We start from the raw sequence: 230,686 nt of genomic DNA, 5'->3' as shown, positions 1-230,686 counted from the left end.
AGCAGAGTGCAGGAAGCAGGGCGTGAAGTTGGGCTTCTATTATTCGCAGGACCAGGATTGGACAGCACCCGGCGGTGCCGCATATAAGAGAGACGATCATCAGCCGCCGACCTTCCACTGGGACCCCGCTCAGAACGGTGATTTCGCCACCTACCTCCGCAAAAAAGCAATTCCGCAGATTCGCGAATTGCTGACCAATTACGGGGAATATCCAGCGATTGTATGGTTTGACACGCCCACAAAGGACATGACGCCGGAGTTAGCCGGTGAAATCGTGAAGGTGCTCAACGAGCATCCAAAACTGATTTGGAACAACCGGCTTGGCGGTACTTACAAAGGCGATACGGAAACTCCCGAGCAGTACATTCCGGCACAAGGCTATCCTGGACGCGACTGGGAGTCGTGCATGACCATGAACGACACCTGGGGCTATAAGCAGGACGACCTCAACTTCAAGAGCACCGAAACGCTGCTGCGCAACCTCATCGACATTGCCAGTAAGGGCGGAAACTATCTGTTGAATATCGGTCCAATGGCCACTGGCGAAGTACCGACTGTGGAAGTAGAGCGACTGCAGCAGGTGGGCAAATGGCTGGCGGTTAATGGCGAGTCCATCTATGCCACGCAGCCAACGTTGTTTGGCGCGGAAGCAGGTTCGTTCTCCCCGACAGAAAAGGATAAGCAGGGCAAGCCGAAATTCATCCCAAGCTGGAAGTGGCGCTCAACCACAAAGGCTGATCGAATCTATCTCCACCTGTTTGAATGGCCGGGAACAACATTCCATCTGGATAACGTGCCGCGCACCGTCACTGGAGCTTATCTGCTGGCCGACGCATCCAAAAAGCCCTTGAAGGTAACACAAAATGGGCACAGTCTGGATGTAGCACTTCCACCACAAGCGCAAGACCCAATTGCAACAGTTGTAGTCCTGAAAACTGCTTAGCCGTTGCTCATCACGAGCCAACGTTATAAACATGAGAAACAAATCAAGAATCCCGGCTGTCCAGTCTACTGCCTTCAGCCGGGATTCATCGTTCAGCACAAACATCGGCCAAAGAGCAGGGACTACTGCATGACATCCAATCTTCCCCAAACGCCAGCGCTGCCAGACACAAGCTCCATCGCCATGCCGCATCCAAAGCAACCGCGTCCCATCCTCATCATTGGTGCAGGTGGCATCGTTCGCGGAGCCCACCTGCCCGCATATGCCAAAGCAGGTTTCCCCGTTATAGGCATTCTGGACCAGGTTCCGGAGCGTGCTGAAACTCTGGCCGCAGAGCGTGGCATCTCACACACATTTCAAAACGTAGCGGAAGCTATACAATTCGCCCCAGCGGACGCAGTGTTTGACGTAGCGGTTCCCGCCTCGCAGTTGGTTCACATCCTTCCTCAACTCCGTGACGGTTCCGCAGTCCTGATGCAGAAGCCAATGGGCGACAACCTCGAAGAAGCCGCAAAGATAAGGGATATCTGCCGGCAAAAGAATCTGGTAGCCTCAGTAAATTTTTCTCTGCGCTACTCTCCAAACAATCTCGCCGTATGCGCACTCGCAGACGCGGGCCTGCTGGGCAAGATGCACGATATCGAGGTGCAAACCAGCACCTACACGCCGTGGAATCTCTGGACATTCCTCGCCACAGCGCCGCGGCTTGAGATTCTCTACCACAGCATCCACTATTTCGATCTGATCCGCTCATGGATGGGCAACCCGCGCGCCGTATCGGCAAAGACCGTAAAAAGCCCGCATGCAGCTAATCTGGCGCCGACAAAAACAGTAGCAATCCTGGATTACGGCGATGCAACGCGTGTCTTTGTTGCTGCCAACCACAGCCACAACTTTGGCGCGGCTCATAAACACAGCTTCGTTCAGTGGGAGGGCGAGCACGGCGCAGCCCGTATAACAATGGGTGTCAACCTCGACTATGAAGCAGCAAAGCCAGACTCCGCCGAATATGCACGATACGGCTCCAACGAGCCCGCATGGACCGCACTTCCCATCAGTGGAAACAACTTCCCCGATGGTTTCATGGGAACAATGGGCGCGCTGCAGGCATACATAGAGGGCTCTGCCTCCACCTTGCCCTCACACTTTGAAGACGCCTACCAAACCATGGCCCTGGTAGAAGCGCTCTATCAGTCCAGTGAAAACAGAACCGCATGGGTTCCGCTCAACAACTAAGGTCTGGCCACTAGCCAAAATCTACATCAGAAGGAGAAATATGAAGCGATACGGCATGGTCATTCGACTGAGACCCGAGCACGAAGAAGCGTACATAGTCGCGCATAAAGCTGTCCCAGCCGATGTGCTGCGCACCATCGAGGAATGCAACATCCGCAACTACTCCATCTTTCTGCGAAACTCCGTGCTCTTTGCGTACTTTGAATACATAGGCTCAGACTTCACGGCGGACATGACAAAAATGGCCGCCGACCCCGCAACACAGAAATGGTGGACGTTCATGAACCCCATGCAGGAGCCCTATCCAGACCGGTCTCCCGGAGACTGGTGGGCGTTCACGGAAGAGGTCTTCCACACCGATTGAGAGGTCGCAATCTCAGGATCACTCCCCGCCAATCTCACGGGAAATCTGCCGGCTTGCATGTTGCAGATGAGTGCGAACATCCTTAGCGGTAGTCGCATCCTTCATCCGCTTGAGAAAAGGAACAGAAAGAGCAGCAACAGCATATCCTTGGTCGTCAAACACGGGATAACTGATATTGATGACCCCATTGACTTGATAGCTGGCGCGTTCTTCAAACCCCCTCTGCCTGATCTTCGCAAGATGCCTCTCCAGGTCAGAGGGAACTGTTCCTCCCGTATCGCGTTTCCATTCGCGAATCGCGCGGTCGCGCACCTCGGGCCTCTGGTGCGCAAGAATCACGTGAGCAGTAGCCGCTTCCATAAGATCAACGCTCGACCCCGCTTTGACATAAAACCCTGTGCTGGTCGGAGCATCCACCTGCGCCAGGATGATCACCTGCCCGCCGTCCAGCACGCCAAAGTGGCATGACTGGTTGGTCTTGTGCGTCACATCATGCATCACAGGGAGAGCCTTCTCCGTCAGGCGCTTCACCGGAGGATGCTCCTGTGCCAGCTTGAAGAGCTTAAGCGTCAACCGCAAACGATCTTCGTCCAGCGACTGCGAAAGATACCCACGCTGCTCAAGACAAACCAGCATACGAAATATCTCAGACACGGTCCGCCCCAACCGTCGCGCAACCTCGCGCTTCGTCAGCTCTTCTGACGTGGATGCAAACATTTCGAGAATATCCAGCCCCTTTTCAAGAGCCGGCGTTGTATACCGAGTGGTCGTATCAGCCTTGCTTCTTCTGGCCACTGAATGATCTTCCTCCTATCAGTAGCATCGCATTCTACAGCCATTTTCTGGAATATGGCTATTTCATTTGCAAAACGAGGAGGCCGTTCTGCAGATGGAAATCAAGAAAGCCCCATGTCACGCCCCGCTCTGGAAGCGCGCCGGGTCTTTATACTTCGCTGTTTGTAAATGCTCACAGTAAAGAACAAGCTCACCCGGATGCTTGAACACCTCATACGAAACCCGCACAAGCCCCATATCAGGATATTTCGGAGTTTTTTCCAGGTTCGTTCGGATGGTGTAGATGGTATCGCCAATAAAGAGGGGCTTAATAAAGCGCAATCGGTCGTACCCATAGCTGAATGTATGAACGCAGTTATGCGCCATCAGCCCAAGCCCAAGGCTAAAAACAAACGCCCCCGCCACAATCCTGCGGCCAAAAACACCTTCCTCCACCGCGAACACTTCATCGGCCACATAGGGATGCATATCCATCACAAGCGCATTGAAGGCCATACTTTCCCCTTCTGAGATAGTGCGTCGAATCGAGCGCATCCGCTCGCCAATCTCAAAATCCTCGAAGTGCCAGTCCTCCGTATGAAAAAGAGGTATCTCCTTATGCTTTGCCGGATCAGGATTAGGATTCTTCATCGAACATTCCTCTCTGTCATAGCCGGCCTCTAAGCCCCAAAGGGAGGATGACCAATCAAACTCGCATCGTACGTGTTCAGCGCAGGCAGCTTGCTTGCAGGCACAAACTGGTCCCATTTCGTCACATGCTCCGGCTCAGCCACGCTTGAATCCGTCTCAAAGTGCAACGTCACAATCTGCTGAGGCCGAACCACAAAGCTGTAATGAGAAGACTTTTCCGCACTGGATATGCTGCGCCCCGTCAGGTCAGTAAATGTCATCTTGCTATGCGGAAGCGCCAGTTTCAGCTCTGCCTGCCCAGGCAAACCAAGACACTCCACCAGGCGCATCTCGATATGATTCCCTTCGCGACGCATGGCTTCCACAATCACATTGTCAGAAGTAGTAAGAAACGGCTGCGCGTCCCTCGCAGCCAGACCAGCCATCTGCACAGGGTCGCTGTTGTACTCCCACGCCGCACGAGGCACAGCCGCATGCTCCCATGCCTCGCTGCGAGGCAGAAGCGCATACGACAGTACATGACGCCCCTTCCCGCTCAGCCATGCGTTTTCATATCCCCAGTACTTGTCTTCCGCGTTCATAAGATAGATAACCGGAATACGCCCATTCAGCTCACGTCCGCTCAGTCCGCGGTCAAGAATAGCGACTCCCCCTCCGCTTGCGAGAGAAAAATCGATCCAGCGCACAGCCGGAACAATCCCCTTGGTCCACCCATGCAATGCAGGATTTGGCTTAGACCATGCACTATGAGAAAACCCATAAGGAATGCCCCGCCGCACCTCCAAAATATCTTCCGACAGTGGAAACTCAGCAAAGACGACCGTGTAGTTCGGAACATCATTCAGTTCCGTCTCAAAATCAATGCGCGGATGATTCTTGTAAAGCCGTATCGAGCGGCGTAGCGCCCCACCGCCATAAAACCGCCCAGTCACCCGCACGGTAATCGCAACCGGACTTTCCACCACCTCGATACTCGACGGAGCATCCGCTGATGTGGCCAGCCTGTCTCTTTCAGGAATAGGCGGCATATGATCCGACGCATCATCCGGCTTGGCCTTGGGACGCTCCGCAATAATCCGATTCCCCGAGCCCGAGAACAACTCCCGCCCCGTCGCCTTAATCTTCAAGCTGGCAATATCCCCGCTAGCAGCATCCATCTTCAAAACGTAGTGAGCAGTTTCAACTGTTTCCGACGAAGAAATTACCGTAGGCACCGAAGGTTCTTTATCGGATAGCTTCCAACTGCTCAAGCTGACCGAAGCCATCTCAGGCAAGCAAACAACAGAGCCATCTTCCAGCTTCTCGCCTGCAACTCCTTCCAGGCTCTTTCCAGCAGGCAAGCTCAGTACAGTCGGACTACTCCGTTTCCAGTTGAGCGGATTGAAATAGCTAACCTCTTTTTCAGAAGCATTCGTCAAGCTGGAACCAGCAGACGCCAACGCGGCATCAGCCGTCTTCTTTACCCACTCAAAGCGGTCCTGAACATCCCACGACTGCTCGTTAACAAACACCATTCCGCCAGCCGAACCCCATAGCGTATTCCGGTCCATATTCAGGCACATCAGCACCCACGCATCCTGCAGTTTCTGCGTAGGATACTCATGCTTCGCATGCAGACTGGCAATGGTAGCAAGCGCTTCTGCGGCTTGCAGCGCATGCTCATCGCGGCGGTACCAGTCCTTAACGGTCACGTTCTCGATATAGAACGCATTGAAGTCGTATTCAGTTCCACCGTGAAAAACAGGAATAGAAACACGCCCTGAATCAATCTCTGGCCGGATAGTATCGATATATTTGCTAAACGTCGTGAACCGGATTTTCCTCCCCGGCTCAACCTTGCCCCATTGCTGCAAAAACGAGCTTGGATATTGCTTCACAGCCGGAGCCACGGAATAATCCTCGCTGCCTCCCAGTACCATCAGCGGAGCACCCGCAGGTGTAATGCTCTCCTTCTTTTCAAAGAAGGCTTCAAGCTCCTGCATCTGCGGTTCCGTCAAAGGCGCTTTCGCGGAAAAGATACTACTGGCTTCGGTATAACTGCCTGGGCATAGCGTCAAAATCTTCGACCCGTCCGGAGAAACACTCCAGTAGAGCGTCTTCCCCGTAGGATTTCTCCGTGTATAAATCATTGCCTCAAGCCCCAGCCCCGCGGCAATCTGCGGCATCTGGTCGTGGATACCGCAGGTGTCGATATTCCACGCATAACGCGGCTTCAAGCCAAACTCTTTCTGATACCAGCGCTGCCCCATCACGCCAAGGCGCACCAGCGCTTCTCCGCCGGACAAATTGACCGTGGACTCCAGAAAAAATCCATTCACCAGCTCAACTCGCTTTTCCGCAACCCGCTGCTTTAGTTCCGGCATGCGCTGCGGCTGAAAGTTCATGATGGCAATGATGTTGTTAATCTCCGAAAGAACAAATTCATAGTTAGGGTCGTCTCTTACGCGGTCTAGGTGGCTCAGGTAGCTGTTCGCACAATAAATACGTTCTTTGGAAAAGGTGGTGAGCCAACCGCAGCTTGCCGGATGAAAATTCGGAACGATATACATCTCGCGCTGCGCGGCAGGAGCGGGCAGCAAAGACTTGCCGCTCGCAGTTTTTGTCGCTGCAACGGCAGCCATTGCAGCCACAAATTGGCGGCGGTTCCAGAAAAAGTGCTCTTGTCTGTTTGTCACTTTTGTCTCCTTGCGAAGCAAGCTGAAAAATTCGCCAATCATATTTACATATAAACAACTATTTTGGATATAAAAATCGCAACTTCCGCCAAATCGATATAATTCCCTTCCGTAATACGTTGAAGGTCTAGGGAAGCGCGAACACTATACAAGCAGAACCACCCTCACACCGGAGCATGGACTGAGTGCGAAGGAACCGGCAGCACAGATTGCACACAATACGGGCCACAGCCATAACCGCTCTCACGCTGTTATGGATTGCTCTTCTGCAAACCTACGCCCAGGGTAAGCAGGCGGATAAGAACAATGCGCCCAGCCCGTCCGCAGGGGAATACGTAGGCTCGTCCGCCTGCCAGCAGTGCCATTCCGCCATCTATGACAAGTACATGAAGACCGGCATGGGCCGCTCCATGGCAGAAGTCACGCCATCCTTGCTGCAAACCATGCACTTGCCCGCCACCTACGACGACCAGAAGCTAAACCGCCGTTTCTCGGTCTACGCACAGGATGGAAAGCTCTATCAGAGCGAGTCACAAATCGACATCGCAGGCAAAGAAGTCTTTCACGACACGCATCCACTGCAATGGAAAATCGGCTCAGGCAAAAACGGCTTCGGCTTACTGGCCAGCCGCGATGATTACCTCTTTCAAGCCCCCTTGTCGTTTTATTCCAAACCAATGTCCTGGGGCCCCTCACCCGGCTATGAGTTCGCCGACTATGGTTTCAACCGCCCCATCCTTGCTGGATGCATCGTTTGCCACAGCGGCATGCCACATCCAGTCGCCTCCGCAAATGGCCGCTATGAAAATCCGCCGTTTACCGAGGCAGCCATAGGCTGCGAAAAGTGCCACGGACCCGGCGCAAAGCACATACGCGCCATGGAAAACAAAGCGGCAAGCCCGAAAGGGCACTCGCTTATCGTGAACCCGGCACATCTCAGTGCTGCACTCTCTGACAACATCTGCATGGCATGCCATCAAACTGGCGATGTGCGAGTTCTGCAGCCGGGAAAGACGTACGATGACTTCCGCCCCGGCGTGCCGTTGAATGAAACGCTGGCCATCCTCAACGTTCCGCCCACGCGCGAGTCTCCTCCAGACGACGACCACGTAGAGCACTACTATTCCATGACGCTGAGCCAGTGCTACCGCGCCAGCAATGGAAAGCTGAGTTGCACCACCTGCCACGATCCGCATGAAGAGCCATCGCAGGCAGAAGCACCGGCATACTTCAATAAGAAGTGCCTGACCTGCCACACCAACCAGAGCTGCACCCTGTCTCTCGCAGTACGGGAACACAGCAAGCCTGCCAATAACTGCATCGGCTGCCACATGCCGCAGCGCGATATACGGGTAATCTCGCACTCGAGCGCAACCAATCACCGTATCGTGCGCGTCCCCGGCGAAGCATTCCCAGATGTCACGTTTCATCAGACAACATCAACGCTGCCGGATCTGATCCACCTCGACCCCACTCCCGGAAAGCCCGAAACCCCGCTCCCGCCGCTCACACTCCTCAAGGCATACGGTGAGCTCGCAGAGAACAGACCCGAGTACGTCGCCCGCTATCTAAAGGTTCTGGATGATTTAAGCCGAAGCACTCCGGACAACGCGCTGGTGCAGGCCGCCCTCGGCCGCAAATATCTAAAAGACGGAGATGCGCTCCAGGCCGCCGACCATCTTCGTCATTCGCTATTGCTTGATCCCATTCAGCCAGCCGTCGCAGGCGACATGGCCGACACACTAACGAAACTGGGCAAGCCTGAAGAAGCCGCAACACTGCTGAAAAAAGCAATTGACCAGGACTCCTTCAACCCCATCCTGCAAAAGAAGCTGATAGTGAGCTACATCAGCCTGCACAGATACGCGGAAGCAAAGACAGCCATGGAGCATTACCTATCGGTCTTCCCGCAGGATTCCTTCATGCGCCAGCTTCTATCTCGCGCAGAATCCGCATCGCCAGCGCCTTGAACCCTTGCATCAGCAGAACAGAGCAGAGAAAATGTTGGGCGATATCCAATGCAGCGGGAATAAGTCGCAAGAAACCACCCAGGAAATGGATAGTTAGAATGTTCGAGACACAAGCAAGCTCGTTTTTCTCGACAGGCAAATCCGCTCCATGCGCCATGCAGCCTGGCCAGCGGCATAAATTCAGAGCACTCGTCCTGCTTTCCATCTTCTGCGGAACCTTTTCCCATTCTCTTCCAGCGCAGAACACCGCCGCATGCAAAGGCCCGGACGACCTCGAAAGCGCCGTTCGATCCCATCCTTCCGCTTCCGCATGGAACGCGTTAGGCGCATGGTTTGGCGGCAGAAATGATCTCCCCTGCGCCATCTCCGCGTTTGAATCAGGACTGCGCCTCGCTCCCAACTCATCGGAAGGCCACTATGATCTCGCACTCGCATTGCTCAATCAGGGAGATGCGCAACGAGCCTCTCAAGAACTGCAGAAAGCGCTTGCGCTCAAGCCGGAAATGCTGCAGGCCCATGCCGCATTAGGAGTTGCGCTCAGCCGTCTCAATCAAACAGCAGCAGCCATCAGGGAATTCAGAATAGTCCTCAAGCAAGACCACACATCCATTGCCGCACTCGATGGAATCGCAAAATCCTTCATCGCAGAAAAGCGATTTTCTGAAGCTGTTACCGCGCTTCAAAACGCTCCGGATGTCGAGCCATTACAGCTCGATCTCGCAGCCGCATATTCAGGGCAGGGCAATGTCGATAAGGCCGTAGCAATCTTATCCAGCCTGCTGGCAAAGAACCCCTCAGACCTGCAGGCGCAAACAAATCTCGGATTGGTATACGCCAGCGCGTCACGCTATAACGAGGCAGAAGAAGCACTGCGCAAAGCAGTCGCACTGAACCCAGAGAACCCATCCACGCGAACCTCCCTCGCCATGATTCTCTCTCGCCTTGACCGCAAGGATGAAGCAATTGAAGAGATGCGCAAAGTATGCGCCCTCGATCCCTCATCCTCAGATGCACATCTGAATCTAGGCATAGCGCTTGCAGACGAGGTGCAGTTAGATAATGCCCTCGTGGAGTTTACAGAAGCGGTCCGTCTCGCTCCAGGCAGTGCTGCGGCGCACTACAACAAAGGCCGTCTCCTGCTCGACATGCAGCGCCACGATGAAGCCAAACAAGAACTCGAGGCCAGCCTCCGCTTCGACCCGCACCTCGCTTCTTCGTGGTATCTCCTCGGCCTGATTGCGAGAGGCAGAGCAAAGGACGAAGAGGCTGCCCAGATTTTTCAGAAAGTGGTCGAGCTTGATCCCCGCAATCCAGAAGCGCATTACATGCTGGGCCGCGAAATGCTCAACAGCGGAGACAAAGTCGGCGCAATGGCGGAATGGCGCAAGACAATCGAGCTTCAGCCAAATTATGGCGAAGCGCTGTATAACCTCGCTCGCATTCTTGCCCGGTCTGACCCGCAGGAATCCAAACGCCTAGAAGACCGCTTCCAGTCCCTGCTCGCAGAACAGCACGTTATGGATCGCGCTCGCCTCCTCGGCAACTTCGCGTTGGCCTCAGCCAGGGCTCACGACTGGCCACAGGCAATCTCTCAGATGAAAGAGGCCTTCACCGCCTGTGGAAGCTGCGCAGAGCTGCCTCAACTGCATAAAGATTTCGGCCTGATCTACTGCCGCTCCGGCAACTTCCGGGAGGGGAAAGAAGAACTGCTCGAAGCCCAAAAGCTGCTGCCCAACGATGCGGAGATTCGTAAGTCGTTGCAGATATTGGCATCCCAGTAAGCCGCATCCATCCAATTCAAAATCCTGCAAGGCAAACCAGGCCGCACAGCCGATAGGCTGCTACAGGTGCATGGATGCCGCTTGGATAGGCCTGGCAATTGCCCTGCCAAGCAATCTAAATCTCCCCAAAATTCGTCCTTGAAAAACTTCTGAGAATTGCATTGACAACTCATTTTGCGCTCATGTACGTTTCTCGGCATTTGACAAGCGAATTCTGAATTTGACATGTAAAACATCAAAGTTTTGAAAAGCTTGCGAACCCGGTACATGGCAGCACACGTAACTGGCTTCTCCGGAAAGGAAAAAAAGGGACAGATTCACTTATTAGGGAGGGAAGGCGCAATGAGAAGAAACGTAGGCCCGCGGGAGACCCGACGGACAGGCATCCGGCTTTTGAGCTTGTTCGTTGGATTTTTGCTGTTGGCGATGAACGGTATTGCCCAGGTATCTACCGCGTCGCTGAACGGAGTGGTGAGAGATCCTTCAGGGGCAGTCATCCCCAACGCCACCATAAAGTTGAAAAACCTCGACACCAACGTAGAACGCACCACCACATCTAACAACGACGGCGTATACGCAATCGTCAGCATCCTCCCAGGCAGATATCAACTGGAGTCCACTGCAAACGGATTCAGCTCAGAGCGGGTCGCCTCTTTCACGCTCGCTGTAGGACAAACAGCAACATTCGATTTCGTCCTGAGCATCGGCGTGCAGAACACCATCGTTACCGTAACCGGAGAAGCGCCACAGTTGGATGTGACCAGCTCCAACCTCGGCACCGTAATGGCCACCAAGCAGGTCAACGACCTCCCCTTGAACGGACGCAATTTCACACAGTTGCTCCAGCTCACTCCCGGCGTCGTTCCCATTAATACAGGCCAAAGCAGCGGCGGTGGATTCGCAGGTCCAGCCACAACACAAGGCTCCTCGTTCACCTTCCCGGCAATCAACGGACAAACCAACCGAAGCAACTTCTACTTCACCGATGGCCTGATGAACTACGGCAGCTTGCTCAGCACATACGCCGTGCCACCCATCATCGACGCCATTCAGGAATTCAAAGTCGTCTCCCACACCGATGACGCACAGTACGGCTCCGTCCTCGGCGGTGTCGTAAACGTCGTTACCAAGTCCGGAACAAACGCATTCCACGGCACGCTGTGGGAATACGTCCGCAACAATGACTTCGACTCCAACGAATACTTTTCCACCGTTCCAGCCTTCCGCCAGAACCAGTTCGGCGTCTCCGCGGGCGGCCCGGTCATATTCCCCAAGCTCTACAACGGGAAAAACAAAACCTTCTTCTACGGTGCCTATCAGGGATTCCGCTACACAAAGGCCAGCAACAGCCCGCTTCTGGTCCCTACAGACGCACAACTCGCCGGCGACGAAAGCAGTTGGCCCACGCAAATCTACAATCCGTTTTCAACAAGGCCTGATCCTAACAACCCCGGCCAATATATACGCGACCCCTTTCCGGGAAATCAGATCCCTTCCAGCCTGATTAACCCCACAATGGTGGCCTACGCAAAGTTTGCTTTCCCTGCAGCCGGGCCAGTCGATCCCAGAACAGGGGACAACGCCATCGACCCTACCCCGGTGATTCAAACGCAGAACGAGTGGACCGCGCGCATCGATCAAACAATCGGCTCCGGCACTTCGGCATGGTTCCGCTATAGCTCAATCGACTCGACACTGAAGCAATCCGGTGGCTTGCCCAGCCTTCGCAACACCACGGAGACTCCCGGCCGCAACTGGGGTGGCAGCTTCGTCCACACCTTCAATCCCAGCCTCATCGTTCAGGTCGATGCAGGCCATACAAACGTGCAGCACAACGGATCAACCCGTTACATTGCGTCCACCACGGACATATTCAGCCAGATAGGATTCTCCACAAATTTTGCCGGAAGCTTTAATGCAGCAGACGGCGGAAATCTTATCCCCAATCCCGGAATCTCCGGATATTCCGACGGCGGTGAAAGCATCCAGAACCAGCCGAAAGTCACGGACAGCACCCAGGTCACCGGAACTGTAACCAAGATCGTTGGCAATCATGAGTTTCACATCGGCGCTGGATACATCTCCAACACCTTTGCCACTCCCATCGGCTACGCCAACCTTGGATTCCAGGCGCAGCAAACGGGCAACCCTGAAAATTCCTCGGAGCCAGGCGACCCAATGGCGTCCTTCATTCTCGATGTTCCCGGCAGCGCAAACCGCCGCAACGTCAATGAGCAAACCCGCCCGGGCGGTGTGCTGAGCGCGTTCGTTCAGGACATCTGGAAAGCAACGCCCAAGCTGACAGTGAACGTAGGCCTGCGTTACGACCTCACCTTCATTCCACCCTACGGCACAGATTCCACCATCGGTGAGAACGGCGGAATCGAAACCGGAGACATGGATTTCTCCAACGGTACATATGTTCTGCAGAAAGTTCCACCACCTTGCAGCGTGCGCGGTCATGCACCCTGCATCCCCGGTGATGGCAACCTTCCCGACCATGTCGTAGTAGACCCGCGCGGAGAGATAGCCCACAACACCTACACAAACCTTGGCCCACGCGTAGGCTTCGCCTATCGCTTTGATCCCAAGACTGTCGCACGCGGCGGCTTTGGAATCGTCTATGACAACTGGGCCGCCGTCAGCCAGATGTCGCAGAACATTGAAGGCTCATGGCCCGACATTGGCCAGTTGATTAACAACAGCATGAACATTCCCACCACTACTTCTGCAAAGCCCACGCTCACCGCGCAGGACCCATTTGCAGGAAGCACCAACGGGCTCTTCCCCGCACCCACTCCCTTCCAGCAGGTGCAGTGGTTCTACGACCCACACATCAAGAACTCATACTCCGAACAGTGGACACTCGGCGTAGAGCGTCAGTTAAGCAATTCCACAACAGTTGGCTTGAACTATGTAGGCTCAGTAGGTCGCAGGGCTGACGTTGGCGGCTACTACAACACAGCCGTCACACCGGGCCCCGGCGATGCTCAGGCACGCGCTCCATACCCGTACATCGCGCCAACCTACTACGACCGCAGCATCGGCTCGTCAACCTACCACGCCATGCAGTTCCAGTTAACCAGGCGCTATGCCGATGGATTCTCCTATCAAGTTGCCTATACCTGGTCCAAGTCCATCAACGTAGGTGGCGATGGATGGTTCGGCGTAGAAGGTTCCGTTCCTCAGGACCCCTACAACCCCGCCGGCTTTGGCAGCCGCGGTGTTTCGGGAACTGACCTGAGAAATGTCCTCTCCGTAAACACCCTCTTTGAAGTTCCCGTTGGAAGAGGGAAGCGATACTCAACCGGCAATGGCTTCGTCGATTATGTGCTGGGCAACTGGCAACTCAATAACATCTTCGTAGCTCGTTCCGGCCAGGTATTCACTCCAGTTATCAGCAGCGATATTGCCAACACCGGCAATGGAGCAACCTACGAAACGCTGGATGTCATAGGCGACCCCAACAAAATCTCGCATCGAACATCGCTGGAGTGGTTCAACACCGCCGCATATAGAGTCCCTGACCTGTACACGTATGGCACCGCAGGCAGAAACTCGTTACGCACCGCAGGCTACTGGGACCTCGATACCTCCATCTTCCGGCAATTCCCAATTCATGACTCGTTGAGTTTTGAATTCCGCGCGGAAGCATTCAACCTTCCCAATCACCCTGTCTTCGGCACGCCGGACTCGAATTACAACGACGCAACATTCGGCAGGGTAAACAGTACGGCAAGCACCGCCCGTCAGTTGCAATTCGGAGCCAAGATCATCTTCTGACAAACAGAAAACAAGCACAAAATAACGCAAGCCGCAGGATGTAATCCTGCGGCTTGCGTTTTGGTTCCCAATCCAGAAGTCCTACAGCGTCCGAAGTGAAATCACACTCACATCCGCATCAGGAGCCTGCCCCGGAAGATCAATCTGCAGCCCAGCCTCTGATTGCCGAAATTTCAATGGCTGACCAGTCGCAAGCAGATGAGCAGAGATAACCTTCTTCTGCACTCCCGGAACATCCAGCGGTTTAGAAGGCCAGTCAAAGACATGAACAAAGATGCTCTCACGCTTCGTAGTAGTCCGAATTCCATCTACTCCCTGAACCGGCCCATAGGTCGTTCCATAGATCGAATCGCCATTAACAGCCATCCATTTGCCAATACCCTGCAGACGTTCCTGAAACTCCGGCTGAATACTCCCATCAGGCTGCGGACCAACATTCAACAGGAAGTTTCCTCCGCGGCTAGCCACTTCAACCAGGCAGCGAATCAAAAATTGTGTCGATTTGTAATTATGGTCGTGCATGTTGTAAGCCCATGTGTCATTAATCGTCATGCACGTTTCCCACAACTGAAAGTCTTCCAGCCGCGGAACCCCCGGCTTAAGCTCACGATTCACACTCTGGTCCGTAGCAGAAAAGTACGCCGCCTTGGTAGGAATCGCCTTGGGAATAAACTGCTCCGGCGTCACATAATCAGCAGGAACGCCAATGCGATCATTCACCAGTGTCGCCGGCTGCAGCGAGTGAATCAGCTTCAGAAAGCGCTCTCCATCATATTTCTCCTGGTGATTTAAGCCATCAAACCATATCAACACAACAGGGCCATACTTCCTCAGCAGTTCCGACAACTGGAGCTGCATGTAGTCCAGGTAAAGCGACCACTGCGGCCTCTCCGGCTCGCCATTCCAGTTCTCACTGGCCAGCTTCGACGTATCGCGAAAATCAGGATGATGCAGGTCGGGCGGTGAGTAGTAAAAGCCAAGCCGCATCCCTCTTGCGTCGCAAGCGCTCGACAACTCCTTCACAATGTCCTTCCCGTAAGGAGTATTTGTGATTTTGTAGTCGGTGTAAGACGAGTCGAACATGCAAAAGCCATCATGGTGCTTCGTAGTAAAGACCATGTACTCCTGCCCGGCCGTGCGAGCCAGGTCAATCCACGCACCCGGGTCAAACTTGCTTGGGTTGAACCGGGGCGGCAGCGCGTGGTACTCCGCCTCGCTAATCCCACCGGGCTTGGGTCGCATAATCGGCCACGAGGCTTCAACGCTGGCAAGCGAATACGGCCCCCAATGAATGAACATGCCAAACTTTGCCTCCCGGTACCATGCGGTACGTTCATCCTCAAGCGTCGATCCAAAGCTAATGCGAGGGAAAAACGATACAGCGGAGGTAGCAAGTGCAAGCTGCAGAAAATCACGGCGTGGAATAATTTGAGCGCTCATAGTAGCACAAACGTTAGGACCGCGAAAATACGAGTGTCAAGCAGTTTTTCAAATAATTTTCAGAATTATCGCATAGAAAATGAAAGTTACGCTGCGTATCGAGAAATAGAGATTGTCGATATTTGAGCGCTCATTTAAAATTCCGCCAGCGATGTACAGAGACTGAATCTGGACGGGAATAAAGATGTTCATCAAAGCTGTCACCACGCGGGATGCACGATTTCAACTTGAGCCGGGAGAAGGCTCCGATGCCGTGCACTCCACCCCTCAGTATTCCTTTGCCGTAACTCAAATCAATCTTGATTCAGGAGTGCAGGGAACAGGAATCGTCCTGACCATGGGCACGGGCAACGATTTGGTTTGTGGCGCAATCGAGCTGCTTGCAAACAGGCTGGTCGGTTGCAATCTGGAAGAATTGATGGCCTCTTATGGAGTCAAGTTCCGCGAAATGGCCGACGATCCCCATCTGCGCTGGCTCGGGCCGCACAAAGGAGTCGTGCATCTCGCACTCGCGTCCATCACCAACGCCTGCTTTGACGCATGGGCAAAATCCCGTCAAGAGCCTTTGTGGAAGCTGCTCCTGAGCCTATCTCCCGAGAGCTTCGTCAACCTGCTGGATCTCAGTTATCTCGAAGATGTGCTCGACAGAGACACAGCGCTCAGCCTGTTGCGTGAAGAGCTGCCCAACCGCAGCGCCCGCACCAGCATTCTCGAAGAAGGCTATCCCGGTTACGACACCAGTGTCGGCTGGTATCACTACGGGGACACGCAGATTCGCGAAAACGTACAACGCAGCCTCGATCAAGGCTTCGGCGCATTCAAGCTCAAGGTTGGTGGATCACTCGAACGTGATCTGCAGCGCGCCCACAATCTGCGCAATCTTGTAGGCGACGACGCAGCCATCATGCTGGACGCAAACCAGCAGTGGTCTTTGCCAGCGTCCATCACCGCATGCAAAGCGTTGGGAAGCATCAAACCCTTCTGGATTGAAGAGCCAACCCATCCCGACGATGTTCATGCACACCAGGTGCTCGCAAAAGAAATTGCCCCGCTCGCCCTCGCCCTCGGAGAGCACGTACCCAACCGCGTAGTCTTCAAGAATTATCTGGAATCAGGGTGTGTCGCATTCTTACAGCCCGACTGCACGCGCCTCGGAGGCGTCAGCGAGTTCCTTGCCGTCAGCCTTCTCGCCCGCAAATATAAGGTGCCGGTCGTGCCGCACGTCGGAGACATGGGACAGATTCATCAGCACCTCGTCTTGGTAAACCACATCGTCGTGGGCCACCCGGAAATATTTCTCGAACACATCCCCCACCTCAGCCGCTACTTCGTTCACCCGGCGCAGCTATTGGCAGGCCGTTACCGCACACCGCAGGAGCCAGGCAGCAGTTCCGACCTCTTATGAGCAGCAACGCAATCGGCATTGTCATGGCCCTGCTTGGTGGCATCTGCGTGGGCAACTGTATGCTGCCCCAAAAGCGCATCCGCCTATGGCCGTGGGAGTGCGTATGGCTTCTCTTCAGCCTTGTATCCCTCGTGTTCGTGCCATGCTTGATTGCCGCATTGGTAATCCCCAAATGGCCCGCTCTCTATCTTTCGCTACCTTCAGCAGCATGGCTCCCCACGCTGTTATTAGGCTTCGGATGGGGAATCGCACAGGTACTATTCGGCATCTCTGTGATGCGTCTGGGCATGTCGCTGGCCTTCACGCTTATCGTTGGCTTGGGCACAATCTTCGGAACAATGATTCCGCTGGTCGCATTGCACCGGGACCAATTATTCAGCCAAAACGCCGCAATGCTAATCTCTGGCTGCGGCCTCATGGTCGTCGGCGTTGCGCTTTCCGGCCTCGCCGGTGCACTGCGTGAGCGCAGTGCCGCACCTGCTCCATTCGATAACAAGCCCGGCAAAAACTCCGCATATCTTACCGGCCTCGCCATCGCAGTCCTGTCAGGCCTGTTGTCCTCCATGCTCAATCTCTCGCTCGCATTCGGAACACCAATTGCGGATGCAGCTATACATGCGGGAACAGCAGCTTCAAACGCGGCATTTGCCGTATGGCCAATAGCTCTCGCAGGCGGCCTCATTCCCAATCTTGGTTACTCCCTATGGTTGCTCGCCCGAAATCAAACCTGGAAGTTGCTTAAACACGGCAAGCAAGATGCGCTATTAAGCATGCTGATGGGACTTCTCTGGATTGGCGCCGTCGCCACCTACGGCATCTCCACTCGTTTCCTCGGGCATCTGGGCGACGCCGCGGGATGGGCCATCTACCAGATAGCGATGGTGCTAACCGCTAACATTGCAGGTGTAGTCACAGGAGAATGGAAGCAAGCGCCACGCTACTCCCTCGCCGTGCTTATCGCCGGAGTGCTGGTGCTTGCAATCGCAACAGTAGCAACAGCATTCTCCACACGTTAACGCCAATCAGCAATAGATGAAGAACGATAAGAACCTATGGATGGAGCAAGGAACATGGAACTCTCCAAATTGCATTGCAACTCGAAATTAGCGCATTTCAAGCTAGTGCTCATGCTGCTTCTCGCGGCACTTGTAAGCGCAGTGCCTTTAGTCGCGCAGTCTGTTTCCAAGCCAGAGGAAATCGAGTGGACCTGGGCGGTAAGGCCATTGCATCCGGATTCCAAGCTGCCAAATGTGCTGCTGCTGGGCGACTCCATCACCCGCAATTATTTTCCGCAGGTCACAAAGGACTTGAAAGATGTCGCCAATGTATATCTGCTCGCAACTTCAACATGCGTAGGTGATCCGCGCCTGCCCAACCAGGTCGCCGAATTCGCAACCATGGAAAACATTCCATTTCGTCTCGTTCACTTCAACAACGGCATGCACGGATGGGACTACACAGAAGAGCAATACCGGGACGCCTTTCCTGACTATCTCCGCTCCCTGCACAAAACCTTTAGCGGTGCTGAATTCATATGGGCAACCACAACCCCGGTCCGTGCCGATGCCACAACAGGCGCAACGAATCCACGAGTAGACGCACGCAACAACATCGCCAATACATTAGTCAGCGCGCAGCATATTGCAATCGATGACCAGAACGCGCTGATGCTGAAACATCTGGACAAGTACCAGGACTCCGTGCACTTCAACCCCGAAGGCTCCGCATTGCAAGGAGACCAGGCAGCACAACTCATCCGCGCCGCACTCTCGCAAACGCATGAAAAGGGAATGATTCATGGCAACTAAGAGCCGTTCAGTTAAAACAGGCAGCGTAGCGCGAGACGGACTGTTAAAACAAAGCCTCGCGGACAAGCTGCGTGACCAGATTATTCAAGGGAATCTCGCCCCAGGCGAGAGAATCATCGAAGGCTTCTGGGCGCGCCGGTTCGGAACAGCGCAGGCCTCCGTACGTGAAGCAATCAATCTTCTGATAGCGGAAGGCTTCGCGACCAAGACCTCCGGACGAAGCGCGCGCGTTACATCATATACAGAGGCCGACATCGCACAGGTCTATGAGCTGCGTAGCGCAATTGAAGGGCTAGCGGCAAGGCTTGCTGCTCAATGCAAAGCGAATCTTACGCCGCTTCAGGACGCCCTGAATGAAATGCGAAAACTGGCAAAGAACAAAGATACGCTGGGGCTCATCGAAGCGGACCTCCGTTTCCACCTGTGCCTGTGCGAGCTAAGCAGAAACCGCTTCTTATCCTCCCAAATTCGCACGTTGCTTGTGCCGTTCTTTGCATTCGTCTCCATGCGAACAATCCAGGTGCATCAAACAGCCAAAGCATGGGAAGCGGATCTAGGCCGTCACGAGCGTATCGTCGAGTGGATTCGCGAAGGCGCCCCACTGGCGGCAGAATTTGCCGTGCGGGCCACGCTGCAGCAGTTCGCCACAAGGGCGCATGGCATCTGGCAAGCCGCCCGCTAACTTTAGCTATCCTTGCTCTCTCTCTTCTGCATAGCAGTGAGGCCAAGCGCCAAGGTAATGCGTTCTGCACAGCTCTGAATTGCAGGAATCAGTCTGCTTTCTTTGCCGTGGTTTGCCGAGCCAGCCAGAAAGGGAACACCCAGCGCCGCCAGTACATCTACCTGCGGATTCCCAACAATGCACGAGGCATCAAGCCCGGTACGGCGCGTGCTCGTTGCTAACAAATAGCCATCTTTTCGTACCTGCTTGAATTGTGTCGCAAGGTTTGCACGCTCTCTCTTCGTCATCGCAGCAAAATCAGCATCAGCCGCAAGAAACCGTTCTTGCTCGTCTGAATGCAGAAATGCCGTAAGCACACGGCCAGATGCCGTCTGCAGCGGAAGCACGCGGTCTCCAATCTCTACCGAAAGCCGCACCGGCTCTGGGCTTTCCGCTTGCGCAACTACCAGAAGCATCGGTCCACTAAGCACACACAAATGGCAGGACTCGCGAATCTCCTCCGCCAGCTCGCGCATAGGAACCATTGCAGCTTTCAATAACTGGTCAATCGGAGAATATTTATGCGCAAGCTCATAGAGGCGCAACGTGAGATAGTAACCCTCCGAAACAGGATCGCGAGCAATAAAAGAACGGCGTTCCAAGGTGTCGAGCATGCGAAACAACTCACCCGGCGTGCGCTTGAGTTGCCGCGCCAACTGCGTAAGCGATTGCGGAACATAAGCCGAGGCCAGGCACTCAAGAATATCGAGTCCCTTCTCCAGCGCCGGAACAGAATAGCTAAGCTTCTTTCTGGTGTTCATTGATTTAAGTGTGGCACGAAACACTAAAGATGAGAGCAGTTCCGTTTATAGTCCAAACTCTTTCCGCAGTGCCTCTGTATGTTCTCCAAGCCTCGGAGCGCCGCGAGAGCTCTTCAGCAGCATCTCATCAATCCGGATAGGGCAGCGCGTAGTCTCCATCGTAATGGATTCTCCACGAGTCACAGTCTGTAACATATCCAGCGACTGAAAAGCTGGATGCTCCATCAACTTAGGCCAGGTAAAAACATCCGCGCACCAGTAGCCCGCCGGCTCAAGACGCGCAAGCCAATATTCCGTAGCGTGCTGTTGCAAGTGTTCCGCGAGCAAAGCCTTAATTTCATTGCGCTGATTGAACGCAGCCTCAGCAGCGCTATAAGAAAGCAGTGCGGAGCAGTCAAGCAGACCAGCAAGCTGCGTCAGCGATCCCATAGCCAGCGCTAGGTACCCATCTTGCGTAGCGTAAATCCCGTACGGCGCGCCAAGATAAGCATGCGCATTGTTATGCCTGCTTCGCTGTGGCAGTTGACCACCATCATTCAGAAAAGTAGTAAGCACCTCAAACTGTATATCGAGAATAGATTCGAGCAGGCTCACCTCAACCCTACCGCCTCTGCCTGTAATTCCACGGCGTACCAGGCATGCAAGAATGCCCTGACAAAGATGCGCTCCGGCATAAAGGTCCGCCACAGCCAACCCAAACGGAACCGGCGGCTGATCTGCGTCTCCATTCAACCACGCCAGCCCTGAGAGCGACTGCACAAGCAGATCCTGCCCAGGCTTGCGCGACCACGGCCCCGTGCGACCATACCCGCTAATTTCGCCATAGACAAGCCTTGGCTGCCGCGCGCTCAGGGTTTCATAATCAAGCCCAAGCTTCTCAATCACGCCGGGGCGAAAGTTGTGAATAACAATATCCGCTTCATCAATCAACGCCAGCACAGTTGCGCGCCCCGCCGCATCCTTCAAGTCCGCAACAAAGCTTTCCTTGTTGCGGTTGATCGAGTGAAAAAGCGTGCTATCTCCATCTAGATCAAGATTAGAGATATAGAGATCACGGCACAAATCTCCGCTTTCAGGCCGCTCAATCTTAATAACGCGAGCACCAAGATCAGCCATACGCAGTGACGCTGAAGGCCCGGAAAGAAACTGGCTAAGATCGATGACCAACAGGCCTTCAAGCGGCTTCATCCCGCCTCACTTTCATGTGTCTTGCGTGCCTTGTGCAGCAAACTATTCATCCCCTCCATTACCCGCGCCTCTGAGCCACCCGCGCGTAAATACTCATGCAGCAATTCCGCCGCCTCGCTCTGAAAATCGAGATAGCCATCAAAACGGGGCCTTATCCACGCGCGATCAAGCACCGGCAGCGTCTTCTCAAAAAAGCCATTTGAGCGTCGATTCACTTCGGTATCAAGCCATGCTGCACGATGTCCCGGCTGCCCGCCCGCATCAAAATACAGCGTGCTCTGGCAAAGCCCCGATGCAACATATTGAGCATAGGAAGCAGCCATTGCCACATCGCCGCAGCACGTAGAGAGCGCTAGCCCCGCGCCTCCAAGAGTAGAGCGCAGAGGGCGGCCATACAGAGTGACCAACTCACCGGCCTCTATCACGTTCTTCGCATAGCCACGCCTGCTGTAGTTGGAATACCCATAAGCAAATGGGCAATAGACAGCATGGGAACCTGCTGCAAGCGCATTCCAAACCGCAATTGGATTCGCATTCAAGCATTCCCGAGGGCATAGCTGCAAAAGTTCCCGAAGCCTCTGCATCGCCTCCTGCCCAACCGGCGCTGAGACCATATACTCATCACTCGCAAACGGCTCTTCATCAAGAGCATTGCAAAGCATGAAGAAGTTCATAAGGCTGTCAATAGCCAGTCCCGCAACAATCACCAACCCCTTGCTGGCAAGCGCAATCAGCTCGTCCCATGTCTGCGGAACCGCCTCCCCAGCCTGCACCAGCAAATCCGTTCTGCAAGCGCTGATCGGAGTAGCAGCATCAATCGGCAACGCCCACAGGTGGCCATCGTAAACATAGCTCGCATAGCTTGCTCCAACAGAATTCTCGGCCTGCTCCTGCAAAAATGCTGCTGGCAGCACATCCCCTAAAGGCAAAAGAAATCCATCCGCTGCAGCGCGTCCGCACGAAGGGTGATCGATGACCAGGAGATCGAAGCGCCCCGCCAGCGACTCCAGCGGTTCATCCGCAAATGCCTGTAGCGAGCGGCATTCCCACGCAATCTTCACGCCTGTATGAGCCTCTTCAAAGCGCTGCGCCGTAGCCAGCATAGGCAGTAGCCCGCGCGTATGCTTCCAGGTAATCCCTCGCAAAAATGTTTGAGCCGAACTCGCCATGATGGGCACTCACACCCCAACGTCAGATTGGCCATGATTTTATCAACAAAATTATTTTTTATACCAGAGATTTACGCATTAGAATCAAACCGCAAAGAAAGCGGGGCAAAATGAAGCTCGAAGAGGTCTTCTTTGAGGACTACATGATCGGGAGCCCGCGCGTCACAAGCGGCAGAACAATCACAGAGGCGGACATCGTGCTACATGCCGGCCAAACCGGCGACTTCTACCCGCACCATATGGACGAAGAATGGTGCCGCACGCAGCCATTTCAGCGCCGAATCGCCCATGGCACCCTGGTTCTGAGTGTCGCCATCGGCATGACCGCTGGCGACATCAATCCTCGCGCCATGTCCTATGGCTACGACAGGGTGCGCTTCATCCGCCCCGTCTTCCTCGGTGACACAATCTACACAACAGCAGCAATCCGTGAAAAGCGCAACGATCCAAAGCGCCCCGCCCACGGCATCGTTGTTGAATCTGTTGAGGTCTACAACCAGTCACGTCAAGTTGTGCTCGCATGTGAGCACCTGTACCTCGTCGAAAAGAAAGAGCGCACAGCTTAGCGAAGGAGGAGCACCGGACCATGGCAGCAACACGATTGCGCATTGCAGTTCGAGAATTCCCGGATTTTGAGCATGCCTTGTCCCAGCAGATTGAGCTTTATCAAAAGCTACATCCTGAAGTGGAGATAGAAGCCGTCCCGCTTGACCTGTGCAGTCTCCGCAGCAAACTCTTTGAAGAAGATGGCTTGTGCAGCGGCGAGTGGGATATCGCTTTCATCGTCACCGACTGGCTTGCCGAGGCCGTAGAGCGCAAACTAATCGACGAGCTGACACTCCGCCATGTCGCAAAACCTATCCCCGACTGGCCCCACGGATGGGCATCTTCACTGGTCCGCCCACTAGATTTCAACGGCAAACTCTACGCGCTCCCATGGCATGACGGACCAGAATGCTTCATATATAGACGCAACCTCTTAGAAGATCCAATCGAACAGGAAAAATTTCGCAACAGCTACGGATACCCATTAGCGCCACCAACAACCTGGACGCAATTCTCTGACATTGCGCACTTCTTCACGCGCCCCGCCGAAAACCTTTATGGCACACTCTTCGCCGCATTCCCAGACGGCCACAACACTCTCTATGACTTTGCGCTTCAGCTATGGAGCCGCGGTGGGGAATTAGAAAGCAGCAACGGAACCCCTCAGATAAACACTCCACAAGCCGTAAGATCTCTCGATTTCTATCGCGGCATAATCGGCGACGCTTCAAGGTGTTATCCCGGTGCAGAAGAACTCGACTCGACGCGCTCCGGCAATATCTTTCTCTCTGGAACAATTGCCATGATGGTGAACTGGTTTGGCTTCGCCACGCGATGCGACAGTGAGGGCGCATCCTTGCGCGGCAAAGTCGCCATCGCTCCCATCCCTTCGGAAGAGGGCATCCCTCCGGCCTCGCTTTCCGTCTTCTGGACTCTGGCCATTGCTTCCGGATCAAAACAAAAAGAGGTCGCATACGACTTCATCCGTTTTGTGGCCAGCCCGGAGATGGATTTAGGCGTCGTAGCACATGGCGTAGTCGGCGTTCGTCTTTCCACCTGGCGCAATGCCGAAGTTCAAAAGCGAATCCCCGCATACAGCAAAATTGAAGAGATTTCGCTAGGAGCGCGCGCACTGCCGCGCAGCAGCCACCTTCCCGCATTCGCGGAAATCCTCAATGACGTTGTGACCGATGCGCTCCAGACGCAACAGCCATCCGCCGAGATTCTATCCAGAGCCCAGCAGCGCATCGCCAGCCAGAAAATTATGTTCCGATAGCATCGATATGAAAATTACAGTTCTGTAATCTATGTCATTGCACTGGCATGCGAAACTCGACATAGCTCCCCGCGACGCTGAATGAGAGTGCTCGGCATATAGGGATATGCTGCAATCCATCGATTACCCTTCTAAAGACCAGCAAGGCGGGATTGTGTTCGACAGGCCCCACAGGGGTATTGTGCGTAGTCAATCTATAGCAACACAAAAAAGAGGACAATTTCAGAATGTTTTCCAAGTGCCGAAGCCTTCGCGCATTCTTCAAACTCGGAGCGGTCTTTTGCTTTGCCGCAACATCTTTCGCGCAGGTAGACCGCAGCGGACTAAGCGGCACGGTCACCGATCCCTCAGGCCGGGTACTGCCCCAAACGCACATCACGGCGGTGTTGAGCGCAACACAACTGCGCCGTGAGACAGTGTCGTCAAGAAACGGAAGCTACAGCATTCCCGAGTTGCCAGTGGGCGTCTATATCGTCACCTTTGAGCACTCCGGCTTTCAAACGCAAAAGTTCGTGGATGTACAGCAGGTCATAGGCAGAACGCGCACTCTCAACGCAACCATGCAGGTAGCTGGCGGCGAAGAAACCATGACGGTCCCTTTTGCTTCGGCGCTAATGGACCGCAGCAGCAGTGCCGTGACAGGCCTGATTGAGAGGGAGCAGACAGACGAGTTGCCGCTTAATGGCCGCAACTGGTCGGAGCTGACCACCTTCGTTCCCGGCGTTGTCGATATCGGCGGAAGCAACCAGCGCTCCGTGCGTTTCGCCGGACGCGGTACCGACGACAACAACTTCACCTACGACGGCGTCGATGCCACCAACATAGTCAATCAGTCGCAGCGCGCCTGGGTGCGCCTCGCCATTCCGCTGGATGCAATTCAGGAGTTCCGCGTCGATACGCTGCTGTCCCCCGCGGAATCCGGAGGAACAGCAGGACCGCAACTCGATGTCACCTCGCCTTCGGGCACAAACCACTTCCACGGCACGCTCTTCGAATACCTGCGCAACAGCTACTTCGATGCCACGGAACCATCCTGGGCCTCTGACGGAGAAGCGCAACAGCCGCTTCGTCTCAATCAGTTCGGTGGATCGTTAGGCGGCCCCATCGTGCGCGACAAGACATTCTTCTTCCTCGCCTCGGAAGCATACCGGCAAAATTGGGGCTATCCCGTCATCGGTTATGTGCCCGACCCCGCCTTCCGCGTAACAATTCCCAGCTCTTCGCCGGTCTACGCACTTATGAATGCATACCCGGTCGCCGGTCCGCGGACCATCCTCATCCCCGGCGTGAACAGCGACCCCAACATCGACGAGCTGGTCTGCGCCTGCGAGCAAGTGGTCAATGAGAGCTCCGCGATGATACGCATTGACCACCACTTCTCCAGCAAGACCACCGCCTTCATGCGCTTCAATTACGACCGCTCAGTAGATACGCAGCCCTTCGCCGCAAACGCGGCTGACCTGCAGCAGCAGGTCTCCTCGCCCATCAACGGAGCCCTCGAATTGCTGCACGTCTTCAGCCCCCACTTGGTCAATGAAGTCAAAGTCGGCTTCAATCGCGCCACATCTAATACATATAGTCTCAGCGGAATTAACAGCTACTATCAGATTGCTGTTACCGGCCTCAGCACCCTGAACTACAACCGCATCAGCATCGGCGTAGGCAACTCGTTTTCCTACCTCGACAACCTAACCTGGACCCATGGCCGCCAGACCATCAAAGCCGGTGTGGAAGTCCGCCGCATCCAGATGAACCAGGGCAAGACAATCAGCGGCAAAATCACCTTCTCTTCTCTGGAGAATCTGGCAGCAAACAAAATCTCCAAGGCGTCGCTGAACGATGCCCTGCCCACCAACGGCCTGCGCAAGACCGATACCATCGGCTACATCCAGGACGAGTACAAGATAAGCCCCACCCTCACCACAAACCTCGGCCTGCGCTATACCGTCTTCAGCCTCTTTCATGAAGTAAACGGAAAAGCCAACCCCTTCGACTTCGACACCTGCGGCCCGCAGGGATTCTGCGGCGTCGGCGCCAGCTTCGGCCAGCAGAACTACGGCGACATCGATCCACGCATCTCCGTAGCCTGGGCCCCGGATAAAGACAAAACGGTCTTCCGCGCTGGTTTCGGCATATACCACGAAGACGGCCAGTTGGACGACCAGAACCTTCCCACAAGCAATGAAGTCGGTGCCTATTCGCTGACAAAATGCTCCGGCGAGGCACTCACCTACCCAATCTCGCCGTCATGCTACTCTGGCCCCGGAACCATCGCCCCAGATGCGCAGGACCGCAAGCGCAAAGACACATACACCGAGCAGTGGAGCGCCTCTGTCGAGCGCACATTGCCTGCCAGATTCGTCAGCACCTTCTCTTATGTAGGCAGCCAGGGCCTCCACCTGCTGACCATCTCTCTACTGAACATGATTGATCCCACCACGGGAGAAGCCCAGTACCCAGCCTTTGCTCCGGCCATCAACTGGCGCGGCACCAGGCTCAACAGCTCATATCACGGATTCCTCGCCTCCGTACGTCGCCCCTTCTCAAACGGCCTTCTCGTCGCAGCCAACTACGCCTATTCGCATGAAATCGATGACGACTCCAACGGCAGCGGTGACGGCGATTCGCAAGTGCCGCAGAACGTCGCCTGCTCAGCCTGTGACCGCGCCAGCAGCAACTGGGACGCACGCCACGTCTTCAATGCCAACGCCGTCTACCAGCTTCCTTTCGGCCACGGCAAGCAGTTCCTGAACCACGGCGCCTTTGCCAACGCCGTCGCAGGCGGCTGGGAGATGACAACCACCGCGCTTGCCCGCACCGGCTTCCCGGTCAACGTAATTCTGCCTAGCAGCTACACCGCGCCAGACGGCAACAACGCCGGAACCCAGCGCCCTGACCTCGTTCCCGGCGTCTCTCTCAAGCCGTCCACAGGCAGCAGCGTCACAGGCTGGATCAACCCAGCAGCCTTCACCACTCCCGCAGGAGAATTCGGCGCCGCACCGCGCAACCTGCTTCGCGGACCCGGCACCTGGCAGCTCGACCTTGGCACAGGCAAAGCCTTTTCAATCGCCGAGCGCATGAAGCTGGAGTTCCGCTCCGAGTTCTACAACATCTTCAACCATCCGCAGCTGGGCCAGCCGCAGTCCACCTTCAACCCGGACAACACAACGGACTTCGGCAGCATCCTCAACACCGTGAACACCAGCATCGTTTCGCCTATCACTCCGGTCGGTTCAGGAACACCACGCGAGATGCAGTTCGCTCTGCGCCTGAAGTTCTAACACCACCAACCCAAAGCTCAAACTAATCGCAGCTTTGACGGGTATCCCATCTCTCCCTCTTCTGGAGAGATGGGACACTCCCAGTCCCTCATCTCCCCAATACAGACAGCAAGGCCGCGCAGGCATAAGTCCACGTGCAGGCCGCATACTATTGGCAGCAACATATTTTGATGAAGCAAGCCAAGCGGAGAGTTCATGCCCCAGCCGCCTTTCCCTGTTTTTGCACAAATCTGCCTCGCAATCACCTGCGCATGCACAACCCTGTCAGGCCAGACCGCCAAACTCACCGCAAGCGGTGGCAGCATAACAAGCGAGCAGATTGTCGTCGATTGGCAGACACAGAAAGACCTTCCAACAGCTCTCGCAGTCCACAGCAAGCAGAGTTCCATCGCACTCGATGGCCCCTTTCTCCTCTCGATTGAAAAGCGCGGCATCGTACATCCCAGCGATCTGCTGGCGCAAGGCACACCACGCGTAGAGCAGCTATCTCCGCTCGCAGGAGCCTCGCGCTACTCCGACCAGTTGCCCGGCATAGCGGTGCATTATTCGTTCGCAGACCCGCAGGGGCAGTTCCACGCGGAGTGGTCGCTAATAGTGCGCGAAGGTTCCAATTACATACGCCAGTCGCTCACAATCACTGCCGAAGACAATCCCGTTCCCATCAAGGGCATTCGACTGATTGACGTCCACACTCCCGACCTCGTTGTCTCCGGAACAGTACAAGGCTCCCCACTGGTAGCCAGCCGAGAGAAGGAAGATTTCTTCTTAGGCTTCGAGCAGCCGCTGAGTCAATCAAGCGTGGTCGCAGACCATGGCGTCAGCGAGCTCGCAAGCGCAGTTTCTCTGGGAGCACACCAGTCGCTCATCTATTCCGCAGTGGTTGGCATCGCAAACAAAGGCCAGTTGCGGCGCGACTTCCTAACATATATCGAGCGCGAACGAGCCCACCCTTACCGCACTTTCCTGCACTACAACAGTTGGTTCGACATTGGCTTCTTCACTCCCTACTCGCAGCAGGACGCGGTAACACGCATCCATGAAATAGGCGATGCCCTGCACAAGCAGCGCGGCGTAACACTCGATTCTTATCTGTTTGACGATGGATGGGACGACCACAACAATCTCTGGCGCATTCGCAGCGACTTTCAGGACGGCTTCGCGCCCCTGCAAAAGGCCGCTGCAGAGTACAACACCGCGCCGGGAATCTGGCTCTCACCCTGGGGCGGCTACGGCAAGCCAAAAGATGAACGCATAGCCACGGCAAAACGCGATGGCTATGAATTAGCAGGCGGCCTGCTCGCACTATCAGGGCCAAAATACTACGAGCGTTTCCATGAAGCAGTAACAGGACTGGTAAAGCAGTACGGCATCAACCAGTTCAAGTTTGATGGAACAGGCAACGCAGACACCGTAGTAAAAGGCAGCCAGTTCTCCAGCGACTTCGACGCAGCCATTCACCTCATTCACGACCTGCGCGAACTGAAGCCCAACCTCTATATCAACCTGACAACAGGCACCTGGCCCTCTCCATTCTGGTTAATGTACGCCGACTCCATCTGGCGCGGCGGTGACGATACCGAGCATGAAGGTGTAGGAACATGGCGCGAACGTTGGATTACCTATCGCGACGCCGACGTTTACAACGAAGTAGTAAAGCGCGGCCCGCTCTATCCGCTCAACTCACTCATGCTGCACGGCATCGTCTATGCGCAAAAGGCCCCGCATCTCTCTACCGACCCAGGCAATGACTTCACGAAGGAAGTGCACAGCTACTTCGGCACAGGCACGCAGTTGCAGGAGATGTACATCACACCCTCACTGCTGACAAAGGAAAACTGGGACATACTCGCAGAGTCAGCCAAGTGGTCGCGCACCAATGCGCAAACACTCAAGGACACGCATTGGGTAGGCGGCGATCCACGCTGGCTGCAGGTATATGGATGGGCCTCCTGGTCATCGCAAAAGGGAATCCTGACGTTGCGCAACCCATCGGACAAGCCACAATCAATTACGCTGGATATTGCGCAGGCTTTTGAATTACCGGAAGGCGCGGCGAAGCGCTATAAAGCGCATAGCCCATGGGCTGCGGATGCTTCACAGCCCGCAATCGAGCTTCACGCAGGCCAACCATACACTTTTCATCTTGAACCGTTCCAGGTTGTAACTTTGGAGGCAATGCCGCAGTGAAGAAACGTTGTTTAGCGCTTTTAGCTTCTCTTGTCTTGTCAATGGGTTCCATGGCAATGCACGCGCAGGATCACATCCTGCGCCCGGTAGACGACCATTTCGAGTTGGATGGAAAACGCCTTCAGATTATCTCCGGAGCAATCCACTACGCACGCGTCCCGCGTGCATATTGGCGCGACCGCCTGAAAAAAGCCAAAGCCATGGGCCTCAACACAATTGAGACCTACATCTTCTGGAACCTGAACGAGCCCGAGCCGGGCAAGTACGACTTCAGCGGACAACTGGACGTAGCAGAGTTCATCCGCGAAGCACAACAGGAAGGTCTCCACGTAATCCTTCGCCCCGGACCATACGTCTGCGCCGAGTGGGAGTTTGGCGGCTACCCTGCATGGCTGCTCAAGAACCCGGATATCAAGGTAAGAACCTCAGACCCGGCATTTATCGACGCAGCATCAAAGTGGCTGCACCGTCTGGGCCAGGAGCTTGCGCCGCTGCAGAGCGGCAACGGCGGACCAATCATCATGACGCAGGTAGAAAACGAGTACGGCTCGTTCGGCAATGACCATGCGTACATGGAGCAGATTCATCACATCCTCGTCGATGCCGGATTCACCAAGTCCATGCTCTATACAGCCGATGGCGCAGACGAACTGCCCGGCGGCATGCTCCCTGAGCTGCCCGCAGCAATCAACTTTGGCACAGGCGATGCAAAGGGAGAGTTCGCAAAGTTTGAAAAAATCCGCCCCACTGGCCCGCGCATGTGCAGCGAGTATTGGGCCGGATGGTTCGACCATTGGGGAGAGCCGCACCACACCGCCAGCGCAAAGACAGAAGCCGACGAAATCAAGTGGATGCTCGAAAAGGGCTACTCCGTCAACCTCTATATGTTTCACGGTGGCACCAGTTTCGGCTGGATGAACGGCTCAAATATCGATAACGGCAAGTATGAGCCAACCGTAACAAGCTACGACTACGATGCGCCTGTAAGCGAGAGCGGAGAGCTGACGCCAAAATATTTCCTCTTCCGCGATGTAATTCAGCAGGCAACAGGCATAACGCCGCCAGCACCGCCCGCGCCAATCCTCGCGCACGCGCTGGCCCCCGTCACACTCGCAAGCGCAACACCAGTCTGGAGCACACTGCCCAAAGCCGTCGAATCCAACACCGTTCTGCCCATGGAGCAGCTTGGGCAAAGCTACGGATACATCCTTTACCGCACAACCGTAAATACATCGCAGTCCGGCGAATTAAAACTGGATGAGTTGCACAGCTACGCGCAAATTTATCTGGATGGCAAACTCGCAGGCACACTGGACCGCAGGCTTGCGCAGTCTACGCTCCCGCTCACAGTCATGCATGACGGCGCGCAGTTGGACATCCTCGTAGAAAACAGCGGCCGCGTCAACTTCGGCCACCAGTTTCCCAACGAGCGCATGGGAATCACAAAGCAGGTAACGCTCTCCGGCACGCCGCTGGCACACTGGAGCATCTATTCGTTGCCCATGAAAGAAGTAGGCGCGTTCCCATTCAAGCATGAATCATGTGAAGGCGCATGCTTCTACTCCGCCGACTTCCATGTAGACAACCCTACGGATACATTCGTAGACACGCGCAATCTAGGCAAAGGCGAAGTCTGGATTAACGGCACACCATTAGGCCGCTTCTGGAAAATCGGCCCGCAGGGCGCACTCTATCTCCCAGCATCCTTCCTGAAGAAGGGCCGCAACCAAATCGTTGTCTTTGACCTCGAAGGCCACGCTAACCCCACCGTAAGTTTTTCCGACAAGCCCATTCTGGACTTTCACCCATAATACTGCCGTAGCAATCACATAAAGAAGGGCCTTACAGCAAGCCAGGCACTGTAAGGCCCTTCCTTTCTGGTATGCATAGTTGCATTCAACCCGCTCCGTCGAGTCCAATGAATTAGCACGGAATCAGGAGCCCGAATGGCCACCAGCAAGACACACCCCAAAGCGCTCACCAAAAACAAGCATCTCATCCGCTGGGTAGAGAAGATGGCAGACCTCTGCCAACCCGACCACATCCACTGGGTCGATGGCTCCCAGGCCGAATACGATTTCCTGTGCGACCAGCTCGTAAAATCCGGCACCTTCCTTAAGCTCAATCAGGAGCAATGGCCCGGATGCTTCTACGCCCGCTCATCCCCCAATGATGTAGCCCGCGTAGAAGACCGCACCTTCATCTGCTCGCTTTCCAAAGACGCCGCCGGCCCCACAAACAATTGGGAAGACCCCTTCACCATGCGGCGCAAACTCAAAGAGCTCTTCCGAGGCTCCATGCGTGGCCGCACCATGTACGTGCTCCCCTTCAGCATGGGCCCCGTCGGCTCTCCCATGAGCCAGATAGGCGTGCAGCTCACTGACTCTCCTTATGTAGTCGTAAGCATGCGTATCATGACCCGCATCGGCACGCCCGTCTTTGAAGAAATCGACAAGGATGAAAAGCGCGTAGTCCCTTGCATGCACTCCGTAGGCGCGCCTCTCTCGCCCGGCCAGCAAGACGTCCCCTGGCCCTGCAACGACGAAAAGTACATCGTCCACTTCCCGGAAACACGCGAAATCTGGTCCTACGGCTCCGGCTATGGCGGCAACGCTCTGCTCGGCAAAAAATGTTTCGCACTCCGCATCGCATCCAACATAGCCCGCGACGAAGGCTGGATGGCCGAGCACATGTTAATCCTCGGCGTCGAATCCCCTGAAGGCGAAAAGACCTACGTCGCAGCAGCCTTCCCCAGCGCATGCGGCAAAACTAACTTCGCCATGCTCGTCCCTCCCAAAGGCTTTGAAGGCTGGAAAGTCTGGACCGTCGGCGATGACATCGCATGGATCAAGCCCGACGCCACCGGTCAGCTCCGCGCCATCAATCCCGAGGCAGGCTTCTTCGGCGTAGCCCCCGGCACCAGCACCAAAACCAATCCCAATGCCATGGCCACGCTCGCCAAAAACACCATCTTCACCAACGTCGCTCTCACTCCCGAAGGCGGAGTCTGGTGGGAAGGCATGACCGACGAGCCCCCCACCGAACTCCTCGACTGGCGCGGCAACCACTGGACTCCCGAAATTGGCAAGCAGACCGGCAAGCCCGCCGCGCATCCCAACGGCCGCTTCACCTCGCCCGCATCGCAGTGCCCAACCATTGACCCAAGCTGGGAGAACCCCGAAGGCGTTCCCATCTCGGCCATCATCTTCGGTGGCCGCCGCAGCACCACCATGCCCCTCGTCTACCAGGCATTCAACTGGTCTTCCGGCGTCTACACCGGCGCAACCATGGGCTCAGAAACCACCGCCGCCGCGGAAGGCGCAGTAGGCAAAGTCCGCAGCGACCCCATGGCCATGCTGCCTTTCTGCGGCTACCACATGGGCGACTATTTCCGTCACTGGATCAAGATGCAGCGCTCCCTCTCCGTCACGCCGCGCATCTTCCACGTCAACTGGTTCCGCAGAAACGCGCAGGGAAAATTCCTCTGGCCCGGCTTCGGCCAGAATATGCGCGTGCTCAAGTGGATCATCGATCGCGTTCACGGTCGCGCCCAGGCCAAAGAGTCTCCCATCGGCTGGACACCCTACTTCGACGACATTCATTGGGACGGTCTGAACTACTCGCCGGAGCAGTTCGACGAGTTGCAGCAAATCGATAGGCAGCTATGGAAGAGCGAAATCATCCACCATGAAGGCCTCTTCCTCAACCTGCACGCGCACCTTCCTCCTGAAATGATCTACGAGCGCGAGCTACTAATCTGCCGCCTCTAATCACGGCATCATCAGCGGCAGGAGCAACCCTCCTGCCACAATTTTTTTGCGGCATAGTACGAAAGAAACCTACCCCGCTCAACCTGTTGTTAATTACAGGTCAAAAAAGTTGATGTATATATAGGTTGAAAAAGAGGACCCATCATGCGCCTGAATTCTCCGTTTGCGAGCGGCAATGCTCGTTCTATCCTGTTGTGGATGCTTGCGGGATCTGCCATGTCCTTTGCGCAGGCAAAGCCACCCCAAACCAGCACCCAGGATTTCAATGTAGGCCCGTCAAAAACAGCTCCAGAAGGAGCCGCACCTGCCGAAAAGGTAAAGGGCCTATCGCAGGTAGATAGCCCAGACCGCACCGTAGGCCCGCAGCAGGATGGCTCCATCGTCGCGTCAAACAATCAAACGCTCACGCCCGCCGGCAGAATCATCGAACTAGGCTCGCCAGTGCGCGCCAAAGCAATCGCGCTCAATCCCAACGCCGCCACGCACAGCGGCGCCGTGCTGTTGATGGGCTCGCTGCAGCCGGTCATCGTCTTCAATACGGTCACAGGAGAAGTCCTCCAGCGCTTCCTTCCAACAGGCGAGCCAAGCGACTCTGCAAGGTCACTAAGCACAGGCTCCTTTACCGGAATCACCTATTCCTCCGACGGCTCTAAGCTGCTCTTCAGCCAGGACAACAATTTCGTCGTCGTTGCCAACGTGAACCACGAGACCGGCCAGCTCACGCACGAGCAGCGAGTCAGCCTCCCCAAGCCTCCGCAGGATGGCCGCACCTACCACAACGCAAACTCCATTAACCCCGGCGGCATTGCCTTCGCGGAAGACAACAAGCACGCCTACGTAGCGCTCAACGTCGCCAACACGCTCGGAGTAATCGATCTCACATCGTCCCCCGCCAAGCTCATCGGCCAGATTTCTGTCGGCAACGTCCCCAACAGCGTAGTCGTTCACGGCAAGTACGCCTATGTCACCAATGAAGGCGGCCGTCCCGCAACAAAGAACGACTTCACCAATGACTCCGACGGAACCGCAATCGTTGTAGACCGCACCGATGCTTTCACACTCACCGGCACAGTCTCCGTCGTAGACCTCGCCGCAGGCAAGGAAGTCAAATCGATTCCCGTAGGACTCCATCCAGCAGGCATGGCCATCTACGGCGAAAAGCTCTACGTAGCCAACGCCTATGGAGACAGCCTATCCGTCATCGACCTGCACACCAACGCGGTCACGCGTACCATCAGCCTCAGTGTCCCCATCGCCCACGGATACTTCGGCTCAGGCCCCAACGGCGTAACGGTAACAGAAGATGGAAGAGCCTACGTCACGCTCGGCCAGGCCAACGCCGTAGCTGTCGTAAACCTGCAGGGAAGAGACGCCAACCCGGTCATCGGCTACATCCCCACCGCATATTTCCCAACCTCCATCGCCTATGACAAAGCGCAAAAGCAGCTGGCCATTGCCGATGACAAAGGCCTCGGCGCGCGCGGCAGAACCAGCACCCGCAACGGCGTAGTCGGATACAACACGCATGCCGACACCGGCGTAGTAAACCTGATTGCCGAGCCCAATGCCAAAGAACTCGCAAAGTTCAGCAAGCAAGTCTTCAGCAACAACCACTGGGACCTCACTACCAACATTGAAGTAGGCCCGCAGTACGTAAACGCCCATGCTGCGCCCGTAGCAGTGCCCAAGCACATCGGCGAGCCGTCGTTCATCAAGCATGTCTTCTTAATCATCAAAGAGAACCGCACCTACGACGCAATGCTCGGCGACGTAGCATGGGGCAACGGCTCACCCCAGCTTGCCGTCTTCGCCTCCGGCGTTCCCAATCAGCATGCCTTCGTAAAGCGCTTCCCACTGCTCGACAACGTCTACGCTCCAAGCCGCCAGTCAGCCGACGGCCACCCGTGGATTGGCATGTCAGGCTCCTTCTACTCCAATGACATCCTCTCGCCCGACTGGATTCGCTCCTACCCCGGCGGCACCACCGAAGACGCGCTGCAAAACACCCCCAAGGGCTTCCTATGGACCGAAGCAGAAGCCAAGGGAATGACAGCCAAACTCTACGGTGAGTGGAGCAACCACACATTCATCGACAAGAAGCCCGACGGCAGCGCCTACACATGGACCGATTTCTACAACACCTCGCTTTGCAAAGAAGGCAAAGCCCCGGCATCAAGCTGTGTTGTCCCTGACGGTGCGGTACATGTAAGCTCGGACATTCCCTCGGCAAAGAAAATCATGGACCCGCACTACCCGCCGTTCAATCTAGTTATCCCTGACCAGTACCGCATGGACTATTGGATTAAGGAGTTCGAGCAGCAGGTCGCATCCAATCAGGTCCCCAACCTCACCATCCTCTGGCTGCCCGACGACCACACCGCCGGAACCACCAAGGGCCAGCCCTACCCCATCAATTATCAGGCCGATAATGACCTCGCATTAGGCCGCATGGTCGATGCCATCAGCCACAGCAACGTATGGGCGCAGTCAGCAATCTTCGTGGAAGAAGATGACTCGCAGGATGGCGTGGACCACGTAGATGGCCACCGCCAGCCGGTCTATGTCATCAGCCCCTACACAATTGCCCCGCAGGCTCCCGGACAAGGCAAAGCAATCCACACCACGTACACGGCGGAAAACATCAACCGCACCATCGAGAACATCCTCGGCCTCCAGCCCTTGACGCAGTTTGACTTGGTAGCCTCGCCCATGTTCGACGCCTTCCAGGACGCGCCGGACCTCACCCCCTACGACCATCTGGCAAACGTAATTCCGCTCGACGCCGGCCCGGGCCTGCCCAACGGAAAGGCCATGGCCTACACGCCAATGCAGAAGGCCTGGCTCAAGGCCACAGCCGAGGTAATGAAGGGCAAGTACGACAAGGCCGACTCAGTTGACCCTAACTTCCTCAACCACGTCACCTGGTACTCCGCCACCAACTGGACGCGCCCCTATCCCGGCGAAACAAAAATACTGATGCCCGGCCCGCTCGTAAAAGCCGCCAAAAAGTACGCTGGCGACGATGACGACGACTAAGCGGAATCAGCCAAATCAAAAAACAGGGTAGCCTTGCAGTTGCTTTTTGCCAGTTGGCCACAAACTCCCCGTGCCCCATCCTTGCGATTTCTTTCTATCGCAAGGGTGGGAAAACACCTCCGCCAGACTTAAGCTTTTTGCATGAGGCTTCGCGTTTTCGTCTTGCCTGCATGCCCAAAAATAAATCTCAAATCTGTGGATAACTCTTGCGCTCAATTAAGGGGTTTTATGTCACACTCATAATCAACAGCAGAAACGGCCCGAGTCCAAAAGGACTCGGGCCGTTCGTCATTCAGCCTCAAAAAAGTTTTTTTGCGTCATTTTTTCTGGAAAGTAACCACTTTCCGTCAACCTGTTAACAAGAAAGTAAACGTAAAAATATACAGTAATTGTATTATTTTTCAATTTTTTACAGAAAAACCAATGACATTGGAGCACATTGGTGCAAAGGTAAGCTGAGGCTCCACCCCCATCAATCAACCCGTGTCATGCTGCTTTGAAAGTGCGCGGCTTCAGCCGTGCCAAAAGCGCAGAAAGGGCACTGGGCTTTAGCCTCCAAGGGGTGTTTTCCCAACGAGAACCCGCCCGCACAGCTACACCGTCTCTTCAACCTTGAGAATCTGGTCAACGGCAGGATGAGCCAGGCGCTGAACAATGCCACTGGGCCAGCGAATTTCCACGCGGTCAATCTTTGTCTCCGCCCCCAGGCCAAAATGCACCCGCTTGTCACTCGACGACATGAGGCCAACACTCGGCGAAAGATGCCCATAAAGCGACCGGCCCGAAGCCGTCACCACCTGTATCCGCGCTCCAATTCCGTTGCGGTTGCTCTTCCGCCCGCGCAGATCAAAAGTGATCCAGTGGTTCTTCACCAGCGCATTGTTCATGAGAATACGCGGACGTTCCCTCAGCGACGTGACAACAAGGTCCATGAACCCGTCATTGTTCAGATCAACAAACGCCGACCCGCGCTGATAACCAACAAAGCCAAAGTCAGGCCCCATCTGCTCTGTAACATCAACAAGCTTCTTCCCATCAATGTTCTGAAACATCGTGTCATGCTGCTTCGATGTAGCCGTCAAATCATCCACGTCGCCATTCGCGGAGTAAATATCCCTCCACCCATCGTTGTCATAGTCAATAAACCCCATGCTCCAGCCGGAAAGCGTGCGCGTGAGTGTGCCAAACTTACTGCTCCACGTAATATCGGTGAACGACTTTCCATTCTCATTGCGAAGCAGCCCAAAGACCTGCCCGGTAAGGTCGTTGTAAATAACATCATCCAGCCCATCGTTATCAAAATCCTGAGCATCGCTGCCCATGCCCGATACGGAATCTCCATGCGCGTTATAAGCAGCGTTGTACTCCAACCCAACTTCCTTGAATGTGCCATCCCCTTGGTTCAAAAAGAGAAAGTTAGGCTCAGTATCGTTTGCGATAAAGATGTCCATGCGCCCGTCATTGTTGAAGTCCGCAATGGAGATGCCCATCCCCTTGCCCAGCGCCTTGCCAATGCCGCTTGATTCCGTAACATCCTCAAAGCGCCCCCCGCCAAGGTTGCGATAAAGGCGGGAGGGAACGCTTTTGTAGAGCGTAGGACTGCAGTATTCCTCACGCTTGTCACCCGTCTGACAGTGCACGTCTGTTTCAGGCGTCCAGATTGTGTAGTTCGTAACAAGGAGATCGAGCAATCCATCATTGTTGTAATCGAACCACGCCGCGCCAATGCTGACGACATTCTGCGGCTTATGTTCCAGGCCGGAGCCAACGGTAACATCGGTAAACGTGCCGTCCCCGTTGTTGTGGTACAGCGCATTGCGCCCAGCATTGCAGACAAAAAGATCGTCAAAGCCATCGTTATCGTAGTCAGCGGCAGCAACACCAAAGCTGAAACCAAGCGACGCGCCAACAAGCCCGGCCTTAGCTGTTACATCTTCAAAAGTCCCATCGCCGCGGTTATGCAGCAGGCAGTTGTCAAACGCATGCGCCGTCTTGGTCAAGCCCGGCAAAGTTGCGCCATTGCTAAAGAACAGGTCCATGCGCCCATCGTTGTTATAGTCAATCGCCGCAACGCCGCCGCACATCGGCTGAGGGATATACTTCCTGCCCGTAAGGTTGTTGTTCGTGCGATAGGGAAACGTAGAGCGCGCAGCTACATCCGTAAACCAGAATTGAGGAGGCTCAGTAGCAGTAGGCGCAGCAGACGGATGCTGCCCAAAAAGCAGATTGCGCGGAACACCTCCACGTAAAATGCCGTTGCCAATACAACTCGCAAGTCCAGTGAGCAGGGAGCGGCGCGTAAAAGACGTCATAAAAGGTTCCATGAAGAAGAGAGTGAAAGGCAGGCCGCCGTAACTTCAGGAGTATTGAAGCCGTTAAGGGCAGGCCTTGTAAAGAAAATGCTTAGCAGCATAGGGAATCCCGGATTTCTAAAGGCCTCAAGCGACAAATGGGTAAGGCGGATATCGCCCTGTCTTTTACTCCGAAAGTACGGTTCATAAAACGTGTTGACAGTTCAATTTTCAATCGAGTAGTATTCTCCCCGCTGCTGAAAACGTTTCCATATGTCATTCATTTTTAGGCACTTGCCGGAATGAAATGGAATCGCCATGTAAGCAGCGGGCCCATGGATGAATGAACGGCGTGTTGGAAAAGCGCCGGCATAAAAGATCTCGGTGAAGATACAGGTTCGGTTACATCCGTTAATAGGCGAAAGCCAGATATGTTGGCACGGATAGAGCCGCACAATGAAAACGTTTCACTCGAGGGCACTTGTCAACACGATTGAACAGGAGACGCTATGAGGTGCAGGTTTAAATATGTGACGCGCACTCTGTTGCTCGTTCTGCTAGGGGTGTTTTGTGTGGCCGCACGTATACCAAGCTACGGCCAGGACACAAACGCTTCGCTCAGCGGTACGGTGACCGACCAAAATAATGCCGCGATTCCAGGTGCGAAGCTGACGCTCGTCAACCTGGCGACAGGCTTCACATCAAATTTCGTATCAGACGCTAACGGCGAGTTTTCATTCCGCAACCTTACGCCGGGTAAATATGATCTGGCGGTGGAAGCGGCAGGCTTCAAGTCATCAACCCAGAAGGGAATCGAACTGTCTGTCAACCAGGCGGCCCGTGTTGATGCCCACCTGACTATTGGTAACGCGAACGAAACAGTGACCGTTATCGGTGATGCCTCGCTCATCAACTACGACAACCCGACGCTGGAAGGCGGCATTAACCCGGAGACGCTGCAGGACTTGCCGCTGACGGTTTCCGGTGCTCCGCGTTCTTCAGCCACGGTTGCAATCTTTCTTCCCGGTGTGACGACGGGCGGCGGCGGCAATGCGTATAACGTTCGCGTGAACGGCGGCCTGGTCTCCGGCGACGAAGCCATTGTTGACGGCGCCACCACGATGGAAGGCTACATGAACCAGAGCGGCATGGTCGCTCTGCAGACCGACTTCGGCATGTCGCCGGATATTACGAGCGAAGTGCACGTGTTGACCGCGGACTATGACGCGCAGTACGGCAACACGACCTCAGGACAGATAGTTATCCAGACCAAGAGCGGTGGCGAAAAGTTCCACGGCGCGGCGTATGAATATCTGCGCAACGACATGTTCAACGCAACTCCTTACGGCGGCACCAAGCCCCCGGACAAGGAGAACGACTATGGTGCGAACATCGGCGGACCTATCTGGTTGCCGAAGCTGCACGGCCCCAACTCCTTTGTGAAGGGTTACTTCTATTTCAACTGGGAAGGTTTCCGGGATCACGGCGCATCAAACTCGTCCACGCTGTCGATTGCCTCAAATAATGCTCGCAACGGCAATTTCGGTGCATGGCCGACACAGCTCTATTACCCCTTGGATCCGGCGAAGTACGGGGCCGATGCCGGAAAGGCGATTGCCTACAACGGCGTGCGAAACCAGATCAACCCGGCGTATGAAGATCCGATTGCTAAGGCGTGGATTGCGGCGATGCCGACGCCCACCAATGGCAATGAGTTCAACAACTATTACATTCCGAAGTCGGGCCAGGGTTCACTGACGGCTAGCGAAAATGTGTACTTCTGGCGTGCGGACTTCAACGTAGGCAGCAAGGATCATCTGTACTACACCTACTGGTGGCAGTACGCTGGCGCGAACACGTCGAGCGATCTGCCGCTGGCGCTTTCCACCGCCAGCCCTGCGAACCCGGAGAATGCTCCGATTCAACGACTGAACTGGGAGCATAACTTCTCCGATGTCATGACCAACCACATGACGTTCGGCTACCTGAACCGCAATGAAGGCTACTACGCTCTGAACGGCGGCTCTCCTCTGCCGAAGGTGCCCGGCGCACCCGATCCGACTCGTCTGCCGGCGATGTCTTTCGGAAGCACCTACAGCGGCCTCGGAAGCTCCAACCCTCCGAATGGCAACCTCGGCAAGACGACGCGCGGAACCTACGCATTCAACGATGTCCTGACGCGCGTAATCGGCAAGCACACGCTGAAGGCAGGCTTTGAGTGGCGCCGGGCAGGAACCTCGATCCACAGTGCAGGCAATGAGGGTGGTACCTTCACCTTCAATGCCGACACGACTGGCACCGCGGACACGGATTTGTGCCCTGACAACGGAGGCTGCCCTGGCGATGCAATGGCCAGCTTCTACTTGGGTGCAGTAGGCGGCGCTTCCGCAACCTGGTACAACGTGGGCGCAACGTATCCACGGCAGGATGGCTTTGCAGTGCACTTTGGCGATTCGTGGCGCGTGACTCCCAAGCTGACGGTGAACTATAGCCTGCGTTGGGATTACATTGCACCGTTCCGTGAGAAGTACAACAACATGGCGTTCTTCGATCCGAACGGCGATAACCCTGGCGCGATAACGGATGCGACGACGGGCGCGAAACTGAAGGGCAGGCTTGCATTTGCCGGAAGCAAGTGGGGTGCGGCCAGCTATGGTGCGGAATTCCCTGAAGTTGCGCAGCATGTAAACTTGGCTCCGCGCGTCGGCTTTGCCTACACGCTGAACGAGAAAACTGTGGTGCGTGCCGGCTACGGCATCTACTTCGGGCAGGCCTTCTATCCCGGCTGGGGTGGCGGCATGAACCTGGATGGATTTAACAGGAACCTCAGCTTGAGTGAGGCGCCTAGCGGCAACTTCAAGGTGCCGGCGCTTTATCTGCAAAACGGTATTTCCGCCGCGCAGGTTGGATCGACGGCGAGCAACATTACCTCCGATTATGACAACGGCGCGAGTCCTAACTTCCGTCCGTTGGATGGCAACAAGAGGCCCTATTCATCGCAGTGGAACCTGACGGTCGAACGGCAGATGCCGCACAACTTCTTTGTGTCTGTCTCGTATGTGGGCACGAAGGGCACGCATCTTCCTTCCGCTCTCAATCCGATCAACATTCTTAACCCATTCGATCCGAGGCTGCAGGCAATTGGCGCGGATCTAAATGCGAACTATAACGACCCGGATGGACCGGCGACCTTTGCCAAGTACGGTGTGGGCGAGCCTTACATTGGTTGGGCAAGCCAGTTGAACGCCAAGGGTTCGTGCTCGCCTACTCTGCAACAGGCGCTTGTTCCCTATCCGCAGTATTGCGGTTCGCTGCAAGGCGGAAACGAAGGACATGGCAACTCCATCTACAACTCGTTCCAGGGACGTGTAGAACGCCACATTACAAACGGTCTGTATGCGCTGGGATCACTCACGGTACAGAAGCTGATTACCAATGCGGCTTATTCGACGCAGTCGAGCGCTGGCGGTATTGGCACCGGGGCTTACTTCTCGCCGTACGACAACAGCCGCGCCCGGGCGATTGCTCCGGACAACGTTCCGATTACCGGACAGGTCGCTGTTGTATACGATCTGCCTTTCGGTAAAGGAAAGCAGTTCTTGAGCGATGCCGGGGCTGTAAGCAGACTGGTGGGTGGATGGCAGGTGAGTCCGATCTACCGCTATGAGTTCGGAACGCCGTTCTCGTTCAGTTCGGGCACTTGCCAAACGTCGTTGCTCCAGGGCGCGTTCCATCAGAACTGCGTACCGGGTGTAATTTCGGGCCAACTGGCGCAGCCGCATGGCCGCAACGGTTTCAATCCCGCGAAGGGTGGTACCTACTTCAACCTCGCAGCATTTGAGCCGGCCTCATCGTTCACTTCCCTTGGATACACAGGCGTGGGCAAAGCGGTTTCAACGATCTACGGTCCGACGTATCAGAACGTTGATATCTCGTTCACCAAGAACACGAAGATCGTAGAGAGAGCGAACTTCAAGTTCTCGGCGAACTTCTTCAACGCATTCAACATGCACTCTCTGATCGGGCAGGGTAATGGTCCACAGAGCTCGTTCAATACCGACGTGGCTAACCCGAGTGCCTTCGGCCAATGGAACGGCAATGCGTCCGCTCCGCGTACGATTCAATTCGCGGGACGCATTGAGTTCTAAGAAGGCAGTTTGCTGGTAGCTGCTCTTGCGCGCCATCTGGCTCTGTTCGATGAGCCAGGTGGCGCTTTTCCTCTCGGTGTGCAAAACACAGGCTCACAGCAGCAGGTGCAAGCGAAGTAAGAGAGGGGGAGCCGGAAAGCTACGGAGCGGGCGTCTTGGCGCGAAGCTTCTGGTAGGTTTCCACTTCGTCATGCGCGGCTTGTTCCTGGCCGAGCTTGTGATAAATGCGTGCAAGAATGATGTGCGGCTCAGGATAATCTGGATTCAAACGAGCCGCTTCGCGAAGTTCAACAACAGCCTCATTTGATTGATTGAGATCTTCCAGGACTGTACCGAGCTGCAGATGAGCCGGTGCGAGGGATGGATCGATGCGAAGCGCTTCATGCAGATTTGCTTGCGCATTCGAAGATTGACCAAGGAATTGCTGCGTGATCGCGAGATTGAGATACGGCCAGGGAGAAGGATGTTGCGAGCCTCGGTCAAGCTCTATCGCTTTGCTGTAATTGGTAATGGCAAGTTCATTTTTGTTTTCGTAGTAGTAGCAAAGTCCCAGGTTGTCATAGGCGCGCGCCATGGATGGGTTGAGTTCGATGGCGTGTTGAAAGTGCTGGATTGCGTCATCGTACCGATGCGCATCGTAGTCAAGGCGGCCTTGCCAGTAGGGAAACAAGGCATCGCGCGGAGATTGCAGCGCAAGCGATTCAAGCACCGGACGCGCCCAGTCAGGATGAGCAATGCGGATGTAGGCCATTGCAAGCGAAAAGCGGAGACTGGGGTCAAGCGGAGTGATAGCATCAGATTTTTTCCATGCAATAGCGGCGTTCAGGTAGTCATGATTAAGAAAGTAAACAGTTCCAGCGAGAGCAAGCAGCTTGCCGGCAGAAGACGAATGCGGATCGTGGTCAATTTCGGCCAGGAGAATTTTCTCCGCTGTAAGATAGTCGCGTGTGTCGATGGCCTGTTGCAGCTCTGCGGCGCGCGGTGCTGGCAATCCGAGGGAAACAACGGCGGAAGGATGCGGGGCGGCTTCTTCTTGAGCTTGGATGGAGGGGTTCTGAACAGATTGAGCCTGAATGGAGCTGCTGATTGATGCTTGTGCAAAAGATGCAACTGTTAACACGGATGTCAGCAATTGTGTACGCCGAATGCTCATGGAGATCAGTATAGTAGGGTGCCGCATGCCGATAGCCATGTATCTTGCAAGGTGGAGAGCGTACCGTAAGGTGTTTTTGCTGACGGCTGTTTGTCTCGCAGGGGTTAATGCGAGAGCCCAACAGCGTGGCGCTGCCTATATGCAGAGCGTGTTGGCGATTCAGAAGCAAATTGAATCAGGTGATCTGGATGGAGCGCGCACGGCAATTGTGTCTGCGTCGAAGCAGTATCCAGCAGATGGCGGCCTTGAAAACCTTCTTGGCGTAGTCGAGATTCAGCAAGGACATTCAAGTGAGGCAAGACAGGCATTTCTGGCTGCGGTGCGTCATGATCCACGCCTGACAGGCGCTTATCTCAATCTGAGCCGTATCGATATGCAAACGGCCGCGCAGAATGCTACTGTCCGTGCGGAAGCGCTTCGAATGAGTGAAAAAGTAGTGCAAATGGACAGTAAGAATGATGAGGCGCGCTACCAGATCGCAACCATTTATGCCTGGGAGAAAAACTATGCGCGATCACTTGCCGAACTCGAGAAACTGAGCCCGCAAGCGCAGAGCGCGATAGGATCACAAGTGCTTACGTGCGAAGTTCATGCTTCGTTGGAAGACGGTGAAGCTACAGCTAAAGCTGTGCATTCGCTCGCAGCCAATCCTGACTTGAACGAACAGGACGCAAATGCATGTGTAGTCGCGTTGCGTGCGGCACATCGGCCAGCTTTGATTGTTGATCTGCTTTCTGCAACTGCGGTGCAGCATGCTCTTTCTCCCGCAGGATTACGCATGCTGGGGCTTGCGCTGGAGGCTGACGGCAAGTTGAATCCAGCGCGGGCCACGCTTGAGGAAGCATTTGCCGCAGATAGCACATCAGTCACAATCCTGATTGACCTTACGCGTGTGGCTAGAGCGGCAGGGGACAACCAGGGGGCACTGGGATATTTGGCGCATGCGCGTGAGCTACAACCGAAAGATGCCTCCCTTTCATATGAGTTCGGTGTAATTTGCTTGCAGATGGGACTGTACGCCGAGTCTCGCAAGGCGATTGGTGAAGCACTTGCAATTGCACCGGACAATCCCGAGTACAACCTCGGAATGGGCTTGGTTGTATCGTTCTCTGAAGATCCGGAACAGGCTGCACCTTATTTGCAGAAGTACATTAAGCTGCGTCCACAGGATCCAGAAGGCCTTCTGGCAATGGGCGGAGCCTTATTTCGCGCAAAGGATTATGACAACGCCACATCGTGGCTGAAGCAGGCTGCTCAGCAAACATCTACGGCTGCGGAAGCCCATTACTACCTGGGTCGCGTAGCGCGTCAAGAGGGCCGCATGAGTGATGCAATCAGCGAACTGAAGGAATCGTTGCGATTACATCCAGACCAGCCAAGTGTGCTGGCGGAGTTGGGGCAGATTGCCGTGACACAGAGCAACAATGTAGATGCTTCCGCATATCTTGATCGTGCCGTGAAGATCGACCCGGACAACTATGCCGGCAATTATGGCTTGCTCCAGTTATATGCGCGCACCAACGATCCACGCAGGGAACAGCAAGCTAAGCGATTTGAAGAGGTCAAGGACAAGAAGGACGCAAGGGACCTGGAGATGACACGTCGGTTTGAAATTCGCCGTGATGGGGAATCGAACGATCCGAAAGAACAACAGAAGCTCAAACAGTAAAAAGTTTACTTACGGAGATGACAATGAATTGGAAGCTGCAATGCAAAAGATGGACCCGCGTATTGATGGCTGCGGGTGTGATGACAGTTGCCTTATGCCCAGCATGGACCGGAGCATCCGCACAGGAATCGGCCCTGACCGGACGTTGGGCGGTTACAGGCAATACGTTGCATAACGGAGAACGAGAGAAGACCCTGTTCGACCTGAAGCAGGATGGAACGAAAGTGACAGGTACCGTTCGTGGGCTCGGGTTTATCGCAAAGGTCAGGGGCACGGTAAATGGAAACCACTTCGAGATATTTGGAGCGGAGTGGAATGACACCAAGCCATTTATTGTGGGCAATCTGGTGGGGAAAGACCTGCAGGGGAAGCAGTGGGGAAACTCCTTTACGGCGCATCCTGCAACGCCAGCGGATGATTTTCCAAAGTTGAAGTATATTGAGCCTCCAGCGCTTCATGATGTGGCTGACAACGGCCTGGCGAAGACGCCGCCGATGGGCTGGAACAGTTGGAACCTTTTTGCGGACAAGGTGGATGACCAGACGGTGCGCACCATGGCCGATGCGATGGTCAGCAGCGGAATGCGTGATGCAGGCTACATCTATGTGAACATTGACGACACCTGGGAAGGCACGCGTGACGAAAATGGTGTGTTGCGCACAAATCCCAAGTTCCCCGATATGAAAGCGCTTGCTGATTATGTACATTCCAAAGGATTGAAGATCGGCATTTACTCGTCGCCTGGCCCGCGTACTTGTGGCTCATATCCGGCGAGCTATGGTTATGAAGAGCAGGATGCAAAACTGTTTGCGTCATGGGATATTGACTATCTGAAATACGATTGGTGCAGCGCGGGCACAATTTATTCCGACGACAAGTTGCAGCCCGTCTATCAAAAGATGGGGGATGCACTGCAAGCGACTGGCCGGCCTATTGTGTATAGCTTATGCGAGTACGGATTGGGCAGGGTAGAGACATGGGGACCAAAGGTCGGCGGCAACGTGTGGCGTACTACGGGCGATATTCGCGATGAATGGTCCAGCATGATCTCCAACATCGAAAAGCAGGTCCCCACCGCGCCATATGCGGGGCCTGGTCATTGGAATGACCCCGACATGCTGGAAGTTGGCAATGGGCACATGACTGCGGACGAGTACCGGACACATATGGGGCTGTGGGCTTTAACTGCGGCTCCGCTATTGGCCGGCAACGATATTCGAACCATGTCCGATGTCACGAAATCGATTCTTCTGAATAAAGAAGTGATTGCCGTTGACCAGGATCCATTGGGCAAGCAGGCATTACCGTCGAAGGATGGCGAGCTTGAAACATGGATAAAGCCACTGGCGGATGGAGGAGTAGCCGTCGGCGTGGTGAATCTAGGCAATTCTGCGGCAACAGCGACGCTGAAAGCGAATGATTTGCTACCAGGCAAGAATGTAAATACTGCGCGTGATCTGTGGGCGCACAAGGACGTAACGTTCACCAATGGCGCTTATTCGAGCGAGGTGCCTTCCCACGGCATCCTGATGCTGCGCGTGACGGGCAAATAACGGAATACCTGTTGTAGCTTGAACTGAGGCTTGTCTGTATATATGCGGACAGGCCTCAGATATAGATATAGATATAGATATAGATATAGATATAGATAAAAAAACACCTCTTCTTGCGGAGCGGAATCGCTAACCTGAGTGCTTACCCATGTGGGTACGCATATTGATCCAGCCTATTTCCAAGATTCATGACACAAACATCTCATTTTTTTAGTGACAGCACTCTTCGCCTTCATACAGCTTTCACTCACTTGAGGTTTTAAACATTTCAAGATAAGACGCTGCATTGAATCTTCTTAGGAGGCACGATGAAATTTTGTTTTGCACGGCGTGGGATATTTGCCGAGGCGCGGAAACAGGCAAATGCGGACTGGTTTATAGGTTCGCAGTCCCGGTGATGTTAGGGGGGAGGGGATCTCCTGCCTGATGCGGCTAATACGGATGGTGTTAGTGATTCTCTCTTATGATGTTTTAAATCAATGTGTTGGATGCTGAACTGTATGTTTATTGAGTAGTTAACAGGTTTCTGAAAAGTGGTTACTTTTCCAAAAAAATAAAATTTCTTTCCTTTTTTCCGGGCACCGGGGAAGGAGTTTTACTGTCCCAGTATGCCCCTCCTGCTTGCCCGATGCGGGAAGTTTCAAAAGCATGCCTCAGGGGCTGAAGCCCGTACCCTTCCAAACCATTCGGAAGACGCTGCCTAAAGCCCAATGCTTTTCCTTTGGTCTGGATTGCCGGGAATAAATCCTCGGCCTACCTTTTGTTTCTAATGCGCTCGGTGCTGCTGGATTTCTCGTAATGCGTTTTAAATCAATCGGTTGGGTGTGAATTTTGGTGTTTGTTGATTGGTTAACAGGTTTCTGAAAAGTGGTTACTTTTCAGAAAAAATGGTCCGAAAAAACTTTTTTGTGGTCTGGTAAAGATAGAAAGCCCGGTTCGTTAGAACCGGGCTTTCTTGTTGATGATTTTGAGTATGGCATATTGGGGGTTAATTGAGCGCAAGAGTTATCCACAGATTTGGGATTTATTTTGCATGGCTTGCGGATAAGGAAAAACGCGGCGGCTGAAGCCCGGTACTACTGGTGGCTTTTTCGGCACGACTGAAGTCGTGCCCTGATACAAGGCTCAAGTCTGGCGGGAGTTCATCCCACCCTTGCGATAGAAAAACATCGCAAGGATGGGCCCCCAGAGTTTGTGGTGCGACCTATTTGCTGTACTCGTCGCGGAGTTTGGTTTGGCGGTTTTCCATGGGGACGGCTACTCCGTCGATGTAGACCTGCTTTACATCCGTGCGGACGTCGAGCGGGTCGCCGTTGGCGATGACTACGTTGGCCATTTTGCCTACGTCGAGGGAGCCTAGCTTGTCGGCAAAGCCGAACATCTCCGCTACGTTGAGGGTGATGGCTTTGAGCGCGTCCTCGTAAGGCAGGCCGTAAGCCACGGCGAAGCCTGCTTCATAGGGCAGGTTGCGCGAGTTGTGGCTGTTGCCGCCCACGGTGAGAGCGATTTTGACGCCGCGTTTGGCCAGCTCGGCGGGCAGGGTGTAGATGGCGTCATAACGCTCGTTGGCGCGGGGCTGAGCGAAGATGGAGCCGACGATGACGGGCACGTGATACGACGCGATTTTGTCGAGGACATCCTGCGATTGCGTGACGTGGTTGAGGATGACCTTGAGGTGGAACTCCTGGGCGACCTTCATGATGGTCTCAACGTCGTAGCCTTCATTGACGCCGATGACGACGGGGCGCTCGCCTTTGAGATAAGGGATGAGGGCTTCGAGCTTGAGGTCGCGCTTGCTGTCCTTCTTGGAGTCGAGCTTGTGCATGTACTCCTGCGCGTCGAGAAGCGACTGGCGGAGCTGGGTGATGAGGCCCATGCGGGTGGAGGGGAATCCGCCGCCTGCTCCGCCACGGCCGCCGCGGCGCTGCTGCGCGCCGAAGTTCATGGCGAGGGCAACGTCACGGCTGAGGATCATTTCGTCGCGGTCGCGCCCGTAGAGCTGGATGAAGCTGTCCTGGCCAGAGATGGAGTCCGCGCTGGCGGGCGCGACGACGGCGTTGGTGATGCCGTTGAGGCGTGCGACCGGGATGAGCTCGGTTTCGGCGTGGAAGGCGTCATAGACGTGCATTTCCGGCATGATCTCGTTGGAGGTTTCAGCGAGGTCGTTGGTCATCTGGTCGGAGCTGATTTCGGTGAGGCCGAAGTTGGATTCCGGGTCGATGAGGCCGGGGTAAACGGTGAGTCCCTTGGCGTCCACAATCTGCGCGCCGGAGGGCACGGTGACGGAACCGGCTGCTCCGATGGCGGTGATTTTGCCTCCCTGCAGGACGATGGTGCCGTTTTCAATGGTGCCGTGAGAGACGGTGAGGAGCTTGCCGCCGGTGATGGCGATGGGGGTGGACTGGGCTGCTGCGGCTGCGGGGATTGCGAAGAGCAATGCGGCTGCGAACTTCCATCCGAGGTCCCCAAATGCGAGGGACCTGGGGCACCCGGATTGATTTTTAACATTGAGAAATTTCACTGGGCATCCTCCTCGTCGCCGTCGTCGTCGCTGCCGCCAAAACCGCCATCGTGCATGGCGCCTGTGAAGTGAGTTGCTCCGAGTCCCGGAAGGGAGTCGTCGAAGAAGAGGTCACCGTCGATCCATACCTTCTGCGCGCGGGCATAGGTGGAGAGCGGGTTGTTCTTCCAGAGAACGAGGTCGGCGTCCTTGCCTACGTCGATGGAGCCAACGCGGTCGTCCACGCCGATAATCCATGCGGCGTTGATGGTAATCATCTTGAGGGCTTCGTCTTCGGTAGCTCCGCCGTAGTGGATGGTCTTGCCGGCCTCGGCGTAGAGGTGGCGGATGTAGTCGTCGGAATCAGACTTGATGGCGACGCGAACTCCCTTGCGCATGGACATGACGGCATTCCACGGAATGGCGTCGCGGGCCTCGTCCTTGAATCCCCACCAGTCGGCAAAGGTGGCAATGCCTGAGCCGTCTGCGGCAATTTTGTCGGCCACTTTGTACATTTCGAGAGCGTGGTGGAAGGCGCGAATCTTGAAGCCGTATTCCTTGGCAATGGCTTCTTCGGTCAGGAACTCGTCGCCGCGGTAGCAGTGGATTTGCACGTAGAGCTTGCCGCGAAGAATGTCGGCGAGGGCTTCGAGCTTGAGGTCGCGCTTGGGGGCTGCGGCTTCCTTGTCGCCCTTGGCAACCTTGGCGTTGTAGGCATCCCATGTGGCCATGTAGGCCTTGGCGTCTTCAAAGGACTGGCGCATGACCTCGAAGTTGCCCATGCGGGTGGAGGGAAGCTGGTTGCGGGAGCCGTAGACGCGCTTGGGGTTTTCGCCGCTGGCGAACTTGATGGAGCGCGGCGCGTTGGGGAAGAGCATGGAGTCGCGGTCGAGGCCGAACTTGTTCTTGATGACAACGGCCTGGCCGCCAATCATGTTGGCCGAGCCGTGGAGAAGCAGCTCGGTGGTGACGCCTCCGGCGAGGGCGCGATAGAGGTCGGCCTGTCGGTTGTCGAAGGCGTCAATCATCATCATGGATGGCGTGACGGGGCTGGTGGCCTCGTTGACGTCGCCATCGAGCGCGGAGTGCGAGTGCGCATCGATGATGCCGGGGGTGAGGTAGAGGCCGGTTCCGTCAATGACTTTGGCGGAGGAGGGCGCGTTGACGGTTGCGCCGACGCCGGCAATTTTTCCCGCATGGACCCAGACGGCTCCGTTCTGGATGGTACCGTGGCTGGCGGTCATGACAGTGGCGTTCTTGATGACGATGTCAGGTGGTGCGGTTTGTGCCGCGGCGGTAGCGGCAAGGGTGGATGCGACGAGCAAGAAGAGGGAATGCGTACGAAGGCACGGCAGCGGTGGCATGAGAGGCCTCCTGTGCAAATTGTGTTCGGGAAACTGCAAGCGAATGCTTGAACGGGATAGTACAGCAAGCGAGGGAAAAAGTAGATAAGAAATCTTTATGCGTTTTGCCGGGGCGCTGTTTCGAGAACTATTGGGCGGCCAGGATGGCGTCGGCGATGAGGGCGGCCTCCGCGCCGGAGCGGATGGCGTGGGTGCGGATGATGGATGCTCCGTTGAGAATGGCGGCGGTGTGGGCGGCGATGGTGGCGGCTTCTCTTTGTTGGGGGCTGGCTGGTTGATTGTTGTGGAGCGGCGCGAGTGCGTGGCCGAGGAAGGATTTGCGGGAGAGGCCGGCTAACAGGGGGCGGCCCAGTTCGAGGAGTTGAGATTGGCAGGCGAGAAGAGAGAAATTTTCGTCGAGGCGCTTGCCGAAGCCATAGCCGGGGTCGAGCACGATGGCGTCGGGGGCGATGCCGGAGGATTGGGCGAGGGAAAGGGATTCGGTGAGGCCGGTGCGGACTAAGCTGAGGAGCGCGTCGGCGGGGAGTTTGGGCTGGGTGCGCCATTCGTCGGGCAGGCCGCGGGTGTGCATCAGGACTACACCGGCTTTTTGTTCCGCGCAGATGAGCGGCATGGCGGGGTCCCATGTAAAGCCGGATACGTCGTTGAGGATTTCGGCTCCGGCGCGGAGGGCGGCGCGGGCGGTGCTCGATTTGTAGGTGTCGATGCTGAGGATGGCTTGCGGGGAGGCTTTCAGGATGCCTTCGACTACGGGCAGCAGGCGGGCTTGTTCTTCTTCGGGGGAGATGGCGGCATCGGTTCCGGCGTGGGAGTTGGGGCGGGTGCTTTCCGCGCCGAGGTCGAGGATGTCTGCGCCTTCTTCGATGAGTTGGAGTGCGTGGTCGATGGCTTGATTGGGGGAGTGGAACTGGCCGCCGTCGCTGAAGGAGTCGGGAGTGATGTTGACGACGCCCATGATGAGCGTTTTCGCACCCAGCTCAAGTGCGCGGGTGCGGAGTTGCCAGTTAGTGATGGTGCGGGACAGGCTCACTCTTCGATTGTATGAGTGCGTTCCTGTACACTCCGGCCATGCGGATGATTCATGGAGTGTTGGCAGTTGGGTTGGCGGCGTGTGTGCCGCAGTGGGGGGTGTCACAGGCGCTGAAGCCTGCGTTTGGCGGGCAGAGCGCTGCTTCGCATGTGGATGCGGCGCTGGCGCAGCGGATTGATGCGATTCTGGCGGAGCCTGCGGTCAGCCATGCGACGTTTGGGATTTCGGTGACGGCGCTCGATGGGACTCCGCTGTATGGGCTGAATGAGGGACGGCTGTTTGTGCCGGCTTCCAATACCAAGCTGGCGACAACCGCCGCCGTCGCCGCGCTTTTGCCAACAAGCAGGCTGACATGGACCACGCAGGTGGTGGCGACGGGGCCGATTGATGCGGCGGGTGTGCTGCATGGGGATCTGGTGATTCTTGGTGCGGGCGACCCCACGTTCAGCTCGCGGAAATATCCATTTGAGCCGCCTTCGGAGACTCCGCAGCCAGTGGAGCCCAAGCCACCAGTAACGCTGCCGTTGGATGAGCTTGCCGCGCAGGTGGCGAAGGCGGGTGTGAAGTCTGTTACCGGAAAAGTGATTGGCGACGACAGCTTTTTTACGCATGAAAACTGGGGCTCGGGGTGGAGCTGGGACGATTTGGCGTGGAGCTATGGTGCTCAGGTTTCGGCGCTGAGCTACAACGAGAACACGATTGAGCTGACGCTGGCTCCGGATGCGGGTTCGCGGACGCCTTCGGTGGTTTGGAGTCCGGGCGTGGCGTATTACACGCTGCAGCCGGGGATTACGGTTGCGGCGCAGGGTGAGGCTGCGCATCCGGGATTGGATTTGCCGCCGGGGAGCCGCGTGGTGCGGAGCTTTGGCACGATTGGGGCGAAGGGATTTCGCGGGGCGCTGGCGGTGGATGACCCGGCGGAGTTTACGGCGAGGACTTTTGCGGTATCGCTGAAGGAGCAGGGAATTACCGTTGCGGGCGGCGCGGGAGTGGCGCATCAGGAGGCGGTGGATACGGAAGGCTTCTCCAAAGAGCGGGCTGAGCCGCTGACGCTGGCCGCGAATGAGGCGCTGGCTACGGTTGCGGCTCCGGCAGCGGGGCGGCGCGTGCTGGCTACGCGGGTCTCCGTGCCTGTGATCCAGGACATTGTGATGACGAACAAGCACAGCGAAAATCTGCATGCGGAGCTGATGCTGCGGCTGCTGGGGAAAGAGTTTGGCAGCGAGGGCAGCTTTGCGCAGGGGGCTCGCGTGGTGCGGCAGTTTCTGGAGAATGCGGGCGTGGATGGGAATGATTTCTTTCTCTATGACGGCAGCGGAATGAGCAATGATGACCGGATTGCTCCGCGGGCTGTGACGCGGCTGCTGGCCTATGCTGCCGGACAGCCTTGGGGAGCGGCGTGGCGGTCTTCGTTACCGGTTGGCGGCGTGGATGGCACCATCAGCGGACGGTTTAAGAATTCGCCGGTGAAGGGGCGCGTGAGGGCGAAGACGGGAACCCTGAGCGAGGTGAATGCGCTCTCGGGGTATGTCGCGGCGGACTCGGGGAAGACGGTTGTGTTTTCGATTTTTGTGAACGGGCACAGGCCGGGGAGTAATGAAGAGATGCACGCAATGGACCGGATTGTTGAGGCGATTGCGGCAGCTGAGTAAAGCAGGGTGCAGGGTACAGGGGGATAGATAAAGGGCAAAGGCTATAAAAAGCGTTGTAGATATCCCAGCTATGCACGATAAAGCTGCGCATGAGTGGGGCACCTATCATTAGTTGTCCTATCCAGAATTTGGCGGTGGTTTCGGCTTATATCATCGGAGTGAGATGCGAGTTCGATTGATTGTTGGTTCTCTGGTTGTTGTGGTGGGAATGGCTGGATGTAAGCCGTTGCCTCCTTCCAAGCCTTCTTCCGAGTGGACTCCGCAGGAGGCGCGCGGGGCGCAGGTTTTTCAGGCTAGTTGCGCGAGGTGCCACAACGCGACGACGACGCAGGGCAAGCAGGGGCCGGGGCTGCAGGCGATTACCAAGGTGAAGGCGATGCCGAGCGGTGCGCCGCCTACGGATGAGCGGCTGGCTGCGACGATTGTGCATGGACGCGGGATGATGCCGGCGACTTCTTTGACCGATGACCAGCTTCAGGACCTGCTGGCTTATATTCACTCGCTATGACAGGGACTCCGCAGGCTCCCCAAAACCGGAATCAGAAGCGCGAGCTGCCGCTGCCGGGCGTGGCGGCGATTGCGCTCTACCTGCTGCTGATTGCCGGGATTATTGTGCTCGGCGTGGTGGGGGGCGGGCATTATCCGATGGTTTATTTGCTGTTCTCGGTGATGTTTGTGGCTTCAAGCGCGGGGCTGATTGCGGGGTTTCGCTGGGCGTGGGCTCTGGCGCTGGCGGCGGTGTTTCTGCTGATGGGGTATAACTTCTGGGTCTTCTCGGTTCAGCATGAGGCTCCGGCAGTGGTGCAGGGGGCTCTGAACCTGGTTTTCTTCCTCTACCTGGTGCGTCCGGAAGTTCGCATGAAGATGAAGTAGGAAACTTACCAGAGGGTTTTGCAGACGTTGGCGCGCAGAATCTGCCGGTCTCCCGTAACGAGGGTGCAGTTATGGTGGATGGCCGTAGCTACGATCAAACGGTCCATCGGGTCGCCGTGGAATGGTTCCGCGATCTGGGCGGCGGTGATCGCAATTTCATTCGTGATGGGAAATACGCGAATTTTCTCGCGAATGCGAGACAAAAAAGCATCCTGCGGAATGGTAGGAACGATGCGGCCTCGCCGAAGCCCATAGGCTATTTCATAGATGCTTGCTACCGAGGCAGCAAGCTGGATTTCTTCCGCTTCGGCTTGTTGAATGGCGCGCAAAGCGCGTTTTGACATGTCCCCGGTAGTAAAGCCCATCCAGAGGATTGTGTGCGTGTCGAGCAGAATCACTCTGGCTCTCCGTGGTGAATACGATTGATCTCAATGTCCTCGAAGCGCTTCCATTCTTCGTCAGAAAACATGGACTCAACCAGATCGACACCTTTTGGAATGCTCCCATAGCCTTTGAGGAATCCGAAAATAGACTCCCTGGGTGGCTTCTCATTTTTTTTCTGGATGGGCATGACCACCGAAGCGACAGGTTTGCCGCGCTTGGTGATGAGCACAGGCTCGCCGGTTGCGTTGACCTCATCGAGAATGGCCAGGCATTTTGCCTTGAAAACACCCGCAGGTACGGTCTTCACGGCTCCCTCCCATTTCATTATATAACCATGGTCATTTAACTATGGTCATAAAGAGTATAGATTCCTCATAGGTTTCTGAGGGGCGGGGTGTTACTCTTCTGCGCATGTCTCTCCTGTTGCGGAAATCTCTTGTCTCTCTTGCAGTGTGTTCGATTGCCTTTCCTCTTGCGTTTGCTCAAGGCGCAACTAAAAAGCGTGACATTACACTCGATGATCTGGGACGGCTGGAGCGCGTTGGCGCGCAGTCGATTTCGCCGGATGGCGAGTGGGTTCTTTACTCGGTATCGAAGACCGATTTCAAGGAAGACAAGAGCGAAAGCCATCTGTGGATGGTGAAGTGGGATGGCTCGGAGCGCCTGCAGGTGACCTTTGGCAAAGAGGGCGCGGGCGGGGCGAAGTTTTCACCGGATGGGAAGTACATCAGCTTTACGTCGTCGCGGCCGGGACCTGCGAAGGGAAGCCAGATTTGGCTGCTAGATCGCCGTGGCGGCGAGCCGCAGCAGTTGACCGCGATTACGGACAAGAATATTTCGGGGTATTCGTGGTCGCCGGACTCGAAGATGCTGCTGTTGACGCTGAGTCCCAAGGACGAGCCGGAGCCTGAAGAGGGCAAGCCTGCCAAGCCGCAGCCGATTGTGATTGACCGCTACGCTTTCAAGCATGACGTGTCGGGATATGTTCACGACGAGCAGTGGGAGTCTCTGTATCTCTACGACATTGCCACCAAGAAGGTAGAGAAGCTGACCACCGACAAGAACGTGAACGAGGAAGGCGCGGTGTGGTCTCCGGATGGGAAGTGGATTGCCTTTGTGAGCAACCACGATGCCGACCCGGACCGCAGCAACAATACCGATGTGTTTGTGGTGGAGCCAAAGGCCAACTCGACGGCGAAGAAGCTGACGGATTGGAAGGGGCCGGATGGCGGGCGGCTGGCGTGGTCGCCGGATTCCAAGTCGATTGCGTTTACGGAAGGCGCGGAGCTGAAGCTGTTGGAATACTCGCAGTCGAAGCCGGCGGTGGTAACGCTGGATGGCAAGGTGAGCTATCCGGCATCGAAGTTTGACCGCGCGGTGAGTGCGCCGCGTTTCTCGCAGGATGGTTCGCTGAGCTACCTGGCAAGCGATGACCGCTATGAGTATCCGGTGCAGGTGGAGTTGAATGGGCCGGGCGTGAAGAAGCTGCTCGACGCAAAGGGCGTGGTGCAGTCGTGGGATACGGTGGCCGGGCATACGGTGGTTGCGTATACGGATGACATGACTCCGGGCGAGCTGTATGCGCTGGAGGATGGGAAGCTGCGTGCGCTTACGCATAACAATGACGCGCTGGTGGCGGAGCTGAATCTTGTTCCGGTAGACGATGTGGAGTTCAAGGCCAGAGACGGCAACGACGCGCATGGGTTGCTGACGAAGCCCGCGGGATGGAAGTCTGGCTCGCCCGTGCCGATGATTTTGTTTATCCACGGCGGCCCGAACGGACAGGATTCGCACGCGTTTGATTTTCAGCGGCAGTGGCTGGCCACGAAGGGATATGCCGAGCTGAACGTGAACTATCGCGGTTCCAGCGGGCGCGGGCAGGCGTATTCGAGCGCGATTGCAGCCGACTGGGGCAACAAGGAAGTGCTCGATATCAAGGCCGGCGTGGATAAGGCGATTGCGCTGGGCGTGGCCGACCCGAACAAGATGTGCGTGACGGGCTGGAGCTACGGCGGCATTCTGACGGACTACATGATTGCAAGCGATTCGCGGTTCAAGTGCGCCATCAGCGGCGCGGGCACGGCGTTTACGCTGGCGTTCTACGGAGTGGACCAGTACATCCTGCAGTACGACAACGAGATTGGGAAGCCGTGGGAGAACCTGAAGCTCTACGAGAAGCTGAGCTATCCGTTTCTTGAGGCGGGCAAGCGAATTCATACGCCGACCATGTTCATGGGTGGCACTTCAGACATGAATGTGCCGCTGCTTGGTGGTGAGCAGATGTACCAGACGCTGAAGTCGCTGGGCGTGCCCACGGAGCTGGTGGTGTATCCGGGGCAGTTCCACGGCTTCACGAAGCCCAGCTTTATTCATGACCGCTATGAGCGGTGGCTTGGCTGGTGGGATAAGTATCTGCAGCCGGAAAAGGCTAGCGTGGCGGATAGAAAGAAGTAAGTTAGAGGCGCTCTCAGGAATGGGAGCGCCGTTTTGTTATTCGCTGAGGGAGAGGATGCCGCGTTTCGCGGAGGCGTCCTCGAATGAGACGGTTCTTTCGGGTACGAACTGCAGCGTGATGGTGAGCGCCAGCGCGAGTGCGGTAATAAGCAGTCCGATGACGAGCAGCAGTGCGCCCGTCCATACGGCAAGGCCGATGACGGACAGGCTGATGTCGAGTTTGGAGCTATCGACCGGCCAGGAGAAGTTGAACCCCGTGTTTCCGGTGCAGTAGTGGAAGATTGTCCATAATCCGCCCGCGATGAGGGCAACGGCTGTAATCCATAAGCGTCCTACTATATTTTTCATAAGCGTTCTCCCATGCGGTGAGGAAGAGTGTTTTGTACGCGATGAGTGATTTTATCACTCTATAAGGGAGATGCACGGCGCGGGGCAATGGTTGGCGTGGCACTGCAAGATGCTGGGAAGTAATGGCTTACTTCAAAAAAATAATCTGACGGGAGGCTTGCGTGAAGAGTTGCGGAATGCTGTTGGGGGTGGCGCTGCTAGGCGTGGCGGTTGCGGGGGCGCAGGCGGAGAAGTTCACGATTGAGCAGGCGTTGAGCGCGCCGTTTACCAGCGAGCTTTCGTCCGCTCCGGCTAAGGGGCGCGTGGCCTGGGAGGCGAACATCAACGGGCGGCGCAATCTTTGGGTTGCGGAGCCGGGAGCGGGCGGGTATGTGTCGCGGCAGGTGACGCACTACACCGACGATGATGGGCAGGAGTTGAGTGCGGCGGAGTGGACGCCGGATGCTGCGTCGATTGTTTTTGTGCGCGGGTCGGCGGTGCAGGGAGCGACGCATCCGGTGCCGAATCCGGCGTGGTTTCCGCTGGGCGCGAAGCAGCAGATTTGGGTGGTGAGCGCGGAGGGCGGTGCGCCGAGGCTACTGGCGGAAGGCAATGCTCCGGCTGTCTCTCCGGATGGCAAGACGGTGGCGTTTCTCGCCAAAGGGCAGGTGTGGACGGTTGGGCTGGATGCGGGCGCAAAGCCTGAGCAACTGCTGCAGACGCGTGGCGGAGCGCGGGGCCTGCGCTGGTCGCCGGACGGTACGCAGCTTGCGTTTGTGAGCAGCCGGGAGGATCACAGCTTTATCGCGGTGTACTCGTTTGCGGCCAAGGCGATTTCCTATCTCGATCCTTCGACGGATTTGGATGAGGCTCCGGTGTGGTCGCCGGATTCGAAGCAGATTGCGTTTCTGCGAGTTCCGGGGGATAAGGATGCAACGCTGTTTGTGCCGCACCGTACGGCGTTGCCGTGGTCGATTCGCGTGGCGGATGTGGCGGCGGGCAAGGGGCACGAGATTTTTCATGCGGAAGAGGGACCGGGTAGCGCATATCACCGCACGGATTCCGAAGACCAACTGCATTGGGTTGCCGGTGAGCGGGTTGTTTTTCCATGGGAGCGGGATGGTTGGCAGCATCTTTATTCGGTTTCACTGGACGGACACAGTGCTCCGACATTGCTCACGCCGGGCGCATTTGAGGTGGAGCATGTTTCGCTGAGCGATGACCGCAAGATGCTGGCCTTTGATTCCAATCAGGGCGACATTGACCGGCGGCACGTATGGAAGCTGAGTTTCGGTGACTCGACGGGCGCTCCGGTGGCTGTGACTTCCGGAGAGGGCATCGAGACGCAGCCTGTTGTGGCCAGTGATAACGCGACGGTGTTTGTGCTGCGCTCGGATGCACACACGCCGATTCGCGCCGCAGTGGTGAATAGCGGCAAGCTGGCGGACCTGGCTCCGCAGGCGGTTCCGGCGGATTTTCCGGGAGCGCAGTTTGTTACGCCGCAGCAGGTGATTTTTTCGGCAGCGGATGGAATGCCGATTCATGGGCAGTTGTTTTTGCCGAAGGATTTGAAGCCGGGCGAGAAGCGGCCTGCGGCAATTTTCTTTCACGGTGGCAGCATGCGGCAGATGCTGCTTGGCTGGCATTACATGGAGTACTACTCGAATGCCTACGCAATGAACCAGTGGCTGGTGAGCAAGGGATACGTGGTGCTGAGCGTGAATTATCGCAGCGGCATTGGGTATGGGCTCAACTTTCGTGAGGCGCTGAATTATGGAGCATCCGGCGCGAGCGAGTTTAACGATGTGATGGGCGCGGGCGTGTATATGCGCAGCCGTCCTGACGTGGACGGAGCGCGGATTGCAAGCTGGGGCGGGAGCTATGGCGGCTATCTGACGGCGCTTGCCCTGGCGCGGGCGTCTGACCTGTTTGCGGCGGGCGTGGATATGCACGGCGTGCATGACTGGAACCTGGAGATGCCCACGTTTTCACCGAATTACGATCCCAAGGAGCATGCGGAGCTTGCGCGTGTGGCGTTTGAGTCTTCGCCCATGGCGTCGGTGTCTACGTGGCGGTCTCCGGTGCTGTTGATCCAGGGAGACGATGACCGCAACGTGCCGTTTGCCGAAACGGTGCAGCTTGCGGAGGCGCTGCGGAAGCAGAAGGTGGAGTTCGAGGAACTAATCTTCCCCGATGAGATTCACGACTTTCTGCTGCGGCGGAGTTGGGTGAATGCGTACAAGGCCAGTGCAGATTTTCTGGGAAGGAAGCTGAAAGTAACGAACGCCGGTCAGTGACCGGCGTTCGTGTGTTCCTGCTGCGTATTCGTTGTTAGAGCAGCATCTTGTTCGGCTTGCCCTGCTGCGCGTTGTAGGTGGCGGGGCGGCCTACGCTGACGTAGGTAAAGCCGTGGTTCTCCATCTCTTCCGGCTTATAGAGGTTGCGGCCGTCGATGATGATGGGGAAGCGCATGGCGCGGTTGAGGCGCGGCAGGTCGAGGTCGGCAAACTCTCTCCAGTCGGTGAGGATGAGCAGCGTGTCCGCGTCCTTGGCGGCTTCGTAAATGTTGTTCGCATAGTGCATCTTTTCCGAAGGCGGAAGGATGGTCCTGGTGCGCTCCGCGGCTGCGGGGTCGTAGGCTGTGACGATGGCTCCGGCTTCGATGAGGCGCTGGATGATGTCGATGGCGGGAGACTCGCGGATGTCGTCCGTGCCGCCTTTGAAGGCAAGGCCAAGTGCGGCGATGCGCTTGCCGCGAAGCGTCCAGAGGGCTGCGCGCACCTTGTTGAAGAAGACGTCGCGCTGCGCATCGTTGATGCGGCGGACTTCTTCGAGCAATTCAAAGTTGAGACCCTGCTGCTGCGCGACGTAGTGGAAGGCGGCCACGTCCTTGGGGAAGCAGGAGCCGCCGTAGCCGATGCCGGCTTTGAGGAACTTGGGGCCGATGCGGGCGTCGAGGCCGATGCCGGTGGCAATGTCTTCAATGTTGGCATCCACGCTTTCGGCAAGGTTGGCCACGGCGTTGATGAAGGAGATTTTCAGCGCGAGAAAAGCGTTGGATGCGTGCTTGATAATCTCCGAGCTTTGCGGCGAAGTGATGAGGATACGCGCCGGTTCGGTGGCGCTGCAGATGCCGGGAAGTGCGCCGTCCACGTCGTAATAAGTGCCGGTGGTCAGCGGAGCATAGATGCGCTTGAGGACTTCCGCGGCGCGCTCGGTGCCTGCGCCGACGACGATGCGGTCCGGGTGGAGGAAGTCGGCGATGGCAGAGCCTTCGCGAAGGAACTCAGGGTTGGAGACCACGTCAAAGAGCGTGGGGTCGATGCCGTGGCGATGCAGCACACGGCGAATCCACTCGTTGGTGTAGACGGGCACGGTGCTTTTTTCAACGATGACCTTGTAGTCGGTGATGCCGCGTGCGATTTCCGTTACTACGGCTTCCACGTACGAAAGGTCTGCCGCGCCGGTATTGCCCTGCGGCGTGCCGACGGCGATGAAGATGGCTTCAGATTTTTCTACGGCGCCAGCGAGGTCTGTGGTGAATTCGACGCCACGTCCGAGGTGCTTTCCTAGAAGCTCGGGCAGGTTGTCCTCATAGATAGGGACGCCGCCGGAGCGGAGCATGTCTACTTTGGCTTTATCGTTATCTACGCAGGTCACCTGGTGGCCCATGTCTGCGAAACACACGGCTGCAACGAGGCCGACATATCCGGAACCGATAACGCAGATGTTGACGGGCTTTGACATATCGAGAAATCTCCTGGTGGTGCTTTTCAAGCGGCTATGGTCGTAATCAATTAGAGTTACTAATAAGGAAGTAAGGCTGAATATTCGGCCTCTTCCTTTCTAAAGTATCTATTGTAGGTTGGCTGCGTCTATCTAACATTATTGGAATGCCGGTTACAAAGGCGTAACTTCTTTATTCGCAACTGCTCCGCGCCCCTTTTCCCTGTCGCGCGAGATGAGCCGAAGCGAAAAAATCTGTTCTATTAGGAATGATAGAGTGAGAAATATGAAGACGAGACCTGTCGTGGCGCGTAAGTTGCCCGTTCTTACCGCATGGATCGTTCTTACAGCAGGGGCCGTGGCAGGTTGGGCTTCCTCTTCCGGGCCTGAAGGTGCGGCGGATGGCCGTCAGAATGGCGGGGCATCTCCGGCGGCGCGTTGCAACATTTCTTCCATGGGCTCCCCGTATATTCCGGTCGATAGCTGGGTGTATCCGGCGGTGTACCGGCTCTACTCGCTTGGCTTTGTGGATACCGTCTACCTGGGGATGCGGCCCTGGACACGCAACAGCGTAGTGCACATGCTGGAAGAGGTGGAGCCGCGTATTGAGGACGACACCGATACGCCGGAAGGCGGGCAGGCGGAGGAGATTTACGAATCTCTGATGCACGAGCTGCGCGACGACCTTTCCGGGCCGTGCATGGCTTATCGCGGACAGGCCCGGCTGGAGTCAGCCTATACGGTGATGCGCGGAATCAGCGGCACGCCGCTGCGCGATGGTTACCATCTAGGCCAGACGATTGTGAATGATTATGGCCGGCCTTATGAGGGCGGCTTCAACAACTACACAGGTTTGAGCGGCTATGCGACTTCCGGGCGCTTTTCGTTTTATGCACGCGGCGAGTTTCAGCGTGCGCCTTCGGCGGCGGGCTACTCGACGGGGCTGGCTACGGATTTAGCGACGATTGATAGAACGTATGGCACCTACGGGAACTTCACGCTCTTTCCGCAGGCAACGATTCCGCTGGGGCCGATTGATTCCGCTACGAATGGGCGCATCATCGAGGCGGTTGTCTCGGCGAATGTCGCCAACCATGAGATTTCCTTTGGCAAGCAGGATGAGTGGCAGGGCCCGGCGCAGGGCGGCGCGATGGGGTACTCGAACAATGCGGAGAATATCTACTCGTTCCGCATTAACCGCGTGGAGCCGCTGCATGTGCCGTTGCTGTCGCGAGTAACGGGGCCATTTCGCTACGAGCTGCTGGTGGGTGCTTTGCAAGGGCACACGCTGATTCCGAACCCGGAATATGTGGCGGCCAACCAGAACCCATTTGCGCCGACTATGCCGAATGTCATTAATCCAGGTAATCCCTGGGTGCATGTGGAGAAGGTGAGCTTCCGCCCCACGGAGAATGTGGAGTTTGGCTTTGCGCGTACGGTGATCTGGGGCGGCAAAGGTCATACGCCGATTACGATTCATAGCTTTTTGAAGAGCTTCTTCAGCGTGTCGAATGTGTCGGCGGCGGAGAAGTTTGGGCGGAGCGATCCGGGAGCGCGCTTCAGCCAGTTCGATTTCTCTTACCGGCTGCCGTTTATGCGGAGGCTGCTGACGCTCTATGCGGACTCCGAGGCTCGCGATGACATTATTTCGCTTTCCGCGCCGCGACGTGCAGCGTGGAGGCCGGGGCTTTATCTCTCGCATGTGCCGGGCGCGCCGCGGCTTGATCTTCGCGTAGAAGGTGTAATCACTGACCCGCCGACGGGAAGAAGCAATGCCGGCCAGTTTATGTATTGGGAGTACGAGCAGCTACAGGGCTATACCAATAAGGGCCAGGTTTTTGGCGACTGGATGGGCCGCGAAGGTAAAGGCGGCCAGGCGTGGCTGACCTATCACCTGAGCGGTAATGAGTGGGTGCAGGTGAACTATCGCCGGCAGAAGAATGCGAAGGACTTTATTGCTTCGCCTACGGCTGAATATGGCACGACGCTGGATGATGTGGGCGTGCAGGCAGTGAAGCGTATCGGCAAGGACTTTGAGGTGAACGGCAGCTTTACGCTGGAACACTACAAGGCTCCGATTTACCTGCCGGGGCAGCAGACGGTGACGACCACCAGCATCCAGTTGACGTGGTTGCCGGGACGCAAGGTCAGCTTCTAAAACTGTGGGAGTGAAGACGGCGCTATAGAGCGGTTCTCCAGTTTATGTGACATTTTCGGCGTCTCACAAGGTGGCTTTTTCTTGGTGAAAAAGCCACTCGACATTTGCGGCTTCGATCAACAGCAACTGGAGAACCGCTATAATCGCGGCATGGCGGAGACAGCTCAGGAGCGGGTGTTCCACGCAGAGGCTGCGGCAGAGAAGCTGCATGCGCTGGAAGAGCAACTGCGCGGGCTGGGCTCGTTGATGGTGGCTTACTCCGGCGGCGTGGACTCGGCGTTTTTGGCGGCCACTGCGCATCGCGTAATGGGCGAGAAGATGCTGGCGGTGCTGGCGGATTCGCCCAGCCTGGCGCGGCGTGATCTGGAACAGGCTGTGGCGTTTGCACAGACTGTTGGCATGCCGCTCAAGATTATCCAGACAGAAGAGCTGGAGAAGCCGGAGTATCAGCGCAATGATGCGAACCGCTGTTTCCATTGCAAGACGGAGTTGTTTGCCGGCATGGAGACGCTGGGGCGTTCGCTTGCGTTTCAGTACATTGCTTACGGCATGAATGCGGATGATAAGCAGGATTTTCGACCGGGGCAGCGTGCGGCAGAAGAGCATGCTGTGCTGGCTCCGCTGGCAAGTGCGGGTTTGAGCAAAGTTGAAGTGCGTGCGCTGGCGAAGGCTGCGGGGTATACGCTGTGGGACCGGCCGGCCGCGCCTTGTTTGTCGTCGCGTGTGGAGTATGGGCGGGCGGTGACGCGCGAAGTTCTGGAGCAAGTGGAGCGCGGCGAAGAGGCGATGCGCGGGCTTGGTTTCCATGAGTTTCGCGTGCGGCACCACGGGCCGCTGGCGCGGGTGGAGATTGCGCGGACGGAGATGCCGCGAGCGCTGGATATGGCGGTGCTCGACCGGATTACAGCGGAGTTGAAGGCCGTGGGCTTTCAGTTTGTGGCGCTTGATGCGGCGGGTTTCCGCTCGGGTTCGATGAATGCGATTCTGCCCGTGGATGTGCTGCTGCGCCGCGGAGCTTAGCACCGCATCTCTTCCGCGGCTTTCGATACAATCACAAAGCTATGCGAATTGGTTATCTGGAGTGCTTCTCCGGTATCAGCGGAGATATGTTTCTTGGTGCGCTGGTGGATGCGGGCGTGCCGCTGGAGCATCTGGCGGGTGTGGTGAAGTCGCTGAATGTGGGCGCGCGGCTTGAGGCTCGCAAAGTAATGCGTGCCGGGATTGCTGCTACCAAGGTGGATGTGATTGCGGAGGATGCGCATTCGCATGAGCATCATGAACATTCGCACTCCCATTCTCATGAGGAGAAACATTCCCACTCGCATTCGCATGGGGATGGGCATTCGCATGAGCACTCTCATACACACTCGCATGAAGAGGAACACGCGCATACACATTCTCACGAGCATGACCATGAGCACGAACACAGTCATGAACACTCGCATTCGCATGAGCATCGGTCACTGTCGACGATTCTTGGCATCTTGAAAAAGGCTTCGCTCACAGAGGGTGTGAAGGAGCGCGCCATGCGTGGCTTTACGATGCTGGGTGAGGCGGAAGCTGCGATTCACCAAGTGCCCATCGAGACGGTTCACTTTCATGAAGTGGGCGCGGTGGACACGATTGTCGATATTACGTGCGCTGCTGCGGGCGCGGAGTGGCTTGGCATTGAGAAGTGGATAGCTACGCCGCTCAACGTTGGCAGCGGAACGGTGAAGTGCGCGCATGGCACGCTGCCTGTGCCTGCTCCGGCGACGCTGAAGCTGCTGGGTGATGCTCCTGTGTATGCGGCGGGGCCAGCGATGGAGCGCGTTACCCCTACGGGTGCGACGATTCTGAAGATGCTTGGCGTGGAGTATGCTTCGCTGCCTGCTGTGCGCGTTTCTGCGAGCGGCTATGGCGCGGGCGGGAAAGATACAGCCGGTGAGCCGAATATCTTGCGGGTTCTTGTTGGCGACAGCGCGGGTGCAAACCAGGGCGAAGAGGAAATTGCGATTCTTGAGGCGGTGATTGATGATTCGACGCCGCAGTTGCTGGCCTATGTGAGTGAGTTGCTGCTCAGTGCAGGTGCTTGGGATGTTTATCGAGTGCCGGTGCAGATGAAGAAGAGTCGCACAGGGGTGCAGTTGACCGTGCTGTGCGCGCCGGAAAAGCTGACAACGCTGCGCGAGATTGTTTTTCGCGAGACGACGACGATTGGCGTGCACTGGCGCACGGAATCGAAGATGGCTTTGGCACGCGAGTTTGCAGAAGTGCAGACGGAGTGGGGTGTGGTGCGGATGAAGATTGCGCGGCTGGCTTCAGGCGAAGTGGTGAATGCTGCTCCTGAGTATGAGGATTGCCGGAAGATTGCGAGCGAGAAAAAGATTCCGCTGAAACGTGTAATGCAGGCGGCTGCGCAGGCATACACCTTGCAGGCAAAGGGGAAGTGATGGACCGTGCGCAGATGGAAGAGTTGCTGAAGGCAGTAAGCGAGGGGCGCACGGATGTTCCGGCGGCGCTGGAGCGGTTGCGGAATCTGCCGTTTGAAGATATTGGGATTGCGAAGGTGGATCATCATCGCGCGCTGCGGACGGGAATGCCCGAAGTGATTTTTGCGCAGGGCAAGACCGATGCGCAGGTGGTGAAGATTTTTGCGCGGATGGCAGAGGCCGGCGGGAATGTGCTGGCTACTCGGGCTTCACGGTCTTGTTATGAAGCGGTGGCTGCGGTAGAGGCTCGTGCGGAGTTTCATGAGACGGCGCGGTGCATTACGCTTCAGCAGTCTGCAATGGTTTCCGGCAAGGGGACGATTGCTGTTGTTTGCGCGGGGACTAGCGATTTGCCGGTTGCGGAAGAGGCCTATATTACTGCGCGTCTGATGGGGAATACAGTTGAGTTGATTGCCGATGTGGGGGTTGCGGGAATTCATCGGCTACTGGCGCAGCGCGAGAGCTTGCAGACGGCGCGAGTGTTGATTGTTTGCGCGGGGATGGAAGGGGCGCTGCCTACGGTTGTTGGCGGCATGGTGAATGCGCCGGTGATTGCTGTGCCTACGTCTGTTGGCTATGGGGCTTCGTTTGGTGGGGTGGCTGCGCTGTTGGGGATGTTGAATACATGCTCGCCGAATGTCTGCGTAGTGAATATCGATAATGGGTTTGGAGCGGCGAGTATTGCTACATTGATTAACCGGTTGTGAGCTACCTCACCCGACCAGGCCCCCCACCAAATTTTCAGTTCGAATCTGTAAAACGTCTCAAAATAACATCCATGTTTGGAAGACTGTTTATTTCCTGGTTAATTGGAGGCACGGCCTTCTCAATGCAATCCAGAATTTCCTGCGGCGCCTTGAACCATTCGTGGCCGGCCGAGTCACCTGGAATTCGAGCCAACTCATGAAAACGCTCATGCCACTTTTTCTCTATATCCTCCGCCTCTTTCATCGTCTGGACAAGAATCATTCGCAGGAGTCGAATACGGCCATGGTTTGCGGACTGTATACCTTTCAGCCTGTTCAATAGCCCTTCGCGTGTGCTTACTCCTATCTTGATACTCCTGCAGCTATCACAATCCGCACCTGCCAGAACGAAATAAACAACACCCTCACGGCGGTACCAAGGTGAGCTAAATTTGCTGCTTGAAGTTGCTTCTATATTGGGCTCCATCGCACTATGCTATCGCAGTTAATGGCCGGTGGCGGAAAGCATACCCGAGGGGCGGAAGCCCTGTTCTTCCATGAGTACCTTTGTGGCAGGGCCAAAGCCCTGCCCTACCTAAAAACTTCAAAGGTATGCTTTCGATGAAAATTAAACCCATTCGCCTTGGCGGATCAGGGGTTCGCGGGTTCCGGTGGCGGTGATGCCGTCGATGTCGAGGTCGCCGGAGCCGATCATCCAATCTACGTGGATGAGGCTGGAGTTGGCTCCCTTCGCGGCTAGCGCTTCGTTGCTTAGTTTGTCGCCGTCCTTGATGCAGGAGGTGTAAGCCTGCCCAAGGGCGATGTGCGAGGCGGCGTTTTCGTCGAAGAGAGTGTTGAGGAAGGTGAGGCCGCTCTGAGAGATGGGCGAGGAGTGCGGCACCAGCGCTACTTCGCCGAGGCGGCGTGCGCCATCGTCGGTGCTGATGAGCTGGTTGAGGACTTCTTCGCCCTTGGTGGCGTGGGCTTCGACGATACGGCCGGACTGGAACTTGACCTGGATGCCTTCGATCAGCGTGCCCTGATGCGAGAGCGGCTTGGAGGCGGTTACGATGCCGTCGGCGCGGTCTTTGTGCGGCGTGGTGAAGACTTCTTCCGTGGGCATGTTGGGAATGCAGTAGAGACCGTTGCCCGCGGTGGTGCCGCCGCCCATCCAGAGATGATCGTCGGCGAGGCCGAGCGTAAAGTTGGTGCCGGGGCCTGTGTAATGCAATGCCGAGTAACGCTTTTCGTTTAGGAAGGCGGCGCGCTGGTGCAGGCCGGCGTCGTGGGCTTTCCAGTTGGCTACGGGGTCGCTGCTGCCGATGCGGGTGGTGGCGAAGATGGCGTCCCAGAGCTTGGCTAGCGCATCTTCCGGTGTGTCGTTGGGGAACATTGCCTGCGCCCATGCGGGAGTGGCTGCGGCAACGATGGTCCAGTTGATTTCGTGACGAGTGATGAGGTCGAGCGCGGGGCGGTAGGCGATGGAGACGGCTTTGTTGGCGCGGCTTACTTTGGCGGGGTCTTCGTTCGAGAGCAGGAGCGGGCTTGCGCCGGTGATGGCGAGGCGTGCGGCTCCGCTCTTGAAGGCGTTACCCATGCCTTCGTAGAGCCATGTGGCGGCTTTGTCGAAAGCGGCGTCGGGGGCGTACTTGTAGCGGAGGAGGGTGGCTTCGTCGTCGGCGTAGAGCGTGGTGACCAGTGAGGCTCCGGCGCGGTAAGCGTGCTCGGCAATTTTGCGGGCGAGCGGCGCGGCGTCGAAGGGGGCGGTCATGACGAGCTCCTGGCCTGCGGTGAGGCCGAGGCCTACCTTGATGGCTACTTCGGCGAGCTGGTCGAGTTTTTCGGCTTGGGAGAGTTCGGTGGTGAGAGTCATAACAAGGTGATTGTAGCGTTTTGTCCTGCCGGACGGGCCCACTGCGCGTGGTGCGAGCGTCGTGGGCGCCTCTTTACTGCGCCTTCGGCGCCACGGGCTGCATTTTGCGTTACGAGCAGCAGACTAGGGGCGGTCGTAGAAGCGGAAGAAGAGTGAGGGCTTGGCGACTGGCTCGGCTTTGGCTACCAGTTCCGTTTGCTGCTTGTCGGTGAGCGGGGTGAAGTTGCGGGCGAGGTGTACGTTCTCTTCGAGCTGGGCGATGGTGTCGCAGCCGATGATGACCGTGCTGACCGGGCGCGAGAGCGTGTAGTACATGGCTTCGCGCATGGTGAGCGTGCCGGAGGTGGGCGCGGGGACCATGCCTTCCCACATGTGCTTTTGCACTTCGAGCGGCTGCGGCTGCCAACTTGAAAGGATGCGGCCACGGCCGGGAATCTTCATGCCGATGATGCCCATCTGGCGCTCGACGGCGAGCGGCAGCAGTGCTTCATTGAAGCTGTAGTGGTGCGGGTCTGCGGCGCTCATAGCCATGAGGATGGTGTCGAAGTCGTGGCGGCGGATGCACTCCATGAGCGCGTCGGGGCGGTAGTGGCCGGTGATGCCGAGATAACGCACGACTTTCTGCTGCTGCATTTCCAGCAGGGCTTCCATGGCTCCGCCCCTGGCGAAGATTTCGTCTACGTCGTGCATGGTGCCTACGTCGTGGAGTTGCCAGAGATCGATGTGGTCGGTCTGGAGGAGCTTGAGCGACTTGTCGATCATCTGCATGGAGCCTTCGCGGGTGCGCTCCTTCGTCTTGGTGGCAATAAAGGCTTCCTTGCGCCGTTTGGCCATGACGCGGCCCACGTACTGCTCGCTCCAGCGCTCGGGGCCTCCGTAGATGGAGGAGGTGTCGATGTAGTTGACGCCGAGGTCGAGGGCGCGCTCGATGATGGGGACGGCTACGTCGAAGTTATTGGCTTTTTCAAGAGATGCCTGGCCGCCGAGCGAGAAGAGGCCGACCTTGTAGCCGGTGCGGCCGAGGTTGCGCGTGGGCATGGAGGCGAGCGTGACGGGATTCGACGGCAGGGCAGGGAGCTGGTGCGGGCCGTCTGCACGGGCGACGCCGGTGGCGAGCAGGGCGGCGGTTGCGGCTGTGCCGGTTTTCAGGAATTCGCGGCGGCCGGTCTTGAGGGTGCTGGGTGTCTCGCTCATTGCAGGCTCCTTGTTGCGGGTGCGTCTTTCAGGTGCGTTCATGATAGCGCTGTGGCGGCGCGGCGGGGAATGGCTCGTCACATGGGATGGAAATTTTTCAGGCCGCAAGGAGGGGTTTTAGGCTATAGTTCGGCTCATGAGAATGAAACGCACTTTCCCCCTCGTTGCAACGTGCCTGCTGGCTTTTGGTTCTACGCTTTCCAGCGTAGCGGCTGCGGCTCAACCATTGACACTGGCTGGTTCTGCTGCGGCGCAGGAGCCGGTTTCCGATGCGGCCAAGGCTCTGGGCAAGGGAACCAAGAAGGCCTATGATGCGACGGCGCATGGCGCGAAGAAGGCTGGCGACGCTACGGCGCATGGTACAGAGAAGGCGTACGACGCGACTGCGGATACCAGCAAGAAGGCTTACCACTCGACGAAGAAGCATACGAAAAAGGCTTACCACTCGACCAAAAAAGGAACCAAGAAGGCTTATCACGCGACGAAAAAAGGCACGGTGAAGGCCTATGACAAGACGAAAGATACGACCGTTGGCGCGGTGAACGGCGCTAAGGACGGTTCGAAGAAGCAGTAGCTTGTTTGGAGCGCGCCGCCGGCAATGTGTGAGGCGTTGCCGGCGGCGTTTTGCATTGAAGCGCGATTCATGTGCGAGGGCGCGGCTCTGGTAGCCTTAAAGTACATGCACGCGTTTCTCACACTTTCCTTATTGTTTGTGCTCCTTTTGCCGAGCGTGGCATGATGGAGTCTTCCGCTTCGCATTCGCAAGATGTTTCGCACTGGGGCGCGATTGGGCTGGCGCTGGCTGGGTTTACCTTTTGGGTCTTTACCGATACAAGCATCAAGATTGCCGGGCGCTCGGCGCTGCCGGTTTACGAGATCTCTATGTCGATGGGGTTCGTTTCCGTGATGGCGCTGTTTTTGCGGGCGCTGGCGCAGAAGAATCTAGGCATGCTGCGGCCGCGGAATATCAAGGCGCATGCGATACGGTCTTGCCTCGACCTTGGGAATAACCTTTGCGTGGTGGTTGCGCTAAGGCATTTGCCGTTGACGCTGTTCTATATTTTGGTGTTTCTGGCGCCGATGGTTACAGCGCTGCTCTCGGCTGTGTTTCTGCATGAGCGGCTTAGCTGGAAGAAGATTGTGGCCGTGGTGCTGGGGTTTGCCGGCGTGGTGGTGGCTGTGAATCCGTTTGGCGGGGCTCGGCAGGGCGACTGGGTTGGGTATGTGGCCTGCATGGTTTGTGTGGCCTGCTTCTCGGCGAATATGGTTTGGTCACGGGTGTTGACGCAGACGGAGACACCGGAAGCGCTGACATTTTCTTCCGGGATGGTGCTGACGGTTGCGGGTGGGCTGATGCTGGTGCTCATTCATGCGGAGCCGCTGACGGTGCGGCTGACGGTGAACCTGCTGGCTGTCGGCATCTTTTATGTGCTGGGGACGATGAGCTTCTTCTCGGCGCTGAAGCATACTTCGGCGGTGCATGTTTCGCAGTGCCACTATACGCAACTGGTGACGGGCGCGATTGTGACGTACATCCTGTGGCGGGAGACGCCTACGATGTTCATGGTCGGCGGGGCGGTGCTGATTGTGATTGCCGGGCTGTTGATGGCTATCGCGATGGGAGAAAACCAGGGGCATAGCAATCCGGAGTTCTTTGCCGGGGATTAGGCGTCGATAGGAGAGCAGTGGGTGCCCCATTCATGCGCGGCTTTTTGCGCATGGATGGGGGGGACGGAATACAATCTCCCGAAAACCCCCATGCCGAGCCGCCTGAAACGCTATCAGACCGAAGGCCATTATCATTTCATAACCTTCAGTTGTTATCGTCGACTGCCGAAATTGAATGATGACCGTGCACGCATAGTCTTTGAACAAATGCTGGAAGCTGTTCGCCTGCGTCATCGATTCTTTGTCTTTGGCTATGTACTCATGCCCGAGCATGTTCACCTTTTGTTGACTGAGCCAGCGGAGCATTCGCTTGGTACGTCTGTGAGTGTTCTCAAGGGTGAGACTGCGAAAGTTCTCAAGAGAGGGGAACAGCCTTTCTGGCAGGCTCGTTATTACGTTTTCAATGTTTTTACGCAGGTGAAATTCGTTGAGAAACTTCGGTACATTCACCGCAATCCTGTGACGCGCGGGCTGGTGGAAAAACCGGAGGACTGGCCGTGGTCGAGTTACCGTCATTGGTCGAAGGGTGAGATGGGACGGGTTGAGATTGAGTCACACTGGACCTGGGAGCGGCGGGAACGTGAGTTGGTTGATGGTGGGGGAACGGGCATTCGTGATATCCCACCCATGCGCAAAGAACGCGCATGAATGGGGCACCCAACGTTTGAGGTGGAACGAACTGCCTGAGACATGGGCCACCCGCCGCTCAAGCTTTCGGTTTCGTCGCAGCGCCCGGAACGGCCCTTCTGGCAGGCCCGGTACTACGACTTCAACGTGCACAACGAAGAGAAGAGGGTGGAGAAGATTCGTTACATGCACCTCAACCCGGTCCGCCGCGGCCTGGTCGAAAGGCCGGAGGACTGGGCGTGGTCGAGTTGCCGGCATTACTCGACTGGGGAGCAGGGAGCCGTGGAGATTGAGTCCTTCTGGACTGCCGCACGGCGCGGTGGAGAGTTGCCGGGTTGGATAAAGAGGAAAAGGCCAGAGGGTTGAGGTTCGTGGTATCCCAGGTCCCAACACCAGGGACCTGGGGCACCCAACATGGGTGAGAGAACTGACGACTTAAGATATGGGCCATCCGTCCACCCGCCCGGAATGTATCAGTTAGAATTCCCAACAAGACTCCAAAGAGGTACGACAATGAAGGTTTTCCTAAGCTGGTCTGGTGGCCGCAGCAAGGCTATTGCGGAGGTCATGCGAAATTGGCTTCCCAGTGTACTCCAAGCTGTTCGTCCATATTTTAGTCCTGACGACGTTTCAAAGGGTTCAAGATGGTCAAGCGAAATAGCGAAGGAACTTGAAGCTAGCCGCGTTGCTCTTCTCTTCATTACGCCGGAGAATCCAGAAGCATCGTGGCTGGTATTTGAAGCGGGTGCGCTCTCGAAGAATCTAGACCGTTCAAAAGTCTGCCCATTGTTGTTCGGAGAAATTGAGCCTACTGATATTAAGGGGCCGCTTGTACAGTTTCAAGCGGCGAAATTCGGCAAAGACGAGATGCGGCGTGTTTTGAAAACAATTAACACTGAGTTGGGAGATGCTGCCCTAGCTTCCGATGTGCTAGAAAGTGTATTTGAGATGTGGTGGCCGAAGCTGGAGGAAAAAGTATCAGAGCAGCTTGAAGAGGCCGCCGACGCCGCAGACAATGCTCGACGTTCTGATCGGGACATATTGGAAGAGGTGTTATCGCTTTCCCGAAGGAATCTACTTCGGATAGGTCGCGAAGACCGCTTGGACATAAGCCACCCCGCCTTCAGCGACCTGTTTAAAAGAGTCCTTGAGATATGCACTCTCGCTCAAGAGCATCTGCCGGAAAGTGTTTTTCTTAAAGCCACCACTAGGATTCTTGCTCCGCTAGAGTACCTTTTTCAACGCCGCAAACGAATCTCCCCGAGGGGGGATGCCGTGATTCAGCAAATGATAGATGAACTCAGAGCTTTGTGTGAGCCAGATGTTAAACCGGTTTCTATGTTCCTAGAAGAAGACGGAGGCAAAAGTTAGGGTCTGACGGGTGCCCTGATCTCAAATGAGGTCCATTCTAGTTGTGGGCACCCGCAGATTTTCAACTTCGCTTAGGTTGGTACGAGTAATGAAGAACGAGAAAGGCCGCTCCGGTGGGAGCGGCCTTTGGTTTTTGGCGCCGTAGGCGCGGTGGCTGCATGCAATACCTAGTCGCCGGCTACTGGTTCGGCGGGTTGGACGGGCTTGGCGGGGGCGATGGCATCGAGACGGACTAGGCCTTCTACTGGCTTTTCGCCGAGGACGTGCTCGCGGTAGAGGCGGGCCATCTTGGCGTTTTCGGCGTCCTGCTTCAGCTTTTCGTCGCGGGCGCGAATCTTTTCTTCGCGGGCGTTCTTCGCAATGCCAAGATTGTCCAGCGTGTGGTTGGCTTCCGCGTTGACGTGGTCCATGTTGAGCTTGAGCTCGTGGCCCACATAAGCCATGCCAACTTCCTTACCACCGGCGAAGATTTCGTGGCGGCCGTGCTCCTCATACCACTTGGTCAGAGTAGCCGTCATGTGCATCTTCTCGATGATGTTGCGCCAGCCGATGCCGGTGTTGTAGGCGCAGAAGGAGATTTCGCCTTCCTGCGTGGCATACGGAATGATGCACTGCTCGGTGCGGCGGAAGTCGTAGTTGAAGAGGTCCTGGAACCACATGCCGGCGATGAAGAGGAAGTTCCAACGGTCCTGGCGGCGCTTCTGGATGTCGTCCATGGTGCGGTCGCCCTTTACCGAGCCGTAGTTCTTGCCGGTGGCGTTGAAGGTCTTGTCCATCTTCTTGAGCATGTCGGTGATCTTGAAGTGCGTGGGCGACTGGAACGGATCGTAGTTGCGCAGCAGAGCAAGACCGAAGCCGATGACCGAAAGCCACTTGCCGCGAGCGGCGTCGTTGACCTTCGCCAAGTCCTTGGCAACCTGGTCCATGTGGAGGAAGGCCGTGACGGGCGCGGCTTCCTTGGTTTCCTTGTCAATCATCATGGCCATGCCGATGCCGCAGTTGGGATGGCAGCCGCAGGAGAGCTGGCCCCACTCGGCGCCGGGTCCGTGGATGAGGTCGGCCCAGTCAGAGAAGGTGGACATGAAGGAGATGGGGAACCAGTCGCGCGAAGGCTCGCCGATGCCCATCTGGTTCTTGATGTCGTGCGCCATGTGCGAGAGTGTGTAACGCTGGGCGAAACGGCGCTCGTCGGTGATGTCCTCGTCGCGGCCAGTGAAGGAGACGGGCTGGAAGGAGAGGAAGGAGATCTTCTTGGGGTTGTCGAGGGCGAACTCGATGATGCGGCCCACCTGCTCGTTGTTGATGCCGTTGACGATGGTCGTCACGGGCACGATTTCTACGCCGGCTTCATGGAGATTGTTAATCGCCTGAAGCTTGACGTCGAACATGTTGCCGACCTTGCGGTGTGAGTTGGCAGCGTTGCCGATACCGTCGAACTGGAGATAGACGTAGCGGAGTCCGGCTTCGCCGGCGGCGCGGCAGAGTTCCTTGGACTTGGCGAACTCGATGCCGTTGGAGGCGGCCTGGACGGAGTTGTAACCGACCTTGCGGGCGTAGGCTACGGCGTCAAGGAAGTAGGGCGAGAGCGTGGGCTCGCCGCCGGAGAACTGGACCGACATTTGACGACGCGGCTTGATGGTGATGGCGTTGTCAAGCATGGTCTTGATCTCTTCCCACTGGAGTTCATGGACGAAGCCGACCTGGTTGGCGTCCATGAAGCAGGGGTCGCACATCATGTTGCAGCGGTTGGTGAGGTCGATGGTGAGGACCGAGCCGCGGCCGTGTGTGACCGTCGAGGTGCCGTGGTTGTGGAGATCCTTGTCGTTGTGGGCGCGGATGTCGCGGCCGGGGAAGGACTCTTCGAGGTGCTTGAAGAAGGCCGGGTCGATGGACATGACGTCTTCAAAGTGGCCGTGCTTGGGGCAGTCCTTAACCATGAGGATCTGGCCGTCGCGCTCGATGATCTGGGCCTTGATTTCGCCAACCTTCTCATTCAGAAGGACTTCGTGGGGAAGCTTGCCGTCGAGGATCTGCTGGCGGATTTCGGGGACGCACTTGGGACAGAGAGAGTCCGTGGTGCGGGGCCAGCCTAGGGGCGGCTTTTCCTTCTGGTAGGACTTGAGGAGGGGCTTGTCGCTCCACTTGGGCGTGAACGAGGGGTTGGGGCTGATGCGGTTGAGGCGCTCGAAGACGCTCCAAGCTGCCTTGGCCGCGTAGACTGCGCCCAATTCTGCGTATTTAATCGCTTTTGCCATGATGGTGCGATTCTCCTTTGAAATCAGTGGCCTACGGCTGGCCTTCGTGGTGCTCTGGCTTCCGTGGGCTGGCCTCCATTTTTTCGTCGTGCGAGTGTTTCGGAGGCCTAGTTTGCATGAATATCCTATCGAGTGGGGGTGGGCAAGCCAAAGCGCTTACAGCGAATGGGGAATACAGGGAGTGAATGGGGAAATGGGGGGCTTCGCTGGGGCTAGGGGACTAAGGGATTGAGGGGACTGGGGCTTAGGGGAACCAGGACTTAGGTGTCGTGGGGGATTTGGCGGGGGGCTGAAGATATCTCCCATTTGGGGTAATTGGCGGAGGCGGGGAGTGGGGGAGAATCGGGCTGAGGGTATGGGTGCAGGAGGTCAAGCTGCGGCTATGTGACCTAGCGGAAAACGGCAGGGAAGAAAACAAGGCCCTTTCGCCCTTTCTTGCCTGCCGTTTTTTGCGCTTTCTCCATTAAGGCGGCACGACGTTGCCAATCCTCGCTGGCGGACCTTTGCTTCACGACTCAGGAAGTCTGCTCGCCAACCCGAATGAATTGATATGTCGTTTGGCCGCCATCGACCAGCAACTTATTCGGATCGTCTGTTGGCTGAAGTTTCGTTGTCCAGGGTGGGGTTGTGAGAACAATGTGCCGATTCGTGCCGGATTGTTCTGTGCCGAGCTTGCTGGAACCGGCCTCAAGCTCAATTTCAAAACCATCCGCGACTCGTGAGATACGCGCTGTTCCCAACTCCTCCGACGTGTAGTTGCCGGTGTACTCACCAATCCATGCCGTGGATTCCGCATCGGTCTTGATTCGTCCACGCATGGCCTCTGCAGACTCGTCGCGAGCTTTCTTCTCGGCGGTTACCATGGCCTCAGCCTTTGGCTCCGCTCCGAAGAGTAGCTCTATCAACTTTTGCTCTACCGATGCCAGGAATTGATTGGCGAGCTGAAGGTTCGTGAGGATCACCATGCCGATGCGGTGCTCCGGCAGGAAGAACATATCTGCGGTAAAGCCGCGTGTATTGCCTCCATGGCCGATTTCAGCCAAGCCTTGCCGGTCCTTTAGAAACCAGCCCAATCCATAACTGGTTTTCCCGTCGATCTTGATGGCAGGGATGCGGCGCGCCAGCAGATTCTCTGTTGAGATGATCTGCTTGCCTTGAGCATTCAACCCGTCGCGCATCTCGCACTTCAGGTATTCGGCCATATCGAGAACGTTCGACCAGATCGATCCAGCCGGGGCTACAGCGTCGGCGAACTGTTCCAGCGCGGGCTCGATGGGAACGGCTGTCCCATTCAGGTCGCGGCTGTGAGGCGCGGCGTCAAGAGGCGAATCAATGCAGAGGATGGAGGTGTGCGACATTCCCAGAGGCTCAAAGACCAGCTCCCTCATCGCGTGGTCATAGGCATCCTGTAGCCCAACATCAGGAACATAGCTGTGGGCAGCGGCGTAACCGCCTGCGGCAACGAGGTAGTTTGAATATTGAAAGGTCTCGCCAAAGCCGGTCGTCGGACGCATCTGCCGCATCTCTGCGATGCGATCCTCCGGGAGAATATTGCGAAACCGAAAGACGAGATTGAGGCCCTGCCGGGGCATGCCTGTGCTGGCGCTTACCGTGTGACGCATCTCTAGGCGACGCGTTACGTCTTCATCCGCGAGAGCAAATACGGGCAAAACCTCCGTCACGGGAGTTGACCATGTGAAATGGCCCAAGTCCACCAACCGGGCCATCATCGCGGTCGTCAGCGGCTTTGTTGATGATCCAATCATGAAGCGGGTCTCTGCTGTTACGTGTTCCTCACCGCCAGTCCTGCATACCCCGAAGCCTTCCGCGTAGACAGTCTCACCGTTCTGAACGATAGCAATGGCGAGGCCGGGAACTTCAACCTGCTGCATGGCCCAGTCGATAAAACGGCTCATGGCATCTCGTTCCTCGTCACCGAACGGCTTCGGTGAGACGCCAAGAAGGCTTGGCTCTTTCAGCCCGGTAGGTTTCCATGCATTATGCAACTCTGAGAATTGCGCAATTCGCCGGCTGAAAGCAGCCCTGGTGCCGTCGGCCAGGGTAAGAAAGGCGCGGTCGCCAAGGAAGCGAGCGATGGCAAACACAACGCGGCTCTCGCTCTCAGGTGCGTCATATGCAACGTGGACCTCACCATCCCAACCGCCTTGCGCCGGCATATCGACTTTTTGCAGAACGGGCGCGTCGAACCCCGGCTTGACCTCCTGCCACGCACAACGCAGCAGGTCCGCCATATCTCCCACAACGGGCCGAGCAACAAATGAGAGCTCCAGGTCGAGCTCAGGCCCCATAACGGTCAACGGCCCGCTTTGATGGGCAACAGTCCAGCCACTTGGCAAAGGAACCTGTAGAAGTGCCTCGGGCAGTGTGACGTACATTCGGGATTCGTCCATGTCGTATTACCCTCCATCTTCGATTTTTGTGTTGCATGATTCTGTTGTCCGGTATACAATTAAAGATAATAAGTTTATTATTTTGTTTGACTTACGAGATTTTTTCAGTTTACACGTAATCACCGTGTGTTCCAACTTACGCTCTGGCAATGGGTGCTGACCTGCGCAGGGTGGTTAGGGGAAAAATGAGCCTCGCGTGTCTGGCTTTCTGGCGTTTTGCCGGGAGGCGGGATGCGCGGGGTTCGTTTTTTTGTGGGGATTTTGCGGGATTGGGTCTCTGAATGGTTAGTGACGATTGGGGTGCGTGCGGACGGGATTGGGTTGATTCGGGGATTCGGGGACCGTCAGACTGGATGTTGGGATTTTGTGCTTGTTTTGCACAGGCGGGAGGACTGCATATGGGGTCGAATCCGTATCCGGGGCAAGGGCCGGGCGCGCAACCGGGGTTTGGGGAGCGGCTGGAAGATTTGTGGGCGCGGATTGAGAGCGAGCTGCGGATTGCCGCGGGGTATGTGAATGACAACGTGGTTCCGCAGGTGAAGAAAGAGTCGGTGACGGCGATGCGGAGCGTGGCTGAAGCGCTGCGGAACCTGGCCGACAAGATAGAGAAAGCAGAGCAAAAGGGGCCTCAAGAGTGATGGTGCTGGATAGGGAGAGTTCGAGCGGGTTGCAGGGGCGGCTGGCGTGCCTGGGGTTTGGCGCGGTGGTGGCGATGTTTGCCGCGGGCTGCGGGCATCATGTGAATGTGGCCAAAATGCCTAGCCAGAAGACGGCTCCACCGGCTGCGCCTTCGACGAGTACGGGGACTGGCGGGAATATGGCTGGGGTAAGGCCTGCGTTGGGGAATGGGTCCAATACCAGCAATACAAGTAAGGATGGAACGTGGGGCGGGACGGTGGCGCGGATTCCGGTGACTCCGGTGCCTTCGGGCGGTGTGGATGGGGAGGATATGGAGTTTATCCAGTCGCATCAGCCGATTTCTACGGAGGAGGGGCTGGCGACGTGGTACAGCGCTCCTTATAAAGGACGGAAGACGGCGAGCGGGCAGGTGTTTTCTGACGATGCTTTGACCGCTGCGCACAGGACTCTGCCGATGGGGTCGCTGGTGGTGGTGACAAATTTGAAGACGGGCGAGTCGAGCCCGATGCGGATTACCGACCGCGGGCCGTTTGTTGAGGGGCGGATTCTGGATTTGACGATTGCTTCGGCGAAGGCGGTGGGAGTGTATCGCGCGGGACTGGTGAATGTGCGCGTGGATGTTTACCGGACGCCGAAGCCGATGGAGATTGGCGGGCGGTGGTGCGTGCAGATTGGGGCCTTTCATAAGGAGCACGAGGCGCTGAAGTTGCAGTCGAAGCTGGAAGATGAGTATCCGGATGCGAACGTGATTGAGTTTCCGGGGCAGGATTCTTATTGGGTGAGGATTCGGCCTGCCGGGGATAATCGCGAGGTGGCGGAGCGGATTGCTAAGAAGCTCCGGTTGAAGGATGACGATGCGCTGGCTTATTTGACGCGGTTGGATTAGGCGGGTACCCGGTCCGTGTGTTCGGACCTGGGATCGCAATCACTTCAAGGAACCTTCTTCAGTTCCCAGCCATTGGGTAATTGTCCTCCGCGTTTCGCGGCGGTCCAGTGCGATTCAATTTCCACCACATCCTCAATCCCGGTTGCATAATGCCGGAAGCTGGACCATGGCCAGTCTTCAGGTCTTGTGGCTAAGCCGCGCTTGACTGGATTACGGTGAACGCATTGGAGTTTTTCGATGCGCGTTTCCTCGTTGTGTACGTTGAAGTCGCAGTAGCGCGTCAGCCAGAAAGGACGCTTCGTTCGGCGTAGCGCTACCGAGAGCTTGAGGGACTTGATGGCTTGATCCAAAGTTGTTTTGCGCGGTTCACTCACGAGGAGATGTACGTGTTCGGGCATAACCACATAGCCGGCAATCATCAGGTTATAGCGCTTCCGTGTTCGCTCCAGACCGGATTCAAAAATGTCGCGGGCCGTCTCGTTATTTAGGGGAGGCGGCGGTAACAACTGAAGGTCAGGAAATGGAAGTTTCCTGTCTGCTGGTATCGGATGAGTCCTGTGGGCATTTAGGACGAGGATATATTTAATCCCGAGTTATTAGGACGGGAATATTTTTATCCCATGTTCGAACACACGGACATGGGGCACCCACTTTTGTTTAGGTAACTAAGAGTCCGGCTAGTAGGGCTGTTCTTGGGGCTAAGTGCTCAATCAGGATGGATTCGTGGGGGGCGTGGGCGCCTTCGCCTACTGCGCCCATGCCGTCTAATGTTGCTGTGCCGATGGCTGAGGTGAAGTTGCCGTCACTGGCGCCGCCGGTGGCGGCTTCGTTTAATTCGAGGCCGATTTCTTTGGCTAATTGTTGCGCTTTGAAGAAGAGGGCGGCTGTGCCTTTGGTGCGCTCCATCGGGGGACGGTTTACGCCGCCGGTGATGATTAGTTGGCAGCGCTTGTCGGTGGGTTTTAGTTTAGCGAATTTGTTGGTGATCTTGGGGCCTTGGGCTATGCGGGCTAAACGAACATCTATTTCTGCCCAGGCTTCGGCGGGGATTACGTTGGTCTTGTTGCCGGCTCCGGCAACGTTGGCGGAGACAGTTAAGCCTTGGCTTAAGTTTGTCCAACTGCTGATGGTTTGGATGAGGTGCGTGAGTTCGAGGAGGGCGTTGGCTCCTTTTTCAAAGTCCACGCCGGAGTGGGCTCCTATGCCTTGCACTTCAATGCGCCAGTTGCCGGTGCCTTTGCGGGCGGTTTTGTAGGCAGCTGTTTTGTTGGGTATGTTTTGCGCTGGTTCTAAGACGTAGACGGCGCTTGCTTGTTGTGCGAGCGCTTCCGTGATGGGGCGTGAGATGGGGCTACCGATTTCTTCGTCAGTATTGAGGAGAAGGATGACTTCCTGATTCAGCAGATTGGCTTCTTCGAGCATTTCGATGGCGGTGAAGGCCATGGCTACACCGACTTTCATGTCGAGAGTGCCGGGGCCCCATAGCTTTCCGTCGGCGATTTTGCAGGGCATTGTTTTGAGGGTGCCGATGGGCCATACGGTGTCGATGTGGCCTAGTAATAAGGTGCGGCTCTCTGCGGATTTTGCCTTGGGGCCGAAGCGAAGCTCGATGACGTTGCCGTGGGCGCGCTGCTTGTGGAGCTTGATGCGGGCTCCGAGTGTGCGGGCGTGGGTGAGGACGATTTCTCCGCAGGCATCGACGGCGGCCTTGGTGTCAGAGGGGGATTCGGCGCGGACGAGCTTTTCGGTGAGCGCGATGAGCTGAGATTCTTTGCGGCGAGCTCCGGCGAGGAGCGCACGCATGGGGATTTCAGGGGCGGATTCCTTGAGGTCGGGAGTAATCATTGGGGTGCGCGCTCACTTTATGGGATTCTGGACAGGCGATACCGCCGTATCGTTGATTTTACAGATTCTAAACTGGTTATGGCTCCAGTTTTCGGTATATTTTCGCCCTGAAATGTGTAGATGTGCCGCACAGTGTGGTGAAATTACCACACAACGATTTTGAAAAATCCGTCTAATCTGGCACTTGCAGCATTTGAAGTACGGTTGAATGCAGTTTTTTTGGAATGGCGCATTGTGTTTTGTCCTTCCCCAGTTTGGAGCAGTGAATTTTGGCTCAACGAGCGCATTTAGAACAGACCATTGCCGGGCCCCTGGAATTTGCTGGAGTGGGTTTACATTCCGGCGCGCCGGTTTCGATGCGGCTGCTGCCTGCACCGGCGGGATCAGGAATTGTCTTCCGGCGAACCGACCTCGACAACTTTGAGATTCCCGCGATTGGGCGGAACGTGGCGAAGGTGAGTTATGCCACAAGCCTGATGCGGCAGAGCGTGCTGATCTCTACGACGGAGCATTTGCTTTCCGCGCTGATTGGCATGGGCGTTGATAACGTCATTGTGGAGTTGGACAACCTTGAACTGCCGATTCTGGATGGCAGCGCGTTGCCGTATGTCGAGGCGTTTGGTGAAGTGGGGATTCGCGCGCAGCGCAGACGGCGCGAATATATGAAGATACTCAAGGCGGTTGAGGTACGCGAGGGCGCGAAGTTTATTGGCGTGTATCCGCATACCAACGGCGGCGCGAGCTACTCGATTGAGTACGCGGTGGATTTTCCAGCTCCGGTGGGGAAGGGTTTTGCGAGGGTGGATCTGGCGGCGGAGATGTATGGCTGCGATATTGCCCCTGCGCGGACCTTTGGCTGGAAGGCCGACGAGCAGAAGCTGCGCGATATGGGATTGATTCGCGGGGCGAGTGAAGAGAATGCGATTGTGCTGGGCAAGGATGGGCCGGTGAATGGTCCGCTGCGTTTTCAGGATGAGTATGTACGGCACAAGGTTCTGGATTTGATTGGAGATTTGGCGCTGGCTGGGAGACGGATTCAGGGGCGCGTGGTGGCGGAGCGTGCGGGGCATGCGATGCACACGGCGCTGGTTTCGCGGCTGTTGAAAGACCGCTCGGCGTGGGAGATGGTTACTGTGTCCGAGGAGAAGGTGAAGGAAGAACGCGTGCGGGCGGGGTTGGGTGCTCCGGCGTTGCTTGGCGCATAAAGGCAGGGTACGGGGTGTAGGGTACAGGAAAACGCTTCGCGTTTCAGGGATGAAATGCGGGGCGTTTTTGTTTGTCGGCTGGAGTGCAACCCCACCCATGCGCGATACAACTGCGCATGAATGGGGCACCCGCACCCGGCTCCTTTTATGTTCATGGATGAAGTTGTGGTTTCTTTTACACTGAGGCTCGGGAGTGGGCGTGTCGCACTATATCAACTTCATTCGGATTCCGGCGCTGGCGATTCGGCAGCATCTTGCGCCGTTGCCGCGATTGGGAGTGCTGGAAGAAGACCGGCTGACGATGCGGGTGTGGTTGAGCGGGATTGACCTCAATTTGCATTTGAATAATGCGCGCTATCTGAGCGTGATGGACTATGGGCGGACGCATCTGCTGGCGCGGACGCGGCTGCTGGAGCATGTGATTCGTGCGAAATGGGCTCCGCTGGTGGGTGCGGTTTGGATGACGTATCGAAGGTCGCTGCCGCTGTTTGCTCGGTTTACGCTGGCGACGCGGCTGGTTTGCTGGGATGAGCGGTGGTTTTACATGGAGCAGACGTTTACCGGCGAGCAGGGGTTGGCTGCGGTGGGTTGGGTGAAGGGTGCGCTGCGCGGGCCTGCGGGGATTGTTGCTCCGCAGACTGTATTGGAAAAGATTGAGCCGGGGATTGTGAGTCCGCCGATGCCGGAGACGATTGCGGCGTGGAACGAGCTGACGCGGGAGAAGTTAACTGCAGGGACCAGGGAGTAGGGACTTAGGGACTAGGAAAGACAAGGCCCGCATCTTGGTTGAGATGCGGGCCTTTTTGTGTTTAGTGGCTTAGCGAGAAGATTGCGTTGATGGTGGTTTCTACTTCTACGGGTTCGCCGTTGAGCAGGTAGGGGCGGTAGCGCCAGTTTTGTACGGCGTCGATGGCGGCCTGGCGGAGCATGGGGTGGCCGCTGAGGACGCGGAGGCCTTCAATGGTGCCGGTTTTGGAGATGATGGCCTGCAGGACGACTGTGCCCTGAATGCCGGCGGTGCGGGCGATGGCGGGATAAATAGGGGCGGGGTGGACTAGCAGCATGCCGGCAGATATGCCTTGGGAGATAAAGAGGTGGCCTAGTGGTTTGGATACGACGTGTGGGGTCGGCGTGGCAGGGATGGCGGTTGCCAGTGGGTCGCCGCCGGGGATGCCTGTGCCGATTGCGTCTCCGCTGCAGCCTATGCAGTCGCTGGGTGTGCCGGGGTCGTCTGTTTTTATGCCGCCGAGCTTTGGGAGTTGCGTGGGGATGGTGGTGGGCACGGCGAAGGTTTGCGTGCTGGAGGAGGATTGCGCGAGTGCGTGCGCGGTTGGATGTGCAACGGCAGCTGGTGGGCGTGGTGGCGTATAGATGGGGCTGAGGAAGGTAAGGTGCGTTGAGAGCTGGCCAGGGTAGAGAAGCGGAATCAGGATGAGCGTGAGCAGGATTCCGCTGTTGAGGGTGAGCGTGGCGAGCATCCAACTGCGGCTGCGGGTGTGGATTGTGCCGGTGGATTCAAAGGTGGCGTCTTCAAACATGGTGGCCTCCGGTTCCCAATCGAGTCTCGAACAACTTGCGGTGGCGATTGGGAATGCGGGGGCGTGCCGCTTGGACACGGGAGTGCGTCGCGAGCGGAGACTAGGGCACTCCGAACTTTGCCTTGAACCGCAGGGCCAATCGAACCACTGTGTTGATATAGACACCGCGGTTGCAGAGAGTGTTCCCGCGTGGAGAAGAGCACAGGGCTAAAGTTCGATCCATTTTTTGAGCGATTTTCGGCACGACTAAAGTCGCGCCCTGATACAAAGCTCAAGGTTGGCGATTGTTATCCCATATCCCACACACGGACATGGGGCACCCGTGATGTGTATATGCGGTGATTTCAGGCGGTGGGGGTGAAGAAGGTGCCGAGGCCGGCGCGGTGGGCGTGGGCGGCCATGGTGGATTGGATTTCGAGGGCCAGGGCGAGGGCTTCGCGGCCTTGGTGCGCGGTGACGTGCGGCTGCTGGCGGGTGCGGACGGAGTTGAGGAAGGATTCGATTTCGAGGCGGAGGGGTTCGCCTTCGGTGATTTCCGGCTTGACGAAGTTGAGGCCGGGGTTGGGGCTTGGCGATACAGCTGTGTCGGGCTGGCCGAAGCCGGGAGGCAGCGCTACGCCTGCGGAGGCGGCGAATTTGCGGACGAGCGCGGGGTCGATTTGGCCTGCGGCTAGTGCGGCGGCGATTTGCGGGGGGATGAGGCTTTGGACCTCCGGCGGGAGCTGGGCCAGGAACTCGGGGCTGAGCGCGGTGGAGCTGGAAGCGGGTGCGCCGAGGCCCTTTTGCAGGCTTTCGTCGATTTGGATGATGAGCAGGTCGCGGCGGGCGTAATCGATGGAGACGTACTGGCGCGGCTCGAAGTAGCGGAGCTTGCGCACGCGCTCGGTGGAGACTCTGGAGGCGGTGAAGTTGGCTACGCAGCCGGATTCAAATTCGACGCGGACGTTGGCGATGTCCGCTTTGGGAGAGAGGACGGGCAGGCCGACGGCGCGGACTTCGCTGACGGGTGAGTTGGCGAAGGTGAGCACGATGTCGAGGTCGTGAATCATTAGGTCGAGAACGACATCGACGTCGAGCGAGCGCGGGGTGAAGATGGAGAGGCGGTGCGCCTCGAAGAACATGGGGCGGATGAGGCGCTGTTCGGCGGCGAGGATGGCCGGGTTGAAGCGCTCCAGGTGGCCGGGTTGCAGGATTTTTTGGTTCTTCTCGGCTGTGGCGATGAGCGAGTCGGCTTCGGCGAGGCTGGAGGCCAGGGGCTTTTCTACGAGAATGTCGATGCCGGCTTCGAGGAGCGGCGCTGCGACGGCGTGATGATGCACTGTGGGCACCGCGACGGAGGCTGCATCGAGCTTGAGGTCGGCTTTGAGCAGATCATCGACGGTTGAGAAGACGGGGATGCTGTACTGCGCGGCGACTTCCGAGGCGCGGGTGGCGTCGGGCTCCAATGCGGCTACCAGCTCGACACCCGCGTTGGCGGTTTCGAGCTCGCGGTAGATGCGGAGGTGGTTGCGGCCAAAGGCTCCGCAGCCTGCGACGGCTACACGTAACTTGGATTGCGCTGCGATATTAGGCTTCCTTGCCTTCTATGGCCTTGAGGCAGCGGCCATAGAGCGCGAGCAGTTCGGAGACGTGCTCTTCCGGCTTGGGGGCGGAGGGGGCGTTGAAGCCGGTGCCGCCGCTGGTGGTTTTGCCGGTGCCGGTGATGCCGGCGACGAACTTGAGGAGGTCGAGGGCGATGTCTTCATTGCGGCGGGCGCCGAGGCCGTTGGTAAGAGCGTCTGACATGTGAGTTCTCCGAAAGAGATTTTAGCGGATGAGAGGCGATAGTCTGAAACGGATGGTGATTGCTTACATTGGGTTGGGCGGGAATGTGGCGAGCGCGGTTGGGCCGCCGGAGAAGACGCTGGCTGCTGCATTAGTGAGGCTAGGCGCGCTGGTGCGCGTGGTTGCCCGGTCGAGGCTTTATTCCACCGAGCCGGTGGGGTATGCGGAGCAGCCTCGGTTTGTGAATGCAGTGGTGGGGCTTGAAACTTCGCTTGAGGCTGATGCGTTATTGAAAAAGCTGCTGGAGATAGAAAAAGAGTTTGGGCGGGACCGGTCGGCGGGGATTATGAATGGGCCGCGAACGCTGGACTTGGATTTGCTTTTGTATGGGCAGCAGGTGATTCGTGAAGCTGCGTTGCATGTGCCGCATCCCAGGCTCGCGGAACGGGCGTTTGTGCTTGTACCGCTGAGTGAGATTGCGGCGGAGGTGCGCGTGCCGGGTGTTAACGGAAGCGTGCAAGAATTGCTCGAACGTCTCAAAACAAAGTCTGCACAGGATGCTGATGCGGTTATTGCTATCGATAGCGATATTTGGGCTGGCGCTTAGTCTGCATGCGCAGACGGCGCGTACGTTGACGGTGGAAGATGCTGCGGGGCGCGTGATTGCGGGCGCCCAGGTGCGGGATGCTTCCGGAAAGATTCTGGCTACGAGTGATGGCGTGGGGCGTGTGAGCTTTGCTTGTGATGAGCCGTGCGCGGTGCGCGTGGAGGCTACGGGGTTTGCCGCGCTGGATGTGCGTGCGGGGAACCAGTCTGCCGTGAGGATGCAGCCTGCGGGGGATGCGGCGCAGGTGACGGTGACAGCGTATCGTGCGCCTGTAGGAGAGCTGGAAAGCCCTGTGACGACGCGGCTTTTATCGCAGAAGGCGATGCAGTCTACGGCTGCGATTACTGTCGATGGCCAGTTGCGGCAGTTGCCGGGGGTGGAGTTGTTTCGGCGGTCGAGCTCGCTGGTGGCGAATCCCTCTTCACAGGGGATTAGCTTGCGGGCGCTGGGCTCGACTTCGGCGAGCAGGACGCTGCTGACGCTGGATGACGTGCCGTTGAATGATCCGGTGGGTGCGTGGATTCATTGGCTGGAAGAGCCGCAGTTGGCTGTGCAGAGCATGGAAGTAATGCGCGGCGGTGGGAGCGATCTGTATGGGTCGAGTGCGATTGGTGGGGTGGTGAATGTGCATCTGGCGGAGCCTTCTGGGAATGTGCTGAAGGTGCGGTCCAGCTATGGGGCGCTGGGGACGTATGCGGAGGATGCGCTGGCGAGTGCTTCCCGTGCGGGCTGGGGTGTGATGGCTGCGGGCGGCGCTACGGGGACGGATGGGTACATCCAGGAGGCTCCGTGGCAGCGCGGGCCGGTGGACATTGCTTCCAATGTGCATGCGCAGAATGGGGTTTTGCTGGCGGAGCGCAAGCGTGGCGAGTGGCGGGCGTTTGTGCGCGGCAGCGGGTTCAATGAGGCTCGGGCGAATGGCACGCCTTACCAGACGAATGGCACGCGGCTTTGGCGGTATGCGACGGGTGGGGATTGGTCGGGTTCGAGTGGCGCGACGGCTAGCTTGCGGCTGTACGGCTCTGCGGAGCATTACCGGCAGACGTTTTCCAGCCTTTCCAACTTGCCGAATTTTGGAGATGCGAGCTGCACATATCGATGCGGGGAGACGCCTACCAAGTTTGCGTTGATTGCGGATAACGAGCTTGGTGGCGCGTTGCACTGGAGCCAGCCGCTGGGTGCGGGCGTGATTTTGCTGGCGGGGGCGGACTCGCATGACGTGCGGGCTTGGGATGATGAGCTTTCGTTTGGCTCGGGTGCGTTGACGGATACCACTGTGCACCAGAGGGATTCCGGTGCATACGTGGAAGGACTGTGGACGCATCGTGCGTGGACGGTGACGGCTTCGGCGCGCGTGGACTGGTTTCAGAATTACGATGTGCGGCAGGTTGTGGAGACGAATGGTGCGCAGTCGGCGGCGCTGGCGCTGGGCGGGCTTGCGCAGACGGTCTTTGATCCGCGGGTGGGTGTTTCGCGGAAGATTGCGGAGCACTGGGCGGTTTCGGCTTCGGGGTTCCGGGCGTTTCGTGCGCCTTCGCCGAGTGAGTTGTATCGCTCAACGCAGGTGGGGAACCAGTTGACGCTGGCGAATGGCGGGCTGAAGAGTGAACGGGCTACGGGGTGGGAGGCTGGTATGGCTTCGCAGCGCGGCTGGGGCACGGTGCGGGCCAGTTACTTCCTGACGCAGATTAACCGGCCAATCAGCGCGGTGACGACCAATCCCAATTCATCGCCCATTTTGTTGCAGCGCGAGAATCTGGGGCAGATTGAGAGCCGTGGGGTTTCGCTGGATTTTGAGGTGGCTCCGCGCAAGTGGCTGATGCTTGATGGCGGGTATCAGTATGCGCATGCCACGGTTTCGCGGGGTGCGGCGGATTTGGGGAACTGGATTCCGGATGTGGCGCGGAATATGGCTTCGCTGAATTTGCGAGCGGAGAGGGCGAAGTGGGGGACGCTGAGTTTGCAGAGCAAGCTGAGCGGGCACCAGTTTGATGATGATGCGAATGCGAATCTGCTGCATGGATATTTCAAGGTGGATGCTTATGCTTCGCGTGGGTTTGGGCGGCATTTAGAAGGGTTTGTGGCGGCGGAAAATCTGTTAGACCGCTCGATTGAAGTGGCGAAGACGCCTACGACTACGCTGGGGATGCGGAGGGCTGTGAGGGCGGGGTTTGTGTTAAATATGGGCGGGGCACGTTGAATTCGAGTAAACAGCTAGAATCATAGTGTGGGATTAGATTTCAAGGTTCTGAATATAACGGAGGCGGGTGCGCGCAGAGCGCAGATGGACCTGCCGCATGAGATTGTCGAAACGCCTGTGTTTATGCCTGTCGGCACTGCGGGTACGGTGAAGGCTGTGCCGCAGAATGTCGTGGAAGAGCTGGGCGCGCAGATCATTCTTGGCAATACGTATCACCTGTATCTGCGACCGGGGCATGATCTGGTGCGGCGCATGGGCGGGCTGCATAAGTTCATTAGCTGGGATCGCGCGATGCTGACGGATTCTGGCGGGTTTCAGGTCTTCAGCCTGAGCGAGCTGCGCAAGGTTACGGATGAGGGGGTGCGGTTTCGCTCGCATCTGGATGGCAGCAGTCACTTCTTTACTCCTGAGCACTCGATGGATGTGCAGATTGCGCTGGGCGCGGATATTGCGATGGCGTTTGATGAGTGCACGGAGTATCCGGCGGATCGTAAGCGAGCGGAAGAAAGTTTGCGGCTGACGATGGCCTGGGCGAAGCGTTCGCTCGACCATTTCCGTGCGCATCAGCATGAGGTTCCGTGGCATGCGGAGCGCAATGGGCGCACGCAGAGCTTGTTTGGCATTGTGCAGGGTGGCATGTATACCGATCTGCGCAAGGAAAGCGCCGAACGGCTGATGGAGATGGATTTCGACGGCTATGCGATTGGTGGGCTGAGCGTGGGCGAGCCGCGTGAGCTGACAATGGAGATGATTTCCGAAGTGTTGCCGATGCTGCCGAAAAACAAGCCGCGCTACGTGATGGGCGTGGGGTATCCCGACGAGATTGAACAGTACGCGAAGCTGGGTGTGGACATGATGGACTGCGTGCTGCCGACGCGCGCGGCGCGGCATGGGCTGCTCTTCACCAGCGAAGGCCGCCTGACCATCAAGAATAAAAAGTTTGCCGAGGATGAGAATCCTCCAGACCCGAATTGCGATTGCATGGTTTGCAGGCGGTATTCGCGGGCTTACCTGCGGCACTTGATGCAGGCGGGGGAAGCGCTGAGCGGGACGCTGAATTCGATTCATAACCTGGCTTACTACCTGGGGATTATGAAGCGGGTGCGGGCGGAAGTTAGCGAGCCAGCCAGTCAGCAGGTCAGCGAGTCAGCGATTTAAGCTCTGCGATGGCGCGATGGATAACGCTTTGCCAGTCGTTGGGGCGCGGCTGGCGGATTAGCTTTGCTGTGGGATACCACGGTGTTGTTTCGATTTCCTGCATCCAGCGCCAGTCGCCCAGGTGGGGCAGCAGAATCCATACGGGCTTGCCCATTGCGCCTACGAGGTGCGCGATGGAGGTGTCCGTGGTGATGACTAAATCCAATGTGGAGATGGTAGCTGCGGTGTCGGCGAGGTCGCGGTCGTGAGCTGCGGCGTCGAGGATGCGGATTTCCGATGGGAGTTCTGCCAACTGCCTGGCTGCGTCGCCCTTTTGCAACGCGATCCATTCGATGCCGGGCATCTTGAGAAGCGGTAATAGCGTGGACAGAGTTGTGGAACGTTTGGCGTCCGTTCGATAGCGCGGATTGCCGGCCCAAGCCATGCCGATGCGCGGATAGCCGCAGTCGCCGTCTGGAGATACTAAAGTGCGCGCTTCACTTTCGATGCAATCGGCGGAGAGATAAGGGCCGCTGTTGGGAACGGTGTCAACGGTAGTTCCGAAGAGTGCAGGTAGGCTCATCAAGGGGCATTCGTAATCAAAGCTTGGCGGCGGGCTGCTGAGAAGCGTGACTTCGGCGCGGCTGCTGCGGACGATTTCCATGGAGCGCATCAGGCGTTCTACGGGCGCTTGCACATGCAGAATGGGGAAACCGCCGCGCTCTGCGATGAGATTGGCATAACGGCAGAACTGGATGGTGTCACCTAAGCCCTGCTCGGTGTGGAGCAGGATGCGTGCGCCGTTGAGTGCTTTGCTGGATAGCACCTTGCGTGTGAGGCGTGGCTTGTCAAAGGTGCGCGGCTGGCGGTGGATATCGCGGAAGTACCAGCGTGCTTCGTAGTTCTGCCACCCCTGGAGCCAGTCGCCGAGACGGAGCTGCGTGAGCGCGAGGTTGTAGCGCGATCCGGAGTGGTTAGGATCGATTGCAGAGGCGCGGGCGTGGGCTTCGAGCGCTTCGTGGACGCGGCCCAGGTCGAGCAGGGAGTTGCCGCGATTGGAGATAGCTTGCTGGCTGCCGAGGGATTCGGCGCGCTCAAAGGCTTCGACTGCTTCGGCAAAGCGCTCTTCATTGTGCAGCAGAATGCCGCGCATGTTGATGGCTTCGGCGTTGTCCGGTTCTTGAGTGAGAGCTTTGTGCAGCCACTCCCATGCGTGCGGAAGGTCCCGCTGTGCGATATAGAACTGTGTCCATGCGATGTGGGTGTCTGTGCGATGGGGATTGAGTGTTGTGGCGCGCTGGAGATGCTGTTCCGCTTCAAACATGCGGTGCAGCTCGCGCTTGAGTAGCGCGAGGTTAATCCATCCAGCGATGAGGTCGGGGCGCAATTCAACGGCGCGGTTAAGTGCGGCTTCGGCATGGATGTCGCGGCCTTGCTCGCGCAGCAGGCAGCCGAGATTCATCCACGCGGCAGCGAAGTCGGGGCGCAGGGCAATGGCGCGGCGATAGCGGTTTTCGGCCTCCTGCGGCTTGCCGATGCGCTGCAAGGCGAAGCCTGCGGCGAAGTGCGCTTCCGGCAGGCGGGGATTTTGTGCGAGGACTGCTTGATAGTGCGTGAGGGCCTCCGCGAAGCGGTCCATGCAGGCGAGGGCGTTGCCTATCCCCATGCTTGCGGCGGTGAGATTGGGATTCAGCTCGTGGGCGCGAGTGAAGTTGAGGAGCGCTTCCTGATGTTTATTGGCGGAAATGTTCAGTTCGCCGAGGGCGGTGTGGGCAAGCGTGTTGCTGTTATCGATGTGTAGCGCTGCGCGGTAGGCTTCGGATGATTCCTGCGGGTGGTTGGCTGCGCGCAATGCCTGACCGAGCACAATCCATGCTGTGGCCATCTGTGGCGATGCGGCAACGGCGGCCTGTGCCATGCGCACGGCAGCATCATGCTGGCGTGTGGCAAGCGCGACAAGGCTCATGCCGGCGAGTGCTTCAGGATGGCGGGGATTCTGCGTGAGGATTTGCTGATAGCGCTGTGCGAGTTCCCGCAGATTTGTGGGGTGCGGCGAGTTTGTCGGTTTGTTCTGCGGCTGCGCAATCATGAGGCACTTGATTGCACGCTATGCTGCGTCGGCTGTGACCTCAAGCTTGAATTGCCGTGCGCGGGAATTTTTCTAAACGGGATTTCCTGTTTGGAAACACAGTTTGATTTCGGAAATACAGGAAGGGACGCACGTTGCGCCCCTTCCCTGCGTTGTGCGGTTCAGTCGCGCGGCAGCTCCAGCAGACCGGAGTCGAGCAGCAGGTCCGTGGTGCGGTCGAGCGCCTGGTGCAGCTTGTAGAGGACAGCGCGAAGGCTCATGCCAAGCATGTCGGCTGTCTCCTGGTGTGTGTACTCCTGCAGAATGATGCGGCTGAGGAGCGTGCGGTCGAGAGGCGAGAGCTTGCGCAGGCAGTTCTCGATGTCGAGGACGAAGATTACGGCATCTTCAAAGGTACGCAAGCGCGTGCATGTGGCCCTGCCGCCGCGTTCCAACTCATTCATGATGGACGGAGTACGGCCCACCACCATGGACGCGTAGAGATAGCGCCGCAGCAGGTCTTCTGTGTGCTTGCGATAGAAGGCAAGGCTTACATAAGGCCCCTGCTCTTCGTGCTCCTCTTCCTCCTCGATGTTGATGAGTTCCAACTCCGGTGTTTCGGGAAGGAACTGGGCTTCTTCTTCCACGGGCCACGGCGGCCTCGCGGTGGCTTGTGACCAGGCGATGGGTAGTTGCAGGGCTGCACTCATTCGACACCTCCTGCGGCTTCTGCCACGGCCCACACGCTGACAAGCGATCGCCGGACTGGGCGTCCACGCCTCTTCCGGCTCTCCGGAAGCGGAAAATCCATCAGTTTGGTTTCACAAGATCTGCAATAAACATTCCCCAGGTTCTGATTTCGATACCATAGGCAACCGCATCCTTCGCAAACTTTCAATTGCACGCACAATTCCATGACCAATTCTCCGTAGGTCGCTCGTAACCCGGCGCATTATAAGAATTATTTGTAAGTGCCGGGGTAAGCGGAAGCTGCCGATGCGCCTCGGGATTCTAGCGTCCCGATGGGGGAGTGCAGGCAGCTTTCCAGCATTCGTTGTCATGACCAGTAGCGCGCAGTATCTGGAATGTCGGCTCCGTTTGCCCATGCGGCGGTTGCATGCCGCCGGGCCCGGGTTGTTATACCCGTGTGATGCGTGCCGGAATGATGCGCAAACGTCCGGCATGGGTGTGTCCGTCTTCCCGGGAGACAAAGAGAGTACGGACCGCATTTCTTTGCGGAGCTTAAACATAGTGGTTTCCCACAAGCCTTGATGAGGTAAGTAGCGCTACTTTAGTGACGCGTATCCGCTGCGTCAATATCTTCCGGGTGAAATCGTTACATCTGTTTTACGCATTCCCCTTATTCGCTGAGAATAAAGGCAAATCGGCCCGAACAAGTTTGCCAAAAGAAACGAGCAATGCTTTGCGCTATTGCTGTCGGCGGATTTTCAACAGATGAACTTTACCCAACTGCATGAGCGTCTCCGCCTGGAACTGCTGCGGAGGATACAACGGGGCACTCTCAGCGTCTCCCTCCTTGCTCGGCAAACGGGATTCGGGCAGTCTCATCTGTCCAATTTCCTGCATGGACGCAGGCAGCTTTCACTGGAGGCGATGGACCGGATTCTCGCCGCGCAGCATATGGCGATTACGGACCTGCTGGCGGTTCCAGGAAGACGCGTTGAACGGGACGAGGAGGAAGAGCGCAGCGTTGTTCCGGTGGTGACGCATGCGGCGGCGATGTTCGAGCCGAATATCCGCGCAAACGCGGTGCAGTCCATGCTGCAACTGCCAGCCGAGGTGCTGCAGCGCGCGCGCGCCCGTGCTTCACACTCGCGGCGTACATGGCAGCGGTTTGTGGCGGTGACTGCCGGGCCGCAGGATACTCCGGCGATGGAGCCGCTGGTGTTTCCGGGAGCGACGGTACTGCTGGACAGGCATTACAACTCGCTGTCTGCGTACCGGCCAAACCGGCCGAATGTCTATGCGGTGCGGCATGACGCGAAGCTGAAGATTCGCTATGTAGATTTTCAGTTAAATAGGCTGATACTGCGGCCATACAGCATTGCATTCCCCGTGGAGCTGATTGAGATGGACGCGGGGGAGACGCCTAATGACCTGATTGTCGGCAGAGTGGCACTGATATTGAATGAGTTATAGGGCCCCGGCGGATATGTTCGCAGGTGCTGCAAAATCGATTTTTATCGAAGTAACAGATTTCAAGCGCCTTGTGCTTTCCACGTTGAACGCAAAAGGTAATTGGGGTACTCTCTACACAAGGCTGTTTCTTTTTCGCATGAAAAACGGTGGCCGGGTTTTACTAAAGCCAATAGAACAATAAACAATTGATTCTTTGCGATTCCATCTATGTTGCATTGGTACGACTGAACGACAACGGGTTGTACAACGAACAGCAAACGAAACGGAGTGCCGAAGCCTTCCCCAGATTCACTGTTATTTCGGATTTTTTGAGATTTTAATCCAGGCTTCCCGCAAGGCATAGGCATTTCAAAATCGCAAACTGCGCCAGCGATGCGCACCGCCGCAAAGAGCCAACTTATATTGAAGCGGCGGCTTAACTCAAATCGACCGGTACGTAACAGATTTTTGATGCTTGCCACGCTGGTAGTGTCTCCAGTGCATGAGGGGTTGTATCTCTGCGCCCTCCTCTGAAGGTGTACCAGGCGGGCAGTTCGTTTCCCCATATGTGTGAACAGATGTGTCTGCGCGCCAGCTCGATTGGCGCGGAAAGGGGTCACGTATGCGCTGCCGCCTTCGAAGCGTACGTATTGCTGTCTTTATTTTTATGCTCTTTTACTATGGCCGATATTTTGCAGAGGCACAGGCTACACCGGCAACTCAGCAGTCGCAGAAGAAACCGCCTACGCGGGATCGCAAAGCGTCATATGCGGCGAAGGAAATCAGTGATGAGGCAGCGCAGCCGCAGAACGTCATCAGCCCGGTGAAAAGCAGCATTGAGGTGCACGCAGATGAGCTTTCAGGAGAGAACATTACGCCGGTGCGTGCGGCTTATCGCGATGAGATTCAATCTTCCGCGGGGTCTTACCAGGATTATTCCCGCTACCTGTTGTTGATGCCAGGTGTGGTGAGCTCGGGCAACTCGGATTCGATGAATGATTTGCTGGTGAGAGGCGGGCATCCTTCCGAGAACCTGTATGTGGTGGATGGGCTTGAGATTCCTTACGTGAACCACTTCACGGTAGAAGGCACGCCGAGCGGCTTTACACCGATGATTAATACGAGCTCCATCAGTAAGGTGGATTTCCAGCCGGGAACCTATGATGCACAGTATTCGAGCAGGCTATCTTCGTTGATTGAGATTCAGACGCGCGACCAGAGCGAGGTTGCGCGGTCTGGGCAGGTGAGTATGGGAATCTCAGGGCTTGGCGGATTCTGGAATCTGCCGATTCGCGAGAAGACGAGCCTGATGCTGGCGGGAGACCGGAGCCTGTTCAACCTGGTGACAAGCGACCTGGGGCTGGACGGTGTGCCGATTTACACGAACGGCATGGCGCGGCTGCTTTGGGCGCCCACGGAGAAGGACCAGGTATCTGTGCTTAGCCTGAGCGGTGGAGACACGATAACGGTGACTCCGTGCGCGAGCGACATGCAGGAGACGCTGACGATCGACACGCAGTATGGCGGATTGCGCTCAACCAATGGCGTGGTATGGCTGCATACGCATGGGCCGCAAACGGTATCGAAGTTTACGGCAAGCTATGCGCGGCAACGGCTGGATATTGCGCAGCAGGACCAGTTGGTGAATGGCAGCTATGCGGCCGGGACAGGGAAAGGCGGATGCACATCGGCAAGCACGACGCCTGTCTATAACCAGAATGCGCTGGACCAGATGACGCTTCTTGGATACAACCTGCGCCACGGAATTCACCAGTGGATGTTGTCGGCGGGTGCGACAGGGCAGATTGTGAATCTGGACTATGTAGTAAACCAGCCCAAGGGGCAACAGTCGCCTTACAATCCGGACCCGACGTGGACGGATGCGGTGAATTTTCATCAATCGCCAACGGAGACGCAGACGGGAACCTATGTGGAAATGACAGGGCCGTTGGGGCAGCGTTGGACGGCTTCTGCAGGGTTTCGCGTGGAAACGTTTAGCATACCGGGAATGCATGTGTGGGAGCCGCATGCGGGGATTGGATTCCGCATCAGCCGTCATCAGGCGGTGCATGCGGCTTTTCGGCGTTCGGCGCAGTTGCCTGCGTACATGGACATGCTGAGCTACTCGCAGAATATGCGGCTGCTGCCAACGCAGGTGGACCAGACTTCTTTTGGCGCGGATCTGTGGCGCACGAGTATGTTGACGCTGAGTGCGGAGGCTTATCGCAAGCTGTATCGCTATGAGCCGGTGAGCACGGAGTATCCAAGCCTGATGCTTGCCAACATGGTGTACAAGCCGGGCGACCAGATTGTGTGGCTGCCGCTGGCGGCGACCGGACGCGGCAGATCAACTGGGCTGGAAATACTGCTGCGCGGGCACTTCTCAAGCCGCTTATCCACCATTACGTCGCTTACCTATTCGCGAACGCAGTATGCAGCGCAGGATGGTGTGTACCGCGCGGGCAACTATGACATGCCGCTGGTGGGCAATAGCGTGCTGACGTGGCATTTTCCGCACGAGTGGAATCTTTCGGTGCGCGACAGCTACGAGACCGGGCATCCGTATACGCCGTACGACGTTTCACTCTCGACTGCGCAAGACCGGGGCATCTATGACCTGACCAAGGTGAATGCGGTGCGTGGGCCTGCATATAACCGCATGGATATTTCGTTCGATCACAACTTTCAAACACGGCATGGAGTGATGAATCTGTATGCGGGTGTACAGAATGTCTTTGACCGCAAGAACTTTCTTGGCTATGTGTGGCTCAACCGATGCACTGAGAACACGGCCTGCATGGCTGCATTTCATAACGTGCCAATGCAGGAGGTGTATCAGATGCCGGCGTTTCCGATTGCCGGTTTCCGTTGGGACTTCTAGCTCGTAAGAATGCGAAACGGCCCATTGAGCCATGCTCAGTGGGCCGTTTTGTTTTGCATCTGCGGCAGGCATGGTTTCCGCCCACGATTTAATCTGAAGGTTGTTTCCGGAGGGGTGCGGATGAGTTCGCCTGCAAAATCAAAGAAGAAATCTCTGGCAAGATATGTTCCCATCGATCAGCTTTCGAGAGAGCGGGCAAAACGCAAGCTGCTTCGCGATGCCGCGCGTCCGGAAGAGCAGCGCGATCATGCGTTTCGCAAAATGATCTTCTCGATTCCGGCTGGAAAGGTGAGCACCTATGGCCGTGTGGCGGCGGCTGCCGGTTATCCGCGCTATCACCGCGCAGTGGCGCGGCTTTTGCGTACAGAACTGCCGGACCAGTTGCCGTGGCATCGTGTTCTGGGTGCGGGCGGGGAAATCAAGTTGAAGGGTGCGCCTGCACATGAGCAGCGTGCCCGCCTCAAGCTCGAAGGCGTGAAGTTCAAGGGCGACAGGGTGGATATGGAGATTTATGAGCACGCATTTCAGACCTGGGAGATTTACGAGTAAGCATGAAACCGGGCATCCATGGATGCCCGGTTTTTACATGCGGCCTGAGGGTATCGACTTTGTGCTCGGCAATGTTAGAGCTGAATTGTGACTGCAAAGATGGAGCCTGGAACCGACGCCGGCGACGGCCCGGTTATGGTCATTGCCGGCGACTTGCAGAGGCGAATGACTGCGAGGGCCATGGGGCGTACGAAGTCGGTGTTGACGTCTTTCTGAATTGCTTCCGTCACGTCGTTAATCAGTTGATCCCATGTGATGCCGACGGAGTTTACATCGGTAGCTTTCGCAAGGTCGCACAGCGCTGCAATAAAGTTCATGGCTGTTTGTCCGGCGTGCATGGAGTAAGAGATAAGGGTCTGGCTTCCGGTATCGACTTGCGGAAAGCCCTCTGGCCAAACGGCTGTATCACCGGTCTGCATGCGGTTGGAGGATGAGCCTCCGGTTTGTGCGATGTTCAGCTTTTGCCATGCGGCAAATGTTTTGAGGAATGCGAGCCACTGATTCGATACCGTGGACATGCTGTGCAATGCCCATGCGTTCAGGTCGTCTGCTGCTTGCGCAAATGCGGTCCAGTTCGCGGCGTCGTTGTAAGTGCTGTTGGTGACTGGCTTGCTGTTGATGTACTCATCGCAATTGAGGTGCGCATATGCGCTTGCGGGAATGGTTACCTGCACCAGCGCTGTGCCTTTGCTCTGCTTTGCTTTGGCAGCGAATGCATGCATTGCGCGGGCCAGGTCATCGCAGGCTGGCCCTGCTTCAATTGCGTTCAGGATCGTCGCAATCGTTCCAATGGCCTTTGGATCAGACTGGGCTGCGAGGTCGATGTGCAAATCAATTTGCGGATTGGCTATCTTGCCGCTCGCAACCGTGTCCGCGCTTGCCGTGAAATAAATGTCGAGACCGCGCATGGCTCCCATGGATTTGGTTTCAAGCGTGCGGCCCACTGTTGCGTGCATGTGGAAGACGTTATTGCCTGCATAGACCAGGGAGACATTCGACGAGAACTGGCTCCAGGTATTTACGCTCCAGAGGTTGAAGAGATTGCATGTGAAGGAGGTTTTGCGTTGGTACTCCTGCTCAAGGCCGCTTCCAGCAGCGAGGCAGACGGCTCCGGTTGCGAGCGCCGCGACAAAGTTACCGCCGATAGCTGCCTTCCACGCAGCATCGACAGCATTGGCATCGGCGGCGAGGTTAAAGGTGTAAGCAGCGAGCATGGTGCGTGCGCCTGCGGATTCAATGGCAGCCTCAAGATTGGCCTGAACGCCATTGGCTCGGCTTAGCCAACTGGCCAGCTTGTCATTCACCTCGCTAATGTACTTGCTTATCTCGGGTGAAGCAGCGCTGAGTACCTGGCCGACTGCTTTTCCTGCTTCGGATGCAGCGCCACCCGCTGCGTTGACGATGCTGTTTTGAGCCGCATCGAGTTGCGGAGTGATATCGACGGTGGTGTTGGCATTGAAGGTGAGCCCTGCAGTCAAAACAGTTGCAGATGCAGAATTGCTGGAACGGTAAAGATGCAGTCCGGCGGCATTGCCTGATTTGGAAATCAGGCACTCGAACAAACTGTTGTACTGGTATTCAAAGTCAAGATTGACGCCAGCTTTAATCTCCGGGCTGCTTTGCACGGCAACCGATGCGAGCGGCGAGCCGAGAGTTTTGAGAACGTCTACCTTCGATTGGCCAGCGTACAGAACCTGGTCGAGTCCGAAGTATGCGCCGAAGGAAAGCTGCTGGTTGCCGCTGAATTCGTGGAGCAGGAAGTCGTTGGGCTGCAGTTGCGCGAGAGTCTGCGGATGCAGCGGAAGAACAAAGCCCTTGAATACCTGCGGAAGCGCCTCGCGCACCGTGGTGTTGGGGGCAAAGGCCTTGCTGAAGGTGATGGCGTAGCCGTCGGTGGTGCTGGCTGCCGCTTTCACGCCCCACTCTCCACCGGAGTAGCTGCCTGCAACGTTGGCGGAGATGTTGAACTTGAAGGTCAGCGAGAGATATGCCGTGTTGGGAGGCACGGGGACGCTGACAGTTTGCGGGCAATCAAGGCCATCGGTATAGCTCAGCAGCGTTCCACTGGTAACAATGGCAAGCGTTCCGGTAACGCCGCCCTGCAAGCCAAACTGGATAACGCCATTTCCGGGAGCCCACTGGGCGGCGGGAGAGGTGTAAGCCACGCTGGATGTGGCGGCGCTGGCTGGGACATTGGCCAGAGGGGTATCAAGAAACTGGGAGAGCTTGGCGTCAAGGTCGAAGGCCAGGTTCAAGTCGTCTTGAAAGCTTTGATAGGCAACTGCGTCGGTGGGAAGAGCGATTCCCGCAACCGAAAGATTGAATGCCATGCGATATCTCCTCTTGAAAATGCTTGCAGCCAAAGGAGTCAAAAAGACTCGCATTCAGAACAGGAAAGGGCGTTGAGCATCAACGCGCTCCACAACCAATCATGCGCCAGGGATGTTGGAGCCTGGGCGAAGATATAGCCTGAGCATGATTAAGATTTGGTACGTGAGATTGTGATGTGTGTACGGGTATCGTAACAACAAATTCCTGTTATATGGGACTGTTGCTCGGCCCAGGCGAGAGAACGTCATTACTTTCGACGAGTCTTAAAGATTGCAGGTGACACGACTGGGCTGAAACGCGTTACACTCGAACGCGTGAAAACTAACATACTGTTTGCATCTGTCCTGGCGACCGCGCTAGCCTCGACCGTCGCCGCGCAAAACACCAAAGAGTTTTTAGGCCGTTGGGATATGACGGTTACTCCTGCGACTGGCACGCCTTATCCGCAGTGGATGGAACTCACGGAGAACGGCGGCAAGATTGAAGGCCGCGTTCAGCCGCGTGGCGGCGCATGGCGGCCTATCGTGGGCGCCAGTGTGGAGTCGGGCAAGTTGATTGTGGATGTAGGCAAGGCCGGCCCCGATACGGAGGTTAGCTGGGAGCTTACTTCCCCCAGCGCAGGCAAGCTGACCGGTGTTGAAAAGCGCGGCAGCGATGCCGGCCCAACGCTGGCTGGCGTGAAGGCTCCTCTGCTTGACCGTCCCATGCCGAAGAAGTGGAGCAAGCCGCGTCCTCTTTTCGACGGCAAAGACCTGAACGGCTGGGAGCCGATTGGCAACGTGGAAAACAACAAGTGGGTGGCGCGCGATGGCGAGTTGGTGAACGACAACCCTGAAATTCCCGGCCAAAGAGTTCACGGCGCGGCCAACATCATGACGACGGAAAAGTTCCAGGACTTCAAGCTGCACATTGAAGTGAACTGCCCTGAGGGCGGCAACAGCGGCATCTACCTGCGTGGCCGTTATGAGCTGCAAGTGGGCACGGAAGGCGGCAAGCTGCCGTCGCATGAGATGGGCGCGATCTATAGCTGGTATCCGCCACCGGCAGGTGCCGAAAATGGTCTCGGCAAGTGGACGAGCTTTGACGTTACCTTTGTCGGCAGGCATGTAACGGTTTTGCGCGACGGCAAAGTGTATCACGACAACGTCGAGATTCCCGGCCCAACTGGCGGTGCTCTCGACAGCAATGAAGCCGAGCCCGGCCCGTTCTATCTGCAGGGCGATCACCATGGCGTCATCGCATACCGCAACATCACCATCTCTGTTCCGGAAAAGTAAGGCGCTGTTTGAGACGTGCGGCTGCTTGCCGCTATTTCAATTACAAAAAATGAGCGTGGACCTTTAAGGTCTGCGCTCATTTTTTTGTTGAAACATTCTGCTCAAACAACTTTGGTAGAGTATTTGCCTGATACTCCACAAAATCATCAGCACACATCATGCGGAATATCTTCATTGGGAGAAGATCATAAGAATGCGACAGAGGGCTTCACGAACTTTTCTGAACAATTTTCAGGTTCAGTTCTTTTTGTTGATTTGCGTCACTTTATTTTCCGGTTTATCGGGCATGCCTTCTGCGAATGCGCAGGCCTATCTGCATCCGCCAGCCGTAGGTGAGTATGCGAAACATGATCCCGATGGGATCACGATTCTTCCAAATGGCCGTTACATTCGTCTGGTTGGCAAGCAGACGCCGATTAGCCGCTTCCCTTACGGCATGGCCATGAGCCGTGATGGCAAACAGCTCTTTGTTCCCAGTGATGGTGCTGGGCAGATTCCGGCAGAGGGGTAATCCGGCACACCTAAGATTGCTTTGCTGAGTCCGCCGAGCCCAGAGGTGCCAGTAACGATCAGTTGGGATCATTGACGATAGGCCGACTAATGAGATGGTCCGCCGCTGTAACCACCCCCCTGAGGCGGAGGATGGAAGCAGCGGTTTCAGAGGGGAACCATCGACATGCAGACTCGTGGCAACCTCTCGCCACTATCTGTTAGAGTGCTTTTCGATGAAAAAGCACGCTTTTCGCATTGCATCTGCATTGCTTCTTGGACCACTCAGCCTCCTGTCAACCGCACAGCAGCCGCAGGTGCCGGACTGGGCGCTGCCCGGCTCGGCAACGCATAAGCAGGTGCCTCCGCCTGCCGATTTTCACCGCCCCAGCCGCATTGACAATACGCCCATCGGCATCTTCGATGCGCAGGCAGACGTGGGCGGCGCGCTTGTGGCAGGCAGCGGCAGCTTCGACAAATCCAGCGGGCAATATACGGTGACCTCGGCCGGATACAACATCTGGTATCAGCGAGACGAGTTCCATTTTCTCTTCAAGAAGATGTCCGGCGATGTATCGCTTGCGGCGAGTACCAGTTTTCCAAAGGCAGAGGGTTACGGAGATCGCAAGGTCGTGCTGGTGATCCGGCAAACACTTGAGGACGACTCGAAAGAAACCATGCTGGGTCTGCACGGCACCGGCATGATTCACCTGGCCGACCGTCCGGAAAAAGGCGCGCAGATGAGCGACATGCAATATCGCTTCGGCGGCACGCTCAACGGAGTGATCGCGTAGCGGATCGGCATCGAGAAGAAAGGCGACGAGGTCACGATTTACGCGTCAATCAAGGGAGAACCGATGCACCCGCTCGGGCCTCCGTTGACAATTCACTTGGACGCACCGTTTTATGTGGGCATTGGCTTCTGTTCGCATCTCCCAACCACGCCTGACACGGGAGTATTTTCTCGCGTGATGCTCGTAAACCAAGCAGGCAAGGTCGAATAGCTGTTTCCAACGAAAAGGATTGGATAATGATGAAGTCTGTTCAAAAGTTAGCGGTTGCTGCCGCGTTTTCTCTTGCTTTTGTTTCGATGGTCCACGCGGCGGAAGCGCCCATGCGCAGCCGCATCTATGTCTACAACCTGCGCACACACTCGTCGAAGCTCATCTTCACCGCCGACACCATCTGGGAAGCTCCCAACTGGTCTCCTGATGGCAAATATCTGATCTCAAACTCGGGTGGCGTCATTCATAAGCTGAACTTCAAGAGCGACGGCACGGTAGAAGAGTCGGAGAAGTTGAAGATTCCCGCGGACTACCACTGCAACAATGACAAAGCCATTTCGCCCGATGGCAAGTGGCTGGCCTTTTCGGCATCGCAGGGCGCGGAGCATGGGTCTGAGGTATATCTCGCCCATGCCGATGGCAGCGAAGTGAAGCAGATGACGAATGTGTCGCCGAGCTACTTCCACGGCTGGTCGCCCGACAACAAGACCATCGCGTACGTGGCGCAACGGCCGGTGGGCGGCAAGCAGTACGACATCTACGGGCAGCCGGCGACGGGCGGTGACGAGACCCGGCTGACCTCAAGCCCCGGACAGGACGATGGCCCGGACTATTCTCCTGACGGCAAGTGGATTTACATCAACTCCAACCGGTCCGGCAAGGAAGAAGTCTGGCGCTTCCCGGCGACGGGAGCAGGAGAGAACGACGCGAAGGCCGAGATGGTCGTGAGCGACTCGATGCAGGACTGGTTCCCGCACATCTTGCCGGACGGCAAAAGACTGGTTTACATTGGTTATCCCGCCGACGTGGCTACTCACGACCCGCGCAACGTACATATCGTCTTCAAGCTGGTGGACATCCACAACAATGAGGTATCGAAGTCGCAGAAGGTGCTGGTAGAAGCGTCCGGCGGACAGGGCAGCATGAACGTGAACTCATGGGCCCCCGACTCGATGCGCTTTGCGTATGTAACGTATGAGCCTTTGCAATAGATTGAATGCTTGATGTCTTCGCAGTGCTCTTTGCAGCATTGCTGCTGACTAAAAGGATCACACCGCAACAGATCAGGATTGCCGAACCTATCTTGCGCTCGGTCAACTCTTCTCCAAGAAACACTCGACCGATCACGGCCGCCCAAAGAACACTCGTCTCGCGAAGGGCGGATACGGTTCCGACTGCTACGTAGTGTGTGGCCCAAAGAACAACTGTGTAGGCGATCAATAAGAGAACACCAGCGCAGGTGGCCTGAGGCAGGGATGCTCGATCAAGCAGGCATATACGAAGGTGAAGTAGCTGCAGAAGCGCCGGTACGAACAAGTAGCTCGCGAAAACCCATACCGAATAAGAAGCGGTGTTTTCGGATCGCTGCACGCCGATTGTGTCTACGATGGTATAGGCTGCAATCGTTGCGCCTGTGGCGAAGGCGGGAAGTGTTAACGAAAGGCTGAGCCTGTTCTTTCCTGTGACCTGCAAAAGAATGCCGCACGAGATAAGGCCTACGCCGAACAGAGACGGCAAAGCCAGATGCTGATGCATGAAGAGAAGCGCGCCGAGGCTAATGAGAAGGGGTGAGACGCCTCGTGAGATTGGATACGCGCTGGAGAAGTCAGTGTTCTTGTACTTTTGCAGCAGCAGGAAGTTGTAAAGGATGTGCAGTGCTCCAGAGAGTGCAATGCATGGCCATGACCGAACGCCCGGAAGACCGACCAGCGGCACAAAGAGGAGTGAGATCGTACCGACAGCGAGAGACATGCTCGCCATGAACTGAGCTTGATCTTTACCAGACTTGAGCTGTGCGTTCCAGGCAGCGTGCAGGAGGGCAGAAAGCAGGACGAGAACGAGAGCAGCAACGTGCATAGAAACGATACCTCGGGGTTGAAGTAAGGCATACCTACGGCCTTACAACCAGCCCCCCTGGCTTTCTATGCCTCGGGTGCAAGCCAATGTGGCTACTGTGGCGCTCGGTCCAGTCCGTTGTCACGCGGAACCCTAGCCACCCTCAGGTCGATGAAGGTAGCTTATCATCTGGATGAGCACAGAGAACCACCAAGCGCTCGCAAGGGCCATATAAGTCTCGATAAACACAGTTATCTTCAGCTAGAAATTTTCAATTGGCGCCAAATTGCCATAGCGCGTTTGCGGACTTTTGGGATGGAAACGTGATAAGGCCTGTTATTCCAAGTTGAAGATGGGATAGGTAAACAGAAGTCGAATCACCAACCGCCTGGAGACTGTGATTGCAAACGTTCCAAATTCTTTATCAACTGCATAGTTCCGCGAAAATCTGTGCGGTGGCTTTTTCCGAGGCTCTACGGCAGGGCTCTGAAAGATCCATCGAAATGACTTGATGTGGATCGATGGTGATGGCATAAAGAATGACATCGCGCTCACCGCTTTGCATGTAAAAAGCATCAAGCAGATCTTTAACGCCAATGTCGTGAGCCGTCAGCGTGGGTGGGTAATCTCGTGCAAATCGAGGCGTAGTGCGGGTTACAGTGCCGATAGGATTTGCATCGGCTGTAGCGTCAATCAGGACAACGCGTTCGGCGCTCTGCAAAGGCTCAAGAAGCACAAAGCCGCCAGTCCCGCCGTCGAGGCATTCCACAGTCTCGGGAAGCGGCTGTTGTGCGAGCGCCCGCACCGTATGTACACCAACGCCTTCGTCACCCAAAATGATGTTGCCGAGGCCAAGAACAAGCGTGCGGGGTCTGGATGCCGGAATAGGTACCTGCTGAAGAGCAGTTTCCAATTATTTATCTCCCTTTTCGCGCTCGAATTTCCAGCCGCCAACAATAGAGGAGATGGTGCCTCGTCCTTCGATGTAGTCATGGTAGAAGGACAGGTAAATGTGCACGATGATGAAGGCGACAAAGAACCAAAGCAGCATGTGATGCCAATAGCGCACACCCATTTCACCGCCCATCAGTGGCACAATCCAAGTGAATAACCGTGGAAGCCAGGAGTTACTCATGCTGGAATAGAGCGCGAATCCCGTAATGGACTGTGCACAGAAGGCCAGAAAGGTGAAGAAGTAAATGAAAGCAGCCAGAGCGTTGTGGCCGGTTGAGATTGCGCCATGTAGCTTGATCTGCAGAACGTCCGTCTTGATGACATCGATAATCTCCTGGCGTTGCTTTTGGGTGAGAGGGAGGAACGTATTCCAGCGTGCGTACTTGTTGCCGACAAAGCCCCAGTACAGGCGCGCAAGAAAGTTGAAAACGTAGATGTAGGCACAGGAAAAGTGGACGAAGCGAATCCAACCGAACCAGTATTGCTGATAAGCTTCGACAGCAGAGAAGGCCCGAATTGGCGCGCCAATCAGATAGCCCGTAATGATGAGCGCGGTGAGCGCTACTGCATTTACCCAGTGATAAATGCGTACCGGTAGCTCCCAGACATAAACGCGACGGTACTCGACCGGGTGCGGTGATTCGATGGCGGATGGCGCTGAAGCTGGAACAGTAGAATTCATAACCCTACTCGAAAGAAACTCTGGCTAATTGTTTGCCTTGCGGATCGTAAAGATGCACTGCACAGGCCAGGCATGGATCGAAGGAGTGAATGGTGCGCAGAATCTCGACCGGCTGCTCAATATTCGCGACAGGTGTGCCGATCAGAGCCTCTTCAAAGGAGGAACGTTGCTGCTTTGCATCGCGCGGCGAACCGTTCCACGTAGTGGGTACAACGAGCTGATAGTTGTCGATTCTGCCGTTCTTGATTTTGATCCAGTGGGCAAGGGAACCTCGCGGAGCCTCGGCAAGTCCTACTCCTTCGGCTTCAGCAGGCCAGCTTTTGGGGTCCCACTTTTCGTTGTTGAAGGTGGAGGTCTCGCGGGTTTTGACACGGCCCATCAACTCGGAGAAGAACTCCTTGAGCCAACTCATGGCCAGTGCCGCGTCAATGCCACGCGCAGCCGTGCGGCCAAGCGTGCTGAAGAGCGCTTCGATGGGAACATTCAACTTGCCGAGGACTTGTCCGACGATCTCTTTCACGTCGGCGCGACCGGCCGCATAGGAAACGATGAGTCGCGCCAACGGACCCACTTCCATCGGATTTTCCTTCCAGCGTGGCGTCTTAAGGAAGGAGTATTTGTCATGCCCTTCGAGAGACTCGAAGGGCGGCTTGGGGCCGGTGTAGTTGATCTTTGTTTCGCCAGCCCACGGATGAACGCCAGCCTGGTCGCCTCCGTCATAGCTGTACCAGGAGTGCGCAATGTACTCCTTGATCTCCTGAGAGTCGCGCGGGTTCACCGGATGTACGGTAGTGAGATCACGGCCAAGGACAGCACCGCGCGCATACTTGAAGGAATCAATCTGCGAGAAGCCCTTGGTAGGATACTCACCATAACTCAGATAGTTCTTGAGGCCGCCGCCGTACTTCGACCAATCCTTATAGAAAGAAGCCACGGCAAGCAGATCGGGAATGTAAATCTGGTTGACGAACTCATCTGCCTGGCTGATGAGGCGTGCAACAAGATTTAGCCGCTCAGAATTGATGGCGGCTACTTCATCCACGTTGATGGAGCATGGCACTCCGCCGACAAGGTAGTTCGGGTGTGGATTTTTGCCGCCAAAAACAGCGTGAATCTTTACAACTTCCTTCTGCCACTCAAGCGCGTCGAGATAATGCGCAACACCAATGAGGTTGACCTCGGGTGGCAGCTTATAGGCCGGGTGACCCCAGTAGCCATTCGCGAAGATACCGAGACCGTTGGCGGCAAAAGCCTTGATCTTGGCCTGTACATCCATGAAGTGTGCGGCTGTGTTCTTGTCCCACTTGGAGAATGATTGCGCCAACTCGGCTGCCTTTTTGGGGTCAGCCTTGAGTGCGCTGAGAATATCGACCCAATCAAGCGCGTGCAGATGATAGAAGTGCACCACGTGATCCTGGATGTAGAGCGTAGCCATCATGATGTTGCGGATCAATTCTGCGGTGGGCGGAACAGCAATACCGAGAGCATCTTCGACAGCACGTACGCTGGCCAGCGCATGCACCGTAGTGCAGACGCCGCAGACTCGCTCGGTAATAGCCCAGGCGTCGCGTGGATCGCGCCCAATAAGGATTTTTTCCAGTCCGCGTATCATTGTGCCGGCACTGAAGGCATCGGTAATCACGCCATTTTCCACCACTGCTTCAATACGCAGATGGCCTTCAATGCGAGTTACAGGATCAACTATGATTCGCTTTGTCATGCTTGCTTACGATTCCTTCTGCTCTTCGGCGTGAACTTCTGCAATGATCTTTTGCTTGCGGACATTGGTAACCACGGCGTGCGCGGCTACGCCGGCAATCGTAACCAGTCCGACAGCAGAACCAATCGTATCGGCAGTGCTTTCAATGCCGAATCCGGGGAATGACTGAAGATGCTGATAGAACGGGCCGTTGTCCCAGAAGCCTTCTTCACTGCAACCAATGCAGCCATGACCGGATTGAATGGGATAACTGGTGCCCTCATTCCAGCGCACAACCGAGCAGGCGTTATAGGTAACCGGACCACGACAGCCCATCTTGTAAAGGCAGTAGCCTTTGCGCGCATTTTCATCGTCAAAGGATTCGACAAAAAGCCCAGCATCATAATTCGGGCGGCGATAGCACGTGTCATGGACGCGCCTGCCGTAAAACTCCTTGGGACGGCCAAGCGAATCAAGCGCCGGAATCTGGCCTAGAACCAGTAAATGTGTGACGACGCCCATCATGACATCGGCAATTGGAGGACAGCCCGGAACGTTGATGACAGGCTTGTCGACAAGTTTGTGAATGGGTGTGGCGCCGGTGGGGTTAGGCTTGGCAGCCTGCACGCAACCGTTGGAAGCGCAACTTCCCCAGGCCACAATGGCCGCGGCATCCTTGGAAACCGTTTGAAGAATCGATTCCGCGGTCTTGCCTCCAATCATGCAGTAGACGCCTCCGTCATGCGTAGGCACGGCGCCTTCCACCAGCACAATGTACTTGCCCTTGTTGTTCTCGATTGTGTCATTCAGGCTTTTTTCGGCTTGGAAGCCGGAAGCTGCCATCAGAGTCTCGGTGTAGTTGAGGTTAAGCACATCAAGTAGCACGTCGCTGACAATAGGGTGCGTGGCGCGCAGAAAAGACTCGCTGCAGCACGTGCATTCCTGAAAATGCATCCAAACAACCGCAGGCTTGTCTTTCTTTTCAAAGGCCGAGACAACCTGGCTAACGCCTGTCTTTTCGATGCCGGCGATGGTGGCGGCTGCGGCGCAGAACTCAAGAAACTGGCGCCTGCTATATCCCTTTTGCTGCATCGCCTGCCAAATAGATCGTCCCATACATACCTCGCTAGTGTTGTCGCAAATCCAGGCCAGACGATAAAGACCTGTTTTGCGCAATAACTTTATAAAAATACTTGCGGGTATACACGACGGAATATGACGGACATCACGTTGAGATGTTTGAATTGCATCCGCACACGCTACTTGGCATATATGACGTTACTGCGAAAGATCAGACATAATGCCTGCCGGAGACGTCGACGCATCTCATTGTTTTTGGCGGACCGATTGTATAGTGTCATCCCCTACAGGGACTACTGCAGAACATTACTGAATCCTCGAAGGGGTTAAAAAGGTAGTGGGGCATTCAAAGATTCGCAATCGCTTTTCATATCTCAGGAGGAGCTCTTCGTGACCAGTTTTGAGCTTATAACCAAGCACGATATGAGACATCTTTAGAAGGTGCCAGGATTCGGTAACTACACCAATTTGTCCACGCGATTCAAGTCGAGAGATTCCAGGTCGCAAAGAGAGATACGCAGATCACTAAGAGCAGCGTACTTGATTCGCCTTTATCTCTTTGTGACGAGATTCACCTCTCGTTTTCGTCCATCATTCTCTGCTAATTGGCTTAGCCATGTGCTGTGCTCGGACCAAAACCCTCTTCCTTCATATATGACCTGGAAGTTTGTAGTTGCAACCACCAGTATCCGTGCGGTTGGGTTGAGCGAAGAGCCTGATACTCGAAACAAATGGAGATGAAATATCAATTCATCCGAAGATATCAACATTGAGGAAATCTCCGGCCTGAAGAAACTTGATGGTCTTCTGCAACTGCTCCGTGTAGCCGTAGTAGTAAGGCGCGGCAGTATACACATTTCAGTGTGTGCGCTACCCGTTCCAACAGGTTAATCGCGCTTAGCCCGCAATTGCTTAAACAAGAGAGTTTTCTCAATCGGCACATAATCACCAAGCCACTCAAAGAGTGCTAAGGCGCTGATAGCGCTCCTAAAGTGGACAGTGCGGCGGAGGTGGCGTGCCGCTACACTTTTCGGATTCATCTCCTGCCGTCTTCCTTCTTGAACAGGCCGGCTGTCTTTCCGTACAAAAATCCCTGAAAATCTGGCAAACTATTGTCGAGAGAGGCTGGGAATTATGAAACACCCTGGTCCATTGGGTATGTCCTCCGAGAGATCTTTGACCGGACAACTGCAGACGCCTCCCAGACGTGTCCCATCCGGAGCTCCTGCAGTGTATCGTCCTATCCTGTCCAGCCCGATTCTCCGATCGCAGACCATAGTGCCGCTTACCAAAGCGGCCGTGCAGCAGAAACCCGCGCCCGCGCCTGCGGCACCTCCGGTGTATCGCCCTGTTGCAGCTGCCGCGATCCGGCAAGAGCTTTCAGTTGCGCGACAGTCCGCACAGGCGGGAGGTCAACGGAAGTTCGCGCCGGGAGCTCCTCCAGCGTACCGGCCGCTTCCGGCCGCGGTGGTTCGTCAGCAGATTGCTACAGTAAAGCCAGCGCAACGTTCTAGCTCGGGTGGTTTCAATCCGGGGCCGCCTCCGATTTACAAGCCTGTGCGGGCAGAAATCGGTGTACAGCGAAGTGCAGCCGTAGGACAAGCAACTCGTTCAGGAATCTGCCTTGCGCCGATTGCGGCCGGGCCCGTAGTCCAGCGGATGAAAATTAACTTGTGGCCATGGCGAACTGATGTGATTGAGACGACTCTGCATACCAAGACCCAGCTCGAGCATTTGGAGGCGGAAGCCAAATCGTATCCCTTGGTCGCTTCCGAGATTCGTAAGGCCATCCTGGCAGAAGAGTATGCAAAAACTCCTCCTCCACAATTTGTTACTCCTCTCTTTCGAGGCATCCATTTCAAGAGCGAAGAAATGCAGCAACAGTATCCTGCCAAATTTCCGGTAGGCTCTACTCTCTTGAGTCCTGCGACATCCGAGACAGGTAGATCCTTTAGCCACGCTGTTGTAAAAAGCTGGGAAGACCTAAGAACGGTTGTAGACAAAGGTGAGTTTCCACAATCCGTGCGAAAGTACTATCACGAGGGGCAAAACTTATACGATCTGTTGGGGAACTTATACGTAAATTCTTACAACGATTTTGAGAGAGTCATGCCCGATGTGCTCAGGGCATTTGCGGGACTGACAACAAGCCGAAACCCCTTTCTTTCTATGGCGGAACGGCCGCACATATCGTATGGCTATGCGCAGCACGAGGGGAAAAAGGACAAATCCAAAGTGAATGGTTTGGGCGGCCTGTTGCATGGTCTCGCCGTTCCTGTCAGCTTTCAACAGCAGCAGCCATTATGGATGAATGTTCCTTCTCTGCATGCCACTGGAGACATGAGCATCAAGGTGCGGCATCTCTTTCAATCCGAACACATCGGATTTGGCGATCTGCCGGGTGAATACAACGTCATGTCGTGGGACATTGTGGCTGGAGAGACAGAGAAGGAGATGGAGAGACTTGCCCACACAGAAGGCGACGTCATGATGGCGTCGCTTGTGGCGAAGATTGAAGAGAAAGGGGATATCCCGGCATATCCTCGAACCAGCATCTATACGGGAGCGCAGCATCTGTTCTTCGAGAAGCCTCCTTACACGACTGATCTGGAACGGAGGCAGGGCTCCGCTGTCTTTGCAAGGGTGTATCAGAGAAAAAACACGTTGCAACAACAGCTCCGAACCCAGATTGGGAAACTATTGAGACTCCACGCGAAATATATGAAAGCGTCTTCTGACGCAGAAGCGGATGGTCTCGCTGAGAGGCTGGTGCGGAGGGCGGGTAGCATCGAGAAAATTTATGCCAGATACAAGGAGCTTTGTGTTCAACTCGTACAGTTCGAGAGACAGGAAAAGTTCCCCCTAAGGATTCGAAATCCGAAGCGAGTTCACGCCTATGAGCGTTATAAACCTCTTTATACCGTCAACGAACAGGAAAAGATCCAGGAGTATTACGAGCCCAGCGAACAGATGCTGCTGAATGGGCCTATGAAAGAGATCCGGGCGTTGTTGAAGCAATACTTCGATCTCCGCACGTTTTATATCTGACCGCATGAAAAGAACGCAGAGGATTGAGTCGCGATCTCGATTTGCGCCAAATCGCCAACGCATTCGTTGAAAAAACACAAATTCTTTCATGGGAATGAGCGGCGTTGAAGATTCGTTGCGCAAAAGCACGCCCCTATAGCAAATCCCGAATAGTTCGCAGCATAAGCCTGGCATCCGTACCAGATAGCAACGGACACTGGGATATGGTCCCTGTACTGGCTACACTGCGTTTCGCTAAGATTGCGCCGTCCAAGCTGGAAGGAAGACAGATGGAAGATACGCTAAAGATGCCTGTGGAGGTGCGTCGCTCCCGGTTGATCTTCGGTGCCGGCGCTATCGCTCTGTGCATCGCGAGCATCCTTGCGATTGCCACTGCGATTAGTTGCCACACGGCGGGAGCACAGCTTGCCCACGGACTGTCCTGGGTGCCTTCTCTTCTCTATGGAGCGGTACTTTGGCTGTGGTGGGCAGGAGTAGCATATCTGGTCTGGACCGCCGGACGCCGGAATCCGATGTTCTTTCAGGCATCAGTCAGCAATCTCTTGCTTCAGATACTTTTGGGTGCGACTACGAGCGCTTTGCACCTGGGCAGTCTGCATCTCGCTACACGGTTCATGGGCCAGCTCTGGCTGCAGTGGCATATCGCCCGTTTCGACAGGCTGACTTTTTTTGAGATCGGACGATTCAGCATGGACTTTCTGGTTTATGCGCTGATCTGGTCGGCCTGCGCCATCATCCACATGCAGATTGCGGCACAGCAGGAAGCGTTTCACTCCCTAGAACTCCAGCAGCAACTCTCCGCCGCGAAGCTCCATGTGCTGCAGATGCAACTCCAGCCGCACTTCCTCTTCAACACGCTGAACGCCATCACCACGCTGGTCCGGCTGGGTCGTCAAAGGGAAGCAGATGAGATGCTCTCGAATCTCAATGCGATCCTGAAGGCAACGCTTGCTACAACGACACCGGAAAAGATCCCGCTGGCGCAGGAACTTGAAACTATCGACAGCTATCTGGCGATTGAGCAGGCGCGTTTTACGAACCGTCTGCGGGTGGAAATGAAGGTCGATCCGGCAGCGCTGGACGGCTTGGTTCCGTGCTTTCTGCTGCAGCCCATCGTAGAAAACGCCATTCGGCATGGCATAGGACGGCGGGAGAAAGACGGCATGATCCAAACCTCGGTGTCGCGGAATGGAGACAGCCTGCATCTGCGAGTCATGGACAACGGTCCGGGCACGCAGAGCAAGCCAGTATCGGGACACGGAATCGGCTTGAAGAACACGCGCGAGCGATTGGCACACTTCTATCACGACCGCTACGATCTGACGATTACGGAACCGGCCAATGGAGGCTACGAGGTTGCAATCACCATTCCCTACGAGAGGGGGCGGCCATGAGGCTGAAAGCCATCATTGCGGACGATGAGGATCTGGCCCGCGAAGGGCTACGGCTATTGTTGTCAGCGGGCAAGGATGTCGATGTCGTTGCAGAGTGCTCAAATGGCCGCGAAACCATCGCAGCGCTTCAGGAGCAGCAGGCCGATGTGCTCTTTCTCGACATTCAGATGCCGGAGACGGATGGCTTCGGAGTCATCGAAGAGGTCGGCATTGCGCACTTGCCGGTTGTGGTCTTCATCACGGCACATAACGAATATGCGGTGCATGCGTTTGAGGTGGAAGCACTGGACTATGTGACGAAACCCCTTGAACCCGAGCGGATACAGAATACGCTTCGCAGGGTGCGGGAGCGTCTCGCGACCCAGGCAGCGCCAGTCACTCAGAAACAACTGAAGTCAGCGCTGGCCGTCCTGGGCGATGTGTCGGCTGGCCATGAAAAGCATCCCAAGCGGATTCTGGTGCCGGATGGTTCAAAGGATATCTTCGTCACAGTTGACGAGATCGAGTGGATCGAGGCCGACAGCTACTATTCCTGCCTGCACGTCGGCCCGAAGCGGCACATGCTGCGGGAGACAATCAAACAACTGGCGGCAACGCTCGATCCAGATACTTTCATTCGCGTGCACCGTTGCGCAATTGTAAATATCAACTATGTCCGCGAAATTCTTCGAGAGGGTCCGAATGAAGGATGGGTTGTCCTCTCGAATGGGGAACGCCTGAAGATGAGCAAACCGGGTTGGCAGAGCCTGCTCGCAGTCAGCCGCCGTTAGTCTCGTTTCAAGCCTCCTGCTTTTCGTTGCACGATTCCATCATCCTGCTGCATACCACTCGAATCCCTGCACCGTTTCAACGAAAGTCATGTTGAGGCGACAAGAATGTACAGCAAACGACATTTTGTGCTTAGTGCGATCATTGGCTTGATGACGTTAGGGGGCGGATTCGCGCAGCAAACATGCCTTGATGGGATCCGCATCGAGGGCACGGTGACAGACCCAACAAGCGCACTGATACCGAGAGCGCGAGTGCAGACAGCGAGCGGCCTGACGACCACGACCGACGCAGCAGGACGCTTTCTGCTAACGTGTGTTCCGATCAGTTCCAGGAATATCGTTGTCGAAGCGGAAGGCTTTTCTCAAGCGACAATACGTCTGGCGAAAAAGCCCGGAACGATGCAACGCCTGACGATTCGCATGGAACTCGCCAAGGTGGAAACCGACGTACAGGTCAGTGCAGATGCTACCGGACTCAATGCTGAGCAGGGAGCGGGGACAACGACTCTTAATAAGGAGCAGATACAACAGCAACTCGCCGATGACCCAGACGACCTGATCCAGCAGCTTCAGATCATGGCGTCGAATGGTGGGGGTGCTCCGCAATCGACGTTCTTCGTGGTGGACGGATTTCAGAACGCGAGCGCTATGCCGCCCAAGAACTCGATTGCTTCCATCCGCGTCAATCCCGATCCTTACTCTCCGGAGTATGAAGGCCCGACCTTTGAGGGCGGGCGAGTCGAGATTACGACCAAGCCAGGGGCAGACAAGTTTCACGGTGCGGCTTTCTTCACCGACAGCAACGGCATCTTCAACGCTACAGACCCCTTTTCCGTGACGGCAACGCCAGCGAGCAAGCAGCGCTATGGTTTCGAGCTGACTGGTCCCGTTGTTCCCAAAAAGACCGATTTTGCGCTCGCTCTCGAAAAGCGAGACATCAACGAATTCAACATAGTGAATGCGATCACTCTCGACGCCGACGGAAACCAAACGCCCTTGCATGAGACCGTTGCCGCGCCGCAGCGGTTGTGGATCGGTTCCGCTCGCGGAGACTGGCAGGTAAGTTCCAAAGACATTGCAACGGTATCGTTTGCTGCGCATGTCAATGATATAGGCAACCAAGGTATCGGCGGCCTGACTCTGCCGGAAGCGGGATACTCCAGCCTGACGAGCGAGTATGATCTGAGGCTGACCAACACGCAGACCTTCAATGCGAATCTCCTGCACGAGACTCGCATTGGATATACCTGGAAACGCACAGGACAGATGCCATTGTCGATGGCACCGTCGCTTGAAGTCGCAGGCTACTTTACTGGTGGCGGCGCGATCAGCCAGAACCTGAACGATCGTGAGCAAGATCTCGAAATTGACGATGATGTGATGCTCATCCGCGGGAAACACTCTATTCGCATCGGTGTGCAGTCATTAGGATTTTTCGTCCATAATTACGATCCTGCTACCTTCAACGGAGCGCATGTCTTTGGCGGCGGCAGCGCCGCGGTGCTCGACGCGAATAATAATCCCACCGGACAAACAACAACCATTACTCCACTCCAGCAATATCAACGGGCTCTCCAGAATCTCATCGGGGGAGCACCGACCACCTATCAGGTGACGACGGGCACGCCTCTGGTACCGCTGACACAATGGAGGCTTGCCCTCTATGGTGAGGACACAATTAAGCTCGCATCACGTCTCAGCATGTCTACCGGGCTACGATACTCCTTCCAGACTTCGCCAGGCACGTTCGTTAACTTTGCGCCGCGAGTGGCGTTCTCCTGGGCACCGGACAAAAAATCTACCTGGGTTATCAGTCTGCGCAGCGGCATCTTCAATGCTCCTGCGCCGGTCAGCTATGCCACCGAGGTATACCGACTCAATGGCACTCGTCAGCAATCACTGATGGTGTACTCACCCAGCTATGGCAGTCCATTGACTCCCGTGGTCGGGGCGATTCAGGTCGCCACGAGAAATCAATTTTCTCGCTCCGTGTTTGAATTTCCGGCAGCGGCAACCCAGATAAGTGTTGAGCACGAGCTGCCACATCACTGGCATCCATCGGCGAGCTTTACGTATGCCGAAGACTGGGGAATCTTCCGGTCAAGGAACATTAATGCTCCTATGGTTGGGAGCAGCACCGGTGTTCCTCCTGATCCAACTTCGGCGCTTTTGGCGCCAAGGCCAATTGCTCCGAATGAAAACATCTTTCAGTATGAAAACACCGGTCACCTCAGAGGCAATTTGCTTGACCTGGCTCTCTCACAAACAGGCTACAAGCGATTCACACTTAATTTGAGCTCCTACATAGTACATTTTAGATCAGACGCTCCTCTTCAGATTGCTCCGCCCCAATCCAGCTACACCAATGCAGGCGAATCCTCACGCCCTGATTGGCAATCCAGTGGCGGCTCCATTCAAGGAACTCTGAACCTTCCCTGGAAAGTTCTGCTGTCCAGTCAACTAGCTGCAGACAGCGGTAATCCATTCAACATTACAACGGGGACGGATGCGAACGGAGATGGCACATTCAATGACAGGCCTTCCTATGCTTCTGTTCCAGGGCCTGGTGTCTACAGCACTTCCTATGGATTGCTTACCGCAAACACGGTGAATGGTAATGTACCCCGCAACCGTGGCACGATGCCGAGTGTCTGGCATCTGTACGGTAATCTGAGCCGCGCGTTTCTGCTCAACCCGAAGGATAAGGCCCATCCGTTGACTCTCACATTCAATGCGCGTGCATCCAATTTGCTGAACCACACGAATACAACCGCTGTAGGCACTGTTCTCTCGCCTACGCTCGGCGAGCCAATCTCCGCAGAGGCAGCTCGGCGCGTAGAACTCGGCGTACGGTTTACTTTTTAGTGTGCGCGATCCATGGATCATCATAGAGCGATCCCAAAGTGCGTTGCAGATTCTCCTGGTATACGGGAGCGTGGCTCAATAAGCGCATTGGCCTGTTCTCGCCAAAGGAGACTGGCAACAACGGATATCAGTGACAACATGCCTTTGCGGAGCTCATCAAATTTCCAGGTCGATTTGTCGAGCCACTGGAGCTACCTCCGTCGCAAAATGAAAATGCTACTGGGGAGCAGACCGTGAAGCGCATTGTGAATTCCGACGATACAGTTGACTCGCAACATACGGTCCTGAGAGAGAATCCGACCTTCCTGCTGTACCTTCAACTGGTTATAGGAGTGGCTCGGATTCCACCCAGGAGCGAATGTGTGCCTTTCGGACTAACCTTCCACCTCTCCATGGTTTTGAAGAATGTCCGAAGATTTGGACCGCTGAGTCGCTTCCAGTCCGCTAAAGATGGGTAGTTGGGAATTACTGGCGGTGTGTAAAGAGTTGCGGGATAGACGAATTTTTCCATTACATCTTCCACTGCAGGTTTCATTCTTTAACTTCTCCATAAACTACATGTCATATTCGCCATATATTCGCTTATAATCTATAGTTATGAACGACGCTTTGCTGGAGCCTCAACCCGCAGCGCTGCGCAAAATTGTTCATGTGGACATGGACGCGTTCTATGCGTCGGTGGAGCAGAGGGATGATCCCGCGCTCCGTGGCAGGCCCGTGGTGGTGGCTTGGAAGGGAAAGCGCTCCGTTGTCTGTGCAGCTTCTTATGAAGCAAGGCAGTTTGGTGTTCACTCTGCCATGCCCGCTGTAACGGCGGAGCGACTATGCCCGCAAGCAATCTTCATTCCGCCTGACTTTACCCGCTATAAGGCTGTCTCTCATGCTGTGCGAGAGATTCTGCAACGTCACACAGACCTGATCGAGCCTTTGTCCCTGGACGAGGCCTATCTTGATGTGACGGAAAACAAAACAAGACTTCCAACTGCAACGAAGGTAGCTATCGCGATTAGGCAACAGATTCGTGAAGAGCTTTCTCTTACAGCATCCGCCGGCGTCGCCCCGAACAAGTTCCTGGCGAAGATTGCCTCAGACTGGAAGAAGCCGAACGGTCTCTTCGTGATTCAGCCGCACGAAGTGCAGTCCTTCCTTTTGCCCTTGCCGGTAGGGCGTATCCCGGGCGTAGGGAAAGTCACAGAAGCACGCATGATTCAACTCGGCATCCAGACCGTGGGAGATATCCATGCGATGGATGCGGCCACACTTAAAGCGCACTTTGGCCGTTGGGGATTGCGTCTTTATGAACTGGCACGCGGGATTGACCACAGCCCGGTTGTTCCGAATCGCATACGCAAGCAAATATCAGCGGAAGATACCTTTCAGGAAGACCTGCCTCTCACCGTATGCGAGCCACATATCCGCAGGCTTGCAGAGAAGGTATGGGCGGCCTCGCGGCAAAATGCACGCGGTGCCAGAACAGTTGTCCTGAAGCTCAAAACAAAGGAGTTCAACTCGCTTACCCGTAGTCTGACACCAGACGCGCCGCCATCCTCTCAGGAAGAGCTCATCGAGATTGCGCTTCGTTTGTGTGAGCGTGTAGGACAGGGAACTCACCAACTCTATCGCTTGGTTGGTGTGGGGCTAAGCAATTTCCAATCTATGACCGAGCATTAGCCGGAGGAGCTAGTCTTGGAAGGAGTCTTAGCCTAGTGCCCTTTTGTCTATGAGCAGAACCTATATCCGGCTCCGTCGCGGGTTAGGAGTCGTGGAAAGGAAATCGAAAGAGGGGCAAGCTGAGCGGAAATACATTTTTGAAGAAGATCCGAAGAGTAGAGATCATTGAGCGTACGTGACATCTTCGTGTCGTACGCCTGGACAGATCGCACCTGTTAACGGTCACTGCATGGGTCGTTGGCATTGCAGAGAGTCGCACAGAAGTGACACCTGCCAAGCGATCGTTCGCCTCATCCTTGCTTGCACACGAAAAGGTCTGCATAATCCTGAAATGTAGGCTGATGCTTTTCGATATGCGGAGGATCTTCAATGAAGAGAATCACAGTTGGAGCAGGATTCGCTTTTACTACACTGCTTTTGCTGCCGACCATTGCAACGGCACAACAACTCTTCATTGACGGAACAGCAACCTATCGTGAACGCATGGCGCTGCCCCCAGATGCGGTCTTTGAGGCGACACTCCAAGATGTCTCCGAAGCTGATAAACCGGCGGTGGTGATTGGGCAGACCCGCATAGAACGACCTGGCAATCCTCCCATTCACTTTACTATCAGCTATGACTCATCCGAAATAGAATCCGATCACCTATATTCAGTACGAGCGCGAGTTGTATCGAAGGGACAGCTCCTATTTACTACGGATCAGAGCTATCAAGTTCTGACGCAGGGGCATGACAGTAAAGCAGGGACTATCTTAATGCGGCGCACCTCAGGCCCGTCAGGAGAGATCTTGACCGAGAGAAAATCCGTGCCGCTAAGAGGGACACATTGGAAGCTGATTGAGTTGGAAGATAAAGAAATCCTGTCTGAAAACCTACCCAAAGAAGCCTACCTCGTCTTTCAACCGAAAGGTCGCGTGACAGGTTCAGGGGGATGTAATCGCCTGACGGGGACTTACGTTGCGAAGGGAAGCGCATTACGTTTCAACAGCGTCGCAGGTACGATGATGATGTGTATACGTGGAATGGATATCGAAAAAGAATTCTTGTCTTCCCTAAAGCATATAAGAACGTGGAATAGCTCAGACCGGCAACTGGAATTGTCAGATGAGAACGGAAAAGTGCTAGCTCTTTTTAGAGCACAGGCGGCAGAGTTGGATAAAGTATTGCGCTAGCAATGCTGCTGATCTGTGTAGGAAAGATTGTCCTGCATTAGGTCCGTGAAGAATGATGGAACAAGTTACGAAATCTCGCTGAACAAGGTATGCTAAATGCCGCATATTATAAGAAATACTGCATATAACTTCGCTAAGACGGTTGCGAAGCCATTTGGTCTATACCCGTTCTTTGGTTCCTATCGCCGCCATCTGTTGAGCTTGTTACTGCGACAAAATGTGAACTGCGTGCTGGATGTCGGTGCTCATTTTGGAGAATGGGGAACCATCCTCAGAGATATTGGTTACCGAGGGAGAATTATCAGCTTTGAACCAGTTAAAGCATCGTTCGCAAAACTGCAAAATGCCGCACGGGGGGATACACGCTGGGATATATGCAACTTTGCGCTTGGGGCTGAGAATACCAGCCAGGAAATTTATCTCTATCAAGCGAGTGACTGGAATTCTTTCCTGCAAGCCAGCGATCATGCAGATGATTCCTTCCCTCATCATGCAGATGATCGAGGTCGTGAAGTCGTTATGGTTCGGAGATTGGAGACAGTGGTTCCAGAGCTTGATCTGGCGAACTCTCGGATATATTTGAAGCTCGACACACAAGGATACGACAGGAGAGTGGTTATTGGAGCAGCGAGTGTTCTTGAGAAGGTTGTGGCAATGCAAAGCGAGATGCCGGGGATCAGGCCGCTATATCGGGAACAGCCCGATATGCTAGAGACACTTGTCTATTACCGTTCGCTTGGGTATGCCCCAACCGGATTCTTTCCTCTTAACCTTGAAAAGGACGGAACGACGGTAATTGAGTTTGATGTCGTGTTAGCTAGATTTACTCAGGACTCTTACCGCGCGGAGTTATGAGTGAAATCTCGGACAAGATCTGCTCTCCTTTTATCTCGTCACGCTGGATAAGAGCCTCCTTTTGACCAGAATCAAGAGAGCGGGCGCGATGGCGATGCGCTGACTTCTATGGCTTATGAATGGACAAGAGATAGATGTGTTTTCCTCTGTAACACTGCTACATTCATGTACAGCACTGTGCAGACAGTACCCTTCGACAAGAGCGCCATTTTGCGAGTTGATCCATTTATGACATAACTAGTGGTTGATGCTGCCAGATACTAATCATTCGCAGGTGTTCATTCGGCAGAAGGGCGCAGCACGATAGGAAGAGTAACAGCGCTTGTGGGAAAGATGTTAATCCCTAAATATCAGGCCTGCTTCCAAACTTTAGGCTAGCGCTCTACCTCAAATCGAGGGATGCTTACCGCGAGAAAGATCAGCAACTATTCCTAGCAAAATCGATAGTTTTTAATGGATAATCCAATCGCTTAGCCGGAGGATAGTCGATGAAATTGTTCAGTAACCCAGCCGTGAACATCTTAGGTACTGACCTGCCCCCAGAATCCGTTGGGGATAACGCCGAACGGAACCTCGGGCTTTATCGTGGATAATTCTTCAATCGCAGCAGGAGCCCAAATATACTTTGTCAATTACGGCCCCGGCACGGGAGTGCAGATCTCACAATCGAATCTACAGTGAATTCAAGAAAGCGGATTTAAACAAGTGGCTGTAATGTTTGTGCGACGGGATTACAGCCACCGAGAAGCTTTGCTTAGGACTCCATGCAATCATGCCACTCAGAGGCTCTGAGTGGCATCGACGCTTGGCAATCGCAATATAGCGTGAGTTGTTCTCACATGAAATATTTTTCATCTGGACCAGCACTATCCTTGCCGGTTTAGATTGTCTCGTTCAGAATGTGATAGGAAATGGAGATCCGGGGCTGATGCCTGCACGGTTAGCGGTTGGCATGCCCCATCAGGAACAACGTCCGTAAATCGTCGAAGAGAACGGAACGCAATAAAGCCCTGAAGCATTCGCAGGTGAGAAGAAGACTTAAATACAAAGGGATGCACTCCAAGCTTTGGGTACATTCTCCAGTCATAAGTTCGGTTGATAACGCAGAACGCAGGCTTAGGTCTCGAAAGATGACTCCGTACTGGTTTCAGTTGCAATAGCATCAAAAGACAATGCAGCGAGAGTTGGTCGAATTTCTTCCGATGTCAGTTCGTTCAACTTATTTGAGAGCGCCTTCGCAACGCAATCAACAAAATGCACGGCATATGCGGAGTATTTTCTGGCATCCTGTTCGCGGGCTAGATAAACATAGCCATGACCTGGAAAGTTGATGCGAACTTGCCAGCCATTGAAAACTCCCAGCTTGTTCTGGACCGCATCAAGGCGAACCAGAATTCCGGAAAATCCAAATTGCGCATATTCCTGACAGATAAGAAGGCAGTGTTCCTCAAGTGTCGTACAGGCGGATAGCTGCTTTTCAAATCGAAGAAGCCTGATCCGGATACTGAGAAGACTAAGAAAGCCTCTTCCAAAAACAAGATTACTGGTAACCGCGAAATCCTTGTAGCCGAGGTACTGTATCCCGATCCATGCAATGAGGCAGGAGAGAACTATGACGAAGCCGTGATATTGCTCACGTGCCGTCGTCAGCAGAAGCGATCCGGTGGCTGCAAGTCCGCTGACTCCGTAGAGAACAAGGACGGCTCGACGCGTTGTAAGGCCTCGCAATAGTAACTGATGGTGGATGTGCTCATGGTCAGCAGAAAAGATTGATTGCCGGCGTAAAAGACGCCGCGAAATCGCGAGAGCAACATCAAGGAGGGGAAGAGAAAGTGCCAGAAGCGGCGCACTCATGGAAAGTATGGTTGTAGATTTCTCGCTCCATACTATCCCATAACAACCGAGCAGGAATCCGACTGTCAGACTGCCGCAGTCGCCCAAGAATATTGATGCGGGGTTGAAGTTGTAGCGGAGGAATCCCAGCAAAGCTCCGGCTAGCGGCACCGTAGCGAATGCCAACTCAATATTATGGTGAAGCAAAGATGCGACGAGTGTAGTAATTGTTGCAAACAGGCCGACCCCAGTAGCAAGCCCATCCATGCCATCGATAAGATTAACGGCATTTGTGCAGGCCACAATCCAGGCAACTGTCAGAATCACGCTGAATACAGCAGGCACGGCGTGCCCTCCAATCGTGTCCAGATGGATGCCGTTTGTCCAAGCCAGTAGCGCAGCCAATAACTGTACGGCCAACTTATTCCATGCGTTTAGCCTGAATATGTCGTCCCAAAGCCCCATTCCAAAGATGAGCGCGACTGCTGGAAAAAGGTGTACAGCAAAGGGCATTCCTGATCGGACAATATGACCTGCGCTAAGTCGCACAAGTAACAACAAGCCATACGCACATAAGACGGAAGCGAGAATCGCAATTCCACCAAGGCGGGGAATCGGTGTCTTATGAAGTTTGCGAGAATTATCAGGATGATCCACGACCCCGAAGCGCGAAGCCACATTTCGGACGAGCGGCGTCAAGACCAGCGACAGAGTGCACGAACAGAAGAAGAGGAATAGTAATGAATACATATAACTCATTCCTTGGCCCGGTATAAGAATAGTGGTGAGTTTGAAAAAGATTGAAAGGGGTGATTACACAGTTGAAAGGATATTGCGGCTTTGCAACGGAGCAGAGGATGCTACCTGCTGCTCAATCCAGCGATAAGTAATTTCCATGCCTTGGCGCAGCGGCTGTGAGGGCTCCCATCCGAGCCGCTCTCGAATTAGTCGGTTATCGGAGTTGCGGCCACGGACGCCAGTTGGTCCAGAAATGTTTCGTATATGCAGTTCCTTCCCGGCAATATCCATGACGAGGCGAGCGAGATCATTGATAGTAATCATTTCTTCGGAGCCAATGTTCACTGGACCCGGAAAAGAAGATTCCATCAGTCTGCGAACGCCTTCGATGCACTCGTCGATGTAGAGGAAAGAGCGCGTGTTGCTGCCATCGCCCCAGATTTCAACTTCCCCTCCGGATACCGCTTCAGCAACCTTCCGGCACACTGCTGCTGGCGCCTTTTCCCTGCCGCCACGCCAGGCACCTTCCGGTCCGAAAATGTTATGAAATCTAGCTACTCTAACATCGATTCCATAATTGCGCATGTAAGAAAAATACAGCCGCTCACTGAACAGTTTCTCCCATCCGTACTCGCTGTCAGGTGCGGCAGGATATACCGATTCTTCTGAGCAGTTCGGAGCATGAGGACTGAGCTGGTTATATTCCGGATAAATACATGCGGAAGAAGAATAGAAAAATTTTCGCACACCGGCGGTTCTGCCGGCTTCCAGTATGTTCAGGTTAATCAATGCGGAGTTATGCATCACAGCTGCGTCGTGCTCACCTGTAAATAGGTATCCAGCGCCACCCATATCAGCTGCGAGTTGATATATCTCGTCAATGCCATTGACGCTTGCGCGCGCAAACTGTACGTCACGGAGATCGCCAATGAGAAAGTCGTCAGCAAGAGTAGGGGAGAACTTGCCTTGCTTGATGTCTGCAGTTCTTACCCAATAGCCTTCGGACTTGAGTCGCTTAACGAGGTGGTTGCCGATAAAGCCACTACCGCCTGCTACAAGAATCCTGGTCATATTGGTTGTCCTATTTGTGAAGTAGCTAAGAAAAATGCAGTCACGTATAACAGCACTTATAGTGCTGGTGTCACAAAGCTGGATGCCACATCAGGAAGGGATAGCCGTATGATTGTTATCGCGACGGGAGCTAATGATAGTTTCGTGAGCATGAAGCTGCTCATCTGCAAAGCGCGATGAGATAACTCTGGCGGGATTTCCTCCGACTACGCTGTATGGAGGCACGTCCTTTACAACTACCGCCCCTGCCGCAATGATTGATCCTGTACTGATGGTAATGCCCGAAAGGATGATTGCTCCGTAACCAATCCACACGTCATCTTCCACGATGGTTTTGTAGGTATCGCCTCGCGGTGAATCCCAAATGCTGAGGCCTGGAATGTCATATCTGTGGTCATCTCTTCCGATAAACGCAACGGATGGCGCTATCAAAATATCGTTTCCGAATGAAATGTCACAGTGTATCCAGCAGTTTGCTCCAAACTGCACTCGATCTCCAATACTCACATCTCGATGAGCTGAGAAAATAGTGGTGGACCAGGGAATCCTGACCATTCCAGACCGCTTAACCCAACGACAGCGTAGTGAGAAATAAAGCGATGTGCGAATATTATTGGCGATGGATCGCAAAGACAGCAGGAATGGAGAGCGTCCCGGTAGGATATTGGAATTGAGCTTCTTCTTGTGCATGATTCCATCGAGTTAAGAACAAGGCCTGCGATGATCTCTATTTATATGGTTTTGCGTAAAGCGATGAATGGCCTGTATGCAAAAACCCTCTGAAGGAAGAGTCTGGGGTTGCATGCAGAAGCGATGACCAGATTGGAATACCCACGAACCTTATCTATGACATTGCCGGATGCCAATAATATTCTCGCTTTTCTGTAATACGCGATGACTATTGCATCCTGATTCCATCGCATGACGTCCAATGTAGACGCATTTTTTTTGTAATCGTACATTGCTGGTTCGATTTGCCCCACTATACGGCACGTATAGCAATATGCCGCATAATGAGCACCGATAACCAAATCACGCGTGCGCGAAAGCGACGTTTGCCCTTCACTGAGTCGGTATTCCACAAGAACCTTTGGAAGGTTTGCAAGCTCCCCACGTTCCGACATCTTCAGGCAGAAGTCAATCTCCTCGCCGAGTTGCATCTCAGGATACTCGAAGCATGGGAGTGCCTTATCGGCTCTGAACATGAGGCTTGAATTGCACATAGGCCCTCGTGCCGAACAGAAGCTGTGAAGTATCGTTTCATGGTCAAGTGGAAGTTTCAGGCCTGCCTGAGATACTTGCCCAATTATCAGTCGAACCTGGGAGCCAACCATAATTACATTTGGATTTTTGTCGAGGTACTCTACTTGCTCCTGAAGACGACGTGGAAGTGAAATGTCGTCTGCATCCATAAATGCCACATATTCGGTCTTACTTTGTAGAAAGGCAGCTTTTCTGGCAGCTGAAGCTCCCCCTCTTTGCTGGGTGAGAACTCGGATGCGTGGATCTTTTATGGAGGCAAGATATTCCGCCGATCCATCACTCGATCCGTCATCCACTGCGATTACGTCATATTCCTGAATGGTCTGATTGAGAATGCTATCAATACATTCAGTAAGGTATGGCATGGCATTATAAATCGGAATGACGACAGTAACCCTGCTCATCAATCTGCTCCTGATTCGTCCAGAACCGTACGTTGACCAGACAGGCGAGACCAATAAAGACCAGAGACAGCTTGAGCTTTTTGATCCCACAAGAACATATCCGCACGTCGTAACGCACCTTGGGCTAGCCTGCTTCGCAGGTTCTCATCGTAGAGCGCGTGTATGGAGGAAGTTATTCCGTTGACCAGACTTCGCCGTGTTGTTGCATTAACAAGTATGCCTGCATCGGATGTTACGGCGTCTGGAAACCCGCAGTGATTGGGACATACTACAGGGACACCACTCGCCATCGCCTCAACCACAACTGTAGAGGTTAGATCGTACACACTTGTCACGACCAGAATGTGTGACTCTCTCATTATTCGGAGGGCCGTTTCGCGAGAGGTTTTTCCATGCCACTCGCAGTTGGATGAAAGCCCATTTTTATCGGCTCTATCTTGCCATGTCGTGCGACACGGACCATCTCCTACCACATCGAGACGCCATTGCAAACCAGATGGAAGCTCTTTCAGTGCATCGAGAAGAAAATGCAAAGCCTTGCCGGGATTCAAATTACCGCACCAGACTAAGCGGAGCGGCTGCCCATCTTCACGTAAAGTTGCCTGACCCGGGATGTGCAGAGGCAAGCCTATCTCACTTATTACGGTGGAATCCAAGCCATAAAACCGCTTGATCTCATATTGAATGCCTGTTGTTGCCGCAATGATTCCTTCCTTCGCAGCAGCGAAGGCTTTTTTCGGCAATGCCGCAAATCTCCGATCAAGGTCGTTTAGAAGATTTCGAGCCGTAAAATGCGCTGCTCCATACAGTCCAAGATGTGGAATCAGTGACCACGACGTCTGCTCAAGCCCCCCAATCGGCCCCCACACAAAGGGGATGCCAAGGCGCCATAACTGACCTGGCACTCGGAACCCTACATAGGTGAGTTGATGAACCAAGTCGAAATGAACTTTGCGATGCAATTGCGCGGCGGTTTCGTATGCTGTCTTCTGCCATTGGTGCGCATAGGTGAAGAGATACATAGGTGGCCAGAGTATTTCAGCCAGACGATGACGCTTTCTTGGGATATAGATAAACCGTACCCTGCTAGCTAAATTTCTATCGCGGCGTAATTCTTCTTCAATTTCCTGCCGAAAATGTTCGGCAGTCAGTACCCAGAGATCGTGATATGCGGAGATGGCCTTGACCCATCCCCAACCCACCCCCAGCTCCGATCCAGCCAATGGGCTGCAGGCGTAAGCGCTGACAAGTACGCTCAGGCGTCTCATATCTTGTGCTATGCCCTGATACTCGATGATTCGGGCGAAGCTTGCAGCCACTCTGCAGGCGTATTGAAGAAATAATATTGCCACTGCGCGACCCTGATGTGGAGCGCAAGGCTTTCCAGGTAAACATAGACAGCAACCATGACCAACAAATCGACGGAAAAGCTTGCGGTGGTGGTTTCCGGTATAGAGCGAACAGTGAAAAACATCATTACAGTGCCTGCTTCCAGCAGGCAAAGACGGTCTTCCGGATTCAACTGCCGGCTCTTTTTGTGGAGACGGAAAAACAGTATCCACCCAGCGATCCACGAGACAAAATATGGAACGCCTCCAACAATTCCAGCGTTCAACAGTGCCTGGAGATAAGAATTGTGGACATGCTCCTCGAAGATAAGACGGTCTGCCCATTGACCACGGCCTAGAATTGGGGCGTCCCCAAAGGCGACAACGCCCTTTCGATAAGCACGTGTACGCCCTGTCATGCTAAGGAATTCTTCTCTCGATTGTCCCCGTTCAATATAGGAGGTGATCTGGTTTGAAACGGTAGCAGGAGAATCAAGGAGAAGAACTATGATGACGGTCAATATCGCAAAAGGAAGTGCATAGCGCCGCACGCGTGATCCGATGATAAGCGCGAATAGAAGCGCTGCCATTACTCCGAAGACGGCGCCACGTGATTGCATGCGATACACGATAAAGAGGGCAAGAGCAGTAAGGCCAAGATACAACGCAATGAGAGATGGGCGGCGGCTGTGGAAGGCGCGCACAAGGCACACCAGTCCAGGAACAGCCGCCCACCGGGCAACTCCCGATGAACGAGATTGGTTTTCCAAATCTTTAACGACTGCCCCATAACCTGTCTGGACATGGCCGAATATCGTGTGACTGGCTTCGCGTGCGACGAGAGCGGCAACAACAAATGTTGCAATCCATGTCAACTGAAGTAGCTGCCGCGAAGATCCAGTGAGGTCTTGCCGACCGACAAATGTCCAGGCTGCAAGAATTGTGGCAAGGAAGGTTACCGACCAATATAAAGACCAATATGGTTCAGGAGAAAAAATGGATGCAAGAGCTGCTAGTGCTCCATACACCATGAGGAACAGCGATGGATTTCGCCAGCTTGGATTGAGATTTCTCCGGCTCAGAAGAATGAGTATGGATGCAGGAAGTACGATAAATGGGAGGATGGCACGAATTACCAACAGCCAATCACTCATGCTGGACGCTGTTTGGATATTCCAGAATCCGCTATTCAGATTGAACCAAAGACAGGCCCACAGCATAATTGCAGACACTGGAGCGCTGAGCGCAAATTTTGCTCGAATATGCGCCCAGCCAGGAGTTTGCTCTCTCGCCATTATTGGTGCTCGGTAAAAGTCCATTCTCTCTGAGGCAGCTCTGTCCATAGTTCACGCTTAGGAAGTTTTCCAAACATATCGTGCTGCTTTATGCGGATATTGTGCAAAAGCTTGATGTTCCTCGCATCCAACTAATGCAAAATTGTTGGGCATTCACCTTATGTTCCGTGGATTTTTCTATTTATCATGGCTGCAATGCCATTGAAAATTCTGCGCGGTTCTTCTAGTAAGCCCTCGTAGATTCCTGGTTTCCGCGTATATACACCCGTGTTCTTGATGAAAAATGTCGCTGGGCTTACTTCAAGAAATGGTGTATGAAAAAATCGCCGTTTCATTATTACCCAATGAAGATACAGCACCTCTTCATCTAGCTTTATATCTTTAATCTTTCCAGAGCTATATTTGAGGGTTCTCCCCCAGGGGATTTGTTCGCAGGCCAAATCTTCAAAGACGCATTGGAGGATTCCATCCTTTTCCAGAGACTTGACTATATGAGTGAAGCTCACCACTTCGCTGTGCAGTGACAGAGGATTTGTACCTGATATTACTTCCCTATAAAATTGCCCACCCAGTTCATCGAATAGGAATGTTTGAGGGCTGAAGAATACAGTTTGCCAATTCGGGCTTTGCAAATATAGGGAATTGACCAACGAGCTGTTTTTCAAGAAGCAAAGCGAGCCACTTAGCCATCCTTTTCTGAAGCTCACAATGTCATTTCCGGAACAGTATTTCTCTACCGCAGCGTCTATATCTCCGTAGAGCACATCGAGATCCCCATAACCCCAGTATGGATACTGATGGATAAAATCCTCAAATATATGCCCATAAGCTGGCTTAAAATCACAGCATTTATGCGGCCTCGAGAACTCAATAGTGACACCAGTCTTCCGCGTTGCCAGATGGCAAAAATCCTGTAAGCGGAAAGAATGAACATGCAGATTACGTGGAAGGGTATTCGAGAAAACTGCGTCCGTAAATAAATGAACGTCCATATGAGCCAATGCCGAAACTGACTCCACATAATATGGAAACCATGCGGGAAGCTCTCCAAAATAAGGAATCAATAAAGCAACGCGCATACTCACACTGCAATCGTTCCAGATCTCTGCTTGAAAGAAAATAGCTTGCCTGTGTATAGAATCATTCCACGGATATTTCCTCGCAATCTGTCGAGGTCGGAATTATTTCTCTTCCCCAGGTACGAAATGAAAGTCATGCCTATCCGTATCACTAATCCGGTGTAGCAGCAGAAAATTGACAAGCCATGCTTCCTGACAAAGTAGATACGATTTCTCACCTCAGTCTGCCCAAACTGGCGCATGCTTATTCTTCCTGCGACAGAGGGATAGTGGCAGTACTGTGCTTCGGCAACAACTGCAAGCGTGCCTGTCTTACCTATCGTGTAACTCAAGTCAAGATCTTCAAGATAGCTGTAGCTATCATAGAATTCATCGAACTGAACGGACGCGAGAGCTTCCCTTCGATAAATTACAGCAGTGGTGGGAATCCACTCCACATTGTGTGTTTGCTCAGCCTTAGGAATTATTGACTGCCACCCGCTCTTCGCTACATAGCCTGGCCTGGAATCATAGAGACCAAGGCGTGCAGTTAGCCAACTGCGCTTCAGTAGGCCATCCTTGCGTGCAGGGTAGTTACAAAGATTGAATGCCGTTCCCAGAATACTCTTATTAGCATTTTTCCAGAACCGCTTCATCGCTTCGAATGCATCGGGGTCAAACGTTGTATCGTCATCGACAAATCCGACGAAAGGGATTGCCGTATCAGAACCTGTAATGCCGCGATTCCTTTGCTCCGAGGCAGAAGGCGGCCAATGGCGGATGTACTTGATCTTTAGCTGAGGAAAATTCTCGATAATATCGACTATTGGTTTTCTGCTTGAATCTACCAGCACAATTTCATCAGGTGCGGATGTTTGCGTGGTTAAACTACCCAGCAGGCGTCTTATGTCTTCCGGGCGATCCTTTGTCGCCACCACAATGGTGAATCTGACAGTGGGCGGTCTATCATTCTGCAAATTCATTGAGGTTGATACCACTTCGGATGAGAGGGTAAGCATCGTAGAGACTGACGAATACAAGCCGCCCAGATTCGTTTCATGCACGACCAGTTCAGCAATCTGTGTTCAAGCGGTTGGCTTTCGGGCAGATATCAGAAGATTATTACTGAACCGCAAGCCGCGCAGCAATCCGAACGAGATCTCCTGCCAGGTGTGTGTTGGCCGCCCGGGCAGTGATCCAGTCGCGGTAAAGTGGAAGTCCCCTGGCTCGAAACCTGCTTCCACAAGAATCCTTAACAGATCCTTGCGAACAAGTGCAGTGATGTGGCCGGGATACCAGCCTTTATCGAATTGGACGAAGTGACCACGAAGTGCCAGCGCCATGAGCGAACGGATGCTTTCATTGTTGGGTGTGGTGATAATAACGTTTCCGCCCGGCTTGCAAAGGCGGTACAACTCACGTGCCGTAAATCGAGGGTTTTCCAGGTGTTCAATCACCTCGGAGGCGATTACGACATCAAAATAGCCGTCATAACCCGGAATTGATTCATTCAGATCTTGCCGTACCCATCCCGAAATCTTCATATCTAGCGGGAGATCAAAAAGGTCAGCCGCATGCACTTCGCTGAAGACAGGCATTGCGAGCAGGCGCCGGGTAAAATTTCCCACGCCAGCTCCGTAATCGAGCACGACTCCATGGGCATGGATTGCGTCAAGTTCCGTCTCGATCATGGCGTAAATCTCGTTGCTGCTGATGCCCTGCGTACCGAAGGCGGCGGACATTCGCCAGGAGACAAGGTTTGGCGCATTTATATCGGTTGGCATAGAGATCTTTTTGTGTGCTTGATCGACAATGCAAGCAGCTTGGCATGTTGAGGTATCTATATCAACCAGCTAGACAGACGAGTGAGTGCATTGTGATGCAGAGATGATTTCGAGGCTCTTCTGGACAAAAGCACCAGCATGGAAGAATGAGGAGCATTGCTCAAGATGATTCCTTAGAAGTACCTGCTTTTCCGGGTTTGACAAGGTATCGCCGATCTTATTCGCCGCGTCATCCACAGACCCGAACAAGAGGTCACTATGGTTTAGGATCTCGACTTGCCCACCATCGTCAGGCGCAAAAACGATCGCTCCAGCCTTAACCATCTCCGCAACAGAGATGCCGAACGGCTCTGCGCTGCGCGCTTGGATGCCGAACCGGCAACTGGCAAGAATTTCCATCTTTCTTTTGCCAGTTACCTGGCCTTCCGGAATAATCCAATCCGCATGCTCCTGGCACAGTGCGGAAATTTTCCGCCCATATAGGTCTTTGCCGATGTGCCCGCAGAGATGAAGGCGGATTGAGTGGCCACGGCTGCGTACAGTTTGCAGGATGGTGATTGCGCGTTCGACTTGCTTCTCCGGCGCAATGCGGCCGATCATCACGAACGCGCACTCTCTATCTTTCCATGCAACCTGTGGGAATTCAGTCCAGACGCATGGATATACAATTGCCGCACAATCTACATCACAGGCCTGCTTTACAAGTCTTGCGGTCCACATAGAATTCGCAATCAATTGATCCTGGCGAAGCACATCCCGTCCCGAAGGTTTTGCATACGCAAAGGCAATTCTCAGGTAGATTTTACGCAGTGTTGAATCCTTATAAATAAAACCGGATGAAGACGGATCGATTCTTTTGCGGATGTCTTGATGCCAACTGAAGTCAGCGATGAAATGAATCGCTGGTAAACCCCAGTCCGTTAAGTTATAAGCGCTGATTCGCACATCATATTCTGCCGCTACCTGGCGTGCGAACCGCTGATAGCAGGCGCCGCGCAGTGCCGAGGCGGTCATGCTACGGAAGAAGCGAGGAACAGGTGCAATCCGAACCTGAACTTCTTCAGGCTGGATATGTGTGTCGTAGTACGCATTCAGAGAGGTCAGATCCCAGCCTCCAGTAGTTAGTACTGTAACCACATGGTCAGATTTCAGTGCTTCGATCAACCACATAACGATGGCTTCCGAACCGCCACGGCCTATGAATGGATGCCCGATGATAACTTTTCTTTCCGTATTCATATCAATTAAATTCGTCAGCTTTTGGAGTCAGTTTGGGCATGACTACTTGCTATACAGCAAGATTGTGTAGATCGCTGTAGATTGTCTGGATGTCGGTTTCTGAGTAGAGCGTCCTGACTACTTTGTCGTTGCCACCGGCAAAATTATTATGACGGGAAAGAGCAACAGATTCCGTGCCAGAGATACTGCGGCAACGTGTCAAATAAGGGGGACGATCAAATATTTGCCGTATCCGATAACCGGAACGAATTGCTTGCACATGAAGCCAAAGATCATCAGCTAGCGCGGCAGTACTTCCAAAGGCATCTCCTGCATTCTTTAGCACGGCCAGAAATCCAGGAGGATAACATACACCCATAACTCCGAGCATCAGGTTGGCAAAGCTTGGCTTCGCTATTCCATAGGTCTCCCACTGCAAGTAATGATGAAGTTGTTGCCCTTGCATGGTCACTCTATGTGTCCACCAACAGTTAATGACGTCAGGATACGCTTCGTTCGCTCGCTTTAGAGAGCTGAGCCAGTCACGCGGGTAAATGATGTCGTCATCCGCAGTAACCAATGCCACATGAAACTCCTTCTCCGATTCAACATATGGATAGTATTTTGTATGTGGCCCATAGTTCTTACATAACTTAATTTCAAGGCCACGCATCTGCAGGCGGATTAAGGATTTGGGAAGGCTCTTATAGGTTTTTTCGTCATCAAGCCAGAGAATCAGTCTGGACGGGAGTAGCTTTCCAGATGCGATTGATTCGATCGCTAGATAAACACTTCTGGTTCGCTTTCCATACGAGGTTAATGAAACTACTGGAGTTCCCGGTTCAGTAACTGGAGATTGGCTCGCCTGGTTGCTGATCCATAACACGGCAAGGTCGAAGCAAAAAACGGCTTCTCGTAACACCCTGCGCGGAAAGTGAAGGATCAATTCACGGAAGCGAATGATATTCATGACCAATTTCCAGCCAGATATTCCATGCAGATGTTTATATGCCTTAAGCTTGTTCGAGCTTTATATCAGTTCAAGTGTTGAAATAGATTCGGAAGAACTCTCCTGCAGCATGGACTACTGAGAGAACTTAATTATGTAGTCGGAATGCTGAACACGGCATGGTGAGTCCAGATCAGGGAGGGGCAATATAGTTCGCCGGCCTCTGATATTCCTAACCGGTTTTCTGGAAAATGTAAGTTCAATAACTTCTGGCAAGTTATCGGGAGCGACCTGAGCATTGTTATTTGCATGAAAATGTACAATGTCGAACGAATTCAGAAGCTTGATGACGGCACTGGTAAAATCCGCACGACGCTTGTGGGTGTTGTGAAATTCAATAACGATGCAGATTATCCTGCTCTCATACTTCAATATGTCATCGATGATTTTGTATTCCGTGCCCTCAATATCTACCTTCAGAAATACTCTGTGTGCGTCTGCCCTTTCGAATATCTTGTTGAGCGTCACGTCTGATGGTAGATCGTGAGTATCAGTGACCCGTTCCTGGAAGTGCCTGACTTCTTCTCGGAAAAATGAGTTGTAAGAAAAATAACATTGGATTCGATGTGCGAAAAACAGCAGTGCCGATCGGCGCACGAATGGATATTTGGCGATCATGATACCTTTGATCGCATTTATGGCAGTTTTTAAATAGAAATCTCTGGAGACTGAATAATCATAGGCATGAATAGGGATCGAAGGATTCCTATGCTTGAACTTACTATCGAATGACCAGTTATCTCCTATCCCCAGAGAGAGAAGAAAATCAGCAGTGTCTATTGCTAACTCCGGAACAACATATCCGCCATCATGCTTACGGCCTATGCGAACCAAATCATCGACTATCGCAGGTGCAAGAAAGTTGAGACTGCACGGGATGAGTAATTCCAAAGATTTCATGCAGCACACCTACTAGCGTTCTTACACAGTTTTTCGGATAACGTGACCTATATATCGTTCCTTCACTTGGCCCCTTATTGTGCTATGCGGTTCAGCAGCATTCTTCGGTCTGTCGGTGCCAGTATTGTCAGGCTTGTTGCGATGATCGAAACAGCACAGGTCGCCAATGTTGAAATACAGGCAGCTACCCATTCGGAAGCAATCCTGAGGGTTGTGACTTCAATGGAAATAAGAATAGATAATGCTGTAATCGCTGCAAACGGAATACATATCCTCGTTGCAAGTGAGCGTAGTGGCAAGCCAACCTCATAATGAGCATTGCGCAATGATACGGGGAACATTAGTACAAGTAGCGCGAGAATTGCACTTACCGGAATGGCAGAAATGCCCCAATGATGTACAAGGAACGTAGCCAGTATGAGGGACACTACGGCATAAGCCAGAAAGCCAAATGAAATGCCGTGGAAACGATTCGCAGCATTTCCTGCGCTGGCCAGCATCCAGAGAAATCCTTCCAGGAGCGAGAACACCAAAAGCCAGTGCAGAAGCTGAGTATCTGGAGTTATCTGACTATGGGACCAGATGCGTATGAGCCAAGTGCCCCCGGTCCAGATACCAGCCATAAGGCTTACGGAGATTATTGTGTCTATAGCCATGACAGTTCGAAACAAGAAGCGGAGTTTGTCCTTGCCCGGTTCCGCATAAGCTGCGGCATATTCGGGGCGTAATGGAGCACGAAAGGTGGTGAGGATACTTCTGACTATGTTGGAAACGGTGCGTGTCGTAGTGAAAAGCGCCACCCCTTGCCCTCCCAAAGCTCTGCTGATGATAATTACAGGCCCTTGCAGAGCAAGCGTGTTGGCAAACATCTGCAACAGAAATTGTCCAGATGGGAAGATCAGTGAGCGAGCAGTATTCCACGATGCATTACGTAGGTGGGGTATGAGTTGAGGGTCTCGGCGCCAGATCAAACCATAGGTAGCGCCAAGCAGCATGAGTCCTGCCATCGCAATAATTGAGGACAATTCGACTGGACCTAGTTCAAGAAGTAGCGACATCCCCGTAACAGTGAGAGTGAACATCTGTCCAACGTTATATATCCACTGGTATCTGGCGAAATCCCCTGAGGCTATATATGTAGATCCGAGTTGGCGGCCAGGAATACCTATCAGGAAAGTCAGCAATAAACCTGCAAAGACTAGGCGGCTATCACGCAAGCTCATCGCCCTTAAGGCAAGCCAGGAATGAACTGTAAAACAAGTTACGATAACCGTGCCTATCAAGATGCCAAGAATGACCATGCCTATCGACAAGGCCCAGGCCGTTCCCTGAATGCGCTTAAATTCCAGCCAATTCTGCGTGGCGTACGCATGTGCTGCAGCATTGGTAGCTGCCGTTGTCAGACCAAAGTCCAGTGCGCCGAGATAGCTCACAACCGAGTAGAGTGCCATCCATTCTCCGTACACCGTAACAGACCAATGACTTAGATACAGCGGAAGAAGGAGAAGGTTACTCACGATGCCTAATAATGTTGCCGTAGCTCCGGCACTCACACCATGAAGCATACGATTTGCAATTCCACCGCGTTTGCGAACATTGCGCGTCGAATACTCTTCAGATCTTGTCTCGATCTCAGGCCCCCTCAGAATCTGTTTGACTGCTCAAGGGCTTTTCGCCGCGCAATACTTCCATTCCTGCATGGAAAAGAAAGCGCGGGCCGTCCAACAGGTCACGTTTCCAGAGTTTTTTAGGTTCTTTCAAGAAGCGATAAGCCCACTCAAATCCCAGTGAGCCAATCCAATTAGGGCAGCGGGTAACCGTGCCTCCAACAAAGGCGAAGGCAGCACCTACACCGATTACGACGGGAACTTTGAGCCGATCGAGCCTTTCGTAAATCCAGGTTTCCTGCTTAGGCAATCCGAGGCTTACCCAGAGGACATCCGGGCGAGCTGCGTTGATCCGCTCGATGGCCTCCCTGTCTTCGTCGGGAGTGAGGCTACGGAAAGGCGGGGAAAAGACTCCTGCGAACTTATGACCTGGGTAGCTGCATGTGAGTGTTTTCTGCAAAGCGGCTAAGGTAGAATCTGTGTCGCCGTAGAAGTAGCTGCGGTAGTTCTTTGTGTTCGCTCTACGAAAGAATTTGTGCATGATGTCTGCGCCGGGAGCGCGCTCCACTCCCCTGTGCCCGCGAATACGTGCCACCCATACGGGCGCGATACCATCCGGAACCCACAGGTCAGCGTTGTTTAAAACGGTTCTCACATCGGGATTTTTATATGCCTCCCACAGTCCATGAAATCCAGTGACAACAATCATGCGGCAACCATCGGTGTGTTCTTCAATCCAATGCTCGATATAGTCAACCACGCGGTCCGCAGAAACGAGATGTACCTCTGAACCGAGAATTCGAACGCATGGCTCGTTGGATGTTGCCGCCGAAATTTGTTTCGTTATCAAAAAGATGTATCTCATCTAGTCACTTGTCTTTCTGCCGATAAAGACGAGTGGGGTGCTGCTGAAACTGGCAATGGCTTTGGAGATCAGGGGTGCCGCTTGTAAATATTTATTGCGGCATTGAGGATGGGCGCGGCGTTGTTTTGCATGTCTCCCAATTACTCATACTTCTTGTAGTTGTAATATCCATATTGCGGGTAGCTTTCAGAAGATGTGTGCTGCGTTACCTGATTTAAAACAACGCCAATTATGTTGACTCGGAGACGCTGCAACGCAGAGACTACGGCTGCTACAGCATTCCGTTTTGTGACTCCCGCGCGGCTGATGATAAGTACCCCATCTGCGGCTTTGGCCATTTGCAAGCACTCTGCAAAGCCCAAAAGCGGAGGCGAATCCAGTATCACCAGATCGTACTCCTTCGCGAACTCATCCAGCAGTTCCGCAAGACGTGGGCCGATCAGATCAGCCGCGCGATGAGAGCCGGGGCCCGATAATAACAGGCTTAAATTCGGGTGTTCCTCCGCTGGCTGTACTACAGCCTGCCAGGGAAACTCGCCAGCCAGCACGTTGGAAAGTCCTTCGAGTGGAGTCAACCCGAATCTTGTGTGAACGCTAGGCCGACGCAAGTCACCATCTACCAGCAGTGTTCTTTTGCCGCTGGCGGCGTTAGCAGTCGCAAGATAGACAGCCAGAGTTGTCTTTCCTTCCTCGGGCTGAGCACTTGTCAGCATGATGGAGCGCAGACGCTGATCAAAGTCAGATAGAAGGATAGTATTGCGAATCGTCCGCACCGCTTCTTCATAGCTTGAAATTGAGCGATAGGTACCGGAGCGTTGATTTTGATTTCCATTTAGATTGCTGCTCGCGTCGTTCAATCCGGGTGTCATGCTTGCTTCTTTGAGGCCAGGAGTCCTCGATATTTGAGGTATCCTACGATCCAGCGGCAAAGTTCCAATAACATCGGCGTGGAGGAAGCGGGTAGCTTGCTCGGTGTCGCGAAGGGTTGTATCGAGGGAGTCTAAAAAGATGGCTATGCCGACAGCAAAAAAAGTCGAGATGAAAAATGCGAGCAGAAGATTTTGTTTTATGTTTGGAAATACAGCGCCTGAAGGCGGGCGGGCATAGTCTGCAATCCGGATATCGTTGCTCTGGAAACCGGCATTGATGTTTGCTTCATGAATCTTTGTGATTAGTTGATCATAAAGCGCCCTATCGGCAGCAGCTTCTTGTTTCAACTGGTTGTATTGGAACGACCGCGAGTTAATGCCATCCCAGTCGGTCTTTGTCTTTTGAACTTCAGTCAAAAGCATCTGTTCACGGCTTACGCTTTCGCGATATGCTACCGCAATTCTGTTGCTAATATCCTGTTGCGCATCTTCATATTGCTTCTGCACTTCCGCAAGTTCTGAGGCAGCCTTGCGGTATTCAGGATGCGTTTCCGCATAAGTGCTCTTGATTAAGGCAAAGTGCTGGCGCGCCAAATTTAGCGCATCGGCAAGTTTTGTAAGCGTCTCTCCATGAGATGAGACTTCTGCAACTTCGATAGCACCTGATCGCATCGCTTTCCAAGATGCCTCGTTGCGAACTCGTTCAGCCTGAGCGGCAGTGTATTCCGTGTTTAATTGGAGGAGTCTCGCCGAGAGAATATTCGTTTTTTCCTCTGGGTTAATTACTTCCAAATCTTTTTCGAATTGCACGAGCGCCAGGTTTGAACGCTCCATCTTTGCCTTGAGTTCATCTATCTGCTTTTCCATGAAGGAAGACAAATTGGCCGACGAGCGTATCCGAATATCGTAAATGTGCGCCACATAGGATTTTGCAATTGCGTTGGCTACGTCAGCAGAGAGTTGTGGGTCGGGAGAGCGATAGGAGATAAGCAGTAGATAGGTATTTGATGGGCGGGTGACCTTGAGTCCGCCAATAGACACTGGTGCTGCAGTTAGTGTCTGATTTGCTGTGGAGTTAGTATGTGTTTTAGCGTGGTTAACCAAATTAAATTGTTCTGCTACCGGGCGCAGCACGGCATCGGATTGAACAAGTTGGATCTGCGTGGCGAGAAACTCATCCGGATCTACATAAGATGTTGACGCGGCTGAGCCCTGACCAATAATTTCCGATGGCGACTGCATATCGACATCAAGGGTCACGCTGGATTCATAAATCGGTTTGAGGCGGGAAGAAATAATAAAGGTAGCAAGTATGCAAACAGCTACAAAGGCGAGGATCTTCCATAAGTCTCGCCGGAGAATCCAGAGATAGTGTTTCAGGGGTATTGCCCCCGACTCCAACTCCAAACCATGCATCGAAGGCAGCGGTGGGTATTGCCCTGGAGCCGTATGCTGTGGAAGGGATGCCGTGGAAAATTCAGGCGGTAGTGTTATTTTTTCGGGCATAAATTTATACAGAGTCTAGCGAGAGATATAGAGAAGTGTAGTTGCCAAGCCAGCACCGATCATGACGGATCTGTCAAGAACGGTAAGGCTAGCCCTTAGTCCGGCAGCATCCGGAATGTAGAAGATGTCATTTGCCAGAAGCGGAACATCGGGGGCCTTCCGATTCATGATTTTTTTTAACTCGACAGGAATTTCGCTTCTTTGGCTCTGGCCATTTTCCAGGCGATAGATATATGCGATGCGTTTGGAAAAGCGGTCCAGTCCTCCAGAGAGAGCCAGAGCTTTCAGCACACTGCTGGTGGCTCCATCGGTGATTAGGAAGGCACCAGGTCTTTTGATATTGCCAACCACATAAACTCGTCCAGCTTCCGGAACGGTAATTACCTCTCCACCCTGCAATTCGAAGTTCAAGGAGGGATCAGCGGAATCAAAGAGGTTGTGCACGGGAATGTGTTGTACAAGAGGGGATGATTGTCCACCGGGATTCGATTGCCGTCTGCTCACCAGTATTTCCGAGCCAGCATTTTCTGTAAGCCCACCGGCTTGGGAAATGGCCTCCAGAAGTGTCACTGTGCCTGTAGCCTGGAAGGTCGTCGGATTCCTCACGGCCCCAATGATGGAAATTGGCCGGCTACGGTATTCCACTATGGACACCGACACGATGGGGTCAACCAGCACTTTGTCTTGAATTAGAGCTACTTTGATCGCTTGCTCAAGATCGGATGGATACAACCCGCCTGCGTGAATGGTATGCCGTAGCATCGGCAATCGAATTTCAGCGTTTGAATCAACACGTACCGTGCGCGTAAGTTCAGGAGAGTCATACACAGAGATGCCAATCAAATCATTCTTCCCGATACGTTCCGCAGGAAGATTTGAGGCATCCGCAAAAGTGGCCGTACCGGCAGCATTATGGGCTATACTTGGCGGTTGCTGTGCATAGATTCGGCCAACAATCAAGACGCATAGAAAAGCGGTCCAGATTCTATTTTTAGTAGGATTCATGATCAGACCCTGGTTGTTATTTGCGGCACGCATTTGCGTAAGGCAAGAAGCATCTATATGGGATTTAACTTTTCAACTCAGCAATGGAAGACATCACTTTTGTGAAGAGCTCCTCGATCTTTTGATCTAATCTGCTTAATTGAGCCTCAAACTCATTTCTGCATATACAGTTCGAACCTTCCATAGGCATGTTATTTAGGTGGGACTGCATAGCTTCACGCGCAAAGTTGGATAGGCTCTGTGTGCCGTTGACTGCACACAGATGCTGTAGCGCCTGATACTCCTCTTCACAGAGCCGAACGCTAATCATGCGCGAACGAGGTTTGTGGATTGCCATGCTGAATTGGTTCGGGAGCAGTGGGTTGCAAGCCCCAAGGGGCTAAACATAAGGAGGGAAGCACAACTAGCCGATGCTGGAAGAAAGTGCTGAACCTTAAGAAATTTTGGCCAAGCTTCGCCGTATCGGTCCCATATTTCTTGACCGTTGCATTTGCTGCTCACCAGGAAATGCCCAATGACAAGGTTAGACAATGAATTGTTGTGTCTCCCAGAGAAGCAAATGGTTCGAGCAAACTGTATAACACTGTCAGACAGATGTAATTGATATATATCAATTACATCTGTCTGATCTTTGAGAGTGGGGTTAAGTGCGCGGGTTAAGGAAATCAAGCCTGTAGCCGAACCTGAGTCGAGGTGACAATCAGTGTACCGGCGACGCGAGGTGTGCCGAGGGCTCGTTTATAGATAAGCCGAAGACGCAGAAGAGTAGTCTGAGGTCCTACAGAAAAGTTCAACGGTACTTGCTTGAGCACATCGCTTGAAAGATAGGGCGAATTCGCGAGAATAGTGCCGGATTCCATATCAACAATTTGCCACTGAATCCCTGTATCGGTCGGGATACTAATCGTGCGGTAGGTATATTCCATAATGTAGTTACCTGGCTTCAGCACTATGGATTGTTCTGCAATCGAGCAGCTTTCCGGTTCGTTTCCAGCAAATTCTGTTTCCAATCCTGACTGTCCAGGCCCGGAGCGAAGACCTGGATAGGATGGAAGCGTCCAATCAAAACCAACGGGCATAGGATCTCGTGCAAAGTTGGCGTTATACGGCGTGGTTTCATTCCCGGCAACCCATCGTTGCTCAATCAGGCTGTGCCACAACGCCGCGGCCGCAGCTGCGTCCTTAGCGTCCAGCATCTGATTCACAGCAGTAAAAAGCGCCGGGCGATCCATAGCTGGCGTACCTGTCTGAGTCAGACGCTGAGCGATAGCAGCAGCTCCTGCCAACTGATCTTTGCGAAGAAGAAAGTCGAGATACTGTCGGGTTACACCGGGATTTTTATTCAATAGATTCCTCGCAATCTCCTCGGTATCCGGCGAAACGCGCCAGCACAATTCAAACAGCGCTCCCATATCATCTGCCGGCATCTCGGCAGTCTTGCGAGCCCATGACCAGAACGCATTCCTGTTGCCGCGTCGCAGATAAAAGCCAGCAAGGCTCCATCGCGGCACGTATGTATCGTCTACGGCAAAAGCTTGCAGCAGAAAGCTCTCTGCCTTCTCAAAATCGCCATCGGCCTCGGCTCGGAGCCCCAGCTCAATGTCAGCTTGGGCATTAAATGGATTCAGGCGCAGGGTAGTTGCCAGTAACTCCGGAGCATGCTCTTCGTCCAGTTGTGCCAGGCGCATGAAGTACTCCCACGCATCGGGCTCCAAGCGGATCGCAGAGCGCAACGAATCCACTGTATCCAGCCGAAACAGGAAATCTGCGTGCGCCATCTTCACCGAGTTCCATATTCCCGCTACGCAGGCGCCTATAACGAGAACACGAAATGCAACTCTGAGAAGCCGACTATGACTTATCACGGTTAACCTCGGCGCAAGAGTAACATTCTGCCTTAATCTTGCCCAAGACCTTAGCCGGATTGCATTGTTCGCATATGGCTTTGTGGCCCGGAGGACGATGATGTAAATCAAGTAATTGTTTGTGTGGTACTCAACTGTGTGCTAAATATGTGCTATGACTGGCAGTGTACTGTGCACTTCTGCCTGCAGGATGTGGGAGAAAGAAAGTATGTCCACAAAACCACTAGCCGGAGTAAAGCTGCTGGCAGCGGCAATGTTTGTTTGCTCTGTTGCGTATGGCGCACCCGACATAACGGCTGTGGGCACAGTAACCGCTCGCGGCAACCTGCGTATCGACGGCAACCAGGTTACGGGAGATGCTACTCTCTTCGAAGGAAGTACGGTGGAAACGGCAGCGGCTTCAGCAACGCTGCGCATGGACCAGCACACGGTGATCGAGGTGGCTACGGGAAGTCGTGTCATCGTGCATGCGAATTACGTTACGCTGGAACAGGGAACCATCGATATCAGACCAACCTGCGGATTTGTGGTAGAAACAAACGGGGTTCGTCTGACTCCGAATGCGCTCAATGCCCATGCCGTGGTCTCAGGCACGTCTATGTCATCTCAGTCAGGTGAGTTTTTTATTCTGGACAGTCATGGGCGTGTCCTGAACAAGGTCGGCCATGGAGGCTCCCAGTCACTCAGCGCAAGCCAGGCGCAGCCGACAGGCTCGGCATCTTATGTTGGGAACCTCAACACCCTTGATGGCCATCGCCTTCTTACGCTGTTAGCACCCGATACTCACACTACGTATGAACTTCAGGGCAAGAAAGCCGATAAAATCAACGGCAACCTTATAGAGATTGAGGGAACAATCGATCCCAACCGGAGTTCTTCATTGATTGAAGTAGGGAATGTGATCGCTCATCGGGATGGTAGGCCACTGTGTGTGGTGAAAGCCCCTCCCTATTGGCTTCTAGGCCCAGCCGCCGCTGCCGGACTTGGAGTAGGTGTAGCGGTTACTCAGCCTTCAACTCCAGCAAGTAGATAACAATTTGCAGTAATCAGAATCATCGCCGAATGCACAGTATGCATTCGGCGATGCTGTATAGAACGCTTCAGTCAACCTCAATTCGGTTGAGTTGAATTTGGACCAGGCCTGAGGATGCAGGAAGCTGGCCGCTAAGTTTAGCCCAACTTGGTTGTCCCGTTCTCGCTTCGGACTTCGTGCAGTCAGCACTCGATGGGCCACGCATATTGCCTTCCATGTAGGCCAGCCCCGGACAACGTGAGCAATAACCGGCATGAGAGCACTTGGAGCAGGTCGGCAGATCGCGTACATGAATGGACCGCAGCTCAGTCAGCGCAGATGACCTATGCCAGATTTCCTTGAAGCTCTGCGTGCGCAGGTTTCCGCATGGCATTGGAAACTGCACGCATGGGTAGACGTCACCAAATGGAGAGATGTAAACCAATGTATGTCCGGCACTGCAGCTATAGCCGTCAAGAAGTTCCTCGTTTGAGGGGGAGGCAGGAGTGCAGAACTCCGCGACATTTCCAACGAACTCCTCGGTGTGCAGTACCTCTTTCAGAGTGTCACTCGAAATGTTGAGATCAAGAATCGACCTGTCTCCATTGAGCATAGGTGTTATGGTCGGATCAATGTAGAAGGTGACGCCCATTTCCTGGGCCAGCTGTTGTACCTGCTTTCCGTCTACTGCATTGTGCTTCATCAATACATTGCTGATGGAAACCTTCAGACCAAATTCTTTTAATCGTTTGATTGCATCCAGTGAGCGGCGCAGCGAGCCAGGCAACTTGGTGATGGCGTCATGGATTTCGGAACGGTGGGAATAGATGCTGATCTGGATCTGCTCGATGCCTAGCTTCTTCAATCTCTCCGCTTCTTTAGGCCCGATCATTACAGCATTTGTCTTCAGCTTGACATTGAATCCCAGCGCCCGCGCATACTCCAGGATTTCAAAACAATCCTGGCGAAATAGCGGTTCACCGCCACTGACGTTGAGAAAGAACGTACCGCTCTCGGCAAGCTGCCGGAGGATATTCTTGATCTCTTCCGTGCTCATCTCGCCTTCGGCATCATGCTCCAGGTAGCAATGGACGCAGCGCTCATTGCAACGCCATGTGATGTCAAGATGCGCACTCAACGGAACGCCCATCGATTGTGCTTTCTCGTTCAGTTCCGTCATCAGACTCATGGCGTGTCCTCCTTTTATGGTATGTCTTTACTGCATGACCGGCTCGTCCGAGAGATGCAAAATGCCATGTTCCGCCATCCTGGTAACAAACTCTTCGGTGTCGATCAAGGCTTGTTCCGCAGTCACATCGAATTCCACACAGACTCTTTCTTTGACAATGCGCGAAAGGGGGAGTTTGCCATCGGCAGCCTGCCAGATCACTGTGCCAGTCGGGTTCAGAGAAAAGAGTGTGGAATTTACCGTAGACATGAGGATCATTTCATCGCCCAGAATGCGCGACGCTACATCGGAACTCCTGCGTACATACTTATCCATCATTATCCCCATCTCCATCATCCAATCAATTCCCAAACTCGCTGGTCGGGAAAAAATGAGAGTTGATAAACCGGTACTGTCGTTACAAAAGCACATGCCGCATCAAAAACCTGGCGCACTAGCCTTTCATCGTGCGAGAAGAAGAGGATATTCCGCATCAATCTTCGTACAGCTTCAGCCGGCTCAAGCCGTGTAGTGTAATTTTCCTTGGCCTTATCTAGGAGGTACAGCGCCTCGATCGGAGCCGAAATATTTTTCCCCGGCTTGCCCAGCTCTCCGGCAAATGGCGTGCCATATGCCATATAACCATTCGTTGTTTTGCGAATGTAGGACGCCTCATCTGTTAGCAAAGCTACGTCTGCTGGAGCTAGCCGCGCAATGGTCGTTTTCCCTGCCTCCGAGATACCTGAAAATAAAAAGGCCTTACCATTTCGTACAGCACTCGAAGCATGTAGCAGGAATCCGCCCTCTGAAGCGAGCAGGAGCGTATGCACAATGCGTAATACCGAATCGATGGAGTATGGATTCGGCGACTGATGAATCCATCCCCGGCGTGCTTCCCGGTTCCAACCTGCCTTGAAGTCGCCGCGCTCCAGTCTCCACTCTCCATCTTCCAGCCACGTTCTCACATCGGCGTCTGGATCAAACCTATCCGGTGGAATCAGCTCAACGCGGAAGGAAAATTCTGATGCTATGCCACTTTTCACATAATCGCCATAGCGTCTGTGCAGTATATTTACAAATCCATCGTTGTTAGTCTCGATTGCAATAGGAATACCGCCGATCTCAACAATCACCCGGTAGCGGGTGGCGGATTCGGAGGGCTCGATCAGTGTTGTCCTTGTATAAGCACTCAAGTGAGTTGTACTCCACTTTCTGTGGTAAATGCTTGTGATTGAGACGCAATCCACTCAAAGTTTGTTCATTTGCCGCGAAGCACTTTCAGGAGTGCTATGCCGCGTGTTGCACCACTTCTCTTCGCCACTGCGAAAAGAAACATCCCCAGGCCAATCGCAAGGTTCGCAACCCTGCGTAAAAGTGAGACAGCGCTAACGGTAGCCGGAACAGTGAAAAGTCTTCAATCGACGGAACGAAGACAGACCCAGCCAATAATCGCATACGGTCGCGTAAATCTTCGCCTGCACTGCGATCCAGCAGCCACCAGAGGCTCGAAGTTGTGAGGGAAGGTCTCTCGGCAGGCCATATCTCGGTTTCGATGCGATGTGCCAATCGCTCCACATGCGGATCGGCGAAAGCCAGAGCAGCAACTTCCCCTGGGATACCGACATGCCAGTATCTTTGCAGTAGATATAGGCTGATATAAACCATTCGCCGTGTATTGGAATCACCGAGATGGCTACGCACAATCTCCCAATTGAACTCGTGATGCATGTGGAATAACTGCGCCAGATCGCACATGTGCGATAGCCGCATCCAGCCGTGGTGTCCAGCATGAAGGCAGAGAACCACTAGCAGGTCTTCAGGATATAGCGCCGGCACATCATGATTCAGCAATCGAGTCATTGCACTACGTTCCCATATCCCATCCATATCCAAAGAGCGCGATTTGAACTCCTGAACTACACGCCAATGCACATCCAGGTCAATCCCTGCCTTGGAAGAGAACGGATGCTCAAAGCCACGGCGAAACGATGCTGCCTGCTGTGTTGCAGTGAGCCCGTACTTGTCACCAAAACCTATTGTGCGCAATGCATCACGTACGGTCCCGAGCTTTTCTTGACGTACAAGAATATCCAGATCGCGATACACCCGCAGCCCGCCATCGCCTCCATACATCTCAGCTAGCAGAGGGCCCTTATACGATATATGGTCAATCTGAAGGGAATGGAGGTGCGACGAAATCTCCAAAAGCTTGGCGCTTAATATCAGGTTACGCATAGCGATTGCCCTGCAGTTATCGCTTAGCATTTGCATTATTTTCTGAGGCGCAGCTTCGGAGGCGTTTTCACGAAGATGATGGAATAGAAGAGGCTCAAGGCCGTGCAACTCGGCCATGGCTTGTAGATATTTCCAATCAAGAGGCTTTGCAAGCAGCCTTTTAAGCAAACACCGATCATTGGTATTAAGTTCTACTCTGGCAATGGTAAGCAGCAACACAAACTCAGGTTTACTTGCTGCTGTGACAAGCACGTTTATATGCCTGGAATCGAAGATAGCCACGGGCTCGATTCCATTTCTTGCAGCGGTGGCAATTAAAAACTGGCTCATGATACCTGCATAGCGTCAGGATCTCGCATAAATTGGCTACGGTAGCCGCCCATGCGACGGATGAGGTGAAGTGCAATACGCCTCGACAGATTGGAACGGCGCAACATCATGGAAACGATGCGGCTTGCAGAAGAATGCTCCGGCTGAATGTTGCGGCCGTTGCGCAAAATGCTCACTACGCGCCCTGCAATCTCATAGGGTTGCACTGGCGAGTCATAAGTCGATAGCGAATCTCCCCGCGTCACGAGGTGGTCATGCGCAATTTGTTCAATCCGGTGCGCTGTCATCCTAGCCTTCTGGCAATAGAGAACAATCTGGCTCTTTCGTAATTCTGCGAATTTACAGTGCACGACTGTGATTTCATCACCAGGCCAAATAACAGGCAACATGCTTGAGCCTGTTACTTTCAAACGCACTGTACCGCTACTGCGAGCCACACTATCAATTAATTCGCAGCACGCTGCATGACGTTGAGCCTCAGCGCCTATCACAGAGCCACCTCAAGAGGCATTCCGGTTATGCGCGCATTGAGCCTCGGTGGTCTGTACTTTCCCGCAGCTAAGCGCCATGGTTTCAAAAACGCGCTCATGTCGCACCTCAGGCTTTTCGTAACGCTTTCTGAGAGTGCGCTCACTTGTGGTGGGTGGAGCTACTTTATTTTTTGCTTCTGACTCGCCCATTCTCACCTCGTGACCTATTGTGTCGCTTATTGTACTTCTTTAAGTAATTCTGCAAGCCTGTTATGGCACCGAGCCTCTTCGTATCTGTTACGAAGCACCAACCGGATCGCCGAATAATTGTATTCCGTCCACAGTGACCGGCTTGATATCTCGGTTTACATTTGCTGCGCATCCTGAAAACCACGAGATAGAACGAACTTAAGTATGCACAAAATGTCTGGGTAAGAGTCATTAACTTACATCAAGAATGAACCATCATTTTTAAGAAAAGGCATGAATGTCCGACAAAGGAAGGGGCTATTTTCCTGGGGGGCGATTGCGCATTTGCATCAAACAGCGCTGAAAATATGTAATTTGGTAGTTTTTCCTGTCTTTCATTTACCAGTAGGACCTGGTTGTCTGAGCTTTCGTGTTTTCTCTGCGCATATCCGAAATTCGTTCCATATAGAGGGTCCCCAAAAGCGCATAAATCCATCCTGATACCGCGGGACGTGGAAATGGGTAATCCACGCATGCGTGCAGCATAATCGCAACCAGACCGAGCGCCCAAGGATGCCGAATGGCAGAAGGAACAGCTAGCGCAAAGGGAATCAGCGCCAGCAGAAGGAATGGGATCCCACCGTCCGCGGCAAACTCTGCCCAATCATTATGGGCATGATTTGCATAAAAGGGAAAATCCCTGACTGCATAACGCTGATAGACCTTGGGAAATGTGCCCAATCCAAACCCTGTCAGAGGCCGATGTTTCGCCATATCCACGGCAGCTACCAGAAAGGCGCCGCGCGTCAAGTCAGGGTCGATAGTGTGGAACCGCTCCGAAAGCCGTTGCCATCCCACTGCAAAAGTGAAGATAGCTGCAAAGACAGGAACGACCACCAGGATAGCAATCGCCTGGCGAGAAAGAGTGCCTCTTCTTGAACTCCGCAGCCTCATTAGCCCGACGCCAAGCATTGTCAGTAGTTCCGCTGTACATAGCACAGCTCCTGCGCGGGAAGCCGCACCAATCGCCGACGCATACAGAATCCCTCCCGCAAGCGGGTACCACCAGGAACGCCATCCCTCGTGAATGGCCTTCCATAGAGCAATGGGCAATGCCAGTTCAACAAACTGTACATAGTTGTTCTGGTACGGGAATGTTGCATATACATCCGGATATCCAGTCGGAAACATCCACAGCACGCGGCCTTGCGAAGTAAAAAGCTGCGCAAGACAGAGCACGGCCATGCACGATGCGAACCAGAGAAATGCATCCAGGAAGTATTTCTGCGCTACTCTGGTTCGGGTGACCGCCTGGCTTAGGAACAAAACACCCGCCAGGGCGCCCCACCGCAGAACCTCCCGGCGGGTTTCAAAGCTGGAAGAAGTCGTATGCGCGAGAAGCTGGCCGATTCCCCAAAGCGGCATCAGATATACAAGCCATGATTGCCAACCCGCGTCCATAGGGTGGCTTTTTCGCCTGATATCGACCAGTAAAAATACAGCAAGAAGGGCATAGACGCCGATCTGGAAGGATTGAAGAGCCCATTCTGCCCGGACAAAAACGGTGGCAGTGCCGAAGATGAGCAGCAGAAAGAGCAGTGCGCCGGCTGCCACATCGGTGTACTGGAGATTTCTGTCGGCCATGCTTCCGGGCCCCGTATCCATGTGCATATCTGTGGCAACCGATTCTATCAATTTGGCACCTCTTTGTTGCATTACCGGGAAATTTGTTTCCTATGCTGAGCAGTAGCTTAACCCTGCGTGGAATTCGCCGATATACCCGGCAAGCGTTAACGCAGAGGTGGCAGCTTGATTTCGCACTACGGCAAGATGCAGTTATATCGGAGCGTTATGCTCCCGAGGAATGACCTGATTTTTGTAAAGGTCATAAGTAACACGGTAAACTTTCGGAAATACCCCCATAATTTCCAGAAATCAGCAACACAAAAGTTGAAGTATTTGTCTGTCTTTGTTGTAAATTTCCTCAAGCTTCTGCAATCTTTCATATCCAAACCCAGTAGCAAGATGTGCTTGAGTTCTGCTGCAAGTGCTGCATTTTATGTCGTCAGTGCTATCGTTGGTCAAAACTGTTCCGCGCAGGATCTTCCAGTCGCGCCAGAACTGCGTGTTGTATCTTCGCAACCAGGCAAACAGAGGATGCTTATCACGCCTGAAGAGCTTGATACGTATTCCTCTACTGTCTCTTCTGCGCCTGTGTCCGCAGCAGGATATATCGCTACTCGCCCGGTTCCAAATCCCAGGATTGCTGATTCCAAGTTCTTTCTGATGAATGGCCTGCATTTGGCAACAGCAGTCCTTGATGTCGAACTGACGCAGCACTGCATTGCAAGCCACCAATGCCGCGAAGGAAATCCTCTCATGCCCTCCTCGCAGGCTGGGCAATTGTCTGTGAGCGTCGGGTATGTTGCTCTGGGCTCCTTCGCAAGCTATTGGCTGAAAAGGCACAAATCGCAGCACTGGTGGTCTCTGCCGGCTGCCGGTGCCGCAGCTCATATTGCTGGTATCGCAACGGGACTCAGCCATTAGCGCTTAATATTTAGCAGTTCTCCTGGCTGCTATTTACTCTCCCCCGCATATGTCTGAATAGGATGTGAGTCAGTAGGGGGAGGCCGCTGATTGTGCCAGCCCCTTATACATCGGCTCAGAAATTATGCAGCACAATTGATTTACATCAATGAATGTCCCTGAAAAGCACAGGCATAGTGGATGAACCGTTTACCGCACAGCAGTAGCTATACGGCGACGGGTATAACAAGCATGAGATTACAGATTCTTTTGTGAGGGCCACATGGAATATGTGACTCAAATGGCGACAGTATGCTCAATTCCTACTGAAGTCATATGTCCGGACGGGGGCATGTCTCGGGAAGACACGCGTCCTTGGTACGCGCTTTGCATACGCCAGCGATTTCGTGAACAGTGTGAAGATTACCTGAGGACGTATTCTTACGAAGTCTTCTCGCCTCTGAAAACAGAGCTACACCAGTGGTCGGACAGGCGAAAAATTGCACATGTGCCTCTCTTTCCTGGGTATCTGTTCTGCCGCTTCGAATCCAAAGAGAGCATGCCAATCTGGCGTGCGCCCGGCGTAATTGACATCATCAACGCGAGAGGCAGATTTCTTGAAGTGGATTCGGAACAGATCGAGAATGTCAAACGGTGTCTCGATGCCTCAGCCTCAATGGATGTGGTCCCCGAGCTAGTCCAGGGGCGCAAAGTATGTGTCATTTCAGGCCCAATGGTGGGTATTTCTGGCGTGCTTGCCGTCGTCAAACAGCAACAACGAGTAGGCTTAGAAATCACGATGATGAACCGCACGGTTCTTGTAGAAATTCACGCTTCACAATTAGCCCTATTGTAATCAGCAGGATTTTCTTCGAGATTGTTTTGCTTTAATGAGAATTGCCACATCAGGGGTGGGAGTTTTTGAATTTGCCCTTACATCTGGCAAAGCATCGCTATCAGGTAACCTAAGTCAGTGCTTTATTGGACTTTAGTAATTAGAGCGATAGCCAACCTGCAGCGGTAGCGGGCCTTCTAAAGAATCAAGGGATTTTTGTGTTCAAACTCTGCATATGTAAACGGATGTGGCAGCGTTTTGATGTAAGTCATGCTGTCGATTCTTCTGTCGTGCGTCGCGGAAGTCAGCCCTGATATCGCTGGCGCTTCGCGGGGAGGATATTTTATATGCGCCCAGTTGACGAAGTTTCGGTACGCTCTACGAGGCAAGCAACCAAAAGAGACCATCGGGTAATTAAATCTTTGTTGGCTATAAAGACGCCAATAAAACCACCGGATGAAGAAGCCAATAAGGAAAAGCTTCTTGGCGCATCGAATCGTTCGGAAGTTAGCAAGGGAATTCCTGCTTTCTGCCCAACGGTCCAGAGTGGTGCAGATCATATTGAGGATATCCCTGCTGCTGAGCACGTTTGCGCAGGAGTGGTACTGACCAAGCAGGGGGAAAGACCCTCACACGTACGACTGATTCGCTCGGGAATAGTCAAGCTTGTATATCTTGATCCCAAGGGGCAGGAGTTCATCCTCGGGCTCAGATCTGAGGGGTGGTGGATTGCCTCGACGCAAGTGCTTCTTGATGTTCCAAATCTATATACCGTAGAAACATTGACGTCCGGTTCATTTTCAACCATTACCGCGGACGATTTCTCCCAGCGATTGCTGAAGAATCCGAGAATGATGCGCCACTACCTTTCGTCTATGTGCCGTGAAAGTATTATTCAGTCCAAGATGCACATCATGCTGCAGGCTAATAGTGCGGAAAACCGATTGAAGCAGTTAATGGATGAGCATGATCAATCGGTATGGAAGACACTGGACCCTACAGCCATTATGCGCCAGGCAGATGTGGCGAAATTAATCGCAGTCACGCCAGAGCATCTGAGCCGGATTCTGCATAAGCAGACCGCTTTCAACGCATAGTTGTTTTCTTATGGGCTTACTTAGTAGTTGCGAACAGAAAAAGAATTGCGTCCTGGATACTGCCAGCGACTTAGACATACCACGGAGTGTGTTCGGTTGCTCTGGCCTTGTTGTCTGAAATAACGCCCTCCTGGCGCTGTACTCCAACACCATATGCAGGTTTCTCGATGCGGCTGAGTAATCCGCACGCTGAAAGAACGTTTAAACTTCGGCCTTTTGGGCGCTACTTTATTTCCTCGATTTAGTAGTGCGATCAACATGCAGATCTGAGGTTGAATTCACATGCTCTACAGCAAGTCAACTCCGGATGATGAAGCTCAGCCCACTCCTTCACCAAACGAGACCTTCTACATCCCTCCTAAAGCTTCGAGTCTTGCAGGCAAAATAGCGCCGCTCATTGCCGCACACTCTCAGCAAAGAAGCTTTATGTTGTCTGCACCAGAAAATTTGGGCAAACAAATCGCATCAAGCTCACAGGAAACCAGCTATAGCCTCGCTTCTCCCTCTGATCTGCTCAGCAAATTCGCCTATAAGAACCTTTTAGTCAACGATCTTGCGGAAGCCGTAGAATGCGGCAACTTTAGGATCAACTTCCAGCCGATTGTCTCTCTACATGACGGTTCTCTTACCGGAGTAGAGGCCTGTGTGCAATGGAAGAATCGCGGTAAATTTGTGCCCGCATCCTATTTCATTCCTCTTGCCGCTAGTTGTGGTTTGATCGACAAGCTAGGCATGTGGGTAATTCGTCACGCATGCGCTCGCATGAAACCAGTGATGGCACGGTCTAAGCCTGGTTTTCGCCTCGCAGTAAATGTGTTTCCTCTTCAGCTAGAGTCACATTCCCTGCCGCTGGCAATCGAAGAAGGACTAGCCTCGGCACATATCCGGCCGGAGAACTTCGAGATTGAAATTTCTGATCAGATGCAAGGATGTAGCATGCCAGTAATTAGGGATGCGGTGAAACTGCTGCATCAAATAGGCATTTCTGTCGCATTGGATGAATTCGGCGCTGGCTTTTCCAGTATCGAGAGCTTGCGGTGCCTTCGCGTCAACCGCATCAAGATCCACGAATCCATTTCTGCAGCCACTCGCGCTCGATGGCCCATCTTTGATGGGATTGCGCAGATGGCAAAGGTGCTTGGAATTCCCATCGTAGCTACTGGAATCGATACATTACGGCGACTGGAAAGAGTGCGAGCCGCGGGCTGTCAAGAAGTACAAGGTCATCGAATTGCCAAATCGGTGAGCGCTCCTGAAATTCTCTTTCTTATGCCTGCAAAAAGCAGATTTCCCACTGAACTGGGGCCTTTCTCTGGAACTGGACAGAACAAGTATTTGAGGAAGAGCAGCAAACTGCATGGCACATAGCGTAACCAGATACCCTAGCGGGAGTTTGCCAGTGAATCATCGGCTACTGGTACTCATGCGACCGCCGCGAAATGCACATTGCCATAGATTTTCTAAAAATCGCACCTCATTCTAGCTACAAGTTCCATATCCCACCCATCAATAGCAAACTGTAGATTCGCTCCGTGCATCAAAAGTCAAAGAGACACGTAATCGCTCGGATTTTCTTGTAAATGATTTGCAAACAATGCTAGACTCCACCCGGTTTGCTTAAGCCTGAGTGCTCAATTGGATCAGGCATAGCTAAGGCTCAAATCGTCAGGCAAGGCTTAACTTAGGCTGCTCTGTGAGCCAGATATAAAGAATTCGTGCTCGCCGACAAGATTGCTTAGCCAGAGTAGTTATTTCAATCAGCTCAATCTGGAGGAGTCTCCTATGGAGTTAACCACTCATTTTTCGGTAGACCATTCACGTTCGGCAATTTTTGCATTTCTGATTGTATCGACTGCCGTACTGTTGCCTGCGCAGCAAAACGGAGCCGGCAATATTAGCCAGAGCGATTTTGAATACCTGAACCGCCCGATCGTTACAGACTGGAGCACCAGGCATGTTGTCTTCTCAAACCCCGGCACGCTCGAAGATGCACAGCGTAATGGCAAAGAGCAGGAGTGGCGGCACATTGTGACCGATCCCCGCTATCGGATGCAATGGATCAGGCGATACTCCGCCTCAGCCGCATCGAAAGTGGCTTATGTTCCAGATCGTTCAAGCCTCCCGGGATACGAGCGGCATAACGAGGCAGATAGGTCCCGGGAGAATGATCGGGATAGAGGGCATGGCAGGGACGAAGGCAGAGATAGGGATAGAGACAGAGATCGGAATAGAGACCGGGGCAGGGGAAAACAAAGCGAGAGTGACGAAAAAGTCGTGATTCGCGGAGACTGGTCTGTACCTGTTGGAGCTTCTGGAGCCAGTGTTGCCGCTGACACATACCCTGCAAAATTCACCTTTTCAGCTTTCAACGCACCCGACTGCACTGTCGATTTCGTTGTCTATCCTGTCGCCTCTGCCAGCACGGGAACCAGTGCAAATATCGTCGGTGTCAATAATCTGTATAGCGGCACATGCTCGGGTACAGTTCCCAATGTGCTCTTTGCCTATAACGTCGGAACAGGTAGTATTCAAACATCGCCCGTTCTTTCACCGGATGGCACCAAGGTTGCCTTTATCGAGAGCAGGACCAGCGGTGCGTCAATTTTTCACGTGCTGACGCTCGACAAACGTGGCAACGCGGGTTGCGCGACTTCCACAAGTCCCTGTAATGGAACGGCCTATAATTCGGCCGCGGTCCCGGGAACGAATAACACGGCTGTGGATACAAAGGTGACACTGAACTTGAACGGAAGTACAAACGGGCCAATCACTCGCTCCTCGCCTTTTATTGATTACACCAACGATATTGCCTACGTGGGGGACGATAACGGCAATCTGCACAAGATCACTAATGTTTTTGGCCTCTTTGGTGGCACTCCAACGGAAGTGGTAAGCAGCGGCTACTGGCCAGCATGTGTAGGCACCTTTAGCAGCAGTTGTAGTTTCACTCCCATTCTTTCCAGTCCAGTTGTGGACGGATGCTCTACTAACGGCGGCGGCACTCCTGCTCCCACCTGCCCAGGGGGCGCGTCCGGTAGTGGATTGATGATTATTGGAGCGAGCAACGGTACCCTGTTCGGAGATCCGACAGGATATGGCGGGTACTCTGGGATTAGCGGACTTGGCGGTTATAACTTCGCCAGCAAAACAGTGACCGTGGGCACCTCGATTTTGGACGCGCCAATCCTGGATGGTACGACAGAACAGGTATTTATAGCAGCCAGCAATGGCAGCAACATGATTCTAGGTCAGGTGAAGGTTTCACCGACTGCCTCTGCTTCGACCAGCGGTACGCCGTTTCCGAACTCACCTATAACGGTCACAACGGGCATAAACGGAACAGATGCTTATGATGGAGCGCTTGATAACGCATACTACTCAAGCGCGGCCAGAACGGGATTCATGTATTTCTGTGGCAACGCTACGGGCACTGCAACACCGGCGCTCTGGCGAGTTGGAATCTCAAACGGCACAATGAGTACGACAGTTGTCAGTAACGTGTTCCAGTTGGTAAGCGGGACCAACGCCGGCACAAGCTACGATTGCACCCCGCTGACGGAGTTCTACAACTCCACTCAGGGAGTCGATTATCTCTTCGTAGGCGTAAAAAACAGCGGAGCACCGGCAGGTTGTAGCAACTCAACATGCCTTATGAGCTTTTCGCTTCCAATGGGCTATGGCACACCCGCTACCAGTGTTGCCATTCCCACTCTTGCCGCAGCAACTCCCATCCCTGCAGGAACAGCTGGCGCGGCGACCAATGGCGCAAGCGGAATAGTAATCGATAACACTTCCGGACTAACAGGGACATCGCAAATATATTTTGGGAATCCATTTGCTGGCGCAGGAATACAGATGTCACAATCCACTTTGCAATAACGTCGAGATGAGTGAATCAAAGGAGACAAGAATCCTCGGCCCGGGACATCGCTCCCGGGCCGAGTGATTGAACTACTCCACTCACTTGGTTTACTTCAGCGGTATCTAATCTGCAGCGTAGTAAGCCCCGAGCTTTACAGAGACTGTCATGGCGAATTTAGCGGTTTAGCCTTATTTCTGGCTCCGCTCGCGTCATTTACGGATTGGAACTGCCTTCTCCAACCACCCGGTTTCTCCCGCCTTCCTTTGCCACATAGAGCGCCTCATCCGCGCGTTTGAGCACCGTGCTTACGTCATTCTCTCCGGAGTGACGTGTAGCTACTCCAATGCTCACCGTAAACGGAATTGCCTCGCCACTCTTCCATCGGAACTCAAACAACTGCGACTCAACTGCGGAACGAAGCTTCTCGGCGTTTTCGATAGCCTGCTCCAGATTAGTGCCCGGAAGCACAGCCACAAACTCCTCTCCGCCCAGACGCGCAAAGATATCCATCCTGCGGCTACCCGTACGCCCTACCTCAGCCAGCGCCTGCAGCACTTCGTCGCCTCTGTCATGTCCCCACGTGTCGTTTACTTTTTTGAAGTGGTCGATGTCCAGTATGAAAATCGAAATATCATTCTTTGAGCGGAAAAGGCTCTCCGCTGCATCCAGAAATGCGCGTCTGTTAGGCAGCCGGGTTAACTCATCTGTGGTCGCCTGCTTCTGCAACAGGTCCATCAGGTGAATCCGGTCTGCGATATCACGAATGACTGCTGTGAACTCGATTATTCCATTCACATTGATCTTCGAAATCGCGATCTCCACTGGTACGAGTGCCCCATCCTTATGCAAGCCGTAAATGCGGTTGCGCTCATCCATCTGGCGCGAGTTGACCGGCGACTGCGCAAACTGGCTTACGTAACTATCGTGATGCTCACGAAAGCGCTCAGGCAACAGCTTTACCAATGGTTGTCCAATCATCTCGTCTTGCGTATAGCCGAACAGCATCTCTGCGGCGTGATTAAATAGCGTCACATTGTGCTGCTGATCCATAGTGATAATTGCGTCATAGGCTGCATCGACTACAGAGCGGAAGCGCGACGTGGTGACTTCCAACCGATGCGTGAGCAGCATCTTTGGCGTAATATCCACGGCAGTAATAAGAATATCGATGATTTCCGTATCTCGCTCCGGCAACTGCAACCGCTTGAGCGTCATTCGCCACCAATGCGTACCATCCTTCAGGTCGTATGCCTGTTCCAACTCCTGTGGCTGGCCGCTGTGATAGCACTCCATCAGGCTGGCACGAAACTCGCGTCGGGCATAACTGGGCACAATCGTGTCAAACGGAACCGGAAATGACCGCGCTCCGTTAGGTTGCCCACCAGTCATCTCGAAAAAATTATCGTTGCAGGCCGTAACGACTAACGCGCCCATTTCATCCCGTGCCACTACGGCAACGCTTGCGGCAATGCCATCCACAAGCTCTTGAATCTTAGCCTTCCACTCGCTCATAAAGCACCATGAAGAATAATTTTGTGTTCACTCAAGCCGACTAGTTCAAGTTCCATATCAGTACACAATAAGTAGTTCTTCTACGCAACGGAAAAGCACCGGAAACGAAGACATAGGCTGTCGTCAAGCCAGAGTAGAGACTGTTAGCATCTATGCGGAATCCATTTGTATTGCTGAATCGTTGATCGAGCAGGCATGGGTAGGCTGCGTATGCGTCTGTAGACGTCGCATCTTCCGCTCCGCAAATCACTGGCATTACCCCATTCAGCGCTTAGCATTACTGGCTTCAATATCACATGCTGAGCCGTAGCGCATATCTTGGCGCAAAATTGCGACCATAAGTTGGCATATTCCCCATGTAACCCGTTTGTTTCCAATCGCCCCGTGTTTGTGAATGGTTCTTGCAATTTGGCCATGGAGGCCATAATCTGTCGTTTTGTTCCATGCGACAGCATAAGTTGGCATATTGTTCTTGAGAAATGAGACCGTTCACGCCTACTTCTCCCTACTCAATCCCGAAAGCGGGGACCTTCTCCCTGTCACTTCCTCTACGAATCGCTCCTAGAGCCTTCTAGCGCGTTTTGGTGTTCCGTGCTCAGAACCCTATGTGCGCATAGATTCGGATATCCCATCGGAGCATATAGGCCAATGGCGTGGCTCTGTGAAACCATTCCCAGTTCGCTTTTTGAACCCACTGATCGGTGTGCCTGTTCATTCACGTAACCACCCAGGCCTGTCACGTTAAACAAAGCCCCTCCAGCCACCTATCTCAAATATCAGAGATAACAGATGACTGAAGGGGATGCTCTGTGCTGTTGCTCGTTAGTGTCGGATCTGCATTGTCGTCTGTGACGATGCTTTGGGCCTCATGAACGAACTGCGGATTTGTGCAGTGCCAGTAGCTTCAGTCGATCCTTGCATCTGGAACATTCCAGTTCCCAGTTGATTTTCATCCGTCTCAACGACGATCGCCGTCGAATTGTCGACAACGTAAAAGGCAAGGTTGAGTGAGGATGTGAAGGAATTTGAGCCGGTTTGCAGGCCTGGGAATGAGATTGTCCCTCGTCCGTTTGAACTGAGCGAATACGTGCCTGTTCCGAGGCTTTCGTTCGACTGAAGATAGCCCAGATTATTGACATCGTAGAGTCCAGTAAGGTTGGTGTCATTTGCTGTGAACTGAGAGATCATATCGACCTCTCCGTTGCCATTGACTCCCGAGAGATTGAACGCATAGCCCTGCGACGAAGCCAGAGACGTTGCGCTTTGCTGGTAGATTGTTCCCCCCGATATGCCGGTTGAGGTCGCGGCTCCATTATCAATTTCTACGAGGAACGCTCCGCTGCCGTATGGATAGGCGGCAAACGTATACGATCCGGTGCCGGGAACATTGTTATAGAAGTTGCCGTTGTAGATGCCGTTCAGGGTCATCACAGACCGCGGTCCACTGGCGCTAAAACTGCCACGGACGCTTTGAGCCTGTTCATAGTAGCCATCGTCGTTCATATCTTGCTGGCCACCCGTGATCTGGCTGTTTCCGTCAGAAGTTAGCATACCGGCAGAAGCAAAGGGGTAGCCTCCCATATCTTCGCCGGTCAGAGTAAATACCAACTGGCCGCTTGGGAGCGTCGTTTTCCCAGTCGCAGAATAGGCGTCCCCTTCAAGAAATGCTCGGGAATCAGTTTCGATCAATTTGAGATGTGTAGCATCAATCGGCCAAACATCAAATTGAAGCGAGCCGAATCCGGATACGTTCGTCGTCAACTGGGATGTGCCGGGCGTGCCAACGGTCACGTTTCCCTGGAGCGCACGATTGCGCAGCCCTTCGGAATTCCCGTTATCGTTGAAGTCCTGCACGCCTGAAGTAATATCTCCGTTCGCATCCAGCGTAAAAGATCCCGCAGTGATAAGAGGGTTCACGATGGTTGAGTCAATGCCATCAAGCCCAAATGCGTAGGTTCCCTGGAGAGCGCTTTGTACAACGTTGGCGGTTTGCAGATCGAGAGTTCCGCTACCGCTGCCGGCAATGTCAAAGCGGGTGATTAAGCCATGCGAATTGGAAGAAAGCGCAAAATCAAGGCCGATATAAACCGACTGTCCATTGATAGGGACGCTGATCGAGCCGCTGCCTCTGCCGTCGGCAGTAATGCTGTAGTGCCCGGAGGCCGCGAGGCGGTTCATGGAGTAGCTTGTTCCGTGAGCAGAACCCAGAGCAGGATCATTGATGTCCACGGTGCCACTGGTGAAGTTTCCACTGCCATCCGCGGTTAGCGAACCGGCTATAGCAAAAGCGCTGCCATTGCCGTTGGAGTTGTCATAACCGGAGAAAGATAGGATATAGGTGCCATTCAAATTGCTATTGCTGAATGCACCTCCAGGAGGTGCGCTTGCTTGATTGCTTGAGCCTCCGCAGCCCATGAGTGCCGCGAGCGCCAGTGTGAGAACCGACCAACCTATTTTATTTCGAAAGAACATACGTCTGTGAAACCTCCATGTGCCTAGCAGCCATGATTGAAGCGTGCTGCTGCCCATTGGAAGGCTGGACGAAAATAATTGTTCTTGTCTTTGGAGGCTGGACGACAATTTCGTACAGAGCAGGAGGCGTGCTGATGAGGATGTCGAGATATCTGAGGTTGGGTGAGAATGTCAGGCTTTAGCGAGACTCATAAAGCGCATGCTTGAAGCTGTATTGGGATGCTTGAATAAGGGCTATGCCGTACGGCGCTTCCAGGAGCCGCACGGCATAGGGACATGATGAATCCGGTAATGTGGGAGGAGTAGAGTTGAGAGTTAGGGGACTGGCGCCCAATGTCCGGCGACCCATGTGTATCCGCTGCCTGACCAGATATAAGCCCCGTTGACCCATACGTAACCGGGAACAGGCGCTACATAGCCGACCGCGACGGGCGCCACAGGATAAACGGCGGGGCCAATTCCAACGCCGACAGCAACAGTTGGCGCTATGCCAACTACAGCGGTGGAATGCACAACGGCTGCTCCGTAATAGGGGCCTCCACCATAGTGGACGCCCCAGCCGTAGTAGCCTCCTGCGTAGTGCCCACCATAGTACCCGCCAGCATAATGTCCGCCGTAGTATCCACCGCCGTAGTAACCGCCATGATAGACACTGCCGCCGGCTGGAGGGACTGGCCTGCAGCACCCGCCATGTGCCTGAGCCGATGCGCTGTTCGGGATAGCCCAAAGAGTGAGCGTCAGCAGACTTATAAGAAGAAATTTCGGGAAGAGACGATTGATTTTGCGTAGCATCGGAATCCTTTCATGCCAGAGGTCTTCTGGTTCATATCGAAGTGAAATGGAACTGATCCCCACAAGGGGCTGTTACCAAATCGCGGGAGATGGCGTTCACGGGTAGCTTTCTTTGTCCGATGAACTCTTCCGCTATCGATCATGACCCGGTTCTTCCGGGGAACTCTCGCGTGTTCTGGCGAGCGCGGATTTAGTCACTTGAGTGCGGAAGATGGAGTGAATCAGAGATCTGAAATGCTTGATACGCTGCTCTCAATCCATTCCGGACTTCGACGGAGAAGTCATGGACATGTGTGGGGATGCAGTTCTTAGAGGCCAGGCAGACGGACACGCAATTCCTTAGCTCTCCGTTCGCTCACGATCAGTTCTGTTTCTTGAGGATCGGACATTACTAAGGAAAACGTGCTGCCGTCATAGGGCTTCACTATTTTTATCTGTGAGAGATTTACGAGGACTTCCCGGCGCGCCCGGAAGAACAGCTCAGGATCGAGGCCCCCCTCTAGCTGATTAAGCTGATAGTTGGTCCAATAATTTTCAGAGGCCGTTTGGGCGCGCACAATTCCCGCGTCAATATAGAACCAGAGGATCTCGGCTGGATCGATCAGGACCAGGCGATTGTGTTTTCGGCAGACAATACGGCTGATCCGTTTCTGAGAGTTCGCCAGTACCTCTGTCCGCTCCTGGTTCTCTGCACGGTCGGACTCAGAGCCGAGAAGTTTGCGGGCGCGTTCGAGTGCGTTAGTTAGACGCGGCACTTCGACAGGCTTAAGCAGGTAGGCAAGGGCATTTGCCTCAAATGCTTCGAGCGCATGGTCGTCGTAGCTGGTTGCGAATATGATGAGCGGCATCTTCGCAGCAGTGGATGCCTCGCGCACGACTCCAAAGCCGTCAAGTTCCGGCATGCGGATATCCAGGAAAACAAGATCGGGATGAAGCGAATCAATTATAGACAAAGCGTCGAGTCCGTTCTCTGCTTCTCCAATAATTTCGACATCGGGAAACTCGGCCAAAAGCCGAATCAGACGCCGCCGTGCGGCGGATTCGTCGTCTACAACAAGCACCCTCATGAGTTATCCTCGCTACCTTTGTCAATTAGCACACTCACCTCTGTGCCTCCTCCCTCTCGTGGTCTCAATGTGAGGCTGGCTTGTCCCGCATACGCCGTCTGAAGGCGCTTGGCCACATTCCTTAACCCAACATGGGGGTTGCGATTCGTTTCTTCCTGATTTGAGCTCGCCGCAAGTCCGACGCCGTCATCCGCCACGATGAGCTCAAATCCGGAATTGGTACGCTTTGCGTGGATGCTGAGAGTACCGCCATTCCGCTTTGGCGACAGGCCATGTTTAAGCGCATTCTCGATCAAGGGCTGCAGAAGCAAGGTTGGAATCTTTTCCTTCAACACATCGGGCTCTACGTCGAAACGAACTTTCAGACGATGCTCGAATCGTGCCTCTTCAATGTCCAGATAGCTTTTAGCGAAATCCAGTTCTTCGGCGACAGATGTGAATTGACGGTCCGTGTTGGTCAGTACATAGCGAAATACTGCTGAAAGGCGAAGTGTCATTTCTTCCGCTTTCTTTGGCGCGACGACCGACAGATCCGCAATCGTATTGAGGGAGTTGAACAGAAAATGGGGATTAACTTGTGCGCGCAGAGCTCTTAGTTCAGCCTCCGCAATCTCCTCGCGGAAGGTGCTTTCTCGCTGTAGCCGTTCAATCCTCCTCTGCTCTGCCAATACGGCGCTGATCCGTACGTGCATTTCGCCAGCGATTCGCACTACAAAGCTCAACTCCATTGCTGTCAGGGGTGGGCGGAGTACACCATTGCCAAGAGCAATCCAGCGCTCTGCCGTCCCTTCCTGAATTAACGGAACGAGGACATCGGCTGATGGGGAAAGAATTGACCGAAGAGGGCTATCGGCGTGGATGAAATATGGATTCGGGCCAGTGAACGGTATGGACTCATGTATGGAGCGAATATCTGCGAGTTCGACGATTTTCACGGCCGCAAGTGACAGGACATTACGGATGGTTTCTGTCCCTGCCTCGTATACCTCTTCCTCGTTTTCGATATCGAGAAGCGTTTCCCAGAACGTTTGAGTGGCCGAATTGAAGTCTGGAACCTCAAAGACCCAGCGGTCGATCCATTCGTCAGAGATGCGCGTAACGAGCGGGGTAACGCAAACAGCTACGGCGATTACAGCTACGGCTAGGAAAGCGAAGACCGCTTCCTGATTTGGTTTCGCGGCGCTAAGACGCGCGAAGGTCTGGACGATTTCCCATGTCATCAAGGAGACGATGCACCAGGTGTAAATCCTGATAACTCGCTTGACGATGACATCTGCCAGTCGCAAGCTCGCGAACACGAACATCATGCCAAGCGTGACGAGCATGTTGAATATTTCGATGGCTGCGTTGACGCCAGGCATGCCTAGAAAAAAGAATCCTCCCAGGTATCGATGAAACAGATTGATCGAGATACCAAATAGTCCTACTGAAGTAAGTCCAGAAAAGAGAAGCAATCCCTTCTGACGGAGTTGAAGGTTTTTGGAAAGAGAGGCCCGCATCCGGAGCAGGAATGCTGACAGCGTACATATGAATGCGGCGATGAGCAGAACCACGTCGCGTGCGCTGGCAATTAACGCAACCGTGAGAACAGGAATACCGAGGCCAGCATTGGCAGCCATTGCCCACTGGAGCCAGGAACTCTTCCGGGAGCCGGAACCTGAAGCCTCCGGAATCGGAAGATAGTAGGCTGACAGGATTAACGGGATAGCCATGGTGGCACCAAAAATCACCAAAATGGTCACATCGTCCAGCCAGACCGGAGGCGGGGGGGCTACCCACGAATAGATAAGTCTGATTCCGCGTGCCATGCTGGCGCCAGACATCAGTGCCACTATCGGTCCGAATCCGCGGGGTGTGCTCCCGCTGCGAAACAAGAGGTAGACCGCACGCGCAAGGAGGAACGCCACCGCTACCTGGGCGATCTCTCCCACCGTGTGCAATAACAAAATATTCGTGTCTACCATGCTTATCGTCCAAAAGGATTTGTCGAGGAAGAGTCGAGCCTCTCTCGTTCTGCACATCTTCATTGTAGGGGGCATTGTTCTTCTGCAGGACTCTATTAGTCTTGTATATCCGCGTTCATCGCAGTGAATCCGCGATCAGAAACAAAGAACCTGAAACCATCCCTCCCATCGTTCAGTGTGTATTCAGCCGCGCTTGCGGAGTCATGTCATTCAGGAGTGGGAAGGGTTTGAATTTAAGAGCAGCGACTCTCGTCGGCGTACTGGCTTTTGGGATTGCCTCCATCGCACATGCGACATCGGAGAATAGATATTCTCAGGCTTCGATTCGCGCCACGCTCCCCAATGGCATGCGGGTCGTGATCGTCCCAGATTCAATTGCTCCGGTAGCTACCGTGGAGTTGAGTGTATTGGCCGGCGGTGACGAGTCGCCGCGTCAGTTTCCGGGCATGGCCCATGCACAGGAACACATGGCCTTCCGGGGATGCTCAGGAATGACTGCGGATCAGACCTCTGCGATCTACTCCTATCTCGGTGGGCAGAACAACGCTGAAACCGAGCAGGCAGTGACGCGTTACTACGTTACTGTTCCATCGGATGACCTTGAGATCGCACTGAGACTACAGGCCGCATGTGTGAACGATGTCGAAGATCGGCCAGAGGAATGGGCGAAGGAGCGTGGAGCCATTGAAGAGGAGGTGGAAATGGACCTCTCTGATCCCTGGTATCGCTTCGAACAGAGAGTCGATGAGGATATGTTCGAAGGCACTCCCTATGCTCAGGATGCATTGGGGACAAAGAGTTCTTTCGACGCTCTCACTAGCGATGCGTTGAAGAATTTCTATCGTCAATGGTATGCGCCGAACAACATGATCCTGGTTGTAGCGGGCAAAATTGATCCGGATTCGACCATGCGCACGATCCAAAGACTATTTGGTGGTGCTGTGCGGCGCGAGGTTCCGTCGCATCCCCTTATAAAGCTCAGCCCTGTCAAGACCGAGATATTCACGATGGGCAGCAACCTGCCCAATTACATAGACGTAATTGCATACCGATTCCCAGGAACAGATTCGCCAGATTATGCCGCCAGCCTTGTATTGGCTGATGCTCTTGCGAGCCGAAGAGGCGCACTCTACAAGCTGGAAACGTCAGGACGTGCTTTGAACACGGATTTCGACATTATGGAGACTCATTCCAAGGCCGGTATCGCATTTGCGGAGGTTGAGATCGCCGACGGTGAGAAACCCGGTGAGGCTGTTTTGCGGGTCGAGAAGATTCTGGAAAATTACGCTCGCCAAGGAGTTCCTCCAGAGATGGTGCAAGCTGCCAAGCGTAGTGAGCTGGCGCGTGCGGAATTTGAACGCACGTCGATTCCTGGTCTCGCCGATGCGTGGTCCAATGCCCTGGGAGCGGAAAAGCATGATTCTCCTGATGTGGGCGTTGACGCGATCCGCAGGGTTACAGCAGCGGACGTGAACCGGGTGGCTCGGCAATTTCTTGACAAGAGAAACAGAGTGGTTGGCGTTCTCGTTCCGTCCTCTGGAGGCGTATCGAAAGCCGAAAATCATCTTGAGCGCAGCGAGAAGACCACGACTACCCCTACGCGGTCCATTGAACTGCCTTCCTGGGCGGCCACTGCTCTTGCTGAGCTGAAGGTTCCACAAGAAAGCTCCGCTGTTGCCGATATGACTTTGAGGAATGGGCTTCGCCTGATTGTCCGAACGGACTCCAGCAGTCCAACTGTGCTGGTAAGAGGGTCTGTGAAACGCATCCTTCCTTCGCGCTCCTCTCCTTATGACGTACTGGACGCTGAAGTGCTGGATGCAATGTATGACCACGGGACCCGTAAGATGGCGAGCTTTGCATTCCAGAAGGCACTCGACGACATCGGTGCCGAAGAAGTAGGTGGATATCACTTTGCCTTGGATGTTCTCAAAGATAATTTTTCGCGCGGTGTTCAGTTGCTGGCTGAGAATGAGTTGCATCCCCGGTTGAAAGCCCGTGACTTCCATACCGCGATGCGACAGGTTATCCAGGAACTTGCGGGCGACATGAGAAGCCCCGAAGCACAGAGTTCTCAGGCTTTGGCCACGGCGCTTCTACCTCCCGGAGACCCTGAACTTCGTGAAATTAAGCCGGGCACGCTTCGAGGGATGAATCTCACGCTACTTCAGAAATTCTATGTCTCTGCAATCCGTCCGGATCTGACGACGATTGTAGTGGTGGGCGATGTCACGCCGGAAGCAGCCAGGGAGGTTGTCGAGAAATGGTTTGGCGCATGGAGAGCGAGCGGGCCAACTCCAGACACGACGTTGCCGGCTGTCCCAATGAACACTGCTTCTTCGATTGAGATTTCTGATCCGGGCGCAGGAGAAGATACCGTTACGTTTGCGGAGCAACTTCCTCTCGACCGCTCTGATCCCGATTATCTTCCCCTGAAGCTTGGAAACGCTATTCTCGGGGGCGATTTCGAGGGAGCCCGTCTTTATCATGATCTTCGCCAGGTTTCCGGTTATGTATACTCGGTCAATCTCGACCTGAATGCTGCTGCGAAGCGGGCCGAATATACCATCAGCTTTGGAGCCGCACCGGAAAACTCCGCAGACGCGGGCGCAATTATCCGACGTGACATCGAAGAAATGCGCGCCACAGAAGTTTCGCAGGAGGAGCTTCATCAGGCAAAAGCGTACCTGCTGCGACAGATTCCTCTGAATGAAGCCAGCGAGGAAGATGTAGCGCTAGGCCTTCTCGCTCGCGCGGAGGCAGGCCTTCCTCTCGATGAGCCTTTGCTTGAGGCACAGAAATACCTTGACATCACCGCTGCACAGGTGAGGAACGCCTTCGTTGGAAAAGTACGGCCAGATGCGTTCGTCCAAGTTGTGCGCGGCCCCTCGCACGAAAAGAAAGATTAGTCCTGACCACCCTCCAAATGCATGTGCTTGGTTTCATCCAGATGAGGTCTTGGACGCATGTGTGCGGTCGCGGGGGTTTGTGGAGATATCGATGGAACTTGTTATGTCTGACATTACGGAAGAACGAACAGCTCAATTAGCGGGATCGACGCAGCCTGTTACGCAGGCAGAGCGGATCAAGAGCCTCGACATTCTCAGAGGATTCTCTCTCCTCGGAATCCTATTGATGAACATCACTGCATTTGCCCTGCCGAGCTGGGATTACATGTTTCCTCTGGTAACGGTGAAGCCAGTCTTCAGCGGACCTCATGCAACTGTCAACACCGCCTTATGGTTTATCCGGTGGGTTACCGCCGAGGGGAAGATGCGCGCCATTTTCAGCATGCTGTTTGGAGCGGGCGTGATCCTGATGACATCACGGGCTGAGCGACGTGGCGCCGGTGTACGGACAGCGGACATTTTTGTGCGCCGGAATATGTGGCTTATGCTGCTCGGCGTTTTGCACTGCTATTTGATCTGGTGGGGAGATGTTCTCTTCTGCTATGCAGTATGCGCACTGCTCTTCCTGTTCCCTCTGCGACATCTCAAGGCAAAGCAGTTGATGTATGCAAGTATTCTCGTGCTGCTTCTGAACAGCTATCGTTACGAGGGAGGGCGATATTTCGAAGTGGCCGAAACGAGAAAAGCTGCCGAGATAGCACAGTCGGCACAGGCCACCGACGGAGAACTCAGTGAGCAGGGGCACGCTGCGATCTCTGCCTGGAAGGAGGCCGAGGCAAGCTATCGTCCAACTACGGATCAGCTTTACGGCGATATTGCTGCGATGCAGAAAGGGTATTGGGAATACGTGAAGCACCGCAGCAAGGATGCTCAGGAGATGGAGAGTACATTCTTCTATGCCGCGATTGGGGACATTGTGGGGATGATGCTATTGGGTATGGCACTCTATCGCATGGGTTTTCTCAGCGGCCAACTTAGCACAAAGACCTATTTGTTCTCTGCGCTGATTGGGCTGGGCATCGCCTGGTCGGTAGGGTTTGCCGGGGCATGGGACATGTGGAAGAGCGACTTCGACCAGGTTGAGGTGCAGCGAATCATGATGCTGACATTCGATATTACGAGAGCTGCGGGAGCTATTGGAACGGCAGCCCTTGTCCTGTTGTTGAGTAGAGTAAGAGTTCTTGGCTGGTTCATGAAAAGCCTAGCCGCGGTTGGACAGATGGCTTTGTCGAATTATTTGCTCACTAGTATTTGCATGCAGCTCCTCTTTGTTTGGGGTCCTCTTCACTGGTATGGCTATCTGGATTATTACAAGCTCTACTATGTGGTCGCTGCAATGTGGACAGTCAACCTGGTTTGGAGCTTAATTTGGCTGCGTTATTTCCGCTTTGGGCCTGTGGAGTGGCTCTGGCGGTCCCTCACATATTGGAAACTACAACCGCTACGGCATGAGACGTAGAAATAATCAGTTTGACTCGGTCAAGGAAGTTCCACTTCCTCGACCGAGTACTTTGGACTTGCGATGACAGTGTTGGGGATGTTTGAAAGGCTCTCGTTACGCGAGTTCGGCAAGAATCTGTTGGGCAGTCCGGACCCGTCCGATACGGGGGAAGACGAATTGGGTTGCGAAGGCGTGGGCTTCCGCGCTGATGCTGGACATTGCGTCTTCGGCAAAGACGATCTCATAACCCCTATCGAAGGCTGCGCGCGCGGTTGATTCCACACCGAAGTTGGTGGCGATGCCACCGAGAACGATGGTCTTGATGCCCTTGCGAATGAGCTGCTGTTCGAGATCTGTGCCATAGAAGGCGCCCCACTGCCGTTTCGTAACCATGAGGTCAGATGGCTGTCGCTCAACCCCCTCGACCAGTTCAGAGGCACTGGGTGGAGGTGTTGAGGCTGGCTTTGGGAATGGAGCATCTACCTGCGGCGCAGGCAATTCTGTAACTAATACTCGGACGAAGATGACCGTAGCCCCATGTGTTCGCAGTTTATCCGCAAGCTGGACACTTCGCTCAAGTACGTCCTCTGCTGGGTAGGGGGCGAGTTGCCGGGCCATGTTGCTGCCTTGCAAGTCAATCAAAACGAGTGCTGTGGTGCGAGGATCAAATAAAGACATTCTTGGGACTCCTTTTTGGGGGATGCTGTATTTTGGGTGCCTCCGCGATGGCGATGATGGCGGTTGCGAACGAAGCTGACGATTTATTTATATACGAGTCGCAACGTATCGTAAAATAGAGCCATGGCAATAGCGCGCAAAGATACGCCAGTTACCGGAACTGCGGCTGAAATTGTTGGCGGTAAAAGAGGCCGTCCGAGAGAAGAAAACGCAACGCCTCAGATATTGAAGGCTGCGCTCAAGCTCGTCCTGCGGGAAGGGTTCCGCCGGGTCACGATTGACTCTATCGCCTCTGAAGCTGGCGTTGGAAAAGCCACCGTTTATAGGCGTTGGCCCAATAAGGCGGCTGTGATTATGGATGCTTTTATCGAGAGTATTGGGCCCCAGCTTAGCTATCCAGAAGCGAAGAATGCGCGAGAAAGCGTCCGGCTCCACATGCACTTATTGGCGCATTTATTTCGAGGTCGCTCTGGCCGACTTCTTCGTATCCTGCTGGGCGAGATTCAGTTTGACCTGGAACTGCATTCTGCGTTTCGTGAACGTTGGCTTGTTCCCAGAAGGACGGCTGCCCGAGCATGGCTGCAAAAGGGCATTGAATCAGGTGAACTGCATCCGTACATGGATTCCAACGTGTTAATGGATCTGGTTTACGCAAGTATCTACTACACTCTCCTCACTGGCGAAAATGATCTGAGCGATGAATTTATCGATGCGCGATGGGCTGCCATTTTTCGCAAGTAGGTCAAGCTTTTCGGTCGTTGACGGAATCACACCCGGGACGGAACAGCCATGAGCCGCTGGGAACCCTTGTGCTTGAATGCGGCGTAATTCATTGCAGTGCGGTTGCCTCTTTCTGACAACTCTACTGCCAAAGATGCTGCTCTGGGCGCAAAGCAGGTGACGCTCGTTGCACATTGCCGGAGCCGCGCTTAACCCAGTAAATCTGCGCTTACCTGACCTGCTATTCTGCCTCGTTGAAATTACCAAACAATAGTCTTAGAGATCGGTTCGCTTGTTTTATTCAGGGCGTTATCGACGACATTTCCCGACAGTCCATCGAGTCGTTTCAGGGTCTGATGATGTGAGTGCAATGAGGACCCTCGGTTTGATTCGACATGCAGATTGGTCGAGGGCTGGAGAAAGCGGCGAGTCTGCGTTGCACTGAAAATTCAATATCCGAAGGTTCACCGTGAAAAATACGACTGCATTGCACAATCCGAAACTGTCTGCCAGAAGCCGGAATTTCCTCTCCGTGCTGGTCAGGGCATCCTGTTCGAGGCATCGCTCTGTTGCCCGCGTAGTACGAAGCGGCATCGCCGCGAGCGCGATGATTGCGCTAGTTCCTAGCGGAGTGTCGAGCGCTTATGCGCAGGCTGTTCCGCCCCCTTCTCCGCCCGCGCAATATGCCCAGATGAACTATGACCAGCTTGGCCAACTTGTCGCTCCGATTGCACTCTATCCGGATTCGTTGGTTGCTCAGATTCTTGCGGCCTCCACCTATCCAAACCAGGTTGTTGAGGCGGATCGCTTTGTGAAAGCAAATATGGCTCTTGCTCCGCAGGAGCGCGCCCGTATCGCCGATACCCAGACATGGGACCCAAGTGTAAAGGCGCTGACTGCATTCCCGTCGGTGTTGGCAGACATGGATCGAAATCTGGAATGGACGAGCAAGATCGGCAATGCTTACTACAACCAGCCGCAGGATGTGATGGGTGCTGTCCAGGCCATGCGTCAGAGGGCTTATGCTGCAGGCACTCTTCGTTCGACGCCGCAGCTAAACGTTGTTTATCAGTCAAGCGCGGTTGTGATTGCCCCGGTGAATCCCGTGGTCGTATATGTTCCGGTGTACAACCCCTGGATGGTCTACGGCGCTCCGGTCCCGGTATACCCGGCGTACGCCTATATGACACCTCCACCGCCAGCGGGCGGAGTGGCGATGGCAGCCGCAATTGGCTTTGCTGCGGGTGTTTCCGTGGCGTCGTTTGGTACATACACCTGGGGATATGCGCACTGGACTCCGAACTGGTATGCGCACACCGTTGTGTATAACCACGCAACCTATGTTTCGCGTAGCGTCACGGTGGTCAATCACGGTTACTACGGCTATTACGATCATTCCCCGGTCGCGCGAGCCTATAACCGGCAAGTGTATGTAGGACCGAATGGCGGTGTGACGACACGTACAGCCGTTCGCGGATACGGCCAGACGGACGTCTGGGGAAGAGGGCCAAACGGCGGGACCTACGAACGTTCTACAACGCACTACGCCGGCGGAAATTCAACCACTGTTACAGGGCCGGATGGAAGGTCTGCTTCACGCACGGTCACGGGCCGCGGGACTGGAGATGTCACTACGACAACAACCGGGCCCAATGGCGGAGCAGCTACGCGCAATACGCAACACTTTGCCGGCGGCAACACCACAACCGCTACAGGGACAAATGGACAAAGTGCTTCCCGCACCGTGACTGGGCGGGGAACCGGCGCTGTGACTGCGACAACTACTGGGCCTAATGGCGGTGCGGTTGACCGTCAGGCTACTGCTGGGCCTAACGGAAGGACCACGAGCGTCACAACGACTAACCGGAGCGGAGAGACACAAACCCGCACAGCAACGAGACGTACCAGGCGGAACTAGCATCTCTGTCGGCACTCATTGACTTCGTGGCAGTAGCACTGTAACGGGAAGAGATCTCTGCGCTGTCCGAATCACGATCATCCCCTCATGCTTTCGAAGCGGCCTCTCCGGGAGGGTGAGGGGGATCGTGCATCTCTAGTTTATTCGACCGCGATATCAATACGCACTTGATTAACAGTCCTTTCTCGGCGGAAGTGTTTCCCAGTAAACACGATGTAAAGTGAGATTACTGCCTTCATAGATGGCAAATGAGGGTGTAGCTGTCACCTTGCTGGAAAGCTCTACGGGAAGTTCCATACACAACGAGAGGACTACATTAGTTTCGTATGCGCTGGCTAGGCAGCAGACAACATTCTTTCCGCGCCTGTGCAAAGAGGAGTGTCCAATTTAGGATGCCTGCTCTCAGGAGCGGGATAGCTCATGCGGTGCACGAGGGAGAGCGTAGTCGCGTGTTCCATATTGCACTGCCACAGACCAGCGGAATCTGGGGGCAGTGTCAGAGGTCGTTTTTAATTGCAGCCTATACATGACTAGATAGTCCTTCTGCCGACGATGGGAGTGTGAAGTGTGTAGCGTTGGCAGAGCGGGAGTATTGCCCTGCAACCAGGGCGTCATATGTGAGCAGTTTGCTCGAAATTGTATGCACAGAGATCCTGCTTCGGAAGATACGCCTGCACGCTGTCATAGTGCCGCTCGATGGGAAGGAACGGGTCTGTTTGGGCGCGAACGGCCTGGAGACCACGATACAGATGCGCTTTGATCATATTCAGCGTCATGCCTGTGGTGCCGGCGATCTCGGAGAGCTTCATCTCTCTCTTAAAGCGCATTACCAAGACCTGCCGCTGCTTGCGAGGAAGTGACTCGACAGTTCCCCACATTCGGGCGATCTGTTCCGTAGTCAGTAGCTCTGTTTCCGGAGTTGGCTGTTGGGTGGCTACGCGATCATGGATTTCACTTAGGGGAACCGCTGTGGCAGAAGCTTCTTTCCAGAAGCGGAAACGCTTCGTGCGGGTGTGGTCGCGGATGAGATTTGTGGCAATGGCGATGAGCCATGTCCTGACGCTGCACTCGCCACGGAATTCATCGCGCGAGTTATACGCTCTTAGGAAGCAGTCCTGGGTAACTGTCTCTGCAAGATCGACGTCGTTGACGCGAGAGAGAACATAACGCAGCACGCTGGATTGGTGATGCCGAACAATGTCTTCAATGTTGCTGAGGCTCTCGGAACCTTTGCCTTGCGGCTGGTTCTCGCGCCAAAGGGAACAGGTCACTTCCATCTCTACACTCCTTAAACAAAATTGCTTGTTGCCACCATCGCTATCTGGGTTGGTGTTCATGCTTATCGTTCCAGAAAGTGCCGGATTCGCACGGTCTTTGACGCCAGTGCGGAGATAGCGGGATAAGAGCCTGAAATCCAAAATTGAACGCGGACGGTTCAAGTTTCTTCAGCGGGCAGATCTTCCCGGTTTGTGATGAGCTCGACCTCGAATCGGATGAATGCCGAGCAGGTGCGTAGGCGGCAAAGCTGCCTACGACATTTCCCGACATCACTTAAGCCGCAGAAGGGTCAGACTATGCGGGTGAGATTTTTAGGCGTGCGAGGCCGAGCGGGAGTTTCCGCCGCTACGTCTGGAGTCCACCGATTTGAACTATGGAAGGTTGACCATGACACCAAAATGCGATTCAAGAAGCGCTTCGGCCTTCGCTGATGCACATTCCAGACTGAACCATCATTCCCACCAGATCACGCGCGTTCTCGAACGAGTGCGATCTGGAATCGCGGCGACTCTCGTTTTCTGTTTGCTTCCTCTGGGAGTGCCGGAGCTTTACGCACAGGAAGCGCCACCGCCACCGCCGAGACCGGCCTACACACAGCTCGACTATGCCCAGCTTGACGAGTTGGTAGCTCCGATTGCGCTTTATCCAGATGCACTGGTGGCGCAGGTCCTGACGGCATCCACCTATTCTTCGCAGATCGTGGAAGCAAACCGGTTCGTGCAAAAGAATGCCGGGATGCCGCCGCAGGAGATGGCGCGGGTTGTGGACGCTCAGCCCTGGGACCCGAGCGTGAAGTCCTTGACCGCGTTTCCCTCCGTGCTCTCGAACCTGGACAGGAATCTCGCCTGGACATCGCAACTCGGGAACGCCTACTACAACCAGCCGCAGGATGTGATGGGTGCAATTCAGGCCATGCGTCAACGTGCCTATGCCGCCGGTAATCTCAAGACAACCCCCCAGGAGACGGTCGCCTATCAACCCGGAGGGATCGTGATTGAGCCGGTGAATCCCGCTGTCTATTACGTGCCTGTCTATAATCCCTGGGTTGTATACGGAGCACCGGTACCCGTGTATCCGGCCTATTACTACGCAGCTCCAGCACCGTCTGCCGGTACGGTAGCAGCCGCTGCAATGGTTGGATTTACTGCGGGAATCATGGTTGGCGCATTTGCTTCCTACGGTTGGGGCTGCTCGTACTGGGCGCCGAACTGGTATGCGCACACCGTGGTCTTCCACAGCGCAACGTACGTCTCTCGGAGTGTTACGGTCGTGAATCGCGGCTACTACGGGTACTACGATCATTCTGCGTCGGCTCGTGCCTACAACCACCAGGTCTTTGTCGGCCCGAATGGCGGTGTGGCAACAAGGACGGCGGTTCGTGGATACGGTCAAACAGATGCGTGGGGCAGGGGACCGAACGGAGGTACGTATGAACGTTCGACCACGCACTATCCCGGTGGCAGCTCCAGCACATTCACAGGTCCGAATGGTGGGACGTCGAGCCGGACGGTGACTGGCCGCGGCTCGGGTAATGTTTCTGCAACCACGACGGGCCCCGACGGCGGAACCGCTACGAGGACCACGCAGCGTTATCCGGGCGGCAGTTCCACAACCACGACCGGGCCCAAGGGGCAATCCGAGACGACAACTGTCACTGGGCGAGGCACAGGGGACGCTACCGTGACCCGCTCAGGCGCGAGAGGAAGCGGAACCTGGCACCGGCACTAGGTTCTATGGCGACGGCGATGAAAGTGTCCATCGCCGTCGCTTTTTTGTCGGATTTTGTCGTGCAACGATTCTGACCAGCGACTTCTTCTTTCGAACCTGCTTCTACCTCTTAAGGGGACACGTCCTCTCACGATCCGCCATGTTCAAGGAGACTGAATGAAGAGACGATACGCAATTCTGTGGAGTGTAGCGCTCTGCGCTTTGGCATCTTTTTGCTCTGCACAACAACCTCTTCCCAATGCTCCGGCTCCCGCCGCTGTGGGAGCCAAATCTGCCAGCTCGATATATACCCCGCCAACGCAGAGCGAGAGGCTCAAGATGTACCTGAAGCATACATACGGTGTCTCGTCTGTCATTGAGGCCGCGGTGCGTGGAGGAATCGAGCAGAAGAGAGAGGAACCTGGCGAATGGCCACAGGATGGCCAGGGATACCTGGACCGCTTCGGCTCTTCGATGGGACAGATCGCAGTCCGCGGCACTACGAGCTATGTATTGGCAGACCTTTTCAAGGAAGACCTCCGTCGTTGCAGTACCTGCACCAACTCCAAGTTCAAAGCTGCGCTCGAAGATACATTCATGGCCCGAAAAGGAGAAGACGGGCATGAGGCGCTTTCTGTGGCTCGCATCGTCGCCCCATGGTCAGGAAGCGCGGTCGCTATCGAGACCTGGTATCCCTCCGGCTATGGCGGTGCAGAAATTGCGCGGCAAGCGAGCCTCAGCTATGGATTCCAATTTCTCCGGAACTACATCCGGGAACTGACGCATTAAAAGCTACATGCTCGGGGAGGGCTTATGGCGGGACATGCGGGTGGGAGCTTGATGGCTCCTGTACAAGAGACGCGGCTTGGAGCCTCGGCAAGAACTTCGCGGCTGGAGGAGTACCGTCAGCGCAACAAGTTCGTACCAGGTGCCCAATCAATCCAACAGCCAAATGTATCGCCCCAATGTTTGCGCCAGTTTCGTCATTCGTTGAATGGGGAAGACGGCATTGCTTCTCTGTGCCTGAAGTGCGGCGAGTGCGTCGCGTCCGCAGAGGATGAATGGACCTTACTGGAACATGAGCGTCGTCATGTGTGCAGCAAAACACGATGAGTTGCAAGATGATTTTCGACGTGTCGGAAATTGTCATCCAGGCCTTTCCAGGCGAGACTTCGGCTTCACATCCGCCTTCCAATCGGTGAAAGCAAATTCACCAAAGGAGTTGTATATGCGGCAATTTTTCGGGCGAGCACTGTTGCTTCTTGGCGCAGTGCTCGCGTTCACAGGAAGCATGAAGGCACAGAACTTCCCGCCTTATTCGTCGTCAAGCGGTCACGATTTATTGGTTGAGGACAGTGAAGTCGGGGGGGCAGCGTTAACCGACGCGCCCACACCGCAATATGGCGGCGGTAGCCAGCATACACAGTCGAAGGACCGTTTCAGCAAGCTTTCGTTTGAGCTGGGCGCCGGATTCAATGCTCCTGTTGGGAACGATATTCCTTACATCACCTGGGGCGGCAACTTTACGCTTGGAGTCGGGCGACAATTCAATCCGCACGTCGGCGCGCTGGTCGAGTACCAATTCATCGACGACAAGCTCCCCGGAGCCTTCCTCTGGGCTGTCGGTACACCGGGCGGCGACACTCATCTCTGGTCCTTCACGGTCGATCCGATTGTTTACCTTCATCCCGCGGATCGGAAGGGCTGGAATGCTTATGCCGTGGGCGGTGGTGGCTTCTATCGCAAAGTCACCAATTTCAATAGCTCGGTTCCCGTTGTCTATTGCGGATATTTCGGATTTTGTGTGGGCGGCTACGAGAATGCTACCGTTGCAAGCTTTTCCAGCAACCAGGGCGGAGCCAACATAGGATTCGGTTTCACACATTCGATTGGTGACGGCAAGGCGAAATACTTCGCGGAAGCCCGGTATCTCTGGGTCGATTCCCCGAAATCAAGCAGTACGGAAGTTGGCACTGGGACCACGGAGCTTTTCCCGGTCACGCTCGGCGTGCGCTGGTAAGAGAGAGACAAGAACTTCTGAACCTCGCCGGGGTCTCGCTTTAATTGCGTGATCCCGGCAAACAACAGAGTAACGCCATTCCTGGAGGACGAAAATCGTATGAAGCATCTATCCCTGCGCCGGCATCTGCCGGCAATCACTTGCGTTTTGTGGGCTGGCATGTGTCTCGCGCAAGGCCCGCAACAGGCTTCGCCCCCTGGTCCACCACAGGCAGACATGATTCAACAGAAGGTGCAGCAGATGCAGCAAGCGACGGTCCGCAATGAGCAGCAGCTGCATACCTACCAGTGGATCGAGACCGCGACTGCCACGATTGATGGCAATACGAAACCCGGACGTCAGTCCATCTGCCGGTATGCGCCAGATGGCACTCTGCATAAGACACCGCTGGGCGCTCCGCCGCAGCCGCCGGCAGCGCGAGGCGGCCCTCTGCGAAAGATGATGATGGAAAAGAAGATTCAAGAGGTTCAGGACGAGGTGGCCGACGTGCATGCGCTGGTTGGGATGTACCTGCCTCCGAACCGCGAAAAACTCAAGGAGGCGTTTGAAGCTCATAAGCTAACTTTCGAGACAAATGGCTCAGGGAGCAATGCCATTGTCATTCATGACTACGCGAAGCCGGGAGACGAGCTGCGATTGATGCTGAATGTGTCGACTATGCAGATTCAGCACATTGCGGTGAAGTCTTATTTCGACAAGCCGAAGGACGTTATGACCGCTACGGTTGAGTTCTCATCGCTGGGCGATGGCACGATCTACCCCAGCATGACCACCGTGAACGCCCCTTCGAAAAAGCTGGCACTGACAACCGTGAGCTCCGACTTTTCGAAAGCGGTCTACTAAGTTGCAAGGGCTGCATTGCGATTTGGACGGAAGTTTGATCCTAAACAGTGACGGCAGAGATTACAGCAGTGAGAGGCGATCCATGTAGGCGCGCCCACGCTGCTGTGTGCGGAGTGAGAAAAGGCGTAGGACCACGGAGACGATCACAAGAATACGAGGTTCTACGCCATTCGAACAGTCAAAACGAGGATTGCATTGAGTAAGAAGTGTAAGGAAGTGTCAGTATGTCTTGTTGCAGCGCAAGTCGGATGTTTCAATTAGCTCATGAGAGCTCTCCTACTTGGATTATCTGCACTTCTTCTCGTCCCCCAGATCACTCAAGCGCAAACTTCGGACTATCCAAGGGCTTCGGATTTCCGGACAATCCAACGGCCGGCAAATAGCTTTATCATTGGGGCGCTTCATGTCGATCAAGACGAATTCGCCATTCCCCTTGGCCCTGTGGAATGGAATGCCAGCCATCTCGGCAAAAGCCTTACCGTAACGGGTCCGATAGACTATCTTGCCTATGCGGGGCCGTCTTCAGCCTCATCTCTGACTACCTATACCGGCCTTGCATCGCAACTGACTTCCGCAGGATATATCGAGGTGTGGAGTTGTGTGCGAAAAGCCTGCGGTAGCGCTTTTCACCTAGCGGTGATTTTGGATAAGCCACTGACGGATGCCGTCCATCAAGGTGAGTGGGGTTTTTGGATCAACGATGATCTCAATGCGACCAATGACGACATTCGCTATGCAACGTTTCGGAAGGGCGATGAGTACATGCTTGTGATGGGCTCCTTGAGCCCTGGAAAGCCGTCTGGAGCATTGCTGATTCGCATCAACGGGCCAGCGATGGAGCCTGTCATTTCTCAATTGGGAGAGAATGTTTCCGTACAGGGAGAAGAGCCTCAAGCGGGCCCAGGGCAAACCCGCAGCCGAATACGCTCGGCGGTCCAATCTATTTTCAAGTCCGTTCCTCAATAGCTGTCGAAGTCGCGTCTGTTCCTAGAACAGATTTGCATCGTACTAGAGCCGTTTAAGGCACACAGGATTGTCATTACTTTTGATTCGTGGATTGAAAGGAGCAACATGAAACGAATAGCAGCCTTCCTCACCTTGTTTGTATTCCTGCCGGTTCCACCACTGCCTGCACAACATACCGTAACGGGGCGTCACGGCAGTACCGCCACCGGGTCTGCATCTCGCACCGGCAACACCGTTTCTGGAAGTGGCACAGCTACCGGCGCACATGGGCGCAGTATCTCAGCACAAGGAAGCGCAACCAAAACACGTACCGGAGCGACCGGAACAGGAAGTGTAACCGGCCCGAAAGGCGGAACTGCGACAGTAAGCGGGAGCACAACCAATAACGCAAACGGCACAAGAACTACGGCAGGAACTGTGACCGGCCCTAGGGGCAAATCAAAGACGGCAAGCCATACATCTCCCCCTCAGTCCTAGTTGTGCATTGTCGCGATACGGATTGGGAGAGGCCGAAAGCCCCTCCCGCACAGTCTCTTACAACTGCTCACCGAGGGATGCGAGCCGATCTATCAGTTGATTTCGATGCGCCTGGCGTATCTGCATCAACTTCTGCCGCTGGTCAGGAGTAAGTACTTGTAGGATCTCAAATCGAACTTTTTCTCGCTCCACAAGAGCATCGGCCGTAGTGGACGCATGTTGCTGGGCGAAGTTGCGGATATAAGCTTCGTCGAAGCTTTGCTGTGCCGCGAGTTGCTGGTTCTGCTGTTGAATCTGCTGTGCCAATGCCTGAATGGTAGGCTTTTCTGTTGCCAGAATGCCTTTGATCTCTGTGCGTTGTATATCGGTAATCTGAAGCTCGCGCTCTATCTCGTGAATGATCATTCCTTTTGTGCGTTGACGAAAGAATCCGCCCTGTTCCTGGGAGATTGCGGCTGTCGTAATGCAGGCAATGCTGAGGATGCCGGTAGTGATTATCGCTTTCCATGTCATTTTCATCTGTTCTCTCCTGAGAGGCTTTCTTACTGCAAAGCCATCTCCTTTTGCTAACACCATGCCCGATGCGTCGATGTATGGAACTGTCTATGCAGAGAGAACATTGCACTTCTTTACACTTTATTGCCGTGACAGGCAGCGGTAGAACGCATAATTGAGACAAACCATGGCGATACTATTTCCATAACAAGGCCCGGAAGAAACCTGTGACAGATCAATTTTCGCAACAAACCGCTTCGCAGGTATCGCCGTTTATTGTCGCGGTCCCCATCCTTCTGGTGGATGATGACAAGCAACTCTGCAGCTCGCTTCAGAAATTGCTGCACATGGAAGGCTTCGAGGTGTCTTTCGCCCATAATGCGACAGATGGAGTTCGCAGAGCAACTACGGAAAATTACAAGCTGGTTGTTCTTGATGTGATGCTCCCAGGCAGCGATGGCCGGACTGTATTGAAGAAAATACGAACAGTCTCAGACGTGCCGATCATCATGCTAACGGCGCGCGGCGATGAGGCTGATCGGATTGCTGGGCTCGAAGCTGGAGCAGATGACTATTTGCCGAAACCATTCAACGCGCGCGAATTGCTTGCCCGCATTCGCTCCGTATTAAAGCGCCATATACAACAAACACCTCACTACCATTGCATCACAATCGGGGATCTCGAAATTCATGTCGGACAACGCCGTGTTTTACGGGAAGGGAAAGAAATAGCATTAACAGGAACGGAATTCGATATCCTTCTTCTGCTCGTGAAATCAGCCGGGCAGGTTCTAACACGGGACGACATTGCTGAAGTCTGTCTTGGACGGCCTGTCGCCCCATTCGACCGAAGCGTGGACAACCATATCAGCAATCTTCGCAAGAAGCTCGGAGCATACTTCGGAGACACTGAACGCATTCGGAACTTGAGGGGCAGCGGCTATGCCTACACGGGGCAGGTTGAGATCCGATGAGGATGCTGCGCTCGCTGTATGCGAAGATATTCGGCTGGTTCTGGCTGACACTGATTGTAGGTGCCTCGCTGGTCCTCGTACTCACGATGCTTACGGGATCGCGGCCCTTGGGCAAGAGATGGATGCGCGTCACGCAAGATATGTACGCACACAGTGCGGTGGACTTCTACGAGACAGGGGGCGCACCTGCGCTCGAAAGGTATTTGAACACCCTCAAGGAATCTTCCGGAATCGATGCCAGCCTCCTTGATGAGCACCAGCAGGACGTGCTTGGCAAAACAGTGCCTGTCAATGTTGGACATGTTCTCGAACGCAGTCTTGCCACAGGAGAATCGACTCTGTGGCTTGGCAGGGAATGGACAGCCGCAACTCCAGTTATCTCCAGACAGCGCCACTTTGTATTTGTACTTGAAGTGCATCCTCTAAACGGTTTTGTTGACGGAACATTTGCGCTGCCTGCCTTGAGCCGGCTTGTGCTTGCCCTAGTGGTAGCTGCCATTTTCTGTCTTGTGCTGACGCGATATATCGTCTCTCCGATCCGCGCCTTGCAGGCAGCTTCCCAACGCTTGGCTGCTGGAGACCTGACAACCCGTGTTACTCCAGCCATTGCGCCACGCGACGATGAACTCGCAGAGACAGCTCAGGCATTTGACCGGATGGCCGACCGCATCGAGCTTCTTATCAGCAAACGCCAGGAAATGCTCGCGGATATTTCGCATGAGCTTCGATCTCCATTGACACGAGTCTCAGTATCCCTCGAATTGCTTCGGAGGGGCGAGGAGGACGTCATCGATCAGATGCAGGCCGACATTGATCGCATGAATGAGATGATCCAGCAGATTCTTCTTCTCACCCGCCTCGACCTTCAACCTGATCGTGTGCAGTTCAGGTCGATTGCTTTAAGACCTTTGCTAGAGAGCCTTGCGCAAGATGCAGAGTTCGAAGCTCGGGAGGAAGGTAAGACGGTTTTGGTTCGGACGGAAAGATCTTGCTCTGTTCAGGGAGATCCGAATCTGCTTCGAAGTTGCATCGAAAACATTCTTCGCAACGCTGTTCATTACACCGATCCGAATACTTCTGTGGAAGTCGACATAGGCATACGCCATCTGTCCTCCGAGCCCGCATATTGCGAAATCTGCGTGACGGATCATGGCCCAGGAGTTGCTGAAGAGTCATTGCCGTTTCTTTTCGATGCTTTCTTTCGTGTCTCCGAAGCACGCCTCCTGGAAGACGAGGGAAGCGGGCTGGGTCTTTCGATTTCGCGAAGAATTGCGGAGCTTCATCAAGGCAAGGTTGTCGCGGAGAACCGCAGGGACACTTCCGGTCTTATCGTTCGAGTGCTGCTTCCCCTCGCTTAATGCCTTCTACACTTCCTTACACTTCTCCTCGCAACTGAATGGGCTTTTCGGGTTCCAATGAGTATGTCGGCACGGTCATCGACTGGCCGAAATCTTACTACCAGGAGAGTTCGATGAAATACAAGATATCCTCGCTCATTGCCACGTCTGTGCTGTGTGCATCCGCTGCTTTCGCGCAGGTCAACACTTCCACTACGGCTACCGGCCCTAATGGTAATACTGCAACTCGTACTGCAACGCGGCAGGCTGGCCAGACAAACGTGACTGCTACGGGCCCCAATGGCAATACTGCCACTCGTTCTACCGCCCATTATCCGGGCGGCAACTCGACGACGGTGACCGGCCCGAATGGAAATTCGGCGAACCGCACAGTGGCCGGGCGAGGCACCGGTAATGTGACAGCAACCACAACAGGGCCCAATGGCAATACTGCATCTCGAAACACGATGCGTTATCCCGGCGGTAGCACAAGCACAATGACCGGACCGAACGGCCAGGTAGCAACTCGTAACGTGGCTGGACGTGGTACAGGCTCGGCTACGGTAGCACGTTCCGGGCCGCACGGCAGTGCAGTGCGCACGCGCTAGCCATAAGTTGCCCTCCCCCGGCAAGTGCGGCAGATGTTTGGAAACAGCTCTGCCGCACCTCTCTTTCTTCCAATGACGGAGCAGATATTTCATCATGAAATACAAGGTTGAAGAGGCGTGTGGTTTTGCAGAACTTGTGCGCTTTCGTCGCGATCCTCTGAAGTGTATGACGGAATTGAGTCAAAGAGGTACTGATATACGCTGCTTGCGGATCGGTTCCCAGTATCTCTTCCATATAAACCATCCTGAGTTGATCCAAGATATCCTCGTCAACCATGATTGGAACTTTATAAAAGGCAGGGGGCTCCAGGCGTCGAAGCCAGTGCTAGGTAATGGCCTGCTAACGAGTGAAGGTGAAGTGCATCGTCGGGAGCGCCGGATCGTGCAACCTGCATTTCATAGCACACGTCTCGCTGCCTATGCTGCAACGATAGTTGAGTGTGCCAATAGGATGGCCAATACATGGGCAATGGGAACTCTCTATGCAATCGATCAGGAGATGATGCGGCTTACTCTGGCGATTGTAGGGCGTACGCTCTTTAGTGCCGATCTTGAACAGGATGCTGACGATATAGGCGAAAGCCTGAAGCAGGCTCTTCAGGTGTTTTTTCTTTTGAATAGCCCATTCGTTCGCATGATTTTGCCGGTTCGCCACTGGGCCGAGAAGAGAGCACAGGTATCTCGGGGTAAGATTGCAACCGTCCTTCGTAAAGTCATCGAAGCACATCACGTTCATCCTGAGCTTGATGACATGCTTTCGATGCTCATGCGTGTACGTGGCAGTGACGATGCTGCCTACACTTCCGAGGAATTGCTGCTCGACGAATGCCTTACGCTTTTTCTCGCCGGCCATGAGACAACTGCCAATGCTTTGACATGGACCTGGTACTTACTATCACAGAATCCTCATATTGCAGACAGGATGAGAGAGGAGCTTGAGGCGGTATTGGATGGACGGCTTCCGAGCATTGAAGATTTACCCTGTCTCAAATACACAGAGCATGTTTTTCTAGAAGCGCTGCGGCTCTATCCGCCCGCCTGGGTGATTGCGCGTGAAGCTGTGACAGCGTATCGGCTTGGAGAGATCGAAGTGCGAGCTGGTTCCACGTTGATGATGAGTCCTTATGCAACGCACAGAGATGCACGGTTCTGGCCGCAGCCGGAGAAATTTGATCCTGATCGCTGGCTCAAACAATATGCGCCAGTACAGCGCAGGTTTGCTTTTTATCCTTTCGGTGCTGGCACGCGCGTCTGCATTGGAGAACATTTCGCCATGATGGAAGGTGTATTGCTTTTAGCGACTATTGCACAGAGATGGAAATTGCATTTCGAACCGGGCCAACAAGTTCGCCTCTGGCCGCAGATTACGCTTCGCCCAAGACAGCCTATGTATTTCCGACTCTCAGACACCAGAATAGACACGCACAATTATTCCGATTCTTCTTACGTAGAAATTGGCTCCATGTTCTGACTGGAGGACATGGGGTTATTTTTACCTTCTATCAACCTTGCCACTACGTGTTAGAACTTTGTGGCACACAGGAGGCTTCAATGAAACGACTCTTGATTGCACCTACGCTGGGTGTGATGCTGGTATCGGGAGTATCCCCTGCGCTATCTCTTGCTCAGGGCCAATCTGTATCTCCTCAGCCGGGTGCAATTCACCTCATGACTCCCGATGAGGTAGTAAAACTCTTGGCGGCAAAGCTGAACCTGACTGACGATCAGAAGGCTCAGATTAAGCCCATTATCGCGTTGCACCAACAGCAATTACAAGCGCTCCGGGCAAATATCTCTTCCGGGCCGATACAGAAGATGCGCCAAACAAGAAGCATCTTCGAGAACAGTGACCAGAATTGAATCCGTGCTCAACGATCAGCAGAAGCAGCAATACGTTCAGCTTGCGCAGCAAATAAGACAGCAGGTTCGCCAGCGCATGCAGAACCATAACACTACGGCTAATGCAGTTCCGCAATAGCCGTAGTGGTTATTACCCATGAATTGGATTCAATATTCGTGGCATTCCGTTGCTACTTCCCCCTTCCCCCGCATCCGAAAGCTGGATGGAACGGCGCAGGGGTTGGATATATCTCCAAGCTAGATGCTTGTGGGAGGGTACTGGTCCTAAAGGAGAATAACTGAGATTCAGGTACAGCGATAAATTTCCGCTCTTTGGGCCTTGGTGTGGACAGATGTTCTGAAATCAGAACCGTCCCTAAAAACGGTCTAGTATGGCATACCTTTTGTTACTCAAACATCACGTTCAGCACCAAGCACACACCGTATTCTCTCAATCGAGCGGCCGAACTGCGTTTTTGCTGTTCCTTCCGGTATGCCCATCACCTCCGCGATTTCTCGGAATGTTAGTTCTTCCACGATATGGAGGAGAAATACCGTTCTAGCCTTTTCTGGAAGCTTGGGTATTGTCCTCCAGACTGACGCTACTTGTTCCTTGACAACAACATTTCTTTCCGGTGAAGTGTTTCTGGCTTGGATATGACATAGAATCTCCTCCGTATCCATAGAATTAGCACGAAGACTGCGCCAGAACTCCACTCGCCGGCTACGCCAGTGATCTTTCTGTAGATTGATGGCGATTCTCATTAGCCACGTCGATACTTGTGCTTCGGCCCGGAAACGGTGCCAGTTGCGATACGCCTTCAAGAAACATTCCTGTGTGAGAACTTCGGCCAAATCCGGATCGCGCAACGATGCCAGCAAGAACCGATAGATTTGAGGGCGGTTTCGAATAACCTCTCTCTCAAACTCTTCGTTGCTGCGTTCGGAAGCTGGGAGAGTGCCAGACTCAGGCATCGTCCTTGGATGTTGCTCGATTCGATCTTCTGTTTTCATCTTTGCCTCGAAAGGGAATCCAGCCGGAGATGATGCAGGCTACTAGTCACGGAAGGGATAGACGGCAAACAGCCGTCTATCGCCAGTAGCCCTTCACGAATACCCAACCGCTGCTGCGTGCGACCCAATGTGGGGCAACCCAGACGGCGCGTGGCCGTGGAGGCACGACATAGTGGCCGGCAACCCAGATATAGCGGACGCCAGTCCAGCGGTAGTATCCACCAACCCAGACATAACGAGCTCCCGGAGGAGGAATTGGGTGTTCGACGACAACACGGGGAGGCGGGACTCGAACGATGACCTGGGCTCTCGCAGCAATTGGCGACAGGCTGACAGCGATGAGAGACAGACACAAAAATTTCTTCATAATATTGAAGGCTCCTTCGAAATGAGCGTCGCTATCGATCTAGGAGCATCGGAGGAACTGACTCGCTTTGCAGCAGGCATTAAGCAGATGCTCGTGCAGGAAATCTCCGATCCCAAGTCCGTGCCAGGCGCGAATCTGGCACGACGCTCTTCTTTGTATTAAGACCACGAAGAATGGATGGAAGTGGCGGTTCGTATGTATGGATTTGTCGTCGATATCTTTTCGCTGAATAAATTATTCGGATTTCCTCTTTCCCGTTTCTTCACGGGCGTCCGCATCGTTTTGTTCGTCCGGTGCCGGGGTCCGCAGAGGAAGTCTAATCGTCACTTGCAAGCCGCCTTCTTTGCGATTGCGAGCCTCGATTGTGCCGTCGTGCATGTGTATGGCTTCGTTCGCGATGGCTAGCCCCAGTCCCGTTCCACCACTGCTGGATTCGCGTCCTGGAGCTGTGCGGAAGAAAGGCCGGAAGATGTCGGCCAAAGCCGCTTCTGGAACTCCCGGACCATGATCGAGAATCGTGACGATCACTTCCCCAGCGATGATATCGACCTTGGAATCGAGTCGAATTTCTCCTCCAGGGGGCGAGTAACGCAGCGCGTTCCGCAGAACGTTATCAATCGCGCGACGGAGGAGGTTGGGGAAGGCGAGAAGAGTCATATCCTGTCGCTCGCCGGTGATGCGGCATCCGCGGTGTGTTGCTTCCAGGCCGGCGTCTTCGATGATGCTGTCGCATAGACTGCGAATCGACACCGGGGCGAGTGTCTCTGATGGAACTCTTCCCGCTTCGAGCCCAGCGAGAAGCAGCAACTGCTGTACCAGATTGCTGAGCTTGTCGGTTTCACGCTCAATCCGGACGATGCTGCTTGATCCTGTGCCAAACTCGCGGCGGAGGAGCGCAATCGCCAAGTGCATGCGTGTTAGCGGTGCACCAAGTTCATGGGAGACATCGGCAACGAATCTGCGCTGTGCGGTCATCAGCAGTTGGATTTGTGCTGCCATCGCATCGAAATCGCGTGCAAGATCTCCTAGTTCGTCGCGGCGTGCGTATTTCAGCGAGACAGCTCGGGCATCCAGGTCGCCGCCCGCCAGGCGCCGTGCGGCCGTCTGCAGTTGTGTGATAGGGCGAGTCAGATAGAAAGTCAAAAGAATACAGACGAACGATGCTGGGACCATCGCGATCACCATGTTCGACCAGAACCGCGGATTGAAGAGGCGAACCACGGGCGTGAAGATGGTCAGAATAGCGGCGTAGCGGTGGCCTGAAGCACTCTCAATCGGGCACGCGTAGAGCATGCGGAACCCGAGACGGATAAACTCTTCGTGGCCGCTTTTCAGTACATCCTGTGCCATCAGCTCATAGAAGGAATAGTCCCTGGTATCTGCGAGTAGAGGACTACCTTGCTGATCGAAAAGGTAGACTTCCGAGCGGTGAATCATCGGGAGATGCTGTGTTCGAGCACGAAAGGCTTCTGGGCCATTCTGTTCGTAAGCGTTGACGGCGGCAGTGAGAGCTGGAAGAGTCGCGTCCGGTTGAAAGCGCCTTTCGTGTTCGCCTGGAAAGCTTACTGGAACAAACTCGTTGACCATAAGGACAAAGGCGATCATCAGTACGGTAGCGATCCAGAAAAAGAAAAAGATTCTCCAGAAGAGCTTCATGATTGCGACTCTCTTTGCTCTGATTCTGGGCTATGAAGGTAAATGTAGCCTACATTTCGGACTGCACGGAACCGCTCTTCTCCCTGTGGCCCCACGCCGAGCTTCTTGCGGAGGGCGCTAACCAGGTTATCCACGCCGCGGTCTCCTGCCGAAAGAGACCGCCCGAGAGCTACTCGTGTTAGATGTTCTCTCGTGACAACTTCGCCAGCGGATGACGCAAGCGCATGCAACACATCGAATTCAGCAGCAGTGCAATCGACGGATTTACCATTGCACTCGACTCGGCGTGTTCCTGTATCCAAGATCAGATCATCAATCGAGAGGAATGGGCTGCCGAAACGGGAAGGTTGGCCGCGGCGCAGTACCGTGCGAATGCGTGCCAACAGTTCTATCGGCGTAAACGGTTTGGGAATGTAGTCATCAGCACCACCTTCGAGTCCCGTTACCTTGTCTGCGACGGAAGACCTAGTGGTCAGCATGATGACTGGAATGCGGCTCTGTTGCCGAATCTCATGCAAAACCGTAAAGCCGTCGCTGTCTGGAAGCATGACATCGAGAATAATTAACACAAGCCCGCCTTCTTTGGCTCGATCAAGTCCGGCGCGCGCGGTGTATGCCGTGTGAACCGCGTATCCTTCAGGATTGAGATACTCGGCGAGCATCTCTGCCATGTCCTGGTCATCATCGACTAACAAAATCTGCCGTTTCGGGATATCCGAAGTCTTACGGGCCTGATGGCGTGAATTGTCCAGTTGCTGCATGAGTCCTGCCTTTCACTCAGAATGCGTCTTGCCCTTGCAGGCGTCAATCACGCTCAGGCACAGAGATTCCTCTTCTCACGCGTCGAAACGAACTTGGAAGGGCTTCCGGTCTGGAATTCCGTGTTTTCCCTATCCTCGATGCTGCCCGCTCGGAATGAGCCGAGAGGATGAACAAACTTATGAGTGGGCATTTTTCGGCGAGGGTACAGAGCGTGCTCGACCACCAGGAGAATCAGGCGGAGCCAGACAATTCCCAGAATGAAGAGTACCGAATAGCCCAAACCATGGAACATATTCAGGAGATACCACAGGTCTTGTCCCAGATTATTAGCCATTCCTTGCCTCAAATAATGAAATTGATTTCTCTTTCATGGGAATTCGCGGCTCGGCCACAAGATCAGAAGATCCAGGGACGAACCGCGAACTGGGGGAGGACTGTTATTGGCGAGTTGCCGACCAGGCGGCACCCTGTGCGCTTGTTCCGCTCATCTTGCCACCGTCAACGGTACCGGAAAAGCTGATCTCCCTTCCGCCGCGGCCTTTCACGGTCATGGATATCTGATTACCTTGAATGGTTCCGCTGACTGCGCCCGAGCCACGCTGCCCCTGGAAGGTTCCACTGATTTTGCCGCCGTCCTGCTGTAGTTGCAGCGAAGCCTGGCGTGCCGTTCCCTGGGGATCGGTGAAGGAGAGTTGCCAAGTGCCGGCGACCGAAGATGCGTTGCTGTCCTGGCCAGAGGCTCCCGTGATTGCGACCGTCGTAGCTGGTGCGGCATGGGCAGTCAGTGAAGTGCCGGCACTTGCGGTAGCCACCAACAGCGCGGTGAGCAGGAATGGGGTTGTTGAGAATCGTTTCACTATTTCCTCCATGTGGATTGATTTAGGTACAAATTTCGAGAATTGGCACCGTGGCTTCTTTCACGACGACTACGCTTGGTAGTGCCATGATCTGGCGCTAAGTGCCGCGTGTAAACCGGCTGTGTTCTTACGAAAGAACGCAGACCTTCAATCATGAACAGGCTTCAACCGTTCTTTGCTACCTGTTCCTTTGCTTTCATGTCTTTCGCCAGTTGTTTCAGAATCTTGTCTGCAAGCTTCCTTGCATCTGCTGAGAGTGTTTGCTGTGTATCGCGGGCCGCATGGACAGCAAGCCCAACCGGACCGAGAGGGGGAAGATAGCTGCCACCTTTGACCTGAATGTCGAAGGTGTCGAGAGGATTCCATCCCTCCTTCACGCGCGAGAGGGCCACAACATGGACGTTGAGGTGGCTCGCGCCCAGCCCCATGCCAGCCAGACGCTCAACAGAGTTGCCAGCATTCGCACGGGTAATGCATCCAGTGATCACGGTTGCACCCTGTGGAATAGATTGTGGATCGGGATTAACCAGAACGTTCATCTTCTTCGACAACTTGTTCTGCATTTCCTCCGTGATCTTGTCAAGGATGGCCGGATCTACCTTGATGGGTTTGTGAGAAGCATCTGCGCTTCCGGCTTCGGGTGAAGTCTGTGCGGCAGGGACCTGGGGGCAAGCTTGTGCGGAGAGGGCTGCCGTATCCGTTAACGGCTGCGATTGAATTGCGAAACGGAGAACAACAGCTGTTCGGGGGAGGGCTGTGGGTTGGGATGACGTAACTGCTGCATTATTCGATTGAATGGAAGTTGCGCCTGCTTGCGTGGAGGCCTGAATCTCATGCCCTTCGGCACGAGCGGACAAGGTGGTACTGATGCCTGCTAAGGTGGTCAAGAGAGAGCAAGCCAGAACCATATCTGAGCGAATATTCATTGAAAACTCCGAGCAGATCTCCGACCTGCACATACTCTGACGGCAGCAAAAGGAAGGGTGTCGCTCGATCTTTGTCGGGTTTTGTCTTGCGGAGATTGCCAGGAACTGCGAGCCCAGCAGTTATGCTGTTGACCGCAACAGAGCGTTGAATCCTGCATTCTGCTCGCTCAGTGGGACGCGACAATGGCACTGGCATCCGCAGGATCGGTTGCAGTGGCCAGACTTGCAAACAAACTTAGGCTGCCGGGAACGTCAAATGTTGTGTTGAAGATTGCGAGATCTGGACTGCCTCCGGTGCAGATGACCATCACATAGGTGTGCGTGCTATCTTCGGCGATTCCAACTGGCTGACTTCCAGTGGCATAGGGAGAACCAGACAACTCGATAAGACTTCCTGTATCTGAAAATGCGTAAGCACTGACGGTGTTATCCAATTCATTGGCCACATAGACATTCGTGCCGGCTGCCGTCATCATCACATCATGCGGGTCATTGCCTGTCGCAGTGGGAGATGTAGATAACTCCATGAGTGAGCCATCCGTATCGATTTTCAAAACCCGTACCGCATTGATTCCCGTTTCCGTCACAAGCAAATAAGAACTGTTTGGATCGCTGGCCAGTCCATAGTCTGCATTCCCTGTACTCTTGGGCCGCAGGATTTGATTTAGCTTAGTCAGCGTCCCCCCGCCTGTATCCAGAGTGAGGATGTCTACTCCGCCTGACTCCAAAGAGACAAACACAAAGGTACCGCTAGGAGTAATGAGAAGATGGCTTACTTTACCGGAGTCCAGTTGCAAGGAATGTCCTCGAAGCGTCAATGCGCCGCTACTCGTATTGATCGCAAAGATGGAAATAGATGGTGTCGTATCTGCTATAAGGAGCCACTGTCCGGTTGGATCAACCTGCATGGCTCTGGGGATAATTCCTGTAGTTACCGGAACCCCGCTGTTGGCAGCATTGAGCGAACCATCACTATTAATGGAATAGGCATAGACCCCAGATGCGTTGCCAACGAATACCCAGGTGTTCTGGGGACTGATTGCCAGGGAATTTGGCGCACCAGAAAGTGCATAGGGGGATGGGGCCAGCGTATTCACTTGGCCGCTTGTGACAGAAAATGCTGCCAGGGACGGAGCGGTCGAGACACCATTCGCAACGTATAGATAGCCAACGCCGCTTGTTCCCGTCGATCCATTATTGTCTTCCGGTGCATCCCAGAAGCCCCCGCATCCGCACAGCGCAAGGCAACAGCATGTAAGAGCAAGAGCCAAATAACGCATGATTGTCCTGCAAGAAGACGTATACCGCAGCCTGCTTGTATGCAGTTAGACAAGGGTTTTCGACCTGTTGTGCCGCGCTGTTTGTCGGGTTTTGTATAGCTGTCTGATGTTTTGAGCCGAGACAGATTTGGTGAATGATCTCGGCTCGAAGCATGAGAGAGCGGGCTGGGTGTCGCGTCCTAGCGCTGCAGACTATAGTCTCCCTTGGCAGGCTTCTGGGACATATCCTTCGGAGAAGGCAATTGGGAAGCATCCCATCCTCCGCCAAGCGCCGCAATCAGTTGTACCGATGCCGTCATCTCTTGCACTTGCAAGGTTGCTAGCGATTGTTGACCTGATAGCAAGATCGTCTGAGCCGTCACAACATCGAGATAGGGGTCAACCCCATTCTCATATCGTCCCGTCTCAAGATCGAGGGACTCCTGCGCGTTGGCTACAGCTTCCTGCTGACGGGCGATCTGCTGCGAATAAAGCCGCATCGCAGCGAGGTAGTCTTCCACCTGCTGGAAAGCCGTCAGCACGGTCTGGCGATAGGTTGCGAGGTCTGCATTATAGGTAGCGGTGTACTGATGAAGCTCTGCCTGGTAGAGTCCCCCGTTAAAGATGGTCTGCGATACAGAAGGCCCGACCGACCAGAACCTGCTCGGCCAATCAAAGGCGTGCTTCAGTGTCGAACTATTAAAGCCTCCGTCTGCAGCCAGTGATACGGAAGGAAAGAAAGCTCCATAACCAATCCCAATGGTTGCGTTGGCTTCGGCCAGTGTGCGCTCCGCTGCTGCAACGTCCGGCCGGCGTTCTACGAGCTGCGACGGCACACCGACAGGAATCGCGGGGGCTTGACGCAACAACGGCTTGACCGGAATGCTGAAGTCCGTTGCGGGCTTGCCGATCAGTGTCGCAATCGCGTGTTCGTACTGCGCGCGGGCGACGCCTACATTGATCGCGGCAGACTTTGCGCTTTCAAGAGCGGTTTTCGCTTCCACAACGGAGATGCGGTCATCGACGCCTGAGTCATAGCGAGTCTGGGCGAGTTCCAGTGATTTTTCGTCCGCCTTAACCGTGTCGTTCAGGATGCTTTGCAGAGCATCCTGTCCTCGTATCTCGAAGTAGTATTGCGCGAGGCTGGACTGTACGGATAGACGTTCGCTTTCGAGATCGGCCGCGCTTACCTGTGCGCCATATTGTGCTTCACGCACCTGATTGCGAATCTTCCCCCAGAAATCCGGCTCCCATGCAACAGACAACGGAAAGGACCATTCAGAACTGGTACGTCCGGAGTTTTCCTGATTGGAAGAGTTAACAAGATTCTGTGAAGTCCTTGATCTCTGCCACGACGGGCTGGTTGTCACTGTCGGCCAATACTGCGCACGCGCCTGCGCGACCTGCGTACGTGAGGCCATGAAGTTTTCGTATAACTGCTTGATGTTCTGGTTGTTGACCTCAACCTGTTCTTCGAGAGCATTTAGCTCTGGCTCGTTGAAGATCTTCCACCACTTGCCACGAATCATCGCGTCCTGTGGTTTCGCTACCTTCCATCCATCCGTATCTTGAAAGTTCACGGTGGATTCCTTGTAATTGGGAGCCGTGATCGTAGGAGCCACTGGTGGTGTGTATTTTGGTCCTACACGACAACCTGTAAGCTCGGACACAGACAACAAAGCTGCGGCAGCGAGAAGTGCGAATATTGTGGTTCTGCTTGCGGACATGAATATCAAACTCTCCATCTTGTTACGAAACTGCACCGTCGGCGCTGGTAGGAAGCGGTTGCTGTGACCGATTTGTCATTCGGAACCGAAGGCGGTCAAAGGAGAGGTAGATGACAGGGGTTGTGTACAAGGTGAGGAGCTGGCTCAAGACCAAGCCGCCGATAATGGTTATCCCCAGGGGACGTCGCAGCTCCGAACCCATGCCCGTGCCGAAGGCAAGAGGCAACGCGCCGAAGATAGCGGCCATCGTGGTCATCATGATAGGCCGGAAGCGCAAGAGGCACGCTTCAAAGATCGAATCGCGTGTGTTCTTGCTTTGTTCTCGTTCTGCGATCAAAGCAAAGTCCACCATCATAATTGCGTTCTTCTTGACGATGCCGATGAGCAGAATGATGCCGATGAGCGAGATGATGTTGAGATCGACATGAAAGAGCATCAGCGCAAGCACAGCGCCGACGCTTGCGGACGGGAGGGTCGAAAGAATCGTGATCGGGTGAATAAGATTCTCATACAGAACACCGAGAACGATGTAGACAGCGATTAGCGCTGACAGAATCAGGAGTGGTTCACTGGCAAACGACGTTTTGAATGCGCCCGCTGTGCCGGAAAATTCTCCTCGGATGGCGGGAGGCACGCCAAGTCGGCTTTCCATCTGATTGATCTCGCGGGTGGCATCGCCGAGGGCAACACCTTTTGCGAGATTGAAGGAGATAGTGACGGAAGGAAAGAGCCCAGTGTGATTGATCTGCAGGGGCGTCGATCCCGATTTTGATCGTGTCACGGTCGAGAGAGGCAAGATCGTATTAATACCCGCCATGCTACTCGTCGAGGAGGAGTTTCCTCCCGACTTCAGGTAGATATTGGATAGCTCCGATGGATTCTGCCAATACTTCGGCGCCACTTCAAGCACCACATAATACTGGTTGAGTTCCTCGTAGATCACTGAGACCTGGGATTGTCCGAACGCACTGTAGAGGGACTGGTCCAGAGATTGCGAAGTCTGGCCAATGCGAGCCGCAGTCGTGCGGTCGTAGTCCAGCATTTCCACCAGGCCATAGTTCTGCTGGTCGGTATTCACGTCCTGAAGACCGGGAAGTTTCTTCATGTTTTCGAGCAGGGTCGGCCCCCAATGCGCCAGGTCCTCAAAGTTATCCGATTGAATGGTGTATTGATACTGCGCGTTTGTATTGCGCCCACCTACCCGGAGGTCTTGAATTGGCTGCAGGAACGCCGATGCCACCGGCAGAGCATTGAGTTTCGGACGAAGCCGGTCGATAACTTGCGCGGCACTAACCTTTCGCTCGTCGAGTGGCTTCAGAGAGATATAGAGGATACCTGCATTTGTCGCGCCGGTGGCTCCGCCGCCGGTATATGCAAACGCGTGATCGACTGCGGGGTCCTGGGTTATGACATGGCTGAGGGCCAGAAGGGATCGGTTCATCATCGGAAACGACGCATTTTGAGGGCCTTGTACACCGCCAAGAATGGCTCCGGTGTCCTGCTCCGGGAAGAAGCCTTTCGAGACCTTTGCAAGTAGGGCGAGGTTCGCAAAGAGGGTGAGGCCAAAGATGGCCAGTGTAAGCCGCGAGTGGTCAAGAACCCAGAGAAGGGATCGCCGGTATACCTCAAGCAACCACTCGAAGCACCTTTCGCTGACGCGGTAAAGCCAGTTATGCTGTGCCTCTTTCGTCTCCCGCTTGAGAAGGAAGGCGCACATGGTTGGGGTCGTGGTAAGGGAGACAATCATCGATACAACAATCGAGGTGGCGAGCGTTACAGCGAACTCGCGGAACAGCCGGCCGACCAGGCCACCCATGAGGAGGATGGGAACGAAGACTGCCACTAGCGAGATACTGATCGAAAGAACAGTAAACCCGATTTCTTGCGCGCCCCTCAGCGCTGCTGCAAATGGCTCCATGCCCTCTTCGAGATGGCGTGCGATGTTCTCCATCACCACGATGGCGTCGTCGACCACGAAGCCTGTCGAGATCGTCAGTGCCATTAAGGAGAGATTGTCCAGACTGTATCCGAACAGGTACATCACCGCAAAGGTGCCGATTAAGGACACCGGGACCGCAATGCTGGGAATCAACGTGGCTCGTCCGTTTCGAAGGAAGAGAAATACGACCAGTACGACAAGAATGATCGATCCGATCAGGGTGCTCTCGACATCGTGGACAGACGCGCGGATAGTCACCGTGCGGTCAATCACAACCGTTGTCTTGATGCCTTGAGGAAGGGTCGCTTCAAGGAAAGGAAGCTGGGTACGGATACGGTCAACCGTGTCGATGATGTTCGCGCCCGGTTGCCGGAAAATGATAATCGCAACCGACGTCTTCCCGTCCAGGTATCCCGCAGTACGAAGGTTCTGTGTGGAGTCAACCACCTGGGCCACATCCGACAGATGCACAGCGGCACCGTTGTGATACCCGATGACTAACGGCTTGTACTCGTCGGCATGCGAAAGCTGATTGTTGGTGACGATGTCCAGGATGTCCTGATCGTTTTCGATCTGGCCTCTCGGCTCGTGTGAGTTCTGGAGACCGAGAACCTGCTGAATGTTGCCAAGTGTCATCCCATAGCTTTCGAGCTGGGTAGGGTTCACCTCAACGCGCACAGAAGGGTTTGCACCGCCTCCGATTACCACCTGACCGACGCCTTGAATCTGCGACAGCTTCTGCTGCAGGACTGTCGATGCCAGATCGTAGAGCTTCCCCCCGTCATATTTGTCGGAGGTCAATCCCAGCACCAGAATAGGCGAGTCGGAGGGATTGATCTTCCGGTAGGACGGATTTGCAGGAAGGTTCGTTGGTAAGTATGTGCGCGCCGCATTGATCGCTGCCTCGACATCTCGCGCAGCTCCATCGATGTTTCGGTTCAGATCGAACTGGATCGTGATCGTCGTATTGCCGAGAGAACTGGTAGAGGTCATCTCGGTGATTCCGGCAATGTGCCCTAACTGCCGTTCGAGCGGAGTTGCGACGGAAGCGGCCATAATCTGCGCGCTTGCTCCGGGAAGGCTGGCGGTCACGTTGATGGTCGGAAAATCAATCTGTGGGAGCGGGGCTACCGGCAGGACCATGAAAGCGATCATGCCGGCGATTCCAACCGCAACCGTGAGCAGCGTAGTTGCGACAGGACGGCGAATGAATAGGGACGAGATATTCATGCCTGCTCCGGAGCCGGCGCTGGGCCAGAGTCTGTCGAGGACTGGCAGTGCTTCTTCGCTCCGAACCGCTGTGCAATCCCGTCAAAGAAGATATAGATAACTGGGGTGGTATAGAGCGTAAGCACCTGGCTGACCAAGAGGCCTCCGACCATTGCAATGCCGAGAGGACGGCGCAGTTCGGAGCCATATCCCTGCCCCAAAGCGAGTGGGATACCGCCAAGCAAAGCCGCCATCGTCGTCATCATGATTGGGCGGAAGCGAAGCAGGCTGGCCTTGTAAATCGCATCCGTCGAGTTCTTACCATGCCCGCGTTCCGCCTCAAGCGCGAAATCGACGATCATAATGCCATTCTTCTTGACGATGCCAATCAGAAGAATGATGCCGATGATGGCCACGACATCGAGATCCTGACGGAAGAGCATCAGGGAAAGCAGTGCGCCCACACCTGCAGAGGGGAGCGTAGAAAGAATTGTGATGGGGTGGATGAAGCTCTCGTACAGCACACCAAGAACGATGTAGACAGTAACCAAAGCCGCCAAGATCAGCAGCACTTCATTTGAAAGCGAGTTCTTGAAGGCTGCTGCTGTTCCCTGAAGCTGGCCTTGCAGGGTGGGCGGAAAATGGAGCTTCGCTTCCACTCTCTCAATGTCTGAGATTGCTGTACTCAAGGAGGCATGCGGAGCGAGATTGAACGAAATCGTAACAACCGGAAACTGCCCCTGATGATTGATGGACAGTGGCTCGGTTGTGATGGAGGCATGCATAAAGGCATTGAGCGGTACGGCGTTGGCCCCAGTCGAGGAAGTGGTTGTGTTTGCGGTCGTTCCTGCTGTGGTGCCACCGTTCTGGGAGGATGTTTCCGTGGTGCTCGAAGCCGGAGTGATTGCCGAACCAGGGGGAGTAAGGATGCTGGAGGAAGGGGTGTAGCGGACCGAGGTGGTCAGCGTATTCGACCCGGCAGAGGTTGATGCAGACGAGGAGTAGGAATTAACCGCACTGGCTCCGGTTGCCCCAGAGGACGCGTTGGCCTGCACGAAAAGGGAAGACAGGTCATCCGGATGCTGCCGCCATTGCGGTGCCGTTTCGAGGATGAGGTGATATTGGTTCAACTGTGTATAAAGCGTATTGATCTGGCGCTGTCCGTAGGCGTCGTACAACGTGTTATCCACGGTAGAAGGCGCAATTCCAAGCCGCGATGCCGTGGTCCGGTCGATCATCAATGACAGGGCGTGTCCATTGTTTTGTTGATCGGTCGCAATATCCTCAAATTCCGGCAGCTTCTTGAGCTCGGCAACGAACTTTGCTGTCCATGCATTCAGCTCCTTTGTGTCGGCATCTTCTAGGGTGTATTGATACTGGGTTCGGCTCACGCGGTCGTCAACGGTGATGTCCTGAACGGGTTGCATGTATAGGTGAATGCCTGGAACCTGTTCCAGGTTCTTTTGCAGCCGGCGAATCACTTCGGACGCGTTGGCATTACGTTGATCCATCGGCTTTAGGTTGATCGAGATGCGGCCGCTATTGAGAGTGGTGTTTGTTCCATCTGCTCCAATAAAGGATGACAAGCTCTCGACCGCAGGATCTTTGAGGATGGTGTCCGCGAGTTGCTTCTGTCTCTCTGCCATTGCTTTATAGGAAATAGATTGCGGCGCCTGCGAGATGCCCTGAATGATGCCCGTGTCCTGAACCGGAAAAAAACCTTTGGGAATGATGATGTAAAGAAAGATGGTCAGGGCCAAGGTTGCAACAGCAACCAATAATGTGGCCGTACGGAAACGAAGCACAAAGCGCAGCGTACGCCCATAATGCGCAATCATGCGCTCAAAGGCTCGCTCTGAAACCTGATAGAAGCGTCCCTGTTCGGATTCCGGAGTATGCCGGAGGATGCGGGAGCACATCATGGGCGTCAGAGTCAACGAGACAACCGCCGAGATAAGAATGGTTACGGCCAGCGTGACGGCGAACTCACGAAAGAGCCTGCCGACAACATCTCCCATAAACAGCAAAGGGATCAGTACCGCAATGAGCGAGACCGTCAACGAGACGATGGTGAATCCAATCTGGCCAGCTCCCTTCAAGGCAGCTTCCATTGGAGACATGCCTTCTTCGAGGTAGCGCGAGATATTCTCAATCATGACGATTGCGTCGTCCACAACGAAGCCGGTGGAGATGGTCAATGCCATGAGAGACAGGTTGTCCAGGCTATATCCCAGCAGGTACATCACCCCGAAGGTGCCGACCAGCGACAGTGGTACGGCCACGCTCGGGATGATGGTTGCAGAAAGACTGCGCAGGAAAAGAAAGATCACCATGACTACGAGGGCAATCGTGAGCATCAACTCGAACTCGACATCGCGCACGGATGCGTGAATGCTCGTTGTGAGATCTGTCAATGTCGTGATTCTGATCCCTGCGGGAAGATTCCCTTTGAGCTGGGGTAGGATTTGCTGGATGCTGTCCACAACTTTGATTGTGTTGGCGCCCGGCTGCCGTTGGATATTCAGGATCACGGCTGGTGTCTTGTTCATCCATGCGGCCTGCCGGATGTTCTCGACATCATTGACCACATTCGCTACATCCTTCACGAAAACAGGCGCACTGTTCCGGTAAGCGATGACTATGTTCTTGTACCCATTGGCGTCCGTGATCTGGTCGTTCGCATCGATCTGGTAATCCTCGTCTGGACCGTCGAAGTTACCTTTGGCAGAGTTGACGCTCGCTTGTGTCAGAGCGGTGCGGACATCTTCCATGTTGATGCCGTAGGAGCCGAGCGCAGATGGGTTTACCTGGACACGGACCGCGGGCTTTTGTCCGCCGCTGATGCTCACCAGTCCGACTCCGCTCAACTGAGCGATTTTCGGGGCGAGTCGAGTGTCGACAATATCTTCCACTTGCGAGAGCGGCATGGAATCGGACGTCACCGCGAGTGTGAGTACAGGCGCGTCCGCCGGATTCGACTTGCTATAGATAGGAGGACTCGGCAGGTCCGAAGGCAGATAGCTCTGCGCGGCATTGATTGCTGACTGCACCTCTTCTTCCGCTACGTCGATATTGAGCGACAGGGCGAATTGCAGGACGATGACAGAAACCCCACCGGCGCTGGTGGATGTCATCTGATTTAGCCCCTGCATTTCACCGAGTTGACGCTCAAGAGGCGCAGTGATCGTGGTGGCTGTGATGTCCGGGCTTGCGCCCGGATATGTGGTCAACACCTGAATGGTCGGGTAATCCACCTGTGGAAGCGCGGAGACCGGAAGTTGTGTATACGCCACAATGCCGACAAGAAGGATGGCTGCCATCAGGAGGGCCGTCATGACCGGCCGCTGGATGAAGGTACGCGACAGACTCATGGGGTAACGTCTCCATGCGAGTCGGTCGAATCGGATGAGGACATCCCTCCAGAGAGGCTAACCGCAGTTCCATTCTGAAGCTTCTCGAAACTGCTGTTGGCGATGATGTCTCCAGGCTGGATTCCCTGAACAGCAGTCTGGCCTTTGTTGGAAATCCCAGGCGTAACTGTGCGTACAGTCGCCTTGCCATCTTTCAGGAGATAGACAAACGCCTTGTCTCCGTTGTGCTGGATTGCGGAGGACGGAATTAGCACTTGGCTATGGAGCGTTGTGACAAGCAGCCGCGTGTTTACGAACTGATTTGGAAAGAGTTGATTTTTCGAATTATCGAAAGCTGCCCGGAGCTTGACAGTGCCGGTCGTCGTATCGATCTGGTTGTCAACTGTCGAGAGTTTTCCAATGCCGAGCAGACTATCTTGCGCGCGGTCATACGCCTCTACGATGAGTTGATGTCTCTGGGACAACTGCGCAAGCACTTGCGAGAGGCTGTCTTCTGCTAGCGTGAAGATTACTGTGATGGGATGGAGCTGGGTAATGACAACTAGGCTTGTCGTCGCATTCGCCGTGACGAGATTCCCCGGATCGACAAGCCGGATGCCTGCTCTTCCACCGATAGGAGAGACGATATGGCAATAGTTCAACTGCACCTGCGCGTACTGCACAGCGGACTTGTCGTAATTCACCGTCCCTTGATCCTGAAGGACAACTTTCTCCTGGTCTTCAAACTGCTGCCGCGAGATTCCGTTACGGCTCCATGCCTGGCGATAGCGCTCAAGGTCCATCTGCGCCTGTGCGAGTACGTTCTCGTCCTTTTCCAGAGTGCCTTTCGCCTCTCCGAGTTGCGCTTCATAAGGTTGAGGATCGATATCGATGAGAGGATCACCCTTCTGGACAAGCTGACCTTCCGTGTAATGCACCGCCTTGATCACCCCAGTTACTTGGGAAGTGATTGAATCTGTATAGACCGGGGTCACGGTGCCAATCGCATCCAGATAGACGCCGATATCGCCCATGATTGCTGTTGCCGGCAGGACAGCAACCGGCCCAGTCACAGTGACCGCAGCTTGCATTGCGGCCTTCCTCTTGCGATGATGCCGGATCACCCCTGTGGCAAGGACGAGGAGGATCACGATAGCGAGCACCCATAACCAGCGTCGACGCTTTGTGGGCGAAGTGGATCGATGGCTCGAACGACGTTCGGGCGGAGAAGTTGAAGATTCTTGCAGGTCCATTTGGGTCCTTCGCGCGCTCGGCAATTTGGGTTTGGGTGAACGCGCTATGTTGTTGGAAGAACCTGCAGATTCGAAGGTTTCGGGTGTCGGGCGCAGGGCGACAAATCCCGACAATTCTGCCTGTCCGCCTCAAGCAAGGATGGGTCACTTAAACAGAGCCGCTGAGGTTTGGCTCGGCCGCGATTCCATGACTGGACCCGGCTTGCTGACAAAACCAGACAATCTGCGTCGTCTTTTTTCCGGCGAAAATATAGCGCTCTTGCGTGATTCAAATGCAGAACTGGCGGTTATTTTTGTTTCGAGGGAATAGTCAGCCCCACTGTGACCATGCACCTGCCGACAGATCGAAACGTACACTCCAACGCTGGAAGGCCGAGGCCCGGTACGCAGAAGTTTCAATCGGCATAGCACTCGCTGGTTTGATTCCTCGTATTTCAGAGCGAGGGAATCGGACCATGAGATTACCTAAAGACGTTTTCGATGACCTGCAAAAACATATTGGGGAAGACTACGAAAACAAGAAATCAAAAGGCATGTTTGCTTCGTGGCTCAAGCTCAAACAGAACTGCAAAGATGCTGGCATTCAAGTGCCGAGCTACTCCGAGTTACAGATCCTGCATGATAGTCATGCGGGATTGTGTCAAACGCCACAGTCGGCTGCCGCAGTTCATCATCGTGGATAACCGCTCAGAATTTAGGAGTACCTATTTTGAGGTTCTGATTGCAGCGTACAAGCGCACCAAGAAGTCGCGCCCTCCGCCGAAAGCGCGATTTGGCGGGGTGATTGAAAGGCCACCCACAATGCGTATGGTGGGGAAGCGTTTAGGATGCCGGGCGGACAGAATCAGAAAACTGTTTCCGGAGCTTGTGGCGAGGGTTGCGGCGCGTGCACTGCATCACAAGAGCAAGGAGTTTCGCAAGAAGCGCGCAGCACTGGATCGGGAGGTCCTTGCCATAGCCAGACAACTCAGTGAGTCAGGTATCCCTCCCCGGTATGATTGTGTAATCCCAATGCTCGGTAACAACTCCCTGAACAAATGGGATGACATCAGCAGAGCGATTCAAAAAGCTCGACGCACACTAGGCCTGGAGCCGACGAAGTCTGGTCCGGCTCCACGAAAGCCGGAAAATCGTAGTGCAAACAGCAGAAAGAGCGCGGCACAATCGCTCAAAAATACCCCCTTAAAAATCGGAACTCAAATGATACTTCGCAGAAGCGCCCGGTCGGGCGCGTAATGCCAGAAAACACATCTGCCCCCTCCAAAAAATATAGCCTTTAAGTCGTTGATTAATTGAGGCTTCTGGTGAGAATTTTTAGGGATGCTTGGAGGCTAAAAAAGGTCAAAATATAAACCATAAAGTGTCGTTTAGCGACACTTTATGGTTTATTTCTCACATGCCTTCGTGAGCAACGTCTGCATTTTCAAAGCGTGTAAAGCTCGACAGGAAGTTGAGATAAATCGTGTCGGTAGGGCCGTTACGCTGCTTGGCGATGATGATTTCCGACTTGGCTTTGTCGGCTTCAGACTGCTCCTCGTTGCGGTTGTAGTAGGCCTCGCGGTGAATGAAGGCAACTACGTCGGCGTCCTGCTCGATGGAGCCGGATTCGCGAAGGTCAGAGAGCATGGGGCGCTTGTCGTCGCGCTTTTCGTTCCCACGCGAGAGCTGCGAGAGGGCCACCACGGGCACTTCGAGTTCCTTGGCGAGGGCCTTCAGGCCACGCGAGATGGCTGCGACTTCCTGCACGCGGTTGTCGAACTTTTTGCCGCCCGCAGAGGGCAGCGTTGCCGACATAAGCTGCAGGTAGTCCACCATGATGAGGTCGAGACCGCCCTTCATTTGCTTGAGGCGGCGGGCCTTGGCGCGCATTTCTGCAAGCGAGATGCCGGCAGTGTCATCGATGAAGATGTTCGCTTCGATGAGGTCTTCGAGCGCCTTGTGGAGCTTGGCTTGTTCGTCGCGGCCAATAAAGCCTTTTTGAATCTTCGATTGATCTACCCAGGCTTGTGAGGCCAGCATACGGCGAACCAGCGAGCTCTTGGACATTTCGAGCGAGAAGATGGCGACCTTGGCTCCGTAGTTGATGGCGGCGTTCTGGCAGATGTTCACGGCGAAGGCGGTTTTGCCCATGGAAGGGCGCGCCGCGATGATGATGAGGTCGCCTTTCTGGAAGCCGCTGGTCATGCGGTCAAGATCCGTGAAGCCAGTGGCTACGCCGGTGACCTCGCGTGCGTTTTCGTAGAGCTTGTCGATGGAGCCGAAGCTGTTGGCGACAATCTGCTGAATGTCCTCGAAGCCGAGGTTGACGCTGTTTTCGCTCAGCTCAAGGAACGCAGTTTCGGCTCCGCCAAGAACTTCAAGGGCGGTCTCCGACTGGTCGGCTGCACGGGCAATGGCCGCAGCGCAGATGGTCATCAGGCGGCGCAGGAGCGCCTTGTCCTTGACGATGCGGATGTATTCGTCAATAACAGGGCGGCGCGGCAGGCCTTCTGTAAGCGACGCGATGTAAGCGACGCCACCGACAGCTTCCACTTCCTTGTACTTGGCGAGCTGGTGCGAAAGGGTGACGATATCGACGGGCCGCTGCTCGTCGATGAGCTCGCTCATGCGGAGGTAGATGCGCTGGTGCGAGTCGAGCGAGAAGTCGTCCGCAGTGATCTTTTCGGCAGCCTCGGAGTGGGAGGCATTGTCGAGCAGAATAGCGCCGAGGATGGTTTTCTCAGCGTCAATGTTCGCCGGGAGGCCGTGGTCGAAGCCGGTCAGGTTGGGGAGCGTTGCCATATTTAGAGAATAGGGTGAGTGCGGCCTGTGCGCGACTGTGAAGATTTTCGGAAAACTGTTGAAATCCGGGAGAATTAAGAAAGGGAGATAGCAGAACTGCCTATCTCCCCTGATTTGTTATGCTTCCGGTTTTGGTTTATTCAGGTTTCCACCGCAGAATAGGCTTACGAGCCGCCGTTACTTCATCCAAGCGCGAAATGCGCGTGGAGTGGGGTGCGTGCTTCACCAGCTCAGGCGTCTCTTCCACTTCCTTGGCAATGCTCTGCATGGCCTCAATGAAGAGGTCCAGCTCTTCCACGGACTCGCTCTCGGTGGGCTCAATCATGAGCGCGCCGGGAACGATAAGCGGGAAGCTGACCGTGTAAGGGTGGAAGCCGTAGTCGATGAGCCGCTTGGCGATATCGCCCGTCTTGATGCCCTTGGCCTGCTGCTTCTTGTCGCTGAAGACAACCTCGTGCATCGAGGCCGTCTTGTAGGGCAGCTCGTAGTAGCCGTCGAGCTTTTTGCGGATGTAGTTCGCGTTCAGCACGGCGTCCTCAGTGGTCTGGCGCAGGCCATCCGGGCCGTTGGCCAAAATGTAAGCCAGAGCGCGGATGAACATGCCGGTATTGCCGAAGAAGGCGCGAACGCGACCAACCGACTGCGGACGGTCGTAATCCCAGCCCTTCGTGCCGTCTTCCTTCGTATAGAGAACCGGAGTCGGCAGAAACGGCTCCAGGAACTTCTTGCAAGCCACTGGCCCCGAACCTGGACCACCGCCGCCATGGGGCGTCGAGAAGGTCTTGTGCAGGTTCAGGTGCATTACGTCCACGCCAAAGTCGCCCGGACGAACCTTGCCGCAGAGCGCGTTCATGTTTGCGCCGTCCATGTAGAGCAGCGCCCCCTTGGCGTGCAGAATGTCGGCAATCTTGTGAATCTGGTCCTCAAAAACGCCAATGGTGGAAGGGTTCGTCAGCATGAGCGCTGCCGTATCTTCATCCACCTGCGCGGCCAGCGCTTCCAGATCAATGCCGCCTTCAGGATTCGATTTCAGATTCTCAACCTGGTACCCGCAAATCGCCGCCGTCGCCGGGTTTGTGCCGTGCGCGGAGTCAGGAATGATGACCTTCTTGCGCGGATTCCCCTGCGACTCATGCCATGCGCGGACAAGCAGAATGCCGGTGAACTCGCCATGCGCGCCAGCCGCAGGCTGCAGCGTAATAGTGTCCATGCCGGTGATTTCGATAAGGCACTTCTGCAGCAGGTCAATAACGTCAAGAATGCCCTGCGAGAGCGTGTCAGGACGATACGGATGTGCCTCTGCCAACCCCTCAATGCGCGAGACAAACTCATTCACGCGCGGGTTGTACTTCATCGTGCAAGAGCCGAGCGGATACATGCCGAGGTCAATCGCATAGTTCCACGTCGAAAGCCGCGTGAAGTGGCGGATAATCTCAATCTCGCTCAACTCCGGCAGGCCGGCCTTCTCTTCGCGATAGCTTTCACCAAGCAGAGTCTTGGTATCTACGGCAGGCACGTCCAGCGGCGGCAGCTTATAGGCTTTCTTACCGGGCGCGGAGAGCTCAAAGACCAGCTTTTCGTTCTGCGTCTGGTGCGGGCGGACTTTGCCGATTACCTTGTTCACAATTTCGGTGGTTTCGGTTGTCATGATCGTTATGCCTCCACCAGGCCTTCGGCAAGAACCTTGGCTGCTGTGTCGATGTTTTCGCGGGTAATCAATTCCGTTGCGCACCAGAGAGTCGCATGGCCCAGCTCGGGATACCACTTGCTCAGGTCCAGACCGCCGACGATCTTTTCATCAAGCAGCCGCTTGTTCCAGAGTGCCGGGGTCTCCGTGGTCTGCAGAACAAACTCGTGGAAGCGCGGCGCACCCCCAAAGAGCAGCTTCGCGCCCGGTTGCAGGCTCAGGGTTTCCGCTGCATAAGCAGCTTTGGCCAGATTGTGCTCGGCCAGCTCGCGAATTCCTTCCTTGCCATAAACAGTCAGGAAGATGGTTGCCATCAGCGCAACAAGCGCCTGGTTGGTGCAGATGTTCGAGGTAGCCTTCTCGCGGCGAATATGCTGCTCACGCGTCGAGAGCGTCAGCACAAACCCACGGTTCCCATTCGAGTCCGTCGTCTGTCCCGCAAGCCGTCCCGGAATCTGCCGCAGATACTTCTCTTTCGTTGCCAGCACACCCACAAATGGCCCGCCATAGCTGAGCGCCACGCCAAAGCTCTGCGCCTCCATGCTGACGATATCCGCCTCAACAGGCGGGCGGACAAGGCCGAGCGAAACAGCTTCCGCAATCGAAACGATAAGCAGCGCGCCCTTCTTGTGCGCAATCTCCGCAATCGCCGGAATATCTTCAATCACGCCAAAGAAGTTCGGGCTCTGCACCAGCACTGCCGCGGTCTCTTCCGTTACTGAAGCTTCCAGCGCGGCCAGGTTGAGGCGGCCAGTCTTGGCGTCAAAGGAAACTTCCGTGGTCGGCAGGTCGCGATAGCGCAAATACGTCCCCAGCACTTCGCGGTATTCCGGATGAACGCTGCGAGCAACAACAGCCTTCTGCCGTCCGGTAATGCGCATAGCCATCAGAATGGCCTCCGCCGCGCCCGTCGAGCCGTCATACATCGAGGCGTTTGCCACATCCATGCCGGTCAGCTCGGCAATCATCGTCTGGAACTCAAAGATAGCCTGCAGCGTGCCCTGCGTAATCTCCGGCTGATACGGCGTATAGCTCGTCAAAAACTCGCCGCGCTGCACCAGGGAGTCAATAACTACCGGGCGGTAGTGGCGATAAGCGCCTGCGCCGAGAAAGCTGGCATAGCCCGTGGCGTTCTTGTCAGCGGCAGCGCGGAAGTAGTCGATAATTTCGCTCTCAGCCTGCTGGCGGGGAATATCGAGGTCGCGTTGCAGCCGGTATTCGGCAGGAATGACGGAGAAAAGCTCGTCAATCGAAGTAACGCCGATTTCCGACAACATTTGCTCGCGTTCGGCGGGGGATTTAGGTAGGTAGCGCATGATGGAAGTAGCTCCTGGCTGCGAGCTCTTAGCTCTTAGCTTTTAGCAAAAGCGGCGGGCATAGCTGTCCGCCTGGATGGATTGTTGTAAAACCCTTGAAATAAGGTTGCACGAGCACAACCAGCTAAGAGCTAAAGGCTAATAGCTAGAAGCTGTCTTTTTACTGCTCTTCCGCAATAAACGCCTCATATGCCGCAGCGTCGAGCAGCGCGTCATACTCAGCCGGATTGGAGAGCTCGACCTTGATAATCCAGGTCTCGTGCGGTGCGGAGTTAATCTTGTCAGGCTCAGTCTTGAGCGACTCGTTAATCTCCGTAACCGTGCCGGTGACGGGCGAAAAGAGGTCGCTGACGGCTTTCACGGACTCAACGGAGCCGAAGGTGGCATTGGCCGTAACCGTGTCGCCAACCTTGGGGGCGTCTACATAAACAATGTCGCCGAGCGAGTTCTGGGCGTAATCGGTAATGCCGATGGTGCCGATTTTGCCGTCGAGCGAGATCCACTCGTGCTCTTTGGTATAGCGGTAGTTCGCGGGATAGGCCATGGGGCTCCTTTAGGAATCGGGTGGAATAGCGAAACTTCAGTTTAAGTGGAGAGACGGGGACAAGGGAACAGGGACAAGGGACAAGGGGGAAATCGACTGCATAATTTTGCGGAAAATTAAGGCGTTTTTGTCCCTGTTTCCTTGCCCCTACTTCTCAAAGAACCGGCCATGCCCGCCATTCGCCCACGGGTTGTACTGCCGCGCAAACTTCGCTCGCGTCTGTACCGAGGGGTGGTTCATATCCCAGAACTCGATGAAAGGACTGGGGTCAGGGTCTTCCAGCCATGCCTCGCCAAGGTGGTTGAAGGCGGATACAGTGGTTTTCTGCGGATCGGGAACAAGGCCATGAATCGCCTCCTGCCCATAGATGTCGGCCTCGTGCTCAAAGTGGCGGCTCATGGTGTTGGTAGCCGGGGTAAGCAGAAAACTGGCTATCGAAAGCGCAAAGAGCAGAACAAGGAATCCGCTGCGGTTGGCAAGGGATTCGACGCCCCAGCGCTGCCCGAAGCGCCGCACCAGCCATTCCGCAAACCGTGCACAGGCCCAGAGAACAAAGAAGCTGCCAATCATGGTGAAGGTCAGCTCCTTGACGATGTGGTTAAGAACGTAATGGCCGCTCTCATGGCCAAAGGCGAAGAGAATTTCGTCGTCCGGCATGCGGTCGGTGGTGGTGTCCCACATTACAAAGCGCTTGGTAGCTCCAAGGCCGGTAACGTAGGCGTTGATGCCGTTCGATTTCTCGCTGGCCTTCATCAGAAACATGCGTTCCGGCGGAATCTGCGTGCCGGTGCGCGCCACCACCGTTTCCAGCTTGGTCACCAGTGGGGCATGCGTCTTGAGCAGCGGCTCAAAGTGGTTAAAAAGCGGGTCAATAATGATGGGTGAGGCAATCACCAGCAGAATGGTCAGCGGCAGGGAGATGGCCCACATCCAAACCCAGTAGCGGCGCGGAGCCACGCGGGTAAGCCAACTGAAAAAGAGCAGCAGCAGCGAGCCAATCAGGCCAATGCCAAGCGACTTCCCCTGGTCGCCAAACCAGCTCAGCCACTTCTGCACGCTGATGCCGTAATGCAGTGCGGCAACATGGCCAATCGCGTCCAGCGGCAGTCCGGCCAGTGTAGTAATCACCACAAAGATGGCAAAAAAGATAAGCCCCTGAATCCAGCGGTAACGGGAAACGCTCTGCGTCCATGCCTCAATGCGCGAAGCCCATCGCGAGGCCAGCAGAATCCACAGCACAGCAAGCCCCCACAGCGCGCCGACAATCTCCAGCGTGAGCTGGATGTGGCTGAGCGCCTTGGCCTGCGCCAGTTTGGCCGGCGGAAGCGTATAGGCGTCCGTCGAGGCCGGCTGAGGTGCAGCCTGCGCCTGCGCGGGGGCTGGTTGCTGCGGAGCGGCCTGGGCCGGGCAAAGGCCGCCTGCGAAGGCGGCAACAAGGGCGAGAAGGGCAATACGAAGAAATCTCATGGAGGTTCACCGTTTAAGCTTGCGGAGTCTGAGAAAATCTGGCTTACCGATGTTTGTATCTGATTGCACGCCTTCTATACGAGAAAGATTTTCAGCGATTGGGTTGGTGGTTCTTTGAGAAAAGTGTCTGGTGCTGTCCTTGGTTTCCTTCTTGGTTCGTCCGCGTTGCAGGCTCATGCGCAATCCACGCCTGTGCTTTTGGACGCAATGACAAATGAGTTGCATCGCGCATTCACCTCGCTGGGCAAAGCTGGGGATGACAAGCAGCCCTCGCCTTACTTCCTCAGCTACACGGTGCGCGACAGCGAGGCCGTAGCGGTGCAGGCGCAGTACGGAGCGCTCACCAGCAGCTCCCAGGCACGTGTGCGCGTGGCGGATGTGCAGGTGCGCGTAGGCGACGCCAAACTCGACAACACGCATGGAGCGCATCGCGCCGGAGCCGTGAACAGCGCGCAGTTGCCGCTTACGGACGACCATGAGGCACTGGCGCGGACGCTGTGGATGGCGACAAACGCCGGCTATGCCAATGCGCTGGATAATTTCCTGCGCGTAAAAACGGAGGCGGAAGTTCGCGCCAAGGAAGAAGACTCCTCGCCGGATTTCAGCAAGCAGGCTCCGCAAACAGCGGTTGGCAGCCCGGCTCCGCATATCGCGGTGGATCGCGCAGTGTGGGAAAAGCGCGTCACGGAGCTTTCGCGCACATTCCGCGAGTTTCCCGACGTGTACCAGAACATCGTCATGCTCTCCGTCTCGAACGAAACGGAATATTTTGCTTCCTCGGAAGGCTCCAAAGTCGTAACGCCCCACGTCTCGGCGCGGATAATCGTGCTGGCTGTTACACGTGCGGACGATGGCATGGACCTCTTCCGCGCACAGACATTCGAGGCGGAGACAGCCGACGAGTTGCCCACGCAGGACAAGCTGGAAGCCGCCATGCGCGACCTTGGCAAGAGCCTCGAAGCGCTCCGCAAAGCCCCGGTAACCGAGCCCTTCGATGGCCCCGCAATTCTGTCGGGACGTGCATCGGCAGTCTTCTTCCATGAGGTGCTGGGCCATCGTCTCGAAGGCCAGCGCCAGCGCGGAGATGAAGAGGGCCAGACATTCACCAAAGAATTGAACAAGGACGTGCTGCCGAGCTTCCTCTCTGTTGCGGATGACCCAACAGTCTCCAAATTCGGAGGCACATGGCTCAACGGAGCCTATGCCTACGACGACGAAGGCCAGAAGGCCCGCCGCGTCGATCTCATCCAGGACGGCGTGCTGAAAACCTTCCTGATGTCGCGCCTGCCCATTGCCAGCTTTGGCGAATCGAACGGCCATGGCCGCGCACAGACCGGCAGAGTGCCGACAGGCCGCCAGGGAAACCTGATTGTGACCTCCACAAAGTCTGTCCCCGAAGCCGATCTGCGTAAGCAACTGATTGACGAAGCAAAGAAGCAGGGCAAGCCCTACGGCCTCTACTTCGAGGACATCTCCTCCGGCTTTGCCGTCACCACGCGCAACTCGCCGCAGGCTTTTCAGGTCATTCCACTGGTCGTCTATCGCGTCTATGTTGATGGCCGCCCCGACGAGCTGGTGCGCGGAGTCTCGATTGTAGGCACGCCGCTGGCGGCGATGAAGCGCATCCTCGCCACCGGCGACAAGAGCGAAGTCTTCAACGGCGAGTGCGGCGCGGAATCAGGCTCAATCCCCGTAAGCGCCGTAGCCCCAGCCATGCTGGTCAGCGAGATGGAAACCCAGCGCCAGCCACAGGGAATGGAAAGGCCGCCGATTCTTGCCATGCCGGGAGCAAAACAATGAAAAGGAAACAGGGAACAGTGAGCAGAAAAACTCTGGCAGCCTTCGGATTGTTCGCAATCATGGCATGCGGCTCTGCGATTGCGCAGCAAACACGCGCCGATGCGGAGAAAGACCCGGTCTTCAAAGCAATGCTGGAAGAGCTGGACCGCAGCAAAGCAGACCTGCAGCTCAAAGGCTTTGAGAAGCCGTTCTTCATCGAATACCGCATCGAAGAAGTAGCCTCTTTCGATACCCGTGCCGAGTTCGGCGCGACGGAAGGCTCGCAGAACAGCCATGGCCGCGTAGCACGTGTAACGGTCAAAGTCGGCGATTACAAGACAGACAGCTCCACGCCTCGCGGCGATGGTTCCATGGACCTGGCAGCGGTAGAGAATGACCCCATCGCACTGCGCTCCGCGTTGTGGTGGGCCACGGACAACGCGTACAAAGCCGCGCTGGCAACCTTCGCACAGAAACAGGCCGAGCTGAAGCAGGTGCAAACGCCCCCGCAGGCCGACGACTTCAGCCATGAAACTCCGCTGGTGTCGCTAGCCGCTCCGGGCTCCCTCGGGCTCAGCGAGCAGGCGCAGTCCGCATGGGCCGAGCGCGTAGCGCGGGCAAGCGGGCTCTATCGCAACGCGCCAAAGGACAGCCAGGTCCAGTACTGCTCGGCAAGCTTCCACGCACAGGTAGTTACAACGTGGATTGTGAACTCCGAAGGTACAATCGTGCGCAAGTCTGAGCAGGCATTTCAGGAATCCTTTGGTGTCGGAACGCAGGCTGCGGACGGAATGCGTCTCGACCGCTCATACGCATCCCCCGGAGCCGCGCTCAAGGACGTGGATTCCGAAGAGGCATTCAACAAGCACGCAACAGGACAGATTGCCTCGCTGGCCGAGCTGCGCAACGCCCCGCTCGTCGAAGAGGAATATCACGGCCCCGTGCTGCTGTCCGCGGACTCCAGCACAGATGTGCTCTACGGCCTGTTGAGCAGCGGCCTGGCTGCAACGCGGCCCCAACTCGGCACGGAGTCGCGCACAAACGGCCCCTTCGCATCCAGCTTTCATGCGCGCATTCTGCCGGAGTTTATGAACGTAGTAGACGATCCCGGAATGAAGAGTTTTGACGGCAAGGCGCTACTTGGTTCCTATGAAGTGGACGACGAAGGCGTAGCGGCAAAGCCGGTAGAGCTGGTGAAAGACGGCAAGCTCGAAAGCTACCTGATAGGCCGCCAGCCGGTGAAGGACTTCCCGCAGTCCAACGGCCATGCTCGCGGAGCACTGGCATCCCCCGCGCGTCCAACGACTGGCGTGCTGAAAATCTCTGCCGAAAATGGCCTGTCTGACGCCGAGCTGGAAAAGAAGCTGATGGACATGGCCAAAGACCGCGGTTTGAGCAGCGTCTATTACGCGGAAACCATGGGCTCCGGCCTGACGCCACGCCTGCTCTACAAGCTATCCACCGACGGAAAGCGAACGCTGGTACGCGGCGCGGTGCTTGGGGACCTCGACCAGCGGGCGCTGCGTTCAAGCATTGAGGCTGCAGGAAAAGACCTCTGGATGACGAACTACATGGGCAACGTTTCGCATACCGTCCTGGCCCCCGCGCTGCTGCTTAATGATGTAACCGTGAAGCGGGAAAACGAAAAGAACGGCAAGCTGCCGTATTATCCGCCGCCGCAGTAAAGCGGAGAGGCATGCCAGTCCTGCTACACTGCGGCAAAGATTCCTTTGGAGTTGAGCGCTCGTGATGAATGTACGTGTTCTTGTGTTTTGCATGGCCGCCGCTGTAGCGGCACAGGCCCAAACTGCGGCAAAACCTGCAACGGCAAAACCCGCGACAGCAAAGACCACCGCCACGCGCACTGCAGCGGCAGGCGCAGTCAAGCTGCCTCCCGGCGTGCCTCCGGCGCGTGGAATTGTGAAGACCGCAACCCCCGGCCTGCGTTATCAGGACCTCAAGGTCGGCACAGGTCCCGTAGGCGAAGAAGGCAAGCTCTGGAAGGTGAAGTACACAGGCTGGCGCGCGGCAGACGGTGCCAAGTTCGACTCCTCTGACGACCACCGCCGCCCGGTAATGAAGGACGGCAAGCCGGAAATCGGAGCCGACGGTAAGCCCGTGCTGGGCGACCCCGAGCCCTTTGAATTTCCGCATGCCGTGGGCCGCATGATTGCCGGTTTTGACGCAGGCGTAGACGGAATGCGCGTCGGCGGCAAGCGCCGCATCTTCATCCCGTGGCCCATGGCCTACGGATACCGCGCAATCCCCGACCACGGACCAGACCACCCGGGAATCCCCGCAAAGTCCGACCTGATTTTCGACGTGGAATTGCTGGATGTAACGGACTTGCCCCAGCGCCCCTCGACGCAGCCCATGCCTGCCCCGGCGCCGCACTTCCCGGTGCCTACGCCCAAGCCGGCAAACCCCGATGTGCCAAAGAGCGCACCCACTCCGGGTACGCCATCCACGGCTCCCGCCCCGGCAGAGCCGCAGAAACCGGCAACCCCGCAGATGTAGGGGACAAAGCACGAGTAACGAAGAACGAAAACCCCATTCCCGCAGCCAACAAGCCGCCGGAATGGGGTTTCTGTTTTAGATAAAAGCTAGGAGCTAACGGCTAAAAGCTGCTTTCGGCAACTCCGGAGTAGCCGCCAGCAAATGCTGCGTGTATTCCTCTTTCGGCGCAGCGCACAGGGCCTCAGCTTCGCCGGTTTCCACCAGCCGCCCCTTTTCCATCACCGCAATCCGCGTCGCAAGATAACGCACCAGCGGCATCGAGTGCGAAATAAACAGATACGTCAGACTATGCTCGCGCTGCAGCGTGCGCAGCAGGTTGATGACCTGCGCCCCAACCGAAACATCCAGCGCGGAAACCGGCTCGTCCAGAATCAGCAGCCGGGGCCGCAGCGCAAGCGCCCGCGCAATGTTGATGCGCTGGCGCTGCCCGCCGGAAAATTCATGTGGATAGCGCCCAAGGGCCGACTCATCCAACCCAACCTGCTTCAGCAGAATGACAGCCTCCGCACGGCGTCCACGCGGGCCAAGCTCCGGCTGGTGAATGGCAAAAGGCTCCGTGACGATTTCAAGAACCTTCATGCGCGGATTGAGCGCGGCAAAGGGGTCCTGAAAGACCGGCTGCATTTGGCGGCGCAGGTTTTTAATATGCTTCGCGCTGGCCGTTGTAAGGTCCAGCCCATCCACGCGAATGCTCCCTGAAGTCGGTTGCACAAGGCCCAGAATCATGCGCGCCACGGTTGTCTTGCCCGAGCCCGATTCGCCGACAAGGCCAAGCGTTTCGCCTTCCTCAATCGAAAGCGAGACGTCATGGACAACCGTGTGCTGCTCGGTTTGGAATCCGCTGCGCCGCGGATAGGATTTTGTAACGGACTCAACCTCGACGAGGGGCATGGCCCCATGGTAAATGGGAGGCAGCGGGTTCGAGGAGTATCGCAAACGCATGGCCGTCACGCACGGGAAAGCAAGGCTTGAACTAACGCGGTCGCAGGTGCTCCAGTTCCGGAGGGGCGTTGGCCTGCTGGACGACCGCCTCCCCGCCGGGGCAAAGTCGCTGCGCCGCGCCGCGTGGGCCGGATTGCAGGATTCCATGCCGCGCGCCGCGCTGCTATCCATCCATGCGCGGGTAGAAAAAACCGGGGCGGACATTCTGGAACATCCGTCTCTCGTCCAGCTCTGGGGCCCGCGCTTCAACGTCTACGTCGTGGCGGCGGAAGACGTGGCAGCCTTCTCGCTGGGCCGCCTGCCGCAAGACAAACGCGGCCTCGCAAGAGCGCAGCAAACCGCAGACTGCCTGCACGCAGCCCTGAATGGCAAACGCATACCCTTCGGCCACGTTGGGCACGCCATGAGCGTTCCACCCAACAGCCTGCGCTACGCAGCGGCAACAGGCACAGTCCTGCTGTGTTGGGACGGCGCACGCCAGCCCGACATCTGGACGGCCCCGCCGCCAAAAGCCACCCCGGAAGCAGCTCGTCAGGAGCTGGTACGCCGCTATCTCCACATCTTCGGCCCATCCACGGCGGCGTCCTTCGCACGCTGGGCAGGAGTTCGCCCCGCCGATGCCAATGCAGCCTTCAAGACACTCGTGCCGCAGCTTCTGCCAGTGCGAACGCTCGCAGGCGATGGCTGGATACTCGCCGAGGACGAAGCCGCATTCCGAGCCAAGCCAAAGCCCGCCGCACCAGCAAGGCTGCTGCCTAGCGGAGACGCCTTCTATCTCGCATGGGGAGCCGACCGCGAGATTCTCGTGCCGGACGCAAAACGGCAAGCGCAGCTATGGACATCCCGCGTGTGGCCCGGAGCCGTAGTCGTCAGCGGAGAAATCTCCGGCGTCTGGCGCAGGGCAGCGGAAGAAATCTCCATAGACATGTGGCGCAGCCTTTCCCGCGCCGAAAGGGAAGCCGTCGAAGCGGAAGCAATCTCACTCCCTCTGCCCGGCCTGAAAGGCCCCATAAAGATTCGCTGGAACTGACGGCATCTCCGATATATTCACGACTAAGGTTTAATCTCTCTCTTGCCGAGGTTCCTGCGTTGACATTCGATCGTCGCAAGTTTCTTTCTGCCTGTAGCGCTGCCGGCGTTTCATCGGCCTTGTTCCCCGGAGTGCTCTACACACTGGCCGCACAGGCGCAGTCCACCGGAACCGACCAGTCCAAGCCGCCGAAGATTACCCCCGAGCTGATTGACGCCGCCGCCGAAATGGCCGGTGTAGGCCCATTTACCGCTGAGCAGAAGCAGATGATGATCGACGGCCTGGTCAACACGAACGGCTCCATCAAAGCAATCCGCCGATTGCAGATTCCATACTCGGTAGCGCCATCGATTGTCTTTCATCCGCAGCCTGCAGCAAAGACAAGTGCTCCCGATTGCTCGACCCACAGCACTGCCGCATCCATCCTGGGCACAATTCCAGCGCGTCCGCGACACATAGAAGACGTAGCCTTTGCCACCGTAGAGCAGTTAGGCGCGCTGCTTGCCAATCGCAAAATCACATCCGTAGAACTAACCAAAATGTATCTGGCGCGCCTCAAGCGCTACGACTCAAAGCTCCACTTTGTCATCAACCTGACCGAAGAGCGCGCCCTCAAGCAAGCCGCGCAAGCCGACGCCGAAATCGCTGCCGGAAAATACCGCGGCCCGCTCCACGGAATCCCCTGGGGCGCAAAGGACCTTCTCGCCGTCAAAGGCTACCCCACAACCTGGGGCGCAGGCGGCTTCGAGCATCAGGTCATTGATGAAGACGCAACCGTAGTACAGCGCCTCGACGAAGCCGGAGCCGTTCTCGTGGCCAAGCTGACGCTAGGCGCACTCGCGCAAGGCGACCACTGGTTCGGCGGCCAGACACGCAACCCGTGGAACCCCAAACAAGGCTCCAGCGGTTCCTCCGCCGGACCAGCCTCCGCCGTAGCCGCAGGCTGCGTAGGCTTCGCCATCGGCTCAGAAACACTGGGCTCCATCTCATCCCCCTCCACGCGCTGCGGAGCCTCCGGCCTCCGCCCCAGCTTCGGCCTCGTCCCGCGCACCGGCGCCATGGCCCTGAGCTGGACAATGGACAAGCTGGGCCCAATCTGCCGCTCCGCCGAAGACTGCGCACTTGTGCTGCAAGCCATCGCCGGGCCCGACGGCAAGGACACGGCAGCTTATCCGGCAGTCTTCGATTGGTACACCGCAGGCGACTGGAAGAAACTCCGCATCGGCTACCTGAAAACCGCCTTCGACGAGCCCAAGCCGCTGACACTCCACGACGCCGGGCCCAACGAAACCGCCGAAGAAAAGAAAAGCCGTGAAGAAATGAACGCGCGCATGAAGTCAGGCCGCACCCGCGCTGACTACGACCGCAAATACGACCAGGCCACGCTCGACAAGCTGCGAGCAATGGGCGCAACGCTCATCCCTGTCGAGCTGCCTAAGCTCCCCTACGGCGCAATGCAGCCTATGCTCGAAGCCGAAGCCGCCGCAGCCTTTGACGACCTGACCCGCAGCGGCCGCGACGCCCTGCTGACCGAGCAGCACGCATACGACTGGCCCAACTCCTTCCGCATGGCACGCTTCTATCCCGCCGTCGAGTACATCCAGGCTTCCCGCGCCCGCACCTTAGCCGTGCAGCAGGTCTCCGCGCTCTTCGATCAAGTGGATATCATCGTCACGCCCACCGGCGGCCAGCAACTGACCGCAACCAACCTCACTGGCCACCCGGCGCTCATCGTGCCCAACGGCCTGCGCGGCAATGACGCCCCGCGGCCCTTGCATGACGACGACGGCGGAAACGACAATGTGGGTGGTCCCGGCACGCCAGTTTCGATAACATTTCTCGCAGGACTGTACCAGGATGCAAAGCTGGCCGCCTTTGGCAAGGCATATCAGGAGGCAACAGCGTTCCATAAGTCCCATCCTGTGTTGGAGTAAAGTAGTTTTCAGAGGTCGGGTAGCAGGCAACGGTCAGGGGGTGCCCGAAAATTGGGCATTTCTGGGGAATTTCTAAGGGAATCTTTGGGTTTTAGCGGTTATCTTGGCTGATTCCTTTGGAAATTGAACGCATCTTTTCCGGGTATTTACCGCGCATTCACGGCGATTATTCATACTAGGTTGCGGTAAAACCCCATCTTGCAGGCGCTTAGCCTGTGGATTTCAGATGGAGGCAAGCTCTGAACATACTTGGCAAAAGCCGGGTGCTTGGGGGAGAAGGAGCAGAAATGGCCCAATCGACCGTTTCCTACCTGTGGAGAGACCGCAAGGCTGCGGAGGGGTACCGCGCCGGCGTTTCGCTGCACAGCCACACCAATCAGTCCAGGGAGACGCTGGACTTCCTCGCGAACTTCGGGAATCAATACCCGCTGATGCGGCCAATGATTTCGCGCATGGAGCGGCGCTCAAAGGATAACCACGGCGTAACGGTGGACTTTGGCGCAAGCTACTGGACGCCGCCCATGACTCCCAAGCTGGCCTTCGATCTCGAAAGCAAGCAGATTGCCGACCTTGGTGTAGCGCCGATGGTTTCCATCTCGGACCACGACAATATCAAGGCTCCCATGCTGCTGCGCACCGTTCCCAGCGCGCGCCAGATTCCGGTCTCCGTCGAGTGGAGCGCCCCCTACGGCGGCATTCAGGACTTCCACCTCGGCGTGCACAACCTGCCCAGCGCCAAGGCCGCCGAGTGGATGGCCACGCTCGAGGATTACACCAATAATCCCAGCGACGAGCGCCTCGGCGAAATTCTCGCCGCGCTCAACGACGAGCCCAACGTCCTCGTCATCTTCAACCACCCGCTCTGGGACCTCTTCATCATCGGCAAGGAAAAGCACGAGTTTCTGGTCAACGAGTTCCTGCTCAAGTGCGGCAACTTCATCCACGCGCTTGAGCTGAACGGCCTCCGCCACTGGCAGGAAAACCGCGAAGTCCGCAAGCTCGCCGAAAAGTGGAACATGCTGCTCATCTCTGGCGGTGACCGCCACGGTGTTGAGCCGAATGCGAACGTGAACCTGACCAACGCCGAGAGCTTCACCGAGTTCGTGCACGAGATTCGCAAAGAGAAGCGCTCCAATGTGCTCTTCATGCCGCAGTACGCTGAGCCCTGGAAGCACCGCATTCTGCAGTCCACGCTCGACGCCATCCGCGAGTACCCTGACTTCCCGGTCGGCTCGCGCAAGTGGGACGAGCGCGTCTATCACCCTGACGCAAACGGCGTAATTCGTCCGCTGAGCGAGCTCTGGCCAGACGGCACGCCGCCGCCGCTCATGCGTTACGGCATTGGCTTAGTGCTGCTGATGGGCACCGCTCCGGTCTCCAAGGGCCTGCGGTTTGCCTGGAGCGAAAGCCGGCAACTGCGCCTGGCGCTGGGCGAGCAGGAAGGATAAAAGCGAGCCGGCAGACTGGCCGCACAAGCGTGCGGCGTGCCTGCCGGCTTGTTGATTTATATGAAATACCCTCACCCACGCGTTGCTTATTTCCCTGACTCTTTTCATGAGATTAACGGGGTTGCGCACACCAGCCGCCACTTTGAAGCCTTTGCGCGCCGGCGGAACCTCCCGTTTCTCTGCGTGCGCGCGGGTGACCGCGAAGAGAGCCTGACACGTGAGGGCAACGTCTGGACACTGGAGCTTCCTCGGGGCATCTTCTCTTTCGGCTTGGAAAAAGACCTCCGCTTCGACCCGGCTTTCGTGCGCCATGTCCCGGAGATTGAGGACGCACTGGCCCGTTTCGCTCCCGACCTGATTCACATCACCGGCCCCAGTGAAGTAGGCATGCTCGGCGCGGGCCTCGCACACCACATGAGCCTGCCGCTGGCCGCAAGCTGGCACACCAACGTGCATGAGTACGCCGCGCGTCGCGCTGACTGGTTCCTCAAGCGCTTGCCGGAGGAGCGTGCCAAGGCCACCGGGCAAAAGATTGAAGAGCTGGCGCTGGCAGCCTCCGCCAAGTTCTACTCGGTAGCCAAAATTTTGTTTGCCCCCAACCGCGACCTCTGCGCCCTGCTGGAACGCGTCACAGGCCGCGAGTGCCGCCTGATGCCTCGCGGCGTGGATGCCAAGCTTTTTCACCCCGCAAAGCGCACGCGTAAGGCAAACGACGAAGAGTTTGTGCTCGGCTTCGTAGGTCGCCTCTCGATTGAGAAGAACGTCGCGCAGCTCATCACCGTGCAGGACGAGCTTGGAAAGATGGGCCTCACCAACTTCCGCTTTCTCATCGTGGGCCACGGCGCGGAAGAAGACATGCTGCGAACGAAGCTGCATCGCGCGGAGTTCGCGGGCGTTCTGCGTGGCGAAGCTTTGGCCGAAGCCTACGCCAACATGGACCTGTTCGTCTTCCCGTCGCACACTGATACCTTCGGCAACGTAGTTCTCGAAGCGCTGGCCAGCGGCGTCCCCGCCGTAGTCACCCCCAACGGCGGCCCCTGCACCATTGTTCGCGACAACGAGACAGGCAGCATCGCCACAGACGAGCAGTTCACCGCCGCAACCGCCGCCATCCTAACCGACCCCGCCAAACACGCCACCATGCGCGAAGCCGCACGAACCTACGCGGAAACCGCAAGCTGGGACGCAGTCTTCGAGAGCGTCTATGAAGCCTACGATACGCTGGTGCCGCAGCCTATAGCCGTACCCCTCAGCGCGTAATTTCCTTCCAACAATTTTGCAGGCCTGTTTGGTAGCCGGACACGACTGGCAGGCTAGGGTTTTAACCCCGGCAATCAAAAACCAACAGAAGAGCACAGAGATTTAATGCAGCATGTGGCGAATAGTTGGGAAGGGTACGGGCTTTAGCCCGTACATACTACTCAGCCAAATTTCGTGGAGGGTGAATTATTTTGCCCGTCTTCAGGTTCAGTACAAACGTCGTTTCCTTATCCGTCATCATCTGCCAGCCCAGCCCGTGGAGCGTATCGTTCTCAACAGCGGTAATCGTCACACCCTCATCGGAGAGCTTGTCCGACTGCCACGCCACCCCATCTCGCCCCCACGCAAGAATGCTGTGATGCCCGGCAAAGAGCAGCAGAGCAGCCTCCAGCGCAACAGCAATCTGCATAACAGGCCGCATCGGAAGCATGGTGAAGCGCTCCGGCGCAGCTGTATCGATGAGATACGCATAACCACCGGAGACCGCACAGATCTCCCGCGGATTCGGACACGCCCAAAGCCCGGAAGGAACAGAAGAATCGCGAAAGCCAAGCGCGCATGTAGCCAGAAACGGCTGCTCGCCCTCACCCTCAGGCCGAACAAGCACTTCCAACGCCCCGCGCTCCACCTCTTCCGCCGCCTGCGGATAAATAAAAGCCCGCGAAGGCAGAATCAGCGGCCTTGCAGCAAGAATCTCCGCCACCCACGAATGCGGAAAGCGGAGTTCAACACTCGCCGCGCCCAAGTTACGCTCCCACGAACGCATCAATCCGCTGGCGCACGCTAAGAATCCCAAGCCCAAGCGACGAGCCTTCCTCAATCAGCGGCAACAGCTTGTCAAACTCCGGCCCGGAGTGCGCTCCCGTCAACGCAATGCGCACTGGATGAAAAAGTTCCTTCCCTTTCACACCAGCCGCAGCCTTGACTTCATTCATCCAGCCCTTGAAAACCTCCGGCGTAACAGGCCCAACGTGGGCGCGAACACGCGCAGCAAACTCCGCAAGCACCTTCTGCGCGGACTCTGCCGCCAGCAACTCCGCATTCTCAGGATTCGAATGCGCAGCGTCAGCATTGAAGTCAAAAACAGGCGCGCTCTTAGCAGGCAACTGGTCCAGATGATCCACTGCAGGCAAAAACAATGCCAGCAACCGCGCAAACCATGCCTCCGGAGGAGCCGTAGCCTGCGCCAGCTTCTCCGCAAAGTAAGGCCGTGCAAGCTGCGCCAACCGCTGCGCATCCGCCAGCTTGATGTAATGCCGGTTCAGCCAGTTCAGTTTGTCGAAATCAAAAACCGCCGGCGACGGCGTAACGCGCTCCAGTGAAAATGCCTGCGCCAGCTCGTCCAGCGTGAAGGTCTCCGTCTTGCCATCCTCCGCACCCCAGCCCAGCAGCGCCAAGTAATTCACAAGCGCCTCAGGCAAATACCCCATCTCGCGGAAACTCGAAATCGAAGTAGCCCCATGCCGCTTGGAAAGCCGTTCGCGGTCGCCGCCAAGAATCGTAGAAAGGTGCGCAAACTCCGGCACCGTCCACCCAAAGGCCTCGTAAATCGCCACCTGCTTCGGAGTATTGGAAATATGGTCATCGCCGCGAATCACATGCGTAATGCCCATCAGCGCATCGTCCACCGTGACCACGTAGTTGTAAACCGGAACCCCCTGCGAAGCCCCACCAATCGCCGACCGCACAAGAATCGGATCGCTCACCGCCTCCGGCGCAAACTCCACATCTCCGCGCACAAGGTCATGAAACCGCAGCGGCCTGTCCTCAATCTTCAATCGCACAGCATAAGGCTTCGCGGCAGACAGGTTCGCTGCAATCGTCTCCGGCGAAAGGTTCCTGCACTTACCCGAATAAACCTGCGGACGATGCTCCGCCGTAGCCTTCGCGCGCTCCGCCTCAAGCTCTTCCGGCGTGCAAAAACAGCGATAAGCCTTGCCGCTCGTCAGCAACTGCTCCGTGTGCTGTGCATAAATCTCCAGCCGCTCCGATTGCCGGTACGGCCCATGCGGACCCTCTGGCGCGCCATTGAGCCGCCCCGGCCCCTCATCCCAATCCAGCCCCAGCCAGTGCATGTCTTCAATGAGCTGCGTCTCATACTCAGGCTTCGAGCGCTCCAGGTCGGTATCTTCAATCCGCAGCAAAAATTCGCCGCCCGTCCGGCGCGCAAAAAGCCAGTTGTAAAGGGCGGTCCGGGCATTGCCCACATGCACCATTCCCGTAGGCGAAGGAGCAAAACGAACGCGAGGTTTTCTCTCAGTACTCACAACTCTGATGATATCCGCTGCGCCCTAGCGTCATTGCGCAACCAGCCTCGCCGCCTGCGATTTATCAAACGTCTGCTGCGCCGTAAGAATATGCCGGATATTCAACTCCGCCCACTCCCGCAGCGCATTCACCGTCTCGGCAAGGTCCGCGCCAAGCGCCGTCAGCGAGTACTCCACCGTAACCGGGACCGTAGCAAACGCCCGCCGCCGCACCAGCCCATTCCGCTCCAGCTCGCGCAGCGTTTGCCCCAGCATCTTCTGCGAAATCCCATCAAGCCGCCGCTTCAGCGCATTAAATCGCACCGGCCCCTCACCAAGCGCCCCCAGCACCAGCACCGTCCACTTATCGGCAATCTGGTCCAGCACCACACGAGTAGGGCAGTTGGCATCAAACGCGTTATATCGAAGTGCAGCGCGCCGCGCCACAGCAGTTTTCAGAGTCACGGTTTCCTCCAGGTAACCAGAAAACTTCCTGGTATCTTCTTGAAACTAACTCCATTTTATCGCCTAATAGCTTTAACGAAGCATACAAGTCCGCGGCGGTATCATTTCCGCGGACAGCAAAAGGGAGATTCACCATGAGCGTAGTTCTGTTCGGAGCATCCGGCATGATCGGCAGCCGCGTATTAGCGGAGCTGGTAAGCCGCGGCCACAAAGTAACCGCCGCAGCGCGCAGCGTAGCCAACATCAAGGCCGCCGAAGGTGTAACCATCGTCGCCGCCGATGTAAACGACCCTGCCAGCGTAGCCTCTGCGGCGCAGGGAGCCACGGCAGTCGTCAGCGCCATCGCCCCCTCGCACGAAACCCCCGAGGCAATCGTGGACACCTATCGCTCGCTGCTCAAAGGCCTCAGCGAAGCAGGCGTAAAGCGCCTCATCGTCGTAGGCGGCGCAGGCAGCCTTGAAGTCGCGCCCGGTGTGCAGCTAGTCGATACGCCCCAGTTTCCCGCCGCATGGCTGGGCATCGCCCGCGCCCACCGCGACGTGCTTCCCGTACTGAAAGAGTCCGATCTCGACTGGAGCTACTTCAGCCCTGCGGCATTCATCCAGCCCGGCGAGCGCACTGGCAAATTCCGCCTCGGCACCACGCGCCTCGTAGCCACGGACAATGGCGAAAGCAAAATCTCCGCCGAAGACTACGCCATCGCGCTGGTCGATGAGCTCGAAACGCCCAAGCACATCAAGCAGCAGTTCACCGCCGCGTACTGAAGTGTTCCCACCCGTGAGCCTCTAACGCAACCGGGCCGGATGCCGTCAGCAGCGTAACCTGCGCCTGTTTTGACGCATTTGGTCCGGCCTTTCTGCGCACAATCCTGCCAATCTGCGTAACAGGACCCCCCGCAATGCTCTTCGGCAGCTTCGCGGAAGGCGCAGCCGTGAACAGCAGCTCATAATCCTCGCCGCCATGAAGCGCGTCTTCCAGCGTCGCCCCCGCAGAAACAGGCAGCGCCGCCGCATCTACTTCCGCCGCCACACCAGACTCGTCGCAAAGATGCGCAAGATCCGTAGAAAGCCCGTCGCTCATATCGAGAGCAGCCGTGGCAGTGAGATGTTGCCGCAGCCAGCGGCCCTGTCCCAGTCGCGGCTTGGGATAGAGATGAGGTTGGAGCGCCTCGGCAAACTCCTGCGGAACCCCATCAACAACCCCGTGAATCTCCGCCAGAATCCGCAATCCCGCCGCCGCGCCGCCCAGCTTGCCGGTCACGTACAGCCGGTCGCCAGGCATAGCTCCGGAGCGAAGCAGCGCCCGGCCCTTCGGCACGGTTCCCAGTAAAACAATATCGGCAACCGGATGGCTCGATTGGGCTAAATCCCCGCCCGCCAGCGGAACCTTATGAGCCTTGGCAAGCGTAAAGAGCCCATCCAGAAAACGCGTCGTCCAGCTAATGCCTTTGCCGTGCGCAATGGTCAGTTCCGCAGGAACGGCCAGCGAAAGAAAAGCCGCCAGGGGCCTCGCCCCCATCGCCGCTAAATCACTCAATCCACGAGCCAAAGCCCGGTGCCCCACCACTTCCGGCGGATGCCAGTCGAGGCGAAAATGCCGCCCCTCCAGGCTAAGGTCGGTCGTTACAACCAGCTCTTCCCCGGCACGCGGGCGCAAAATAGCGCAATCATCGCCAATGCCCAGCCGCACAGCCGGCGAGCCAATCCGCCCGGCGCGCTGCCGGATTATACGCAAAATTTCAAGTTCACCCGATGGTTTTGCCGCTTTTGCACTCATGCACGGATAAGCATAGGGCATAGTAAAGATTGTGGAAAAACAGGCAGATACTCCGATTTCTCTCGTTGACCCTGCATTGCCCGTTTGATAGCCTGAAAAGGCTGTTTTCAAAAAGGTTGCCTTTAAGGTCTCTTTTTGTGGAACAGGAATGGCCTTGGTTACGTCTGTATTTGCAGAAGCTGTACAAATTCTTTGTGCACGATGCACAAATTTTCCAGCCAATGCAGCCGGGGTCCGGTAAAGGATTGAAGAGACCAAAAAATGTTCCGCAAGCGCTACTACATTCTTTTTGTTGCACGCGAGGAAGATGGACGGGTTCGCAAGATTCCCATTCCTCTCCATTACGCATATGGATTTGTAGCTGCGGCAGTCATCGGAGCCTTTACCATCGCAGGTCTCGCCGGTTCGTACACGCGCATGCTGCTCAAGACCGAAAGCTTCAACCAGGTCCGGCAAGAGCGCGAAACGCTTCGCAAGAACTACCAGCAGATGGCCAAGATTGCGCATGACAAGGATGTGCAGGTAGCCTCGCTCGGTGCGCTTGCAAATGAGGTCACGGCCCTCTACGGCCTGCGTCAGGACCACGCTCCCAGTCATTCCGCCAAGGACCGCGTCGATGCGGCAAAGGCCGCGGCGGCTCCCACGCCGGCAACGCTGGCCGTGGATTACAATGCGAATCCGCAGAACGTGAAGATGTCGATCGACCAGCTCTATGCGCTGCGTAATGACGCCATGAGCGGCCACTTCTCTCCCGCGCTTGCTGGCGATCTGATTCCAAGCCTTACCGATGGTCCCTACGTTGCTGGTGCTCCCAACCTGTGGCCTGTAGAAGGCCGCGTCACGTCGAGCTTCGGCGAGCGTCAGGACCCGTTCAACGGCGAAGGCGCATTCCACGCCGGCATTGATATCGGCGTTCCCTACGGCACCCCGGTACGCGCCACGGCAGACGGCGTAATCACCAAGGCAGGCTTCGGCACAGGCTATGGCCGCGAAATCGCCATCGACCACGGCCACGATGTAGGAACCGTCTACGGCCACCTCTCCGCAATCGCCGTCACGGAAGGCGAACACGTCACCCGCGGTCAGGTCATCGGATACGTAGGCTCAAGCGGCCGCTCTACCGGCCCGCACCTCCACTACGAAGTGCGCGTGCACGAAGTAGCGGTAAACCCGCACAAATACTTGCGCCAGAGCTTCGAGCAGTTAGCAGACGCCTCTAACCCCTCCTCCGCAAAAGGCGGCCAGTAAACTCCCACGCAATCAGGAATCAAAAAGCCTCGGGCACACCCCGAGGTTTTTTCTTGCTCCTGTCTTCCCATAACTGACCTAAGCATTGTCATCCTGAGCGAAGCGCATTGGGGTAGGCGGAGCGAAGGATCTGCGGTTGCCTCTTATAGTTTTTCCGTCTTTTATAGTTCTTAGCTCTTTATCTAAAACCCTGTCCCCTGTCCTCCCTGTGGAAAAATCCTGTCAAGCCTCAAATCGGAAAATATTTCCTAACTCATTGATTCCATTGAGCAAGATTCCTCTCCAGATTTGCGCTCAATTATGCGAAATCTGCCACAATAGAATCAGCAGAAGAAAAACGGCCCGATTCCAAAGGAATCGGGCCGTTCTGTTTTCCGCTAACTTGCTGACTTACTAAGCGCGAAGCGCTGCTAACTCGCGAATCCCAAAGAAAGGAGTCCCCAATGTACGCATCGGCAGGCACAACCGTCTGTAACCTGACACATGAAACCTGTAAACTGCCCTCTGCACAGTTCCACAGTTCACAAATAAAGATTCTGCACAGGGACTGTGCAATCCTCCACAACCCAAACAAAATAAAAGAAATGGAAAAGCACCCCACTGTGCGCATAACACACGCGGAATAAGGGATCGCAATCTGTCAGCGCTGCTGCAGCGCATTCGCCGGCGTTTGCACCACCTCAGACGTGAAGGAGGACAACACAGAAGCCGGCACAGCAGCCTTGATAACCACGCGGTCGCGATTCTGGGTAATCTCCGCGCTCTTGAGCACTTCCTTGAGGCTGTGGTTCGAGGACGATTCCCCAAGCGGACTGGTAATCACGCGGCTCAAATCAAGGAGCGTCTGGAACGCCGCCTTCTGCGCGCCAGCAATCGCATCCGACGGCGCAATCTCTTCCACGCGAAGATGCACAAGCCCCGTTATCGGCAAACCCGGCGCAAGGCTGGCAATGATCGTAGTGTCATCATGCAGCGGCAGCTCAAGACCAAAGATGTGGATGGCTCCACTTTCGCTGAACGGCAGGCCAATCTGCCCAATGCCCCACGCCAGCGAGAGCAGCGGAACATCGTGATAGTGCGCCGCCAGCAGTGACGAATTCGCAAAGGGTAGCGCCGCCGTGCGATGCCGGTCAATGATGGAGTGAATCTTCTCCGCCGTCGGAAAATTCGACACCGCAACCGTGTCATAGCCAATCTGCGCAATGCGCACCGTGCGCCCTTCCGAGGGAAGGGAATAGATGGTGTGCCCCGCGTAGCTCTCCCGTGCCGGAGCATGCGCCTCAAGCCATTGGTTGAGCTTCGGCCCGGTCAGCTTGCCCACCAGCACCATCGAGTAAGCAACCGACCCATTCGGCCCTAGCGGATTGTCCATGCGATGCAGTGCAATCGCCGCCTGGTCCAGATCGCGCTCCCAGTCAATGCCCGTCGCGTCAATGAACTGCTGATACTCCGGCGCATGCGTCGGAGCATTTAGCTTGCCATGCGCGCCGCGCCACATAAAGGTGCGAATCGGCTTGACGTTGAAATAGACAATGCCATCCGCTTCAGGCAGCAACCGCGCCGCCTCCGGCGGAGCCTTCGAGCGCAGAAAGATAGCCACAGCCAGCAGGATAAGGACCGCGGCAACAACAAGAAGAGTTCTACGCGTACGTCTGCTCATGAATGCCTATTTGAAACTAACGTATCAGATTAGCAAGCGCACCCGGATTCCCATTACGGCGCGCTTCTCCATTGTATTGGCGAATTATTCAGACAAGCGAGAGCGGGGCGCGTGTATGATTCCGCTAGTTTAAAAGCCTTCGACAATTTGGAGAATTATGCGCGCGAATAGCATTGCAACATCTCTCGTGATAACTGCGTTGGTCCTTGGTCAAGTACCGCCTGTTTTGCATGCTCAGCAGGCAGCTCAAACTCCGTCCGCACCCGCTGTTGATGCGGCGAAACCACCTGCTGCGGCAGGCACGTTATTGCTTGCGGAAGGTACAGATGTCCCCCTTACATTTGACCAGGACCTTACCTCCAAAACAGCGCAGGAAGGCGACCCGGTAAATCTTCTCCTGGCGGAAGATTTGAAGGTTGGTGATGTGGTTGTCGCCAAGGCCGGCTGCAAGGCTGTTGGGGAAGTTACAAACGCCAAGAAAGCCGGCATGATGGGCAAGGCTGGAGAACTGAATATCCGCCTTGACTACGTGAAGGTGGGAAGCGTAAAAGTGCACCTTCGCGGAAGCAAGGGAAAAGAAGGCCAGAGCGGTACTGGCGCTGCTGTGGCATTGACTGTTTTGTTCGGACCCATTGGTCTGATTAAGCACGGAAAAGACATTGACATTAAGAAGGGTTCTCCGCTGAAGGTTTATGTCGCGGATGATGTGAATTTGCCGCCGGCCGTGTAAGCGGCTTGCAAGTGCATACATAAAAAGGCCCGCTGCGTGAATGCAGCGGGCCTTTTGTTATGCGTATTTGCGATTACTGCGTAACAGTCTTCACTAGGTCGCCGGTCTTGAACCCAGAGCCGGAAACAACCGTGCAGAGCGCAGAGCCCGCATCCACATCAGTCGCCTTAACCACGCCAATGGTGTCCGTCAGTCGCCGCAACACGTTGCCGGTGGTGGGGTCTTTAATCTCCTTCGTTACGCGGAGCACCTGCAACTGGTCACCGACCTTCAGACCGGCGCTCGATCCGACATTAAGCACAATCTGCCCGCCATCCGCTGAAGCAACCACGCCCTCAATCGTCACGCTGCGCACAGCTACCTTTGGCGCATCGGAGACGACATTCGTCGAGAGCTGAGCCACAGCAGCTTTAGTAGCTTCGCCAATGATGGTCTCCTGAAAGTTTGAGGAGCCGAAGTCAACGTTGCCGTTGCCACCATGCCCCAGCCAACTGCTGCCACTGCCGTTGAGTGAGGTGCCGGAGCGCGAGGAAGTACCAGCGCCTTCTGCCACAGCAAGAATTTCGCCAGTGTCGATGTTGACGATGCGCGCCGTAATGCCCACATTCGCATTCGATTTGGAATGGCCGAATCCGCCTGCGCCAATGCCATGCCAGCCGTATCCGCCACCGCCGATGTTCTGGTTCTTGGTCTCGTTACCGAACTGCGTGACGGAGCCGACGATAATCGCATCCACACCCAGCAACTTGCCAATTTTGGCGGCAGAACTGGCGTTGGCGCGATCGGAGTTGGAAAAGTTCTGCTCGGTAAGAATCTTGTCAATGGCCGAGCGTTCAATGACGGAGTAGGTGCCGTCTTTAACCAGGTCAGTGACCAGCATGTCAGTAATGCCCTTGCCTATATCGACGTTGGTATTACCGAACCACAGGGTTGAGGAGTTGGCGACAGTGCCGTAGTCAAAGTCGAGCACGGCCACACGGGGTTTACGTTGTGCATTCGCAGATAGAGAAAGAAGGCTAGCAACCAGCGTCAGGCTAGCCACGCAGGCAGGGAGAAGCCGTTGGATTTTCATTACGCATCCTCAGGGAAAATTTCACCAGTGCCGAGAAGATTGGCCCAGGTTTGACCGCACTGTCAAGCAAAAAGCCACAGCGCTCAACAACTTATTCGCATGGTGTGCGAAGGCCAAAGAACGTTTCTTCAGAAGATTGCGAAAAAGCAGCGAAAGTGGCACTGAAAATAGCGTTACAACAGGCTTGCCGGGAGCAGGAATAGAGGCCGGAAAGCAAGCGCTTCGGAATAGGTACGCAACGGATCCTGTGCAGGTTTGCTATGGGGCGTGGGGTGTGCTAACCTTGAATTCTGTGCCGAGGTATGCGCGGAGCAGTAGTGTGCCCGTGCTTATTCCGGATCTCCGGGGCTGTACTCCGGGGTGGTGCGGGGCGGGGAACCGCCTGCGAGGGCTGGCGTAGCTCAGCTGGTAGAGCATCTGATTTGTAATCAGAGGGTCGGGGGTTCAAATCCCTTCGCCAGCTCCACTCTCAAGGGTTCCGGGACCGCAACGGCATGGTGAGTTTTGAGCCGGCGTAAGCAAGTTAAACGCCGGGCCTGTCCTGAAGCGGTGACCCCTCTGAAGGCCATGCAGCGCAAAACCGGATAGCTCCGGGTGGAACGCTGGTGCGCGGAAAGCGGGTTTGAAGTTTCAAGACAGTAACATGGGCACAGGTGGCCGAGTGGTTAATGGCAGCAGACTGTAAATCTGCCACGCAACGCGTTACGGAGGTTCGAATCCTCCCCTGTGCACCAGATTTTTTGAGGTAAGGCGATGGGCAGCGCAAGTCCGGATGCTCTGGACAAGAAGTATTGGGCGGCCCTCGCGTTGTATGTGGTTCTGGCCGTGCTGGCTTGGTTCACGATTGGTGAAGGCACGGTAGCTGTGTTTGGCCGGCAGGTGGAGATTCGCTGGATTCCGGTGTTTATACTCGGAACCTTTGCCTTTCGCACGTGGGTGGCCATGCAGGCGGAACGCATCCGGCGCGGTAGTGGGAAGTAGGGTTTTTGAGAAGGGCTGATGTAGCTCAGATGGTAGAGCACTCCCTTGGTAAGGGAGAGGTCACCGGTTCAATCCCGGTCATCAGCTCCAGATTTTGACCGCTGGTTGTTGGGAGCTGTTTTCGGGCGGGAGTAACTCAGTGGTAGAGTCACAGCCTTCCAAGCTGTTGGTCGCGGGTTCGAATCCCGTCTCCCGCTCCAGAGATCTGAATTAGTTGGAAGTTTGCAGGAGTTGTCGAGTGGGAATGTTCGAGCAGGCGGCAATCTTTGTTCAGGATGAGCAGGGTTACGCAAAGTTTCATGCACTGCTGGATGCGGCCTTTGATACGCGGGATGTGGATGTCCTGCTGAGCCGTGTAGCGAAATCGAAGTTTCCGATTCGCGACTTTGAATCGGTGCTGAACAAGGGCTGGCTTGGTAAGGACGCAAAGGCGCTCTACGAGTCCCTTCCGGTCAGCGATCAAGGATTGACCCGCGAGCGGTATCTGCGGCTGGTGGAAAAGGTGCCGGCCGAATTGCGGCAGCGGTACTTTAAGGCTTATGCGTATTACGCATAAGCAGGACAAACTTTAGAGCCGGTAGCCAGAGGCTGACGGCTGAATTTGAAAGTCAACGGAAGGAACGGACAGGGCAATGGCGAAGGAAAAATTTGATCGTTCTAAGCCGCATGTGAATGTGGGAACGATTGGGCATATCGATCACGGCAAGACGACATTGACGGCGGCGATCACGAAGGTGTTGTCGAAGCACAACCCGAACATCAAGTTCCGTTCGTTCGACACGATCGACAACGCGCCGGAAGAGCGTGAGCGCGGTATTACGATCGCGACAGCACACGTGGAGTACGAGACGGCGAACCGTCACTACGCGCACGTGGACTGCCCCGGTCACGCGGACTACATCAAGAACATGATTACCGGTGCGGCGCAGATGGACG

180 protein-coding genes, 4 tRNA genes and 1 pseudogene (1 of these 185 cut by a window edge) are annotated in these 230,686 nt (G+C 55.1%); 95 read left to right on the top strand and 90 right to left on the bottom strand.

Features of this window, described 5'->3' with window-relative positions; genetic code table 11:
• The 3 genes from AC5S3R_RS03000 to AC5S3R_RS02990 all read left to right on the top strand — a co-directional run.
• Positions 1 to 943 carry the 3' portion of an alpha-L-fucosidase gene (locus tag AC5S3R_RS03000; protein ID WP_494265165.1) on the top strand. The gene continues 446 nt to the left of window position 1, outside the view, so only the last 943 of its 1,389 coding nucleotides appear in the window; its start codon lies beyond the left edge, outside the window; it ends in the stop codon at positions 941 to 943.
• 129 nt (positions 944 to 1,072) lie between these two features.
• Positions 1,073 to 2,179, top strand: a complete 1,107-nt coding sequence (locus tag AC5S3R_RS02995) for a Gfo/Idh/MocA family protein (protein ID WP_494265164.1) — start codon at positions 1,073 to 1,075, stop codon at positions 2,177 to 2,179.
• Between the two features lie 40 nt (positions 2,180 to 2,219).
• Positions 2,220 to 2,543 carry an L-rhamnose mutarotase gene (locus tag AC5S3R_RS02990; RefSeq protein WP_494265162.1) on the top strand — a complete coding sequence of 108 codons (324 nt, stop codon included), beginning with the start codon at positions 2,220 to 2,222 and terminating at the stop codon, positions 2,541 to 2,543.
• 18 nt (positions 2,544 to 2,561) lie between these two features.
• Here AC5S3R_RS02990 and AC5S3R_RS02985 read toward each other — a convergent pair whose 3' ends face one another.
• The 3 genes from AC5S3R_RS02985 to AC5S3R_RS02975 form a co-directional block, all read right to left on the bottom strand.
• The gene (locus AC5S3R_RS02985) at positions 2,562 to 3,338 is read right to left on the bottom strand and encodes an IclR family transcriptional regulator (protein WP_494265161.1); all 777 of its coding nucleotides are present in this window, start codon (positions 3,336 to 3,338) and stop codon (positions 2,562 to 2,564) included.
• A gap of 117 nt (positions 3,339 to 3,455) precedes the next feature.
• The gene (locus AC5S3R_RS02980) at positions 3,456 to 3,968 is read right to left on the bottom strand and encodes a MaoC family dehydratase (protein WP_494265159.1); all 513 of its coding nucleotides are present in this window, start codon (positions 3,966 to 3,968) and stop codon (positions 3,456 to 3,458) included.
• A 29-nt stretch (positions 3,969 to 3,997) separates the two neighbouring features.
• Entirely contained in the window at positions 3,998 to 6,643 is a 2,646-nt protein-coding gene (locus tag AC5S3R_RS02975) for a glycoside hydrolase family 38 N-terminal domain-containing protein (protein WP_494265157.1), read from the bottom strand.
• A 209-nt stretch (positions 6,644 to 6,852) separates the two neighbouring features.
• Here AC5S3R_RS02975 and AC5S3R_RS02970 point away from each other — a divergent pair, with 209 nt between their 5' ends.
• From AC5S3R_RS02970 to AC5S3R_RS02960, 3 genes are all read left to right on the top strand, one after another.
• Entirely contained in the window at positions 6,853 to 8,613 is a 1,761-nt protein-coding gene (locus AC5S3R_RS02970) for a tetratricopeptide repeat protein (protein WP_494265156.1), read from the top strand.
• A gap of 98 nt (positions 8,614 to 8,711) precedes the next feature.
• On the top strand, positions 8,712 to 10,394 hold the full coding sequence (locus AC5S3R_RS02965; RefSeq protein ID WP_494265155.1) for a tetratricopeptide repeat protein: 1,683 nt from the start codon (positions 8,712 to 8,714) through the stop codon (positions 10,392 to 10,394).
• 342 nt (positions 10,395 to 10,736) lie between these two features.
• Entirely contained in the window at positions 10,737 to 14,177 is a 3,441-nt protein-coding gene (locus AC5S3R_RS02960) for a carboxypeptidase-like regulatory domain-containing protein (RefSeq protein ID WP_494265153.1), read from the top strand.
• Positions 14,178 to 14,258: 81 nt separating this feature from the next.
• On the opposite strand, the gene AC5S3R_RS02955 is transcribed toward AC5S3R_RS02960, so the two are convergent.
• Entirely contained in the window at positions 14,259 to 15,617 is a 1,359-nt protein-coding gene (locus AC5S3R_RS02955) for an alpha-L-fucosidase (RefSeq protein ID WP_494265152.1), read from the bottom strand.
• Positions 15,618 to 15,801: 184 nt separating this feature from the next.
• Between AC5S3R_RS02955 and AC5S3R_RS02950 the strand changes: the two genes are divergently transcribed.
• Genes AC5S3R_RS02950 through AC5S3R_RS02935 form a run of 4 tightly spaced genes read left to right on the top strand, consistent with a single transcriptional unit; the run spans position 15,802 to position 19,512 of the window.
• Positions 15,802 to 17,022: an enolase C-terminal domain-like protein gene (locus AC5S3R_RS02950; RefSeq protein ID WP_494265151.1), complete on the top strand. Its 1,221-nt coding sequence runs from the start codon at positions 15,802 to 15,804 to the stop codon at positions 17,020 to 17,022.
• The gene (locus AC5S3R_RS02945) at positions 17,019 to 18,038 is read left to right on the top strand and encodes an L-rhamnose/proton symporter RhaT (RefSeq protein WP_494265150.1); all 1,020 of its coding nucleotides are present in this window, start codon (positions 17,019 to 17,021) and stop codon (positions 18,036 to 18,038) included. The genes AC5S3R_RS02950 and AC5S3R_RS02945 overlap by 4 nt, the downstream gene beginning before the upstream one ends.
• Positions 18,039 to 18,092: 54 nt before the next feature.
• The gene (locus AC5S3R_RS02940; RefSeq protein ID WP_494265149.1) at positions 18,093 to 18,830 is read left to right on the top strand and encodes an SGNH/GDSL hydrolase family protein; all 738 of its coding nucleotides are present in this window, start codon (positions 18,093 to 18,095) and stop codon (positions 18,828 to 18,830) included.
• Positions 18,820 to 19,512, top strand: coding sequence for a GntR family transcriptional regulator (locus AC5S3R_RS02935; protein ID WP_494265148.1), 693 nt, complete (start codon positions 18,820 to 18,822; stop codon positions 19,510 to 19,512). Before AC5S3R_RS02940 ends, AC5S3R_RS02935 begins: the two co-directional genes overlap by 11 nt.
• A 2-nt stretch (positions 19,513 to 19,514) precedes the next feature.
• Here AC5S3R_RS02935 and AC5S3R_RS02930 read toward each other — a convergent pair whose 3' ends face one another.
• From AC5S3R_RS02930 to AC5S3R_RS02920, 3 genes are read right to left on the bottom strand one after another with little or no spacing between them, the layout of a single operon-like run.
• Positions 19,515 to 20,312: an IclR family transcriptional regulator gene (locus AC5S3R_RS02930; RefSeq protein WP_494265147.1), complete on the bottom strand. Its 798-nt coding sequence runs from the start codon at positions 20,310 to 20,312 to the stop codon at positions 19,515 to 19,517.
• A 45-nt stretch (positions 20,313 to 20,357) separates the two neighbouring features.
• Entirely contained in the window at positions 20,358 to 21,500 is a 1,143-nt protein-coding gene (locus AC5S3R_RS02925; RefSeq protein WP_494265145.1) for a CaiB/BaiF CoA transferase family protein, read from the bottom strand.
• A complete protein-coding gene (locus AC5S3R_RS02920) occupies positions 21,497 to 22,669 on the bottom strand; it encodes an ABC transporter substrate-binding protein (protein WP_494265144.1) in 1,173 nt (390 codons plus the stop codon). The genes AC5S3R_RS02925 and AC5S3R_RS02920 overlap by 4 nt, the downstream gene beginning before the upstream one ends.
• Before the next feature lie 110 nt (positions 22,670 to 22,779).
• Between AC5S3R_RS02920 and AC5S3R_RS02915 the strand changes: the two genes are divergently transcribed.
• The 7 genes from AC5S3R_RS02915 (at position 22,780) to AC5S3R_RS02885 (ending at position 36,765) form a co-directional block, all read left to right on the top strand.
• Positions 22,780 to 23,235 (top strand): MaoC family dehydratase, encoded by a 456-nt coding sequence (locus AC5S3R_RS02915; RefSeq protein WP_494265143.1) that lies wholly within the window; start codon positions 22,780 to 22,782, stop codon positions 23,233 to 23,235.
• 20 nt (positions 23,236 to 23,255) lie between these two features.
• Positions 23,256 to 24,491, top strand: coding sequence for an ABC transporter substrate-binding protein (locus AC5S3R_RS02910; protein WP_494265142.1), 1,236 nt, complete (start codon positions 23,256 to 23,258; stop codon positions 24,489 to 24,491).
• Between the two features lie 227 nt (positions 24,492 to 24,718).
• Positions 24,719 to 27,772 (top strand): TonB-dependent receptor, encoded by a 3,054-nt coding sequence (locus tag AC5S3R_RS02905; protein ID WP_494265140.1) that lies wholly within the window; start codon positions 24,719 to 24,721, stop codon positions 27,770 to 27,772.
• Between the two features lie 195 nt (positions 27,773 to 27,967).
• A complete protein-coding gene (locus tag AC5S3R_RS02900) occupies positions 27,968 to 29,959 on the top strand; it encodes an enterotoxin (RefSeq protein WP_494265138.1) in 1,992 nt (663 codons plus the stop codon).
• A gap of 50 nt (positions 29,960 to 30,009) precedes the next feature.
• Positions 30,010 to 31,770, top strand: coding sequence for a beta-galactosidase (locus AC5S3R_RS02895; protein WP_494265137.1), 1,761 nt, complete (start codon positions 30,010 to 30,012; stop codon positions 31,768 to 31,770).
• 135 nt (positions 31,771 to 31,905) lie between these two features.
• Positions 31,906 to 33,729, top strand: a complete 1,824-nt coding sequence (locus tag AC5S3R_RS02890) for a phosphoenolpyruvate carboxykinase (GTP) (protein ID WP_494265135.1) — start codon at positions 31,906 to 31,908, stop codon at positions 33,727 to 33,729.
• Between the two features lie 144 nt (positions 33,730 to 33,873).
• Entirely contained in the window at positions 33,874 to 36,765 is a 2,892-nt protein-coding gene (locus AC5S3R_RS02885; protein WP_494265134.1) for a bifunctional YncE family protein/alkaline phosphatase family protein, read from the top strand.
• A 593-nt stretch (positions 36,766 to 37,358) separates the two neighbouring features.
• Here AC5S3R_RS02885 and AC5S3R_RS02880 read toward each other — a convergent pair.
• Positions 37,359 to 39,077 (bottom strand): CRTAC1 family protein, encoded by a 1,719-nt coding sequence (locus AC5S3R_RS02880; protein ID WP_494265133.1) that lies wholly within the window; start codon positions 39,075 to 39,077, stop codon positions 37,359 to 37,361.
• Positions 39,078 to 39,628: 551 nt separating this feature from the next.
• On the opposite strand from AC5S3R_RS02880, the gene AC5S3R_RS02875 reads away from it, so the two are divergent.
• Positions 39,629 to 43,204 (top strand): TonB-dependent receptor, encoded by a 3,576-nt coding sequence (locus AC5S3R_RS02875; RefSeq protein WP_494265132.1) that lies wholly within the window; start codon positions 39,629 to 39,631, stop codon positions 43,202 to 43,204.
• 139 nt (positions 43,205 to 43,343) lie between these two features.
• Here AC5S3R_RS02875 and AC5S3R_RS02870 read toward each other — a convergent pair whose 3' ends face one another.
• Positions 43,344 to 44,396: a tetratricopeptide repeat protein gene (locus AC5S3R_RS02870; protein ID WP_494265131.1), complete on the bottom strand. Its 1,053-nt coding sequence runs from the start codon at positions 44,394 to 44,396 to the stop codon at positions 43,344 to 43,346.
• A gap of 31 nt (positions 44,397 to 44,427) precedes the next feature.
• Between AC5S3R_RS02870 and AC5S3R_RS02865 the strand changes: the two genes are divergently transcribed.
• Together AC5S3R_RS02865 and AC5S3R_RS02860 are read left to right on the top strand one after the other, a co-directional pair.
• Positions 44,428 to 46,026 carry a tetratricopeptide repeat protein gene (locus AC5S3R_RS02865; RefSeq protein WP_494265130.1) on the top strand — a complete coding sequence of 533 codons (1,599 nt, stop codon included), beginning with the start codon at positions 44,428 to 44,430 and terminating at the stop codon, positions 46,024 to 46,026.
• A gap of 23 nt (positions 46,027 to 46,049) precedes the next feature.
• Complete coding sequence (locus AC5S3R_RS02860) at positions 46,050 to 47,579, top strand: glycoside hydrolase family 27 protein (RefSeq protein ID WP_494265128.1); 1,530 nt, start codon at positions 46,050 to 46,052, stop codon at positions 47,577 to 47,579.
• A gap of 1,204 nt (positions 47,580 to 48,783) precedes the next feature.
• Here AC5S3R_RS02860 and AC5S3R_RS02855 read toward each other — a convergent pair.
• From AC5S3R_RS02855 to folP, 3 genes are all read right to left on the bottom strand, one after another.
• Positions 48,784 to 50,100, bottom strand: coding sequence for an amidohydrolase family protein (locus AC5S3R_RS02855; protein ID WP_494265127.1), 1,317 nt, complete (start codon positions 50,098 to 50,100; stop codon positions 48,784 to 48,786).
• Complete coding sequence (locus AC5S3R_RS02850; RefSeq protein WP_494265125.1) at positions 50,097 to 51,443, bottom strand: amidohydrolase family protein; 1,347 nt, start codon at positions 51,441 to 51,443, stop codon at positions 50,097 to 50,099. Before AC5S3R_RS02850 ends, AC5S3R_RS02855 begins: the two co-directional genes overlap by 4 nt.
• A 127-nt stretch (positions 51,444 to 51,570) precedes the next feature.
• The gene (folP, locus tag AC5S3R_RS02845) at positions 51,571 to 52,473 is read right to left on the bottom strand and encodes a dihydropteroate synthase (protein WP_494265123.1); all 903 of its coding nucleotides are present in this window, start codon (positions 52,471 to 52,473) and stop codon (positions 51,571 to 51,573) included.
• An 11-nt stretch (positions 52,474 to 52,484) separates the two neighbouring features.
• Between folP and dacB the strand changes: the two genes are divergently transcribed.
• The 3 genes from dacB to AC5S3R_RS02830 all read left to right on the top strand — a co-directional run bounded on the left by dacB (position 52,485) and on the right by AC5S3R_RS02830 (position 54,998).
• Positions 52,485 to 54,125 (top strand): D-alanyl-D-alanine carboxypeptidase/D-alanyl-D-alanine endopeptidase, encoded by a 1,641-nt coding sequence (dacB, locus tag AC5S3R_RS02840; protein ID WP_494265121.1) that lies wholly within the window; start codon positions 52,485 to 52,487, stop codon positions 54,123 to 54,125.
• A 163-nt stretch (positions 54,126 to 54,288) separates the two neighbouring features.
• Complete coding sequence (locus AC5S3R_RS02835) at positions 54,289 to 54,633, top strand: c-type cytochrome (protein ID WP_494265120.1); 345 nt, start codon at positions 54,289 to 54,291, stop codon at positions 54,631 to 54,633.
• Positions 54,630 to 54,998 (top strand): hypothetical protein, encoded by a 369-nt coding sequence (locus tag AC5S3R_RS02830; RefSeq protein WP_494265118.1) that lies wholly within the window; start codon positions 54,630 to 54,632, stop codon positions 54,996 to 54,998. The genes AC5S3R_RS02835 and AC5S3R_RS02830 overlap by 4 nt, the downstream gene beginning before the upstream one ends.
• A 5-nt stretch (positions 54,999 to 55,003) precedes the next feature.
• On the opposite strand, the gene AC5S3R_RS02825 is transcribed toward AC5S3R_RS02830, so the two are convergent.
• Positions 55,004 to 55,396: a type II toxin-antitoxin system VapC family toxin gene (locus AC5S3R_RS02825; RefSeq protein ID WP_494265116.1), complete on the bottom strand. Its 393-nt coding sequence runs from the start codon at positions 55,394 to 55,396 to the stop codon at positions 55,004 to 55,006.
• Positions 55,393 to 55,689 (bottom strand): type II toxin-antitoxin system Phd/YefM family antitoxin, encoded by a 297-nt coding sequence (locus AC5S3R_RS02820; protein WP_494265114.1) that lies wholly within the window; start codon positions 55,687 to 55,689, stop codon positions 55,393 to 55,395. The genes AC5S3R_RS02825 and AC5S3R_RS02820 overlap by 4 nt, the downstream gene beginning before the upstream one ends.
• A 104-nt stretch (positions 55,690 to 55,793) precedes the next feature.
• Between AC5S3R_RS02820 and AC5S3R_RS02815 the strand changes: the two genes are divergently transcribed.
• Positions 55,794 to 57,836 carry a S9 family peptidase gene (locus tag AC5S3R_RS02815; protein WP_494265113.1) on the top strand — a complete coding sequence of 681 codons (2,043 nt, stop codon included), beginning with the start codon at positions 55,794 to 55,796 and terminating at the stop codon, positions 57,834 to 57,836.
• Between the two features lie 36 nt (positions 57,837 to 57,872).
• Here the strand turns inward: AC5S3R_RS02815 and AC5S3R_RS02810 are convergent, their stop codons facing one another.
• Positions 57,873 to 58,184: a hypothetical protein gene (locus AC5S3R_RS02810; RefSeq protein ID WP_494265112.1), complete on the bottom strand. Its 312-nt coding sequence runs from the start codon at positions 58,182 to 58,184 to the stop codon at positions 57,873 to 57,875.
• Positions 58,185 to 58,345: 161 nt separating this feature from the next.
• Between AC5S3R_RS02810 and AC5S3R_RS02805 the strand changes: the two genes are divergently transcribed.
• On the top strand, positions 58,346 to 60,460 hold the full coding sequence (locus AC5S3R_RS02805) for a S9 family peptidase (protein WP_494265111.1): 2,115 nt from the start codon (positions 58,346 to 58,348) through the stop codon (positions 60,458 to 60,460).
• Between the two features lie 34 nt (positions 60,461 to 60,494).
• On the opposite strand, the gene AC5S3R_RS02800 is transcribed toward AC5S3R_RS02805, so the two are convergent.
• The gene (locus AC5S3R_RS02800) at positions 60,495 to 61,910 is read right to left on the bottom strand and encodes a UDP-glucose dehydrogenase family protein (RefSeq protein WP_494265110.1); all 1,416 of its coding nucleotides are present in this window, start codon (positions 61,908 to 61,910) and stop codon (positions 60,495 to 60,497) included.
• A gap of 265 nt (positions 61,911 to 62,175) precedes the next feature.
• On the opposite strand from AC5S3R_RS02800, the gene AC5S3R_RS02795 reads away from it, so the two are divergent.
• The 4 genes from AC5S3R_RS02795 to larB all read left to right on the top strand — a co-directional run bounded on the left by AC5S3R_RS02795 (position 62,176) and on the right by larB (position 67,225).
• Positions 62,176 to 64,047 (top strand): capsule assembly Wzi family protein, encoded by a 1,872-nt coding sequence (locus tag AC5S3R_RS02795; RefSeq protein ID WP_494265109.1) that lies wholly within the window; start codon positions 62,176 to 62,178, stop codon positions 64,045 to 64,047.
• A gap of 84 nt (positions 64,048 to 64,131) precedes the next feature.
• Positions 64,132 to 65,067, top strand: coding sequence for an ATP-dependent sacrificial sulfur transferase LarE (gene larE, locus AC5S3R_RS02790; protein ID WP_494265107.1), 936 nt, complete (start codon positions 64,132 to 64,134; stop codon positions 65,065 to 65,067).
• Between the two features lie 41 nt (positions 65,068 to 65,108).
• A complete protein-coding gene (larC, locus tag AC5S3R_RS02785; RefSeq protein ID WP_494265106.1) occupies positions 65,109 to 66,479 on the top strand; it encodes a nickel pincer cofactor biosynthesis protein LarC in 1,371 nt (456 codons plus the stop codon).
• Entirely contained in the window at positions 66,479 to 67,225 is a 747-nt protein-coding gene (gene larB / locus AC5S3R_RS02780; RefSeq protein WP_494265105.1) for a nickel pincer cofactor biosynthesis protein LarB, read from the top strand. Before larC ends, larB begins: the two co-directional genes overlap by 1 nt.
• Before the next feature lie 34 nt (positions 67,226 to 67,259).
• On the opposite strand, the gene AC5S3R_RS02775 is transcribed toward larB, so the two are convergent.
• The 3 genes from AC5S3R_RS02775 to AC5S3R_RS02765 all read right to left on the bottom strand — a co-directional run bounded on the left by AC5S3R_RS02775 (position 67,260) and on the right by AC5S3R_RS02765 (position 70,271).
• Positions 67,260 to 67,691: a GIY-YIG nuclease family protein gene (locus AC5S3R_RS02775; RefSeq protein ID WP_494265103.1), complete on the bottom strand. Its 432-nt coding sequence runs from the start codon at positions 67,689 to 67,691 to the stop codon at positions 67,260 to 67,262.
• A gap of 141 nt (positions 67,692 to 67,832) precedes the next feature.
• Entirely contained in the window at positions 67,833 to 69,077 is a 1,245-nt protein-coding gene (locus tag AC5S3R_RS02770) for an aminopeptidase (protein ID WP_494265102.1), read from the bottom strand.
• 123 nt (positions 69,078 to 69,200) lie between these two features.
• Positions 69,201 to 70,271: an aldo/keto reductase gene (locus AC5S3R_RS02765; RefSeq protein WP_494265100.1), complete on the bottom strand. Its 1,071-nt coding sequence runs from the start codon at positions 70,269 to 70,271 to the stop codon at positions 69,201 to 69,203.
• Between the two features lie 142 nt (positions 70,272 to 70,413).
• Between AC5S3R_RS02765 and AC5S3R_RS02760 the strand changes: the two genes are divergently transcribed.
• From AC5S3R_RS02760 to AC5S3R_RS02740, 5 genes are all read left to right on the top strand, one after another.
• Positions 70,414 to 70,845, top strand: a complete 432-nt coding sequence (locus tag AC5S3R_RS02760; protein WP_494265099.1) for a hypothetical protein — start codon at positions 70,414 to 70,416, stop codon at positions 70,843 to 70,845.
• A gap of 161 nt (positions 70,846 to 71,006) precedes the next feature.
• Positions 71,007 to 71,939, top strand: a complete 933-nt coding sequence (locus tag AC5S3R_RS02755) for a DMT family transporter (protein WP_494265096.1) — start codon at positions 71,007 to 71,009, stop codon at positions 71,937 to 71,939.
• A gap of 90 nt (positions 71,940 to 72,029) precedes the next feature.
• Positions 72,030 to 72,587: an REP-associated tyrosine transposase gene (locus tag AC5S3R_RS02750; RefSeq protein ID WP_494265094.1), complete on the top strand. Its 558-nt coding sequence runs from the start codon at positions 72,030 to 72,032 to the stop codon at positions 72,585 to 72,587.
• Between the two features lie 42 nt (positions 72,588 to 72,629).
• On the top strand, positions 72,630 to 72,932 hold the full coding sequence (locus AC5S3R_RS02745) for a hypothetical protein (RefSeq protein WP_494265093.1): 303 nt from the start codon (positions 72,630 to 72,632) through the stop codon (positions 72,930 to 72,932).
• A 147-nt stretch (positions 72,933 to 73,079) separates the two neighbouring features.
• The gene (locus AC5S3R_RS02740; RefSeq protein ID WP_494265092.1) at positions 73,080 to 73,937 is read left to right on the top strand and encodes a TIR domain-containing protein; all 858 of its coding nucleotides are present in this window, start codon (positions 73,080 to 73,082) and stop codon (positions 73,935 to 73,937) included.
• 167 nt (positions 73,938 to 74,104) lie between these two features.
• Here the strand turns inward: AC5S3R_RS02740 and AC5S3R_RS02735 are convergent, their stop codons facing one another.
• Positions 74,105 to 76,192: a radical SAM protein gene (locus AC5S3R_RS02735; protein WP_494265090.1), complete on the bottom strand. Its 2,088-nt coding sequence runs from the start codon at positions 76,190 to 76,192 to the stop codon at positions 74,105 to 74,107.
• 515 nt (positions 76,193 to 76,707) lie between these two features.
• Positions 76,708 to 78,603: a serine hydrolase domain-containing protein gene (locus AC5S3R_RS02730; RefSeq protein ID WP_494265089.1), complete on the bottom strand. Its 1,896-nt coding sequence runs from the start codon at positions 78,601 to 78,603 to the stop codon at positions 76,708 to 76,710.
• A 398-nt stretch (positions 78,604 to 79,001) separates the two neighbouring features.
• On the opposite strand from AC5S3R_RS02730, the gene AC5S3R_RS02725 reads away from it, so the two are divergent.
• Entirely contained in the window at positions 79,002 to 79,241 is a 240-nt protein-coding gene (locus tag AC5S3R_RS02725; protein WP_494265088.1) for a hypothetical protein, read from the top strand.
• Positions 79,241 to 80,128 carry a septal ring lytic transglycosylase RlpA family protein gene (locus tag AC5S3R_RS02720; RefSeq protein ID WP_494265087.1) on the top strand — a complete coding sequence of 296 codons (888 nt, stop codon included), beginning with the start codon at positions 79,241 to 79,243 and terminating at the stop codon, positions 80,126 to 80,128. Before AC5S3R_RS02725 ends, AC5S3R_RS02720 begins: the two co-directional genes overlap by 1 nt.
• Before the next feature lie 44 nt (positions 80,129 to 80,172).
• Here the strand turns inward: AC5S3R_RS02720 and AC5S3R_RS02715 are convergent, their stop codons facing one another.
• On the bottom strand, positions 80,173 to 80,547 hold the full coding sequence (locus tag AC5S3R_RS02715) for a transposase (RefSeq protein WP_494265086.1): 375 nt from the start codon (positions 80,545 to 80,547) through the stop codon (positions 80,173 to 80,175).
• A gap of 238 nt (positions 80,548 to 80,785) precedes the next feature.
• Complete coding sequence (locus AC5S3R_RS02710) at positions 80,786 to 81,973, bottom strand: M20 family metallopeptidase (protein ID WP_494265085.1); 1,188 nt, start codon at positions 81,971 to 81,973, stop codon at positions 80,786 to 80,788.
• A gap of 269 nt (positions 81,974 to 82,242) precedes the next feature.
• Here AC5S3R_RS02710 and lpxC point away from each other — a divergent pair, with 269 nt between their 5' ends.
• Positions 82,243 to 83,178 carry a UDP-3-O-acyl-N-acetylglucosamine deacetylase gene (gene lpxC, locus AC5S3R_RS02705; protein WP_494265084.1) on the top strand — a complete coding sequence of 312 codons (936 nt, stop codon included), beginning with the start codon at positions 82,243 to 82,245 and terminating at the stop codon, positions 83,176 to 83,178.
• 199 nt (positions 83,179 to 83,377) lie between these two features.
• Positions 83,378 to 83,926, top strand: coding sequence for a thioesterase family protein (locus tag AC5S3R_RS02700; RefSeq protein WP_494265083.1), 549 nt, complete (start codon positions 83,378 to 83,380; stop codon positions 83,924 to 83,926).
• A gap of 61 nt (positions 83,927 to 83,987) precedes the next feature.
• Here AC5S3R_RS02700 and AC5S3R_RS02695 read toward each other — a convergent pair whose 3' ends face one another.
• From AC5S3R_RS02695 to AC5S3R_RS02685, 3 genes are all read right to left on the bottom strand, one after another.
• Positions 83,988 to 84,716 carry an energy transducer TonB gene (locus AC5S3R_RS02695; protein WP_494265082.1) on the bottom strand — a complete coding sequence of 243 codons (729 nt, stop codon included), beginning with the start codon at positions 84,714 to 84,716 and terminating at the stop codon, positions 83,988 to 83,990.
• A 344-nt stretch (positions 84,717 to 85,060) separates the two neighbouring features.
• The gene (locus tag AC5S3R_RS02690) at positions 85,061 to 86,281 is read right to left on the bottom strand and encodes a Gfo/Idh/MocA family protein (protein ID WP_494265401.1); all 1,221 of its coding nucleotides are present in this window, start codon (positions 86,279 to 86,281) and stop codon (positions 85,061 to 85,063) included.
• Between the two features lies 1 nt (position 86,282).
• A complete protein-coding gene (locus AC5S3R_RS02685) occupies positions 86,283 to 86,501 on the bottom strand; it encodes a hypothetical protein (protein WP_494265081.1) in 219 nt (72 codons plus the stop codon).
• Positions 86,502 to 86,529: 28 nt separating this feature from the next.
• Here AC5S3R_RS02685 and folK point away from each other — a divergent pair, with 28 nt between their 5' ends.
• From folK to tgt, 3 genes are read left to right on the top strand one after another with little or no spacing between them, the layout of a single operon-like run.
• A complete protein-coding gene (gene folK, locus AC5S3R_RS02680; RefSeq protein ID WP_494265079.1) occupies positions 86,530 to 87,087 on the top strand; it encodes a 2-amino-4-hydroxy-6-hydroxymethyldihydropteridine diphosphokinase in 558 nt (185 codons plus the stop codon).
• Positions 87,044 to 89,287, top strand: a complete 2,244-nt coding sequence (locus AC5S3R_RS02675) for a TonB-dependent receptor (protein ID WP_494265078.1) — start codon at positions 87,044 to 87,046, stop codon at positions 89,285 to 89,287. The genes folK and AC5S3R_RS02675 overlap by 44 nt, the downstream gene beginning before the upstream one ends.
• A 27-nt stretch (positions 89,288 to 89,314) precedes the next feature.
• The gene (tgt, locus tag AC5S3R_RS02670) at positions 89,315 to 90,445 is read left to right on the top strand and encodes a tRNA guanosine(34) transglycosylase Tgt (protein WP_494265077.1); all 1,131 of its coding nucleotides are present in this window, start codon (positions 89,315 to 89,317) and stop codon (positions 90,443 to 90,445) included.
• Here tgt and AC5S3R_RS02665 read toward each other — a convergent pair.
• Together AC5S3R_RS02665 and AC5S3R_RS02660 are read right to left on the bottom strand one after the other, a co-directional pair.
• Positions 90,426 to 92,513, bottom strand: coding sequence for a tetratricopeptide repeat protein (locus AC5S3R_RS02665; RefSeq protein ID WP_494265075.1), 2,088 nt, complete (start codon positions 92,511 to 92,513; stop codon positions 90,426 to 90,428). The genes tgt and AC5S3R_RS02665 overlap by 20 nt on opposite strands.
• Positions 92,514 to 92,674: 161 nt before the next feature.
• Positions 92,675 to 93,202, bottom strand: coding sequence for a sigma factor-like helix-turn-helix DNA-binding protein (locus AC5S3R_RS02660; protein ID WP_494265074.1), 528 nt, complete (start codon positions 93,200 to 93,202; stop codon positions 92,675 to 92,677).
• A gap of 745 nt (positions 93,203 to 93,947) precedes the next feature.
• Here AC5S3R_RS02660 and AC5S3R_RS02655 point away from each other — a divergent pair.
• The gene (locus tag AC5S3R_RS02655) at positions 93,948 to 94,652 is read left to right on the top strand and encodes a helix-turn-helix domain-containing protein (RefSeq protein ID WP_494265072.1); all 705 of its coding nucleotides are present in this window, start codon (positions 93,948 to 93,950) and stop codon (positions 94,650 to 94,652) included.
• Positions 94,653 to 94,711: 59 nt separating this feature from the next.
• On the opposite strand, the gene AC5S3R_RS02650 is transcribed toward AC5S3R_RS02655, so the two are convergent.
• Entirely contained in the window at positions 94,712 to 95,113 is a 402-nt protein-coding gene (locus AC5S3R_RS02650) for a hypothetical protein (protein ID WP_494265071.1), read from the bottom strand.
• Between the two features lie 140 nt (positions 95,114 to 95,253).
• Between AC5S3R_RS02650 and AC5S3R_RS02645 the strand changes: the two genes are divergently transcribed.
• Together AC5S3R_RS02645 and AC5S3R_RS02640 are read left to right on the top strand one after the other, a co-directional pair.
• Positions 95,254 to 97,512 carry a TonB-dependent receptor domain-containing protein gene (locus AC5S3R_RS02645; protein ID WP_494265070.1) on the top strand — a complete coding sequence of 753 codons (2,259 nt, stop codon included), beginning with the start codon at positions 95,254 to 95,256 and terminating at the stop codon, positions 97,510 to 97,512.
• Between the two features lie 120 nt (positions 97,513 to 97,632).
• Positions 97,633 to 98,061 carry an MGMT family protein gene (locus AC5S3R_RS02640; protein ID WP_494265069.1) on the top strand — a complete coding sequence of 143 codons (429 nt, stop codon included), beginning with the start codon at positions 97,633 to 97,635 and terminating at the stop codon, positions 98,059 to 98,061.
• A 74-nt stretch (positions 98,062 to 98,135) separates the two neighbouring features.
• Here the strand turns inward: AC5S3R_RS02640 and AC5S3R_RS02635 are convergent, their stop codons facing one another.
• Positions 98,136 to 100,391 (bottom strand): hypothetical protein, encoded by a 2,256-nt coding sequence (locus AC5S3R_RS02635; RefSeq protein WP_494265068.1) that lies wholly within the window; start codon positions 100,389 to 100,391, stop codon positions 98,136 to 98,138.
• Between the two features lie 315 nt (positions 100,392 to 100,706).
• Between AC5S3R_RS02635 and AC5S3R_RS02630 the strand changes: the two genes are divergently transcribed.
• The 4 genes from AC5S3R_RS02630 (at position 100,707) to AC5S3R_RS02615 (ending at position 104,154) form a co-directional block, all read left to right on the top strand.
• Positions 100,707 to 101,669, top strand: a complete 963-nt coding sequence (locus AC5S3R_RS02630) for a 3-keto-disaccharide hydrolase (RefSeq protein WP_494265067.1) — start codon at positions 100,707 to 100,709, stop codon at positions 101,667 to 101,669.
• Between the two features lie 286 nt (positions 101,670 to 101,955).
• Entirely contained in the window at positions 101,956 to 102,180 is a 225-nt protein-coding gene (locus tag AC5S3R_RS02625; protein WP_494265065.1) for a hypothetical protein, read from the top strand.
• Between the two features lie 214 nt (positions 102,181 to 102,394).
• Entirely contained in the window at positions 102,395 to 102,952 is a 558-nt protein-coding gene (locus AC5S3R_RS02620) for a biopolymer transporter Tol (RefSeq protein ID WP_494265064.1), read from the top strand.
• A 236-nt stretch (positions 102,953 to 103,188) separates the two neighbouring features.
• Positions 103,189 to 104,154, top strand: coding sequence for a TolB family protein (locus tag AC5S3R_RS02615; RefSeq protein ID WP_494265063.1), 966 nt, complete (start codon positions 103,189 to 103,191; stop codon positions 104,152 to 104,154).
• Between the two features lie 58 nt (positions 104,155 to 104,212).
• On the opposite strand, the pseudogene AC5S3R_RS02610 reads toward AC5S3R_RS02615, so the two are convergent.
• From AC5S3R_RS02610 to AC5S3R_RS02590, 5 genes and pseudogenes are all read right to left on the bottom strand, one after another.
• A pseudogene (locus AC5S3R_RS02610) lies at positions 104,213 to 105,019 on the bottom strand (EamA family transporter); the annotation flags it as partial.
• A gap of 403 nt (positions 105,020 to 105,422) precedes the next feature.
• On the bottom strand, positions 105,423 to 105,911 hold the full coding sequence (locus AC5S3R_RS02605) for a hydrogenase maturation protease (RefSeq protein ID WP_494265062.1): 489 nt from the start codon (positions 105,909 to 105,911) through the stop codon (positions 105,423 to 105,425).
• Positions 105,912 to 106,634, bottom strand: a complete 723-nt coding sequence (cybH, locus tag AC5S3R_RS02600) for a Ni/Fe-hydrogenase, b-type cytochrome subunit (protein ID WP_494265061.1) — start codon at positions 106,632 to 106,634, stop codon at positions 105,912 to 105,914.
• 4 nt (positions 106,635 to 106,638) lie between these two features.
• Positions 106,639 to 108,354 (bottom strand): nickel-dependent hydrogenase large subunit, encoded by a 1,716-nt coding sequence (locus tag AC5S3R_RS02595; RefSeq protein WP_494265060.1) that lies wholly within the window; start codon positions 108,352 to 108,354, stop codon positions 106,639 to 106,641.
• 6 nt (positions 108,355 to 108,360) lie between these two features.
• The gene (locus AC5S3R_RS02590; protein WP_494265059.1) at positions 108,361 to 109,449 is read right to left on the bottom strand and encodes a hydrogenase small subunit; all 1,089 of its coding nucleotides are present in this window, start codon (positions 109,447 to 109,449) and stop codon (positions 108,361 to 108,363) included.
• A gap of 1,194 nt (positions 109,450 to 110,643) precedes the next feature.
• On the opposite strand from AC5S3R_RS02590, the gene AC5S3R_RS02585 reads away from it, so the two are divergent.
• The 7 genes from AC5S3R_RS02585 to AC5S3R_RS02555 all read left to right on the top strand — a co-directional run bounded on the left by AC5S3R_RS02585 (position 110,644) and on the right by AC5S3R_RS02555 (position 121,189).
• Positions 110,644 to 112,461 (top strand): hypothetical protein, encoded by a 1,818-nt coding sequence (locus AC5S3R_RS02585; protein ID WP_494265058.1) that lies wholly within the window; start codon positions 110,644 to 110,646, stop codon positions 112,459 to 112,461.
• 269 nt (positions 112,462 to 112,730) lie between these two features.
• On the top strand, positions 112,731 to 113,855 hold the full coding sequence (locus AC5S3R_RS02580; protein ID WP_494265057.1) for a sensor histidine kinase: 1,125 nt from the start codon (positions 112,731 to 112,733) through the stop codon (positions 113,853 to 113,855).
• Positions 113,852 to 114,625 carry a LytR/AlgR family response regulator transcription factor gene (locus AC5S3R_RS02575; protein WP_494265056.1) on the top strand — a complete coding sequence of 258 codons (774 nt, stop codon included), beginning with the start codon at positions 113,852 to 113,854 and terminating at the stop codon, positions 114,623 to 114,625. Before AC5S3R_RS02580 ends, AC5S3R_RS02575 begins: the two co-directional genes overlap by 4 nt.
• A 105-nt stretch (positions 114,626 to 114,730) precedes the next feature.
• Positions 114,731 to 117,490 carry an outer membrane beta-barrel protein gene (locus tag AC5S3R_RS02570; RefSeq protein ID WP_494265054.1) on the top strand — a complete coding sequence of 920 codons (2,760 nt, stop codon included), beginning with the start codon at positions 114,731 to 114,733 and terminating at the stop codon, positions 117,488 to 117,490.
• A 597-nt stretch (positions 117,491 to 118,087) separates the two neighbouring features.
• A complete protein-coding gene (gene dinB / locus AC5S3R_RS02565; RefSeq protein WP_494265053.1) occupies positions 118,088 to 119,161 on the top strand; it encodes a DNA polymerase IV in 1,074 nt (357 codons plus the stop codon).
• A 369-nt stretch (positions 119,162 to 119,530) separates the two neighbouring features.
• Complete coding sequence (locus tag AC5S3R_RS02560) at positions 119,531 to 120,334, top strand: YbaY family lipoprotein (RefSeq protein WP_494265052.1); 804 nt, start codon at positions 119,531 to 119,533, stop codon at positions 120,332 to 120,334.
• 96 nt (positions 120,335 to 120,430) lie between these two features.
• Positions 120,431 to 121,189, top strand: coding sequence for an FkbM family methyltransferase (locus tag AC5S3R_RS02555; RefSeq protein WP_494265051.1), 759 nt, complete (start codon positions 120,431 to 120,433; stop codon positions 121,187 to 121,189).
• Positions 121,190 to 122,305: 1,116 nt separating this feature from the next.
• On the opposite strand, the gene AC5S3R_RS02550 is transcribed toward AC5S3R_RS02555, so the two are convergent.
• The 17 genes from AC5S3R_RS02550 to AC5S3R_RS02470 form a co-directional block, all read right to left on the bottom strand.
• Entirely contained in the window at positions 122,306 to 123,772 is a 1,467-nt protein-coding gene (locus tag AC5S3R_RS02550; protein WP_494265050.1) for an MraY family glycosyltransferase, read from the bottom strand.
• A gap of 63 nt (positions 123,773 to 123,835) precedes the next feature.
• Complete coding sequence (locus AC5S3R_RS02545) at positions 123,836 to 124,831, bottom strand: NAD-dependent epimerase/dehydratase family protein (RefSeq protein ID WP_494265049.1); 996 nt, start codon at positions 124,829 to 124,831, stop codon at positions 123,836 to 123,838.
• A 90-nt stretch (positions 124,832 to 124,921) separates the two neighbouring features.
• Positions 124,922 to 125,521, bottom strand: coding sequence for an acyltransferase (locus AC5S3R_RS02540; RefSeq protein ID WP_494265048.1), 600 nt, complete (start codon positions 125,519 to 125,521; stop codon positions 124,922 to 124,924).
• Between the two features lie 41 nt (positions 125,522 to 125,562).
• Positions 125,563 to 126,498: a glycosyltransferase family 2 protein gene (locus AC5S3R_RS02535; RefSeq protein WP_494265047.1), complete on the bottom strand. Its 936-nt coding sequence runs from the start codon at positions 126,496 to 126,498 to the stop codon at positions 125,563 to 125,565.
• A complete protein-coding gene (locus AC5S3R_RS02530) occupies positions 126,498 to 127,766 on the bottom strand; it encodes a glycosyltransferase family 4 protein (RefSeq protein WP_494265046.1) in 1,269 nt (422 codons plus the stop codon). Before AC5S3R_RS02530 ends, AC5S3R_RS02535 begins: the two co-directional genes overlap by 1 nt.
• An 8-nt stretch (positions 127,767 to 127,774) precedes the next feature.
• Entirely contained in the window at positions 127,775 to 129,121 is a 1,347-nt protein-coding gene (locus AC5S3R_RS02525; protein ID WP_494265045.1) for an O-antigen ligase family protein, read from the bottom strand.
• A 158-nt stretch (positions 129,122 to 129,279) separates the two neighbouring features.
• A complete protein-coding gene (locus tag AC5S3R_RS02520) occupies positions 129,280 to 130,200 on the bottom strand; it encodes a DUF6625 family protein (protein WP_494265399.1) in 921 nt (306 codons plus the stop codon).
• A 2-nt stretch (positions 130,201 to 130,202) separates the two neighbouring features.
• A complete protein-coding gene (locus AC5S3R_RS02515) occupies positions 130,203 to 131,162 on the bottom strand; it encodes a glycosyltransferase family 2 protein (RefSeq protein ID WP_494265044.1) in 960 nt (319 codons plus the stop codon).
• Between the two features lie 102 nt (positions 131,163 to 131,264).
• Complete coding sequence (locus AC5S3R_RS02510; protein ID WP_494265043.1) at positions 131,265 to 131,963, bottom strand: class I SAM-dependent methyltransferase; 699 nt, start codon at positions 131,961 to 131,963, stop codon at positions 131,265 to 131,267.
• Between the two features lie 69 nt (positions 131,964 to 132,032).
• Complete coding sequence (locus AC5S3R_RS02505) at positions 132,033 to 133,202, bottom strand: glycosyltransferase (RefSeq protein WP_494265042.1); 1,170 nt, start codon at positions 133,200 to 133,202, stop codon at positions 132,033 to 132,035.
• 49 nt (positions 133,203 to 133,251) lie between these two features.
• Positions 133,252 to 134,151 (bottom strand): hypothetical protein, encoded by a 900-nt coding sequence (locus AC5S3R_RS02500; RefSeq protein WP_494265040.1) that lies wholly within the window; start codon positions 134,149 to 134,151, stop codon positions 133,252 to 133,254.
• Positions 134,152 to 134,265: 114 nt separating this feature from the next.
• Positions 134,266 to 135,090, bottom strand: a complete 825-nt coding sequence (locus tag AC5S3R_RS02495) for an FkbM family methyltransferase (RefSeq protein ID WP_494265039.1) — start codon at positions 135,088 to 135,090, stop codon at positions 134,266 to 134,268.
• Positions 135,091 to 135,164: 74 nt separating this feature from the next.
• Complete coding sequence (locus AC5S3R_RS02490) at positions 135,165 to 136,541, bottom strand: lipopolysaccharide biosynthesis protein (RefSeq protein WP_494265038.1); 1,377 nt, start codon at positions 136,539 to 136,541, stop codon at positions 135,165 to 135,167.
• Positions 136,542 to 136,722: 181 nt separating this feature from the next.
• On the bottom strand, positions 136,723 to 137,562 hold the full coding sequence (locus AC5S3R_RS02485) for a WecB/TagA/CpsF family glycosyltransferase (protein ID WP_494265037.1): 840 nt from the start codon (positions 137,560 to 137,562) through the stop codon (positions 136,723 to 136,725).
• Positions 137,563 to 137,702: 140 nt separating this feature from the next.
• The gene (locus AC5S3R_RS02480) at positions 137,703 to 139,937 is read right to left on the bottom strand and encodes a GumC family protein (RefSeq protein WP_494265036.1); all 2,235 of its coding nucleotides are present in this window, start codon (positions 139,935 to 139,937) and stop codon (positions 137,703 to 137,705) included.
• Positions 139,938 to 139,952: 15 nt separating this feature from the next.
• On the bottom strand, positions 139,953 to 140,942 hold the full coding sequence (locus AC5S3R_RS02475; RefSeq protein WP_494265035.1) for an SLBB domain-containing protein: 990 nt from the start codon (positions 140,940 to 140,942) through the stop codon (positions 139,953 to 139,955).
• 665 nt (positions 140,943 to 141,607) lie between these two features.
• A complete protein-coding gene (locus AC5S3R_RS02470) occupies positions 141,608 to 142,720 on the bottom strand; it encodes a tetratricopeptide repeat protein (protein ID WP_494265034.1) in 1,113 nt (370 codons plus the stop codon).
• Positions 142,721 to 143,015: 295 nt separating this feature from the next.
• Here AC5S3R_RS02470 and AC5S3R_RS02465 point away from each other — a divergent pair, with 295 nt between their 5' ends.
• A complete protein-coding gene (locus AC5S3R_RS02465; protein ID WP_494265032.1) occupies positions 143,016 to 143,840 on the top strand; it encodes a hypothetical protein in 825 nt (274 codons plus the stop codon).
• Between the two features lie 67 nt (positions 143,841 to 143,907).
• On the opposite strand, the gene AC5S3R_RS02460 is transcribed toward AC5S3R_RS02465, so the two are convergent.
• From AC5S3R_RS02460 to AC5S3R_RS02435, 6 genes are all read right to left on the bottom strand, one after another.
• A complete protein-coding gene (locus AC5S3R_RS02460; protein WP_494265031.1) occupies positions 143,908 to 145,008 on the bottom strand; it encodes a radical SAM/SPASM domain-containing protein in 1,101 nt (366 codons plus the stop codon).
• Between the two features lie 27 nt (positions 145,009 to 145,035).
• Positions 145,036 to 145,326, bottom strand: coding sequence for a PqqD family protein (locus tag AC5S3R_RS02455; protein WP_494265030.1), 291 nt, complete (start codon positions 145,324 to 145,326; stop codon positions 145,036 to 145,038).
• 14 nt (positions 145,327 to 145,340) lie between these two features.
• Positions 145,341 to 146,180, bottom strand: a complete 840-nt coding sequence (locus tag AC5S3R_RS02450) for a hypothetical protein (protein ID WP_494265028.1) — start codon at positions 146,178 to 146,180, stop codon at positions 145,341 to 145,343.
• A 94-nt stretch (positions 146,181 to 146,274) separates the two neighbouring features.
• Complete coding sequence (locus tag AC5S3R_RS02445; RefSeq protein WP_494265026.1) at positions 146,275 to 147,552, bottom strand: nucleotidyltransferase domain-containing protein; 1,278 nt, start codon at positions 147,550 to 147,552, stop codon at positions 146,275 to 146,277.
• The gene (locus AC5S3R_RS02440; RefSeq protein ID WP_494265025.1) at positions 147,549 to 147,839 is read right to left on the bottom strand and encodes a hypothetical protein; all 291 of its coding nucleotides are present in this window, start codon (positions 147,837 to 147,839) and stop codon (positions 147,549 to 147,551) included. Before AC5S3R_RS02440 ends, AC5S3R_RS02445 begins: the two co-directional genes overlap by 4 nt.
• A 771-nt stretch (positions 147,840 to 148,610) precedes the next feature.
• A complete protein-coding gene (locus AC5S3R_RS02435) occupies positions 148,611 to 149,825 on the bottom strand; it encodes an O-antigen ligase family protein (RefSeq protein WP_494265023.1) in 1,215 nt (404 codons plus the stop codon).
• A 195-nt stretch (positions 149,826 to 150,020) separates the two neighbouring features.
• On the opposite strand from AC5S3R_RS02435, the gene AC5S3R_RS02430 reads away from it, so the two are divergent.
• The 5 genes from AC5S3R_RS02430 to AC5S3R_RS02410 all read left to right on the top strand — a co-directional run bounded on the left by AC5S3R_RS02430 (position 150,021) and on the right by AC5S3R_RS02410 (position 156,548).
• The gene (locus AC5S3R_RS02430; RefSeq protein WP_494265022.1) at positions 150,021 to 150,758 is read left to right on the top strand and encodes a hypothetical protein; all 738 of its coding nucleotides are present in this window, start codon (positions 150,021 to 150,023) and stop codon (positions 150,756 to 150,758) included.
• 262 nt (positions 150,759 to 151,020) lie between these two features.
• Positions 151,021 to 151,593: a UpxY family transcription antiterminator gene (locus tag AC5S3R_RS02425; protein WP_494265021.1), complete on the top strand. Its 573-nt coding sequence runs from the start codon at positions 151,021 to 151,023 to the stop codon at positions 151,591 to 151,593.
• A gap of 326 nt (positions 151,594 to 151,919) precedes the next feature.
• A complete protein-coding gene (locus tag AC5S3R_RS02420) occupies positions 151,920 to 152,669 on the top strand; it encodes a Crp/Fnr family transcriptional regulator (protein WP_494265020.1) in 750 nt (249 codons plus the stop codon).
• 282 nt (positions 152,670 to 152,951) lie between these two features.
• Positions 152,952 to 154,037: an EAL domain-containing protein gene (locus tag AC5S3R_RS02415; RefSeq protein WP_494265019.1), complete on the top strand. Its 1,086-nt coding sequence runs from the start codon at positions 152,952 to 152,954 to the stop codon at positions 154,035 to 154,037.
• A 414-nt stretch (positions 154,038 to 154,451) separates the two neighbouring features.
• Positions 154,452 to 156,548: a hypothetical protein gene (locus AC5S3R_RS02410; RefSeq protein WP_494265018.1), complete on the top strand. Its 2,097-nt coding sequence runs from the start codon at positions 154,452 to 154,454 to the stop codon at positions 156,546 to 156,548.
• A gap of 196 nt (positions 156,549 to 156,744) precedes the next feature.
• On the opposite strand, the gene AC5S3R_RS02405 is transcribed toward AC5S3R_RS02410, so the two are convergent.
• The 5 genes from AC5S3R_RS02405 to AC5S3R_RS02385 all read right to left on the bottom strand — a co-directional run bounded on the left by AC5S3R_RS02405 (position 156,745) and on the right by AC5S3R_RS02385 (position 164,338).
• Positions 156,745 to 158,043, bottom strand: a complete 1,299-nt coding sequence (locus AC5S3R_RS02405; RefSeq protein ID WP_494265017.1) for a sensor domain-containing diguanylate cyclase — start codon at positions 158,041 to 158,043, stop codon at positions 156,745 to 156,747.
• An 822-nt stretch (positions 158,044 to 158,865) separates the two neighbouring features.
• Entirely contained in the window at positions 158,866 to 160,515 is a 1,650-nt protein-coding gene (locus tag AC5S3R_RS02400; protein ID WP_494265016.1) for a hypothetical protein, read from the bottom strand.
• A gap of 315 nt (positions 160,516 to 160,830) precedes the next feature.
• A complete protein-coding gene (locus AC5S3R_RS02395) occupies positions 160,831 to 161,307 on the bottom strand; it encodes a hypothetical protein (RefSeq protein ID WP_494265015.1) in 477 nt (158 codons plus the stop codon).
• Positions 161,308 to 161,615: 308 nt separating this feature from the next.
• Complete coding sequence (locus tag AC5S3R_RS02390; protein WP_494265014.1) at positions 161,616 to 162,374, bottom strand: LytR/AlgR family response regulator transcription factor; 759 nt, start codon at positions 162,372 to 162,374, stop codon at positions 161,616 to 161,618.
• Entirely contained in the window at positions 162,371 to 164,338 is a 1,968-nt protein-coding gene (locus AC5S3R_RS02385) for a sensor histidine kinase (RefSeq protein ID WP_494265013.1), read from the bottom strand. Before AC5S3R_RS02385 ends, AC5S3R_RS02390 begins: the two co-directional genes overlap by 4 nt.
• 101 nt (positions 164,339 to 164,439) lie before the next feature.
• Between AC5S3R_RS02385 and AC5S3R_RS02380 the strand changes: the two genes are divergently transcribed.
• A complete protein-coding gene (locus AC5S3R_RS02380; protein WP_494265012.1) occupies positions 164,440 to 167,247 on the top strand; it encodes a M16 family metallopeptidase in 2,808 nt (935 codons plus the stop codon).
• 91 nt (positions 167,248 to 167,338) lie between these two features.
• Positions 167,339 to 168,706 (top strand): DUF418 domain-containing protein, encoded by a 1,368-nt coding sequence (locus AC5S3R_RS02375; protein WP_494265011.1) that lies wholly within the window; start codon positions 167,339 to 167,341, stop codon positions 168,704 to 168,706.
• Between the two features lie 96 nt (positions 168,707 to 168,802).
• Here the strand turns inward: AC5S3R_RS02375 and AC5S3R_RS02370 are convergent, their stop codons facing one another.
• On the bottom strand, positions 168,803 to 169,366 hold the full coding sequence (locus tag AC5S3R_RS02370; protein WP_494265010.1) for an isochorismatase family protein: 564 nt from the start codon (positions 169,364 to 169,366) through the stop codon (positions 168,803 to 168,805).
• A gap of 123 nt (positions 169,367 to 169,489) precedes the next feature.
• On the opposite strand from AC5S3R_RS02370, the gene AC5S3R_RS02365 reads away from it, so the two are divergent.
• Entirely contained in the window at positions 169,490 to 170,107 is a 618-nt protein-coding gene (locus AC5S3R_RS02365) for a TetR/AcrR family transcriptional regulator (RefSeq protein ID WP_494265009.1), read from the top strand.
• A gap of 586 nt (positions 170,108 to 170,693) precedes the next feature.
• Positions 170,694 to 172,004, top strand: a complete 1,311-nt coding sequence (locus AC5S3R_RS02360; protein ID WP_494265008.1) for a DUF3300 domain-containing protein — start codon at positions 170,694 to 170,696, stop codon at positions 172,002 to 172,004.
• 611 nt (positions 172,005 to 172,615) lie between these two features.
• Here AC5S3R_RS02360 and AC5S3R_RS02355 read toward each other — a convergent pair.
• A complete protein-coding gene (locus AC5S3R_RS02355; protein WP_494265007.1) occupies positions 172,616 to 173,341 on the bottom strand; it encodes an RNA polymerase sigma factor in 726 nt (241 codons plus the stop codon).
• 427 nt (positions 173,342 to 173,768) lie between these two features.
• Between AC5S3R_RS02355 and AC5S3R_RS02350 the strand changes: the two genes are divergently transcribed.
• The 5 genes from AC5S3R_RS02350 to AC5S3R_RS02330 all read left to right on the top strand — a co-directional run bounded on the left by AC5S3R_RS02350 (position 173,769) and on the right by AC5S3R_RS02330 (position 178,818).
• Positions 173,769 to 175,010: a DUF3300 domain-containing protein gene (locus AC5S3R_RS02350; RefSeq protein WP_494265006.1), complete on the top strand. Its 1,242-nt coding sequence runs from the start codon at positions 173,769 to 173,771 to the stop codon at positions 175,008 to 175,010.
• A gap of 318 nt (positions 175,011 to 175,328) precedes the next feature.
• Positions 175,329 to 175,778, top strand: a complete 450-nt coding sequence (locus AC5S3R_RS02345) for a hypothetical protein (protein ID WP_494265005.1) — start codon at positions 175,329 to 175,331, stop codon at positions 175,776 to 175,778.
• 439 nt (positions 175,779 to 176,217) lie between these two features.
• Positions 176,218 to 177,009, top strand: coding sequence for a hypothetical protein (locus AC5S3R_RS02340; protein WP_494265004.1), 792 nt, complete (start codon positions 176,218 to 176,220; stop codon positions 177,007 to 177,009).
• 99 nt (positions 177,010 to 177,108) lie between these two features.
• The gene (locus tag AC5S3R_RS02335; protein ID WP_494265003.1) at positions 177,109 to 177,852 is read left to right on the top strand and encodes a hypothetical protein; all 744 of its coding nucleotides are present in this window, start codon (positions 177,109 to 177,111) and stop codon (positions 177,850 to 177,852) included.
• Positions 177,853 to 178,116: 264 nt separating this feature from the next.
• Positions 178,117 to 178,818 (top strand): hypothetical protein, encoded by a 702-nt coding sequence (locus AC5S3R_RS02330; protein ID WP_494265002.1) that lies wholly within the window; start codon positions 178,117 to 178,119, stop codon positions 178,816 to 178,818.
• A gap of 534 nt (positions 178,819 to 179,352) precedes the next feature.
• Here AC5S3R_RS02330 and AC5S3R_RS02325 read toward each other — a convergent pair.
• A complete protein-coding gene (locus AC5S3R_RS02325; RefSeq protein WP_494265001.1) occupies positions 179,353 to 179,814 on the bottom strand; it encodes a Spy/CpxP family protein refolding chaperone in 462 nt (153 codons plus the stop codon).
• Positions 179,815 to 180,017: 203 nt separating this feature from the next.
• On the opposite strand from AC5S3R_RS02325, the gene AC5S3R_RS02320 reads away from it, so the two are divergent.
• From AC5S3R_RS02320 to AC5S3R_RS02295, 6 genes are all read left to right on the top strand, one after another.
• Positions 180,018 to 180,764, top strand: coding sequence for a response regulator transcription factor (locus tag AC5S3R_RS02320; protein ID WP_494265000.1), 747 nt, complete (start codon positions 180,018 to 180,020; stop codon positions 180,762 to 180,764).
• Between the two features lie 2 nt (positions 180,765 to 180,766).
• Entirely contained in the window at positions 180,767 to 182,122 is a 1,356-nt protein-coding gene (locus AC5S3R_RS02315) for a sensor histidine kinase (protein ID WP_494264999.1), read from the top strand.
• A 113-nt stretch (positions 182,123 to 182,235) separates the two neighbouring features.
• Positions 182,236 to 182,709, top strand: coding sequence for a hypothetical protein (locus AC5S3R_RS02310; protein ID WP_494264998.1), 474 nt, complete (start codon positions 182,236 to 182,238; stop codon positions 182,707 to 182,709).
• 94 nt (positions 182,710 to 182,803) lie between these two features.
• Complete coding sequence (locus AC5S3R_RS02305; protein WP_494264997.1) at positions 182,804 to 184,180, top strand: cytochrome P450; 1,377 nt, start codon at positions 182,804 to 182,806, stop codon at positions 184,178 to 184,180.
• 80 nt (positions 184,181 to 184,260) lie between these two features.
• Positions 184,261 to 184,569, top strand: coding sequence for a hypothetical protein (locus AC5S3R_RS02300; protein ID WP_494264996.1), 309 nt, complete (start codon positions 184,261 to 184,263; stop codon positions 184,567 to 184,569).
• Positions 184,556 to 184,687 (top strand): hypothetical protein, encoded by a 132-nt coding sequence (locus AC5S3R_RS02295; RefSeq protein ID WP_494264995.1) that lies wholly within the window; start codon positions 184,556 to 184,558, stop codon positions 184,685 to 184,687. Before AC5S3R_RS02300 ends, AC5S3R_RS02295 begins: the two co-directional genes overlap by 14 nt.
• 272 nt (positions 184,688 to 184,959) lie before the next feature.
• Here AC5S3R_RS02295 and AC5S3R_RS02290 read toward each other — a convergent pair whose 3' ends face one another.
• Both AC5S3R_RS02290 and AC5S3R_RS02285 read right to left on the bottom strand, forming a co-directional pair.
• Entirely contained in the window at positions 184,960 to 185,562 is a 603-nt protein-coding gene (locus AC5S3R_RS02290) for an RNA polymerase sigma factor (RefSeq protein WP_494264994.1), read from the bottom strand.
• Between the two features lie 76 nt (positions 185,563 to 185,638).
• The gene (locus AC5S3R_RS02285; protein ID WP_494264993.1) at positions 185,639 to 185,929 is read right to left on the bottom strand and encodes a YXWGXW repeat-containing protein; all 291 of its coding nucleotides are present in this window, start codon (positions 185,927 to 185,929) and stop codon (positions 185,639 to 185,641) included.
• Between the two features lie 21 nt (positions 185,930 to 185,950).
• On the opposite strand from AC5S3R_RS02285, the gene AC5S3R_RS02280 reads away from it, so the two are divergent.
• The gene (locus tag AC5S3R_RS02280) at positions 185,951 to 186,091 is read left to right on the top strand and encodes a hypothetical protein (RefSeq protein WP_494264992.1); all 141 of its coding nucleotides are present in this window, start codon (positions 185,951 to 185,953) and stop codon (positions 186,089 to 186,091) included.
• A 72-nt stretch (positions 186,092 to 186,163) separates the two neighbouring features.
• Here the strand turns inward: AC5S3R_RS02280 and AC5S3R_RS02275 are convergent, their stop codons facing one another.
• The 9 genes from AC5S3R_RS02275 to AC5S3R_RS02235 all read right to left on the bottom strand — a co-directional run bounded on the left by AC5S3R_RS02275 (position 186,164) and on the right by AC5S3R_RS02235 (position 200,705).
• Positions 186,164 to 187,585: an ATP-binding protein gene (locus tag AC5S3R_RS02275; RefSeq protein ID WP_494264991.1), complete on the bottom strand. Its 1,422-nt coding sequence runs from the start codon at positions 187,583 to 187,585 to the stop codon at positions 186,164 to 186,166.
• Entirely contained in the window at positions 187,582 to 188,346 is a 765-nt protein-coding gene (locus AC5S3R_RS02270; protein WP_494264990.1) for a response regulator transcription factor, read from the bottom strand. The genes AC5S3R_RS02275 and AC5S3R_RS02270 overlap by 4 nt, the downstream gene beginning before the upstream one ends.
• 438 nt (positions 188,347 to 188,784) lie before the next feature.
• Positions 188,785 to 189,204 (bottom strand): lipocalin/fatty acid-binding family protein, encoded by a 420-nt coding sequence (locus AC5S3R_RS02265; protein WP_494264989.1) that lies wholly within the window; start codon positions 189,202 to 189,204, stop codon positions 188,785 to 188,787.
• A 164-nt stretch (positions 189,205 to 189,368) separates the two neighbouring features.
• Entirely contained in the window at positions 189,369 to 190,130 is a 762-nt protein-coding gene (locus AC5S3R_RS02260) for a DUF4410 domain-containing protein (RefSeq protein WP_494264988.1), read from the bottom strand.
• Positions 190,131 to 190,297: 167 nt separating this feature from the next.
• A complete protein-coding gene (locus tag AC5S3R_RS02255) occupies positions 190,298 to 191,410 on the bottom strand; it encodes a lactonase family protein (protein WP_494264987.1) in 1,113 nt (370 codons plus the stop codon).
• A gap of 179 nt (positions 191,411 to 191,589) precedes the next feature.
• Positions 191,590 to 193,116 carry an efflux transporter outer membrane subunit gene (locus AC5S3R_RS02250; protein WP_494264986.1) on the bottom strand — a complete coding sequence of 509 codons (1,527 nt, stop codon included), beginning with the start codon at positions 193,114 to 193,116 and terminating at the stop codon, positions 191,590 to 191,592.
• Between the two features lie 22 nt (positions 193,117 to 193,138).
• Positions 193,139 to 196,285: an efflux RND transporter permease subunit gene (locus AC5S3R_RS02245; protein WP_494264985.1), complete on the bottom strand. Its 3,147-nt coding sequence runs from the start codon at positions 196,283 to 196,285 to the stop codon at positions 193,139 to 193,141.
• Positions 196,282 to 199,635: an efflux RND transporter permease subunit gene (locus tag AC5S3R_RS02240; protein WP_494264984.1), complete on the bottom strand. Its 3,354-nt coding sequence runs from the start codon at positions 199,633 to 199,635 to the stop codon at positions 196,282 to 196,284. Before AC5S3R_RS02240 ends, AC5S3R_RS02245 begins: the two co-directional genes overlap by 4 nt.
• Positions 199,632 to 200,705 (bottom strand): efflux RND transporter periplasmic adaptor subunit, encoded by a 1,074-nt coding sequence (locus AC5S3R_RS02235; RefSeq protein ID WP_494264983.1) that lies wholly within the window; start codon positions 200,703 to 200,705, stop codon positions 199,632 to 199,634. The genes AC5S3R_RS02240 and AC5S3R_RS02235 overlap by 4 nt, the downstream gene beginning before the upstream one ends.
• A 617-nt stretch (positions 200,706 to 201,322) precedes the next feature.
• Here AC5S3R_RS02235 and AC5S3R_RS02230 point away from each other — a divergent pair.
• Positions 201,323 to 201,550, top strand: a complete 228-nt coding sequence (locus AC5S3R_RS02230; RefSeq protein ID WP_494264982.1) for a hypothetical protein — start codon at positions 201,323 to 201,325, stop codon at positions 201,548 to 201,550.
• Between the two features lie 709 nt (positions 201,551 to 202,259).
• Here AC5S3R_RS02230 and dnaB read toward each other — a convergent pair.
• The 6 genes from dnaB to AC5S3R_RS02200 all read right to left on the bottom strand — a co-directional run bounded on the left by dnaB (position 202,260) and on the right by AC5S3R_RS02200 (position 208,839).
• Positions 202,260 to 203,648: a replicative DNA helicase gene (dnaB, locus tag AC5S3R_RS02225; RefSeq protein ID WP_494264981.1), complete on the bottom strand. Its 1,389-nt coding sequence runs from the start codon at positions 203,646 to 203,648 to the stop codon at positions 202,260 to 202,262.
• Between the two features lie 136 nt (positions 203,649 to 203,784).
• Positions 203,785 to 205,296 (bottom strand): aminomethyl-transferring glycine dehydrogenase subunit GcvPB, encoded by a 1,512-nt coding sequence (gene gcvPB, locus AC5S3R_RS02220; protein WP_494264980.1) that lies wholly within the window; start codon positions 205,294 to 205,296, stop codon positions 203,785 to 203,787.
• Positions 205,297 to 205,301: 5 nt separating this feature from the next.
• Positions 205,302 to 206,651, bottom strand: a complete 1,350-nt coding sequence (gene gcvPA / locus AC5S3R_RS02215) for an aminomethyl-transferring glycine dehydrogenase subunit GcvPA (RefSeq protein WP_494264979.1) — start codon at positions 206,649 to 206,651, stop codon at positions 205,302 to 205,304.
• Positions 206,652 to 206,811: 160 nt separating this feature from the next.
• Complete coding sequence (gcvH, locus tag AC5S3R_RS02210) at positions 206,812 to 207,195, bottom strand: glycine cleavage system protein GcvH (RefSeq protein WP_494264978.1); 384 nt, start codon at positions 207,193 to 207,195, stop codon at positions 206,812 to 206,814.
• Between the two features lie 147 nt (positions 207,196 to 207,342).
• A complete protein-coding gene (locus AC5S3R_RS02205) occupies positions 207,343 to 208,662 on the bottom strand; it encodes a M48 family metallopeptidase (RefSeq protein WP_494264977.1) in 1,320 nt (439 codons plus the stop codon).
• A gap of 6 nt (positions 208,663 to 208,668) precedes the next feature.
• On the bottom strand, positions 208,669 to 208,839 hold the full coding sequence (locus AC5S3R_RS02200; RefSeq protein ID WP_494264976.1) for a hypothetical protein: 171 nt from the start codon (positions 208,837 to 208,839) through the stop codon (positions 208,669 to 208,671).
• A 30-nt stretch (positions 208,840 to 208,869) separates the two neighbouring features.
• Between AC5S3R_RS02200 and AC5S3R_RS02195 the strand changes: the two genes are divergently transcribed.
• From AC5S3R_RS02195 to AC5S3R_RS02185, 3 genes are all read left to right on the top strand, one after another.
• The gene (locus AC5S3R_RS02195; RefSeq protein ID WP_494264975.1) at positions 208,870 to 210,462 is read left to right on the top strand and encodes a TldD/PmbA family protein; all 1,593 of its coding nucleotides are present in this window, start codon (positions 208,870 to 208,872) and stop codon (positions 210,460 to 210,462) included.
• A 17-nt stretch (positions 210,463 to 210,479) separates the two neighbouring features.
• Positions 210,480 to 212,126: a metallopeptidase TldD-related protein gene (locus AC5S3R_RS02190; protein WP_494264974.1), complete on the top strand. Its 1,647-nt coding sequence runs from the start codon at positions 210,480 to 210,482 to the stop codon at positions 212,124 to 212,126.
• 64 nt (positions 212,127 to 212,190) lie between these two features.
• Positions 212,191 to 212,958, top strand: a complete 768-nt coding sequence (locus tag AC5S3R_RS02185; protein WP_494265398.1) for an FKBP-type peptidyl-prolyl cis-trans isomerase — start codon at positions 212,191 to 212,193, stop codon at positions 212,956 to 212,958.
• A gap of 93 nt (positions 212,959 to 213,051) precedes the next feature.
• Here the strand turns inward: AC5S3R_RS02185 and AC5S3R_RS02180 are convergent, their stop codons facing one another.
• Entirely contained in the window at positions 213,052 to 213,849 is a 798-nt protein-coding gene (locus tag AC5S3R_RS02180) for an ATP-binding cassette domain-containing protein (RefSeq protein WP_494264973.1), read from the bottom strand.
• A gap of 49 nt (positions 213,850 to 213,898) precedes the next feature.
• On the opposite strand from AC5S3R_RS02180, the gene AC5S3R_RS02175 reads away from it, so the two are divergent.
• From AC5S3R_RS02175 to AC5S3R_RS02160, 4 genes are all read left to right on the top strand, one after another.
• Positions 213,899 to 214,930, top strand: coding sequence for a DNA glycosylase AlkZ-like family protein (locus tag AC5S3R_RS02175; protein WP_494264972.1), 1,032 nt, complete (start codon positions 213,899 to 213,901; stop codon positions 214,928 to 214,930).
• 59 nt (positions 214,931 to 214,989) lie between these two features.
• A complete protein-coding gene (locus AC5S3R_RS02170) occupies positions 214,990 to 216,864 on the top strand; it encodes an amidase (protein ID WP_494264971.1) in 1,875 nt (624 codons plus the stop codon).
• Between the two features lie 287 nt (positions 216,865 to 217,151).
• Entirely contained in the window at positions 217,152 to 218,312 is a 1,161-nt protein-coding gene (locus AC5S3R_RS02165) for a hypothetical protein (RefSeq protein ID WP_494264970.1), read from the top strand.
• Positions 218,313 to 218,372: 60 nt separating this feature from the next.
• On the top strand, positions 218,373 to 219,572 hold the full coding sequence (locus AC5S3R_RS02160; protein WP_494264969.1) for a glycosyltransferase: 1,200 nt from the start codon (positions 218,373 to 218,375) through the stop codon (positions 219,570 to 219,572).
• 157 nt (positions 219,573 to 219,729) lie between these two features.
• On the opposite strand, the gene AC5S3R_RS02155 is transcribed toward AC5S3R_RS02160, so the two are convergent.
• From AC5S3R_RS02155 to AC5S3R_RS02145, 3 genes are read right to left on the bottom strand one after another with little or no spacing between them, the layout of a single operon-like run.
• The gene (locus AC5S3R_RS02155) at positions 219,730 to 220,317 is read right to left on the bottom strand and encodes a hypothetical protein (protein ID WP_494264968.1); all 588 of its coding nucleotides are present in this window, start codon (positions 220,315 to 220,317) and stop codon (positions 219,730 to 219,732) included.
• Position 220,318: 1 nt separating this feature from the next.
• Positions 220,319 to 221,839 (bottom strand): glutamate--tRNA ligase, encoded by a 1,521-nt coding sequence (gltX, locus tag AC5S3R_RS02150; RefSeq protein WP_494264967.1) that lies wholly within the window; start codon positions 221,837 to 221,839, stop codon positions 220,319 to 220,321.
• A 30-nt stretch (positions 221,840 to 221,869) separates the two neighbouring features.
• Positions 221,870 to 222,283 (bottom strand): winged helix-turn-helix transcriptional regulator, encoded by a 414-nt coding sequence (locus AC5S3R_RS02145; RefSeq protein ID WP_494264966.1) that lies wholly within the window; start codon positions 222,281 to 222,283, stop codon positions 221,870 to 221,872.
• Positions 222,284 to 222,417: 134 nt separating this feature from the next.
• On the opposite strand from AC5S3R_RS02145, the gene AC5S3R_RS02140 reads away from it, so the two are divergent.
• Entirely contained in the window at positions 222,418 to 223,047 is a 630-nt protein-coding gene (locus tag AC5S3R_RS02140; protein ID WP_494264965.1) for an NAD(P)-dependent oxidoreductase, read from the top strand.
• Here the strand turns inward: AC5S3R_RS02140 and thiL are convergent.
• A complete protein-coding gene (gene thiL / locus AC5S3R_RS02135) occupies positions 223,031 to 224,017 on the bottom strand; it encodes a thiamine-phosphate kinase (RefSeq protein ID WP_494264964.1) in 987 nt (328 codons plus the stop codon). The two genes, AC5S3R_RS02140 and thiL, sit on opposite strands and share 17 nt — an antisense overlap.
• Positions 224,018 to 224,320: 303 nt before the next feature.
• Here thiL and AC5S3R_RS02130 point away from each other — a divergent pair, with 303 nt between their 5' ends.
• The gene (locus tag AC5S3R_RS02130; RefSeq protein WP_494264963.1) at positions 224,321 to 225,307 is read left to right on the top strand and encodes a M23 family metallopeptidase; all 987 of its coding nucleotides are present in this window, start codon (positions 224,321 to 224,323) and stop codon (positions 225,305 to 225,307) included.
• Positions 225,308 to 225,947: 640 nt separating this feature from the next.
• Here the strand turns inward: AC5S3R_RS02130 and AC5S3R_RS02125 are convergent.
• Positions 225,948 to 226,967, bottom strand: a complete 1,020-nt coding sequence (locus AC5S3R_RS02125) for a hypothetical protein (protein ID WP_494264962.1) — start codon at positions 226,965 to 226,967, stop codon at positions 225,948 to 225,950.
• Between the two features lie 157 nt (positions 226,968 to 227,124).
• Between AC5S3R_RS02125 and AC5S3R_RS02120 the strand changes: the two genes are divergently transcribed.
• Positions 227,125 to 227,697 carry a hypothetical protein gene (locus AC5S3R_RS02120; protein WP_494264961.1) on the top strand — a complete coding sequence of 191 codons (573 nt, stop codon included), beginning with the start codon at positions 227,125 to 227,127 and terminating at the stop codon, positions 227,695 to 227,697.
• 73 nt (positions 227,698 to 227,770) lie between these two features.
• Here AC5S3R_RS02120 and AC5S3R_RS02115 read toward each other — a convergent pair whose 3' ends face one another.
• Positions 227,771 to 228,769, bottom strand: a complete 999-nt coding sequence (locus tag AC5S3R_RS02115) for a CsgG/HfaB family protein (RefSeq protein ID WP_494264960.1) — start codon at positions 228,767 to 228,769, stop codon at positions 227,771 to 227,773.
• Between the two features lie 390 nt (positions 228,770 to 229,159).
• On the opposite strand from AC5S3R_RS02115, the gene AC5S3R_RS02110 reads away from it, so the two are divergent.
• The 7 genes from AC5S3R_RS02110 to AC5S3R_RS02080 all read left to right on the top strand — a co-directional run.
• Positions 229,160 to 229,235, top strand: a tRNA-Thr gene (locus tag AC5S3R_RS02110).
• A gap of 181 nt (positions 229,236 to 229,416) precedes the next feature.
• Positions 229,417 to 229,503 (top strand) — tRNA-Tyr (locus tag AC5S3R_RS02105).
• A gap of 19 nt (positions 229,504 to 229,522) precedes the next feature.
• On the top strand, positions 229,523 to 229,750 hold the full coding sequence (locus AC5S3R_RS02100; RefSeq protein ID WP_494264959.1) for a hypothetical protein: 228 nt from the start codon (positions 229,523 to 229,525) through the stop codon (positions 229,748 to 229,750).
• A gap of 14 nt (positions 229,751 to 229,764) precedes the next feature.
• Positions 229,765 to 229,840 (top strand) — tRNA-Thr (locus AC5S3R_RS02095).
• Positions 229,841 to 229,875: 35 nt separating this feature from the next.
• A tRNA-Gly gene (locus tag AC5S3R_RS02090) sits at positions 229,876 to 229,950 on the top strand.
• Positions 229,951 to 229,994: 44 nt separating this feature from the next.
• Positions 229,995 to 230,306, top strand: a complete 312-nt coding sequence (locus tag AC5S3R_RS02085) for a hypothetical protein (protein WP_494264958.1) — start codon at positions 229,995 to 229,997, stop codon at positions 230,304 to 230,306.
• 76 nt (positions 230,307 to 230,382) lie between these two features.
• A partial coding sequence (locus AC5S3R_RS02080) for a GTP-binding protein (protein WP_494264957.1) occupies positions 230,383 to 230,686 on the top strand: 304 nt, incomplete at its 3' end.

The sequence above is a fragment of the Occallatibacter sp. FHG110214_02 genome, from assembly GCF_059115385.1.
The sequence above is the reverse complement of the archived record's forward strand: the minus strand, read 5'-3'. Positions and strand labels throughout refer to the sequence as shown.

Bases quoted from the DNA above. Each gene is read 5' to 3' on its own strand.
- AC5S3R_RS02995 (WP_494265164.1), top strand. From the start codon at position 1,073: ATGACATCCAATCTTCCCCAAACGCCAGCGCTGCCAGACACAAGCTCC.
- AC5S3R_RS02990 (WP_494265162.1), top strand. From the start codon at position 2,220: ATGAAGCGATACGGCATGGTCATTCGACTGAGACCCGAGCACGAAGAA.
- AC5S3R_RS02980 (WP_494265159.1), bottom strand. From the start codon at position 3,968: ATGAAGAATCCTAATCCTGATCCGGCAAAGCATAAGGAGATACCTCTT.
- AC5S3R_RS02965 (WP_494265155.1), top strand. From the start codon at position 8,712: ATGTTCGAGACACAAGCAAGCTCGTTTTTCTCGACAGGCAAATCCGCT.
- AC5S3R_RS02960 (WP_494265153.1), top strand. From the start codon at position 10,737: ATGAGAAGAAACGTAGGCCCGCGGGAGACCCGACGGACAGGCATCCGG.
- AC5S3R_RS02955 (WP_494265152.1), bottom strand. From the start codon at position 15,617: ATGAGCGCTCAAATTATTCCACGCCGTGATTTTCTGCAGCTTGCACTT.
- AC5S3R_RS02950 (WP_494265151.1), top strand. From the start codon at position 15,802: ATGTTCATCAAAGCTGTCACCACGCGGGATGCACGATTTCAACTTGAG.
- AC5S3R_RS02945 (WP_494265150.1), top strand. From the start codon at position 17,019: ATGAGCAGCAACGCAATCGGCATTGTCATGGCCCTGCTTGGTGGCATC.
- AC5S3R_RS02940 (WP_494265149.1), top strand. From the start codon at position 18,093: ATGGAACTCTCCAAATTGCATTGCAACTCGAAATTAGCGCATTTCAAG.
- AC5S3R_RS02935 (WP_494265148.1), top strand. From the start codon at position 18,820: ATGGCAACTAAGAGCCGTTCAGTTAAAACAGGCAGCGTAGCGCGAGAC.
- AC5S3R_RS02930 (WP_494265147.1), bottom strand. From the start codon at position 20,312: ATGAACACCAGAAAGAAGCTTAGCTATTCTGTTCCGGCGCTGGAGAAG.
- AC5S3R_RS02925 (WP_494265145.1), bottom strand. From the start codon at position 21,500: ATGAAGCCGCTTGAAGGCCTGTTGGTCATCGATCTTAGCCAGTTTCTT.
- AC5S3R_RS02920 (WP_494265144.1), bottom strand. From the start codon at position 22,669: ATGGCGAGTTCGGCTCAAACATTTTTGCGAGGGATTACCTGGAAGCAT.
- AC5S3R_RS02915 (WP_494265143.1), top strand. From the start codon at position 22,780: ATGAAGCTCGAAGAGGTCTTCTTTGAGGACTACATGATCGGGAGCCCG.
- AC5S3R_RS02910 (WP_494265142.1), top strand. From the start codon at position 23,256: ATGGCAGCAACACGATTGCGCATTGCAGTTCGAGAATTCCCGGATTTT.
- AC5S3R_RS02905 (WP_494265140.1), top strand. From the start codon at position 24,719: ATGTTTTCCAAGTGCCGAAGCCTTCGCGCATTCTTCAAACTCGGAGCG.
- AC5S3R_RS02900 (WP_494265138.1), top strand. From the start codon at position 27,968: ATGCCCCAGCCGCCTTTCCCTGTTTTTGCACAAATCTGCCTCGCAATC.
- AC5S3R_RS02895 (WP_494265137.1), top strand. From the start codon at position 30,010: ATGGCAATGCACGCGCAGGATCACATCCTGCGCCCGGTAGACGACCAT.
- AC5S3R_RS02890 (WP_494265135.1), top strand. From the start codon at position 31,906: ATGGCCACCAGCAAGACACACCCCAAAGCGCTCACCAAAAACAAGCAT.
- AC5S3R_RS02885 (WP_494265134.1), top strand. From the start codon at position 33,874: ATGCGCCTGAATTCTCCGTTTGCGAGCGGCAATGCTCGTTCTATCCTG.
- AC5S3R_RS02880 (WP_494265133.1), bottom strand. From the start codon at position 39,077: ATGACGTCTTTTACGCGCCGCTCCCTGCTCACTGGACTTGCGAGTTGT.
- AC5S3R_RS02870 (WP_494265131.1), bottom strand. From the start codon at position 44,396: ATGGCTATCGGCATGCGGCACCCTACTATACTGATCTCCATGAGCATT.
- AC5S3R_RS02860 (WP_494265128.1), top strand. From the start codon at position 46,050: ATGAATTGGAAGCTGCAATGCAAAAGATGGACCCGCGTATTGATGGCT.
- AC5S3R_RS02850 (WP_494265125.1), bottom strand. From the start codon at position 51,443: ATGCCACCGCTGCCGTGCCTTCGTACGCATTCCCTCTTCTTGCTCGTC.
- dacB (WP_494265121.1), top strand. From the start codon at position 52,485: ATGAGTGCGTTCCTGTACACTCCGGCCATGCGGATGATTCATGGAGTG.
- AC5S3R_RS02835 (WP_494265120.1), top strand. From the start codon at position 54,289: ATGCGAGTTCGATTGATTGTTGGTTCTCTGGTTGTTGTGGTGGGAATG.
- AC5S3R_RS02830 (WP_494265118.1), top strand. From the start codon at position 54,630: ATGACAGGGACTCCGCAGGCTCCCCAAAACCGGAATCAGAAGCGCGAG.
- AC5S3R_RS02815 (WP_494265113.1), top strand. From the start codon at position 55,794: ATGTCTCTCCTGTTGCGGAAATCTCTTGTCTCTCTTGCAGTGTGTTCG.
- AC5S3R_RS02810 (WP_494265112.1), bottom strand. From the start codon at position 58,184: ATGAAAAATATAGTAGGACGCTTATGGATTACAGCCGTTGCCCTCATC.
- AC5S3R_RS02800 (WP_494265110.1), bottom strand. From the start codon at position 61,910: ATGTCAAAGCCCGTCAACATCTGCGTTATCGGTTCCGGATATGTCGGC.
- AC5S3R_RS02795 (WP_494265109.1), top strand. From the start codon at position 62,176: ATGAAGACGAGACCTGTCGTGGCGCGTAAGTTGCCCGTTCTTACCGCA.
- larC (WP_494265106.1), top strand. From the start codon at position 65,109: ATGCGAATTGGTTATCTGGAGTGCTTCTCCGGTATCAGCGGAGATATG.
- larB (WP_494265105.1), top strand. From the start codon at position 66,479: ATGGACCGTGCGCAGATGGAAGAGTTGCTGAAGGCAGTAAGCGAGGGG.
- AC5S3R_RS02775 (WP_494265103.1), bottom strand. From the start codon at position 67,691: ATGGAGCCCAATATAGAAGCAACTTCAAGCAGCAAATTTAGCTCACCT.
- AC5S3R_RS02770 (WP_494265102.1), bottom strand. From the start codon at position 69,077: ATGACTCTCACCACCGAACTCTCCCAAGCCGAAAAACTCGACCAGCTC.
- AC5S3R_RS02765 (WP_494265100.1), bottom strand. From the start codon at position 70,271: ATGAGCGAGACACCCAGCACCCTCAAGACCGGCCGCCGCGAATTCCTG.
- AC5S3R_RS02760 (WP_494265099.1), top strand. From the start codon at position 70,414: ATGAAACGCACTTTCCCCCTCGTTGCAACGTGCCTGCTGGCTTTTGGT.
- AC5S3R_RS02755 (WP_494265096.1), top strand. From the start codon at position 71,007: ATGATGGAGTCTTCCGCTTCGCATTCGCAAGATGTTTCGCACTGGGGC.
- AC5S3R_RS02750 (WP_494265094.1), top strand. From the start codon at position 72,030: ATGCCGAGCCGCCTGAAACGCTATCAGACCGAAGGCCATTATCATTTC.
- AC5S3R_RS02745 (WP_494265093.1), top strand. From the start codon at position 72,630: ATGGGCCACCCGCCGCTCAAGCTTTCGGTTTCGTCGCAGCGCCCGGAA.
- AC5S3R_RS02740 (WP_494265092.1), top strand. From the start codon at position 73,080: ATGAAGGTTTTCCTAAGCTGGTCTGGTGGCCGCAGCAAGGCTATTGCG.
- AC5S3R_RS02735 (WP_494265090.1), bottom strand. From the start codon at position 76,192: ATGGCAAAAGCGATTAAATACGCAGAATTGGGCGCAGTCTACGCGGCC.
- AC5S3R_RS02730 (WP_494265089.1), bottom strand. From the start codon at position 78,603: ATGGACGAATCCCGAATGTACGTCACACTGCCCGAGGCACTTCTACAG.
- AC5S3R_RS02725 (WP_494265088.1), top strand. From the start codon at position 79,002: ATGGGGTCGAATCCGTATCCGGGGCAAGGGCCGGGCGCGCAACCGGGG.
- AC5S3R_RS02720 (WP_494265087.1), top strand. From the start codon at position 79,241: ATGGTGCTGGATAGGGAGAGTTCGAGCGGGTTGCAGGGGCGGCTGGCG.
- AC5S3R_RS02715 (WP_494265086.1), bottom strand. From the start codon at position 80,547: ATGATTGCCGGCTATGTGGTTATGCCCGAACACGTACATCTCCTCGTG.
- AC5S3R_RS02710 (WP_494265085.1), bottom strand. From the start codon at position 81,973: ATGATTACTCCCGACCTCAAGGAATCCGCCCCTGAAATCCCCATGCGT.
- AC5S3R_RS02695 (WP_494265082.1), bottom strand. From the start codon at position 84,716: ATGTTTGAAGACGCCACCTTTGAATCCACCGGCACAATCCACACCCGC.
- AC5S3R_RS02685 (WP_494265081.1), bottom strand. From the start codon at position 86,501: ATGTCAGACGCTCTTACCAACGGCCTCGGCGCCCGCCGCAATGAAGAC.
- folK (WP_494265079.1), top strand. From the start codon at position 86,530: ATGAGAGGCGATAGTCTGAAACGGATGGTGATTGCTTACATTGGGTTG.
- AC5S3R_RS02675 (WP_494265078.1), top strand. From the start codon at position 87,044: ATGCGGTTATTGCTATCGATAGCGATATTTGGGCTGGCGCTTAGTCTG.
- AC5S3R_RS02665 (WP_494265075.1), bottom strand. From the start codon at position 92,513: ATGATTGCGCAGCCGCAGAACAAACCGACAAACTCGCCGCACCCCACA.
- AC5S3R_RS02660 (WP_494265074.1), bottom strand. From the start codon at position 93,202: ATGAGTGCAGCCCTGCAACTACCCATCGCCTGGTCACAAGCCACCGCG.
- AC5S3R_RS02655 (WP_494265072.1), top strand. From the start codon at position 93,948: ATGAACTTTACCCAACTGCATGAGCGTCTCCGCCTGGAACTGCTGCGG.
- AC5S3R_RS02645 (WP_494265070.1), top strand. From the start codon at position 95,254: ATGCGCTGCCGCCTTCGAAGCGTACGTATTGCTGTCTTTATTTTTATG.
- AC5S3R_RS02640 (WP_494265069.1), top strand. From the start codon at position 97,633: ATGAGTTCGCCTGCAAAATCAAAGAAGAAATCTCTGGCAAGATATGTT.
- AC5S3R_RS02635 (WP_494265068.1), bottom strand. From the start codon at position 100,391: ATGGCATTCAATCTTTCGGTTGCGGGAATCGCTCTTCCCACCGACGCA.
- AC5S3R_RS02625 (WP_494265065.1), top strand. From the start codon at position 101,956: ATGCCTTCTGCGAATGCGCAGGCCTATCTGCATCCGCCAGCCGTAGGT.
- AC5S3R_RS02620 (WP_494265064.1), top strand. From the start codon at position 102,395: ATGAAAAAGCACGCTTTTCGCATTGCATCTGCATTGCTTCTTGGACCA.
- AC5S3R_RS02615 (WP_494265063.1), top strand. From the start codon at position 103,189: ATGATGAAGTCTGTTCAAAAGTTAGCGGTTGCTGCCGCGTTTTCTCTT.
- cybH (WP_494265061.1), bottom strand. From the start codon at position 106,634: ATGAATTCTACTGTTCCAGCTTCAGCGCCATCCGCCATCGAATCACCG.
- AC5S3R_RS02595 (WP_494265060.1), bottom strand. From the start codon at position 108,354: ATGACAAAGCGAATCATAGTTGATCCTGTAACTCGCATTGAAGGCCAT.
- AC5S3R_RS02590 (WP_494265059.1), bottom strand. From the start codon at position 109,449: ATGGGACGATCTATTTGGCAGGCGATGCAGCAAAAGGGATATAGCAGG.
- AC5S3R_RS02580 (WP_494265057.1), top strand. From the start codon at position 112,731: ATGGAAGATACGCTAAAGATGCCTGTGGAGGTGCGTCGCTCCCGGTTG.
- AC5S3R_RS02575 (WP_494265056.1), top strand. From the start codon at position 113,852: ATGAGGCTGAAAGCCATCATTGCGGACGATGAGGATCTGGCCCGCGAA.
- AC5S3R_RS02570 (WP_494265054.1), top strand. From the start codon at position 114,731: ATGTACAGCAAACGACATTTTGTGCTTAGTGCGATCATTGGCTTGATG.
- dinB (WP_494265053.1), top strand. From the start codon at position 118,088: ATGAACGACGCTTTGCTGGAGCCTCAACCCGCAGCGCTGCGCAAAATT.
- AC5S3R_RS02560 (WP_494265052.1), top strand. From the start codon at position 119,531: ATGAAGAGAATCACAGTTGGAGCAGGATTCGCTTTTACTACACTGCTT.
- AC5S3R_RS02555 (WP_494265051.1), top strand. From the start codon at position 120,431: ATGCCGCATATTATAAGAAATACTGCATATAACTTCGCTAAGACGGTT.
- AC5S3R_RS02550 (WP_494265050.1), bottom strand. From the start codon at position 123,772: ATGTATTCATTACTATTCCTCTTCTTCTGTTCGTGCACTCTGTCGCTG.
- AC5S3R_RS02545 (WP_494265049.1), bottom strand. From the start codon at position 124,831: ATGACCAGGATTCTTGTAGCAGGCGGTAGTGGCTTTATCGGCAACCAC.
- AC5S3R_RS02540 (WP_494265048.1), bottom strand. From the start codon at position 125,521: ATGCACAAGAAGAAGCTCAATTCCAATATCCTACCGGGACGCTCTCCA.
- AC5S3R_RS02535 (WP_494265047.1), bottom strand. From the start codon at position 126,498: ATGAGCAGGGTTACTGTCGTCATTCCGATTTATAATGCCATGCCATAC.
- AC5S3R_RS02530 (WP_494265046.1), bottom strand. From the start codon at position 127,766: ATGAGACGCCTGAGCGTACTTGTCAGCGCTTACGCCTGCAGCCCATTG.
- AC5S3R_RS02525 (WP_494265045.1), bottom strand. From the start codon at position 129,121: ATGGCGAGAGAGCAAACTCCTGGCTGGGCGCATATTCGAGCAAAATTT.
- AC5S3R_RS02520 (WP_494265399.1), bottom strand. From the start codon at position 130,200: ATGCGCGTTGCTTTATTGATTCCTTATTTTGGAGAGCTTCCCGCATGG.
- AC5S3R_RS02515 (WP_494265044.1), bottom strand. From the start codon at position 131,162: ATGAATTTGCAGAATGATAGACCGCCCACTGTCAGATTCACCATTGTG.
- AC5S3R_RS02510 (WP_494265043.1), bottom strand. From the start codon at position 131,963: ATGCCAACCGATATAAATGCGCCAAACCTTGTCTCCTGGCGAATGTCC.
- AC5S3R_RS02505 (WP_494265042.1), bottom strand. From the start codon at position 133,202: ATGAATACGGAAAGAAAAGTTATCATCGGGCATCCATTCATAGGCCGT.
- AC5S3R_RS02500 (WP_494265040.1), bottom strand. From the start codon at position 134,151: ATGAATATCATTCGCTTCCGTGAATTGATCCTTCACTTTCCGCGCAGG.
- AC5S3R_RS02495 (WP_494265039.1), bottom strand. From the start codon at position 135,090: ATGAAATCTTTGGAATTACTCATCCCGTGCAGTCTCAACTTTCTTGCA.
- AC5S3R_RS02490 (WP_494265038.1), bottom strand. From the start codon at position 136,541: ATGGCACTCTACTCGGTTGTGAGCTATCTCGGCGCACTGGACTTTGGT.
- AC5S3R_RS02485 (WP_494265037.1), bottom strand. From the start codon at position 137,562: ATGAGATACATCTTTTTGATAACGAAACAAATTTCGGCGGCAACATCC.
- AC5S3R_RS02480 (WP_494265036.1), bottom strand. From the start codon at position 139,937: ATGCCCGAAAAAATAACACTACCGCCTGAATTTTCCACGGCATCCCTT.
- AC5S3R_RS02475 (WP_494265035.1), bottom strand. From the start codon at position 140,942: ATGAATCCTACTAAAAATAGAATCTGGACCGCTTTTCTATGCGTCTTG.
- AC5S3R_RS02470 (WP_494265034.1), bottom strand. From the start codon at position 142,720: ATGGCGCACGCAGATTTCCTGTTTCGGCTGGATACAGTGGATTCGTTG.
- AC5S3R_RS02465 (WP_494265032.1), top strand. From the start codon at position 143,016: ATGTCCACAAAACCACTAGCCGGAGTAAAGCTGCTGGCAGCGGCAATG.
- AC5S3R_RS02460 (WP_494265031.1), bottom strand. From the start codon at position 145,008: ATGAGTCTGATGACGGAACTGAACGAGAAAGCACAATCGATGGGCGTT.
- AC5S3R_RS02455 (WP_494265030.1), bottom strand. From the start codon at position 145,326: ATGATGGATAAGTATGTACGCAGGAGTTCCGATGTAGCGTCGCGCATT.
- AC5S3R_RS02445 (WP_494265026.1), bottom strand. From the start codon at position 147,552: ATGAGCCAGTTTTTAATTGCCACCGCTGCAAGAAATGGAATCGAGCCC.
- AC5S3R_RS02440 (WP_494265025.1), bottom strand. From the start codon at position 147,839: ATGACAGCGCACCGGATTGAACAAATTGCGCATGACCACCTCGTGACG.
- AC5S3R_RS02425 (WP_494265021.1), top strand. From the start codon at position 151,021: ATGGAATATGTGACTCAAATGGCGACAGTATGCTCAATTCCTACTGAA.
- AC5S3R_RS02420 (WP_494265020.1), top strand. From the start codon at position 151,920: ATGCGCCCAGTTGACGAAGTTTCGGTACGCTCTACGAGGCAAGCAACC.
- AC5S3R_RS02415 (WP_494265019.1), top strand. From the start codon at position 152,952: ATGCTCTACAGCAAGTCAACTCCGGATGATGAAGCTCAGCCCACTCCT.
- AC5S3R_RS02410 (WP_494265018.1), top strand. From the start codon at position 154,452: ATGGAGTTAACCACTCATTTTTCGGTAGACCATTCACGTTCGGCAATT.
- AC5S3R_RS02405 (WP_494265017.1), bottom strand. From the start codon at position 158,043: ATGAGCGAGTGGAAGGCTAAGATTCAAGAGCTTGTGGATGGCATTGCC.
- AC5S3R_RS02400 (WP_494265016.1), bottom strand. From the start codon at position 160,515: ATGTTCTTTCGAAATAAAATAGGTTGGTCGGTTCTCACACTGGCGCTC.
- AC5S3R_RS02395 (WP_494265015.1), bottom strand. From the start codon at position 161,307: ATGCTACGCAAAATCAATCGTCTCTTCCCGAAATTTCTTCTTATAAGT.
- AC5S3R_RS02390 (WP_494265014.1), bottom strand. From the start codon at position 162,374: ATGAGGGTGCTTGTTGTAGACGACGAATCCGCCGCACGGCGGCGTCTG.
- AC5S3R_RS02385 (WP_494265013.1), bottom strand. From the start codon at position 164,338: ATGGTAGACACGAATATTTTGTTATTGCACACGGTGGGAGAGATCGCC.
- AC5S3R_RS02375 (WP_494265011.1), top strand. From the start codon at position 167,339: ATGGAACTTGTTATGTCTGACATTACGGAAGAACGAACAGCTCAATTA.
- AC5S3R_RS02370 (WP_494265010.1), bottom strand. From the start codon at position 169,366: ATGTCTTTATTTGATCCTCGCACCACAGCACTCGTTTTGATTGACTTG.
- AC5S3R_RS02365 (WP_494265009.1), top strand. From the start codon at position 169,490: ATGGCAATAGCGCGCAAAGATACGCCAGTTACCGGAACTGCGGCTGAA.
- AC5S3R_RS02360 (WP_494265008.1), top strand. From the start codon at position 170,694: ATGATTGCGCTAGTTCCTAGCGGAGTGTCGAGCGCTTATGCGCAGGCT.
- AC5S3R_RS02355 (WP_494265007.1), bottom strand. From the start codon at position 173,341: ATGAACACCAACCCAGATAGCGATGGTGGCAACAAGCAATTTTGTTTA.
- AC5S3R_RS02345 (WP_494265005.1), top strand. From the start codon at position 175,329: ATGTACCTGAAGCATACATACGGTGTCTCGTCTGTCATTGAGGCCGCG.
- AC5S3R_RS02340 (WP_494265004.1), top strand. From the start codon at position 176,218: ATGCGGCAATTTTTCGGGCGAGCACTGTTGCTTCTTGGCGCAGTGCTC.
- AC5S3R_RS02335 (WP_494265003.1), top strand. From the start codon at position 177,109: ATGAAGCATCTATCCCTGCGCCGGCATCTGCCGGCAATCACTTGCGTT.
- AC5S3R_RS02330 (WP_494265002.1), top strand. From the start codon at position 178,117: ATGAGAGCTCTCCTACTTGGATTATCTGCACTTCTTCTCGTCCCCCAG.
- AC5S3R_RS02325 (WP_494265001.1), bottom strand. From the start codon at position 179,814: ATGAAAATGACATGGAAAGCGATAATCACTACCGGCATCCTCAGCATT.
- AC5S3R_RS02315 (WP_494264999.1), top strand. From the start codon at position 180,767: ATGCTGCGCTCGCTGTATGCGAAGATATTCGGCTGGTTCTGGCTGACA.
- AC5S3R_RS02310 (WP_494264998.1), top strand. From the start codon at position 182,236: ATGAAATACAAGATATCCTCGCTCATTGCCACGTCTGTGCTGTGTGCA.
- AC5S3R_RS02305 (WP_494264997.1), top strand. From the start codon at position 182,804: ATGAAATACAAGGTTGAAGAGGCGTGTGGTTTTGCAGAACTTGTGCGC.
- AC5S3R_RS02300 (WP_494264996.1), top strand. From the start codon at position 184,261: ATGAAACGACTCTTGATTGCACCTACGCTGGGTGTGATGCTGGTATCG.
- AC5S3R_RS02290 (WP_494264994.1), bottom strand. From the start codon at position 185,562: ATGAAAACAGAAGATCGAATCGAGCAACATCCAAGGACGATGCCTGAG.
- AC5S3R_RS02285 (WP_494264993.1), bottom strand. From the start codon at position 185,929: ATGAAGAAATTTTTGTGTCTGTCTCTCATCGCTGTCAGCCTGTCGCCA.
- AC5S3R_RS02280 (WP_494264992.1), top strand. From the start codon at position 185,951: ATGAGCGTCGCTATCGATCTAGGAGCATCGGAGGAACTGACTCGCTTT.
- AC5S3R_RS02275 (WP_494264991.1), bottom strand. From the start codon at position 187,585: ATGAAGCTCTTCTGGAGAATCTTTTTCTTTTTCTGGATCGCTACCGTA.
- AC5S3R_RS02270 (WP_494264990.1), bottom strand. From the start codon at position 188,346: ATGCAGCAACTGGACAATTCACGCCATCAGGCCCGTAAGACTTCGGAT.
- AC5S3R_RS02260 (WP_494264988.1), bottom strand. From the start codon at position 190,130: ATGAATATTCGCTCAGATATGGTTCTGGCTTGCTCTCTCTTGACCACC.
- AC5S3R_RS02255 (WP_494264987.1), bottom strand. From the start codon at position 191,410: ATGCGTTATTTGGCTCTTGCTCTTACATGCTGTTGCCTTGCGCTGTGC.
- AC5S3R_RS02250 (WP_494264986.1), bottom strand. From the start codon at position 193,116: ATGTCCGCAAGCAGAACCACAATATTCGCACTTCTCGCTGCCGCAGCT.
- AC5S3R_RS02245 (WP_494264985.1), bottom strand. From the start codon at position 196,285: ATGAATATCTCGTCCCTATTCATTCGCCGTCCTGTCGCAACTACGCTG.
- AC5S3R_RS02240 (WP_494264984.1), bottom strand. From the start codon at position 199,635: ATGAGTCTGTCGCGTACCTTCATCCAGCGGCCGGTCATGACGGCCCTC.
- AC5S3R_RS02235 (WP_494264983.1), bottom strand. From the start codon at position 200,705: ATGCAAGCTGCGGTCACTGTGACTGGGCCGGTTGCTGTCCTGCCGGCA.
- AC5S3R_RS02230 (WP_494264982.1), top strand. From the start codon at position 201,323: ATGAGATTACCTAAAGACGTTTTCGATGACCTGCAAAAACATATTGGG.
- dnaB (WP_494264981.1), bottom strand. From the start codon at position 203,648: ATGGCAACGCTCCCCAACCTGACCGGCTTCGACCACGGCCTCCCGGCG.
- gcvPB (WP_494264980.1), bottom strand. From the start codon at position 205,296: ATGACAACCGAAACCACCGAAATTGTGAACAAGGTAATCGGCAAAGTC.
- gcvPA (WP_494264979.1), bottom strand. From the start codon at position 206,651: ATGCGCTACCTACCTAAATCCCCCGCCGAACGCGAGCAAATGTTGTCG.
- gcvH (WP_494264978.1), bottom strand. From the start codon at position 207,195: ATGGCCTATCCCGCGAACTACCGCTATACCAAAGAGCACGAGTGGATC.
- AC5S3R_RS02205 (WP_494264977.1), bottom strand. From the start codon at position 208,662: ATGAGATTTCTTCGTATTGCCCTTCTCGCCCTTGTTGCCGCCTTCGCA.
- AC5S3R_RS02200 (WP_494264976.1), bottom strand. From the start codon at position 208,839: ATGAGCCTGCAACGCGGACGAACCAAGAAGGAAACCAAGGACAGCACC.
- AC5S3R_RS02195 (WP_494264975.1), top strand. From the start codon at position 208,870: ATGACAAATGAGTTGCATCGCGCATTCACCTCGCTGGGCAAAGCTGGG.
- AC5S3R_RS02185 (WP_494265398.1), top strand. From the start codon at position 212,191: ATGAATGTACGTGTTCTTGTGTTTTGCATGGCCGCCGCTGTAGCGGCA.
- AC5S3R_RS02180 (WP_494264973.1), bottom strand. From the start codon at position 213,849: ATGCCCCTCGTCGAGGTTGAGTCCGTTACAAAATCCTATCCGCGGCGC.
- AC5S3R_RS02175 (WP_494264972.1), top strand. From the start codon at position 213,899: ATGGCCGTCACGCACGGGAAAGCAAGGCTTGAACTAACGCGGTCGCAG.
- AC5S3R_RS02165 (WP_494264970.1), top strand. From the start codon at position 217,152: ATGGCCCAATCGACCGTTTCCTACCTGTGGAGAGACCGCAAGGCTGCG.
- AC5S3R_RS02160 (WP_494264969.1), top strand. From the start codon at position 218,373: ATGAAATACCCTCACCCACGCGTTGCTTATTTCCCTGACTCTTTTCAT.
- AC5S3R_RS02140 (WP_494264965.1), top strand. From the start codon at position 222,418: ATGAGCGTAGTTCTGTTCGGAGCATCCGGCATGATCGGCAGCCGCGTA.
- AC5S3R_RS02130 (WP_494264963.1), top strand. From the start codon at position 224,321: ATGTTCCGCAAGCGCTACTACATTCTTTTTGTTGCACGCGAGGAAGAT.
- AC5S3R_RS02125 (WP_494264962.1), bottom strand. From the start codon at position 226,967: ATGAGCAGACGTACGCGTAGAACTCTTCTTGTTGTTGCCGCGGTCCTT.
- AC5S3R_RS02120 (WP_494264961.1), top strand. From the start codon at position 227,125: ATGCGCGCGAATAGCATTGCAACATCTCTCGTGATAACTGCGTTGGTC.
- AC5S3R_RS02115 (WP_494264960.1), bottom strand. From the start codon at position 228,769: ATGAAAATCCAACGGCTTCTCCCTGCCTGCGTGGCTAGCCTGACGCTG.
- AC5S3R_RS02100 (WP_494264959.1), top strand. From the start codon at position 229,523: ATGGGCAGCGCAAGTCCGGATGCTCTGGACAAGAAGTATTGGGCGGCC.
- AC5S3R_RS02085 (WP_494264958.1), top strand. From the start codon at position 229,995: ATGTTCGAGCAGGCGGCAATCTTTGTTCAGGATGAGCAGGGTTACGCA.